The following is a 230,686-nucleotide window of genomic DNA, read 5'->3' as shown; positions in this document are numbered from 1 at the left end:
GTTTCAAAGCCATAGATTTGGTCAAGAAACTCAATATAAATTTGATTGGGATTTTCAGAGTAGTCCCTTGCCAAGCATAAATAGCGGAGTGGGTCATTTTCTAACCAAAAAGTGATGATATATAAGCTTTCATCTTCAAAATCATGCTCTATTTGTATAGTCTGCTTAATATAAATCCACCACGGTGTTAACCTCATTCGATGTACTAATTGTACTATCTTCACTCGGTTGCCTTGTGGTGAAATTATATTAGATTGACTATATATTTTTGGCTTTAATCATATTTAAATGGAGGTAGGGGCATCAATTTGATTAATCACCCCACCACCCAAACAAATATCACCCATATAAAATACGGCTGATTGACCGGGTGTAACGGCACGTTGTGGCGCATCAAATACAACCCGAATTTGGCTTCCAGAGTCATTGGTTGCATAAACTCGGCAAGATTGGTCAGGTTGGCGATAGCGCGTTTTGGCGTGACAAGCCAGCCCTTCTGCTGTAAAAATCTGTACAGGTGGCACACGCTCGACCCAGTCCAGTTTATAAGCTTCAAGGCTATGGCTCATCATCATTGGATGTTCATGACCTTGACCCACTATCAGACGGTTATTATCCAAGTCTTTTGCCAGTACAAACCAAGGCTCTTCAGGGCGGTCTTTGACACCACCAATCCCAATTCCGCCACGTTGCCCCAGTGTGTAATACATCAGTCCATCATGACGCCCAATAGTCACGCCATCATCGGTGATAATATCACCGGGTTGAGCAGGCAGGTATTGTTGCAAAAAGTCTTTAAAACGTCGTTCGCCAATAAAGCAGATACCAGTTGAGTCCTTTTTCTTAGCGGTAACAAGGTCAAACTGCTCAGCGATACGACGCACTTCTGGTTTTTCTAGCTCACCAACTGGAAACAGTGTTTTTGCGATTTTATCGCCACCAACTGCATGTAAAAAATAGCTTTGGTCTTTATTATTATCAAGCCCTCGTAAGAGTTGCGCTACTTCTACACCCTCACTATTTTGATAGGCGATACTACGCCGAGTGTAATGACCTGTGGCAATATAGTCTGCACCTAAGGTCATGGCATAGTCTAAAAATGCTTTAAATTTGATTTCTTTATTACATAAAATATCTGGATTGGGGGTGCGTCCTGCTTGGTATTCGGCTAGAAAATGTTCAAATACTCTGTCCCAATATTCCATGGCAAAATTTGCTGTATGTAGTTTGATACCAATTTTGTCACAGACGGCTTGAGCATCAGCCAAATCTTCCATGGCAGTACAATATTCTGTGCCGTCATCTTCCTCCCAATTTTTCATAAATAGCCCTTCGACTTGAAACCCTGCTTGTTGTAACAACACCGCAGAGACAGACGAGTCCACACCACCAGACATACCGACGATTACTCGATGCTCGGCAGGATTGCTGATATTGGCTAAGTTTAAGGGAGAAAGGTTGGAATATTGTGATTCAGACATAAATATTTGGCTTGTAGCTGTGGTAAAATTTAGAGGAATTATAACACTGATAGGTAAAAAATGATAAAGGCAGGTATGATAAAAATTGGACAAGGCATTGATGTGCATGCGTTTCATAATAATGGTAAGGCTCATCAGTTTGTGATGTTGGCAGGTGTGCCGATTGAGCATACTCATGGATTACTGGCGCACTCTGACGGTGATGTGATATTGCATGCTTTGGCAGATGCGTTATTAGGGGCGCTGGCATTGGGGGATATCGGTCAGCATTTTCCAGATACAGATGAGGCACATAAAGGCTTAGACTCACGTATACTACTACGTGAGGTGTATGGTAAAGTGCAAGCATTGGGTTATGATATTGGCAATGCTGATATTACGGTGATGTGTGAGCGTCCCAAACTAGCACCTCATAACTTAGCAATGCGTGAAAATATCGCTGTAGATTTGCAAACCAGTATTGATAATATTAGCATCAAAGCCACGACCACAGAAAAGCTTGGTTTTACTGGTCGGCAAGAAGGTATTATGGCAAGTGCAGTGGTATTGTTAGTCAAACGAGATGACAGTTAACCAGAAATCAGTGTTTTAGTGCGATAAAAAAGCGCCATAGATGTAGGGTAGGGGTTGTATTCTGTGCGACTTACCCCATTTAAAAGAAAAATAGGAAGATATAAGATAAGCGATAAGCTGTCAGGCAGTGCTTATTCTCAATCTCTTTTTTTAATCAATAAAGTATTGCAATTTAAGGAGCCAATATGAGCGAACAGCCACAAGATAATGTACAAACTGACGACATTGAACAGCTTATCCGTAAGCAAATCGAAGAAAACAAAGTGTTGCTTTATATGAAAGGCACACCACAATTCCCACAATGTGGCTTTTCAGCGCGTGCAATTGAAGTATTAACACAAATTGGTCGTCCTTTTGCCTTTGTTAATATTTTGGAAAATCCTGAAATCCGTGCAACGTTGCCAAAAATTGCAAATTGGCCAACCTTCCCACAGCTTTGGATTAATGGTGAGCTAATGGGTGGCTCGGATATTATCTTACAGATGTATCAGTCAGGTGAGTTAAAGCCTTTAGTAGAAGAGCATAGCCCTGCGGTATAATCTTCTCTACAAAGATGGAAGATTAATAACCCCTAGATAACCCTTAGCCTAAGTAGTGAGCTAACTCATTACTTAGGTTTTTTATTTTGCCGTTTGTATAAGGATTAAAGCAATGAGTCATGAGCTTGAGCAACGTAAAAAACACTTACAAGAACATTCTAAACAACTGATTGAGCTGGCGAATACTCAGGCAGGGTCAGCTTTAAAGTGTATTCATCTGCTGAGTGTGGTAGGTGGGGCGACAGAAGCAACTTATAAAGCCATTGAGCAGCGTATTTTGACAGACAAAGATACAACAGGAGCATATCATCTGGCGTTGATGGCACAAAGCACCGCAGATTTACCCATTGATGCTCGGCAGTTAATTGAGTTAGTGATTACTAACGGTGATATCATGCAGTGTTTATCGTTATTAAAAAACTTACCCCTGCCACCTGTCGATGCCATCAAAGCAAAAATTATGGATAGTGGTGATGTGTCAGCAATACAGGCCATGACAGAGTATCTACACAATAACCCTGAAGGCTACGGTAGCCAAATAACTGCCAGTGGTGTAGGGGGACAAAAAGACCGCATTGTACCATTGAGTGAGTGATATTGATTAAGTAGTGATTAAGTAGTGAGGATGCTATTGGTAAGACTTATTGCATAATCCACATCCAGCTTAATAAGATGGCAAATGAGGCAAATGCGGTTGGAATACCATATTTTGCAAATTCAGCAAAACTAATTTTGATACCAAAGTTAGCAGCATATTGCACCACAACAATATTTGCCATACTACCAATTAACAGCATATTACCCGCAAAAGAGTTTGACAATGCCAGTGCATAACCATTCACAGGGTTACTAAAGTCGGTAACATTAACCAATAGCATCACTGCTGCTGAGTTATTAATTAAGTTACTCAATACGCCACTGGTAATAGCAAGAGTAAATGGATTATCTAAATTAATATGGTGGCGAGTTAGTATCTCTACCCCTTGTTGTGCCAATCCAGATTGATGAAATGCACCAACCACCACAAACAGTCCTGTAAAAAGCAATAGTAACTGCCAGTCCACCCCTTGTAATACCTGCTTACTACTTAAGCGGTGGCTACATAATAATAACCCTGCCATCGTTAAAGCTGCCAGATAGTGTGGTATGTCAGTAAAAAATAAGCATACAATAATAGCTAAAGAGCCAAGCCCTTTGGTTGTCCGCCATGTATTAAATGGCATATCATCCGTGATGGTAGGGCTGGGTGTTTTGCCTTCTGGTAGATGAAATTGCTTGTGTCCTAAAAAATATACCACAATATAAGCTGCCGCCATTGCTAAGCATACTGGTGTTGCTACCCACGCCATATATGCTCCAAAATCAAGGTGTGCAAGTTGCCCTACCAAGACATTTTGTGCATTACCAATGGTGGTTAATGTGCAACCAATATTGCTGGCAAGAGCAAGTGCTATCAAAAAAGGTACAGGGTTATAACCTTTTTTGAGGGTGGCTTGGGCAATAACAGGTGCAAAGGCAAAGCAAACCACATCATTATTTAAAAAGGCGGCTAAAAATCCTGATGAAGCCATCAATATGGCAAGGAAAACCGCAGGTTTATCCAAATATTGTGCAATAAAAATAGCAGTTCGATGATAAAAGCCAGCCAGTCGTAATTGTGAAGCAATCACCATCAAAGAAAATAATAAAATCATTGAAGGGGCACTGATACTATCAACTGCTTGTTTTAAGCTAATACTGCCAACCGCCAGCATGGCAATGCTACCCAGCAAAATAATACCTGTCCGATCAAGTGCTAAACCATAAATACGCCCAATAGCAATACCAAGATAAGTCAAACAGAAGATAACCAATGTGGTCATTTGCAAAGTATGTGGGGCAAGATGAATAATAGCATCCATATTTTTATATCCTAAGTCTAAATCTTATTAAAAAAATGACTTGCTAAAGAAATAGGAAGATTGAATAATATTAGTTATATTAATGCCTATTTTTTATAGTCATTGATGATTGCTATTCGTTATTATAAATATGAGTGAATTGAGTTTATTAAGCTAATTATATTATTGGTGCTAGTAACACAGTCTTTGAATTCTACAATAAACTGAATAGATATTCCTAGTCAATTGTCATATTAAAATATGATAAATTATATAGTAGCTGTTGTTGCTTATATCGCTTGATATAACATGTATAAATATGGTCAGCTCAATACAAAACTGGATTATATGTAGTGGTTTTATGATAAGGGTTTTGGTAAAAACTACAACAAAAACAACAAATTGAAATGTTTTATATAAAAATTGTAGTATTAAAAATAGGCTAAAAAAATATAAACCGTTTATCTATTTATTATTTTAAGAATAAATCTTTATGAGTTATAAAATCAGTTTTGTAGTGCTAATGCAGTTGTCTGCTCATTTTGTGATACAAATATATACTCAAGCTCATACCTAATATATTTATTATAAATAATACATAATTTTTGTATGACAATATAACAATGTAGCGTGTTTATACTTTACATAATAAGGAGAAGATAATGGATGATGTAAAACAACAAATAAAAATGCCTGATGCTACTGGAGCTTCAACCTCTATTGACCTTGAAAAAGCTCCCATTGATACTGTCATCAGCAAACTCAATACCAATCCTGAGCAAGGGTTGACAGCAGCAGAAGCAAAAACACGCCTTGATAAATACGGGGTCAATGCCCTGACCGAAAAAGAAGAAAGTTTTGCTCATAAGTTGCTAAAACACTTTACTGGGCCTATCGCTTATATGATTGAGGCAGCAGCGATTGTTTCAGCGATTATTGGGCATTGGGAAGATTTTGCCATTATTACCACCTTGTTATTATTTAACGTTGCCATTGAAGTTTGGCAAGACCGCAAAGCCTCAAATGCACTATCTGCGCTAAAAAAAGGACTTGCACCTGAAGCAATAGCCAAACGTGATGGCAACTGGCAAAACATTGATGCTGCGACCTTAGTTCCGGGGGATATTGTCAAAATTCGTTTGGGTATGATTGTGCCTGCTGATATTCGTTTATTATCAGGCGATTTTGCCAGTATCGACCAAGCTGCCTTAACGGGTGAGTCCTTGCCTGTGAATAAAAAAGTGGGTGATGAGGCGTATTCAGGCAGTATCGTTAAGCAAGGTGAAATGGAAGCAGTGGTGATTGCCACAGGCTCAAATACCTTTTTTGGACGTACTGCTAAACTTGTTGCCAATGCAGGCTCTGCCAGCCATGCCCAAAAAGCGATGTTTCAAATTGGTAACTTCTTAATCATTATTGCGGTGATTTTGGCAACCATCATGGTCGCCTTCCGCCTATATCATGACATGGTGGTTACTCACACGTGGAGTATGCACGATGGGCTTTCTATTTTGCAGTTTGTCTTGGTATTATTGGTTGCTTCAATTCCTGTGGCAATGCCAACTGTCTTTTCCATTACCCTTGCCTTAGGGGCATTGGATTTATCCAAACAAAAAGCAATTGTGTCAAAATTATCCGCCATTGAAGAGATGGCGGGAGTAGATATTTTATGCTCTGATAAAACAGGCACATTGACCAAAAACCAGCTCAAACTTGGTACACCTGTGCTTATTGCAGGCAAGGATGCACAAGATTGTATCCTTGCAGGGGCATTAGCCTCACGTAGTGAAGACCATGATGCCATTGATACGGCGGTGATTGATGCACTTAGCGATACCAATGCCACCAAAGCCTATACCATACAAAAATTCACCCCATTTGACCCTGTAGGCAAACGCAGTGAGGCGATCATCACTGACTCAGCAGGCAAGCAATTTATGGTGAGTAAAGGGGCGCCACAAGTGATGGTGGATTTGGCAAAACCTGCTCAAGAGGTGATTGATAAGGTCAATCAAACGGTCAGTGAGCTTGCTGCCAAAGGCTCTCGGGCGTTGGGTGTGGCACGCTCAGAAGATGGCGGAAAAACGTGGTCATTACTGGGTATTTTACCGATGTTTGACCCACCACGTGATGATTCTAAAGCCACTATTGAATCCGCAAATGCCAAAGGTGTGAAGGTAAAAATGATTACGGGTGATGATACTGCCATTGCCATTGAAACTGCCCGCCAGCTTGGCATGGGAACGAATATCTTTACTGCCTCAGATGTATTCCCCAAAGACATGGACCCTGATAATGTTCCTAAAGCCATTGCTGACCAAATCGAGGCAGCAGATGGCTTTGCTCGTGTGTTTCCTGAACACAAATATGCCATCGTTAAAGCACTGCAACAGCGCGGGCATATCGTTGCCATGACAGGTGATGGGGTCAATGATGCCCCTGCATTAAAGCAAGCCAACTGTGGCACGGCTGTATCAGGGGCTACAGATGCTGCACGTGGCGCGGCTGCCTTAATTTTGACCGCACCGGGGCTATCAGTGATTAATACTGCCATCAATGAGGCGCGGCAAATTTTTGCTCGAATCACCAGTTACACTATTTATCGGGTTGCTTTGACCATGTCGATTATGTTTTTGGTGGTGATTTCGTCTATTTTTCTTAATTTCCAACCCTTAACTGCTGTGATGATTGTGGTTATTTCATTACTTGATGATGTGCCGATTATGGCTATCGCCTACGACCACACGTCAATTAGCAAACAACCAATCCATTGGGAAATGAAAAAATTACTGCCTTTATCAGGCATTATCGGCTTTTTTTCGGTCATTCAATCGGTGGTATTGCTGGTCTTTGGCTTTAATGCCTTACATCACCCAGATACTTACTCATGGTTTAGCGTTGCTAGTGAAGCAGAACTGCAAACCATCATGTTTTTACAGTTAGTTTCTGGTGGGCATTTACTGCTATTTATCACCCGCTCTGAAGGCTGGTTTTTTCAGCGTCCTTACCCTGCTGGTATTTTATTTGGAGCAATCGCTATTACCCAAGTTATCGCTATTGCCATGTGTGGTTTTGGCTGGTTTATTAAAGCCATCTCTTGGGAAATGGTTATCCTTGTCTGTTTATACGATGTTATCTGGATGTTTATCATTGATGCCATTCGCCAAGTATCAGATAAAATGATTAACCATCGCAGTGAGCAACATAAAAAAAGCATCGCTACGGTGAATATATCACTAAACCCTGCCAGTATAAGCCATACCACAAAAACCTAAGTTGGCAACCTTAACGCTTACTTAACGATTAATAACAGTAATAACAATAGAAGGAATATAAACCATGAGTAAAGATAATAACTATCAAAATTACCAAGTAAAACAAGGTAAAAAACTTAAACTGAGCGACATTGACCCCAGTGATACAGGGGGCTATAGTGAAAAAAAAGCATTAGAGAAAACAGCAGACTACTGCAAAAAATTGGCAAAATGGCAAAGCAAACTTTATGCTGAAAAAAAGCAATCGTTGCTGATTGTTTTGCAAGCATTGGACGCTGGGGGTAAAGATGGTACAGTTAATCACGTCATCAATGCCCTAAATCCCCAAGGGGCAAAAGTGACTGGCTTTAAACAGCCTACTGCTGAAGAGTTAGCACATGACTTTTTATGGCGGATACACCCACATACACCTGCACATGGGGATATTGCGGTGTTTAATCGCTCACATTATGAAGATGTATTAGTGACTCGAGTGCATAAAATTATCGACATGCCGACCTGCAAAGCTCGCTATCAACGTATCAAAGAGTTTGAAGCATTGCTCACTGATAATAATACCAAAGTGGTGAAGTTCTTTTTGCATATCAGCAAAGAGGAACAGCTTAACCGCTTTGCTGAGCGTCTTGATAATCCTGCCAAAAACTGGAAAATTAGCGACTCGGATTATAGCGAGCGTCTATTGTGGGACGATTACACACAAGCCTTTGAAGACGCACTGTCAGCAACTTCTACCAAAGATGCTCCGTGGTATGTTATCCCTGCCAATAACAAATGGTATCGCAACCTTGTGGTGTCACAAATCCTTGCTGATACATTAAAAGCCATGCACCCACAATATCCACAGCCTAGCGTGGACTTAGATAAAATCCGCCAAGAATATCATCAGGCAAAAACGCAAGCGAAGAAACATAAAACAGGCACGTAGCTTTCTTTGACTATATCCATGCCATCTGTAGCAAATTATGCCATAATTCGCTTTATGATTTAGGGTCTGTTGAATTTTTATCCTGCTTTTCCTATGCAGATGAATGTTCAACAGACCCTAATTTCAGTAAGTTATTTAAGCTTAAAAACCCTTTACCATCAAAGGATAAAATAATATGGCAACATCTGAGCCAACCCTTCCAGATTCATCTAAAGATACAATAGCCCACCCGTCCATCCAGCCTATCCAGAGTCCATCCAATAGCCCAAAACAGCTATTTGCCGTGTATCTAAAAGGAATGGCAATGGGGTCGGCAGATATTGTCCCAGGGGTGTCAGGTGGGACGATAGCCTTAATCACAGGTATTTATGAGCGTCTGATTAATGCGTTAAGTCAAATTGGTATTGGACTGATTCCATTATTGCGACAGCATTGGCAACAACATGGCTTGGCTAGTGGTATTAAGGCAGTTTGGCAACAGGTAGATGCGACTTTTTTACTATGTTTGATTGCTGGCATTGCTACTAGCTTTATTAGCTTAGCGGGGGCAATCAAATATTTATTGGACAATCAGCCCTTATTAATTTGGTCATTCTTTTTTGGGCTGGTCATTGCAACGGTATTTATTTTATTAACCGAAGTAAAACGCTGGACTGTGGCTCGGGTATCATTGTTTGTGATTGGTGCTGTATTGGCAGTATTTATTAGCCAAGCGCCGATATTAAATACAGGGGCGACACCTAGCTTGCCTTATTTATTTTTTGCTGGGGCAATTGCTATTTGTGCGATGATATTGCCGGGGATTTCAGGATCATTTATTTTGTTGTTACTTGGGGCGTATGATGCTGTATTGCAGGCAGTGCATGACTGGAATTTTTCAGTCATTTTTAGTGTGGCGTCAGGGATGGTAGCAGGTTTGCTGGTCTTTACTCGACTGCTTAAGTGGCTATTACAGCGTTATTATCAAGGCACATTGGCACTATTAACCGGTTTTATTGCTGGTTCATTGGTTAAAATATGGCCGTGGCGAACGGAATCTTTGGGTAATTTAGCCCCTTGGCAATACTTTAATATCATGGCGACTCAGCCTGAAAATGGGCAAATCATACATTGGAGTGTATCACTGATATTAATTATTATTGGTGCTGTTGCTGTTACAGTCTTGTCATGGTGGGGACAAAAAACCAAAGCACATAAATAGCATCGCTAAATCTAAAATCTGCTAGGTAAAATAAGCAAACTCAATTAAACAAAACCTCTTTTTGAGCTTAATCTATTTTCTTGCGACATTGAATGTCGTATAGGTGATGTTAAGCTCTTTTGTTTATGCGATGAAGTTGCCATAATAACCTTGTCTTTAGGGACTGTTGAACATTCATCTTCATAGGAAAAATTGAGAAAAATTTGTCTTAGTCAAGGCAATGAATGCAGGTAATATCGAGATATTAACAAGTTCATTAACGTAGAATAAGGCAAATTTAGCCAATTTTTACATGAAAGTACAAAATAACGGTATCTCTTATAGGTGTTATCCTAACGTGGTGAAAGTTCAACAGCCCCTATAGTTAAAGAGCTAACCTCACTTACCATACTATCTGCTCTATTTGTTAGTATTTGGTCACTTTATATCTACTCTAGTCTTCTTTAACTATCATCTAATAGCAACACAATATATGAGAACAACGATGGATAATAACAGCACACAAAATAACATGAACAATGACACCCAAACTTCCTCACAAATTTCGTCACAAACCATCCCCAAGCCCAGCACTGGCTTAACCGCCATCATCTTGCATGACTCGTATTTTCGCGGTAAACGTACCCGTATCGTTTGTGATGGGCATACCAATAATACGGGCGATAACGGGGCAGGCAAAACCTCTGCTTTAAATCTTATCCCGATTTTTTATGGGCAAGAGCCAAACAAACTCATCACGCGAGCAGGCAATAAATCCAGCTTTATTGAATATTATTTGCCGTCCAATCAAAGCCTTATTATCTTTGAATATACGCGTGCACAAGGCAGTGTTCATAGTAGTCAGAGCAACAGTCAAGACCAGCCAGAGCATTATTGTGTCTGTCTGTACCGCAAACGCAACGATAGCAAATATGCTTACCGCTTTATCAAAGGGCGGGCTGATGACACCATTTTTCACCCTGATTTGGCACATTTATTTGCTGATGGCTTATCTAGTCATGAGATTTTGCTCAAGCTGTCATTAGACCAAAATTTTACCGTCAGCAACCAGATAGATAACATCATTGACTATCGTGACATCATTCAAAATGACTATCAAAACCTGCGTAAACGCAATAATAAAAACTCAGGACTGCTGGCATATCCAAGAATGTATGGACTTGCCAAAGAGCGAGTGCGTCATCTGGGGGCGTTAACATCGGTGGTACTACGCCATGACAAGCTATTGGCACAGTTTAAAACCATGCTGGTGGACTGCTTTTTAAAAAATGAAATCAGCATTCAGCAAGCCCCCACTTATGATAAAAATCATCAACTGATTGATGATTTACGCTCACTACGAGCCTTTGGGCAACACCGCCACAGTATCGAGCAAGCCAACGGGCAAGCCCTTGCACTATTGCAAAACTGGGTAGAGCTTGACAGTTATATGCAGGTGAGCGAGCAGTCTTTGGCAAAGATTGGCACACATCAGCAACAGTTAAGCGAGCTTAAAGACAACTTAACCGAGCAGTATAACCAGATTAAAGAGAGTCATAATCAGCAAATTGAGCAACTAAAACGCCAGTTAAGTGAGACCAAGATTGAGCTGGATACGCACAAACGCAGACTGACAGAGCTCAATAAAGAACAGCAGTATTATCATAATCAGCAAATTGATGATAAACGCCAAGCACTATCCAACCTTGACGAATATCAACATGAATATGAGCGTAAACAACAGCTACTGGCTGATTTACAGCAATCTTTTGCCAAGCAAACACAGGATTATGAAAGCAAACTACGTCAGTTAGAAAGCCAACTTGCCCAAACCACAGAGCGGGTAAATTCACAGATTGAGCAGATTCGTAAGCGTAAAGATACAGAGATTAGCCATGTTGAGAGTCAGCGAGAACAACGGCAGGCGGTTAATCAAAATAAACTAGAAGAGATAAATACGCGTCAGCAACAGCAAATACAGGAGCGACAACAGCAAGCCCGCCCCATTGAGCTTGCCATTGAGATGATTAAACGCAATGTATTAAGCGATACTGAGGAGGCACAAAAACAACAACTTATCACCGAGCTTGAGCAAGCCAATCACAAAAATAGTCAATGGTATCAAGAGATTAAGCAACTACAAGCGGATATTACAGAGATTGAAAAACAACAAGCCCGTCAGCAAAAACGAGCAGATGATGACGACAATCTGGCTCAACGTATCCAAAGCCGTATCAAAGAGCTGGAGCGACAACTAAACCCTGAAGATAATAGTTTGTTATCGGTGTTAAAGGGCAATAAAAACAGTACACATGGAAATGGTGCAAATAGTGCATGGCAACAAACCATCGCCAAAGTCATCGACCCAAGCCTGATTCACCGTACCGACTTAAACCCCATTTGGCAAATTGGCGAAACTGGAGTTGAAGAGCCAAACTTTTATGGCTTAAACCTTAACCTTGACCCCATTGATATTCCTGACTTTGCCAGTGATGACCTTGCTTTGCGTCAACGTATTGATGAGCAGGTGCGAGCTTATGATGAAATCAAACAACAGCTTAATGAGCATAGCAAAGCGTTGCATGAGCTAAAGCAGGCATTAACCACAAAAAATACCCAAAAAACCTTGCTAGAGAACAACATCAGCAAAAATAATGCTCATATTGAGCAGATTAAACAGCGTCAAACACAGTTTGATGAGCAGTGCCAAGCCAATCAAAAACAACGCCTTGATGAGCAAACGCAAAAACTTGCCAAACATCAACAGCAACTAGATGAGTTACGCGAAAAGCATAAGCTAGAAAAACAGCAAAAAATGGCAGAAAATCAACAGGCTATTACGGAATTAAATCAAAAAATCACTGCCATTAAGCAAAGCCGAGATAATGACATTGATGAGAAAAATCAAATCATTAGCAAGGCAAAAGCCGATAAACAGCAACAACAAACCTTACGCACCCAAGCCTATGAGCAAGCATTACGAGAAAAAGGTGTCGATACACAAACGCTAAACAGCATTAAAAATGAATGTACGCAATTACACAAGCGTTATGAGCTGATTAAAGGCTATGAAAAACTGGTGGGACAATATGAGCGTTGGCTAAAAACCGAATGGATAGAAGAGCCAAACCTAAAACAACAAATTGAGCAGTTTAACGATAGCATTACTCAGCTTGATGACGATATTGAGCAAAAACAACAGCAACAACAGCAAGCATTGCACCAAAAAAACCAAGAGTTAAAACAGGTTGCAAAACGCTTGGCAAATTTGCAGGCACAACAAGACCGTATCGAAAGCTGGCAAAAGCAAGCACGTCCGAATGTCGGTTATTTGTACGAGCTACAAAAAACTGCCAGTTATCGCAGTCTGTTGGCGGTGCTACCCAATTTATCTAACCGCTCTGAAATAAACAGTGCTGATTTACAAAGCTCTTATTTAACAAGCACCGATATAAACTGGGACAGTGAAGAAGTCACTTGGTTAACCAGTATTGATACACTGGTGAGCCAGTGTGAGAAAGCGTTAGAGAGCATTTATCACACCGCTCAAAGCCTATATAGCGACATGAGTCAGTATATGGGCAGTAAGGTATATAAAGCGTGGCAAAACAGACAAAGCCAATATCGCCAAATGCACCAGATACCATCTTCTCAAGCCACAACAGTAACAAAAATAGCAACAGGACAACAACAGCCACAAACAGAACAAAGCACAGCAAGTTATGGCTTATCAATGCAGGTGAAATCACTGCTCGATGTGTTGTCATTACAGCAGGTGATGAATGAGGATTTTATACAACTGCAAAAGTCGATTTATGGCTCATTTGATAGCATTGGCATTGATTTAAGCAACTATTATCATGTGCTAGATAAGATTAACAGTAAGGTGAAAAGTATTGGTAATCGCCTTGCTAAAGACATTAATACCCAACATGAATTTACCGCTCTTAGTGATATTCGCATTGAGCTGACCTCAAAGATTCATGAATACGCCATCTGGCAGGAGCTACAGGTATTTAATGATAACTATGAAAAATGGCGACTGAACAGTAAAGAGCTACCTGATGAGGCATTTATCAATAGCTTTGAGCGGGTCGCTACTTCATTTGCTCAGACGCAGATTGATTTAAATATCGACTCTTTGGTCGAGATGACGATTCAAATTACTGAAAATGGTCGCCAAGTACCCATCAAAACCGACAACGACCTACAGCACGCCAGTAGTACAGGGCTGTCGATGTTGGCGGTGATTGTGGTCTTTTGTGGTATGACTCGTTATCTTTGCCCTGATGACAGCGTCACCATTCATTGGCCATTGGACGAAATTGGCAAACTCTCTGGCAAAAATACGGTGCTACTGTTTAACCTAATGGAGCAGTATAACGTTACATTATTTTGTGCTCAACCTGATGCCAGCCCTGCTTTAAACCGCTTTTTTGTTAATAAAAACCTATTGGACTTTAAAAAAGGGGTGCGTCAGTTTGAAGTCACCACTCGCCAAACCAGCAACCCTTTATTAAAAGCTAGCCTCAATTAACAATTAGCCTTTATATAACAAAATAACCCGACCAGAGAGGTGCATCATGGCACAGACATTTAGCAGATTAACCCTAAAGTTATTACAAGGGCATATCATTGATGACATCACCGAGCCTGCGTTGATGGGTTGGCTTGATGATGAGAGCAACTTTGCCAGTTTGCAGGACTATTTGGCAAAGCTAAACCGTCAAGTGCTGTTTACCAATGACAGACGCGGGGCATATTTGGGCTTTATTGAGCTGTATGACAAAGAAAGTAGCCAAGCCATTCGTCAATCTTTTAGCCAAATTAGCCTGACTTTATTTCCGCTGATTTTGTGGCTACGTCTGGTGCGTGGGGCTACTGATAGCAGTCGCCCCTTACAAGCAGGTGATAACATTCATCTATCTGAGTTGCTTGCCAGTATTGAGTCATCAAAACAGCTTGAGTTACAGCTTGCTGATATCATCAGCAAAATCGGTCGGCAAACCAAAGAGGCAAAAAAGCAGTTATACAGCCTTGTTGATTACCTAGAAAATACTGGCTATCTGCACCCTGCTGGCTCAAATGGCATGATATATAAAGCCACCGCAAAATGGTCGCTACTTTATGACCAGCTAGAATATCTGGCAAAGTTTCAGCACTTTAACCAAGATGATGACAGCATCAATGAGCAAGCCCACAATAGCTATCAAAGCAGTTTGGACTTAACAAATACAGAAGGTGCAGAAGAAGTAAATATAGAAGAAACAGAGAAATCAGAAATGGACAAACCGCCATTGACAACCGAGCAAGGGGAAGAGGTCGAAGGAGAAGAAAAAGAAGTCATAGAAGAAGAAAAAGGGGGCGATGATGGCAAATGATAATCAGCATAATAGCCAATCTAGTCAGCCCAGCCACTCTAGCCAAAATGGCTATTTGCCTGCTAATGACAGCAAAAAAGCCACCAAAGCCTTGCTCAAGCATATTGATATTACCACCTATGCCAGTATTGAAAATGGGGGCTTTATTGAGGACATTGCTGATAATCAAAAAGCCATTGAATCGCTAGCAAAAAACAAACTTGGCTTTATGATTGAGGAAATGCAGGGCTTTCAGCTTGCAGGCTCAGTACTTCGTTATGTGCATCATACCACCCAGACCAGTCGCCTACGAGCCTCTAGCGAAACGTTGGCAGGGCTGATTGATGAGTTAGAGGGCAAAATCGAAACTTACCACACCCTAAAACGGCGGGGCAGTCAGGATACGGACTATTTTGAAAGCGAAATCCAAGAGCGGGTGATACAGATTATTGATGAGCTGTCACAAGCGACATTGCACTTTTCATATCAGGTGCATAATGTGCTAAACATCATCACTGATTTGGACGTGCGTATCCGTGAAAATGAAAATGCACTAAAGACCATTGACAGCCTAAATGCGGTGTTTTATCACCTGAATGTTGAGAAACTATCCACTCTTGCCAGAAATGATGAGTTTTTACAGCCATTATTACTTAGGATTTTAAAATCCAAACTTGACCAAGCCATTAAAGAGCTTATCCAAGCAGGGCATCAACTTCGCCAAAACCTCACCCAACTACAGCAGGATAAACGTTGGCAAGCCCTAAACCATCTGGTCGATGACTGGTATCAACACTTTATTAAAAATCCTACCTTTCTACCAGATATCAGTTTGGCAACGCATGGTGAGTCATGTTTTAACCTTGCCACCGCCTTAAACATTACCACCTATCCTGATTTGGACGACCCCAGCCATGAGGCAGTGATTGCAGATTTTGGTGAGAGCCTTGCCAAACAGTTAGTGCCACTGCCAAGCCAAAGTGAGCAATCCAGCACTGATAAAGACCGTACCACCCCTGTTGATGATGTCAGCCATCAAGAAACCGAGCAGGTCGAAATGTCGCCATTTTATCAGGCGATAGAGCAGTTTTTTGAGGCGTTGACCTTAGATGATGGGTTAAGCCGTCTATCAGGGGTGCAGGCATGGCAGACACTTTTTGCTCAAGACCAGCCCGTTTTTGTGGTCGATGATGAGCCAATCACCCTTGAAGACTGGCTGTTGGGCTTGGTCAATCATTATTATGCCTATCAAAGCCTTTTTGAGCCTGCTTTACAGCTTGAGTTTGAGGAATATCCTGTTACCCATTATTCAGGGAATTATAAAGTGACTGATGTGATTATTGCTCATGCTGTTTAATGCTAAAAATAAAAGTTGGTGGTAGTGTTTTATAAATTATTCTCCCCCCTCCCTAACCCTCCCCCAAAGGTGGAGGGAACTGTTCCCCCAGTAGTTAATTAAAAATAGCCAAAGCGTCATTGTTTCAACACCAAACAGGTATCACCTATGCAAACTACCTTAACTATCCAACAGCAAAAAGTCATTGAAGGTTTATTAAAAAACCGTCCCAAAAGTATCAAAGCCAATAAAACCTTGACCGACTTTGCTGAGCAAGGCTATGGCACACTATCTGGCAAAACCATTCATTATACCGCCCAAGACTTTGCCAACTTTGAGCAACTGATTGGCAACAGCTTTCTTGGCAATAGCAAACTGACCACTGATGAATTTAGCCAGTTGGATAACCGCCTTGAGGTTGCAAAATATAACAAGAATGAAAAGTCCAATCATGTTTCAGTGTTTGGGCAACAAATTCTAGTCGTTGGTATGGGTTGTGATATCCCATTGTGTGCTATGGATAATGCAAACTTAACCGAAATGACGGAAAAAAATCCTGAATTGACCATGCCCGCCACACCGATTGGGGTACTGCCGACCATCTTGCCAGAATATCTAGATGGTAGCCGTATGCACAAACTTATCATCATTGAAAATGGACAACTGATGACCCACTGGTGGCAATGGCGAGAAAACCTACCAACCAACTGGCAAAATGCCGTTTTGCTGTATCGTGGGCATGGCGACAATATCGCCAAACTGCTGGCATGGCTCACCACTTTATCATCTCAGTGCGAGGTACTGCTTTGCTTTGATATGGATTTATCAGGGCTACAGATGATAAGTGACTATACAAGGCAACTAAAAAAGACAGGTTGCCAAGTGTCGGTGCTATTACCAAATATGCTTATCTCGAATACCGCTTGCTCTATCAATCCAGCCCCTGCCTATAATCAGCCCGAAAAAATCAGCCTACAACTGGCAAAGGTATCCTCTACAGCCATTCTGCCCACATTACAGCCCATTTATCAAACACTTATCAGCCATAACATCGCCTTAATGCAAGAGCATATCTTGCAAGATAAGACGATAGAATGGGCGGTGGTTGGGGTTTAATATTATTTGCCCCTTATCGGCAAAATTACTTATACTGTCCCTAATATAAGACAACAAACCCTATTTATAGCCCTTTTTATTCAATATTTAATAAAACCACAGGTCAGCAAATGGCAAAAACCAAAACCCCCAGCAAATCAGCCCCCATCTCTATTGAAGCGACTTTATGGAAAGCCGCCGACAAACTCCGCAAAAATATTGACGCTGCGGAATATAAACACGTCGTCTTAGGCTTAATATTTCTTAAATATATTTCTATCAGCTTTGAGGATATGTATAACAAGCTCAATGCAGACAGTGGCGAATATGAATATGCCGACCCAGAAGACCGTGACGAATACCTTGCCGAAAATGTGTTTTTTGTGCCAGCAACTGCGCGTTGGAGTTATCTTGTTAGTCAAGCCAAACAGCCTAATATCGGCAAAATCGTTGATGATGCCATGCTTGCCATTGAGGAGCAAAACGACCAGCTCAAAGGCGTACTGCCCAAAGTCTATGCCCGCCAAAACCTTGACGCCACCAGTCTGGGTGAGCTTATCGACCTTATCGGTAATATCGAAATGCAAGATGCCCAAGAGCGCTCAGCAGATGTACTCGGGCATGTGTTTGAATACTTTTTGGGAGAGTTTGCTTTAGCTGAAGGCAAGCAAGGCGGGCAGTTCTATACGCCCAAATGTATCGTCAGCCTATTGGTGCATATGATTGAACCCTATCAAGGGCGCGTCTTTGACCCTTGCTGTGGCTCAGGGGGCATGTTTGTGCAATCCGAACAGTTTGTCGAAGCGCATCAAGGGCGGGTTGATGACATCTCTATTTATGGGCAAGAGAGCAACCAAACCACATGGCGACTGTGCAAAATGAACCTTGCCATTCGTGGTATTGACTCAGAACACGTACGTTGGAACTCGGAAGGCTCATTCTTAAATAATGCCCACAAAGACCTAAAAGCCGACTTTATCCTTGCCAATCCACCGTTTAACGTCTCAGACTGGAGCGGTGAAATGCTCAAAGGTGACGCACGTTGGCAATACGGCACACCGCCGACAGGTAATGCCAACTTTGCATGGTTACAGCACTTCTTATATCACCTATCACCAAAAGGTCAAGCAGGCGTGGTATTGGCAAAAGGAGCATTAACCTCAAAGACCAGTGGTGAAGGTGACATACGCCAAGCCTTAATTGAGCAAGCCAACGTTATCGACTGTATTGTCAATTTACCTGCCAAGCTGTTTTTAAATACCCAAATCCCTGCCGCCTTATGGTTTATGCGTCGTGACAGAGCCTCTAGCAGTCGCTATCAAGACCGCAGTGGTGAGATTTTATTTATTGACGCCCGTAATATGGGTGAAATGATAAACCGCCGTAACCGTATCTTAACTGCCGAAGATATCCGCCAAATCAGTGATATTTATCATAACTGGCGTAATAAAGACGGTGACTATCAAGACGTCGCGGGCTTATGTGCGTCAGTGGCGATTAGCAAAGTGGCAGAGCTGGATTATGTACTGACTCCGGGTCGCTATGTGGGCTTACCTGAAGAAGAGGACGACTTTGACTTTAAAGAGCGTTTCACTGAGCTACAAGCCCAGTTGCAACAACAGCTTGAGCAAGAGCAAGCACTAAATCAAGACATACTAGCCAATTTAGCCAAAGTGCGTATTTAGTCAAAGTAGAATAAAGGTGGGGTTATGAGCGAGTGGAAAGAAGTTTTGGTTAAGGATTTAATAGCAGATAAAGTAATTGCAAAGCCACTAGATGGGAATCATGGAGGAACACACCCAAAAGGAAGTGATTTTGTCGCTAGTGGAATTCCATTTATTATGGCAACTGATATAAATAATGGAAAAGTTGATTTATACAACTGTAAATTTATAACAGAAAATCAAGCCAATAATCTAAGAAAGGGATTTTCTATAGAAGGTGATGTTTTATTAACACATAAAGCCTCTTTGGGAAGAACAGCAATTGTTCCAAAAATTACAACCCCATATATTATGTTAACACCTCAAGTTACATATTATAGAGTAATAAATCCAGATATATTAAATAATATTTATTTAAAATACTATTTTGATAGTCCATTTTTTCAAGAAACTTTAAATAATCATGGTGATGCAGGTTCAACAAGAGCATATGTGGGAATAACTGCTCAACAGGATTTACCAGTGATATTGCCACCACTACCCGAACAAAAAGCCATTGCTTCGGTGCTTACATCGCTTGATGATAAAATTGATTTATTACATCAGCAAAACCAAACTTTAGAAAAAATGGCAGAGACTTTATTTCGACAATGGTTTATTGAAGAAGCGGACGATGATTGGGAGGAGGGAGTAATTCCTGATGAGTTTAATATTATTATGGGACAATCACCTAAAGGCTCATCTTTTAATGAAGATAAGGTAGGAACGCCTATGTTTCAAGGAAGTACAGATTTTGGTTTCAGGTTTCCAAAAAATAGAGTATATACAACAGAACCAAAGCGTTTTGCATTACCACTTGATACTTTAATGAGTGTTAGAGCCCCTGTTGGAGCTCAAAATATGGCAAAAGAAAAAATATGTATTGGACGAGGATTAGCATCTTTTAGGAGTTTGAAAAATCCTGATTGGTATACTTATACTTATTATAAAATCAATTTTTTAATGTCAGAAATAAAAAAGTTTAATAATGAAGGAACAGTATTTGGGTCGATTGGAAAAAATGATATTGGTAATATTAAGGTAACTATACCAAGTGACGATGTAATAGAAAGTTTCGAAAAAATAGTAAAGCCAATGAATGATAAAATTATTAAAAATAGTTATCAAATCCAAACTCTTGAAAATTTAAGAGACACCTTATTACCCAAATTAATGAGCGGTGAAGTAAGCGTAGATTATCAATGCTAATCAATCCCCCGCAATTAAAGTTAATAACAGACAAATAAAATGGACAAAACAAAATAAAGGCAAAATACCCAATGACTTCCTCAAAAACGAGCAACCCAAACCCCACCGAAACCGCCATTGAACAAATGGCAATCGAGCAGCTACAAGCACTTGGCTATGACTATATCTATGGTCCAGATATCGAGCCTAGCAATAAAAACAGCAGTAAAGCTGATAGCCCTGCTAATAAAACTGTCTTACGCGCGTATAAACAAGTGCTACTCAAAGAGCATGTCTTAAATGCCTTAGCCCGTCTTAACCCACAGCTAAGCGCCGAGCAGTGCCAGCAAGCCTTTGCCCAAATTGATGACATTCAATCGCCCAGTATCATTGATAATAACAAACAATTTCACCGCCTAATGACCGAAGGCATTCCGCTTGATATCCACCAAGACGGACAGACGCAAGGTGAGCTGGCGTGGCTGATTGACTTTAATAACCCCAGCAATAATGACTTTGTGGCGGTCAACCAAATCACCATCAAAGGCGAACGGCGCAGCCACCGCCCCGATATTATCTTGTATATTAACGGCATACCATTGGTAGTGCTTGAGTTAAAAAAAGCCAGCGACCCGCAAGCCACCATTCACAGTGCCTACCAACAGCTTCAGACCTATCAAGCCAATATTCCGCAATTATTTACCTATAATGCCTTTAGCGTCATATCCGATGGACTAGAAGCGCAAGCAGGCACAATATCAGCAGACTTTAGCCGTTATATGGCATGGAAAACCGCCAACGGACAGCACATTGCCAAAGCCACCCAGCCCCAGCTTAACGTCTTAATTAATGGCTTGCTAAACCCTGTCACCTTGCTGGATATGGTGCGTCACTTTATCGTCTTTGAAGCGAGCAAAAGTGAAGATAGCAAAGGCATTATCACCATCACCAATATTAAAAAAATGGCGGCGTATCACCAATATTATGCGGTCAATGCAGCCGTTCTCTCAACCCTACGAGCCGCCGCCGTCAATACTGCTGCAACGGATGATACAACAGACAAAGCAAAAGCAGGGACAGATAAACATACCAATATCGCCTTTACTCAATCAGCCCCCGCTTATTCGGCAATGGTTGCCATGGATAAGCAAAACCGCCCATTATCAGACTTGGTCAGTAAGCAGCAGCAAGGCGACAAAAAAGCAGGCGTGGTCTGGCATACGCAAGGCTCGGGCAAATCTTTGTCAATGGTGTTTTATACGGGCAAAATCGTATTGGCACTAGATAACCCAACCGTCGTGGTCATCACCGACCGCAACGACTTAGACGACCAGCTATTTAGCACCTTTGCGGCTGCCAGCCAGCTACTACGGCAAACGCCCCGCCAAGCCGACAGTTGCGATGAGCTAAAAGAGCTACTCAAAGTCAGCTCAGGTGGTGTGGTCTTTACCACCATTCAAAAGTTCCAGCCAGATAATGGCAGCAGTGTCTATGAACAGCTATCTGACCGTCATAATATTGTCGTGATAGCCGATGAAGCCCACCGCTCACAATATGGCTTTGCTGCCAAAGAAGTCGATGTCATGGATGATGACGGCAATGTATCTGGCAAACGCACCGTTTATGGCTTTGCAAAATATCTACGAGATGCGCTGCCCAATGCCACCTATTTGGGCTTTACAGGAACGCCCATTGAAAAAACAGATGTCAATACGCCGGCTGTGTTTGGGGATTATGTCGATATTTATGACATATCCCAAGCAGTAGAAGACGGGGCAACGGTGCGTATATTCTATGAAAGCCGCCTTGCCAAAATTGCCATTAGTGAAGAAGGGCGGGCGCTGATTGAAGACTTAGATAACGAGTTTAGCGAAGAGGAACTGACCGAAACCCAAAAGCAACGGGCAAAATGGGCAAAAGTAGAAGCCTTGATTGGCAGTGAGCAACGCCTGCAAGCCATCGCCAAAGACATCGTTCAGCACTTTGAAGCAAGGCTGACCGCCAATGCTGGTAATGGTAAAGGTATGATTGTCGCCATGTCGCGGCGGATTGCCGTCAGGCTGTACGAAAATATCATCGCCCTACGTCCTGAATGGCACAGTGATGAGCTAAACGATGGGGTAATAAAAGTCGTGATGACCTCGTCTGCCTCTGATGGGGCAGACATTGCCCGCCATCATACCACCAAATCACAACGGCAAGCTCTTGCCAACCGTATGAAAGACAATGACGATAAACTTAAGCTGGTTATCGTGCGTGATATGTGGCTGACAGGATTTGACGCCCCCAGTATGCATACCCTATACATTGATAAACCGATGAAAGGGCATAACCTCATGCAAGCCATCGCTCGTGTCAATCGGGTCTATAAAGACAAAGCAGGCGGGCTGGTAGTTGATTATTTGGGTATCGCCGCTGACCTCAAAGAAGCCTTGAGTTTCTACTCAGAAGCAGGCGGCAAAGGCAATCCTGCTGAGTTACAAGAAGATGCCGTCGCCATCTTGCAAGAAAAGCTCGAAGTGCTAGAGGGTATCATGTATGGCTTTGATATTAGCGAATATTTTACTGCTGATACCGCCCGCAAACTCGCCATTATCCTAGAAGCAGAAGACCATATCCTATCAATAGACCAAGGGCAGGGCAAAGAGCGGTTTTTGACTGCTGTCTCTGCCTTATCGCAAGCCTTTGCTTTGGCTACCCCGCACCCCACCGCCATGGAAGCTGCCCCACAAGTGGCATTTTATCAAGCCATCAAAGCCCGCCTTATAAAGTTTGACCCTGCACTCTCAGGCAGTATCACTAATGGGGACGATGTCGCATTAGAAGCCCGAGTCAAGCAGACCATTGATAATGCCCTAGTCAGTGAAGAAGTGGTCGATATCTTTGACGCAGCAGGTATCCAAAAGCCAGATATTTCTATCTTATCTGATGACTTTATGGAAGAGATGCGAGACTATCCACACAAAAATATTGCCCTTGAAGCATTAAAAAAACTGCTCACAGATGAGATTAAAGTGCGTGAACAAAAAAGCGTCACTCAAGGCAAAAAGCTGATGGACATGCTGTCATCTGCCATCAATAAATATCAAAATAAAGTCATCAGTGCTGCTGAAGTCATTGATGAGCTGATAAAACTGGCAAAAGACATTAACGCCTCAGATGAGCTTGCCAAAGAGATGAATTTGACCGACTTTGAGTTTGCGTTTTATTCAGCAGTCGCCGATAACCAAAGCGCTAAAGAGCTGATGAGTAAAGAAAAGCTCAGAGAGCTTGCGGTGGTGTTGACCGAGTCGATTCGTAATAGTGTATCGGTGGACTGGACAGTACGTGAGTCGGCACGAGCCAAAATCCGTACCACTGTCAAACGCTTGCTCAAAAAATACGGCTATCCACCTGATATGGAGGCACTGGCGACCGAAACGGTACTTGAGCAAGCCGAAATGATGGCTGAAGAATTAAGCAGAGAATAGGGTCTGTTGAACTTTCACCCCGTCAGGCTAATACCTACAAGGAATATAGCTACTTTTTACTTTCATGTAAAAATTGGCTAAATTTGCCTTATTCTGCGTTAATGAACTGGTTAATATCCCGATATTACCTGTGTTCATTGCCTTGACTAAGTCACTGCTTATTAAAATCAGTATCTCAATTTTTCCTATGAAGATGAATGTTCAACAGACCCTAGTTACCATACTTTCTGATGGTTAGGTATGCTCTGATAGTCAGGTATGGTCAGCGAAGTTATACACTGGCACACAGTCAAACTGGCTTGCCGTACTACCTTAATCAGCAGTTAAAAACAGCACTGGCAAAACTTTAGTGCCTTTGGGTGGATATTAAAAAATCGCTATCTTTCACACATAGGGCTGTGCTATACTTCGCGCCTTGCTGATTGATAACATCGCCTGCAATTGACGTCTGGAGTAGACACCTATTCATATTGTTGCCGATGATTTTGAGCTGAGACAGCCTCAACCCATGATGTGCTATTTATTCAATAATATAAATAGCAAACGAAACATCATATATTGAGACCAAATGACTGCCAGCGATTCACGGTAACAACCCCAAAATACAACGATGCCATATAACACAGGATGTGTGATAGCCAGTTGTTTATCTGTGTTGTGCCTTTTTTATCCCAATATTTTATCCAAAATATTTATTAGACAAATAACTGACGTGTCAGCATACGGAGCAGTTTTGTCAACTTATGACCTCTTAAAGGACACACATGACAGATAATATGAATACACAGTTAGATAATGCCAGCATTAAAGCAGATGCAGATTTAAGTTTTGTTGATTTAGAGCTATCAACACAGCTATTAGATGCGTTGAGCGCCAGTGGCTATGACCAACCAACCCCAATTCAAGCTCAAGCCATTCCACCTGCCTTAGCAGGACGTGATTTACTACTTTCTGCACAAACAGGCAGTGGTAAAACAGCCGCGTTTGTTTTGCCAGTTTTGGATAAAATCATCCGTGAAAAGGCGAGTAATAAAGTCGTACATACAGTGATATTGACGCCAACACGTGAGCTTGCCAATCAGGTGAGTGATAGTGTGCGTCGCTATAGCGCCCAGACTCGCAATATCTTTAGTGTGCCATTAGTTGGTGGTGCGCCATATGGTGGTCAGATTCGTGCGCTTAAAAAAGGTGTGCAGATTATTATTGCCACACCGGGTCGCTTTATTGACCATATGAAATCTGAGCGTATTGATTTGTCAGATTTGGATATTTTGATTCTGGATGAAGCTGACCGTATGCTAGATATGGGCTTTGCCGATGACATCGAAAAAATCATGCAAGCAGCACCAAAAACACGTCAAACCATTATGTCTTCTGCCACATGGGACGGACCAGTTGGCAAAATTGCTGAAAGCTTTACCAATAACCCAGAGCGTATCTCTATCGCTGTAGAGACGGCTCATATCGAAGAAACAGTTTATTATTGTGATGATTTTAATCATAAAAATGACTTACTAGATAGCCTATTAAACAACCCAGATGTCAATCAAGCCATCGTATTTGCTGCGACAAAACGTAGCTGTGAAACTTTATCTAAAAGTTTGGTAGAAAAGGGTCATAAAGCCCGCTTTTTACATGGTGACTTACCACAAAATAAACGTACCCGCATCATCAATGATGTGAAAGCTGGCAAAGTGGATATTCTTGTTGCTACTGATGTGGCAGCACGTGGTATTGATGTTAGCGGTATTACCCATGTCTTTAACTATGACTTGCCACGTCAGGTCGAAGATTACGTGCATCGTATTGGGCGTAGTGGACGTGCAGGACGTACAGGGATTGCACTGAACCTATGTAGTATTGATGACCGCTCACAGTTGGCTGCCATCAACCGTTATCTTAAACGTCATATGACCGTTGCAGAAGTAGAAGGGCTTGAGCCAAAGAAAAATACCAAAGACCTAAAAGTCGGTAGTGGTAGTAAGCGTGGACGCGGTGGCAATCGCGGACGTGGCGGTAATGGCAACGGTCGTGGTCGCAGTGGCAATAATGCTGGCGGTTATCGAGGTCGTCGCAGCTCAGAAGGTGGGCGTGATAGTCGTGCAGAAGGTCGTTCAGACAGTCGTTCAGAAAACCGTGGTAGCAGAGCTGCTGACAGTGGCAGTGCATATGGCGAAAAACGCCGTGGCAGTGGTAATGGTGGAAATGACAGTCGTAATGACAATCGCTCTAGTCACTCTGATAGTAAGCGTGCAGGCTACCGTGGCAAACCTGCTGGCAAGTCTGGTCAATCTCGTCCAGCACGCTCAGAGCGTCGCAGTGCTTCAGAGTCAGGTAATGGTAATGCGAAAGGCTATTACTCAGGTAAGCCTTCTGGTCAACGTCGTAGCTCATCGCGCTCAAATGATGGCAACCGTGCGCCACGCCGTGGCTAGTTAATCATGACTTATGTTTAGCTACTTAGCCATTTAGAATGGTCAACAGAATCTCATAAGTTTTAATTAGCTGTGATGATAAATCAAAAACCAGATAGTGAATCAGTCACTATCTGGTTTTTTGTGCTTATTGAATAGGTCTTTATACTCAGGTCGCCTTGTATCTGTTTTAGTATTTTTTGTCTATCATTTCTCTTATGATATTTTTCACTATTAATAAAATTTAATATTCCTCAATAGAATAAATATAGTCCAACAAAGTATCCATTTGATAGCGATTCTTCGTTATACTACTCGCCCTTTAAGTTTATCTACATACTGCACCCTTTAAGGAAGTATATTATGAAACGTCGTACTTTATTAACTTTTGCTGCCAGTGCTGTTTTACTTGCTGCTTGCTCACAATCAAATACTCCAAATCAAGATGCTGGTGCAGACAATAGTGCTGTAGAGGGTAGCTCTGAGCTACTAAATCGTATTAATAATGGTGAGGCCATTCACGTTGGTACAGAAGGAACGTATCCTCCGTTTACCTATCATGATGTGGACGGTAAGTTGACTGGTTATGATGTTGAAGTGACAAAAGCCGTTGCGGATAAGTTGGGTGTTCCAGTTGAGTTTAATGAAACCCAGTGGGATGCTATGCTGGCAGGACTCGATGCACAGCGCTTTGATATGGTAGCAAACCAAGTGAGCTTAACCACGCCTGAGCGTCAAGCTAAATATGATAAGGTAACCCCTTATAGCTGGTCTGGTGCGGTTGTGTTAGCACCAAAAGAAGACAGCCGTTTTAGTGCTTGGGACAATCTAAAAGGTCTGCGCTCAGCACAGTCATTGAGCAGTAACTATGGTGAGCTGGCAGAGCAGTATGAGGCTGAAATCGTTCCTGTTGAAGGTATGGCTCAAGCCATTGAGCTGGTGAAACAGGGACGTGCAGACTTTACCTTAAATGACCGCTTGGCAGTGTTGGACTATCTGAAAAAACACCCTGAAAGTGGTTTGGAAATTAAGCTGGTCGCACCTGCCAGTGAGCAACGCGGTTCAGGTCTGATTTTGCTAAAAGGTAATGATGAAGTTGTCACTAAACTCAATGATGCCATGCAACAGTTACAAGAAGATGGCACATTAACTCGATTAAGTGAGCAGTTTTTTGGACAGGACATCAGCCAGCAACAGTAGTCATATAGTAGTCATTATGTATGGCAAGTCATAAAGATATGATGCGTGGCTTTTTGATGGATAACAGATAACTTAGTAATAATTGGTAATAAGGTGATAATGATGACTTGGTTGGCTGATTGGTTAGCAATGTTGCCATTTATGTCGCCAGAGCGGGCAGATATTGTCATCAACTCGTTTTGGCCGATGCTGAAAGGTGGGATATATTATTCTATTCCTTTGGCGTTGATATCCTTTACAATTGGGATAATAATCGCCTTAGTGGTGGCATTGATACGTATTGTGCCACGTAGTTCTGTTGTCCATCAGATATTATATCGTTTGGCTCGTATATATGTGTCTGCGATTCGTGGCACACCGATGCTGGTACAGTTGTTTATTATCTTTTATGGTCTGCCAAATGTTGGTATTAAGCTTGACCCATTTCCCTCAGCCATCATTGCTTTTTCCTTAAATATCGGTGCATATGCGTCTGAGACAGTGCGTGCTTCTATATTGTCGATTCCTAAAGGGCAGTGGGAAGCAGGGGCGACAGTGGGTATGACCTATTTGCAGACTTTCCGCCATGTGATTTTGCCACAGGCATTGCGGGTGTCGGTACCACCATTGTCCAATACGTTTATTAGTCTGGTCAAAGATACTTCTTTGGCTTCGTTGGTACTGGTAGCAGAGCTGTTTCGACAGGCGCAAATCATTACTGCTAGAAACTATGAATTTATGCTGGTATATACAGAAGCAGCGCTTATTTATTGGGTGATTTGTTTCCTATTAAGTTTGCTACAAGGTCGATTAGAAAAGCGTTTAGACCGCTATATTGCCAAATAGATAGCTAAGATTAAGCTAAATAGTGATTTGACCCTGCATTGATTCGGAGCGATGATGATTACAGTTTCCAATATTCATAAAGCATTTGGTGAGAATGAGGTCCTAAAAGGCATTGACCTACATATCAAAAAAGGTGAGGTCGTGGTTATTTTAGGGCCTTCTGGCTCAGGAAAAACGACGTTTTTGCGCTGTCTTAATGCTTTGGAGATACCTGAGCAAGGCACGATAACCTTTGATGATGGCTCATTGCAGGTAGACTTTGCTAAAAAACCAAATAAAAAAACACTATTGGCATTACAACGCAAATCAGGCATGGTTTTTCAGTCGTATAATTTATTTCCTCATAAAACGGCAGTAGAAAATTTAATGCTAGGACCTGTGGTTGTGCAGGGGAAAAATAAAGCACAAATGCGCCAGTCAGCTTTAGCACTATTAGATAAGGTTGGTCTAGCAGACAAAGCAAATCTATATCCTTTCCAGTTGTCTGGTGGACAGCAACAGCGTGTGGGTATCGCTAGAGCATTAGCCATTGAGCCTTCGTTATTATTATTTGATGAGCCAACATCAGCACTAGACCCTGAGTTGGTACAAGATGTTCTGAGTACCATGAAACAGCTTGCCTCTGAAGGTTGGACAATGGTGGTGGTCACACATGAGATTAATTTTGCTCGAGATGTTGCTGACCATGTCGTGCTTATGGAAGGTGGCTATGTGGTAGAAGCTGGCACGCCAGAGCAACTGTTTGAGCTATCTGAGCATCCACGTACACAGGCATTTTTACAGCGTATCACGACTTAGGACTCGTCAGTTATAGTTGTTGAGTTATTCTTTGCTGATAGGTCGATAGGTTTGCTGGTTAATAGGTTTGATGATTAACATTGTGGATAGCTAACCGCAACATCAACGACCTGAATACGCTTTTTATCACTGTCTTTTGTGTTTTGGTTGCTAAGCTCAATTGCCAGTCCCCCCAGTGCAGTTTCTTTGTATTTATCCATCATGTCTTCACCGGTTGCTTTCATCGTTGCGATGGCTTTGTCTAATGAGACATGATGTTTGCCATCACCACGTTTGGCAAGGCGGGCAGCATTAATGGCTTTAACCGATGCCATGGCATTACGCTCAATACAAGGAATTTGCACCAATCCACCAATTGGATCACAGGTCAATCCTAAATTGTGCTCGATACCAATCTCGGCAGCATTGGCACACTGTGCTGGTGTGAGTCCAAGAACATGCGCCATACCAGCCGCCGCCATGGCACATGCAGAGCCAACTTCCCCTTGGCAACCAACCTCTGCACCTGAAATAGAGGCATTTTGCTTAATAATTGTACCGATGGCAGCAGAGGTCAATAAAAATTCACGTACGCCTTGTTGTGAATAGTTTGGCAAAAAGTCACGGTAGTAGTGCAGTACCGCAGGAATAATACCAGCCGCACCATTAGTCGGTGCAGTAACGACCCGTCCGCCATTAGCATTTTCTTCATTGACTGCCAGTGCATATAGGTCAATCCAGTCCATTGCCATTAGCTGATCGTTAGTATCAGATGTGCTTTGAGTTTCTTGCATTAGTTGTTGATGCAAGGCTTTGGCACGACGTTTGACTTGTAAGCCACCCGGTAGAATCCCTTCTCCTGCACAGCCATTTGTGACACAGCTTTGCATGACTGACCAAATCTCATCAAGGTATTGCTCTATCTCTTCTTGACTTCTTAGCGCCAGCTCATTTGCCATCATAACTTCACTAATACTTAGCTGTTGCTGGTGACAGATGTCTAATAACTCTTGTGCGCTAGCAAACGGGTAGGGTATATTCTCTATGGTGATGTTATCGTTTGTATCTGCGTTAGTATCAGTCGTAGTGTCAACGGTGATATCAGTACCATCATCAAACTCATCAGCATTTACAATAAAGCCACCACCAATGGAGTAATAGGTCTGCTGGTAAGATTGGCCAGTGTCGCTATAAGCAGTGAGCGACATACCATTGGGATGGTGGGGTAGGTTGGTTTGCACATGCCAGATAATGTCTTGATGATAGTCAAAGGTTATCTGATGGCTGGCAGCAAGTATGAGCTGTTGTTGTTTGAAGACAGGGGCAAGATAAGTGCTGACTTGAGTGGTGTCTATTTGATTGGCTTTATGTCCAAGCAGACCTAAAATAATGGCTGTATCTGTTGCATGCCCTTTACCTGTGGCAGCAAGCGACCCGTATAAATCTACTTGAATACGTTTAACGGTTTCTAAAGAAAATTGAGTTTGTAAATCTATTAAAAAGGTATTGGCAGCGACCATAGGACCAACTGTATGCGAGCTTGAAGGCCCGATACCAATTTTAAACATATCAAATAGACTAATCATGAACTTCCTAAGAGGGTTATTTTGCTGGTGTATTCTAACACTTTGTTGCTATCGCTTTAATCAGAATTATTCCAAGTCAAAATTGCCTCAAAATACTCATTGTCTTGAGCAAATCCCTGAAAATCAGCCAATGGTGTTTGGTTAACCCAAACATATACCCATGCCTCACAGCTATCTGTCAGTTTATCTCGATTGATACATATAAAATTGGTTGTAACCTCAGCCTGCATTAACTTATCAAAGCAATCAGCCATTGTCTCAGTTACACTGACACACCCTGCAAAAATCTCATAAAGTTTAAGCTCTAAATCAGACAGTAGTGCATGGTTATTATAGTGTTGCTCAATGGGAATAAGTATGCCTTGCACCTGTTTTTGCAAACAAGCATGCCCACCTACTTGATTATTTAACCAAATACCTGATGGGGTAGGGTAAATTAGCATCGCCCCTGTTAACGAGTATAAATCAATGCGTTTTGTCATCAACTTAACCCATCATATTTATACTGACTAACTGGCTTGCAATAAAAAATTGCTTAATAAGCGTTTTGCACCTTCTGTAGCAAAGGATTCTGGGTGAAATTGTACCCCTTGAATGGGATAGTCTTTGTGGCGTAAGCCCATGATTTCCTGACATGATAAGGCGAATTGTTGCAGGGTTTGATGGTCAAAAGTAGCATTATTTTGCTTATCATTTTGTTCGTCAGCGACCACCGCAGTGACCAATAAACACTCAGGCATGCTATCTGCTTGCACCATGAGTGAGTGATAACGCATGATTTCAAGCTCTTGTGGTAAGCCAGCAAACACGCCTGCACCATCATGATAAATGGGAGAGGTTTTACCGTGCATCGGCAGTCCTGCCCGTACCACTTTTGCCCCAAACACATGGGCGATACCCTGCATACCCAAGCATACCCCCAATAATGGCGTGGTTTTGCCCATTTCGGTAATCACGTCACTACAGACGCCAAAATATGCAGGGTCATCAGGTGAGCCGGGGCCGGGTGAGATGATGATACGGTCAGGATTCATTGCTTGTACGTCTGCTAGGCTGATTTCATCATTGCGTTTAACGATGACTTCAGCATGTCCGTCTTGTGCTTGTAAAATCTCACCAACGTATTGGTAAAGATTAAAGGTAAATGAATCGTAGTTGTCGATGATTAAAACTTTCATGGTTTTCCTGATTATAATATTTGCTAAATGTTATTAGTAGGGTAGTGCTGGTTAATTACATTGAGTTAGGCATTTTATTCATTCATAAAACTATCCAATACCACTTTCATGGCTGATAGTTTACGCTGAATTTCCAGATATTCATCTTCTGGATTGGAGTCATACACATTGCCACCACAAGTTTGGGCATAGGCGGTTTCGCCATTGATAAACAAACTGCGAATGGGTATGGCAAAGATACAGTCACCATTAAAATTAAACGAGCCCAACGCACCACCATAAGCCCCACGTCCGTCTGGCTCTAGCTGATTGATAATCTTGATTGCCTCAATTTTGGGTGCACCCGATAGCGTGCCTGCAGGGAAATTACTTGCCAATGCGGTAAACATATCATGCTCAGGGTGCAAAATACCGACAATCTCAGAGGAGATATGCTGAACGTGCGAGTAGCGTTTGATGTCCATTAGGCTACGCACTTTGACCGTCCCAAACCGAGCTACTCGTCCGATGTCATTGCGGTGTAAATCAACCAGCATATTATGCTCGGCAATCTCTTTTTTATCATTTAATAATGCCCGAGCCAGTTTGCGGTCTTCAATTTCATTTGCCCCCCGTTTTGCTGTGCCTGCCAGTGGATAGGTTTCCATCTCGCCTTGCCGTAAGCGAAACAGTAGCTCAGGTGACGCGCCGATGATACGTTGTTTGCCAAATTTCATAAAATACATGTGCGGTGAAGGGTTGACCTCACGCAGTTTTTCATAAATCGGCATGTGTTCGCCAGTAATGCGATAGTTGGATTTAAAGCCGACTTCACATTGAAAAATACGCCCTGCGATGATGTCCTCTTTAACTTGTTTGACTGCCTCAGCGTGTTGCTCACGGCTCATCCCATCGCCCAAAAATTCTACTTTTGGTGGCTGATAACTGGGAATCGGTGCGTCTAGTAAGGCTTGAATATCTGCCATACGGTTGGCTTGGCTGGTATGGCTATTACCATTGTTAGAGTCTGCCTGTTTGTTCGGATAATAAAAATAAAAGATTTCCCCAGTCATTTTATCAAGGGTCAAGCCGTCTAAATAAACGCCAAATTTAAACGGCTCAAAATGCTCACTAGCTTTGGCATTAAGGGTTGGCTCAAAAAAATTGACGCTGTCATAGCCCAAATAGCCGACCAAGCCACCTGTTTGATTACGAGCGATGACGTGTTGTGGGGTAATCTCACGTAGTAGTTGGTAAGGGTTGTCTGTTGTGTAGGTTTCGGTTTGCCCTGTTTGGTTATTGGTAATCGCTAAAGTGTGACGGTCAGTGGCAGTGATGGTCATGATGGGGTCAAAACCAATGGCATGATGGCGAGAAATATGACTCTCTGCCCCTAATGACTCAAGCAGATAACAGGTGTCATATTGAGCTTCAATACGTTTAAATAACTCAAAAAAATCAATATCTTGCGTCAGTTTAATACGGGTGGGTTTACTGGCAATATTGATAGGGCTTGGCTTATTGTGAGCAGGCATGCTGTTTTGCGTTGTCATAAAGTTATCCAAAAAGTGTCGTTATAGAAAATAGTGTTCTAAAAAGTATGTTGCCCTTTGCATTAGATTAGAAGGGAATATAGAAGGGCAGAGTATTAAGTTAATCTTGCGTTTGCCGATGTGTTGCTAATAAATCGCTAATATCATGCTTTTGTAGAGCTTTTGCACCCCGAGAGACAGTGGCAATGCCTACTCCTAAATTATCGGCAATTTCTCGCTGGGTTGTGCCCTGCTCTAATAGGTCAAAAATACGGATACGGTTAGCAATCTCTTGTCGTTCTTTATCAGTGAGTAGGGCAGTCAGCACTGCGTCAATTTGTTTGCTATCATTACAGTTAGTAAGATGGGTTATGAGGCTTTGATAAGCGTCGTCAGTAGGGGTAGTTGCTATGGTCATAGTCTGAATTATCTATTACTTATTGGTATTGATGAGTTATAGTCTGCCTAATATAAATTCACCACAGTGTTACGTGTACTATGCTCACTTGGTTACCTTGTGGTGAAAGGATATTAGATTGTCTATCAATTAATAGTAAAACTTTTTGTTATTGTATTCTAGTACATTAGTACGAATTAGGCAAGGGTATCACCTAATTAAGAATGTTATGATATTTTATCATTGCTGGGATAAGTTGGGTTATAGAGTATATCTTATAATAAGAGGGTATCTGAACTTTGTATGTTCTGATGATACCCTCTAGCACTGATATTGATTTTTAATAGTTGTGCTTAATCTGACTGTGTTTGCAGTAAACCAGTACGATTATTCACAGCTTGCGGCACCAGTACGATGATTGATAGCACCATTTTCAGCTAGAAGCTGTTGCATCTCTTCAAGATTACGGCTGCAAGCATAAGAGTACGCGCTTTGATTGTAAGAGCCTAGGTTTTGATTTTGTGTGGTTGCTACTAAGTTAGGATCAGCACCTTGCTCTAAAAGGTATTTCACAGTTTCTAGACGATTGTTACTGGCAGCGACCATGATTAATGTTTCACCATCGTTTTCTACAGTTTGGTCATTTAAGTCAACGGGTTGTTCAGCATTTAGTAGTTGATGTACTTTTTTGACAATATCAGTATTTTTCCCTAATACTGCCGACTTCATCACATTATAAACATCACCTTTGTCTGTTGCGTGTAAATCTGCCCCTTGAGCGATTAAGTAATCAACCATATCTTCATAACCAATAAATGCCGCCCATCCTAAGGCTGTTTGATCTAGGCTACCAGTATCTTTGGCTTCTATATCTTGTCCATTTTCTACCATATATTTTACAGTATCTAAGTCGCCACGTTTGACAGCATCAAACCATGCAGCATCCGCACCTGTAGAAGGTTTGTTATAAAATATACGATGGGATAGTCTATTTGGGTTTGCAATATCGAAGTTTTCAGCATCGCTAAAACGGAACTGTGTTTTAGGTGTGGGTGCATCGGTGGCTATTGTTGCATGGTTATCTGATTGAGCATTTACTTGGTTATTTGATGCTGTATTGATGTTTGAACAGCCTGCTATCAATATTGCTATCATTGCAGTAGATAAAGCGTTACCAAAAATCTTTTTCATAAAACTACCTTAAATATGTAAAACTGACTTAACTATATATTTAAGTCAGTAGATTAATAGGTGGGTAATGATTATAAGCCCCTAAGAGATGGGGATAGAATTATACATGATAGTTGGCTTATTGTGTGGTTATAAAAGTAAATAATTGTTAAGGTTTATATATTGGTTTGTTGAATATTTATGTTGATAGGAAAAATTGAGATATTGCTTCTAACAAACGGTGACTTAGTCAGTAGTAGCTAATGTTTTAATGAATATTTCTAAATCATCTGTGTGATGAATAAGTTGTTAGCCGTCTTGTGCGTACTGACAACAAATTTCTAAATCATCTGTGTGATGAATAAGCTATCTTTGTGTGGCTTGTCAGCAAGCAGGCATTTCTAAATCATCTGTGTGATGAATAAGGTCGTGCTTGGAATGATGACAGCATAGCCAAAATTCTAAATCATCTGTGTGATGAATAAGGTCTTACAACGCTATCAAAAATGGATGAATCATTTCTAAATCATCTGTGTGATGAATAAGTATACTTATGGGTATATACCTTGTATATACGATTTCTAAATCATCTGTGTGATGAATAAGTTAAAATTGGGTCAAACCAGTATCGCCATAATTTTTCTAAATCATCTGTGTGATGAATAAGATAGCGAGATTAACGGAATCATTGCAGATATTTTTCTAAATCATCTGTGTGATGAATAAGGTGCAGGGCTTGAAAAGAATAATTTCTAAATCATCTGTGTGATGAATAAGAGCTAGAAACAGGGCAAAAGGTCATCATAGGCTTTCTAAATCATCTGTGTGATGAATAAGTCTGCTGGCTTTGTTGAAGTGCTATTACGCTATTTCTAAATCATCTGTGTGATGAATAAGGGCGATAGGAGGGAGGAAGGGAAGGACGTTGATTTCTAAATCATCTGTGTGATGAATAAGATAAACAATTTAGATCGATGCTATCCGATGAGTTTCTAAATCATCTGTGTGATGAATAAGAAGACTCCACCCAGCTGAAACGCTATGGCTTGTTTCTAAATCATCTGTGTGATGAATAAGATTGTCTCCAACATATCCGTGGGCGACATAGTTTTCTAAATCATCTGTGTGATGAATAAGTATCTTGAATGATAGATGTCTTTTCGGGTATGTTTCTAAATCATCTGTGTGATGAATAAGTTTCCTTGTGTCAACTGATATTTTTCACTTTATTTCTAAATCATCTGTGTGATGAATAAGCCCCACGGGGCATTCGCATTCCTCTGTGCTGATTTCTAAATCATCTGTGTGATGAATAAGGGGCATGGAACGCTAACGCCCTAGCGGTTGTTTTTCTAAATCATCTGTGTGATGAATAAGGTTAGCGATGCGACATACGATAACGACACACTTTTCTAAATCATCTGTGTGATGAATAAGAATGAGTTAAGCAGGTTTTCATCTACTTTGCATTTCTAAATCATCTGTGTGATGAATAAGCAGATTTAATTGGTGCTGACCAGTCTGTTATTTTTCTAAATCATCTGTGTGATGAATAAGGTAATTTAATATCAACTTCACGGAATGATACTTTTTTAAATCATCTATGTGATGAATAAGCGGTTGATGCCATTGCCAACACAATTGTACAATTTCTAAATCATCTATGTGATGAATAAGACAGATGGGATAGCATCGCATATCAATACTACTTTCTAAATCATCTATGTGATGAATAAGGTGGGAACTGATAGTACCATTGACCGCTTTTTTTTCTAAATCATCTATGTGATGAATAAGTACGTGCCTTGGTTTCCCTTTTAGTTTGCTAGTTTCTAAATCATCTATGTGATGAATAAGATCGCTCGACTTGTTGTTCACGACTCAATGTATTTCTAAATCATCTATGTGATGAATAAGAGAGTCAGCATTAAATGATGAATATTGCATGTTTTCTAAATCATCTATGTGATGAATAAGGTAGTTTTGGCTCATTTAAAGAGATAGCAAGTTTTCTAAATCATCTATGTGATGAATAAGAGTTATTGAAGCGTAAAGCCCGACTTTTTCTATTTCTAAATCATCTATGTGATGAATAAGGTTCTCTTGTAGAAGTTAAATATGTTTGTCCATTTCTAAATCATCTATGTGATGAATAAGTGTCGAGATACCGCTTGATGACCCGCATGATATTTCTAAATCATCTATGTGATGAATAAGATTGATATGACTGACGAATTAAAACTACCAGAATTTCTAAATCATCTATGTGATGAATAAGTTGTCCACTTATTATTTTCTCGTTGAAAATCATTTCTAAATCATCTATGTGATGAATAAGAAAAAAGAGCGTGAGAGCTTAGAGAAAATCAAGTTTCTAAATCATCTATGTGATGAATAAGACCATCTAACAGACATTGATAACTACGCAAAATTTCTAAATCATCTATGTGATGAATAAGGCCACCCAAGCGCACCTGCTTATGCTTATCGATTTCTAAATCATCTATGTGATGAATAAGAATGACACTGTGATGATAGTCATAAATGGCACTTTCTAAATCATCTATGTGATGAATAAGGCTATCTGTTTAAAAATGCAGTGGCATAAGGATTTCTAAATCATCTATGTGATGAATAAGTTTCATTAAATTCATTACCCCATACCACTATATTTCTAAATCATCTATGTGATGAATAAGTATTTGCAGGTAAGCAGTCGGCAACATACAAATTTCTAAATCATCTATGTGATGAATAAGGCGGATAATAGTCAGGATGGTCAGGTTCTAAATTTCTAAATCATCTATGTGATGAATAAGGCTTCCATTTTGCTCCGTGATATCTCATAAGTTTTCTAAATCATCTATGTGATGAATAAGAAGCAGAAATAATCAATGCTTGCATATTCAAATTTCTAAATCATCTATGTGATGAATAAGGCCACGAAATAATAAATCAGACAATAATAAACTTTCTAAATCATCTATGTGATGAATAAGAGCTCAATAGTGTCGGGTGCGAGGGTGTGTGATTTCTAAATCATCTATGTGATGAATAAGTCAGCATGTGTGTAAAGTGCTTTTTGCCGTTGTTTCTAAATCATCTATGTGATGAATAAGACTGGAACAAAGACGGCAGGAAAGAGCCGAGATTTCTAAATCATCTATGTGATGAATAAGTGAAGCCAATATTTTAAAAGATATGATTTTTTTTTCTAAATCATCTATGTGATGAATAAGATTCAGCCCATATATGATATTAAAGTTGGTTTTTTCTAAATCATCTATGTGATGAATAAGATTGCATCATCTAAGCAAAAATAACTTGCATTTTTCTAAATCATCTATGTGATGAATAAGTTTTTTAATCGTGCAATCAATGCTTGTATTTCTTTCTAAATCATCTATGTGATGAATAAGTTTTTGACTCCGCAAGCAAGAGTTTTGGCGATTTTCTAAATCATCTATGTGATGAATAAGGTGGTACAAAAGCAGAAATATATGATTTAACATTTCTAAATCATCTATGTGATGAATAAGCTCTATATTCATTACCGACAGCTTCAAATACATTTCTAAATCATCTATGTGATGAATAAGTTGCTGCTCCGTAGTCATCAACCCATTGCTTATTTCTAAATCATCTATGTGATGAATAAGTGGGTAATAGTTTGTTTTACTATCATTATAATTTTCTAAATCATCTATGTGATGAATAAGTGACAAGTTTGGCATGCCTGAAAAGGATAGTGTTTCTAAATCATCTATGTGATGAATAAGACCCACAACAGCTAATCGAGGCGTATTTAAACTTTCTAAATCATCTATGTGATGAATAAGAGAATTGTAACACAAAAAAGTCAGTTATAGCATGGCTTGGAAGGCAAAAACCCTTATTTTACCCTCCATTTTTTACCATGCTATAACTGATTGATTTTTATATAAGTTTTTAAATAGCTCAAAAAAAGGGTTTTTATGCCCAAATTTTGGGTAATTCATCATTACCTATATGTGAAAATACATCAGTCTTGCCAATGTGGTACTGTGACAGTCGATGTCATATTGTTCATACCATAAGCATTAAATTGACCTTGCTGTGGCTTTTCAGCAGACTGTTGCCAGATACGCAAAGGGTAGGGGCGTTTATCATTACTTTCACTTTTTAGGCTAATGTAAGGATAATGCTTTTCTACTGCTCGTTTTTCTCGACTGGTATATTGTGCCATTGCGTCATCAAAGCTGACATTATGGTGTGTTGCCAAGCTTTGCACCCGTTTGTCCAGTGGTGTAAAGCGATAACGCCTGACCAATAAATACTGGTCAGCCGTTTTTGGTACTTCTTTAATACTTTTGATATGTACATAGTCAGTAAGACGAGAAAGCCAACGGTTTAAATCAAGCTTTTCTAAATCAGCTTGACTAGGGGCAAAAACTCGAAGTTTATTACCTAGTAGAGCGAAAGTCTTATTACATTTTTCTTCATATCGATAATTAGGGAAGCTCACACCAATAGTTTTGATGCCATGCTTATTTTTTATATCTGCTAAGGCAATGTGTAGCTGAGTATAAATGTGACTCCAAATTTCATATAGAGATTTTTCAGCAGAGTCTATCAGTGTTAGTTCTTGGTAATGAGTCATTTCATCTCCCTGATATCTATATCAGTAACATATGCGAGTCCTTTCTTACCTAAGTAAAAAGAGGATACTCCTGCATAGTCAATCAATTGTTTAAGCTCAATGGCTTTATCTATATTTATATCTAAGTTAATTTCTAATATGCCATTTGCTTTAGTCAAAGTTTGTTTTATTTTCCCTTCACCTTTAACAAACTCTTCTCTTATATATGGATTGCCATAGATGAGCTTTTTATCACCAGTAGTATATTTGTTTAAAAAGTCTTTGGGGGTAAAGCTATTATTAGAAATACCACTAATACCGCCCATTTTAGTTTTCGCAAGACTCATATCATAATCCGCTTCTAGCCTTTGCATTTGTAGGTATAAAGCAGAGCAGTACATGGGTAAAAGTAACTGTTCTTTTTTCTTATTCAACGGATTATATTTTTCGAATATATTAGCAAGCTTATCGGAGGCCTCTTTTATTCTTCCTTCAGGTAATACTGGCTTTAGTTTTTTTATCTCTTCTAATCGATTTAAAACACCAAACGGACTGAGTTCGATAGATTTTTTAGTCGATTTGTTATCAAGAATAAAGTCACAAAGCTCCTCAATATCTAAAGCTAGAATGTGCCAAAACTCTTTAGAGTAGTTAGAGGTGAAAATTGGATCATTGACTTTTAGCATACCTGTAAATGAGTTTTGGTCGGTGCTACCTTTAATATTGCGGATATATGCTATTTCAGTATTAATAGTGGTCGGTTTATCTTCAAACGAGATTTTAGACTCTAAATTTTCAAAGTAATAAGAATCATCTTCTAGTTTTTTTCTTGCTTGGTAAAGTTTACGCTGATCGCCAATGAGCCGATTTAAGATTCCCATTACTGTGTTTTGAGTGACTTCTCTAGAATGATAGTTATGTGGTTTTTTGAGTTCTGTCATTGATGCAACAAAATTACGTCCTTTCTTAGGCAAGGCTTCATCGTTAGAGCCATCTAAAAATGAGTTTCTCCATGATGATTCATATTCAATAGTGATTCTCATACAGTTCTCCTAGATAGCATCAGTATCTTTAGCTTTGAAATAGATCGCATAGTTTTGATTATCTTTAGTGGGGTTAGCTTCTTCAGGTGAACGTTTGATACGCATCATTTTATTGCTATCATTATAATCCACTTCAATACTTTCGACATACATATAGCCTTTAGCTTGTTTAATAGCTAAGTCTTGGAGCATCTGAATAGTCGTATTTACTAGAATGTCGATTGCTGTATCATCTAGTAAAATTCCAGCCTCACCAATTTCAAGTATTGTGCCTTGGCGGACATAATTTTCATGAAAAGTAGCATTAGGTTCTTTGCTGGGATCAAGTGTTTTAATAAAATCGGTAATCTTTTGGGCTAGCTCTTCGCCTTGCGTATCTTCAATCGTCATTGATGCTCTATCAAATTTATTATCTAGTGAGATAAATTGTAGTTGCTCAATATTGATAGATCCGTAGGCTTTGTATTGAGTATCCCCAAAAGTTGTCTTAGAAAAAAAAGATGAACTATCACGCTCACCAGCTTGACCGAATTGTTCAAAGTTACCATTTCCTAATTGATCTACAAAGTCCTCAATAAGTAGGGGACTAGTGCGTTTATATTGGCTAGCAGGGATAACATAACCCCGAATTAATCCTGTAAGTGAAATAAGAACTTGTTCTACATTATTTTTATCTGCATAGTGTAAATCAAAGGCTTGAGCTTTAAACAAATGATGACGAATACAATTCTGACTAATGTATAAAGGTGTTTCTTTGAAATCTATATCAGTTGCTTCTTTTTTATATTTATAGCCTGTCTCTTCTTTAATTTTACCAGTTAGATTGGTAAAACCTCTTAATTTGGGTAGTGTGTGATTGTCCACCGTTTTGCCTTCATTACTAAGTGATGTTGGACCATTCCAATTTACCACACCATAACCACAGGCTGTTACTTTGAAATCAACACTTTTAATACCAGTTATCTTGCTCATTTTTTGCTCCTTTGGTGACTATTTTTTAAGTAATTAAGTTGTTTACCAACTTGATTATGAATGCTACGCTAGCTTTTGTTGAATTTCAACCGTAGTACTCATATATTGAGTTGAATTTAATATTTATAATGTTATGATTGCTTTTTCACCACATAGGTGGCTTTGAAAGTAGTACTCATTTTTTTCCACCACATAGGTGGTTTATCTATTACTCCCCACTAACTTATCCAAACGCATGCTTCCTACAGGTTGTTTATTAGTAAATACATAATAGATGCTGTAAGGATGAGTTGCACTATTAATCTTTTTAAGATCAATAGGAGTATAGCTAAGATAAATTGGGTTAGTAGAGGTACGGGCTTCATTTAGTAACTCAAAATCTTTATAAGCCTTTTTATAGCCTTCTTTAATATTGTGGTGCTTAGCGTGCATAAAGATGACTAAATTCTTTGAGCTGTCACCATACCCCTGAATTTTTAGCACAGATTCGGTGAAGATAGTATTTTCCGTAGGGTTGAGTTCATCGTAGAGGTAATCATTGGAAAAGTTGACCTGCTGGTTAGTATCAATATAGCAGGTTGCCATTTGTACAAATCGACTGTCACCTCGTAATGATGTCTTAGCTGTCTTGACTGTGTCAGTATTCTTCGGCGATTTAAATGGAATATAGATAGGGTCTAAAATCTTACTATTAATTACAGTAGATGATTGCTTAAGAGACCTTAAAAAATCCTCTTCAATTTTAGCAAGGCAGGTTGGATCTTGATAAAAGTCACGATAAATAGAATATAGCTCATTAAGTTTGAATGTGGGTTGTTCTAAAATCCTTTCTTGTAAAAAATTTATCCATGCTACTGTGCTATACCAAGAATATAATTTATTTAAGAATTTAGCAGTTTGGTTAGTCTGCTTACCTGTAATTGCATTATTTGCCATCACGGTTGTATAAATATTGCTGTCGACATTTTTACCAAAGCGATCCAGTCGTCCTAAACGTTGAAGCCAGTTTTCTGCATTGGTCAGCTCGGTATACATTCGGTCGCAACTTATGTTTAGTGAGGCTTGAACGATTGGACCACTTCTTAATACATTATATTCTTGAGTTCCATTTCTTTTAAAAGTATCAAATACTTTATCAAACCAATAAGATTTATCTCGCTTGTTGTATTTTGAATGAAGTAAAATGCTATTTTCACTTTGATGATGTTTAATAAAGCTAAGCTGAGAAGAAATAGCAGTATTAGTAATAATGAAAGTAGAAATATCATCAGTATGACAATGTGAGATTAAAGGATTTGGTTCATTTTCACTGTCATAAGTTTGTATTTCTATTTGATAGTCAGAGTTGTTGAAGCTTTCAATACTTATATGGTCTTCTGCTTTTATCTTTAAAAATTGCTTGGTAAAGTAATAGTTTGGTGTTGCAGAAACTAATAAAGTATTAGCAACATGACCTTGCATTTTTTTTGCATTAATTAATTCAGCAAATAATAAGTTAAATGCAGGCATAAGTATTAGTTCATGAAATTCATCGAATATCACATGGGATTGCATGAAGGGTATTAGTGTGTCTACCTTATTATGAGTAATAATGGCACTTAAAACTTGATCAATTGTAGTGATGACAATATCACCACTAAAATAATCTTCAATCTCTGTATTTGGAGTATCTTCTAAGCTTAATCCATGAGTTAATATTTTTTTATATTCACCAGTAAATATCTCAATTCGGCTTTGAGGAAGATATTCAGGTTGGGTCAAATCATTAATGATACCTAAACAAACTTGTACTCTAGGACATACCCATATAATTTTTTTAGCTTGTGTATTTAATGCCCATTCCAAGACAATTTTGGTTTTACCGCAACCAGCAGGCCCTTGAAGTACTACTACATTGTCAGATTCATTGCTTTTGGCTATTTTTTGTAAGTTAGCTAGTTTAACAGCCGTTGCTTTTTGTGCTTGTGTTCGTTCTATTTCACTACTGTTGTTATCAAATCCATTAATACAATTTTGGATATTTTGAGTTAAATCATTATCTTCTAATGTAATTGAATCAAGTAAATCTAGTAAAGTTGCTTCTTGCAAGTAGCTTGCTAAGTCTTCTGCATCTAATTGAGAAACCAGCCTATCTGCACTAATCACAGCTGTTCGAATTAGATTGTTTAAAGCATTTTCTCTTACTTCGCTTATATATTCAGACATTTGATCATTAATATCACTATAGTTTTTATACTTAGGTAAATCATCAGTTGTTAATGAAAAGTCATTTAACAGGGGGGGAATCATATCAGCTTTGTTATAGTGCTTTGCCAGCTTAATGACTTCTTGTATGACACTATTTATATCAACAATAACATTATTTAAATTGCTCGTAGTCTTCTCTAAAGACTCTGTAAATTTCTTATAAATACCTTTGGCTTTATTAAAGTATTCATTGTTTTTTTTTCGATAAGGTTTAGTATGATGCCAATAAATACCATGCATAATTTGTGATTGTTGTAATTTATTTAAGGTACTATTATCTCGTAGCATAGAGCTAGCAAACAACCAAGATAACTCATGGTGTCGTGGATGCTTATCAAAGGTAAACTTAGTCATACCAGTAACTGTTTTATCGATATGTTGTCCATCTTCTGGCACTGGTTCATCTTGTATTTTGTTAATCTTTTTATTTACCCATATTTGAAAGAGTGGATCGACTTTCCCGATATCATGTAATATTCCAGCTATAAAAGCTGATAGTTTTAGAGATTTACTATTAATATTCATATGTTCAATTAAATGATAGGCAAGGTAACCTACTGCAAATAAATGTTGATATAAAGGTTGCTTATTTGTATTTGCTAAGATATGTGATGTCTTATTTGATACTATATCCATAAATAATTCCTTAGTTGTCCAATTAACAGGTACAATCCCCACTTCATTAAATTTGCGTTTATTTCCCACTATCCATACTAGCTCGGTTTGCCTGCGGGTTTTGATACGATGACAGCTTACTGCAGTGGTTTTAGTAGCTGATTTGCGTAATAGCTGTTTGACGGTATTTAAGCCTTCCTCAGTAATGGCAGTTTGCCAAACATTACTACCAATACGATTGGCAAAAGCGTCCAAAATACGGCGGGTACGTTTAAGCGACTTTTTTTCGCATTGTGAAACAAAGGTGACTATCATTTAAATACCCCAATCCTTTTTTATCGCCAACCCTTTCACTATCTCAAACTGATAATCCAATGCTTTATGCTTGATAAACATTGCCAAACACTCTTGGCGAAATTCTTGCTCGCTGACATTTTCACTGGCACAAATAAAAGCCAGTGGTAACACAAGTGCATCCTTAATAATATCAGCAATATCAAATACCAATGCCCCACGTCGGGTTTTGCCATGCATTACTGCAAAGCCATGAGGAATGCCCAGTACCCATGCTGTGGTTGCACCCAATCCATATGCCAAATAATTACCATGATTTAAAAAGCTGTTGGCTTTATCCACGCCACCTTTTTGTCCATCGTGGTCACGAGTAAAGCCAGCATACCCCGTATTTTCAGCAGCTAGTTTATATAGTTGTTTGGTTAAGCGAGCCTCAAGTTGCAAAAGATGCATGACATTATCTTGCAATACAATTTGCTTGCTATGCTCATTTAACAAGCTTGCGATGGCAGGGTTTTGACTATCAAAGCCCTGCTGCTTTAAATCTCGGTCTTTGCTCCAGACGGTTTGTAGATAATCAAGGCGAGCCAACTGCATTTGTTTGGCTGCCTCAAGGCGTTTTTCATCGTCCCACCACCAATTTAACCAGCCTTGAATGTATTCGGTAGGGCGGTATTCAGATTGTGGGGTTAGCCATTCGATAAATATCTCTTGCTCACTGCCCATAAATAGGGGCGTACCACCACCGCCACAAAAGCCTACCAACACCCCTGCCTGTGATAATAGACGCATGGCAGCTTGGGTGATGGACGTACCTGTACCAAGCAATAAAGAGGTAGTATTGGCAATAGGAATGTTGTAATACAGATTGGCTTTATCGTCCTCAGTCAGATATAAAATGCGTCCATCTTTTTGCATTACCCTACAATATTCAAGGTAGTAAATATTGGCACGTTTGGAATGCAAAATGGTCTTTAGCTCAGAGGAGGCAAAGCTATTATCGGTGTAGGGGTTGGTCGGCTTACTCATAAGTTATCCTTTCGATGATGTATCCTTTATTTATTATTTTATTCATTGTTTATTTATACTGCTAAAATAGGCTAGATACAAGCTGGTTTGGTATTTTTACGTCATTGGTTGTCGTATTATTTAAGTGGTTGTGTGTCAGAGTATTTATAAAGCATTCATTGAGTGCGAAAAATAAAAAACAAGGTAGAATAGGTGCTTATAAATCAGATATTTAGATAAGGGTACAGTGGGTAATGACCATCTCTACTAATGACCGTATACAAGCCGTATCACTACCAAATCAGTCGGCAAGCTGGATACTCAAACTAACCATTGGCTTAATCGGTATGTTTGCCTTTTTACAGGTATATTCAGTACAGTCGATATTGCCTGTATTAATGTTAGATTTTATGGCAACTGAAGTTCAGGTTGGTATGTTGGTAGGGGCAACCGTGATGGCAATTGCTTTAATGTCGCCATTTTTGGGTATGCTGTCAGATGCGGTGGGGCGCAAGTCTTTTATCATTGGTGCGTTGTTATTTTTGGCAATACCAACAGTAATGATTGCATGGAGTACAGATATTGGCTGGATGGGATTTTGGCGATTTATGCAAGGCTTGTCTGTACCCGGAATTACTGTAGTAACCATTGCCTATGTGGGTGAGGAGTTTGAAGGCAAAGCAGTGACCGACTTAATGGCATATTATGTGTCAGGCACAGTATTAGGCGGCTTTATGGGACGCTTTATTTTAGGACATTTACATGAGTGGGTCGGCTGGCGTACTGCTTATATTATTATGGCAGTGGTGACGGCTGGGGCTGCGTTATGGGTCGCCAAAACCTTGCCAGCCTCTCGTTGTTTTGTAGCCAATCCAAACCTAAAATCTTCACTGCAAACATTGACTGAGCATATGACCAATCGCTATGTAGTCACCGCTTGTTTACTTGGAGCATGTGTTTTATTTTCTCTGGTAGGTTGTTTTACTTTTATTAATTTACATTTGGCAGGTTCACCTTATTTGCTTAATACAGGACAACTTGCCAATATTTTTGCAGTGTATTTATTGGGTGTGGTGATTACGCCTTTATCTGCAAGATTGCTTCAGCGTTTTGGTGCAGCGAGAACAGTCATTGTTGCTGTTATATTGTCTATGCTGGGGGTATTAATTACAAAAGTAACACCACTATGGGGCGTGGTTATTGGTTTGGCAGTGATGTCATCAGGGGTTTTTATTACTCAGTCAGCAACCATTAGTTATATTGCAGTCAATGTCAAAAAAGGACGCTCACTGGCATCAGGGCTATATTATATGAGCTATTATGCAGGAGGCACTGTGGGTGCATGGTTATGTGGGTTAGCATATGCTAAAGGTCAATGGACAATGACAGTTTGGCTGCTATTATTGGTACAAGTGTTAGCATTATTGGTGGCATCGTTTGGTATGATAAAGACACCACCAAGACGTCGGTTAGAGTAAGTTTTTTAATGTGAATATAGGGATGATTGAAGCTCTCTATGATTCTTTTATATTCCTACTAATCTATGCCAACCTATGATAGTAGGGTTTGTATCTCTTGTATCACCATAGGTAGTTGCTTAGCAAAGTCACTCATACGGTGGTCACCGCCTGCCTGTAAAATCACCTTTGCCCCTTTTGCTTGATAAAACTCAGCTGTTTTTTGAGCATCTAACAACTCATCACCCAACTTTGCTAACACTATCAAGTGCTTAGGCACACTCAAATTTTGCAGTTGATGATTGGCAAACCATTGTAAATCTGCTTTGGTTATTTCCCAGCCACCTTCCGTTGTATGTCCAATCGTATTGCCTTCAGTAGTGGTGTCCGTATGAAAAAAGCGTTGTAAGCTAATATGAGGCTGAATACTCGGATTCAGTAAAAATGCCCCACAGTGTGTTTTATGGCTGACCAAGGTTGCAAAATAACCTCCCAATGAGCTACCCACCAGCACCGTTTTTCTAGGATTATCCACCATCGCCGTTAGTTTGGTAAAAACTTGCATTGGATGCTGATTTAAATCAGGGCGTAACACCTCAAATTCTGGATGATAGCGTTGGCAATACTCATCGAGCAAGCGACCTTTGGTTGAGTTTGCATCACTGTCTAAGCCATGAATATAGATTAAGCGCATCTGAGTATTCCTATGTTTTTTAAAAAGTTTGCAGAGAAGAAGTTACAAATATAGTCACAACATAGCATAGATACTGATATTAAAAAATACAGCATTTATTTTATTAGTGACAGAAAATATGACTTTAGTGTGCATTTATTTAAGGTGGCAGTGTATGATGATAAAAGTGACTGATATATGATGTATATAAATTACTAGGAATATAGATATTCCTAGTTGACCTTTTATCTAAGCTCTGCTACATTTGAAATATGGATTAAATGATACAATTTGTATCATGATTAATAGATTACTTTGGTAATCTGATGATGGATATGGATTAGTTAATCAGTAATTAATAAGCTAAGGAAAGCGACTATGACACAACAGTTACCCCAGCAAGAAACTACTTTACCTACCTATCAAAATTTTTCAGAGCTTTATAAACATTCCATTGATGACCGTGCAGGGTTTTGGGGCGGACAAGCTCGCCGTATTTATTGGCACAAACAGCCTGATAAAATCCTTGATGATTCTAATTTACCTTTTGCCAAATGGTTTGTCGGTGGTGAAACCAACCTGTGCTATAACTGTGTTGATCGTCACTTGCCAGACCGTGCGGAGCAAGATGCACTGATTTGGGTATCCTCTGAGATAAACCAAGAATTGCTAAGCAATCATCCTGATGTTGCTGATGCTTTTAAAAGATTAGGCAACAGTGTCGAGTTTTATACAGACTATGCCAAACGCCGCCTAACTTATAATGACTTATATAAAGAGGTTAATTACTTTGCCGATGTATTACAGCGTTATGGCGTTGGCAAAGGCGATCGCGTGGTTATTTATATGCCGATGATACTTGAGGCGGCGTATGCAATGCTGGCGTGTGCACGTATTGGAGCGATTCATTCGGTGGTATTTGGTGGCTTTGCAGCACACAATTTGGCAGTACGTATGGATGATGCTCAAGCCAAAATGGTAATTACCGTTGATGCAGGGCTGCGTGGTGGTAAAGTGATTAACTATAAAAATTTGGTTAATCAAGCAGTAGAGCAAGCCAATGTGAAACCTGAGCATGTATTGGTGGTTGACCGTGGTGTGATGCCATATAAACCTAATGCGATAGATATTGATTATGCTGAGCAGCGTAAAATCAGTCATGAGAATAAGGCTAGAGTTGAGCCTGTGTGGCTTGAGTCCAATGAGCCATCGTATCTACTATATACTTCTGGCACGACTGGTAAACCCAAAGGAGTACAACGTGATACTGGCGGACATGCGGTAGCACTGGCAACCTCGATTGACTATGTTTATAACGGTAAGGCAGGCGAGACCTTTTGGGCAATATCGGATATTGGCTGGGCAGTGGGGCATTCTTATACCATTTATGCACCATTATTGGCTGGCATGACCAGTATTATGTATGAAGGTTTGCCGCATCGTCCAAACCCCGGTATTTGGTGGCGAATTGTCGAGGCAAATAAGGTGAATATCTTGTTTACCGCACCAACAGGTGTGCGTATGCTCAAAAAACAAGATGAAATGTGGATGACTCGTTATGATGTCTCTAGCGTCAAGGCGTTTTTCTTAGCAGGTGAGCCATTAGACGAGCCAACGGCAGAATGGCTGTCTGGACATTTGGGTGTACCAATTTTAGATCATTACTGGCAGACCGAAACAGGCTGGCCGATTTTAAGCCACGTTGCTAAGTTTGATCACAAGCCGCATAAACAAGGCTCACCAGGTTATCCAATGTATGGCTATGATGCGAAGGTGATTAATGAAGAAACAGGTGAAGCCTGTCAAGCAGGTGAAAAAGGTATGCTGGCGATTACTGCACCATTACCACCAGGGTGTTTATCTACCGTATGGCGTAATGATGAGCGCTTTATCAATGCTTATTTTGGCTTGTTTGATGGCACTCGCTATTCTACTTCAGATTATGCACAAGTTGATGCTGACGGGTATTATCATATTTTAGGACGTACCGATGATGTGATTAATGTGGCAGGGCATCGTTTAGGTACACAAGAGATAGAGGAAGCGATTAGTGGTCATGATGAAGTTGCTGAATGTGCGGTAGTGGGTATTCATGATGAGCTAAAAGGTGAGTTACCAGTCGCATTTTGTGTGTTAAAAGACCACTCATTGGTTGAGACTACCGAAAGTCGCTTCCGTGTGGAGCAACAAGTCATTGGTGAGGTGGTGAAGTCTTTGGGAGCGATTGCACGTCCTGCTGCTGTTTATTTCCCTAAAGCCGTTCCCAAAACTCGTTCGGGTAAAATTCTACGCCGTGCCATTCGTGCTTTAGCAGAAGGTAAAGAAACGGGCGATATGTCAACCCTTGATGACCCAACGGCAATTGAAGCAGTGAAGTTGGCAATTAAAAATTATTAGTTAAACTATTTACTAAAACTATGAAATCAACAAGCTAAATTTATTAGATAAGGAAGTCTTATGCAACAAGTTAAACAACTCATCAATGGTGAATTTATCGATTCAAAAACCAGTCAGTGGCTAGATTTAACTGACCCTGCTACCCAAGAGGTCATCGCTAAAGTACCGCAGACTACCCAAGATGAAATCAATGAAGCAGTGGCAGCCGCCAAAGAAGCGTTTAAAACATGGCGTAAAACACCGATTACCACTCGGGCAAGAATCTTTTTAAAATACCAAGAGCTTATCCGTGAGCATATGGATGAGTTGGCAGAAATCTTGACTGCTGAGCAAGGCAAAACCATTGCTGATGCACGTGGTGATGTGTTCCGTGGTTTAGAAGTGGTGGAACATGCGGCAGGTATTGCTAACTTACAAATCGGTGATTTTGTCGAAAATGTCGCTACGGGTGTGGATACTTATAGCATTTGGCAACCGCTTGGCGTGTGTGCAGGTATCACCCCGTTTAACTTCCCTGCGATGATTCCACTGTGGATGTTCCCAATGGCGATTGCCACGGGTAACACCTTTATTTTAAAACCTTCTGAGCAAGACCCAATGGTGACTATGCGTTTGGTAGAGCTTGCCATTGAAGCAGGTATCCCCAAAGGGGTGCTGAATGTGGTACATGGCGGTAAAGATACCGTTGATGCCATCTGTGACCACCCTGATATTAAAGCAGTATCCTTTGTGGGTTCAACGCGTGTTGGTACACACGTATATGAACGTGCTGGTAAGGCAGGCAAGCGGGTACAGTGTATGATGGGAGCAAAAAACCATGCCGTGATTCTGCCTGATGCCAACAAAGAGCAAACACTGAATCAACTTGCAGGGGCAGCCTTTGGGGCAGCAGGTCAACGTTGTATGGCATTGTCAGTAGTCGTTTTGGTCGGTGAGGCTAAAGAGTGGATTGAGGATATTAAAGCCAAAGCAGAGAGCTTAGTGGTGTCTGCTGGCAAGCATGATAAGGATTTAGGGCCGTTAATCTCACCTGCTGCCAAAGAGCGGGTTGAGCGTCTGATTCAAACGGGTGTAGATGAAGGGGCAGAGCTGATTTTAGATGGTCGAGGATTGGTGGTTAAAGGGTTTGAGAAAGGTAACTTTGTTGGGCCAACCATCTTTAACAAAGTCAGCACGGATATGCAGATTTATAGCCAAGAAATTTTTGGACCTGTATTGTGTGTGATGCATGCTGATAGCTTAGAAGAAGCGATTGAGATTATCAATGCCAATCCAAACGGTAATGGTACGGCGATTTTCACTCAGTCAGGGGCAGCAGCACATAAATTCCAGCAAGACATTGATGTTGGTCAAGTCGGTATTAACTTGCCAATTCCTGTACCATTACCTATGTTCTCATTCTCAGGCTCACGTGCCAGTAAATTGGGTGACTTAGGGCCTTATGGTAAGCAAGCGGTACAGTTCTATACTCAGACCAAAACGGTCACTGCACGTTGGTTTGATGATGAAGCCAGCAAAGGTAAAGTAAATACCACCATCTCAATGAAATAAATAGAAATCTGCACAAGGTGAGAAAACATGGATTTTAATTTGACCGAAGACCAGCAAGCATTTCAACAAGTTGCCCGCCAGTTTGCCCAAAAAGAGCTAAAGCCTAAGGCGGCCGAGTGGGATAGAGAGTCACATTTTCCCATTGATGTGATTAGAAAAGCGGCTGATTTGGGATTTTTGGGGTTATATACCAATCCTGATTATGACGGTTTGGGTTTGCCTCGTTTAGACTCTGCTTTGGTCTTTGAAGAGTTGGCATGGGGCGATACCGCCGTTGCTGCTTATATCAGTATCCATAACATGGTGTCGTGGATGATTGGTGAATTTGGTAGTGATGAAATACGCAGTCATTTTCTACCAAAAATGATAAGTGGTGAATGGCTCTCAAGCTATTGTCTGACTGAGCCAAATGCAGGTTCAGACGCGGCTTCACTTACCACCAAAGCGGTGAAAGCTGATGATGCAGACTACTATGTGCTAAATGGTGAAAAGACCTTTATCTCAGGGGCAGGCTCAACTGATGTATTGGTCGTTATGGCTCGTACAGGTGGTGAAGGTGCAAAAGGTGTCAGTGCTTTGGTTGTTGATGCTCATAGTGAGGGCATTAGCTATGGTAAAAATGAACATAAAATGGGCTGGAAAGCACAACCAACGCGAACCATTCATTTTAAAGATGTCAAAGTACCTGTTGCCAATCGTTTGGGGGCTGAAGGTGAAGGCTTTAAATTTGCTATGAAAGGCTTGGATGGTGGGCGTATTAATATCGGTGTCTGTGCGGTAGGTACCGCTCAGGCAGCGTTGGAGACAGCCTGTGCTTATGTGCAGGAGCGTAGCCAGTTTGGCAAGCCCATTGCTAAGCTACAATCAGTGCAGTTTAAACTGGCAGATATGCTGACCCAAACCATCGCTGCACGGCAAATGATACGTCTTGCTGCCTTTAAAGTTGACCAACAAGACCCACAAGCAACGACATATTGTGCGATGGCAAAACGTATGGCGACTGACTTGAGCTTTGATGTAGCCAACCAAGCCTTACAGCTACATGGCGGTTATGGTTATCTTAATGAATATCCGTTAGAGCGTCATGTACGTGATTTACGGGTGCATCAAATCTTAGAAGGTACCAATGAGATTATGCGGGTCATTGTCTCTCGTAATATGCTTAAAGATGAGGCGTTATCAACTTTAAGATAGCAGGAATAATAATAGGCGTTAAAAGTAGGTATTCAAAAATAGGTACATAGAGATTCAATCATATAAGGACATATCATGACTCAATCTAACTCTAACTCTAACTATACCAATCTTGATGTCAGTATTGACGGTAGTGTGGCAACCGTCACCCTAAACAATCCACCAGCACATACTTGGACATTTGATAGTCTAAATGCTTTAAAACAACTGGTTAGTGATTTAAATGCTAATGATAAAGTTTATGCGTTGGTGATACATGGTGATGGTGAAAAGTTTTTTTCAGCAGGGGCAGACTTAAATGTGTTTGCTGATGGTGATAAGGGCAATGCCATTAGTATGGCGGTGGCTTTTGGTGAGGCGTTTGAAGCCTTATCTAACTATCGAGGCGTCAGTATTGCAGCAATCAATGGCTATGCCATGGGTGGCGGTCTAGAATGTGCCTTAGCCTGTGATATCCGTATCGCTGAGGAGCATGCAGTGATGGCATTGCCAGAGGCAAGTGTGGGCTTATTGCCTTGTGCAGGTGGTACACAAAACCTACCTTGGCTGGTCGGTGAAGGTTGGGCAAAACGCATGATTTTATGTGGTGAGCGCGTCGATGCTGATACCGCTCTACGTATTGGATTGGTTGAAGAGGTGGTGGCAAAGGGTGAAGGGCTAAGCACAGCACAGGCACTTGCCAGCAAAGTTGCTAAGCAATCTCCAGTTGCCGTTAGTTTTAGTAAAGGTTTGATTCAATCAGCACGCCATACTGCCCCTGCCAAAAACTTAATTAATGAGCGTGAACAGTTTGTAAAACTGTTTGATACCGAAGACCAAAAAGAAGGGGTTAATGCGTTTTTAGAAAAACGTCAGCCAGTTTGGCAGAATAAATAAAAAAATAGCCTTGATACAATCTTAATAATTGCAATCACCAGATAGCGTATAGACAATAATTAGGTAAACGTATGACAGATACAGCACAACAAAACACCCAGCAAGACTGTGTTCTTATTGACACTCAGCCCACTCATGACGGCTTTAAACTGGGTATATTAACTTTAAATGACCCCAAAGCCTTAAATGCCCTCAGTGTGGATATGTGCCGACGCTTATCTGAGCAGTTGAGTCAATGGGAGCAGGATAGTAGCATTGTGGCGATTATGTTGCGTGGGGCAGGTGATAAGGCATTTTGTGCTGGAGGGAATATTCGCAAGCTCTATGACAGCATGTGTGAAAACCCACCGCTACCAAACCCTTATGCCAAGGAGTTTTTTGGTAGTGAGTATGCCCTATATCGACAAATGCATTTTTATCCTAAGCCATTGATTTTGTGGGGAAATGGTATCGTTATGGGTGGTGGTATGGGACTGATGGCAGCCTGTAGTCACCGTATCGTTACCGAAACTACCCGTTTTGCCATGCCAGAGATTACCATTGGTTTATTCCCTGATGCGACAGGCAGTTGGTTTTTACAACGTATGCCAGCAAAAATGGGTCTGTTTTTAGGCTTAACTGGGGCAATGTGTCAGGGTAGTGATGCCATGCTAGCCAATTTGGCAGAATATGCCATTGCTAGTGAGGGCTATGATGAGGTGGTGAAAGCCTTAAGCAATGCCAATTGGTCATCTGTTACTGAAGATCAAAATAGCCAAACTGCCCATGATATCACCAGCCATGCCCTTGCTACACTCAGCCAAACTGCGCAAAATAAACCTGCAATGCCTGCCAGTAAATTAGCACAATATTGGCAAGTGCTTCATGCCTTGATGAATGTTGGTGGTTTGGCAGATATTGATGCGTTATTGCAAGATGATGATAAGTTAACTCAGTTTGTTACTCAGCTTGTTAATGGTATGGGCTTAGACAGTGCATTGATTGATGGGTTTATGACAGATAAATGGACTCAAAAAGCCCTAGCAACCTATCGTCATGGCTGTCCTGTCACTGCTGTTTTGACTTATGAATTATTTTATAAAGTCAAAGATTTATCATTAGAGCAGGTGTTGTATTTAGAAGCCAATGTTGCTACCCACTGTGCGGATAAACCTGACTTTCAAGAAGGGGTACGGGCATTACTCATTGATAAAGACAAATCCCCCAACTGGTCAAAAACCCTTGCTGACTGCTTAACTAGCGATGGGCAAGCATATATTGAATCCCACTTTAGCAATCCGTATGGTGAAAATCATCCCTTTGCTTCTTGGTTGACGGATAGCGCATGGGGTAATAAGTGGGTAAAAGGTTAACCTGTATAGATTGTTTATAACAGGACTGATATTTAGATATTTAAAGGAATATATTGAAAACAACAAGGAGTAAGATATGACAACAATTGCATTTATTGGTTTGGGTAATATGGGTGCGCCCATGGCACAAAACTTGGTTAAAAATGGGCATAATGTACAAGTTTTTGACTTATCAGCCGATGCCATGAATCAGCTACAACAAGCAGGGGCAACCGCCTGTGATAGTGTGCAAAAGACATGTGAAAATGCCGAGGTGGTGATTAGTATGCTACCTGCTGGCAAGCATGTTAAGTCTGTCTATATGGGGCAAGAGGGTGAGCAAGGCTTACTGGCTACCCTGCCTAAAGGTACATTAGTGATTGATAGCAGTACCATTGCCGCAGCAGATGCTCGGGAAGTTGCAGAAGTGGCTTGTGAGCATGGCATTGACTTTTTAGATGCGCCAGTGTCAGGTGGCACAGCAGGAGCAGCAGCAGGCACATTAACCTTTATCGTCGGTGGTGATGAGTCGGCATTTAATAAAGCCAAGCCCATTTTAGAAAACATGGGTAAAAATATCTTTCATGCAGGAGAGCATGGGGCAGGGCAGGTCGCCAAAATCTGTAATAACATGCTATTGGGTATCTTGATGAGTGGTACGGCAGAAGCCTTGAATCTGGGGGTGAAAAACGGTCTTGACCCCAAAGTATTGTCCGATATCATGCTACAAAGCTCAGGGCGTAACTGGACGCTAGAGGTATATAACCCTTACCCTGACGTGATGGAAAATGTGCCATCTAGCCGTGGTTATACGGGCGGATTTATGAGTAAACTGATGCTTAAAGATTTAAATCTTGCCATGCAAACTGCCAAAGATACAGGCGTTGAATTGCCGATGGGGCAAAAAGCCACTGAGTTATATGATAAACACAGCCAAAGCCATGCCGATGCGGATTTTTCTAGTATTATGGCGGATTATGATGAGAGCGTGTTATCAAAGTAGAGCGATTAGGATAGCTTTTAAAACAAGTGTGGATAAAATAGCTGGGTGATATACTCAGCTTTTTTTATGGGCGCATGTTTTATCCTTGTTTAGATGAAATTATTGGGTATGGTAGTTTTGATACAAATATCTGAGGATGTAGATGATGTGATTAAAAATAAAGAATGGGACTGGTAATTTGTCTACTAAGTCTTGTCTACTAAGTATTGAAAACTGGGATATATCATGTATGTTAACGTAGAAAAAGTATTTGAAAATGAAGATATTGCTATATATCGATTCTATAATGGTTCAAGCATCAAAGATGGAATATTTGCACTAAGAAAATATGAGCTGGAAAACATTGACTTTGAGAGGACGTTTTTATTAATTGAAGATATTGGGCATAATGCGAAGAAGTCATTATATAAAAGAGCAATGGTAGCTGTAGGTAAAAGTTATAGAAAAGATAATATATTGCCTGAAAAAGCTTCTTTTGCATCGGGATGAGAGATAATATGTATTTAAAACGACTTAAATCAACACTGCTAACCCAGCTCAATGGCAAATGGTATTATCAAGATGAGCTTTACACAGGCATTGTTTTTTTTGATAAACCTAATAATCAGTTAGAAGCCTATGAAGTTAGAGAAGGTGAGATTGGTTTACCTTATATCTCACCTTGTCAGATAGGATTACCTTCACCTATTAGTATTGACTCTACAGGATTCTGTAATGAGGACTTAGATGAATATGGTTGTGGCACGATACCACAACTTTATCAAGGTAAGTTATATCAAGGTATGTCATATACCTTTGATAAAGGTATCTGCGAAAGAGAAATCTATACCATTGAAAATGGCGAAACAGAAAATCAAATTATGTGGTGGACAAATCCCTATGAACCATCCATGTTTGAACTTCGATACGACTATGATCAATCAGGCTTTAATTATTCGAATACCAGTCAAGAATATGTAACTTTTGGGTATGGTAAAACTTGTAAAGAAACCAATCAACTTGAGGATATTTCTATCAAGTATATACCAAAAACAAACAGACTAGGTGGATTAACAATCATAGGTAATATCCTTAACTCAAGAAACTACCTTGACTGTCCAGTTCCTTTGCCAAAAATGTATGAGTTAATAGAGAGCTATCGGTATTTTGTATTTGATAAATTTGTATCTCTACGCATTAGTGAAGATATGATAGACAAGTTGTTCTGTATATGGTTGACAAACAATAGCTTCAGTCATGTAGAGAAAATTTATATTAGTGGTCTGGACGGTCTCAAGGATTTAGATGTTTTTAGTAACACACAATTTTTTAGCTCTCTTAGAGAAATGTTTCTAGATAAAGAAACATCCTTAGAGCAGATAGAGAGTCTTAAAGCCGTTTTACCCCATATTAATATTGTATATTGATAAAGATACGACATTAACTATGTATAGACTAAAATCTACACTTTTAACTAAAAATAACGGTCAATGGTATTACCAAGATAAATATTACACAGGAATTTTTTTTGATAAATCTAATCAAACAATTAGCTTACTTAATACTGGATGTTCATTACCAAGAAGAAAATGGCAAAATAATTGCCCATGTAGCTGGCGTTCGCTTTCAAGGCATTGAGCAAAACCAAATATTAGCCGAATACCAAACCACTGTCAGCGATGTCGCCCCTTATGAGTCAGGGCAGTTTTATAAACGAGAAATGCCATGTCTATTGGCTTTGATTGAGCAGGTTAGCCAGCCTTATGATGTGATTATCATCGACGGTTATGTATGGTTAGACGGGGTACAAAAGGCAGGATTAGGCAAATATTTATACGACCATCTCAATGATAAAAAGCCCATCATTGGTATCGCTAAAAATCAATTTTGTGACATCAGTGATGAGTATGCGGTATGGCGAGGGCACAGTAAGCACCCGCTTTATGTGACCAGTATTGGTATAGACACCTTACAAGCCAAAGATATGGTGTCAAAGCTGGCAGGTGAGCATCGCATACCAACGATAGTGACTTATGTGGATAGGTTAGGTCGGCAGTATGAGCTTTAAGGGCTAAGAGTCATTCAGTGTATGGTCAGATGTTGTACGAATAGTCAGAACCCCTGTGACCTGACAGCAACAGGGGAGTATGTCGTTATCTTCGAGCATGGCTAAAGGATGTTGTGTATAAGTGACGGGATGTGATGATGAGACAAGCTTGACACGACAACTGCCACAGTACCCTGCTTGGCATTGAAAATTAACATCATGACCGGTGCGCAATAACCCTGCAAGTAAAGTCTCACCTTCATGTAAGTAAAATCGAGTCTGTGATGTAATAATCCATGCCATAACAGGATACCTATTCATTATTTGTATGGCGACAGCTGGTTAAGAGGTTTTTTGTTTTTAGATACTACTGTTTAAACATTACAGTTCAAAGTCATCAAAGTCACTGTCTGATAAATCCGCATCAATTTGCCCAACCAAATAAGAGCTAATCTCGGTTTCTTGTGGGGCGACCTGCACGTTATCAGAAGATAGCCACGTATTAATCCATGGAATGGGATTGGATTTGGCATTAGGGAAGATTGCAGGTAAGCCCACCGCCTCCATACGCAAATTGGTGATATATTCTACATATTGACATAAAATGTCTTTATTTAAGCCTATCATTGAGCCGTCTTTAAATAGATAGCCCGCCCATGCTTTTTCTTGCTCGGCGGCGGTGCGGAAAATTTCGATACTTTGCTCATGGCAATCTTCAGCGATTTGTACCATCTCTGGATCATCTCTGCCAGTTCGTAAGATGTTCAGCATATGTTGGGTACTGGTTAAATGCAGTGCCTCATCACGAGCAATCAGTTTGATGATTTTGGCATTGCCTTCCATCAGCTTGCGTTCGGCAAAAGCAAATGAGCAAGCAAATGACACATAAAAACGAATTGCCTCAAGTACATTAACCGCCATTAAACACAAATAAAGCTGTTTTTTTAGGGAGGTTAAATCGACTGTGATTTGCTGACCGTTAATGGTGTGTGTGCCTGCCCCGTATAAGCTATAAATCTGTGAGTTTTGGTAAAGGTCATCATAATAACGAGCGATATCGCTGGCACGTTGTAAGATATTTTCATTGGCAATGATATCATCAAAGACACGACTTGGGTCATTGACAATATTACGAATAATATGAGTATAACTGCGTGAATGAATGGTTTCTGAAAATGACCATGTTTCAATCCATGTTTCAAGTTCAGGAATAGATACCAATGGCAACAGCACGACATTGGGGCTACGACCTTGAATGGAGTCGAGTAAGGTTTGGTATTTTAGATTGCTTAAAAATATATGTTGCTCATGGGTGGATAAGTTACCAAAGTCCATACGGTCGCGAGAGACGTCCACTTCTTCAGGTCGCCAAAAAAAGGACAGTTGCTTTTCGATAAGCTGCTCAAAAATTGGATGCTTTTGCTGGTCATATCGGGCGACATTGACTGGCTGTCCGAAAAACATCGGTTCGGTTAGGGCGTTATTTGGGATTTGGCAAAAGATGGAGTAGGTCATAGGATGTTAATATACCTTTAGCTTAATAAAATATTTATTTTTTAGATATAAAAGTTTTTTCTTCTTCATCTAAATATTCAAATTCTACATTTCTGAAACGATTTGTGGGAAGGTTTCTGAAATAATTTTTCAGTTTGTTATCTCTATCTTGTATAAAGTTATTAGAACGAAAGTTATTATAGAGCGCACTTTCTTGAAATAAGGGTTGAATAATATCTATTGCTGTATTTTTTATCCAAGAAAATGAGCGTATCCCAGTATGTATAAAATTATTAGTCCACTTGTTTACATAATCTATATTTCTGATAAGATCTGTGGATGGTAATTGGAATAGATGATTATTGTCTTGTTCTATAAAATCAATATATTTACTTAAATTTATCAGAAGGAGTTCTCTTTGCGTATTATTGTTTTTATAACTGTAATCTACACCAAGCATTTCTTGTATTATTTTAATTTCTATAGCTTGGCGTATCATAAAGGGTACGATTTCTTTTTGATATTCTAAAGATAGATATGTTTCATATTTTGGATGTTTTAAAATTTTTTCAGCACTATTTAATGCTTGTATAGAGCTAATATGACTTACTGTTTCTGTAGATTGAGAAGGTGTATAAATTGGATCTATGCCATTTATTTTTGATAAAGATATGTTGAAATCTTGAAACTCACGAATAAACTCGCTTTCAAGTTGGACTTTTTCTGTGGGATTGGATTGCTCTAATACTTTAATAAAATCTAAAATACATAGGCAATGTGCAACGACCCAATCGTTGGATATATCTAATTTGAAAATATCAATAGCTTTTGCATTATTATTATAATTATTGATATATTCTCTAGACATATTTTGAATTTCTTGTATATTTATTTCATTGGTGCTCATAATAAATTCTCTCTAATACAGATGTGGAAATTATCTTTATTAAAAGATAACTGCTAAAAAATATGTTCCATAATTATCAATATATTTACTAAAGTTATTAAAAATAGCTTAGTATAATATATTTTTGCATAAGTGTTTTTTATATTAAACTTTCGTTTTATTTCACCTCATCATTAGTTATTACAAAATAAAAAACTAAATCATTGTGATAATATTGTATTTTAATTCCTACAACTTACACGCCCCACCTTCACAGCCATCATCCATATCTGCTTGAGCGTCATTAGCCCCATCTCGGGTATTGTGATAGTACAAGGTTTTAACCCCTAACTTATAAGCGGTTAGCAAATCTTTTAACAATACCTTCATTGGTACACGTTGCCCCTCAAATCGGCTGGGGTCATAATTGGTATTGGCAGAAATGCTTTGGTCGATAAATTTTTGCATGATGGCAACCAGTTTTAGATAGCCATCATTATTAGGCATTTGCCACAATAGTTCGTATTGGTTTTTAAGTTTGTCAATATCAGGAACGACCTGTTTTAAAATACCATCTTTGGACGCTTTGATGGATACCAAGCCACGAGGTGGCTCGATACCATTGGTGGCGTTGGCAATCTGACTGGAAGTTTCAGAAGGCATTAAGGCGGTAAGGGTCGAGTTACGCAAGCCATGTGTTTTGATATCGGTACGCAATCCTTCCCAATCTAAATGCAACGGCTCTTGGCAGATGCTATCAAGGTCAGATTTATACGTGTCAATTGGCAAAATCCCTTGTGAATAGGTAGTCTCATTAAAGGCAGGGCATGCCCCTTTTTCTTGCGCCAATTTGTTAGAAGCTTTTAGTAGATAATATTGCAATGCCTCAAAGGTTTTATGTGTTAAACCAAGTGCGGCAAGGTCAGAATATTTTGTGCCATTTTTCGCCAGATAATAGGCAAAGTTAATCACCCCTACGCCCAAAGTTCGGCGTTTTTTACTGCCATTTTCTGCTGCTTTTACAGGATAATCTTGATAGTCGAGTAGAGCGTCCAATGCACGCACGATAAGTTCGGCAGGTTCTTCGATGTCGCTGACATCTTCGACTTTACCCAAATTCACCGCCGATAAGGTACAAAGGGCAATCTCGCCATTTTCATCATTGATGTTATCGAGTGGCTTGGTGGGTAGAGCGATTTCCATACACAAGTTAGACTGGCGGATGGGAGCAAGCTCAGGATTAAACGGGCTGTGAGTGTTGCAGTGGTCAACATTTTGGATATAAATCCGCCCTGTACTGGCTCGCTCCTGCATCATCAGACTAAACAGCTCGGCGGCAGGGATATGGCGTTTGCGAATACTTTCGTCTTGTTCGTATTGGTGGTATAGACGCTCAAACTCATCTTGGTCAGCAAAAAATGCCTCATATAAGCCATCAACGTCCGAAGGTGAAAACAGGCAAATATCTTGACCTTTGATAAGGCGGGTATAAAGCAGTTTGTTAATCTGCACGCCATAATCCATATGACGAACTCGGTTATCTTCCACGCCACGATTGTTTTTGAGTACCAATAATGATTCAACTTCTAAATGCCATAGTGGATAAAATAAGGTCGCTGCACCACCACGTACACCCCCTTGTGAACAGCATTTGACCGCTGTTTGGAATAGTTTATAAAAGGGGATACAGCCAGTATGTTGAGCCTCACCGCTACGAATTGGGCTACCCAAAGCACGAATTTTGCCTGCATTCACGCCAATCCCTGCCCGCTGTGATACATAACGCACAATGGCACTGGTGGTAGCATTGATACTGTCTAAGCTGTCACCACATTCAATTAACACACATGAGCTAAACTGACGTGAAGGGGTACGTACACCTGCCATAATTGGTGTGGGCAACGAGATTTTAAAAGTTGAGGCTGCATCATAAAAGCGTTTGATGTAGCTCATACGCTCATCTTTGGGGTAGTTGGCAAATAAGCACATACCAACGAGTACATATAAAAACTGTGGGCTTTCATAAACCGTTTTGGTTACTCGGTCTTGTACCAAGTATTTACCTGCCATTTGCTCAACAGCAGCATATGCCAAATTCATGTCCCGCCAGTGGTCTATATAGTCATTTAATTCATCAAATTCGGCTTTGGAGTAGTCTTGTAGGATATGCTTATCATATCTGCCATCATTGGTGAGTTTAGTGACATGGTCATACAAATGCGGTGGCTCAAATTGGTTATAGGCGATTTTACGCAGATGAAAAATTGCCAAACGTGCGGCCAAATATTGGTAATCTGGGGTTTCTTCTGAGATTAAGTCAGCGGCAGATTTGATGATGGTTTCATGAATATCACGAGTTTTGATGCCATCATAAAACTGAATGTGTGATTTGAGCTCCACTTGTGACACAGAGACATTGTCTAACCCTTCGGCAGCCCATGCGATGACTTTATGGATTTTTTCTAACTGAATGGATTCTAGCTGTCCATTACGTTTGGTGACTTTGATTTGGTCAATATGTGTCATTATATGCTCCATTCAGCTATCGGAATAATAGGGATAAGGTTGTCTACTATTTATAGTTTGTTATACAGTCACTTACACTTAGATGACGGTATTGCCTGTTATCTGACTTAATTTTAAAGACGAAATACCCCGAGCGCATGGTGGGTAAAAAAACACTAATGCACTATATATAGGGTATGTCTGGATAAGTAGACACAATATAACGTGAAAAAACTTTTTTTGCTAGATTGATTTTTCAGAAATATTATGTTTAGAAGATGCTGGAAAAACCTTTTGAAACTTTTCCAGTAATATAGGTAAAGCTAACTACTGGAAGGGATTCACATGATACAGTTGTGATGATAAATCAGTCAAAAAAGGTAGTTATCAAGGTGGCTAAAAAATATAAACTAGCCGTTCACACAAAAAGCTTTTTTATAAGACAGTACGAACAGTCTCAGCATCAGCCAATGCTTTATAAAGGTCATTGACTTGCTGTGCTTCTGTTAGGTATAAGTTTAACCGTAGTGAATGGAAGCGACCAGTTCGAGATGGCTTAACGGCAATACTGGCAGTATCAAAATCAGGAAAGAGTGTTGCTAGTATCAGACAGACTTCATTAAGCAGTTCATCATGTTTGCCTTCATGTCCAATGATACTCATGGGATAGTCCATAGGGAAATCCCAAAGTTCTGGGTTTTGGATATCAGTTGCTGTTTTAGTCATTGTGGTCGGAGTTGTGAGTTGTTGAGAGGAGAGAGGCGTAGTCGTTTTTTTCTTATCGTCACTCATAGGTATGCTCCAAGTATGGTCTAGTAAAATAATAAAGTAATTGCTTTGATTAAGGTGGTGATTATTCAGCCCAGCTCTAGATATATGTAGTGGCAAACTGTCATGTTTCAAGACAAAATAACAAGTTTGGAATAATTTATATTCCAAACTTGTGTGCGCTCTAAGATAAGGAGTACAGCTTATTTTGCTTTTGTGTAAAATGCACTGGCTATAAAGTCATGACATCTTTGAATGGATTACCGTACCCTACTTTGATGGAGTTTTTATAGAGCTTTGATAAAAATAGTGACACCTTCATTTGTCTGTTTTAACCTTTGTATTGATTGTATTTTGCATCGAGGCTATACCAGCTTAGATGCTTTATTTAATACCGTTACTAAAAGGTCAAGGTATTTATAATGCGACGCATGCTCTAACTGGGAGGTCTGTAGATTGACTTGAGTTGGTAATTTGCAGTAGTCAAGAATGGCTTGGGCAGCTTGTTTTCCTGAAGTTGCAGCTTGCTCCATAGTTGGGATTTTCCAGCGACCAGTGACGGATATGATTTCACCAGCCAGTACGATATTATCCCATTGAGTTTTTGTTTCAATTAAAGCGTCATCAGCATTACGGACATAAATTTGGGCTAGATTTACCCAACGCTTACCATTGTCTTGTAATATGCCCATCTCAACCGTTTCTAAGTCGGTATATGATTGCCAGTTATCAGTATAACGTAGGTTGATAGGGTCGATAATACCACTTTGGGCAATGGTTTGGCGCTGTTGGGTGTCTGTGATGCCAAGTTGATATAAGATTTCTTCTTTGGCTTCATCTGGCGTGCACTCCATAAAGCGCTTACCAAATAATGTACCTTTATTAAATGGTGAGCTACATGTTGCCGATAAGTTGTAACCGTAGCTCTCAGGAAAAGGTACATCTTGCCAGAACCCGTTTTGATGTTGAATTTGGAAGACAATATTCCAAGGCGCATCAAAGCATAGATTATAGGATTTACCCAAAAAAGGTTCAAACTCTTTTGGGACGTCAGTTAGTGGGTATTGTGTACCAAATGACCATTCGTCATTAAAAGGCTTTTTCACTTGCGGTAGTAGCCCCATGCTCCAGATAGCCTGATGCGGTATTGCCATCACTGCTGCATCAAAGTGTTGTTTTTGTAGCTCCTCAACGTTGATATCAGTATGGTACATATTCTCTGAATGTGTGGGGTCATGTGCTTGGCTCAAAACAGACTGTTGAGTAAGGTCAACGCGAATCTTTCCAGAATCAAGGTGATGTAAGTTTACTATGCGTGTTCGGGTGATGATTTTGACACCACGAGCTTGTAGCTTTTCGACTAAGGCATGGATGACCTCTGATGTTGGTCGGTTAAAGCAATAAGATTTGGATACATTACCTGCAGGTAGAACAGGCGCTTCAGTCATGGGTAGAAACATTAAGACGAAGCTGTCCATGATGTCTACTGCTTTACTGTGCATTCTTGCGCCAGTTAAAATGCCAAACCAGTTTTTGATAAATTGCTTTGTATGAGGTTCAAAATCCTCAATCCCAAGCACATCACCTGCTTTTTCAAATGCCATTTTTTGGCGTGCTTCTTCACTTGCATTAACATGATGGATAATGCGTTGTACCAGCTGTAGCATATTTTTGCGGTTTAAGCCAAATGTATGAATCATAGATTCAATGGTATGTAGACTAATGGCTTGTTGACGTGGTACGGTGACATGACTGTCTGTATTACTTGAAACTGCTCCTTGATAAAATTGGTAATCATCGACAGGAGTTAGCATATGTAATAGATTTGCTCTATCAAAGATGTTGAATAGTGAAAAATAGGTTGAGCTTAAAGCACGAATAGAGTGCTCTTCAAAATGTTGATTTTCTGGGTTGAAGTAGCCGGTCATTTTACCACCACATATTGGACGTGATTCGATGATGGTAATCTCAAGCTCTGGGTTTTCGGAAAGCTCAAAAGCTGCGCTTAATCCGGAAATACCACCGCCAGCTATCAGGATTTTTTTCTTTGTTTGTGATTGTATAGAGTCGTTTAATTGATTGTTTTGGGACATAGTGCCTCCTTATTGGATTGGATGTTTTTGTGGTTGTCGCTATAGGATATTAGGTTTTGTTGAAACATTTTCTCTCCGACTGACTAATATCTATAAGAGATATCGCTATTTTTTATTGATATTGTATTTTTAGCGCGTCTTTGATTAATTTTCAATTTATATGACTTTACTGTTTTTAATATTTTAATAATATGAGCTGTATTTTTCTCAGTTTTTTCTATTTAGTTATGTATGTGTTGATGCTATGCAAGGGATATGTGTGGTTAGTTTAAGGCATTGTAAAATTTTACTTAGATAATAACAGAATGACTAAATAGCGACAGGCATTAGCCTAATGGAGTGAAAGTTCAACGGACCCTAGTATCATTTATCATTGCCCTGTATCTATAGTTAGCAAATTTATAAGCTGGTACAAGGCAGGCGAGTGCAGATAGCACAGCAAACGAGCCTAACACCGTAACAGTTATAAAGTTCGTTGACTATATTCTAGTCTTCTGTGACCATGGTATAAAACTCATAAAAAAAGCTGAGCCATGCCCAGCTTTTTTCTATGATTAACGTTTAATAAGACCTAGTCATTTTCAAGGAATGAGCGTAGGTGTTCAGAGCGTGAAGGATGGCGTAATTTACGTAGTGCCTTGGCCTCAATCTGACGAATACGCTCACGGGTCACATCAAATTGCTTACCAACTTCTTCTAGAGTATGGTCGGTCGGCATGTCGATACCAAAACGCATTTTTAATACTTTGGCTTCACGCTCAGTTAGATTGCCAAGTACATCACGCGTCGCTTCACGTAGACCTGCTGAAGTAGCGTCTTCTACAGGGCTAGAAATGGTCTGGTCTTCAATAAAGTCACCTAGATGTGAGTCTTCATCATCACCAATAGGAGTCTCCATTGAGATGGGCTCTTTGGCGATTTTGAGCACTTTACGCACTTTGACTTCATCCATCTCTAAACGTTCACCTAATTCCTCTGGAGTTGGCTCACGTCCCATTTCTTGTAGTAATTGACGAGAGACACGGTTGATTTTATTGATGGTTTCAATCATGTGTACAGGGATACGAATGGTACGGGCTTGGTCAGCGATTGAGCGAGTAATTGCCTGACGAATCCACCATGTCGCATAGGTTGAGAACTTGTAACCACGGCGGTATTCAAATTTATCTACTGCCTTCATCAAGCCAATGTTACCTTCTTGGATAAGGTCAAGGAATTGTAAACCACGGTTGGTATATTTTTTGGCGATAGATATAACCAGACGTAGGTTGGCTTCGACCATCTCTTTTTTGGCGCGTCGGGCTTTGGCCTCCCCAATTGCCATACGGCGTGCCACTTCTTTCATTTGATGTACTTGCATGTCGAGCTTGTCTTCGTGGTCACGAATACGGCGCTGTAATACGATAACATCATCAACGACTTTTGCTAAAGTCTCTGCAAATTTGGGCTTACCGTTGATGCGGTCAACTAACCAGTCAACGTTAGTCTCATTACTTGGGAATGTTTTGCGGAATTCAGCACGTGGCATTTTACCACGGCGAATAACCAGACGCATGATTTGACGCTCTTGTTTACGAACGTCGTCATAGACATCGTGCATGATTGCCATGACTTGCTCTGCTAAGCGGTTATTTAGTTTTAATAGCATAAAGCGGTCGGCCAGTTGTGCATAGGCTTCTTCAGCTTGTACGCTACCACGTCCGTAGTCTTTTAAAGCTTGTTTTGCAGTATCAAATAATGTTTGGATTTCCTCAATACGTTGACGAACTTCTTCAGGGTCTAAACCACTGCTGTCATCGGTATCATCGTCAAGATCATCATCATCGTCGTCGCTATCGTCGTCGTCATCATCGTCAAGGTCATCATCTTTGATGGTGCTTTTTTTGGTGATAATGGGTAAGGCATCCTCATCATCATCGTCTTCTGCTGTGGTCTCTCCTTCGGCGAGTTCTGGGTCTAAAAAGCCAGTAATCACATCTGACAGTTTTTTCTCACCTTCTAGTACCTGCTCATACTCGCTAAGTACAAACTGTACGGTACCAGGCCAGTACGCCATAGCATGCTGTACGTCACGAATGCCTTCTTCGATACGTTTTGCAATGGAAATCTCACCTTCACGGGTTAGCAAGTCAACAGTACCCATCTCACGCATATACATGCGTACAGGATCGGTGGTACGACCCGGCTCTGTTTCTACTGAAGCAAGCACTTGAGCTGCTTCATCAGCAGCCATATCATCATCACCTGCTTCATCACTCATTAGTATGTCATCGTCATCAGGTGCAGATTCAAAGATTTTGATACCCACATCCATCAACATTTGGACGATGTCTTCAATTTGGTCACTTTCAGTGATGGAGGCGGGCAGTTGGTCATTGACCTCTGCGTAAGTCAGATAGCCTTGTTCTTTACCCATCTGGATGAGAGTTGCTAGCTGTGATGTGGATTGAGAGGCTGCCTTATCGCTCATAAATACTCGCTTTGATGATCGTTATGGAAACGGATTATGTATCCATAAGTTAGATTGAAATGATGAATTGTAAAAATCACAGACCGTAAGTAGATTCAATGCTTAAAGCCTAAATCTATGATACCTCGTTATTGCAATGATGTTTTTATGATGGTGTCTGGTCTGGATATGATAAGGTTGTTTGTCATGTTTATAGTGTTGTCATGCTTGAGAACATATATGTTCATCTGGCTATCACTATAGGACATGTCATATACCAACAAAAATTGTGCTAGATTCTACCACAATTTATGATTGCTATCATATCTTAGCTAGATATTGGGTCTATTTTTATATTTTCAACCCTAGATTTTGGATAACTTAAAGCTATGTATGAGTTTTTGTTTATCACTTATGTGCTTTTTGCTATCAAACTAGGGTCTGTTGAACATTCATCTTCATAGGAAAAATTTAGCCAATTTTTACATGAAAGTAAAAAGTAGCTATATCCCTTGTAGGTATTAGCCTGACGGGGTGAATGTTTAACAGACCCTAGGGTTAGTAAATAGACCCTAGTAGTATTACTTTGAATTGACTGTAGACATTTTGTTGACCTGCTCTGCGTGCTGTTTTTTTAACCATGTTATTAAAGTTTGGCGTTGCCGATTAATGTGCGATAGTGTGATAACGTTTTTGGCATCGGTAAGCTGTTTGCTCAATGCTTGCAGTAACAGTTGGACCAGCAAGTCTTCTATCAAGTCGTCAACATCAATAATGCCACGTTGCGTTAGACTGTCAAAAAATCCTTGCCAGCGCTGAGCCAGTTGTTGCTGATAGCCCGCAGGCAGATTTGCCAAAATAAAATGAGCAGCAGCATTGGTATCTTTAGGTAAAAACGGCATCAGCTGTTTAATCATAGCGGTTAGCTGAGCCAGTCGACCATTATCCAGTGCTTGCCAAGAGGGCAGTTGAGGAAGATTGACAGGGGTTTGATTGTTATTATGGTGATTTGTAAGCGTTGATGTTGGTTGTGGTATTTGATTAACCCCCGAGTTTTGCCAGATGCGCTGTATAGGGTCTTCCATGAGCTGTGAGGGGTCAAATAATAAACATAGTTCCAGTTGCACACTGGCAGTCATGTCACTGTCAAAATCTAATAAGGCATCATGAGCGGCTGTTTTTTGATTACGTCGTCCACCGAGACGCTGATAGATGTCATTGTTAAGTAGGTAGCGAAAGCTTGAGCCTTTGGGAAGCTGGCTGGTTAGGGTACGAACTTGTGCCATCAGCTTGGCTTTGCCTTCAGCTAAGGATAAGTCATAGCGCTCACTAAGATAGGCAAATACGTATTGTGATAAGGGAATGGCAGAGTGAATTTGTGCTTGCATCGCCTCTGTACCATGTGCTTGGATAAAGGTATCAGGGTCATATTTGCTCGGCAGACTTAAAAAACGTAACTCTTTATCATCGCTAAGTATCGGTAAGCTAACTTCAAGGGTGCGCCATGCAGCTTTTTGTCCGGCAGCATCTCCATCAAAACATAAGGTAAGTGTCGGGTTTAATTGTAGTAAACGAGAGATTTGATTTTCATTGACGGCTGTTCCCATTGAAGCAACGGCACCATAGATACCTGCTTGATATAAAGCAATGACATCCATATAACCCTCAACAACTAGCCAGTCATTAGCACGTTGTTGCCGTGACTCAAAGTAGCCATAAAGCACGTGTTGCTTATGAAAAACAGGCGAGTCACTGGAGTTAATATATTTGGGTTTGACTTCATTATCTAATGCACGACCAGCAAAACCAATCACACGTCCTTGGTTATCTCGAATTGGAAAAATAACTCGATCACGCAGTAAGTCATACTCTCTACCTTTTTCTGAGGTACGAACCAGTCCGAGTACACGTAGACCTTCAATATCAGCTGCAAAATGTTGCTCTAAGTGTTGCCAGCCAGCAGGGGCATAGCCCAAACCAAAAGTTTTTAGTGTCTGCTCAGTTAAGCCTCGACTTTTAAAATATGCTAAGGCTGGTGTATGCGTGTATAAGTTATTTTGATAAAACGCTTGAATGCGCTCTAGTAATTCATATAGATTGCCGTCAGTTTGTATGTTTATTGGCTCAGCCGAATATTGCGCTGAATATTCTGGTGCATATATAGCATCTGCTGAAAAAGCTGGATAATCAAGTCCATAGCTTTGGGGGTATTGAGGGTCTTGAGGATAGTCATTGGCATTATCAGGTGGTAGCATTGCATTAGCATCGTACCAACTGTTTTCGGGTATATCTGGGCTAGAAGACGGAAGTTGCCCATAATATGCTTCTATAGGAACATTCTCATTAAGACTATTATTAAAAGGAGCATTTGTATTGACTTGTGAGCTGTCTGCAGCAGCAGTACTGGCTACTTGTTGATTAGGTTGGGGTGGTATTGATGCAGTGTGGTTATGACTGGCTGGGCGACGTTGATAATGCACTTCTTGGCGATCATCTTCAGGAATCTCAATTCCTGTTTGTTGTGACAGTTCTTTGACTGCCTCGCTAAAAGTTAGATTCTCATAGTCTCGTAAAAAACTAATGGCATTGCCACTGACACCACAACCGAAGCAGTTATAGACATTCTTTTGTGGATTGACATAAAAAGATGGTGTTTTTTCTCCATGGAATGGACAACAACCCTTAAACTCTCTACCAGCACGCTTTAAGGTTGTGTGTTTACCAATGATACTTACCAAGTCTGCTTGGCTACACAGTTGGTCGAGGACATGATTGGGAATGCTCATATATTAACCATGCCTATTTTCTATTAACAAAACTTTTATTAACAAATGTACTTAGAGGCTGTGACTCATAACGCTTCAACAAGCTAAAATGTCAAGATAGCAGTCAGTGTAGTATCTGTTTATGTGCTTTAGGTGTGGTTGAGCATCCATCTTACTTTTCTATAGATGAATGCTCAGCAACCTTTTGCCTCACAGATGTTCATGCCCTTGATATGCAAATTACAATGGTTATTAATTGGCTTATTCAGCTTCTTGTGTACTAGCGCCTTCTGTTTGTTGTGATGATTGCGGGTTAATCACAACGGAAGGTAAGGATGTATCTGCATCTGTGGTGGTTTGGCGAATAGCAGGTGCATTATCAGGTTGAACAATACTATCGCTGGCAGCTTGAGCTGCACTGCTTTGACTGGTGATTTGCTCGCTGTCTGTTTCTGGTAGACCTAAGCCAAACTGCACGTTACGAAGTTGGTTAGAAGCTGGTAGACTTACTTGATTGCTTGGTGCTTGAGCTGAGTTGTTATTAGGCAGTTGTAATTGTGCTGCCTGTTGGATGATTTGGGTTTTGGTTGCACCAGTATAAGTACCAGTTGCTCCTGCCTCTGTATCTGTAGAACGTCCTAGACGACCAAAGGTAATTTTATTTAGCCATGAACGACCACTTGTGTTTGCTAGACGTACACTACCATTACTATTTAACCACTCAGGATAGTTGATTTGTAGCAGTGTTTTATACTCTTGAGCTTGTTTGGTCAGTCCTAACTGCTCATTGCTGTAAGCTAAAATTGCAATGGCTTCAGGTACTTGCTCACTAAGAGGATAGAATTGGAAAACCCACTTAGCACGGTTAGCGGCAGCGACATATGCTTGACGTTCGATATACCAGCGTGCAGCCGTCAGTTCACTTTCTGCAAACTGATTATAAATATAGCTCATGCGTTGAGCTGCATCAGGGGCATAGATACTGTTTGGGAAACGAGTAACTAACTCTTGAAAGTTATTAAATGCTAAGCGTAAATATGAGGTATCGCGATGTGCTTGTTTAAGTCCAGCAAAGTTCAGTAATGCACTTGAAGCGGTTTGCATATTGGCAACACCACGGACATAGTAGGCATAATCAATATTGGGATTATTGGGGTAGAGGCGAATAAACTGCTCTGCACTGGTTACGGCGGCCGCATATTCTTTGCTTTGAAATTGTGCATACATTAGATCTAACAGCGCTTGCTCAGCATAGCGTCCAGTTGGGAAAAATGTACGCAGTTCAGACAGTGATGTTGTGGCTTGTAGATAGCGTTGTTTTTCTAGTGCTTCTGTTGCATCACGGTAGTAGTTTGCCTCTGATTGAGTAGCAGTAGCGACCGTTTCATCATCACCTTGACCAGTCAATCCTTTAATGGTTTGGCATCCGCTCAGCCCTAGCCCTAAGCTTGCTACTAGAGTCATGGTAATTACTTGCATGGCTTTACGATGATGAGTGGTGGGCTTAATTGTGGTCATGATGGCACTATCCTCAGATTTAGTACAGCTTACCAATGGTAAGCATGCTGAATTTATCCAATAAGTAATAATCGAAATGCGTTAGTTTAGCATGTCATTTTAATAAAGCGTGAGAGAAAAGTTTGCAATTGGTGACGCTATCACTTTTCAGATAATGATACACTATGCCCTCTTGAACGTCTATCCTGTTTGATATGGTGTTTTGTTTGGTACGGTAGAATAGGGTAAGCGCTTATTTCTATCCTACTGGATGGCATTGGGTGATAAGTGGCTTATATGTCCATGGTGAAATAAATAATAACATAGTGAAAATATCTGTATGAGTCAGAGTAAAAAGTATGATGCAGTCATGAGTGAAGTAAAGACAGACGTGTACGACAGTGCTGGTTATGATAATGCTGATTTATCATTAGATGATCTAGATGATGGTGATATTGAGGATATGGATGAGATCTATATTCATCATAATCAAGATGATAATGATGATGTGCATAACCCTAATAGCGATAATAATGAGAGTGAGAGTGCATCTGTGAATTTGTTGCATATAGTGACTGCCTCACAGGCAGGTATGCGTATTGATAAACTATCTGCACAAGTTTTTGGTGAGTTTTCACGAGCGCAATTACAAGACTGGCTAAAGTCAGGTGCATTAACAGTTAATGATAGTGTGGTGAAGCCAAAATATCGAGTTAAGGCAGATGAGCAGTTGCAACTACAGGCTCAAATAGAGAGTCATAGTGAAGACAAGCCAGAAGATATTGCTTTGGATATTATCTATGAAGATGATACTGTCTTGGTTATTAATAAACCCGTAGGTATGGTGGTACACCCCGGAGCTGGCAATCCAACGGGTACATTGGTCAATGCGTTGTTATATCATTATCCAAATCAAGCACAGCTTCCACGTGCGGGGCTGGTACATCGGATTGATAAAGACACCTCAGGACTATTGGTTATTGGTAAAACCAAATCTGCTCAACTAGAGTTGCAAGAGCAGTTAAAAGATAAAAGTGTATATCGTCATTACCGTTGTGTGGTGGCAGGTGATCAGGCAAGTTTGATGCGCCATCGTACGATTGATGCGCCTATTGGACGGCATCGCAGTCAGCGTACCAAAATGGCGGTTATTGGTACAGGTAAGCCCGCCGTAACGCATATTCAAGAGATTACTGAGCTATCAGCAAACTACTGTCTATTGGATGTATGTCTAGAAACAGGACGGACACATCAGATTCGTGTGCATCTTAGTCATATTGGACATCCTATTATTGGTGATGCCGTCTATGGTAGTAAGTCTCAGCTTCGCTCTGGTTTGGATGTAGCACAGCGCCAAGCGGTAATAGAGTTTCCAAGACAGGCTTTACATGCTTATTGTCTAGGTTTTATCCATCCAGAAACAGGAGAGGAGATAGAGGTCACTGCACCTCTACCAGAGGATATGCAGGCATTGGTATCAATATTGGCAGAAGGGTAAATAAACTAAATTTTAGCTTACTATAGTAGCTTGGGTTAGATAGGCGCTTAGAGTGTGGCAAAGGAGGTAGCTGTGCAAGAAATAAAGAAAATAAAACGCCAGTTTATGCCAATAGAAGTCATATATCAGTCAGAAGATATAGTGATAGTGCAGACAAATGCAGGTTTGCATTTATTGGCAGATGCAAAAGATAAGTCAGCAGATGAAAAAAAATCTGTAGATACCAGTTATGGTGCATTTAACCTTGGTTTGCATGTGCAAGATAATCCAGCACTGGTATTGAGTCATCGTGCAGAGTTATTAACGATGCTCAATCAGTTAGGGCGGGTAGATAATATCTACTGGCTTAACCAAGTGCATGGTAATCATGTATATGATGTGGATAATCATGATATTGGCTTATGTGTGCCTGATGCAGATGCAATGCTGTCACAGCAGGCACATTGTGCATTAGCGATTATGACAGCAGACTGTGTTCCTATTTGTGTATGGCAACCAGCCAGCCAAAAAATTGCAGTGATTCATGCAGGGTGGCAAGGGTTGGCAAAAGGTATCATCGCTCAGACATTAGCACAGTTTAATCAGACAGAGGGGCAAGTTTGTGCCATGATAGGCGCTTGTATTAGCCAGCATTGTTATGAAGTGTCTTTATCTGTTGTTGAACAGTTAAACTTAAGCCAATATCGTCTTGATAATCAAGCGTCAGAGAGTTCAATATTGGTACAGCCCCACCATAGCGATGCTCAAAAAGCATGGGTAAACTTGCCTGCCATTGCTGGTGTTCAGTTACAGTCAGCAGGTGTTGAATTGCTGGGCACACACTTGCCTGTAGAGCAGGATACACAAGCGCCGACAGACCATTTAGTAGCCAGTCCAGAGTGGGCATGTAGCTATACAGATGATCGTTATTATTCTTATCGTCGAATGACCCATCACCAGCAACAGCAAACAGGACGTATGGCGATGCTTATTATGCGTTTGTCATAGAAGATACTTTTATGCTATGGATGGAAAATGCCAGTAAGATAGCTGGTGACTAAGTAAAACCCTACATATACAAACTCTTATATAAAAGGAAACACTATGTCTTCAAGCGTGTCAGAGTTAAAAATTGCAGTTATTTACCATAGTAACTATGGTCATACAAAACGGGTTGCAGAAGCAATAGCACAGGGTGCAAAACAGCAACTTGTGGTAGTAAAAACACTGGACATACATGATATGGACTGGGCATTTGTAGACTCTGCGCAGATGCTTATTTTTGGTAGTGCTGTTTATATGGGTAGTGTCACCGCAGACTTTAAAGCCTTTATGGATGAGACATCACAGCGTTGGTTTCACCGTCAGTGGCAAGGTAAGTGGGCAGCAGGATTTGCAAATTCAGGTGGGCTAAGTGGTGATAAATTATCAGTACTACAGCAAATCTGTTTGTTTGCGATGCAACATGGAATGAATTGGGCAGGATTTCCAACGATGCCAACAGGACACACACCAACAGATATCAATCGTTTATCCAGCTTTATGGGGCTAATGACGCAGTCAGTAGATGGTCCTCCAGAGCAGACTCCTTGCGTTGGGGATATTGAGACAGCCCAGCTATTTGGTCAGCATCTGGCACAGCTGCTAGTGGCGCAACCTCCGCAGAATGATATGACTGTACAGGAATAGGGCTTCTAGGTGCAAGTTGAATATGCTGGCATCCAGATAATAGTACACTTGCTGATGATAAAATAAGCAAAATAAGACGACAGCCGAGCGAGGAGCTTCTCAACTGTCGCAGAGTAGGGTGAGTAGAGCTAGTAAGGTGTTGTGATATGTAAAAAATATTCATAGTATTTACAGTATGCGTGCAGAGCTTTTGCTAACTCTCTAACTCTTTGTGTGCTTAGTAGCTTCTAAGCACATAGTAAGTAATTCTAGTTGCTAGGTATCCAGACAGGAGATTTTACTGCACCACGAACTGATTTGGTGACAGTTGCCCCACCATTTAGAGAGCGAATCACTAATGTGCTGTTTCTACCATTGCCTTGTGCATAGACGACTTTTTCGCCACTTGGTGAAAAGCTAGGTGACTCATCAATCCCTGTTGCCCCAAAGTTAACCAGATTTTGTCCTGAGCTACTCATAATCATCGCAGATCTGCCATTAAGATAGCCAATTTTTGAGCCATCTGGACTATATGATGGATTTGAGGCATAGTTTGACTGTGATAGTCTGGTGATGTTTCCTGAGAAGTCAGAGCGATAGATTTTTGGTCTATTTGGACTGGCATGGTCAGAAGAGAAGATAAAGCCTCGACCATCGGGTGCATAACTTGGACGCACTTGATCATAGGGTAAATCAAATACTTTTTGGGGTGCGCCACCAGAGACACTGACACGATAAATGTCTGTGTCACCATCTGCTGTACTAGAAAATAAGATACTGCCACCATCAGGTGAGAAGCTAGGACTTAGATTATTGCCTTTTAGCTTGACCAGTGGAGTGACTTTTTTGGTACGGAAATCATATATATAGATATATGGTAGATTTCTTTCTGCCTGCACGGCATATGCCAATAGGTTACCATCTGGTGAAGCTGCTGGTGTAAAAATGAGTACAGGTAGTTTGTCAACAATGGCGGTTGGGTTTTCACCATCGGCATCACTAACGATGAGTGATGAGACCTTATTTGCCCCTTCTCCTTGTTGCAGAATGTAGGCAATACGAGCATCAAAATCTGACTTTTTGCCAGTAATAAGTTCATAAATACGAGCAGAAGTCTGATGGGCTACTTTACGTGGGTCATTACCACGTATGGTCTGTGTGCCTTGAATACGGCGTTTGGTGGCAATTTCGATGACTTCAAAGTTGACGACAGTATTGCCACGGTCGGTACTGGTTGTGCCAATGACAAGGTAGGGGATACCAAGGTTTTCCCATGCGCTGTATGTTCCTGCGAGGTCTGCTGAAGTATGTGCCCGTTGTGGCAAGTTATCTGTTGTGACTTTTAAAGAAGTGGTACGTAGGTCTGATAGTACAGTGCTAGAAATGGTGGTATCTCCAGCAAAAGGAACAAATGCTACTTGGTTTTCTTGTATAGGAGATACATAGCTAGCTTCTAAGGTAGCAGGTGCCGTATTGGATGTTGGTGACAAGGCAAAAGCCAGTGTTGAACCAAACAGTAAAGGTGCTATGGAAGTGTAATATACTAATGAACGCATTTTCATAATAATAACTCGATATCAGTTGATATAGTAAATATAAGTCATAGAAGCTGTAGAGTGTTAAAAACTAGGGTCTGGAGAATGCTCAACAGATCCTAGCCTCTACTACTTACCCAAAGTAATCTAAATAAGATAGACAGTACAGTGATTACTGATGACAGACTTTCTTATCAGGTTTTTTTGTTAATGAAGTTGTATATATAGGCTGTGATAGATAGGACTGTCTAAGCATAATCCAAGAGCTACTAAACAGCGGTTGTTTCTTTGACGATAATTTCTCTAATGCAAAAAACTGTATCCTATTGGACGTAAAAATTCCACTCCATTTGTCAGTATGTTTTGTTATTTACCACGAACACCCATGGTGAATACTGGGTAGGTGCTGCTGTCATTAGAGTCAATCGGCAAGGGGCTAGCATCATATGCGGCTTTGACAGCAGCACGCTCTAGACTGGCTGTGCCTCCATTTGCAGTAGCTGTCAGTACAGTCCCATCTACTGCTACTTCAACTCTTAATACAGTGCGTTGGTTCGCTGTATTAGCTGGTGGTACAAATTTACTCATGATACGAGACTCAATTGCAGAGTGATTATTTCCACTACTTCTTGCACCACCACTGGTGCTTCTGGCTGTACCTGTGGCGCTACCTTTAATAATAGGATTGCCATCTTCGCTTAAGCTGAGTGATGTTGGCGCATCATTACTGCTATCAGTTTGGGTATGACGATTGTTAGCAGCAGGGAATGTTTTGCTGATTCTGCTGGAGTCTGGTTTTGTGGGTTTTGTCTTTAGCTCTTCAAGCTTTTGTTGCTCTTCGGCACGTAATTGGGCAATCTGCTGTGCTGCACTCTCTAGACGCTGATTGGCATCTTGCAATGCTCTTTCATTAAATTCTCTTAAAGCTTGTGCTTCTGCCTCTGCTTCTGGGTCATAACCATTGTCAGGGTTATCTAGAAAACTATCTGCTGGTTCATCCACTTGAGTAAAGACAGGTACAGAGTGGCGAGTAATAGTGGGTGCTGTTTGTGCGTCTGTGGAGGCAGATGGTGTGCTGTGATGGCTCTGGGGTTGTTGTGTAGGTTGAGGCAGTTGAGAGATGTCTTGTTGAGCATCTTCTTGCCCTTGAGCGACACTTGCCTGTGCTGCTTGGCGGTTGGCAGCAATGTTGGCTTGTATCTCAGCCAACTCTTCTGGTGTGATAATACTGGTCTCTATGCTAGGCGGTACATCAATGTCAGGCACTTGATAAGTAAAAAAGATGAAGCCTATAAGTAGTCCATGTACTAAAAAGCTAAGTAATAATGGCAAGCCGATCCCATTGCCTTCTGGCTCAACGGGGACATAGACTGACGGCATACGGCTTGATACCATGATAAACTCACTTACTAACTAATAAATACTAAAAATACAGCGTTGCTCAAGATAGCATTGATGACACTGTGTGGGTAATATGCCTTTTATCAATGCGTTATACAAAAAATACACAATAAATAATATTGAGATATTGGGTGTTTTATTGGTTGGTAGAAGGTAGTGGCTCTGCGGTGAGTAGACCAACTTTTTCAATGCCTGCTTGTTGCAGATTTGCCATTAACTGCATAATCATACCGTACTGATTGTTTTGGTCAGCATTAATCATGACACGTAACGAGTCATTGCTACCACCTTGTTGTTGTAAGCGAATCAGTGTGTCTATTAATTCTGGTTCAGTGACAAGTAAGTCTACCTCATTTTCATAACTGATATAAATCTCTCCATTGCTTTGTAGAGAGACAATGACAGGCATTTGTGTTCCAATGCTGATATTGTCTGTTTTTGCTTTAGGTAGATCGACGTTGACACCAGTTGTGAGCATCGGTGTAGTCACCATGAATATCACCAATAGAACCAGCATCACATCAATATACGGCACGACATTCATGCTGGCATTTAGGGCTTTTTTCTGGCGAGTATAGGGGCTTGGTTTCATTGTATTATTCTATACCTATGCTTGAGGTGGTACGGATCTGCTACTTGTTTGGACTGGCTCAGAGTAAGTTTCTCGCTGTAGCATACCAGTCATCTCATCACAAAACAGTGCCCGTCCTTCATAGATGCTGGCGGCTTTTGCTGTAAAGTGATTGTATGCCAAGACAGCAGGTATGGCAGCAAATAGCCCCATAGCTGTAGCAATCAGTGCTTCGGCAATGCCGGGTGCGACTGCAGCAATGCTGGCTTGCTCAGTTTGCGATAGCCCCAAAAAGGCATTCATAATGCCCCATACGGTACCAAAAAGCCCAACATAAGGTGCAACAGAGCCGATGCTGGCTAGAGTAGCCAGTCCAGACTCTAGCTCTTGCTGTTGTCGACCTAGCCCAACTCTTAGTTTGCGCTCTACGCCTTCAATCACCTCTTCTTTGGGTTGGCGCTTTTTATTCATTTTTAAAAATTCAGAAAAACCAACATAAAAAATATGAGCCAGACCATGTCGGTCTGGTGCGCCTTGGACACCATGATAAAGCTTGGCGAGGTCTTCACCAGACCAAAACCACTGTTCGAACTGTTTATCATGACGTTTTGCAACACCTAGACGGGCGCTAAGCTGAAATATCATGACCCAGCAAAGTAGTGATGCCATTAGTAATAGACCCATGACAATTTGAACTAAAAGACTGGCTTGAGTGATAAGCTCAATGAGGTTAATGGAGTCTGACATGAAAGGCTCACTTGCAAATAATAAGGTTAGAAAAAAAGAAATGGATAAACTAACAGTTTTGTTTCTGTAGGCTGGTTATTCTACCTCATTGCCTACCTGATAAGACACTACTTTTATACCCATGTTTTCTCCATTGGGTTATTGTTATCCATTTAAGTTGGGTAGTTATTGAATAAGTTGACTAATATCAACGGTAGTGGTGTATTTTAATCAGAGTTTACTAGAAAAAAAAGGGTTATATATCGTTAACTTTATATAAAAACATGACTATATCAGCCTTATTAGTAACGGTAATTGTATCGTTTTAATGCTGGGTCTTATTGTGATTGTATCCTTGAATTAGCGGGCTGTTTGAGCCGATAGGCAGACATAAATGATACAGTCTTTAAAAGTTTATGGTTTTATTAATGAAGACTGGCGTCGAGATATTGATGATATGACCCTTCAATCTTTACAAATATATTGAACAATGGAGCTTACTTATCTAAAATGTTGCGCCTTATATAAATTATGTTATATAAGTTATGTTTCCAAATAAGCGTACAAGTTACGGTTACTATCACTCATTACCTCTCGCGGACCTCCTATGAACGCAATCGAAAGATATTTTGGTATCAATGGTACAAATACTACCATTAAAACAGAAATCATGGCAGGAATTACAACATTCCTAACTATGGCTTATATCATATTTGTGAACCCAACCATTTTAGCAGATGCTGGTATGGATCAAGGTGCTGTGTTTGTGGCTACCTGTTTGGCGGCTGCTATTGGCTGCTTTATTATGGGGCTTTATGCACGTTTGCCAGTAGCGCTTGCGCCTGGTATGGGGCTAAACGCATTTTTTACTTATGGTGTTGTTTTGGGCATGGGTTATAGCTGGCAGACAGCATTGGGTGCTGTCTTCTTATCAGGTTGTATCTTCTTGTCATTAAGCCTATTCAATATTAGAAAATGGGTTATTAATGCCATTCCTAACAGTCTAAAGCAAGGTATTGTTGCTGGTATTGGTGCCTTTTTAGCGTTTATTGCTCTTAAAAGTGCTGGTATTATCGTTGCTCAAGATTCAACATTTGTAACTTTGGGAGATTTAAAAGACTTCTCTCCAATTATGGCAGCGATTGGATTTTTTGTCATCATTGGATTGGTACATAAAAATGTTCCAGGTGCTGTGACAATCGGTATTTTATTGGTAACTGTAGTTAGTATTATAGCGGGTTATACGCCATTTTCGGGCGTGGTTTCTTTGCCACCATCAGTAGCGCCAACATTTATGCAGCTAGATATTGCGGGTGCATTGGATGTGGGTATGATTAGTGTTATTTTTGCCTTTTTATTCGTAGATTTATTTGATACATCAGGCACATTGATTGCGGTAACAAAAAAAGCAGGAATTACTAATCCAGACGGCTCTATACCCAATTTGAATAAAGCACTTTTGGCAGATTCTAGTGCTACTGTTGTAGGTACCGTGCTAGGTACTTCATCAACCACCAGCTTTGTTGAAAGTACAGCCGGTGTGGCAGCTGGTGGACGTACTGGATTGGTAGCAGTTACGGTTGGTTTGCTATTTTTATTGAGCCTATTTTTTGCGCCTTTGGCAGGTATGATTCCTGCATATGCAACGGCTGGTGCTATCTTTTATGTATCGGTATTGATGTTATTTACCTTAAAAGATATTGACTGGGAAGATTTAACTGAAGCTGCACCTGTAGCAGTTGTTTTGTTAATGACGCCTTTGACATATTCTATTGCAGATGGTATCTCGTTAGGCTTTATTACATATACCGCAGTGAAGCTGTTAACTGGTAAGTTTGAGCAAATTACTCCGGCAATATGGATTTTATCTATTATTTTATTAGCAAAAATCATCTTTATGTAGTGGCTGAATTATGCGAGTTTGACTGCTGTGCTAAATGGTTGTAATACATTGAACATATTGAATAATCTAGAATATCTCAGTAAGTCATGTGAGCATATAAGTAAGCTAAATACGGTGAGATAACATAAAGGCTTCCTTAATATTAAGGAAGCTTTTTTAATGAGCAAAGAACAAATATTTTTTACTACAGTTAAAGAGGTACTTAACAGTGAAAATGTTATGTACTGTATGGCAGTCGTAATATCAGACTCAGTTACTTTATCTTGAATATACTATAGTGGCGTTAATTCACACAAAACGCTAGCTTTAATAATTATAAATTCCAGTGTCATTCCTTTTACGTTTATTCTAGTTACCTGTCACTTACTAGGTTTTAGAAAATCTAAAGACAGATTGTTAGCATTTACTACAAGGACTGTAATCATGACAACCCCTTCCGAATTTCAATCCGAACATCAACCTTTTAGCCATCTACGTGGGCTTGTTATCATTGCTATTGCAGGTATTCTTGCCATTTTGTTATGGCAGTTTTTACCATTTGATAATAATGCTAATAAAGGATTGGCGTTACTATTTTTTATTGCCACTTTATGGCTAACAGAGGCGGTTCATACCACCATTACAGCGATTATGGTACCTGTACTGGGGGTGATGATAAGTATCCCTGATATTGATACCAAATCAGCTTTGGCTGCTTTTGCTAATCCAATTATCTTTTTATTTTTTGGTGGCTTTGCTTTAGCGGCTGCCTTACAGGTACAACGTATTGATAAAAAGATTGCTTTATGGCTGATAAAAATAGCAAAAGGGAACTTTGCAATGGTGGTGATTTCTATTTTTATTGCCACTGCTTTTTTATCAATGTGGATTTCTAATACTGCGACAACTGCGATGATGTTGCCCTTGGTGGTGGGTATTATGGCAGGTGTTGATAGGGTCAAAGAGCGTAATACCTTTGTTTTCGTACTATTAGGGTTAGGTTATTCAGCCGCCGTTGGTGGTATCGGGACAATCGTTGGTACACCGCCGAATGCCATCACTTCACAGGCATTAGGTCTGTCATTTGCAGGCTGGATGAAAGTTGCTGCTCCCTTTATGATAGTGATGTTTCCTATTATGCTTGGCGTGTTGTATATGGTGTTTAAGCCTGATTTAAATATCAAAATGGAGAGTGTGGAAGAGGATATTCCTTGGACACTACAACGCAAACTGACCATGTTGGTCTTTGTGGTTACGGCCTTATCATGGATTTTTAGTAGCTTTATTGCAGATGCAACAGGTTGGGCAAAAGTAGATACGATTATTGCTGTCAGTGCTGCAATAGCCATTGGTGTGCTGGGCTTGGCATCATGGCAAGAGATATCCGATAATACTGACTGGGGCATTTTATTACTTTTTGGTGGTGGTATTACTTTAAGCACTATTTTAAAAAGTTCTGGCGCGTCTTTGGTATTAGGGCAGTCAGTGGCTAATTTATTACATGGTGCGCCTATTGTGGTGATTATCGCTGTGGTTGGCTTGTTTATTGTCTTTTTGACAGAGTTTAGTAGTAATACTGCTACGGCTGCTTTGTTAGTGCCTGTGTTTGCAGGGATTGCTGAGCAGATGGGTATTCCACAAGCGACCTTAGTAATGACCATCGGTTTGGGGGTATCTATGGCGTTTATGATGCCTGTTGCCACCCCACCGAATGCCATTGTGATGGGCTCTGGGCTTATCAAGCAACGTGAGATGATGAAGGCAGGATTTTGGCTCAATATCATCGGTACGATAGCATTGGTGATTTATGTGCGGTTTTTCTTCTAGGTAGATGTTTAGATAATTGCTTAAAAAAACACCCCATAGCAGTTTGGTTATGGGGTGTTTTGGTTTGGGTAAATTGTCCTTGCTACTTGCTATAAATATATGGAGTTTCTTATATTTGCCTCACTTTCAATATTATCTACAGCATCTTCTCTACCGCCAAAATTTGCCTGAAATTTTCTGATTTACTAAGTGGCTTTTTGTTATGATAAAGCATCACCTGATAATATATAAGCACTTATAAAGTTAAAGGAAAATAGGGAATAATAAATGAGCAATACAACCATAGCGAACTCATCAGCAAACCCCACAGCCCCCAGTAACCACACACGACAATACCCCAGCAATTTTGACTTTTTAGCAGAGCATGACCCCATATTTTTACAGCTTGCCAGCAATGCAGAGCGGGTATTTTATAGTGACCCCAATACGACCTTAATTAAGCTACGACAGCTTGGTGAGGCGTTGGCACAGGGCTTGGCGGTACGCACTGGGGTAGATTTTGATGCTGATACCAAACAGGTAGATTTGCTTAATCGCTTGCAACGTGAGCTAAATCTTGACCGCAATATCATTGATATTTTCCATAAGCTAAGACAGCAAGGTAATGTGGCAACACATCAGTTCCAGACCAATCATGGCGAGGCATCAAAGGCGTTAAAGATGGCACGAATGCTGTGTGTTTGGTATCACCAAAACTTTGGTAAAGCAGGCAGTAAATTTAAGCCAGAACCCTTTAAAAATCTACCTGACCCCAGTGAGGATTTGCAAAAGCTACAACAGCAGATTTCGCAGTTATCCTCACAGCTTGATGCCACCGCCACACAGGTTGATAGTCATAAGCAGATAGCTAAATTACAAGAAAAAGAAAAACTTGAATATCAACAGCTTGCAGAGATGATGGATGAGGAGGCTCGGCAGTTAGCAGAGCAGAATAAACAGCAAGAGCAGTTATTACTTGCTGAGCGTGAGCGTTTTGAGGCACAGATTGCCAGTTTAAAAGCACAGTTGGCAGAGCAACCACAGACAGCAAGTGAAGATGCGACAACACAGATAAAACGACGGTTAACGGTATTTATACCTACTGAGGAAGACGCGCGGTTGTTGATTGATGAGCAACTACGCCTTGCAGGTTGGGAGGCAGACAGTCAGCTTATGACCCAAACGGCAGGTACATTGCCTGAGGTGGGAAAAAATAAAGCCATTGCTGAGTGGCGGACGGCAAATGGTCGGGCCGATTATGTGCTATTTATGGGGTTAACCCCGATTGCGGTGATTGAGGCAAAGCGAGAAAATATTAATGTGGCAGGCAAGATTGGGCAAGCAGAGCGTTACGCTCAAGGCTTGGCGGTCACTGAGCCAATGCAAGGGGCGTGGTTGCTGACCAATCGGGGCATGCCGTGGTGCGAGTATCAGCAAACTTATTATGTGCCGTTTGTCTTTTCATGTAATGGTCGCTCATATGTGGAGCAGTTAAAAGAAAAGTCAGGCATTTGGTTTCGCGATGTGCGTCATGGTAGCAATACCAAACGTGCGTTACAGCAGTTTTATAGTCCTGAGGGTTTGCTTGATGTGTTGACTCGGGATATTGCTCAAGCTGAGGATAAATTACAACAAGAGCCGTTCGGCTATTTAAACTTGCGTGATTATCAAGTTAAGGCAATTAAGGCAGTAGAGCAGAGATTAGCGCAAGGTCAGCGTGATTGTTTGCTGGCAATGGCAACAGGAACGGGCAAAACTCGTACCATTATCGGGCTGATTTATCGCTTTTTAAAAACCGAACGTTTTAAGCGAATTTTGTTTTTGGTGGATAGGACTGCTTTGGGTAATCAAGCCTTTGATAGTATGCAAGAGATGACCCTTGAGCAAAACCAAACGTTAAGCAAGATTTATAACATTGCTGAGCTGGGTGATATGCAAGTTGAGGCTGAAACCCGAGTACAAGTGGCAACGGTACAGGCGATGGTCAGACGCATTTTTGATAATGATGATGTGCAGGATATTCCTACCATTGACCAGTATGATTGTATCATCATTGATGAGGCACACCGAGGCTATACCCTTGACCAAGAGATGAGCGAGGGTGAGTTGTTATTTCGAGATACCAGTCAGTATTTATCCAGTTATCGGCGGGTATTGCAATACTTTGATGCAGTAAAAATTGGCTTAACTGCCACGCCTGCCAAGCACACAGTAGAAATATTTGGCAGACCTGTTTATGTTTATTCGTATCCTGAGGCAGTGGCGGACGATTGGTTGATTGATTATGAGCCACCCATTCGCTATACCACTTTACTATCCAAAAATGGAATCCATTTAGACAAGGGTGAACAGGTATCGGTGCTAGACAGTCGCTCGGGAGAAGTGGACATCACTGAGCTTGAAGATGAGCTAAATTTTGAGGTAGCACAGTTTAACCGCAGTGTGGTCACAGAAAGTTTTAATCGGGTGATTTGTGAGCAGTTGGTACAAGAGATTGACCCCAATGGCAATGAAAAAACACTGATATTTTGTGCCACCGACCTACATGCTGATATGGTCAAACGCTTGTTAGATGATGCTTTTTCGGCGTTTTATGGTAATGAGTATAATGAGGCGGCGGTACGCAAAATCACTGGGGCAAGTGATAAAGTTGACCAGCTTATCAGTCGCTTTAAAAATGAAAAATACCCCAGTATTGCCATTACAGTGGATTTGTTAACCACGGGTATTGATGTCCCTGCCATCTGTCATTTGGTGTTTTTACGACGGGTAAAATCACGCATTTTATTTCAGCAAATGATGGGGCGGGCGACCAGACGTTGTGATGACATTGGCAAGACCGTCTTTAAGGTTTATGACCCTGTCGATATATTTGCCACTTTAGAACAAGTGAACACCATGAAACCATTGGTAAAAAATCCAAATATTACCATTGAGCAGTTGGTACAGGATTTGTTGGCAGTTAATACGGATACTCTTAATGAGCTTGCCAGCAATGACCCTGTGTTATCACAAGTTAGTGAGCCATTAACAGCATATCAAGTTGATGACACTGAAAACAGCTCTGGAAACAGTGATGATGGTAGCTTTGATAACAGCCATGCAGTTAACTATCTTGGGCAAAGTCAGCAAGATATCATTGATACACATAGCCAAGAGGTGCTTGACCAACTTAGCCAAAAACTCATGCGAGTATTGCGTAAAGCAGTGAAAAAAGCTGAGCGTAATCCTGAGCTAAAAGTCAAACTTGATGAGTTAGAGGCAAGCTGGCAAGTCCCCCCTGAAAAACTCCATCAAGTACTGCACCAAGGTGGGGTGAAAAAAGCTCAAGAATTTTTGCAAACCCATGCCAATTTATTGACAGATTTGGCGGAAATAAAGCACATTGCAGGCTCAGATTATATGCCTGTGATTTATGAAGGTGAAGATGAATTTATCAGCCGTGAGCAGAGCTTTGGTCAGCACCAACGCCCAGAGGACTATTTAGAAAGCTTTGAGCAGTTTATTAAGACCCAACTCAATGAATCCGTAGCGTTAACTGTGGTTGCTACCAGACCTGCTGAGATGACCCGAGAAACACTGAAAGAAGTTAAGCTATTACTTGATGAGAAAGGCTATAGTGAGGCACATCTGCAAACGGCATGGCGTAACAAAACCAATAAAGACATTGCCGCCAGTATTGTTGGGCATATTCGCCGTGCAGCATTGGGTGAGCCATTGATACCTTTTGCCCAGCGTGTCGATAATGCCATGACTCAGATTTATCAAAGCCAAGACTGGACACCACTACAACGTAAATGGCTTGAGCGTTTGGCAAAACAGCTACAGCATGAAACCATCGTTGACCGTCAGTTTGTTAACCAGCGTTTTGCAGCAGATGGCGGGGCAAAATGGCTGGATAAAATCCTAAAAGAGCAGTTAGACGACGTATTGGCACAGGTCAATGAGCAGTTGTGGCAGGCGTGATGATATAGGAAGGTTTGGATTAACCTAAAAATATTCTAATTTTGGATTTGTATCAGTGGCTATCTCTCAGATGACTTTAGATAAAAGATAGCCATTTAATATTGCATGAATTTTAAATATCTGTATCATCAACACGCCAAAATCCACCCCATTAACTATTTATCATAAGAATTTAAACCCTAGGAAACCCCATGAGTACCCAGCCTTCAAGCCAAGCCATCGTGCAAAAACTATGGAACTTATGTGACGTATTGCGAGATGATGGTATCAACTACAGCGACTATGTCACCGAGCTGGTGTTGCTGTTATTTATCAAAATGGAATACGAAAACACCGAGCAAGGCGTATTGGTCGCTCACAAACTGCCCGAAGGTTGCCGTTGGACAGACATTAACCAACTCTCTGGGCTAAACCTACTCAACAAATACAAGCAAGTGTTACTTGACCTATCACAAAGCCAAGACCGCCTTATCGCTGCCATTTATAGCAACGCCCAAACCCGCTTAAGAGAGCCACGCCACCTAGAGCAACTGGTCAAAACCCTAGATGGACTGGATTGGTTTAGCCTAAAAAATGACGGATTGGGCGACCTATACGAAGGCTTACTCGAAAAAAACGCCAACGAAACCAAATCTGGAGCAGGGCAGTACTTCACTCCACGCGTCCTTATTGACAGCATGGTGAACTGTATACAACCGCAAGCAGGTGAAGTGATTCAAGACCCAGCCGCAGGTACAGCAGGATTTTTAATCGCTGCCAACGAATATATCAAACGCCAAACCGATGAATATTACGACCTATCGGCAGCCCAAATCAAATTTCAAAAAAACAAAGCCTTTGTTGGTGTCGAGCTTGTTCCTAGTACCCGCCGTCTGGCATTGATGAACTGCCTATTGCATGGTATCGAAGGCGGTAGTGAAGGCGATAGCGAAGGTGTGGTGCTACAAGGCAACAGCCTTGGGCAGGTCGGGGCAAGCCTTAACCGAGCCGATGTTATCCTTGCCAATCCACCATTTGGGGCGGCAAAAGGCGGTGAGGCGAGCATTACCCGAGATGATTTGACCTTTAAAACCAGTAACAAACAACTGGCATTTTTACAGCACATCTACCGCAACCTTAAAGCAGGTGGACGGGCGGCGGTGGTACTGCCTGATAATGTTCTTTTTGAGGCAGGTATTGGCACAGACATTCGCCAAGACCTTATGCACAAATGCAACCTACACACCATATTACGCCTACCGACAGGTATCTTTTATGCCCAAGGGGTCAAAACCAACGTGCTGTTTTTTACCAAAGGCACAGCCAGTAACCCTGACCAAGACCAAAACTGCACCAAAAATGTCTGGGTTTATGACTTACGCACCAATATGCCCAGCTTTGGTAAACGTACCCCCTTTAGCCCAGAACACCTAAAACCCTTTGAGGCGGTATATGGCAAGAATGCAGACGGCACAAGCCCTCGCACGGAAGGGGAATGGTCATTTTGTGACAATAATGAATCAGATAAAAATAGCCTAAGCAATTCTTGTGATGTGGATAATAACGATGACAACGACAATCCAACTTTAGAAAGCAGTCGTTGGCGGGTATTTAGCCGTGATTGGATACGCGATAATAAGGGCGATAGCCTAGATATTAGCTGGCTAAAAGACAGTGACAGCATTGACGCAGCTGACCTGCCCGAACCACATATCCTTGCCAGTGAGGCGATGAATGAGCTAACCGAGGCATTACGCCAACTTGATGGGCTAATGCAAGCATTGGGGCAACAAGATGAGGCAGACGTTCAAAAGAAACTGCTAGCCGAATCATTGGGTTTAAGTGAGGGGGACGTATAATGGAGGTTAAGGAATTACCAGAGGGTTGGGTTGAGGTAAGTTTGGATAGAGTGGCACAGTGGGGGTCTGGTGGTACGCCGTCAAGAAAAAAACTGGAATACTATAATGGTAATATTCCATGGATTAAAACAGGTGATTTAGGTGAAAAGTATATAAAACATAGTAGTGAGTTTATTACTGAGGATGCAATTAAAAATTCTAGTGCAAAAATGTTTTCTAAAGGTTCAGTTGCTTTAGCTATGTATGGAGCAACGATAGGAAAAACATCAATTTTAGATATAGATGCTACAACAAATCAGGCTTGTGCTGTTGGTAAACCAAACAAAGCTATTAGTTCAGAGTTTTTATATTATCTTTTGAGAAATGAGAAGGATAATTTTATAGCAAAGGCAAAAGGTGGAGCGCAACCGAATATCTCCCAAACAGTGATTAAAAATCATAATATATTTCTACCTTCTATACATGAACAAAATAAGATAGTTAGCTTGATTAATAGAAATATAGCTCAAGTAGAACAAATCCAAAATAGCCTAAATGCCATTCCTAAAATTTTAGAAAAATTTCGTCAATCGGTATTAGCAGATGCAGTGAGTGGTAAATTAACAGAGGGTTGGCGGGGGGATAGTTTAACTAATAATTCTAATTGGCAATTAATAAGACTTAATGATATTGCTCATTGGGGGTCTGGTGGTACACCGTCAAGAAAAATCATTGAATATTATAATGGTGATATACCTTGGGTAAAAACTGGTGATTTAGGTAAAAAGTATTTAAATAAGACTAGTGAGAATATTACAGTATTAGGATTAAAAAATTCGAGTGCTAAAATCTATCCAAAAGGTGTTGTAGCAATTGCAATGTATGGGGCTACTATTGGAAAAGTTTCAATTTTAAATATTCAAGCTGCTACTAATCAAGCATGTGCAGTTGCTAAAGCAAAACAAGGTATAACTAATTCTGAATATATTTATTATTTTTTATTGAGTCAAAAAGATGAGTTCATACGAAAGGGAAAAGGTGGGGCACAGCCAAATATTTCTCAAACTTTAATCAAAGAGCATCCTATTAATTTACCCCCACTTCCTGAACAAACCGAAATTGTCCGCCGAGTGGAAGAATTATTTGCCTTTGCTGACCAAATCGAAGAACGAGTCGCACAAGCCCAAAGCAGAGTTAATCATCTGACCCAATCCATCTTAAACCAAGCCTTTACAGGCAAACTGACCGAGCAATGGCGAGCAGATAACCCCGAGCTTATCACGGGTGATAACAGTGCCGTCGCCTTACTTGCCAGTATTGAAAGTGAGCGTAAAACTACCAAAACCCGTAAAAGTAAAACGGCTAAAAACAAAACCAACAAAAAGGCATAAACAGCCATAAATGCCAACAAAAACAAGGGATATCACCTCCCTTGTTTTTATTTATATCCTAAAAATATATACCCTAAAAATATGCCACCTCATAACTTGCCAAAATCTCTTGAACCAACGCTTGCGCCACAGGTTCAAGCTTTTGATAATCCTGCACAATAATACTGCGCTCACGCTCTGCCCATACCTCATCTAAATAAATCTGATGAATGTTCATCGTTTGCTGATGGCGGTTGGCAGACGACTCAGGCACAATACTAATACCCACGCCAGCCTCCACCATACGGCACACCGACTCAAACCCTGATACATTGACCCGAGTGTCCATCGTCACCCCCATACTTGCCTGCAAATCGGATAAAAAATTACCCAACGTACTGCCATTATGAAAGCCAATATAAGGGTGGCTAAGCGTCTCAGTAAATTTTAATCGCTGTTTTTGTGTTAAAGGGTGGTTAATGGGCGTGACCACGGCTAAGCGGTCGGTACTAAAATGTATCACCTCAAGCGACTGTGTGGACACCGAGCCTGACAAAATACCAATATCCGTTGTGCCATTTAACACCCCACGGATAATATCTTTTGTCAGTCGCTCTTGTAAATCAATGGTCACCGCAGGACGTTGTATCAAAAAATCTGCCAAAATCTCAGGCAAAAAGTCCGTGACAGCCGTAGTATTGGCATATAGACGCACATGCCCTGTCGCATCAGAGCGGTACTGGGAAAAGCTGTGTTTGACCTGCTCAACTTGACGCAAAATACTGCGGGCTTGTTTCAGTAGCTTTAGCCCATCGTCAGTTAACTCCATACCTTTGTTATGACGATAAAATAGGCGGGTATCTAACTGTGTTTCGAGCTTTTTAATACGAGTACTGGCGGCGGCAGGGGATATAAAAGTATGTTTGGCGGCTTGGGTCAGACTGGGTGAATCGGCGATGGCACAAAATAGCTGTAAATCGGTTAGGTCAAAGTGCATAGAAAACCTATGTTAAATAGCCGTGATTGTAGAATAAGATATAATCTGATTTTTGGCTGTTGAATGGTAATAAGCCTCCTTTTAATGGTGGTTAAGTATATATGAGTATGCCCAAACCTGACAATGATGTTTTATAAAACCATAAACCATCTATGCGATGGCAAACCCACACTACTCACCATTGAGGTAATCATGGCATTTCTAAACCACCTATGCGGTGGCAAACAATATTTGACGGGGATATGATATTAGTTGACATTTCTAAACCATCTATGCGATGGCAAACAATCACTACAAACACAGCCAACCAGTCAGCAATTTCTAAACCATCTATGCGATGGCAAACATCTGATACAGCAACGTTGTCAGTTTATTAGTTTTCTAAACCATCTATGCGATGGCAAACTCATCGGACGGGACAGCAGGGGCGGGGCAAGATTTCTAAACCATCTATGCGATGGCAAACGGCGTATTAGCGCCTTAATCACACACTTAACTTTTCTAAACCATCTATGCGATGGCAAACCGTTTACCCACGAAAACCTATAAAGACTTGCATTTCTAAACCATCTATGCGATGGCAAACGTATCACTTTGACTCCGTCGGGTTTGCCATTGTTTCTAAACCATCTATGCGATGGCAAACTTAAATTATACTACTAAAAACCCAGTAATAACATGGTGTGGCAGGAAAAAGTCTGATTTATGTTTATATTTTTTATCCTTATATAATTATATGTTTTTAAAAGACATTTTTTAGAATTACAAAATGAAGTATTTTTTATTGATTCATTATGTCATATGTTAAATGACAACAAATTGGCATTAATCAAATCCGAACGCCATGTTAACAAACCTGTGATTTAGAACCTCTATTTTTTTTGACATACTAGGGTCTATTCTAATTTAACCCTTATTCATCTTAAGCAAACACAAACAACCACAAGGAAACCGTGATGAGTAATACTGATAATCAAACCACCAATACCCCTGATACTCAAAGTGATGTCAACCTAAATGACTGGGTTGGCAATACCGAAAGCAAACAAGACCTAATCTGTGAAATCTTAGTCCGACGTATGGCAGCGACCTTGGGTGTACCTAGCCCCAAAGCAGGCGAGCCACTGCCTGCCTTATGGCACTGGATGTTTTTTCAACCTGAGCTAAATGCAGAAGAATTGGGTCGTGATGGTCACCCACAACTGGGCGGATTTATGCCACCTGCATTGGGTCGTAACCGTATGTGGGCAGGCGGTAGCTTTGAATTTGACCAACCGTTAATTGTAGGTGAACCCGCCACCTGTGACTCCAGTATCGAAAAAGTCGTCGAAAAGCAAGGCTCTACAGGCTCATTGGTATTTGTGACAGTGCGTCATGACTACACTCAAAAAGGGCAACACAAATTTACCGAGCGCCAGACCATCGTTTATCGTGAACCAACCCCACCCAAAACCGAGTCTGAGCCATCTGAGCATGCCGATAGCAAAGAGTGGTCACAAACCCTAACCCCAGACGCGACCATGTTGTTCCGTTATTCTGCGGTTACCTTTAATGGTCATCGTATCCATTATGACTACCCTTATGTGACTGATGTTGAAGGCTACGACAATCTGGTGATACATGGTCCGATGATGGCGACATTAGCCTTACATGGCTTTATCAATCAGCATAGTGACAAAGCAGTAAAAACCTTTAAATATCGTGGTGTACGACCTGTAACACTGGGCAATGATATCCGTGTTGAAGGCAAAGTCACTGCATCAGGTCAAGCAGATGTTTGGATTTGCAATGACAATGGTGTTATCCAACAAGGACAAGTGAATTTTGAGTAACTGTTAACAGAACTTAGTAAAAATACAAGGAAAATTAAGATGATAGACCCACGTAGCGAAGATATTAATGCCATTCGTGATGGTATACAAGGATTGATGGCAGGCTTTGGTAGTGAATACTGGCGTAAACTTGATAGCGAAAAAGGCTTTCCTGATGAGTTTGTCACCGCTTTAAGCCAAGATGGTTGGCTATCAGCATTAGTCCCTGAAGAATACGGCGGTTCAGGATTGGGACTGGCTGAAGCGTCAGTAATTATGGAAGAGATAAATCACTGTGGCGGTAATGCAGGCACAGTACATGGACAAATGTATAACCTATTTACCCTTGTTAAACATGCCTCTGAGGCTCAAAAAAAGCTTTATTTACCCAAACTAGCAACGGGTGAGCTACGTTTGCAGTCTATGGCAGTTACCGAGCCGACCAGTGGTACGGATACCTCAGCCATTACCACCAATGCAGTAAAAAAAGGCGACCACTATGTCGTTAACGGTCAAAAAGTATGGATTTCACGTATCCAACATTCTGACCTGATGATTTTGTTGGCTCGTACCACGCCACTATCACAAGTTAAAAGCAAAGTTGATGGCATGTCGATTTTCTTGGTTGACTTGCATACAGCGATTGGCAATGGCTTAACCGTACAAAAAATTGATAACATGGTGAATCACGAAACCAATGAGCTATTTTTTGATAACCTAGTCATTCCAGAAGAAAACTTAATCGGTGAAGAAGGCAAAGGTTTTCGCTATATATTAAGTGGCTTAAATGCCGAGCGTACCCTAATTGCTGCTGAATGTATCGGTGATGGACGTTGGTTTATCGAAAAAGCATCTGCTTATGCCAATGAGCGTCAGGTATTTGGTCGCCCCATTGGACAAAACCAAGGTATTCAATTCCCCATTGCTGAGGCACATATCGAAGTACAAGCGGCCGATTTAATGCGTTGGCAGGCGTGTGCTGACTATGACAAATACAGCCATGAAAAAGGCAGTACACAGGCAGGGGCATCAGCAAATATGGCAAAATATCTGGCAGCCAAAGCCTCATGGCAAGCGGCTAATGCCTGTTTGCAAACCTTTGGTGGTTTTGGTTTTGCTAATGAATATGACGTAGAGCGTAAATTCCGCGAAACGCGCCTATATCAAGTAGCACCAATTTCTACCAACTTAATTTTGTCTTATATTGGTGAAAAAGTACTACACATGCCTAGAAGTTTTTAATTAACTGTTTAAAACTAGGGTCTGTTGAACATTCATCTTCATAGGAAAAATTGAGCAAAATTTGTCTTAGTCAAGGCAATGAACGCAGGTAACTTATTTATTAAAACGGAATATTAACCAGTTCATTAACGCAGAATAAGGTAAATTTAGCCAATTTTTACATGAAAGTAAAAAGTAGTTGTATCCCTTGTAGATATTAGCTTAACGGGATGAAAGTTTAACAGACCCTAATAGTGCAAGCCCTCTTTTTACTTATGGCTTTAAGCTACTCTAAGCTGATTTAAGTTGCTTAAAGTCATTTTAAATAGAGGGCTAACATCTAGGAATAATAGATAAATAAAGGAAAATTTATGAGCAACTCTGCACAATCCAATCAGCAAACAAACCCACAGCAACGCCCCCTTGATGACATCACTGTTATCAGCCTAGAGCATGCCATTGCTGCCCCTTTTTGTACCCGTCAGCTTGCTGACTTAGGGGCAAGAGTAATAAAAATTGAACGCCCTAATGTGGGTGATTTTGCCCGAGGTTATGATGAGCGGGTGAATGGTTTGGCATCTCACTTTGTCTGGGTCAATCGTGGTAAAGAAAGTCTGGCACTGGACTTAAAATCTGAGCAAGCCCAGCCCGTGTTAAACAAACTGCTAGAAAAAGCTGATGTGTTGGTGCAAAATTTAGCACCCGGTGCAAGCGCTCGCTTAGGATTGGGCTATGAAGAGCTGCACGAAAAATATCCACAGCTTATCGTTTGTGACATCTCAGGCTATGGTGTCGGTGGTCCGTATGAGCAGAAAAAAGCCTATGACTTGCTGATTCAAAGTGAAAGTGGCTTGTTATCAGTGACAGGTACGCCTGATGAGATGGCAAAAGTTGGTATCTCTATTGCTGATATTTGTGCAGGTATGTATGGTTACTCATCTATTTTGGCTGCCCTAAAACTGCGTGATAAAACAGGTGAAGGCAGTCATATTGACGTATCTATGCTTGAGTCATTGGTTGAATGGATGGGCTTTCCATTATATTACACCTATGAAAATGCCCCAGCACCTACCCGTAATGGTGCATCGCATGCCACCATCTATCCGTATGGCTCATTTGCCACTTCTAATGGCTCGGTGATGTTTGGGCTACAAAATGAGCGTGAATGGCAAGCATTTTGTGAGCAAGTGCTACAACAGCCAGAGCTTGCAGATGATGAACGCTTTAGCAAAAATAGCCTACGGGTAGAAAATCGTGATACCCTAAAAGGCATCATTGAAAGCTGTTTTGCTGAGCTAACCAAATCACAAGTAACCGAGCGCTTGGATACTGCCAAAATTGCCAATGCTCATGTCAACGAAATGCAAGACGTTTGGTCACACCCACAGCTAAAAGCCCGTGACCGTTGGCGTACCATTAATAGCAGTATTGGTGAACTACCTGCCATGCTACCACCTGCGGTAAATAATCAGTTTGAATACCGTATGGGCGATGTACCCGCTTTAGGTGAGCATACAGACGCTATCTTGGCAGAATTGGGCTTAGGGAAAGATTAGGGAACGATTCACAAAAAAAGCATTACTAAGGAAACCTTATGTCACAAGCTGTTAATTTGCCAAAAACTTGGCTATTTGTCCCTGCCAGTAAAATTGAACGTGTCCCCAAAGCCTTTGCCAGTGGGGCAGGGGCGGTGATTGTTGACCTAGAAGATGCCGTGGCACTGGCAGAAAAACCACAAGCTCGCCAAGCATTGCTTGACTATTATGCCAGTGATGCCTATCAGCCAGTCTGGGTACGCATTAATCAAGCAGACAGTGATGAGTTTACCAAAGATATGCAAATCTGCCAGCAAATGCCTAATTTGGCAGGGATTATATTGCCCAAAGCTGAGCATAAACATGACCTTGAGCAAGTGCATAGCAGTACAAAACTGCCTGTCATTGCATTGGTGGAAAGTGCTTTAGGCTTACATCAACTTGATGATATGGCACAAGCGACAGGCTTGGTTGCTTTTAGCTATGGCTTTTTGGACTTATGTAATGATGTGGGCGTACAAGTGAATACGCCATCGGCAGAGATTTTTGCCAATCAAGTGCGTTATCAGCTACTCATTGCCTCAAAAGTATATGGTTTATCTGCACCAGTGGATACCATTTACCCTGATTTTAATGACGCTGATGGGCTGGTATCTCGGGTGCAATTATGGTCACAAATGGGGCTATCTGGTATGCTTTGTATCCACCCCAAACAAGTGGCGGTGGTACAAACGGCGTTAGCACCAACACAGGCAGAGCTAGACTTTGCACAAAAGGTCGTCGATGAATATGAGCGTACTGGCAAAGCAGCATTTCAGATAGAGGGTCAGATGGTCGATATACCAGTGATTAAGCGTTGTCAGCAGTTGCTTGCAAACGTATAAGAGCCGCGTAAGTTAGCAATGATGGTAAGCTAGTGCCTCTTTAACCTTATTATTTAAATATCTAATTGAATGTCTTTTAAATATTAGGTGTTAAAGAGGCTAAGTATACCGACTTGCTTAATTAGTCGTTTTCTTGATAAATCAATGCCTGAATATCTAATGCTGCTTGCTTCATGCGAGGTACATGAGTTAATAACTCTTCTAAAGAAACGCGAATGGTCGGCGCATGAGCATACAGCGATGCCAGATAGCGGTCTTTTTTATCGACAATAGGTACAGAAACAGCAACCATCTCTGAGATAAACTCTTCTTTATCAATACCAATACCTGTCTTTGCAATCTCATCAAGCTCAGCATTAAGTTGCTTAACATCTACTATCGTATTTTTGGTAAATTTGATTAAATCTAGGTTGTTAATGAGCTTTTTACGTCGTGCTGGCGACAGTTGGCTGAGATATAGCTTACCTGTTGCTGTACACCACATAGGTGACTGAGCGCCAATGGGTAGAAAAATTTGAATGGGTAGGGCAGTATTGGCACGGTTGGTATAAATCATATGTCGACCACTGGGAATACCGATACCACAGGTCTCTTTAATGTCATCAACCAGCTTTTCTAAGATAGCTTGACGTTCATTAAAAAACTGGCGTTGTTGCCACAGCTCTACACCTAAGTTGCGAACTCTGCGTCCTGCAACGATACCACCGCCAATATCAACAGCTAAAAATCCCTCTTCAACTAATTGTTGAATCAGGCGATGAATAGTGGGCTTAGGAATCTCTAACTCTTGTGATAGCTCTAACGGAGATAGGGGCGTAGAAGCGTAAGATACAGATTCGATAATTTGTAAAACACGGGTAATAGAAGAAACTTTTGGCATGAGGTATACAACTTTTCTTACAAATAATGCTTATCATAACAAGTTACAATCATCTGAAAAATAGCAAATAATCAGAAATTGATAAAAAGAGTTATTTTTTTGGTTGAGATTAGGGTCTGTGGAGTCTTTATCTTTAGTAGGAAAATTAACCTGTTCATTAATGCTTCATTATACAAATTTAGCCAATTTTTACACTAAATTAAAATAAGTTGTACCCCTTGTAGGTATGAATTTGATGGGGTGAATATGTTACAGACCCTATCCATACGGATATATATTTAGGATATAAAATACCCAGTTGCCTATGGCTGATGCACTGGCGGCAAACTGGGTACGATGATAATACCATTTATGCTTTCTTTTTTGTTGCTCCATGTTCTGCATGGTGCTTTTCACGCAGTTTTTGACGTAAGACCTTACCTACATTAGACTTAGGCAGCTCATCAACAAACTCAATGTATCTTGGGCACTTATAACCAGTTAAGTTTTCAAGTGCAAAGTCTCTAATAGCAGCCTCAGTGACTTTATTGTTTCGACGGACAACGTAAAGCTTGGTTGACTCACCTTGGCGTTCATCAGGTATACCAATGAGCGCACATTCTGCAATGCCTTCAAATTCGCTCATGACAGCTTCCACTTCATTAGGGAAGACATTAAATCCTGATACCAGAACCATATCTTTTTTACGGTCAAGTAGTTTGATATAGCCGTTTTCATCCATACTGACAATATCGCCAGTACGTAAAAAGTGGTCATGGGTGAAAATGCCATGATTATCACGATTGAGATATCCGGATGTGACATTTGGACCTTTGATGCACATCTCACCGGGCTGGTTAAAGCCCACATCTTTGTCGTTATCATCACGTACAACGATATTGACGCTAGGTAGAGGCAGACCAATTGTGCCGTTGTATTTTTTATCAGTCACAATATTTGCTGTACCAGCAGCAACACCTTCAGACATCCCCCAACCTTCAATCATGGGGCAACCTGTGACTTCCAGCCATTTTCTAGCAGTATGCTCTGTGGCTGCCATCCCCCCTGCCTGAGTCACGGTCAGGTTAGAGAAATCTAAGGACTTAAAGCTTGGCTGTTCTAGCAATCCTTTAAATAAAGTATTCACACCAGGGAATATATGGAAGGGTTGCTTTGATAGTGACTTTACAAAGTTTGGTAAATCACGAGGGTTTGGAATCAATATAAAGGTATAGCCAGCACGCATGCCTAGCAATGCCATCATAAAAGCAAAGATATGATATAACGGCAGTGCCATGACCATGTTAATGTAGACATCTTTGATTTTACGAGTTGCTGGACGATACCATGCTTCAGACTGCATGGCAGAAGCGATGAGGTTGCGTTGGGTTAAGATAGCTCCTTTAGATAGTCCTGTTGTACCGCCTGTATATTGATAGATAGCAGTATCATATGCTGTCATCTCTGGTGGATAGAAGTCAGCGTCTCGCCCTACTTTTAGAATATCATTAAACTTAAAGACCTTGCGCTTTGGATCATTGAGCTTATATTTGGGTACAAGCTTTTTTACCTGACGAATAACGATATTGACTAAAACACCCTTGAGCCCCATTAGATCGCCCATTTTGGATAGGACAATACGTTTGATGGGTGTTTCATCAACGACTTGCTCTAAAGCTTGGGCAAAGTTGTCAATTAAGAAAATGGTCTGAGCCCCAGAGTCCAACAATTGATGCTTTAATTCACGTCCTGTATAAAGTGGATTGATGGGAGTACAAATATATCCTGCACGTAAGATACCAATCATCACAGGAAAGTATTGAGGAACATTGGGCATCATCACAGCAATGACACTACCAAGTGGAATTTTTTGTGATTGTAGCCATGCAGATATGTCATCAGCAAGTCTATCAACATCAGCATAAGTATGAGTGACACCCATACAAGTTGTCATGGGTAAATCTTGATAACGCATAAAGCATTCATTAAACAACTCTGAGATGTTGTTATATAAGTCCGGATGGATATTTTCAGGAACGATTTCAGGGTATTGTGATATCCAAACTTTATTCAAAACTTGCTCCTTAAGATATGAATATAATATAGTGCTATTATTCTTTGTTTATATTCAATGTTCACGAGTTTAAAGTTATGTAGCCATGTCAAGAAAAAATATTAAGTATTGAACAGAGCTACTGTGTGATTATAATACTTCTGACTATCATAATTATTTAGTCAGTTGAGGTTGTCTCAGCTGTGTTGATAGTTGTCTGAGTTTGTTTGGATTACATATTGGTAGCATGGTATGTTGTACTCAACAACATAACTTCAGTGAACAAAGTTATTATAGAAATGTCCACTGTGTTTGCAAATAGTAAATTTTTACTAAGGAATATGTAATTATCCTTCTTTTATTATGTAACTATTATTTATTTAAATATTCATTTATTTAAGTTTTTATGACCATATGTTATGTCTTTAATAAAGAACAGCTTAACAACTCAAAATTTTCAACCATATAAAAACAGTCAGAGTTATCAGTAGCTAATGCAATGTTAGACTTATTATGATGTACAATGTGTATCATCTATATTTGTGTGTCTTGTTAGGCATATTATTGGGTTTTATTTGACGTGTATCCCTATGGTTTATAAGTTTGGATGCTCTGCCATCACAGTGAATATTATAATCAATAATAATTACATACAATGATTAAGCACTTACAAAGTATAACCTAAGTGTCATAGTATTTCTATAGTGTATTGGCATTCAAAACATAAATTTTATTATCTATAAAGCCACTTTTGATAGATAGAAAAAAACAGTGTTAAAAGTATGGCTCAAGTTCATAGTTTTGATGATATTACCTTAACCAGATGCGTGCATTTAACATGGATAGAGGAACTTAACTTACTTATATATTTGCCCGTGTATCAATTAGTAGCGTAAGGTGACTATATGAGCATAGCTGTTGTAAATAATAGAAATACTAGATTTACAGGGTGAGACACTCAACAGACCTTAATCTTTTTCAATGACATCCAGCTCTTCTGCGGATAGTTTTTTATAGTCTTTGGCACAAAAACTTGGGTCAAGTCGACAGATGGCTTGTTGTAGTTCATCAAGGCGGGCTTCTGACTGCTGAATATGGTCCAGCATTTTTGCAAAGGCAGTGGCAACAGGGTCTTGGGTATCTGGATTTAGACCGTAGGCTTTAAAGCCAAACGCTTCTGCTAGGCGCATTTTTTGGCACTCTTCTTTACTAATAGTACTTTTACTTACTTTGTTTTGATTATTGTGCTCTGATGCGCTTGCATCTTCTTGTATGGGTGGATTGTTAGCTTCAAGATGCGCATTATTGATATGGTTAGGATGAGTATCTAAAGATGTCTCTATTTCAGCCTCAGATGATTCAGGTGCTACAGATTTTGCAGTAATCATACGTGCTGCACTACCAACCATGGTGGCACCTGCGGGGACAGGTTTTACAACCACTGCATTTGAGCCAATTTTAGCGTTTTTGCCAACGGTAAAAGGTCCGAGGATTTTTGCACCTGCACCGACGACAACACCATCTTCTAGCGTTGGATGGCGTTTGCCAGTATTCCATGAGACACCACCAAGAGTGACGCCATGATAAAGAGTAACATCATCACCGATTTCTGCTGTTTCACCAATGACTACGCCCATTCCGTGGTCAATAAAAAAGCGCTTACCAATCTTGGCTGCTGGGTGAATTTCAATCCCTGTGAGCATTCTAGAGCCATATGACACGGAGCGAGCCATAAATTTAAAGTCATGCTGCCATAAACAATGTGCGCCACGGTGCAAGATAAGAGCATGAATGCCGGGATAGGTAAGCAATACTTCTAATGAGTGACGTGCAGCAGGGTCACGGTCAAATACGGCTTGGATGTCTTCAGATAGGCGTTGTTTGGCTTGTTTTATTGTTTTAAGTAGGCTGATGGCTGATGGCATGGGCTGTCCTAACTTCATTGACGAGAATAAATTAAAAGGTAGATACTAAAAAGACAAAATAAGAAAAAGTCGACCCTAAGTTTTGTTGTAAATTGAGGCGCTATGAAAAATATCGCTTCAAGCAAGGCATAGGATAACATTACTTATCGTTTTTATGAATCTGTTGCTTTAATTTTGCTGTGATGGTATTGAGCAGTTGATATTCTTTTTGGTCAAGCTGTAGCCTTGATAGTAGTCTAGTAAGACGCTTGGGGAGGTCACGAGGGTTTTTTGGATCAATAAGTTGTAATTGAGTCATTAGCATCAGTATTTGAGACTGTAGCTGGGTCATTTGTTGTTGTGTTGCTGCTGGCTCGTCCCAGACTTGTCTTAGGTGAATTTGTAGCTGATGGTCATTCTCATCAAAGGTGTGTGCTTGTTGTGTTTGCTGTTGAGTAAAGCTGGCATAAAAAAAGCTGGCAATGACTTGAATGGCAGAGGCAACATTAAGGACAGGATAGTCAGGGTTTGCATCAATTTGGATATGGTAGTCGGCGTGTGCCAGCTCATCATTAGTAAGCCCTCGGTCTTCTCGACCAAATAAAATGGCGATATTAGGAGTAGAGGTGGTGGTCGGAAGCTGTAATAAATGCTCAGTAATAAAGTGATGTGCTATTTGTGCTGCTTGAGTAGGTGTGACTACAGGGCGTGGGATATGGCGGCTGCGACTACTAGCAGCAAAGACCAATTGGCAGTCCTGCAAGGCAACATCTAGGTTAGGAACAATTTGTGCTTGTGACAAAACATTATCACCTCCAGCAGCATGCGCCCAACTGCTGTCATCGAGCGGATGTTTGGGATCAACCACAAATAGATGACTAAGACCCATGGTATGCATGGCACGTGCTGCTGAACCAATATTGGCAGGCAGTGTGGTGTTTATCATAACAATGCGAATAGCAGATAGATAGGTTGTTAAAGGAGCAACTTCTATTTGCTGTTCTTGCTGTTTAGTGCTATTTACTGGAGTATGATTCATATTTTGTAGGCTATTTGGGGTTAAACTGAGCCGTTTAAGCGAGCTTTGATTTCTTGGCTAACCAATTGTAGCTCTGTTGCAATATTATCTAGCAGTGATTGTTGCTGAGTAATGGTATTGTCACGACAAGCTTCTTGCATTTGATAGCATAAGTCCTTGAGTGGTATAGCACCGATATTGGCACTGGCTCCTTTAAGAGAGTGTGCCGACTCAAACCCTGTCGCATTATCGCCTGTGTTAATGGCAGTTTGGATTTCTTCTACACGTTTTAAACTATCTTGCATATAGGTTGCCATCAGTTCGGCAAAGTCATCTTCTAAAAGATCTTGTAGCTCCTCAAACTGCTCACTGTCAATATGGAGGTTTGTATCTGGGTTGCTCTGGCTCATGCTATGTTTCCTTGATTCGGTAAATACGTTATGTACAAAATATGAACAGGATTACCAGTATAACTAAATTTTAGACTGAATAGGAGTTTATGTGTAATGAAAATATAAAAAATCATCATTAACCAGTCGTCTAAGCTGACTGAAATTGTCATCACTGGGGTATATACGCCAATGATCATTGAGTGCTACATTGGCAATGGCATAGTCTTCATAGACACTCAGACCCAGTGCGATACAGTTATCATTTTGAGTAATGACAGGTGCTTCTGTCGCTAATTCATGATAAGTGTCATAGGTATTGTATCCGTCTTCAGGGTAGGAGTTAGCATCTGCATATTCATCAGGATAGTCATCATTTTGCTCTTGATTTGCAGATATGGGGGCAGGAATCAGATGTTGTTGCGCTGATTTTAATAGAGGTTGTAGGCGTTCAAGTAGTGCCATATCTTGCCCATGAATTTTGATACTGATTTTTTTTAGCCAACGCAAGCGAGCATTGACCATGTCATAAACATCTTCTAAGCGGGCGAATAAGCGTTCATCACGCTCACGGATACTGCCTTTTACCACGACCACATTATCTACCTTAAGCAGGTCTTTTAGACGGTTAAAACGCTCAGCATAACAGCTTACTTCAAGGCGAGATGTGCCATCATCAAGGGTAATGACACTACGATTCCCAAAGTTTGCAACATCAATGATGAGCCCTGCAAAGAAGGTGGTGTTGTTATATCCTGTATCTGATAGCTCATTGAGTTGCACACCAGATGTATAGCGCTTTAGCTCTGTACGATATTCATCAATTGGGTGTCCAGTTAGATACAGTCCAAGGGTGTCTTTTTCTGCTTTTAGGCGGTGCTTGTCTCCCCAGATGATATCTGGGTTAGTGGGTAGAGGTGGTGCTTGGGTAACATCATCTAAGCCACCAAATAAATCCATCATACCAATTTCACGATTTTGCCGATCTTGCTCAGCTGCTTGGACAGCACTGGGTAGCTGTGACATCAATGCACCACGAATTTCGTGATGGCGCTCTGCTGGCAAGTCAGGGCGTAGTGTGGTGGCAAAGTCATCAAAACAGCCAGCTTTTATTAAAGCCTCTAGTGTGCGTTTGTTGACTTTTTTAGTATCCACTCGTCGGCAAAAATCATAAAGGTCAGTGAATGCCCCTTCTTGTTTGCGTGAATGGACGATGGATTCAACTGCACCTTCACCAACGCCTTTAATTGCCCCAAGACCATAAATAATATTGGTCGGTGTGTCTGCTACGAAGTGCCATTCGCTGCGATTTACTGAAGGGTTATCAACGGTTAAGTTAAAGTTTTCTCGGCAGTCGTTAATAAAAAACACCACATTATCTGTGTTGTTCATATCTGAGGTAAGGACAGCCGCCATAAATTCAGCAGGGTAGTAGTGTTTAAGATAGGCTGTTTGGTATGCCAATACTCCATAAGCTGCTGAGTGCGATTTGTTAAATCCATAACCTGCAAACTTTTCCATTAAGTCAAATACCCCACCTGAGATGGCAGGGTCAATGCCTTGTGCCGTCGCACCATCAACAAAGATATTACGCTGTTTTGCCATCTCTTCAGGCTTTTTCTTACCCATAGCACGGCGAAGCATGTCAGCACCACCTAAACTATAGCCTGCCATGACCTGTGAAATCTGCATGACCTGTTCTTGATAGACGATAACGCCATTAGTATTTTCTAAGATAGGCTCTAAGTTGGGGTGGTCATAAACCACTTCTTCACGTCCATGCTTGCGGTCAATATACATCTCAACCATCCCTGCATCTAATGGACCGGGACGGTATAAAGCACACATGGCGATGACATCTTCGATATTGGTTGGCTGAAGTTTGGACAGGTATTTTTTCATACCTGTACTTTCAAGCTGGAATACCGCAGTTGTTTTTGCATCCTGTAGTAGTTTATAAGCATTTGTGTCATCTAAAGGCAAGTCTTCTAGCTCAATGGCATCTTTGCCTTCTTTTTGGCGACGATGGTTAATGTTTCTGACAGCAGCGCTGATGACCGTCAAGTTACGCAGCCCAAGGAAGTCAAACTTAACCAAGCCAGCCGCTTCAACATCATCTTTATCAAATTGACTGACCCGATGTCCTTCATCATCACAGTAAATGGCACAAAAATCTGTGATCTTATTAGGTGCAATAAGAACACCCCCCGCATGTTTACCGACATTTCGGGTTATACCTTCCAATTTAAGCGCCATCTCCCAAATCTCATTGGCATCTTCAAAATCCATATTATTGGGGTCAGATAATAACTCTTTGAGTTGTGGCTCTTGGGTGACAGCATCGCTAAGGCTAATACCAGGTGTTTTTGGAATCAGTTTGGATATTTTATCAGCAAGACCATACGACTTACCTTGAACACGGGCAACATCTCTTACCACCGCTTTGGCGGCCATTGTACCAAAGGTGATGATTTGTGAGACAGCTTCACGCCCATATTTACTGGCAACATAGTCGATGACACGGTCACGCCCTTCGATACAAAAGTCAATATCAAAGTCGGGCATAGAGACACGTTCAGGGTTTAAGAAGCGCTCAAATAATAAGTCGTAGTGAAGTGGGTCAAGGTCAGTAATATTGAGCGCATAGGCAACCAATGAGCCAGCACCAGAGCCACGCCCCGGACCAACAGGGACACCATTGGCTTTTGCCCAACGGATAAAGTCCATCACAATCAAAAAGTAGCCGGGAAAGCCCATGGATAAAATGATTTTTAACTCATGCTCCAAACGCTCATCATAAGGCTGGCGGATACTATCCCACGTGTCATCACGTTGCTCAGGAGGATATAGTTTATTGAGGCGTGCCTCTAGCCCACGTTGTGACTCTGCACGAAAGAAAGTTTCGATGGTTTCGCCTTCTGGGACAGGAAATTCGGGTAAAACATTAATCCCCAAAGTTAAGGTGACGTTACATCGTTTTGCCAGTGCGATGGTATTTTCTAGGACTTGTGGTAGATCAGAAAATAGCGCCTGCATCTGTGCTTGCGTTTTTAAATATTGCTGGCTGGAGTAGTCACGAGGGCGTGTGGGGTCTGCCAGTACATAAGATGAGGCAATACAAACACGGGCTTCGTGCGCATCAAAGTCGTCTGCTTCTAAAAAGCGCACATCATTGTGAGCAACCAGTGGGATATGATGACGAGCACCTGCCAAAATAGCTTGCTCAATAAACGCATCTTCACCCGCACGCTCTGTACGTTTGACAGCAAAATATAACCTATCGTCAAAATGGGTGCGGTAAGTGTTGATGAGTTCGTCTGCTCGGTTGGGGTTTGCCCCTGTTAGTATCTGCCCAACATCTGAATGCTCAGTTAACAAGACGATGACACCCTCACTATTTGTCAATAATTGCTCACGGGTGATGATGGGCATACCTTTGTTATCAGGATTCATTTTGCCATCAGTAAAGCCAAAAGAGACAATACGAGTAATGTTTTGATAACCTGTTTGATTCATCGCCAGCAAGGTTAAACGAGTGCTATCATTATCCAATAAAATCTCTGTACCAATGATGGGCTTAATCCCTGCATCTAGGCATGCTCTATAAAATTTGACTGTGGCATAAAGGTTAGATAAGTCTGTGAGGGCTAAGGCTTTTTGTCCATCTGCTGCCGCTGCTTTGACCAGTGGCTTGATACGAATAATCGAGTCGGTAATGGAATATTCACTGTGAATACCTAAGTGTACAAAAGCCATAGAAACGCTCTAAAGTTGGTTGTTATCTATATCCCATCATTGATAGTAGATATGTTGTTGATGTAGATGGTATTTTTGATAAATGGCACGCCCACCAGATTCCACACTTAAAACATAAGTTGTTGAAAACAAAGAAGTTTTTTTAGTTAAGGATTTTTATATACCGTGAGAAATACCGTTATTAATAAAAATGAGGCTATTAAGCCCCATCTTCTTTTGTAATATTTTCGCTTATTATGATAGCATCAATTTTGTATTTCAGCCACTTGTTCGGCCGTCCAAGTAAATCAGGTTCAGGTAAAAACCCCGACTCTCGTTTTCGTGTTACAGTTGATGTGGAATCCCATCCAAACATAGCCATAATTTCTGCTGTTGTGTAGTATTTACCTTCCATCTCACTCTCCTTTCGGCTGTTGGGGTAGGGGTTGCCACGCTATGAACTTAGAAAAATACCCATCATCTTGATATATTGCGTAAGTGTCTTTCACTGTCATAACTCCATCATTAATACTAAACTCGCCAACTTTCACGCAATCACTATTATAAGTAGGCGGATAATAGTCAGGATGGTCAGGTTCTAAAGGCGACAAACACAAAAACAAGATAGTTTGTCCTTGCTTTGGTTGCTGTTGTTTAAAGTCAATCCATTCACTCATCTGACACCTCTCATTTTTACCAAGCCATCTGTTAATAAATCTATTTCTGCATCACTAAAATTTTTCTGTATCAGTAGTATTAAAAGAGCTACTCGCTGAATATCTGAGCTGTATTCACTCATCATCACTCCTTATTCTTTCTCAATAAAAGACAAGCCGTAGTATTCTTTATCTGTACTCTCGACTTCTTTTATCTCATTTTCCAAAACTTTGATTGCATCTTTTAAATGCTTCAAATACTGATTTTTTGCTGTATTCATACTAAATTTAATATTAGGATTTGGATAAAATGAGCCTTTTTTATGATGCTCTGTTTCGATGCTTGCTGTTAAATAAAGGCTTACAAAGTAGTGTTTCATGGCTCATCTCATTAAAATAATGTCAAAGCTGTCTCACAGGAGGTAAGTCGCCATTTTCAGCTCTGTAATTTACTGCTCTTTCTAAAGCTGGATAAAATTCTATTTCATCGAAACACTCATAGACATATCTGACATAATTAACGTCAATGTCATAATCTTTAGATGCGGATAAAACTAGACTGTTATGCTCTACGTTGCTCATCTTTAATCCTCCTAAAACGGAATATCATCATCAGGGGCATTATTCGCATTATCTACAGCTTGCTGATTTGGGAAGTTGTTTTGTTGCTGATTAAACCCTTGATTTTGCTGATAGTTATTACCCTGTGGTTGCTGGTTGTTTTGATAACTCTGATTATTGTTTGAGTTATTGCTAGCAACTGGAAACCAAAAACTATTTAATTTGATTTTAGTTGCATAGCGTTTCTCACTATTTTTTTCATATTCGTCAGTATTGATTGTGCCTTGCACTCCAATGCCGTCACCTTTTTTAAAATACTGAGCGATTATTTCGCCTTGTCTGCCCCATGCTTCTACGTTATGCCATGTCGTGCGTTCCATTTTCTGTCCGCTATTTTTATCATTCCACTTTTCAGTTGTGGCTACAGCTAACTTAGTAACTGTAGTTTGTCCGACTTGGCGTGTTTCAGGGTCACGACCTAATCGACCTTCAATCATTGCTAAATTTAAACTCATTTTTTTAATCCTTATTTAGTTAAAACGGTAAATCATCAAAATCTATTGGTTCGTCATCGGGCTTGTCGTTTGGTTTTGTCATAATTGCCTCACGCTATAAAATAAAAGATATTCCCGCAGTGCTTACAATCCCAGTTTTTAGTCTCGGGATAATACCCACGCATACTACTAACATCATTAACCGCATCGCACACAGGGCAAACAACAACCAATCTAGTATTTACAAAATGACTTATATCTAACACGCGCATTTGTCTTAACAATGATTGTGTTTCATCTAAAACATAAGCCTCATCTTGGTCTATGAGATTGTCGCCACTGTGTTGAGTATCAAAGCCGATTATCCAATCATCATCGTCAACGCCGTCTATCTCACATAAATCTTTTGCTAGACTGCTCCACGTTAGTCCACCATGCACACTAACTGGTATCTGCTCATATTCCACGCCATGCCATGAGCTTGACTCAGGGATAGCAACATAACCGCTACCCCAGCCATGATGGCTATCTTTTGACCAAGTGTTTTTTCTAGTAAATGATTTCATTTATAAACCCTCTTGCAACTCAAACCCTCACTACGCCATTTATTAATCAGATTATTTAGGTCATTCAGGCAATCTTTGACATCATCTATCATGCCGTCATACGCATACATATCTAGCGTGTGATAGTCTTTAATCTCAACAACCTGTCCATATTTTGTAACTGGCTTACATTCAAATACTTGGTAAATAAAGCGGTTTTTACCTCGCATTGCTAGATAAGCTCGCCACTGCCAAGCATTTAAATATCTCTCAGGGTTGTAGCTACCAGTTAATTTGTGGTCAATGACAGCGTATGGTGTTTCTACATCAATCTTGCCGACCAAATCCACGCCATCTATGAGTTGTACAACGTGTTTTTGCTCGCGCTCCCATGGTTTACCCAAGTTGACGACTTGTACCTCATCAGTATCATTAAGTTTTGATATATCAAAGGTAAAGCTGTCTTGCTGATATATACCTGATGGATTTCTTAAATAGTTTTCTAAAATCTTATGCCATGCCGTTCCTGCTGACATTGCAGGGGTAGGGGTGTACGCACCGAATAAACGGTCGTACAACTCCTGCTCTGTCATGTCGCTATCTAAAAAATACTGATAGCTGTCTAAGTGAGTGACTGATACACGGTTACGCATCTGCCACCTCTGCTGTTTCTGCTTCAACCACGTCAACAAACTTGCCTGATGCCTTATCAAACTCAACATTCAGATTTTTACTTGCTGTCCAAATATCACACTTCATCTGCTTATAAAGCGGGTGCTGAGTATTAAGCCCATCAATTAAGCCGTTTAATGCGTTTGCTGTCTCAACCTCCATTAATTCTGTGCGTAGGTCGTCTAAATCTTGCTGAGCCTTGCTTGCTTCTGCTGATAGACTGTTAATATGGTCTTTAGTAGCTTGAATAATGCATGCTAATTGATTAGGGGCTTGGTCAATTGGATGTACAACTACATTGCCAATGTTGCCACTGTCTTTTGCCAAATAATTAGGGTGAGGTCTAAAGTTGAGCATACGCACTGCACCTTGATTGCCTTGCTCAATAGTCATATAACCCATCATATCGGCAATCTTGTAAGCCTCTTTTTTGCTACCACCCACCATGTCAGGACGTTTGATAATCTCATCACCATTTTTGTCCTCAGACGCATGAGCCAATAACACGACATCTTTACCCATGCCACGTAGCATTTTTAACCAATTACTAAAGATTGAGCCTAATTTGCCGTAGCCCTGCATTGATAACTCACCATTGCGTCTGGTGTTTTTGCTATCAGATTTGATAGCATCGGTTATCATGTCTAATGCACGACCTGCTGTATCTACAATGATGGTGTCATAGCCGTTCAAGTCTTGAGCTGTAAAGTTCGCAACCTCACCCCAGTGATTAATCTGCACAGTGTCTTTACGATAGACACCTGCACGATGAGCGCCTTTGTCAAAGTCAAAAAGGATTGGTTTTTTAGCAGTAAATGCTAGTGATGTTTTCCATATGCCAGGGTCGCCATAGATGAATACGACTAGGTTCTGTATGCTTAGCGGTTGTACTGATGTTACGATGTTAAGTGCCATGATTAAGACTCCTCTGTTTCAATTAATTGTGATTGTTCTGCTAGCCATTGCTCATATTGTTCTTGCTCAAGTAACTGTTTCTGATACTCCCAGTAGCCGTACTGGTCATCATCACTGTAGCCGTCACCCATGCGACAATCTTCATAATTACTCATCATCTAACCCCTTGATTTCGTTGCCGTTGCTGTCGATTGGTACTGCGTATTGCCACCAAATTCCATGTTCTGTAAAAAAGCAACAGTAATCTTTGCTATCATCAAATAAATTTACTAACTCTATGCTTTTTTTTAATCTAGCTTTTTCTTCCGACGCATCACTAACCCAACAAATCACATACTTTTGCTTTTCTAATAATTTTTTGGTCAGCTCACTACCTCGCAACGGTAATTCAGGCACGTTTTCCTCGCCGTACAAAGTAACTAATGCTTGACGGTTTTCGGGGGTTGCGTGGAATATACTTGGAAATTTGTAGTGCATAGAAAATAAACCATTGCTTTGGTAAGAAGCGTGGTCAGTTACTACTGGATAATTGTCATTGTCATTTTCCTTGAGATTATCCAAAAATATGCCGTTTGCTCTTAACTCCAAAACCAAATCACCTGCTTTAAATTCTTTATTCATCTCTCAAATCCTCATATCTGCGTGTCCACACAATGCTTGGCTGTTTGCTCTGAGCTAAATAAAACTTATGACGCTCAATTACAGCATCTTGATTTTGAATTTCTTTATCTAGTGCTGTACCCACAAATGCATACAGCAAAACAATTAAAATCATGACGATAGCTGATAAAAACGAGCGTTTAGCAAAATCCTTCATACGGCTAACTCCTCATAAATCACTGATAAATCTACATTTCCGAGATATTTAACCTTGTCTGCAATACCGTCTTGAATCATTTTTTTAATATCAGCAAGAGGTATTTTTTTATCTGAATAAAGATTAAATAAGACAGCATTTCCAAAAGCATTGTCTGTTAGGAAGCAGTTGAGGATTGGGATTCCAATCCTTCTTATTTCAACGCTTGTAAAAAAGTGGTCATCAATAGCGATATAATCTTCATTTCTAGCAATGATTTTGTATTCATCTTCACTAAAAAAGTTTTCTTTATTCAAGATTCCACTGCCGTCTATGTTTCTGTATGTGTAAGAGTAAATAGTTTCCATGTCTGCCCCCCCCTTTATGCCGTTGCTAGCCACTGATTAACACTACGCTCAGTCTCAGCCCAGTCTCTAGCCTCCGCCATCTCTTTTTCGTAATCAGATGACATTTGATAGTTATCTGATAACTCTTTGATGTACTCAATAACCAACTCTTGAGCTTCCTCTAAATCAATATCTAGCTCTGTTTCTGTGTCGTAGTCATCAAAGACTACTGATGTGACTTGCAATGATTCAACAATGTGAGTCTTGCTAAACCAATCTCCGATTGTTGTTATTACTGCCTTGAACTTAATAGAAAAAAGCCCGTCGTCATCGATAAAGAAATCTAAGCTGTCATTGTTAATTTGAGAGTCTTCATTTTTTAGATAAGCATCTAATAAATCTTGATATGTAAGGTTTTTATGTGCCATAATCTATTTACTCCTCGTTGAGTAAGCCCTTGTTTTGATTTGACGGTCTGGCAAGGGCTTTTTTTGTGTCTGTTAATTGCTGACTACGATAAAACGTGGGTAAAACAGTGTGCGTCGATTAAGCCAAACCTTTTCTTGTGCCTTAGTGATACGTTCAATATCACTATTTCTACGTGCTTTATTAGCAACAATAGCTTTTTGCATTTTTCTTAACTTTTTAGGTTTCATAATCCCTCCGCTTGGTCGGTTTGTGCCTGTGATTTGGTTACTTGCCTTGAGCTTGATTAAATAACTCGCTCTTGATTTCTTCTAATTTCTCAGCCTTTTCGGGATAACGTTTGTCCAGTCCCGAATCTAATCTATCTTGTATAACAGCGGCTAATAACATTGCGTCTTTACCGCTCATTGATATTTCTACTCTCTTTAACGCCATTTCTCTTGCTCCTATTTTGGTCAGTATTAAGGCTTTTTTGTGCCTGTGTGTTGTGTTGATGGATTTATAATATCGTTATTATGATAATATGTCAACAGTAAAACGATATTGATTTATAGTTTTTATGATATTTTTTATAATCAATATTTGCAGGCATAAAAAAACCGCCAAATGGCGGTTATATAAGCAAGTCTATAAAATCATGTGTTTATCCAATCCATCTTTCAAAGCTAACTATACTCCAGACCCAGCCAATGATTCTAAAACCCTCATCAATTTGCTGTTTCTTTGTTAGCACTATTTCTTTAAATTCATCTTTATTGTCACTTACAAGTCTTATAGCACCGTTTGGCATCTGATAAATACGCTTGCATCTATATAAGCCCCCATGCTCTATAGCGTAAATCTTTCCGTCTTTGATATTGGTTCTAGACTTGTCAACCAATATCATATCTCCGTCAAATATTCTCGGACTCATTGAGTCGTCTTTTGCTCTTGCAGCAAAGGCGTTACTGCCTATAACCCCCATCTCATCAAGTATGGCTCTGCTGATTCTAATCTTAGAGCTATCATCTTCTGTTAACTCGGCTATATAACCGTCTCCACATGCAAAACTCAAGTCACTATAATAATCTATAGCAATGTCTTGCGCTAAAACAGGAGACCCCTCCTCCCACTCTGCGACATCCAAAACCTCTGGAGTTTCTTTTATCATTTCGCCTTTGCCAGTGCTAAGCCACTCTGCATTTACGCCCATGACTATGGCCATTTTGACTAGATTAGTAGACGACTTATTGCGATTATTTTCTAAATCAGAAATAGCACCTTGTCTTGTGTTAACAGCTTTTGCCAGCGCTATCTGAGTCATTTTGGCATACTTTCTTGCCTTTTTAACTCTATCACCAACTGTTTCCTGCATTTTAATACACCTTATTATTAAATTATCGTAATTATGATACAAATATATACCGTTTTGACGTTGATTTTTTAACATAAAAACGATAATATCTATTTTAAATTATCGTGAGGTCTAAACATGTTATATCCAGTAGATGTAAATTGGTCATCAATAGTCAGAGAACTGTTGAAGCATTACAAGCAAACAGAGTTGTCTAAAAAAACAGGTGTCCATCAAGGAACTATTAGCGATATGTATCGAGGCATAGAAAAGCCACAACTGTCTTACAAATACGGCGTCTCTTTGATGAATGCTTATTTTGAACTAGAAACCATTAACCAGCCAGAGGAGGCATAACCATGTGTCATAAACCAATATCTGAATTATCGAGCGAATATCGTGATAAAGCTAGAGAGATAGAAAGCCTGATTTCTCATCGAATCTCAGTGACCAAGCAAGTAACTATTTGTAATGAAACAGGGGCTAATAAAGACAAGATAAACCGATTAGTCAACGACAATCTTGATTTAGTTGCCAGCATGCTTGCGATTTTAAAGCTAAAAGTGGTTTCAGAAGATGATGTTTATTGCTCAAAAGAGACGGCAGAAGCGACAAGAGAGCTACTTAAAAACTGCTTTAACTCGCCTGATTACATGCGGATTTTATTTAAGTAGAGGATTAATCATGGAACAAGTCCAATCATCACTACTGCAAACAATCATTGAGCATATGAAAACTGGCGCAAGCGTCAATCAAGCTCAAGCCGAGGAATTATGGGGCATCAATCATCGAATCAGTCGCCACATGTCACATATGAAGCACGAACTAAATATACCGATGCACAGAGACGAACACAAAAACTACTGGATAGATAAAGAGTGGTTAGCTGAGCAGGAGGCTGTGTGATGTACGCAAGACCGATTATTAATCCAGTCCAACGCAAAGTATCTCAAATCATCATTGATAACGACAGAAATGGAAATATCCCGCATAGATTATTTGACAACATAAGAAATCGTGGTGCATTGCACAATATTTTACGGAGATTCGGTTATCTACCAGACGATTTTATAAAACCAAGCATCTGGTTTAAAGCTAGTCGACCAAAACAAAAACAAGAGACACCGCGGGAATTAAGCAATAAAGCTACTGTTTTGAAGTCTCTAAAAAATAATGGTTTTGTAAAAGCAGAAGATTTTGATATGAGCGCAACAGCATTTCGGGGTGCAATCAAAAACATAAGACGTGACGGTTATGACGTGGTGGCTCTAAAGCAGAGTCAATATGTCTATGAGTACCACTTAATAGCGAGACATTAAAAAAGCCACTGGTGAGAGTGGCTTAGGTGTTAAACGAAACTAATCATTAACGAGGTAATTAAAGCATGAAAAACAAAGTGAATCAAGCTAAAGAACGACCAATCTTTTTAAGCACAGATGAAGTCAAGGCGATTTTAGCAGGTGAAAAGACTCAAATAAGACGCAGAAACAACCTTATCCCGAGTTGGGACCATTACGGCACAGACATTATGGACTGGGGTTTATCTGACATTCATAAATACAGAAATTGTTGGCAACCCAATAACACTTGGACGGTCGAAATACAGTCTGCTGTTGATGACACAAGAGCGATATTTATCAGATGTCCTTTTGGCACAGAGGGCGATTATTTATATGTCAGAGAAACATGGCGTTGCTACGTTGAAACAAACGCACCGCATGAATCTCGCAAACTTGAAGTGCCTTTTTATGTGCCAGACCAAAATCATGCTTACAACCTAGAGTATAAGGCTAGTTGCACAAAAGACGGTAGGTGGATGTCGCCAGTTTGGATGCCTAAGTGGGCTAGTAGATTAAAGCTCAAGGTCACTGGCATAGACGTTGTGAGAGTTGATAGAGGCGTTTGGGACTGGGTTGTAGATTTTGAAGTTGTGGAGGGCTTGAAATGACTTACTACAAAGAGTCTGACGCAACCACAGAAGACATACAAGAGTTACTTATGGATAGATACGCAAGAATACCGAACGTAGTCTTACAGATGCAGAGAGTGCTTAAAAACGGCAACGTGTACGCATGTTTGCAGTTTATATGGATTAAGACTGGCAGTTGGGGCAAAGGCGTTGACACTATAGCTTATTCTCAATTTAGAGATGATGAGCGATATGGTACTGGATTGAGTGTAAAAACTATCCAACGCTCAGTTGAAAAATTAGCAGATTTAGGCGTGATTACTATGAAGCCTAGCTTTAATGGTATGTACGAATACTCAATAAATATTGAAAAAATAACAGAATTAACTGCTCAATTATTGAACAAAAAAGGCTCTCAAGTGCGGTCAAATTGTCCTCAAGGCAAGTCAAATAGTCATGACTTAAAAGAAACAACCCAAGTCAATTTGTCCTCAAGTGCGGTCAATTTGTCTGCGACCCAAGTCAATTTGTCCAGTGAGTGCGGTCAAATTGACTTACACACAATACCTATTACACAAGACCTTTTACATAAGACTAATACACAAGACAGTAAAACCAAAAAATCAAAAAAAGAACCTGAGATAAAAAAACCAACTGACACCCAACTTGCAAACTCACTTGTAGATTTTTGGAACGAGAATCACGGCAAGTCTGCAAGTGTTAAACACAAAGTCTGGGTATCAAAAATCAAGACACGGTTAAAAACTTACTCAGTTGACGAGATTAAGCAAGCCATGCTTGGAGTGATTACAAGCGTTTGGCATCAGCAAAACAACCAAGTTTTGATTAAAAACGCAATCAGCAGTGACGAGCGTTGCAGTGACGCTATCGCTAGATACAACCAAGCTCAGGTAAACAAAACTCATGCAAACAATCAGCCAAATCACAGCCAACATCAGCAACCAGTTAAAAAACAACAATCAAGCTATGACGAATACGAAGCAATGCTCAGAGAACAATTCTTGGCAGAGTTTGGGCAGTCAACCAACACCACAGCTAACCCAAGCGATAGCGGAAATGTTTTTGATATGGAAACGAATTTTTAGGTCAAAAATGAAAGATGCTGACTGGGGGTTAGACACAGTGAAAATATGGGCTATAGCGTTGACTGACCAGAGAATTACTCAGAATGAGTTTGAGATGGCTAAACGTAAATCATTAGGTCTTGAGTGGTGTCCAACTGCACCAGCCGATTTTTTAAAGCTAGGACGCAGTGAGCAAGCTAAGAATTACCCTGATATGAGACAAGCATATATTGACGCTGTTAATCAAAAATATCCTGAAGCAGTGGTATTTGAGACGGCAAAACGAGTGGGATTTTGGGAAATCAGAACTCAATCAGAGGCAGTGACTTGGAAAAGATGGCAAGAAATCTATCCGCAGGTTTGCGCAGAACACGCAAGCGGTGCTGAGTTTGCGTTACCTAAGGAAAAACAGCTTGAGTACAGCCACACGCCATTGCAACCAAATAGCCCAATGGCGGCAAAGGTTGAGGAGTTTTTGGCTCAGTTTAAACGTAAAGGGGCAGGGGCATGAGCACAAAACCAAAGTTAGTAATAGCTTATGACTCCAATCTAGTGCAAGCCATGATTAGTTTTACAGAGGTATTGCCAGTCCTGAGCTTTAAAAACCCTGAGATAAACATCTGTTGGAGTGGTCGCAAGTGGGTTTTTACAGTGACAGAGTGTGAGGAGGTCGCATCGTGAAAGAGTTATCACTTTTTACAGGTATGGGTGGCGGTGTCTACGGCTCAATGATACTAGGCTGGGAAGCTGTGGCTTATGTCGAAAAAGACGAATATTGCAGACAAGTTATAGCACAGCGCATAAAAGATGGTTGGTTTGATAACGGAGATATTTACGGTGATATCAAAGAGTTTAACGCAAAACACGCACAAAAATACGCAGGACAAATTGATGTCCTCACAGGCGGATTCCCTTGCCAACCGCACAGCGTGGCTGGCAAACGCAAGGGAGCAAGTGACGAACGCTATTTGTGGGATGAGATTGCAAAAACAATTCAGATTGTACGACCAAGACGGCTGTTTTTTGAAAACGTCCAAGGCATCCTCACCGACTCAGCCATCATTGATATTTGCCGAATACTCGAAAGCCTTGACTACAGAGTTAAGCCACCATTATTGCTTGGCAGTGATGACTGCGGAAACATCCATAGACGCAAGAGATTGTGGATATTTGCCGACTCCAACAGCCAGCGACAGCGAGGGAGGAAGAGCAAAAGACGCAGTAATGAATGGTATGTCAGCAAGCAGGATAAACAAAGCTGGAGTGAGGTACGGAGTCAAGCTGAGGGATGTGCCGTTCGAGAGATACATGTTGCCGACACCTCGAAGCAATCAGTCAATGCAAGCAAATGTATTGTTACCAAGCATACGAAACAACAAAAACAGGAATTTGGAAACAGTAATCAGCAAAACAATAGTGACAGACGCTCAATTACAAGCATTGAGCAATTATTGCAAAGAGCCGATGTACCTGAGCCCTTATTTTGCAGAGTGGATGATGAATTACCCGATTGGCGCAAGCAACTTAAAGCCATTGGCAACGGGCAAGACCCAATTGTGATGGCAACAGCATACCAGATTTTGAGTGATTTATGAGAGATAAAGCCATGAGCGATTTCAAAACATCTTTTAACGGATTTATGAAAATCTATCTACACGATGATGTGCCTGAGCGTTTAGCGAGTAGAGCGATATTTACTGAGGATTGGCTGGCTAATCAAAAACGCAGACAAATCATGAAACGTGAACGTAAATTCAAAATCAGCCTCTACATTTACGACACAGACGGTGACAAGCGAGGTCACGAAGTCATGGTGTTTAAGAGCAAAGGCGGTCAGAAAGATTTAACAAAAGCGATATTTGAGTTTGGCAACAAGTTCGTTGATGAGTTGTTAGAGAGTTTAGACGACTTTGTGCCTGATTTGGTTAACTCGTATGCAGTGGTGAGGGTATGAAAACAATACTAGATCCATGTTGCGGTAGCCGTATGTTTTGGTTCGACAAACATGATGACCGAGCTGTATTTACAGACAATCGCAGAGAGAAACACACCCTATGCGATGGTAGAGAGTTGATTATTGAGCCTGATTTATTGATGGATTTTACTAACTTGCAGTTTGCTGATGAGTCGTTTCACATGGTTGTTTTTGACCCACCGCATTTGGCCAAAATTGGCAAAACATCATGGATGGCAAAAAAGTATGGGTATTTGAATGATACTTGGCCAAACATGATTCGAGATGGTTTTAGCGAGTGTTTCCGAGTCTTAAAGCCATACGGCACGTTGATTTTTAAGTGGAACGAGACTGATATTGCGGTCAAAGATATTTTGTCGCTCACTGAGCATAAACCAGTTGTTGGCCACAAAAGCGGTAAACGCTCAAACACACACTGGATTTGTTTTTTAAAGGAGTCTGCATTGTGAACATAGAGAAACTAATCGCAGCAGCAAAAGAGATTGAGCAGGTACGGCAAGCGCAAGCTGACTACTCAAAAAAGCTACAAGAATTTGCGGATTTATCACGCAAGCAAGGCGGATTGAATCAGCAACAGCGAATCGAATACGAAATGCTAGAAAGAGCACCAAGAGTTTTTGACTATCACACAGCTATAGATGCGTTGATTAGTGCATTGCATGAAAAGGGTTGAGCCATGAATGTATCTGACTACACACCCGAACAAAACCAATGGCTCAAGATGCGTACAGCGTTTAGAGCCAACAAATCCCACGAATGTCATGGATTTAAAAATATGGCAGTTACTAAAGACGGTCAGTTATGTATTGGTATGACGCTCAATAAAACGTGGTCTCATTACTCAGCGACATACACGCAAAAAGATGGGGTTAGGTCGTTTGAGAGCAGAGAGTGGGATTTACAGGGTAAGAGCTTGGATGGTTTTGCAGATTTGAACATGGCAACGGTGAATAAAGGGGTTTATACGATATGAGACGACCAAAAAAGCCGAAGTATAAAAATATCAAAGTAGAGATAGACGGTGTCAAGTTTGACAGCAAAAAAGAGGCTAAACGCTATCAAGATTTAAAACTGCTTGAGCGGAGTGGGGGTATCAAAAATCTTGAGTTACAACCAGAGTTTGTGATTGCAGATGCCGTTGTGCTAGATGGTCGCAAAAGACCCGCCAGAAAATACAAGGCTGATTTTAGTTATATGCGAGATGGCAAGTTAGTTGTGGAGGACGTGAAAGGTATAAAAACGCCGATGTATAGATTAAAGCGGCATTTGGTGAAACTGATACATGGGATTGAGGTAACAGAGATATGAAAAAACTAACACAAGCGGTTTTTAGAGAAAAACGTATGCCAAAGTGGACAAAAAGTGCAGCGGTTGATTATGACGGTGTTGCTAGATATCACGATGTGCCGAAATCTGAACTCAAACGCAGTCATACGATATGGCAACCGCACAGTGATACAAGTGTTATCTGTGGCTATGGCTACGACACAACAAACTGGCAAAATTCAGCGATAGATAGAGGTGATGTATGAGCTTAGATGTGTACTTAATGGCAAAGCCCATCAATCAAGATGATAACGATTGTTTGTACAGTGCAAACATTACACACAATCTTAATGATATGGCTAGATTTGTGGGTATTTACAAGCACTTATGGCGACCCGAGGAACTTAATATCACTCAAGCAAAAGAGCTGATAGAGCCATTGCATGCAGGGTTTTTAAAGTTGCTATACAAAGCTGAGGACTGTAAAAAATTTAACCCTGAAAATGATTGGGGTGACTATGACTGGCTGTTTAGTTTTGTAAAAAACTATCTGCAAGCGTGTATGGATTACCCTGAGGCTTACATCGAGGTAGACAGGTGATTAAAACGCATCACAGTGGCTCATATCGTCCGCTACAGCTCATCAAAGAGCTAAACGGTGACTTAGTAGCTACAAGCTATAAAAGCACGACACAGGGCAATATAGAGTTTTATCACATTAAGCGTAAAAAGATGGTTGAGATGAGCAGTAGACAGTTTTATTTGACGCATACGATAGAGCAGGTGGGGTTATGACAACAGAGGATTTTGAATACTGCATACACTGCAATGCCAAGATTGATGCTGTAGCGTGGCTAGATAAATGGGTGAATGACCGTGATACGTGGATAGAGTAGTGCGAGCATTGCAAAAATGAATTTGGCGTTATGGTCAATGCGTATTTTTTGGATTATCAGCTATTTACGTTAGACGACATGAAAATAATTTTTGGTAAAGAACACAAGCCAAAACTTGTGTTGCTTTAAATATAGAGGGATTGAGTAATGAGTATTGAATACGATGCAGTTTTCGGAATTGGTTTTGAGCTAGACACAAACAAACATGACGAAGAAGAGCTAGATAGTCTGCTTTACGGCAATGAGGACTATGAATACGCAACGTCAGGTAATTATTACAGCGGTAATGATATTAAAAGCTATGTGTTTATCAGAAAAGATTTTGCGGAGATTGTGACGCATCTAAACGATGAAAAAGCAAGGCTTGAGCAGTTTTTGCAAAGCTTAGGAGTAGAGACTGTGGGCGAGTTCGGATTACATGGCGGTTGTTATGTCGGTTAGAGGGGTGAAGTTGTGAAAATATCTGAGGGGTGGGAGTTATGAAAAATCAAAGAAAAGAACCTTATGTCTGCATGTTGAGTGAGTCTATTAATTCATTGACTGCAACAGTGCGGATAGATGGGCGTGAGGTTAGTGTTGTGGGTGTGCCGACAAGAATCGATATGCGTCAGTCAGATAAAGAAAATGCAGCTATCAAAGAGGCTGAAAGGTTGATTAAAAAGGGATTGGTATGAGCGATAAAACAGACATGGTAAATCACCCACCACACTACAAAGACAGTAGTGGCGTTGAATGTATTGAGGTCACAAAACACATGGGATTTTGTGGTGGCAACTGCTTTAAGTATCTATATCGAGCAGGTAAAAAAGGCGATTTTATCGAGGATTTGAAAAAAGCTAAATGGTACGCAGAACGTGCGTGGATTATGCAGGAAGTTGTGCCTGATGAGGCTGTGAAAGTCATACGTGAAGTTATGCGGTACAGAGAAGGAAATATTTACAAGGCTATGAGTGCAATTAAGAGTGATCTGTGGGCTGATGTTGAGCGATATATCATAGCTGAGATTGAGAGATTGGTAGATGAGCAAACGAGACAGTAAGCGACTTACTGCAATACGCCAGTTGCCCTGTTGTCAATGTGGGGCATCACCGCCTAGTCAGGCTTGCCACTCCAATTTTGCAGAGCATGGCAAAGGTCGAGGGGTTAAGGCTGATGATAGGTACACGATACCTCTTTTTGATTTCGCTTAAAGGTCAATAAAATCAATGGTTTCAGGGGATTTTAAAGTGCAATTATGCTATAATAAAAAGCGTAACAAAGCCCTAAGATGCGGGAACATCAAAGGGCTTCTAATCAATAATACACTGTTCGGAGTGATTATGACTGTCACAAATACTACACGCTATATCAAGCGTGGTCAATCTCGTATGCCTTTACTTTACTCAACCGAGCAAATAGTAGAGCGATTCAAATCAGTACATGGCAATAAGTATGACTACAGCCTTGTTGATTATCAAGGTTCTGACTGCCATGTATCTATCATCTGTAAAAAGCATGGTGTTTTCAAACAAAGAGCCGACCTGCATTTAGGTGGGAGTAATTGTCCAAAATGTGCAAAAAGGCATAAACCAACCACGGAGGAATTTATATTAGATTGCTCAAAAACACACGGTAAGAAATTCAACTATTCTAAAACTTGCTATAAAAACAGCAGAAATCAAATTATTGTTACATGTTTAAAACATGGTGACTTCAAAGTACTTCCTTATGCTCATAAAAGTTCAAAAAACGGCGGCTGTTTAAAATGCAACCCAAATAAAAGATTAACACAAAAGGATTTTATTGAAGCAGCAAGAGTTAAACATAATAATTTTTATGATTATAAAGAAGTGGTTAATTTTAAAAATGTAAGAGCAAAAATCCCTATAACTTGCCCTATGCATGGCTCTTTTACCCAAATTGCAGACCAGCATTTGCGTGGTCGAGGCTGCCCAGAATGTGCTAAAGAATTAGCTCATGGATTTACTAGAACTGGATATATTGATAAATGTAAAAAGACCAGTAAAGGAAAGTCTAGATTATACGTTATTAAATGCTCAGGGAATAACGAGGAGTTTTTTAAAGTGGGTATAACCTCTACAAGTTTGAAGCGTAGGTTTAATAGTGTGATTCCTTATGATTATAAAGAGATTTTTTTAATTGAGGAAGAAGCTGGATTTATATGGGATTTGGAAATCCAAATACATAGGTTGATGAAAAAATATGCTTACAAGCCATTATTGCCATTCGGTGGCGACACTGAGTGTTTTGGTTTTATGCCAAAAAAAATATTTAATTTTTTAAGCGAAATAAAATCTAGCAACCAGTTGAATTTAATAACTTAACTGTGTTTGACACGTATCAAGGCAGGACGAGAGAGCAGAGTTATGAGTGGTTTATGGGTAAATTAAGGTTTATTAATGAGGTGCTAAGTGTTTCAAACGATACGCAAGTTTTTTAGATTGACCAATCTTGATGTGTTATCTAACTGCTATGCACAGATAGCAGAATTGTATCAACAGCATCATGATAACCCTGATTTGGTGGTGGCTGTGACAATTGAAGTGATGCAAAAAGATAAGGCACGTACGCTTGCGCAGAATAGCTTGTACTGGGCTTGGGTGACAGCGATAGGCAACAAGCTAGGATTGAGCAAAGAAGAGCAACACACGCAGTTAAAACGCAAGCATTTAGCAAAAATCTTTATCAGAGATGATAGGCAATTTGCAGAGATGATAACAGCGTTAAATCAGTACAAAGAGATAGCTACGCCACAGGAGTATGAGCCGTTAGCTAAAGGGGTAGCAACTCTTATGAGTACGACAAAGGCGACAACAAAGCAGATGGGCGAGTATCTCAAGGATATTGATATGTTTTGCTATTCGGAGAATATACCGCTACCGCCTAAGCCTGATGATTATAATTGGATTACGGGGGAGTGAGATGAACATTACAACAGATGATTTATACGAGTTTGGCAAGTGGGCGAGAGACCATAAAGACAATCTTTGCGCAAAATCGGCTTGGGAGTTAATTATGCAGGGTAATGTAGCGACTGACAATACAGATATTAGCTACAACATATCTGACAGCAAGGCAGATAAGATTGATAAGGCGGTGTGTGCGTTGTGCAATTATAGTCCAGCTTTGGGCAGCGTGTTTGTACAGCATTATGTGCATGGGTTAAATTACAGAAATTTAGCAGAGATACATAAATGCAGTAAAAGCAAAATAGGTATTCAGTTGAGCAAGGCAGGTGGGTTTGTGATAGGGAGGGCAACTGCGATTGAATAATAAAAAAATATACTGATTTGTTGACGGTATCCATTTTGTATACTATAATATATTCATACAAACAAAGGGGTGATAAAAATGAAAGGTTACCACAATTCAAATCAAGACAATCTAAAAGCTATTGATAGTAACATTGGTATTTATGGCGGCATCTTTGTCACTCTAAACTCATCACACTGCACAGATACTCATTATGGTGAATACGTCTATGCAATAGACTTTGAAACTATTTGCGAGTCCAGCGATATAGAAGATTTTTTATACACTGAAGAAGGCTGCCAGTTTTTAGCAGACAACAACCGTACTGAAGATGATGTAGAGGCATTACGTGACTGTGAATATGCTATTGACGATGATGATACATATCGAGAAAACCAAAAAATAAGAGCATTAATTGCTAAAAAATTAGGGTTCGATGCTGTAGAAGAAAATGATGGTTATTTGGTTGTTAATGGTGTTGTTACTTATTTAGGACATTGTAAAAGTGAAGAAGTAGCGGAATACATTGAGAACGATTATGACTAATTTCCCAGAAATCGGCTACACACCAAGCAATTATAAAGCATTGGTTAAGTCAACTGGCTTAACCAATGCAGATTTTTACCGTACGTTTGATATACCAAAACAAACATTTTATAAGCACTTGAAAGGTAGTCGCACGATGAAATGGCAGGATTGGCAGGCTCTACTCAAGCAAGTAGAGAATTATTTAAAGAATAATAGTAAATAGTATTGACGGTATCCATTTTGTATACTATAATAAACCCATCAAATCAACAAACGCTTGATAACCTTAAATCAATTAAATACCCGTTCGGGCAGGAGTAAAGACCATGAATTTAGACAGCTTCGTAATACCCATGCATAGGTTCGAACTATCAAGAGAAGTCAGGGAAACTATTACTACGCCTGAGTATCTAGCGTACTATACATTTATTGCAAGATATGATGAGTCTTGCAATGACAAAATAATTGCAGAAGTTTCTAAAATCTGCAATCTAAATGCAGAAAAAACCAAAGAATTGCTAAAACTTGCTGATAGTGGTGATATCAGCAAGCTTGTTGGCATGATGCCTAAAACCAATCACTATATTTATGTCACCGAAAACATGTTTGGTGACGCTATATACTTAACAATTGAAGATAATATTGATTTATCTGAAGAGGTTTATTGTAGTAGCCATCTACAGGGCACAATGAGCATGTTCAAGATTAGTAATAAGAAAGAGGGCGGAGTTAGACCAAAAAAAGAAACAATAGAAGTGCTACTAAAAGCACTGCATAGCATTAGTGTTGGAGACACACAAGAACGTCCAACCCCAATTTATGGAGCAAACCCGATGGCTGTGAGGAATGAAATTTGTAGATAATAAGAGAGCTGGCGACAATTTGTTCAAAAACCTCACTTAATCGTGGGGTTTTTTATTGCCTAAAATATTTTAATTAAGTCTTGTATATTTAACGTACGTTAGCAATAATAGTTATTTTAACAAATAAGGTTTATTTATGACTAAATCTAAAGACAGCATATATTCTGAGCGTCACAGACAAAGGCGTAAAGCACAGCGTTTGCCGATTGACTTATATTTAGATGATGAATTTGAAGCAAGTATTTATGAGAAACTGCAAGCTGTTGATAATCGCAAACAGACGATTTTAAAAGCTTTAGATGAGTATTTTAAAAATAATAGTAAATAGTGCTTGCGTCTAACGTACGTTAGTTGTATAATAAACCCATCAAGACGAGATAGGCTCTCTTGAAATCAGTCTAAGGAATATAAAATGGATACTTCAACTGTTTCTCATGAAAATATAGTAGAAACCTTGCTAGACATGGGTTTGAAAGTCTGGGAGAAAGGCAGTGTAAAACGAATTTATATGACTTGTGAGCAATTCAACAAAATAACTAACAATGATTACAATCTCAACGACAATAACAACAAAATATTTTATGACTTTAAAAAAAATGCGATACTTCGCAGTTATAAAGGCAAAAAAGCTAAATTGGAATTTCAATATTAATAGGAGTTAGTTATGAGAATCTGGATTAACGAAAGTGAGGTTTTCGAGATTGAAAACTTAAAATTGATAGATTGGTCAAATGGCAGAATAAATGCAGTTGTGCATACAGTTAATTTTGATAAAGACTGGCGTAATCAGGGCTACGAAAGACTTTTAAGTCTTTATCAAGCTAATGTTGACTTATATATAGATACAGCATCTGATGAGGAAGACGCAAATCTTGAAAAAATAAACTCGCTAAATGTAAAAGATTTTAGTGAGTATTATAATATTAATACGTGTGATGACGCATATATCACTTTAACTATATCGTTTGATAAATAAATTTATTGAGTTATAATGAAATTGCCACATCACATAGATGGCTTAGAAAGTAGTACTCATTTATATTAACTTTCCCACCACACAGGTGGCTTAAACCCCTGTTAATTCAGGGGTTTTTACTTTTTATTAAAAAAATGCTTGCTTGTCCGGACGAGAAGTGGTATAAAGTACTCAGAATCAAGAGTTGTGATTAAAAAGCAGTAGATTGAAAAATATTACTGCTTTTTTTGTGATTCTAGTTAGAAACTTGTGTTTGACGGGAGTTCCCATCAATTGCGCAGCAAGTGCATAACTGACTAACAAAGTGTTCGATTAAGACTCGTAAGTCTAGGGCATGTAGCTCAGTTGGTAGAGCAAGGAAAACCCTGTGTCGTTGGTTCGATTCCAACCTTGCCTGATTAATAGCACCGCCACGTTTCCCATGCCAATATATAAGAGGTCATGGGTAGAGGTGGCGGTTTTCTATTTAAGCTCAGTATTAATTTACTGGGCTTTTTTAATGAGCTACAATAACTCTATTTAAACTATTTAATGGAGTTGATTATGGGTCAGGTTAAAAACAGAGGGACAAAAGAGCAGCGAATTAAAGAGGCTCAAAAGAAAAGGTTAGAGGCTCAAGGCATTGTAGAAAAATCAATGGAAGAGCTTTACAAAGAGTTTGATATACCTGATGACGCAGAGTTTTTGGGCTATGTCGTTAATGCTGTAGAAAAAGATGAGTATATTGCTCATTTTGAAGATACGCCAGATGTGCGAAATATTGCATACAGCAAAACCCCCGAATTTAGTTTAAAGTTTGAAAATTTCGAAGAGGCTTTAGAGGTTGGTAAGGTAGTCGCTGAAAAATACAAAACAGATATATGCTTATTATTTGAGACTAAAAAAGAGTTTAGAGTATTCCCAACTTATACAGTTGACCTTAAAAATTACTATCATTAAATCATCTGTATAAATTAGCAAAATAACTTAATTAACAACCATTGCCCATATCTCACGATGTGGGCTTTTTTATGCAAACGTCTGGAGGGCGTATGAGTGATGTAACGCCTGAGGCGAAAGTAGGGCGACCAAGCAAATACAAAGAAGAGTATAACGAGCAGGCGTATAAGTTGTGCTTGCTTGGTGCTACTGACAAAGAATTAGCGGATTTCTTTAATGTCGATGAGTCAACAATCAATAATTGGAAACATGAATATCCTGAATTTTTAGAGTCCATAAAAAGAGGCAAGATTTTGGCTGATGCTAACGTATCAGAACGTCTATATAAAAGGGCTTGTGGTGTAACAGTAAGCAGAGAGCAAGCAGTAAAGATTAAAGAATTGGTGATGGAAGGTGACCAAGCTGTAGAGAAAGAAGTTATACAGATTGTGCGGTTATCACAAGAACAGCCACCCGACACAACAGCAGGTATATTTTGGCTTAAAAATAGACAGCCTGAAAAATGGCGTGATAAGCCTGAGCCGCAAGATGGTGAGAACAATGCAACCCCAGTCAAAGTAGTAGTCGAGGTTAAAGATGCGAGGAAACCCGACTCTTAATATTCCACAAGCTCAATTTTTGGCAATGCCTCATAAGTTTAGAGCTTATGTTAGTGGGTTTGGTGGTGGCAAAACATGGTCAGGCTGTGCAAGTCTTTGTAAACATTTTTGGGAATATCCGAACATTAATGCAGGGTATTTTGCCCCAACATTTCCACAAATTAGGGATATTTTTTATCCAACTATTGAAGAGTGTGCTTACGATTGGGGGTTGTCAGTAGATATTAAGACAGCAAATAAAGAAGTTCACTTTTATAACGGTAGAACCTATAGAGGGACTGCTATTTGTCGTTCGATGGACAACCCATCGTCTATTGTCGGTTTTAAAATTGGTCAGGCATTGGTTGATGAGCTAGATACCCTAAAGACTGATAAGGCACGTGAAGCATGGCGTAAGATTATCGCACGTATGCGCTATAACGTAGATGGATTGCGAAATGGTATTGATGTTACCACAACACCAGAGGGATTTAAGTTTACTTATGAGCAGTTTGTAAAAGAGGCAAATAGCTCAATAAGAAAATCTGAATTATACGGGCTAATACAAGCATCAACTTATGATAATGAGCTGAATTTACCACATGATTACATTGAGTCGCTTAGGGAGTCATACCCACAACAGCTAATCGAGGCGTATTTAAACGGTCAGTTTGTCAACCTTGCAAGTGGGGCGGTTTATCCTGAGTTTGACCGAGTATTAAATCATACTGATGCAACTATGCACGATGGCGAGCCACTACACGTAGGCATGGACTTTAACGTATTAAAAATGGCTGCTGTTACCAATGTTATAAGAGACGGTGAGCCGTATGCAGTTGATGAATTGGTAGGGGTTAGAGATACGCCTACTATGGCTCAGATGCTAAAAGACCGTTATCAAGGTCACAAGATTATGATTTATCCCGATGCTAGCGGACACAATACCTCATCTAAAAATAGCAGTGTGTCTGACCACTCTATTTTAGAGCAAGCAGGGTTTAGGGTTTACGTTAATGGCACAAACCCACTTATTAAAGATAGGGTTAATGCTGTAAACGGCATGATACTAAATAGTAAAGGTCAAAGACGTATGCGAGTCAATACGAATAAATGTCCTGAGTTAACCGAGGGCTTAGAGCAACAAATCTATGACAAGTTTGGCATGCCTGAAAAGGATAGTGGAGTTGATCATGTAACCGATGCTCAAGGCTACTTTATTAATTATAGATACCCTGTTGTCAAACCACCAACACAATTAAAAGTACACTGGAACTAAAATGGCTGAACCTAATTACATGCGTCCTGAGTTAGTAGATATGCTTGATGTGTATCGGCTAACAAGCGATTGCTACGCAGGTGAAAAAGCAATCAAGCGGATTAGTACGTTTGCAAGTGGCTCACATGGAAACGGTGGCGGTGCGTCTTTTGCGTTTGGTGTTAGCCCTTATCTACCTGACCCATCACCTGCAAATGAAGATGAGTCAGTCAGACAAAAACGCTATCGTGATTATATTAACCGAGCAGTGTTTTATAACGTTACTCGCAGAACGGTTAAAGCAATGGTCGGTGCTGTGTTTGCTAAATATCCAGTATTTGAGTTAACAGGACTTGAGATATTAGAAACTGATGTCAACGGTGCAGGTCAGACACTAGCACAGCAAGCAAAAAAGGCTATGACTGAATGTTTGCTCAAAGGTCGTGGCGGATTGCTTGCAGATATGCCAATCAATCAAGGTGTGTCTAAAGCTGATATGGCTAAAAGTGGCATACGTCCAACTGTTAAATTGTACAAAGCTGAAAGCATTATTAACTGGCGGTTAAAGACAATAGGGGCAAATACTAAGTTATCTTTAATCGTGCTATCTGAGAGCTACGTTAAATCAGATAATGGCTACGAGGAAGAGTTAGGACAGCAGTTACTAGTGTTGCGACTCAACAAAGAAAACAAAGCAGAGTCTGAGATACTACGCAAAGATGATGGCGGTTGGGTATCGCAAGGTATTAACTTACTCACTGATCAAAGAGGGCAACCACTTGATGAGTTACCCTTTTATTTTTTTGGTGCTGATAACAATGATGCTGAGATTGACGACTCACCACTATATGATATTGCACAGCTAAACGTAGCCCATTTTAGAGACTCAGCAGACTATCAAGAGTCTAATTTTATAGCAGGTCAGCCTACACTTGTTGTATCAGGATTGACTCAGCAATGGGCTGATGAGGTGCTAACTAATGGCGTTTCTATCGGTGCTAGGTCGGGCTTGTTGTTGCCTGAGGGCGGTAATGCTCAATTGCTACAAGCACAAGCTAACAGCGTAAATATGGAGGCAATGAGGCACAAAGAACAGCAGATGACGGCATTGGGTGCAAAGCTGATTGAGCCAGCCGAACAAGCAAAAACTGCTACTGAGGCAAGTCACGACAATGCAGAGGAAACAAGCGTATTAACTAACATTGCCTACAACATATCAGATGCTTACACAAAGGCTGTGAAAGCTTGTGCTAGGTTTATGGGTGTTGATGATAGGGATTTGCTTGTAACGCTAAATACTCAGTTTAACTTTGCGAAAATGACACCTCAACAACGGCAACAGTTGGTTGCTGAATGGCAAGCGGGACTAATCACATTTGCCGAGGCAAGGGCGGCACTTGTTGAGGACGAGGTTGCAACCATTGAAAATCCCGAAGAAGCCAAGAGAGTAATTGAGCAGGAACAAGGGGCAATGCTTGACCAAACTAGGGCTGATGATAGGAGAATTGAGCAATGAGTATTGCTATAAAAATGTCAGATATGGGCGGTAAAATCAATCAAGGCAAATATCCTGATTTGATTGGTTGTTATTACCGATGCACCCCAAACAATGATGCGATAAGAGTTGAAAGGGGTAATAAGTTTTGCTTTATAACTCAAGATAGGTTTGAGTCATCAACCGAGAGTGAGCTTGTAGACTACATTAAGTCATCGCTAAATACAGGATAGTGTCATGACACCTGAGCAGTTTAACAAATGGCAACAATCGCAAGTCGATATCGCTCAAAAAGAGCATGAAAAACGGTTTTACGCTCACATAAACAGCTTGAGTGATGATTTAAAGCTAGCCTTAGCTTATATTGATGATTTATCAAAGCTCAGTAAAAGGGATATAGATAAACTCATTGAGCAAATGTTAAAAGCTCAAATTAAGAGGTACAGCAATGCTAAAGTTGAATATCTTATTTTGCTGTCTGCCCTTGCTGACTATATCAGTCAAACAGAGGCGTTAGGGCTAGGCATTAAGCCTGTAAAGGGTTTAATTGCTGATGCAGTATATTTGCCTATCCCTGCTTCAGGACTGCTATTAGATGAGCATATAGACAATCTAGTGTTATATAATAACAAGCGTCTGCATGATACTGTGCGTTTTGCATGGGCTAATAAACAGCCTGTTAATGAACTAAAAGACGTTATTGTAGGCACAGCAAAGGCAAGATATACAGACGGATTGATACATAAGCAAAAGCAGTCATCAAAGGCGATGATTGATACCGCCAATCAGCACGTTATGACCACAGCTAAGGGAGAAACATGGGCTGAGAATGGGTCGTATAAATACCGTATTTTAGCTACGTTAGACTACTCAACAACTGAGATATGTCGCCATGAAGATGGTAACTTATACGAGTGGGGCAAAGGCAAAGTACCTCCATTTCACTATTACTGCCGTAGTGTCATCATTCCTGAACTTGACGAGGGCTTTGAGTGGCTAAGAGCAGGTAGAACAAGAGCGTCTATGTATGGTCCTGTTGACGCAAATATACGCTACAGCGAGTGGATAAAAGACAATCCACCGCCTGAGGACTGGAAACCACCAAAACGTCCGAAAAGACGTAGACCAAAACCGAGTGAAGTTAAACAGATTGAGAGGGTGGAATGATGAGTTTATTGGATTTTATATTGTCACGTGATTCTTGGTTGATATTCCAAACAGTCATTATCTGCCAAACTGTCAATTATGTTTTGAGTAAGATTAACGAAAATAAACAGCTTAAAAATGAGCTTGCTAAGTATAAGGATAGTGAAAAATGATAGATGTTAAAAACAAAGACACAATGGCGAGTTTAAAAGGCTTGATGTCAGCATTGGCATCATTACCTGAGTCTCAACAAAAGATGCTTAAAGAGGCATCAAAAAAAGCCAATCGAACAATGACGCCTGAGGCACGCAAACAAGGTCAAGAGATTACTAGAGCTGTGTTTAACTCGATACTCGATGATGTGTTTGAGGAACAGAACAAAGAGGCTGAGATTGAGCTATAATAACTAAAACGATAGAGGGTTTAGTTATGGGAAAAACTATAAACATAAAAAATAAGGCTGAGTACACACGAAATCCTGAGCTAGAACAACAAACACTGAATCGCATTGTTGATGACTACATGAAAGCCAACAATATACCTGATAGCGAGCGTCCTAAGTTGATTAAAGATTGCTTAGAACGCCTTAACAAGGCAAGTGGTGATTGATATGACCGAACTACAAATGATTGAGCATCATATAAAACTTGCTGAAATGGTGTTAAGGCAATTGCGATTTATGCCAAGATATATTGACGAGTTTCATAAGGTGTTTTATGAGCTTGGTGAGCTTTGCAGGATTCGTGATGAGCTTTTAGAGGCTTAAATATCTAACACACAAACAACCGTAACCGCCTTAATGGCGGTTTTTTAATGGGTAGAATTTATGTCAGTAATAAAAATAGAAGACCATCAGCCGCATATAGTAATTGAGGCAAGCGATGGTGTTCATGTTGTACCAATTCCGCTTGTTCGTGATGTGATAAATGGTAGCAAACAATCAGAAGTATTAACCGAGCCACTGGTACAAGCAATATTAAAAGACTGGCTTGTGTCTGTGGGAGAAATTAAAGGTGATTTATGACAGACCAACAAATAGATGAGAAATACAGAAACAAGCCTGATGATATTAAGATTGGTAGTGTATGGCAACTTTTATCATCTGAAAGACTGTGCGTTATTGAGTCTATAGACGATGGGTGGGTGGTTAAGCAATACGTTGGAGACCATGGAATGAAACGCACAGGTGCAATGGATATACCTCAGTTTCTGAGTTTTTATAGGTTATTTTATACACCTGATAAATCAAACAAGCCCACCTAGTGTGGGTTTTTTAACACCTAATTTTTAACTAACGGCTCAGTGAGCCAAAACCATGAGGACGTTCCCATGTTGAAATTTAAGATTGCCCAAGCGGACTTTGACACTCTATCAGATGACCAAAAACAGCTATACAAGCAAGTCGGTGACGAGTTTGTACTAGAAGTAGATGGCGTACCTGACGAGAGCGAAATTGAACGCCTACGCAAACATAACGAAACCCTTTTAGCAGAAAAGAAAGCCAAAGCTGAGCAAGCAAAGCAAGCAGAAGCCGAACGCTTAAAGCTAGAAGAGGAAAACGCAAAGAAAAGCGGTGATGTTGAGGCTTTGGAAAAGTCCTATCAAGCAAAACTCGAGGCAAAGGAAAAAGAGATTAGCGAGCTAAAGCAACAGCGTGATACTGACTTGTTAGAGCGTGAATCTCATCGTATTGCAAGCGAGCTAACCGACAATCCCGCTAATCAAAAACTGTTACAGCGTTTTATACAAGACAAGCTGTCTGTCAGTGATGGACAGGTCAAAGCATTAGATGCAAACGGTCAGCCGATTAACCAAGTAGCTGATTTAGTCAATGAGTTCAAAACCTGTGGTGATTATGACGCATTGATAACAGGCACAAAGGCAAGCGGGACTGGTGGCAGTGGACAAAGTGGCTCAACAACCAAAGCGCCGAGCGAATACACAGAAGCAGAACGCTTGGCATTAGCACAAAGCAATCCTGAGCAATTTAAACAATTATTTCCTATTGAATGAGGTAACAAATGCAAGATTTAAGAGCAATTTTTAATCCTGACGTGATTAAAACATTCCAGGTTAAACAGCCACTAGAAAAGGCTAAATTTTGGCAATCAGGGGCTTTTACCTCTGATACTACTTTACGCCCTTTGCTAACCAGTGGCTCAAAGACATTCCAAGTTCCATATATCAATCCGATTGATGCGGATTTAGAGGCAAACTATAGCAACACTATCTTTACTGATATTGCCATGCCTCGTGAGATTTCAGCAGGCGCTACCAGTGGTCGTGCTGCTTACTTAAACGAGGGCTTTTTAGAGTCTAGTTTGCAGCGTTTCTTGTTGCAAAAATCACCATTGCAACTAATGGCTGGAATGATTGATGACTACTGGGCTAAACAAGCTGACAACCGAGCTATTGCTACGCTTATTGGTTTGCGTAACTATGACCAAGGTCAATCAGGCAAGCCTTTGACTACTGATATATCAAAAGCAACAGCAGACGCAGGCTCAGGCTTTGACGTTAACGCCTTTATTGACGCCGAGGGTACGCTTGACGAGGCATACCAAGGCGGTGGATTGATGATTGTACACCCATTAATTGCTACAAAAATGCGTAAACAGCAGTTGATTGAAAAATTAGCTACTACCGATAATCTGCCACCAGTTGAAACTTACAACGGTCGCCAAATTATCACATCAAAACGAGCCACAATGATTGGTAAAGGTGCAAATGCTAAATTTGTAACTTATCTGCTAGGTCGTGGTGCGTTTGCTGCTGACATGGTTCGTGGTAACAACGACTTAGAGCTTGAGCGTACCGCTGCTACTGGTAACGGTTCAGGTCATACGACTATGTGGACACGTAGAAATATGCTTATCCACCCGCAGGGCTTTAGCTTTATTGCAAAAGACAATCAGCTTACTGGTGGTACTAAAAACGAGGCATTGTCAGCAAGTTGGGAGGATTTGACCAACAAAGACTACTGGCAATTAGACGAAATCCCTGAGCGTGTCGCAATTCGTTTCCTAATCACAAACCTATAAGGAGCAAATCATGGGTTTACCAAAAGACAAAAAAGAGCCTGACTACAACTACACTTATCCGAGTGGGCGACCTTACTTTGATGAGTCAACCTCTACGCTCACTAAGGGCGTAGTGATTGATAACAGCAAATCAGGCGAAGATTACGGGATTAAAGACCCCGAAAAAACCAAAGCTAAAACCTAAACTTTAACTAATCAAACAGGACAATACCATGCTTACTGTGCAAACTAATGATGGCTTAATAAATGCTGACTCTTACGTGAGTGTTGACGAGTTTAACGAGTATGTGAGTAAGCGTGGCATTGATTTGACTAGCGATGCTGAGCCTTTGTTAATCAAAGCGATGGACTATATCGAGGCTAGACAATACAAGTCTAAGCCTATTAACGATAGTCAATTAACTGCATTTCCAAGAGATGGTTTTGGCATACCTAGAGCCATTAAGACAGCTCAAATGGTGCTTGCGACAATTGCAGATACTACATATTTAATGCCTAATATCTTGCCTACTGATAAAACAGTAGTGCAAGAAAAAGTAGACGTCATCAGCGTGACCTATGAGACGGCTAAAACCGAGGGCGGTTTGCCTGTGTTTAGTCAAGTAGATGCACTGCTGAAACCCTACCTTGCAAGTGGCGGTTATGGTTTAAATATTCCTGTGCGTAGGGGTTAAATGGTATAATTAGCTTATGTTTATAAGGGGGTTAGTATGATGAATATAAATAATACACAGGTAATGGCAGAGATGCAAAAGAGCCTTGATGCAGGCTATAAAATTGAATGTATGGAAGTAAGCCCTGAGCTATTTATCGCACTACAAAAGCAAGCTAGCGAGACTAAATGCACAACTATTAATCCTCACCTTGCATTAGCAAATATGTTTAATGGAATTAAGGTTAAAGTTAATCCAAGTCTTAAAAACGCATTTAGATTTGAGTTATCAAGAGAAAATCCTAAACCTGTGAAAATGCCTACAGTGTAAATAAAACAAGCAACAAGCCCTGCCATTGAGCAGGGTTTTTTAATGGGTGAATACTTTCCCATAGGAGGAAATATGATTGTACTAGATATCGAAACATTAGATAACAAAGGTGATAGCTGTCATTCAGTGTGGAACGGCTCAAAAGGCAAGATTTTTTTAGATGATGTCGAAGTGCAAAAAGCTGTTTACTGTAATGTTGATAGGGGCGTTGTGATTGCCTACAAGACGGATTTATCAGGTGTACCTATTATCGTAAATAACGGTTTTGTTTACGAAATGAAATTTGGCAAAGTTAGATTTGAGCCGAAAGAGAGTAAATGAATATGAGCTTTTACGAAAACATGGCAAATACTGCTTATCGCTTGATAGCAGACAAAGGCACTGATTGCACGATTACTAACAGTAGCTCAGGCGGTGGATTTGACCCTGATACAGGTATGCCGATTGATGATGTGGTGGCAACCACACAAACTGGAAAATGTGTTGTGCTTAACTACTCAAAAGACCTTGTTAATATGGCTGATACGCTCATAGAACAGGGCGATAAGCGTATTTTATTGTCTGCTAAAGGTATTAGCCTTGATAACCTTAACGGCACACTAACGGCTTTAGGACACACGTTTACGATAGTCAATGTTAAAGAAATCAATCCTGCTGGCACAGCAGTCATTTACGAGGTGCAAGGACGTGAGTAACAACACTTTTGCTTTAGATATAAGTCGGTTTACTGAGAATACGATTAGAGATATTAAGAAACTGCGAAAAGAGGTACAAAAAGAATTAGCAGGTTCAATTATCAGTGATACGCCTGTTGATACGGGGCTTGCACGTAGTAACTGGATAGCGTCAAAAGATGCCCCTGCTAATTACTCCATGCCTTTGGCGACATCAAGCGGTAATCCTGTAGCAGAGGCTCAATCCAAGGCGTTTGGCGAAGATGGTAAGTTTTACTTAGTTAACAATGTTGATTATGTCTATTACCTAGAGTTTGGACATAGTAGCCAAGCACCGCAGGGCATGGCTCGTAAAAACATGCAACGAGTGACAGACAACTTGAGGGCGCAATATGGCTGATGACTTACTGCTACAACACTACATAAGTGGGCGTTTTGGTGTACCTGTGGCTTTACCTAATCACTCCTTTGACCCTAAAAGTATGGCTTTGTGGGCAAAGATTAATGATATGCCCAACCGCTCACGTAGAGCCAATCTGTGCGATGTGCAGAATAACGGTATCTTGCAGATAACTCTATTTTGTCCTGTTGATACCAAGACAGATATTATTGATGCTAAAGCAGAGCAAATTATTAGCCATTTTGGGGTAGAGGTACAGCACAAAATGGGTGACAAATCGCTGTATGTGATGAGTAGCTATAAATCTCAGGGCAGACCGAGCGGTAAATGGTACATGCTACCAGTCACTATTGAATATCAGATTATTTAAAAAGTTTTATCAGTTTGGGTTGTTAAGTCTCTCACCTGCTTAACAGCCCTTTTTTTATTCAGGTGAGAATATGAATAGGTGAAAAGCTATGCAAGAACAAACTTTAGTATTTATCGACAATGAGCAAGTACAAACAACCTCAGAAATTGTGGCTTTGTATTTTGGTAAACGTCATGCCGATGTGTTGCGAGATATTCGCAATCTTGATTGCTCAGAGGGCTTTCGTGAACGCAATTTTGCTCACACATTGAAAACAGGGGTGTCAGGTGCTGTTCAGCGTGAGTTGCCATAATACAAAATCACAAAAGATGGTTTTATGTATCTATGTATGGGCTATACAGGTGAAAAGGCAGCCGAGATTAAAGAGTCTTATATTGAGGCATTTAATAAAATGTATGAGGCTTTACAAACACGCCATAACAGTCTACAGGCTCAGTATAACAAGGCATGGCTTGAGTATGAGTTAGCCAGTGCTAAAGCCAGTGAGGCAGGACGAGCATTAAGTATTTTAGGAAAGAAAATTAAACCTGCTTGTAAGCAACAACTAGAAGATATACACCGACAAATACAGCCAAACTTAGAATTGGTTAGTTAGCAATATCAAATCAACCACAGCCACCTTATCGGTGGCTTTTTTTATGGAGTAATGAAATGAAAAAACTCTTATCCGCAGGCACAGTTGTGGAACTAGGCACGACAAAAGCCGAAAACTTAGACGGCATCGCATCTGCTCAGTTTACTGACATTAGTTGTGCTTTAACTGGTCTCTCAACTGAGTCAAGCGAAAATGAGCAAATTGATGTAACTACCCTTTGTCAAACCTACTCGAAAGAGTATTTAGATGGTCTCAAAGATGCTGACACCGCCTCATCTGACGCATTTTTTAACCCATCATCTGATGAGGGCAAAGCGTTAATGGCTGCCGCCGTAGCTAAAGAAAAACGCATCTTACGAGTCACATTTACGGACGGCTCAAAGTGGGCTTGTCTGTGTCGTGTGCAGCCTTTTGGCTTTAATACAAACGTGGGCGATGCTGTCAAAACAACACTTAATTTTAAACTCTCTGGTGAGCCAGAAATCACAACCGCATAGGAGAAACAACAATGGATTTAGCACAATTAAAAAGCACTGATAACAGTAAATTTACCAGTGACACTACGTTTCAGGCAGTACACCCTGTATCAGGTGATAACAGTCTGACTATCACTATCAAGTCGGCACGTAATCCAGCCATCAGAGGTAAGTTAGCTAAACTTATGACCCAGTTGACTGCTGAGCAAGCAAAGCTCAACAAAACTACTGTGACTGATGAGCAAGCAGACGGCATCACAGCCAAGATTGACGCTTTAAACCGAGAAGTCGCAAGTCTTGTATTTGTTAAGTTTGACGGTCTGATGGACGGTGATAAACCTGTGAAGTGTACTGATGAGATGAAAAAATATCTTATCGATAACTTTGCATGGCTGTGTGAGCAAATCGTTGAAAACTCAGCGAGTCAACAGGCTTTTTTTACGAAGTAGAGCATCAGTTATTAAAACAAACCGCACGGTACTGGCAAATCCGAAAGCCTGATAAAAATGGCGGTTGCATACTAAACGATGCCTATAATTTTATGACAAGGACAGGCGAAGTGATGGATTGTTTAGACAATCCGCCTACTGTGCCTGACCTTTTTGAACATGCGTGGTCATGGTTTTTAGATTTAAACGAGCAACGCCAAGAAATGCGCAGGTTATCGTGGTCAGATATGAGGGCGTACTTTGATTTTGTCGGAGTGCGTCCGAGTATGTGGGACGTTGAAATAATACAGATGCTTGATAGGCAATTTTTAGAAATAATGCTTAATGATGATGCCGAGACAGTGTCAACAGCTATATAAAGCAAAACCCCGAGACTGTGGCGGTCATCGGGGTTTTTGTTTATCAACCCTTAGAACAGGTAAAGGTCAATAACTATGAGAAAGTATAGCAAAACAGAGGTATCTATGCACGCAAAAGATGGAATTAAGCTAAAAGGCGAATTATCGCCTTGGATTAGATTTTGTATTGGCATGGGAATTTTGTTTTTAACAGCATCCCCATTTATATTGGCGATTAAGTGGTGGTGATATGACAGAGTTTGAGCAAAAGTTACTCAAGGCGTTAGATAAGCTGTCTGGGTGGCTTGCATGGATTGCATTATGGTTGTTTTTTCTTATGTTGAGCCAATGTGTTAAATTTAACTAATTGCCCAAATCTCACCAGTGGGTTATAGTTTGTTAAAAAGCAATGAGCATCATCATGAGAAAACTAAGCATAGCGTTACTACTCACATTATCGGGCTGTCAACAAACACCAGTTGATGACTTTGTAAAAGTCAGCCAAGCAAGCTGGACAGCGAACACACCTTACCCATTTACCACAGATGGAGAGATTACTTGCGTACGTGATGCAGTGTACTTTTATCCTGACGATACAGCTAATGATGAGTCACAAGTGGGACAACCGCTTAATGACGAGGCTGTTGAGCTTAATAAAAAGGCTGGGCTGACAGCAACAGTGCCGAACTCTATTAAAGGCTCTTTAAGTGATGCAGATATTCAGATTCTTTTAGGGATGTGTCCAAATATATGAATAAGATAAAGAGCATTTTACTATCATCTATCGCATGGTTTTGGGGTGTAACCTTTGCCTTATTTGGTTTTGTTGCTATCTTTAAAGAGGGGTTTATTGTTGGATTGCTCATGTTTTTGGGAGGATTGGCATTGTTGCCACCAATCAAAAAAATAATTATCCAAAAAATTCCTAATTTAAATAGAGCAAAGCTAACAGTCGCTGGTTCAGTAATGGTGTTTGCTTCTATGTTTGGATTTTCTCCACCAGAGGATGAGATGCAAACCACTGAGGTTGTCGCTACAACAGATGCTAACATAGTAACTGATGAAAATCCGTGGGATAAAGAGATTGTGCCAGCTACTCCGCCTGTTGATAATCAACCACAAGCTTTATTGAGTGTGCAAGAGGCTCAGAGTGTTGAGCCAGTAGCAAAGCCTGAGCCTGCACCCGAGCCAGAACCTGAGGTTAAGCCTGAGCCATCGCCTGTTGTCGTAGAGAGTAAGCCAAAACCAACCCCTAAGCCTCAACCAGTTAAAACAGCGCCATCTAGCAATAACTGTGCAGGATTGCCTAGACGCTGTAGTGATATGTCGTCATGCGAGCAGGCATACCAAGCGTTAAGATGTGGTAATACTCGTTTAGATAGAGACCGTGACGGCATACCATGTGAGAGTATTTGCTAGTTTAATTTTGATAATAAGGATTTGTAATGAGTGCATCGAACGATAAAGCAAAAAAGGCGGTTGTAGGGTTTGTTATAATCGTTATCATTTTTGCCCTTGCTACTTGCGGTAAAGATAAAGAGCCTGATGAGGTTGCACAGCCTGTAACCACAGAACAAGTAGCAAGTGAGCCTGTGGTAGATAGTGAGCGTTGGTATGTTGGCGACACATCAGGGCTAAAAACTATTGAAGACTGGATAAATGCTGACGACAAAACTAAGTTAGTTTATTGTGCTGACGTGATTGTTACTGCTCATAAAAACGACTTTATAAAGATAAATGCTAATAGCATTGATGATTACAAGCCTTATGCAGAAGATTTGATGAAACAGCTTAATGATTTTTCACAACATGTAGATGCTAATATTAAGCAACAGCCATTAAAAGACACAACTGCTATGATTATGTTGATGATGTGGAAGAAATAAAAACTCTTATCTCTATCTATTGTTTATGAGGTGTTAAAATGAATTTTAATAAGGCAATATATGCAGTGTTTTCTGTTTTTTTAATAGCTGGCTGTTCTAGCGAGCCGAATTACTTCGTTGGGAATCTTACAGAAGTAGAGGCTTTGACTAACTGCCAATTAAAGATACAGAAAGAGTTGAAAAACCCACGTTCTATGGATATAGAGCATTCAGGCATTCAGTATTTAACACCGCCTGAGAAGCCAAATCACGAGATATGGTTTCAGTTTTATGCTCAAAATAGCTTTGGTGCGGATGTTTTTCATACAGCAATGTGTGGCTATGATACTGATGGCAATATAATAGAAGTAAGGTATGAGCAAAACAGATAAAATAAGTTGAGTAGCTAGAACCCACTTGCTTAAGTGGGTTTTTTGTTGTCTAGTCGTTATCTTCTTCTTCACTATAATATTTTAGCAACAAAATGCTTTTGGATAGTTCATTGAGCTGTTCTTGTATATAGGAAAAGCTAGGAGGAGTAGTAATTACTTGAAGCTCAGGATTTTCATCAGCATGAAAGCTTTTTTCAAGGCGAGCAATAATATCAGAGTTCATTGAGCGGTTATAACTCTCTGAGGATTCTCTAATTTTCTCCCTAAGTTCGGGGGATAGTCTTAGTTGAAACTGTACTGTTTTATGTCTATCACTCATATAGCACCCTAGTATCATTATGCGATAAATTGTATTGACAATCATATCATGTGGATATATGATTTCATATCATATCATGTGGGTATGATAAATTGAAAACAAGCAAGGAGTAATGAAATGCGAGGTAAACAGGTCAATGTTCGAATAGAAGAGTCGTTATATGAATGGCTTAAGAAAAAAGCCGAGAAGGAGCGTCGCTCAATGACATCTCAGTTAAACATCATACTAGAAAAGGAGAAAGCTAATGCTACCGCTTGAATTAGTGTCAATTGAAGATGAGATTCCTATGACTAACTCACTAAAAGTTGCCAAGTTTTTTGGAAAGCGTCATAGCGATGTTTTAAGTAAAATAAACTCAATAGATTGTTCAGAAGAATTTAGCAAACGGAATTTTACGTTGGCTAATTATCATGATGAACAAGGCAAGCCTAGGTGCATGTTTCAGATGACTAAAGATGGTTTTATGTTTTTGGTTATGGGCTTTACAGGTAAAAAAGCTGCTAGATTAAAAGAGGCTTATATTAATGAATTCAATCGTATGAGCAATATACTTAATCAGCGTCAAAATAGCTTAATGTATCAATATAACAAAATTATTATTGCTTATGATAATGCTTCTCTGAACGCAAGTAATGCTGGTAGAGCCTTGGCTGTTTTGGGTAAGCGAGTAAAGCCTGAGTTACAAGAAAGATTGGAGAAGTTAGAAGCACAAATGCAGTTAGTATTAAATTTTGACAATGAAAAAGCAGACCACACCGACCAAAGTGAAATGTCTGCTTTGCTTAAACCCTAATCAAAAGGAATAAACATGAATAGTTTATCATTAAGTTTCAACGAAGTAAATTTAAACCCTGTTGACCGCAAAGATGGTCAAATTTGGCTAACGTCTGCTGAGCTATCCAAGGCATTAGGATATGCAGATATTCGCTCTATTACCAACATTTTCAACAGAAATAAAGATGAGTTTACTGGCAAGATGACCGAGGTAATCAATTTGATTACCTCGAATAATCTCAAGCGTTCCATGCGAATTTTTAGCTTACGCGGTTGTCATTTAATAGCCATGTTTGCTAAGACAGATATTGCTAAAGAATTTCGCAAATGGGTGTTAGATATTTTAGACAAAGAAACTCGCACAGACAGCAAGCAACGTGAATGTCTAATCACAGCTTGCGATAAGTTAGCAGTAGGCAATACTCTACGCAGTGATGTTTATACAATGGTTGCCAATCATTTTGGTTATGAGAAAGTGACACAGATACCAGCACCACTTTTGCCAGAAGCTGTGGCTTTTGTTTATGGTGAAATATTGGCTAGGCAAAAGTATGAAAGTAAGTCAAAAACAGACTGCAAGCTAAATGATGTTTTAGCAAATGCTTATAATGACAATAGATGTTATTTAGATTTGATTAAGCGCTTTAAGTCACTATCATTTATTGATAACGAAAAAGCGAAACTTAAATTTGAGAATGTGCTACAGCATTGCAGAGAGATAACCAGCTATGCAGATAGCAATAATCTTTTGACAGCGTCAGGTAAGCCTGTATTTGAAGCTGTCGGTAATGAATATAGAGTAAACCATAGTACAGGCACATATATTTACGCCAAGTAATACAGATATTTTTTAATAAAACCCTCAACTGGCAACGGTTGGGGGTTTTTTAATGCCCGAGATTTGAGGTCAACATGGATATAGCAAGCTTAGTAGTTGAAGTTACAAATAGGGGCTTAGAAGCCACTAATAGAGGGCTTGATAATCTTAGTCGTAGAGCAAGAAGTGCAGAAAGCTCTGTTAGTTCGTTTAATGATAAGTTCTCAGGACTTCGCAATGCTGCGCTAGGAATGGGGGCTGTTCTTAGTGGTGTGTTGTACACCTCAATTAACGCAGCCACAGGTTTTGAGTCTGCGATGGCCGATGTTAAAAAAGTTGTAGATTTTGAAAGCCCTCAGGGTTTGCAAGATATGCGGAATGACTTGTTACAACTGTCTAAAGAAATCCCAATTTCTGCTGAGGGTTTGGCGCAAATAGCGGCGGCGGCAGGTCAAAGTGGTATTGCTGCCAATGAGATAACAAGATTCACAGAATCAGCAGCCAAAATGGGGACAGCATTTGATATATCAGCAGAAGAAGCGGGTCAGGCAATGGCTGAGATGCGTGTAGCTTTTGGGTTTACACAGGATGAAGTCGAAACACTAGCAGATAAGATTAACTATCTTGGTAATACTACGCCTAACGCAGCAGCTAAATTGACTACTATTGTCCAGCGCATCGGTTCACTAGGTAAGATTTCAGGTGTTAGTGCAGACCAATTAGCCGCAATGGGTGCAAGCATCACATCATTAGAGCCAGAAGTGGTTGCTACTGGTCTTAAAAACATGATGATTAACATGACTCGTGGTGATGCAGCTACTAAATCAATGAGAGCAGCATGGCAAGATTTAGGTTTTACGGCTGAGGGCGTGGCTAAGGGAATGCAGGAAGACAGTAGAGCTATGATTGATGCAGTCTTAGAGGCTATTAACAAACTGCCTAAAGACCAGCAAACATCATATATCAACACTCTGTTTGGAGCTGAGGCATTGCCAGTAGTTGCACAACTTGCAACTAATACAGATGCTTTAGCTACAAACTTAAATGCAATGGGTGATGCTTCTAAGTACGCAGGTTCTGCACAAGCAGAATATCAAGCTCGTAGTGAAACTACAGCCAACCAAATGGAGTTGTTAAAAAATAACGTTAACAAAGCAAGTATAGCTATTGGTCAAGCCTTGCTGCCTGCATTAAATAATATTGTTGAAAAAGTCATACCTGTTGTTAATGCTGTGGGAGAGTGGGCGGATAAAAACCCTGAATTAGTAACTCAAATAGTTGCTGTTACAGGTGCTGTTACGGGTGCAATATTAGCTATATCAGGAATAGGTCTAGCTGTTAGCGGTGTTTTAAGTGCAATGCAAGGATTTTCTGCCATATTTGGTGTAGCCAGAACGGCAGTTTTAGCGCTAAGCAACCCTATTGGTCTGGCTGTTTTGGCTATTGGGGCGTTGGTTGTAGCAGGGGTGTATTTGTATCAAAATTGGGATGAAATTAGTGCAAAAGCTAAAGAAATATGGGCAAATATCAGTGATGCAATTGGCGGCACTATCTATGAGATAGTTGAAGATTTTAACGGCATGATTGATTCGGTCAATGAATGGTCTGCAAATGTTGTTAATAGTGTTAAAAATGCCTTTTCTAGCATGTCTGATACAGCAAGTGCTATGTCATCTAATGTTGTTGATACAGTGTCTGATAGATGGGAGTCATTAAAGACAGCTACACAGTCAGTATTCGAGTCATTGCCACAGCCAGTACAGGCTGGTCTTGGCGCAATCAAAGATTATGTTGATATTCATCTTGGATTAGTAAAAACACTTTTTAGCACAGCATGGAATGTTATTAAATCTGCTTTGCGTGGAGATATGGAGGGAGTCAAGAGTGCTATATCAAATGGCTTAGCTCAAGCGGTATCTATTGTCAATGAAAAAGCACAGGCTATCTTACAGGCGTTTAAATCCATCACAGGCAAAATGCTACAAATCGGTAAAGATATTGTGCAGGGCTTGGTTGATGGTATAAAAGGTGGTGCTAACAGGGTAATAGATGCCGCTAAAAGTTTGGCATCTGCTGTACCAGATTGGGTGAAAAAAGTCTTAGACATACACTCACCCTCACGAGTAACTCATAAACTAGGCCTACACACAGCGGAGGGTATGGCTCAAGGCATAAGAAGAGGCTCAAGGCAAGTACAAACAGAAGCACAGCGCATGGCAGAACAAGCTGTCAAATCTGTAACAGATGCTATTGCAACGCTTAAAAAAGAAATCGCATTGTTTGGTAATGACTCGTTAGTAGCCTCATTTGACTATGATGTATCAGTTGGCAAGTTTGCGGGCGTACCGCAGTCGTTGCTTGACACTAACAGAGCTTTGTTAAAGCAAAAAGAGCAAATGATTGCACTGGATAAAGAGCAATCAGAGCTTGACAGACAACGTGAACAAGAGATTGCACGTATTAATCAAGCTAATAAAAGCGTGACTAATAGCATTGCTGACTTAAATAAACAGATAGCATTATTTGGCAATGATAGCCCCCTTAACTCTCTGATTTACGACTTGCAAAACACTAGCAAGTATGCTGATGTCAGTGCTAAAAACATCAAGAAATTAACAGAAAGCACTGCGAGACTACAAGCACTCAACGAGCAACAGAGCATCAATGATGCGTTTAGTAATTTGCAAGGCGAATTGTTTCAGCAGTCACCTTTAGAAAAGCTTGAATTTGAGTATCAAAACAAACTGGCAATTATTGATGAGTTTGAGCAGAAATTTACTGACCAGAAGCAAAAAGCAAATGACGCAAGACTTGCGCTAGATGCTGAGTACGCTAAAAAGCATCAAGAAATACTGTCAGTCGGCTATCAAAACACCTTTGATACTGTGACAGGACTGATGGGGTTGTTTGCGGGTAAGCAATCAGCAACATACAAAGGCATGTTAATCATATCAAAGCTTTACGCTCAAAGAGAGGCTTTGATAAATAGCTGGGTGGCAATTTCCAAGGCATGGGCATCTGCACCATTCCCCTACAATTTACCATCTGTCGCTATTGCTACGGCAAAAACTGGCATTATCCCGACCATTATTAACTCAATAAGCCCCGCTATCGGTCAAGCTCATGACGGCATCATGTCTGTACCAAAAAGCGGTACTTGGAACTTGGAAAAAGGCGAGCGAGTGTTGCCAAAGCATACCGCAAAAGCGATGGATAAAAAATTGGCTGAATCTAACGGTGTAAGTGTTAATGTCGAAGTTAAAAACTACTCATCTGCTACGGTCGAGACTCAAAAAGACGAGAGGGGTAATATCTTTATGATAATAAGAGATGAGGTTAAGCGTGGGTTTGCTAATCTCTCAAATCCTAATAGCTTTGAGAGCAAACAAGTTGGCAGAAACTTTAAAGCCCCAAGGAATAGATAATGGATATAGACGACTTACCAAGACTAATCCTATGCCCACTTAGAGACAGCTATAACCCCACACTGGGCAATGATGTGATTACTACTCAATACGAGAACGGCATGCCACGTCAACGCTTGGCAGGGATTGGTAGACCTCATCGAACGCCTGTAGCATTTAGACATAAAGCAATACACCAAGACTATTTGCTGGCGTTTTGGCGATTGTACCGAGCTAAACCGTTTGCTATGCGCTTAATCTTAGATAGTACCGACTTACAGTGGTATGAGTGCCGATTTGTTGGCGATGCTCAGATAAAAGACCTAGGTAATAAAGTTTTTGAGTTTGCTATTGAGATTGTCGCTAAGCCTAAACCGTTAAATCTAAAAGTAGATGAGGCGGTTATATGGGCTTATGGTCAAACAGACGGGGATTTATCCTCGTTTTTTAATCCATTAGAAAAACTGGTCAATGAAGATTTACCTAATGCAGTGAGGGAATTGCATGCCTGATTATAATTATTGGCTGAGCGGTCAGCCTGATGACGTGAGATTGGTCTGTATCGAAGTTTATCACCCTGCATGGTCAAAAGTATATCAGATGGTGCAAAACCACGCAGACGGCATCACAGTGACGCATGAGGACGGTACGCAACATCACTACGAGTATGTGCCAGTGACAACTCAGAAAGGTAGCAATAGCGATGATTTAGACCAAGAAATAACCATAGCTGTAGGCGATTTGGGCGAGGAATTTCCGCTTGAATTAGACCGTATGCGAGCAAGTGACGCATCACACATCAAGCCAATGCTAAATTACCGTGAATACAATTTAAGTGACTTGTCTAAACCTCAGTTAACTATCAAAAACCTAGAAGTCACAGACTATGAGCCAAAAAAAGAAGGTGCAGTGTTTTTGTGTAGAGCAAGACAAATGAATCTAACAAAGACGGGTGAAACCTACAATTTAGATGACTTTCCCACGTTGCGAGGGTTTGTGTGATGTGGGAATCAGTCAAATATGACGCTGACAGTTATTGCTGTGAGCATTTTTTAGTAGATGCGTACCGACACTATACCGATATTGATTTAACCCCAAAGCTCCTAACTAGGGGCTTTTTTAATGTCCGAAATCTACGCAACTTTAAACAAGTGAGTGAGCCAAGGCAGTACACAATCGTACTTTTACGCAGTCGTGGCAAAGCACATGTGGGATTGTGGGTAAATGGTCGGGTGTTGCATTTAGATAATAAAGGTGTGGTATGGCAATCGCTAGATATTGTCAAACAAGGATTTGAGAGGGTTTTATTTTATGAAATTGTTTAGACATCCTGTAGAGTTAATCGTTATCAGAGATATTTTTAATCCTGCTGATAATCTTGATATTTACAATGGATACGACCTCGAAACCCTCATAAAACAAGCATTTGACAGCGTACCATCTGATAATGTGCGCTTTTATCATAACAATCTGTTAAATGAGGTTTTTGAGCCAAGCGAGCGTAAAAACACCAGTAAAATCAAAGGTTTTTGCAAGTTAAAAGGGCGTGTGTATGCGGTGATTAAGCCGATGGGAATCGGTGCGTTTATTGCTTATGCAGTAGTTACGGCAATAGTTGGATATGCTGTATCATTATTGACTCCCAAAATGCCATCTGTACCAAGTCAAAACCAGCCACCATCGCCAAACAACGCCCTAGCGCAACGGATAAATAGCCAGCGTTTGGGCGGTCGAATAGCTGATATCTTTGGTACGATTTGGTCTGTACCTGATTTGATTGCGCCTAGTTACTCCGTTTATGTTAATCATAAAGAGGTTGAGTATAGCTATATGTGCATAGGTCGGGGTAAGTTTAACGTGACCAAAGCAGTAGATGATACAACGCCCATCAATCAGGTTTTTGGTAGTAGCGTATTAGTTTTTGACCCAGATACTGGACTTGATGACAACCCTAAATATCAGTTTGGGTCATCATTTACGCCCGATGAGGCAGAGTTGTCAAGGCTGGCAGTTAAGCGCTATACATCAGTAAACGGACAACTATTACCGCCAACTGATAACTACTTGAGCGTAGATAAAACAGTATTTAGAGCGCCTAATATCATTGAGTCGTTAGAGTTTGATTTTAGTGACCACTTTAAATCTGGGGATAAATTAACTGTTGAGCTAGCTGATAATTTGGAGTCTGCAAACGGAGTTACTGAGAGCCAACCCAGTTCTGGTAATACAGGGGAAAATCAGGAAGCTATTGAAGTGCCCGTTAAATACAACTTAAACGGAATTTATACAATAGAGAGCATAAACGGAAATCAAATCATACTTAGTGAGCCAGAATACGTTAATGCTGACTGGCAAAAAATCATAGACAATGCTGATGCGACGACTGACAAAAAAATCACGATGTCAACGCAATTAGATAGCCTGTGGCAAGGATGGTTTTATACAAATCAAACTGACCACGATATAGTGATGATTAATCTTGTTGCAAGACAAGGACTGTATATCACAAACGGACAAAGCTATGAGCCGATAGGCATACAAGTAGAGATAGAGAGCGAGCTTGTTGACTCGAGCAACAATGCAATATCAGACACTCTACAAACTGACACGCATACAATTTACAGTCCACATTATAAAAAATATGCAAAAAATCGTACAGTTTGGAGATATAACAACCATTTTTGGTCTAGAGCATCAACAACAAATACAGAAGTAGCTGAGAGTGCCGCGATTACAATAATGCTTAACAATAGTCATATGCAAAAAGGCGCAAGGCTAAGATTTAGAATTAGGCGCAAGCATAGTAGCATTTGGTTTGCGGGAACATATACCGCAGCGCAAGAGTTGCGAATAGAAGACTTTTACAGCGCTAGACGTATGAGCAGTGATGATTATCCGCGCGGTGTTACTACTGTTTACTCTAAAACTCTGGCGACCGAGGGTGCGTCATCACTTAAAGAGAGAAAGCTAAAACTGCTTGTACAGCGCTATGTTAATAGCATTACTGATAATGAGTTGACGCTATCTAATCGAGCAGATGACATTATTTATCATGTTGCTAAAGATGCAAAAATCGGCAATTTGACAGATGCTCAGATTGATAGAGAGCAGATAAAATCTGAGATTGACGAGATTATTAGTTATTTTGGTACTGACAAATGTGCAGAGTTTTGTCACACGTTTGATGACAATAATTTATCAGCGGAGGAAACAATACAGCTAATCGCACGAGCCGTATTTAGTCAAGCCAAACGACAGGGTAATAAAATCATGATTGATTTTGAACGTCAAATCCCTGCATCGGTTGCCGTATTTAATAGCAACAACATATTGCCTGACACATTTACAAAGTCCGAGCAATTCGGCGTAAATAAAGACTATGACGGAGTAAAAGTCGAATACACAGACCCTATTGACGATGCGATTGTGAGCTTATTTTACCCAAACAAAGCCATAGCAAATCCACATGAGGATAAGCTCACAGGAGTACGAAACAAAATACAAGCACACTTACACATGATGCGAATCTATAATCGTGACCGATATGCTTATAAATCATGCGAATTTACAGCAGGCGATGAGTCAAATATTGTCGTGCGTACAAATAGAGTGACTGTTGCTGACCAACTCAGAGCTGATGTACAACAGGGTAGCGTGGAATCTATCGAGACAATCGGTAGTGATGTTGTGCTACACACGAGTGAGTCAGTTAATCTTGATGACAGCCCACACACGCTATTTATACAGACTATCAATAATGGTGTGGAGTCTATCGCAGTGACTGCTAGAGATGACTATAGCGTTAAACTTGCGAGGCTACCTAGCGGTGAGATAAGCACAAGTTGGGATAGTGTAGTACAAGCTGTGTATCAGATAGTTAGAGAGCAGGATAGTAACAGAGATGCTTATTTAGTGACGCAAAAAGACCCAAGCGAGGGCATGACAAACCACTTAACTTGTATTAACTATGATGATAGGTACTATCAAAACGATAGTGACTATAAGAACAATCTAATCAATCTCAACCCAACAACCTAACCACATTCAATAACCCAGCCCCTCAAACGAGGGGCTTTTTTATGGGAGCAATAAAAATATGGCTGATGCAATAACACTTGAGCAGTTAGCTAATGCAAGCTTAGATGCTCAAGCATTAGAGACTGCAATTAATGCAGATGACAACACTGACGTGACAACACGATTAGACAGACAATATCCGTCTTTAGCTAAAGCGATGCGGTTAATTGTCGAAAATAGTTTGATAGGTGCAACGCCTTTTACTACATACGCTCAGATGACTGAATCATCTTTAGCTAATGACAGCTATGCAGTAGTAACAAATGATAGTGACGTTAACAAAAACGGCATTTATCAAAAAAAAGATGGGCAGTGGCAACTATCAAAATACAATCCAACTGTGCAGTTGCTTAATCAAATGAGCGAGCTGGATGCAGGATATAACCAAGTCATACACGATGCAGACGGCAATAAATACGATTTTGCGATTGTGAACGATATACTCAAAAAGATAGCGTGGGGCATGAGCAACACAACAATGATTGCACCAAATCATCGGTTAGAGTTTGATGACGAGTTAAGCGGTTTTAGTGATAGTGTGGGTCGTAGTGCAATGTCAGTACGACCAGACGGTGCAATACAACTTGGGTCGCTAATGCTTGAGTCTAGCCAAACTGGGGCGATTAGCATACAAGACCAAGCAGGACGTGCTGCATTACGCATAAGTCCAAGCGGTACTGTATCTATCTATGACTTGCAGTCGCCATCTTTAGTATCAACATCAAGTAAGCCGAATCTACAAGTCGGTTGGCAACGCAAAGACATCAACACAGTGATTGTTTACGGTCAATCTCTCAGTGACGGCTCAGTATCAAGCACGGGCGAGTCTAGCACTGGCAATGAGATAAGCACCACTCAGCCTTACGCTAACGTCATGCTTGCTGGCGGTACACGCTCAGAGCCACAGCATAGCTTTTACTCTACCGATTTTGCGCCGTTAGTTGAGCAGTCAATCGGGCAATTTAGTGACAGTGGCAATAAAGGCACGTATAACACAAGTCAAAACGAATCCCCTGTGTCAGGTACTTGTAACGAGTTTACAAGACGCTGTTTAGCTAATAGTCAAAAAGCGACCCCGCAAGACTTTGTTATGTGCGGCATGGCATCGGGGCGAGGCGGTCAATCGCTAGAAAATCTAACAGATGGCACTCAGTTTGCTGTCGTTGAGCAACACATTAAAGATACTGCAAACACTGCAAAAGCTCAAAGCAAAACGCAAGCACTATCAGCAATAGTATTTATTCAGGGGGAAGCTAATCACCATGCAATACTGCGAGACTTAAACAGCTTTGACCCCAGCATTACAGCAGATATATATGAGTATCAAAGACGTGTCGAGCGGTTGATTAATAAAATTGATGATGTTGCTATTGCTAATTGTGAGAATCAAGATTATCTGCCGTATGTGTTTACATATCAGACGGAAGCGCACAGGTCATACAACTATACAGGCACAGAAAAATCACTGAACGAAAATCCGATTGCCACCGCACAGTGGTTTATGAGTCGTAGCAATGAGCGTTTTGTACTCGCTATCCCTGCTTACGCACTACCAAAAAATAACAGGGATAAAGTACATCTTACACATCTTGGCTCATGGCTCATGGGTGCATACATCGCACGAGCCATGGAATATACGATGCACCGCAAACAAGGTAAGTGGCGACCTTTAGAGCCAACACACTATAACTGGACTGATACACATTGCGACATTGAGTTTTATGTACCCTGTGGTCAGCTTGTCTTTGATACATTTTTTTGCGCTCAGCAACCAAATCAGGGGTTTGATGTCTGGATTGATAAAGAGCTGCAAGCATCTGCTATCAGTGCAGTCACACTGCTAGATAGCAAAACGGTACGAGTCAGTTTTAGCGCACCGCAGCCTGCTAATGCTCAACTGAGTTATGCGCTTGGAAGACAGGAAACCGCACCAAACAGTTACGGCAATCTCAGAGATACACACGGTGACAGCGATATAGTCACAGACCCACTTAATAATCAGCACAAACTACACAACCCATCAATCATGTTTAACATCCACAAAACACGAGGATTTATCTAATGTTAATCGTAAACAACTCAGCTAATTTTACCAATATGCCCGCATTTGGCGGCATTGGCCAAGCTCAAAATCTAGTATTTGGACTACGTGCAACAAGTCCAACTAATACTATCAATCTCAGTGATAAAGCTAATAAAGCTGTCATTACTAAAAACACGGTTAAGTACTCAAGCACAGGCATCATCGGCGGTGTAGATGAGTATTTGCAAACCGACTTAGTGCCGACATCACCTAATCTGACTATAAAATGTGTGTGTAAATTCAAAGATTTGCCAACTGACAAAGGCTTAATAGTCGGCATAGCAGGTGGCTTGGATGGCAATAATGGTGTCGCATTAATGATGGCATCAGTACAAAACGGCTCAAATTATAATTATGAGTTGCGACTATACGCATCAGCAAATAGTGCCGCAGTGTTGCGCAGTGTCAGGCATGTTTTTGCGACAAATAAAAAACTCACAGTATCAGATGAGCTTAAAATCTGGGCAAAAATTGATAATACAACTGATACTATTTACATAAAAGTCAATGATGCCGAATGGCAAACAACAAAATTCACTGGAGATGATTACAGTAATCGCAATGATACCCCGTGGCGAATCGGCTCAGTACCTAGATTTGCAACAACTGACAGCGCCCGTGTCATCATTAGCGAGCTGTTAGTCTGGGATAAAATCTTAACAGACACAGAGATTGAGCAACAAGATAAATTATCACAGCGCTGGTTATCAACATTATCATAACTATATAAAGACCTCGTTATGAGGTCTTTTTTATTGCTTAAAAAAGGAGGGCGATATGCCGCAAAACAATTTGGATATCATCTTAGTTAAGCTGATGGTGTTTTTGCCAAAAGCTTTTGGTGCTGTCATTGGTGCAATTTTAAGTCTTGTGTTATCTGGCGATATTGATACAGATGGTAAATTACAACTAAGTATTGGTGTTATAACAAAAGTAGTGGTATCAGCGGTTTCAGGTGCATATCTGGGACAGTTGTTTATTGATTATAAAGAACTGCATAATTTAAGCGTGATGTCACAAGGTGGCATTATGATGCTCTGCTCAGCATTCTCGTTGCTCGTACTTGGTATCTTTTATCAAACAATAGAAATGAATAGAGGTAAGCGACTTAGTGAAATTGTCACTGAAGTAAAAGAAGCATTTATTGCTATTTTTAAGTAAGTTTTAATCAACCACAAATCCCGCTATTCAGCGGGATTTTTTATATCTGGAGATAAGTATGAATTACATCGAGCAAATCCAAACCGCGCTTAAAAATGCGGGCTATTACACAGGTAAGATAGACGGCATCGCAGGTAAATTGACATTAAAAGCGGTCAATGACGCATTAGCTCAACAATCTGATACAGAAGTACCAGCATTGCCAATCGGCAACTATATACTATCTGAAAAGAGTCTTAAAAATCTTGAGGGCGTTAATAAAGATTTAGTAAGAGTAGTCAAGCGAGCAATCCAAATTAGCGAAGTTGATTTTGCTGTTAACGAAGGTCTGCGAACAGTTGCACGTCAACGTCAGTTAGTGGCAAAAGGCTACTCACAGACGATGAAATCTAATCATTTGACTGGCAATGCGGTAGATTTAGTGCCTGTTATAGACGGCAAGCCAGATTTTAAAACTTGGGCTAATTTTTACAAAATGACAGAAGCAATGCAAAAAGCCGCCGAAGAACTAAACGTAACTATTCGCTGGGGCGGTTGTTGGCAAGTCATTAATGGCAAATCGGGAAATCCTAAGCAATGGGTTGATGACTACGGAGCAGCAAGACGCAAGCTCGGTAAAAAGTCATTCCCAGACGGACCGCATTTTGAGATTTACCCTTGAGATTTTAATCTATCAATATAGTCAGCCCATTTTTGCATCATATCTCGTCTATCGTCTAAAAATGTAGTGCGATTGTAAGCTCTGCCGTGCATATCTTTGACTACATGTCCAAGTTGCATTTCGACAAGCTCTTCATCATATTTTGAGTTTCCAGATGGTTTGAGTCGTTCAACAATTATTGTACGAGCAGATGCTCTAAAGCCATGTATTGTTTGCTGTTCACCAGTGTAGCCAAGCCGTTTTAATGCTTGGCTCATTGTATTTTCTGACATTGGTTGTGTTGTAGTGTGGATTGCAGGAAATAGATAATCGCTACGTTTATGCTCTTGTAATTGTTTGAGTAACATAACAGCTTGTGTGGGCAGTGGCACGATTAATGATACACCTGTTTTACGCTTAGTTTTGCGTGGCGTAAACGACCATGTCTCCTCTTCTAAATCAAAATCCTCCCACTTTGCATGCCTCAATTCACCAGAGCGGACAAACAGCATAGGCATTAATTGAAGTGCTATTTTTGTTTCGAATGTTCCTTGATAATCATCAATAGCTCTAAGTAACCGCCCAAATTCTTTTGGGTCAGTAATAGCAGAAAAGTGTTGTACTTCTGGAGTTTTTAAAGCGCCTTGTAAATCATGAGTGACATCACGTTCAGCCCTTGCTGTCTGCACAGCATATCTAAAGACCTGACCAGCTAATGAGCGCATTTTCTTAGCTGTTTCAAGATAGCCCTTACTTTCAATGTGACGACAGGCATCTAGTACATCTATGGGTCTAATTTGAGTAATCGGTGTACTTCCGATAAATTCATTTAAATATTTGGCATATCGCCGATTATTTTTTAGTGTGCCAGATGATAAGTGAGTTTGTCTGTCTATATATTCTTTTGCTATGGCTTCAAAAGTATTGTTCGCCTCAAGCAATTTTTGTCTCTCATCTTCTTTTCGTTGTTTTTGCGGGTCAATATCTTGTGCCAACAATGATTTAACTTCCGCTCGTTGTTGTCGTGCTTGAGCTAAAGTAATGTCAGGATATTTGCCCAGTGTTAATGTGGCTCTTTTTTTTGTGACTGGACGTGTATAGTCAATACGCCATGATTTAGTACCATTTGTGCTGACATATAGATACAGGCCTTCGCCATCACTGAGCTTGTATGGTTTGTCTGTAGCTTTGGCTTTGTCTACCTGAGTATTTGTAAGAGGTTTTGTTATTCTTGCCATTTTTACGGTATCCATTTTGCGGTATTTGATTAATACCGTACATGATACCGTAAAAATTACGGTAAGTAACGGGTCGTTATGGGCTGTTATGGGTCGTTATGGGCAAATAAAAACCCCATAGCACGTGGCTTAAGGGGTGATATGGGTAGTTATGGTTATGTAATATGGCACGCCCACCAAGACTCGAACTTGGATCGGTCGCTTAGGAGGCAACTGCTCTATCCTGTTGAGCTATAGGCGCAAAGAAGAGATGATGAGTCATCAATTATAAGAAAAATAAGGCTACTTATTCTAGCAAATTAACAACCAATATCAATATTTTCCTAACAATATTTTTGCACGACTTTTATCATGGTTGAAGATTTACAATCATCTACAACATTGAGCTGGCATGTAACAGGCTGTCCACACGTGCATGATAAGGGTCAATGCTTTGTAATCCTGCCTGTTTAAAATCATTTTGGCTATGCGTGGTTAGTAAAAACTGGCTAAATAAAACACTGCTGTCTTCATTAGCAATGATTTTACTTTCATAGAGAGTGTGTCCTTGTTGCGCAAAATCCATTCGATAATGATTTAAGGTTGCCCATTGTTGGACAGCTTGTGTGACGGGGATATGCGGTTGAGTGGTTTTTGGGTCGGTATCTTGAGATATAGTCGATGTGTTTTTTGCCAGACTTTCTGCTTGTCCAGTACTGGAAAAGTAGGGTTGCACCACTTTAGGAAGCTCTCGGGGTAAAAGAACCACATCTGCACCAAATGTATCAATATCTGCATCTGTCGCAGATGCTAATGATGATAAATCTTGATAGTTAATTTCTAAGGTGATGTTAGGATAGTGACGGATAAAGCGTTGTACGATAGGCTCTAGTGCAGGTTTTAGTGTTTGTTCCGCAGTCACTGTTAAATGTTGGGGGGTAACGGCTTGAGCTGTTGCCTCAATGTCATTAAAGTTTGCTGAAAGGCTGGTAATAATCGGTAAAGGCGCATTAATCTGCTGATTATAATGCCATAGTAGGGCATAGATAGAAGCTAGTAAGCCAATGATAAATAACAACATACCTCCAATAATACGGCGAAATATGATTCGAGAGGCATGAGATGTCAAGGATGACGGTAAAATTGACATATATAAATACTGACCTAAAATCACCTAAAAAAATCTAGAAATAATATTTAACAGACTTAAGTAAGATTAATTTTGAGAATTACCATGACGCATCTCATCTTGTAATTCAGCCAGCATGTCATCAAAAAATGAATCAGATATTTCTACATCTGTGTCTGCAATTGAGTCTGTAATATCTGTTTCTTTTGCATTGACAGCAGTTGATGAGTCATTGGTTTTTAAAGGGTGCGGGTTGCTTGGGCTTTCTAAGTGTTCTGAGTTTTTAGCACGCTCATTGATAGTTTCATTTTTCGGCACACCCATGCTGTCATTATGAGTGGTACGGTTATTATTGGCAGTGGTTACTACTGTTTCTTGCGTAGCGGGTGCTGTCAGGCTAAGCTCAGTGACTTGTTGTTGGGTTTTAGAACTGTCTGGCTTGGCTGGTGAGGCATTCTCACTCTCTGTTGTGGTGATGGGCTGATGGGTTTGTAACCAGTCATAGCCATTTGTTTCCCACCACTTTAAAAAGAAAGTTAACGTACGTCCTTTTAAGGTTGGCGACCATGTATAGGTTGGTAATTGTTGAGCCAGTGCCTTATCGGCAATACGTTGGCTTTGTAATAAAAAAATATCATCAGGGCTGTCAGTATAAGGTTGGCGACGTTGCCACGCCTGACTGTCAAGCTTCATACGAGGCAGTTTATAAAGATTGCCATTATGATAGACGACGTAATAGCGGTCACGAGAGTGAACAAATAAAGCGGTGACAGGTCGAAGAGGCATAGTATGTCCTTTAAAAAGGTCAATGTAATATAATCAATAAATGACTAAAAGCTACCGTATAGGTTTACTATAACAACCATACTATCTGTAATTTTGTATTTGGTTGCTTTAAATCAGTTGTCATCTTGTTTGACTATTTTGATTATAGGTTTGATATAAAGATATGTTATCAATAATGACTAATAAAAAATAAGCGACATTAAATGTCGTTTTATAATAAAAAATAGCATTTTTTTTCAAATGAATCTGTTATAGTCAGTTTATCATGTTCCAGTTTTGTATGCGATATCTACCTATTTTACTGCCTATTTGACAATTTTTTATAATTGCTTCTTTTGCAATCAATTCCTAGCTTTTTATCCTGCTAGATATTTACGTTGTTAGGTTCTTACATTTTTATGTTAACAATTATTCAATCCCATCGAACAGAGCGTTTGGTTGATTTTGTATTACAAGATTACCAAGCACCCAATCAGTCTATTTTTGATAAATTTATTGTCATTGTACCATCGCTGGTATTAGGGGATTGGTTGCAAAAACGTATTGCAGAAGAGGCAGGTATTAGCACCCTGATTACCACAACATTTTGGGGGAAGTATCAGTGGGAGTTAATGCAAGATGTGTTAACGCATTACAATCGTTGGTTAGTAGAGGTAGGCTCGCCTGAGCCGATTTTAAAAGTGCCAGAAGTGGCTGTATTATCGCCCACAGTGATGCAGTGGCGGATATTTGGTTATTTATCTGAGTATCTTGAGCAACGACTGCAACATCCAGCCGATGATGAGCCTCTGTATAGCCTGTTAACAACTTTATTAGGCTCATTGTTAGTATCATTGATGGAGATAAGTAACAATCCTGCGCAAGATATAGATATTCAACAGACAAAAGAAGACATACGCAGTCAGATTGACCAGCGAGTGTGGCAGTTGGCAGGTGATTTGGCACGTGTGTTTAATCGGTATTTGACGCATCGTGATGAGTGGCTACAAAAGTGGGACAACGACGAAGCGGTTGATGTGGATAAGCTGATTGCTGAAAAAGACAAGCTGAGTGAGCGTTTTGACCATTTTTCTGCTGAGACACCTGCATGGTTGGTGGCGCATTATCAAATGCTAGAAAAAGTTCAGCGCCATTTGTGGCGGGTGTTATTTTGTGATGTGCATCAACATCGTCAACGTATTGAAGCACGGTTTTGGCAGGCTTTAAGTCGTGATATGGGGCAGACTAAAAATGGTTGTCGGGCGATTTTGCCTAAGCGTTTAACATTGTTTACCATTCAGCAGTTGCCCCAAGCAGAGCTGGATTTTATTGAGCAGTTGTCTCAGTATGTGCAGATTACACTACTGCACTATAATCCATCACAACTGTTTTGGGCAGATATTGTGGATAAACAGTGGTTGATGCGTCAGCGTATTATTAATCCTGATAGTGTTTTTTTACGAGATTATGGGCATACGTTGTTATCACAGATGGGTAAGCAGTCTCGTGAAGTGTTTGCAATGTTGGCGGGGCTGTCAGGGAATGAGGATTATGATAAAGGCGATACGCAGTGGCGTGTGGCGTGGGTGGATGCCTTTGAAAGTGAGGAACACATTGAGAATGGAGATGGTACAGAGGTAACCGCTTCAGGCAAACAGGCAAGTTTACTTCAGCATTTGCAACAGGATGTTTTGATGTTGACAGAAACAAGTACCCGCCAAAAAGCCTCGCAGATTGTCAGTGAGCAGTTAAGTAAACAAATGACAATGCTGGATATGGAGGTGATTGAGAAAAAGCGCTTTCATAAGACTCGGCAATGGCAACTGCAAGATAATGATAATAGCCTAAGCATTCACTCTTGCCATAACTTACAACGCCAGTTAGAAATATTGCGAGGGATGATTGGTCGTTGGTTAAATGAGCCAAGTGCTGATGGTCAGGTGCGTCATGTATCAGATATTGTGGTGATGTTGCCTGATGTTGAGCAACATCATGAGCTGATTCAGTCAGTTTTTGTCAGTGGTCAAGGACAAGATGGGTTGACATTACCAGCTAAGATTACAGGGGTAGTGGATAAGTCGATTCGTGAGCTATGGCAGGCAATTATTGGTTTTTATCAGCTTTTGGGGCGTAATGATGCTCGGTTTGAGGCGCATGAGGTGTTTGATTGGCTGATGTTACCTGCTTTGTATGAGAGTATGGGGTTAAGCCATGAGCAGATGAGCCGAGCATGTGAGCTGTTATCGCAGGCAGGTTTTATTCGAGGCTTTGATGAGGCACATTTACAAGCCAGCTTGCACATGGCAGATTGTGATTATCGCTTTAGTTTTGCTTATGCGCTTGACCGCTTAGTGATGGGGCTAAGTATGCCACAGGCAAGCAGTAGCGATGCACTTTATCCGTTGCATTGGGGGGCAGGACAACTGGTTGAAAAAACCTTGCCATTAAATAATATCATGTTGGCAGATGTACCAATTATTGAGGCATTGTGTCGGTTATATCAAGGACTGCATGATAACCGTCATTGTTATCAGCAGTCTGCCACTGCCAAACAATGGCTGACTCATCTTGAATTTGAGGTGATGCATCAATATTTCTCTAAGTTTGACCAAACCCAAAGTATGCGGGCAATTTTTAGTGCAAAAAATGGCTTTTTAGCCAGTTTGCGGGCAAATCAACATTATCAATTTTATCAGCAATCTGTTGAGCAGACAGACAAACCCGTGTCTCAAGAGCGATTACGAGATATGGAAAAAATGCCATTAAAGCTGTCATTTTTGCTAGATAGTATTGAAAAACAGCTTGAAAGTCAGCAAGTGAGTGCTGAGCCAACAGGGGTAATTACCTTTGGACGCTTTGGGGCATTGCGTAGTATTCCGTTTAAGTTGGTTGTGATGTTAAATATGAATCTGTCTGAGTTTCCAAATCGGGACATGGACAGTCGTTATGATTTGATGCAGGCAGGATTGGCAAAACGGGGAGATAGATTTACAGAAGATGATGATAACGGTGCCTTCTTAGATGCGTTGTTGTGTGCCAGAGAGGCGTGCTGGATTTTTTATAATGGACAAAGTTTGCATGACACACATGAGCATTTACCAGCCAATCCTGTCAGTGAGTTGTTGCAGTTTTTACAAGGAGAAGTGGACTGGCAGTGGTCATCTTTAGAATCTGAACAGATGCAGGCTGAGCAACCAGATACAGAAAAAGAGGCGACAGTTAATATATTGCAACGTTATATGCCAAAGCTTATCGAAACATGGCTGGTCACACAGCATAGTGCTTTACCATTTGCCACAGAAAACTTTTTATATACTCAGTCATCTCAGCTTGGTTTAGTTAATGAGTTGGACAGTAGTTTAGAGAGTGGTTTAAATAAGGGTGCAGATATCAAGCTGGATGGTTTACAAAAAGAAGAGCAACAAGAAAAAGGACAAAAAGAGCAAGCAAGTCATACAGAATCGTTTACACTGATTCAGCAGATTCAACACATGATGCAAAACAGTAAAATGCAACAAAAACAGCATTTTCCACCAGCACCATTATGGCGCTCTGTATTTTTTAGCTTGTATCAATCTAGGTTATCTCAATGTCAATATCAGCAGGACAGACAGCCTCAACAGAGTATGTCACTTACTCAAAAAAATAGCCTAAGCAAACCAAGTAAGCATACAGCGAATATTAGCTTACCAACCATCACTGAATATCATCAGATGGCGCAATTACTGGTACAAAGCGCACAACAGATTAATGAGTTAAGCAATGGTAAGACAAAGGCTCAATCAACAGATGTGACACATTTGGCATATGCCTCACAATTATCTGAGCTGTGGCATCAGACAGAAACATTGATTGAGCAACTTTCAAACAGCCCATTATCTATAAATCGTAAGCAAACAGCAGTAACGGTTATTAATCTATCAACTTTGATATATCAAGTAGCAAACCCTGCCAAGCATTATTTACGGGAACATCAGCTTAATATTATTGAGTCGGGTACTATACAGCAACGCATTGAGCCTTTGACCTTAAATAATCTAACACAATATCAGCTTAATGATGCTTTACTGGCATTGATGATTCAAAAAGAAGAAGGGACTCAATATTTATCAGAAACTGATATAGAGTGTGAAAATAAAAAAATGACTCAGCTTTTGTATGAGTTGCATCTGCCAGCAGGTGTGGCTCGACAAATGACGTTTGAGCAAAGCAAAACAAACTTGTTAACACAGTTGCAGGAGTTTGCGGAGTTGTTAGCAGGGCAGGGAAGCAGTATTTTTGAGCAGATATTGGCAATCACTGATAAGTCGCAACGTCAACGAGCCATAGCTGAGCAAATGACACTCACCCATGAAGTCAGCATACCTTTGGCACAGATGACGCTAAAAGGACAAGTACCATATTGTGCGACAGTTGATGAGGATATGTTAGCGGGAAACCAAAAAGCCAACGCCAAAAAAGAGATGCCTCAAGTGCGTCAGTGGTTCAAGGTCAATGCGTCTAGTATCCGAGCCAAGCATTTATTGCGTTTTTGGTTGTCTCATTTATTCTGGCAAGTTGCCCGTGCGACAACAGATAAGCAAGTGCAACAAAATGATGGTCGAAGTATTTGGTATTTTGCCAAAGGTGGTAAGTTAAGCTACAAAAATGCGCTGGCTCAGTCAAAAAATATTGGTGCAGAGCAAAAGGTTTATTGTTTTGCACTGCCTGCGATGTCTTGGCAAGAAGCCTTGTCTGAGCTATTTAAGTGGCTTCAGCTACAAGCAATAATGGCAAAACTTCCCATCATCTTACCTTTAGAGAGTGCCTATCAGTATGTTGCAAAGACTTTGCAAGCACAAGAATCTGCAAATACTTACCATATAGAAGCAAAGGATTTTGCCAAGTGGTTAGGCAATGATTATAAAGCACACCAAAGTGATGCTGAGAAAAACCTAGTCTATGATAGCTGTGCTAAACATGAAACATGGCGATTTATATTAACAAACGCACTGGCGCAAGAGGGAGAGAGTATCAGCCAGCAGGCTCAGATGGCGGTACTAGAGGATGCGATGGTGCATTTAGCCATGCCACTATTAGCCCCGATGTTAGAGACACTAGAGCCAATGGTTTAGGCTTCTAAATTTTAATTGTAAATTGAGTTTTTATTATGTCTGATACAAAGACGAATATCCCCCCTGCACTCAGTATCAATCTGCGTGGGCGTTACTTGATTGAAGCCTCAGCAGGAACAGGAAAGACATGGACGCTAACAGGCATTGTGTTGCGCTTGTTGATAGAAGCAGGGCGACCAAGCGAACACATCGTTGCGACCACCTTTACTCGCACTGCCTCTGCAGAGATGCGAGAGCGGATTCGTGGACGTTTATTAGATTTTTATCAAGTCGCTCAGTGGGTGAATACATTACGCAGTCAGCCCCAAAACTTGCGTTATCTTTATCCACAACGCCATACACACGATGAATCACCACATAAGTCAGAACATGAATCACAATATCGCTTAGACTTTACAGAGCAAAGCCAGCCCATCACTGATGCACAAGTACAAATTCAAAAAGACTGGTTATTACAACGAGCAGAGCAAGCAGGTATGCTGACGCTGGTATCTGACCCAATCAATCTGCATCTGATTTTATATTTACTGGCAGATGAGGGACAAAATCCATTACAAGTAGCCATTAAGCGTACAGCAACTGCACTGACAACACTGGATAAAATGTTTGTTGGCACACTAGACAGCTTGGCGCAAAAGTGGCTGATAGAATACAGTAGTGAAACAGGGTTTCAAAAAGGGGTGCAAATTAGTGAAGAAGAGTCCGCCATTATTGATGCCATTATTCATGATGAGCTTCGGGCATTTCAAAGTGAGCAGTATCAGCAACAACCAATCATTTATGAAATGCTTCAAGCGGGCAATCGCTTAACGCAAATAGCTGATCATCGTGATGCAGTGACTCGTGCATTAAACTTTTTACAAGCACCCATTGATGAGATAGAAGTCATTCCTGTTGATATGGCATCGTATCGTCAGGTGTTACAGGCATTTGTGGCAAATGATATCAGTGATATCAAACCTTATTTTAATAGCAGTTACAGTAAGGAGCATGGTCTGTACCAAAACAGTGTACTTGCCAAAAATTTACAGTATATTCCACAGCTACAGCAGTTAATCAAAGAATATGGCGTGCAGTTTACGGATTATATTGATGAGCCATTATCTAAGTTGTTAACTGAGGGAATTTTAAACGCATTTAAAACTAAGGAAGAAGGCGGTAAAGGCTTTAACTCTAAAAATCAGGAAAAGAACCGCCAAGCCTTTATTGCATTGCCAACCATACAACAGCTTTATAAGATTGCGACCTTATCCAATGCGTTGAAAGACTATCTACAGCAGTTGCTTTATCAATTAAATCGGCAGATTGCGATTAAGGTTCGACAAAAGCTACCTGCCATTTTAGAAGGGCGACAGGAGACCACCTTTTACTTGCAAATGGCACGGTTAAATGATGCCTTAGCAGGAGAGCAGGGGCGACAGTTGGCACAATATATCCGCCATCACTACCCAGTAGCACTGGTTGATGAATCACAGGATATTAATGGTGAGCAGGCAAGTATGATTCGCACCATTTATCTTGATAATGTGAAGGATACAAAAGGTTTTTTATTATTGGTTGGTGACCCAAAGCAAGCAATATATGGCTTTCGGGGGGGTGATGTTGCCAACTATAATGTCTTAAAACAGCAGTTTCAGGATAAACAAATCTTATCATTGAGCCAAAATCGCCGTTCCAATGCGTTATTGATTCAAGCGCTAAACCATTGGTTTGGCTGTGGTGCAGAGGAAGGGGAGGAAGGGGTAGCGTCAGCTTCGCCTCAAGCACAAAATTTATCTTTGCTAGGTGATGATATTTATTATCGTCATATTGATGCACATCGTACACAATCTTTATTGTCTTGGCATCAGGAAAGCTCATATCAAGAAGCAGAGCAAATATCATCTGCAAACAAAGCGTTAAAAAAAGCATTGTTGCCAGCACATGCTGTTAATCTGTTACAAATCACCAAGCCAAAAAAGTCCTCAGCAAAAGATACGGACACATCATCTACTGATGCACCCTCTATTCATGAAGATGCGTATGACCCTTACAAAGTATTGGCATTACATATTCACTATTTATTGCATAGTGGTGAAACATTGGCAGGCAGGGCAATTGATGCCAGTGATATTGCGATATTAGCAGTTACCAAACAACAGTTAAAAACCGCAGAAGCTGAGCTAAATCGGCTGAATATTGCCAGTAATAAAACAGCCGAAGTCAGTATTTTTAATACGCAAATGGCGGTGGATTTGGTGGCAGTATTAGAGGCAATGATGATGCCATATCGGACGGCTGTATTAAATCGTGCATTAATGAGTCGCTTTTTTGCACTGAGCATGCCACAGATACAAAGTATGGTCTCAGGAGAGTCTAATAGCGCTCAGGGATATAGTATCTATCAGCAAAGCTTTCGTCAGTGGGGTCAGGTATGGCAACGCTTTGGGATTTTATCTGCTTTGCAACAGTTATTAAGCCAGTCAAAGCTAACACAACAGCTACTCGCTGAGCCATTATTACGTGAGCAGGGTTTTGAGGTGGCACATCTACACCATGGCAGTATTTGGGAGTTTTTGGCAAGTCAGACAAATGGTGAACGCTTGTTGGTTGATTTACGCCAATTGCTTGATATTTTGGCGCAATATGGGACGCATCTGCGTGAATATCAGTTAATTGATTGGTTAAAACAACAGTTAACTGAGCAACCAACGCTGGAATGGGCAGTTCAGCAACCATTGGGTAGTCAGTCAGGGGTGCGTTTGATGACCATTCATAAGTCAAAAGGTCTGGAGTTCCCAATTGTCTATGTGCTGGGTATGGATGCTGATAAAAAAACGTTACGCACTGGTAAGTTCCCATTTTACTTATATGATAATGGTGCAACCAATCCGAGTTTGTGGCAACGTCGATTGTCACCCGTACCTTATCAGCATCATAGTGATGGCAATGATAGAAGAGATGAGAAATATTTTGAAAATATTGAGCGTAACAATAATTTAGATGAGTTTAAGCGCTTGGGCTATGTGGCATTTACCCGAGCCAGCGAGCAACTCTATGTGGTTGCAGGTGATGATGTAGAAACCAAAAGTCATAAAGACCGTCCCATAGCAGATGTTTTATCTGATAAATATCGTTTTACCCCATTAAAGCATTGGTTATATAGCCATGAAAGCTACCAGATTCCTGAGTATTTACAGCCTTATGTCAGTGCCATCACAGGGGAGATGGTTTGGCAATATCAGATAAAGTCGCACAAACAGAAAAATGATGCGTCATTAGCACAGGTCAATGATGACTATGCCTCTATACAGATGTTTGATTATGAACCCGTTTATCAAATGATGAAACGTCATTATTTTCAGGGCTGGGCAAAAACTAGCTTTACTGCATTGGCACGTAATCTATCGGAGAAACGCCAACACCTTGCCGTCAATGATAGTGGTTTTGCAGATAAAGACGGACTAGATGATATGTTGTTAAATGCAGAACATATGGTATCAGCAGACAACAAAGAAAGTAGCTTACAAGGTACTGAATTGGGTGATTTACCCATACGCTTTCGGTTTGTTAAAGGGGCAAATGCAGGAAGTTTTTTACATCAGATTTTTGAGTTTATTGATTTTCAAGCCAGTTTTTATACAGATAAAGACGGACAATTGATGCCCCCTACACAATGGTCGCAAGTCATTGATAAAGCAGTTTTAGAGTATCATCTACCAAGAGAATATGGTAGCCAATATGAGCCTCTTGACTCTCATAACTCTTATAAAAAGCAACAAGATACTGGTGATTCCTCTCATTATCAGTTGTGTCAGTGGGTCGCCGAGGTTCTGAACACCCCTTTACTTAGCTCAGCTCAGTCATTATGTCACATTCCAGCGTCACAGCGCTTGGCAGAAATGGGCTTTAATATGAGTTTAAAGCAAGGGTTTCGACCAGAGGATATTCATGAAGTATTTCAGACTTATTTACCTAATGAGCCTGAAAAGCACATTCATTTTGCCCTCGAAAAAGACAATGCAGTACAAAGTTATATGTATCGGTTTTTACGTGGGGAAATAGACCTTGTCTATGAGTATCAAGGCAAGTTCTATATTGTCGATTATAAATCTAATCATCTCGGAAATAGCCTAAGCAATTATGATGATAATAGTCTAAGTGAAGCCATGCAACATGCGGGGTATTGGCTACAAGCTTCTATTTATCAATTGGCGTTGCATCGTTATTTAAAGATGCGCATTGCAGATTATGAAGGCAATGAAGCAGATTATCTTGGTGGTGTGGAATATCTATTTTTGCGTGGTGCAAAGGTTGCAGAAGAGGGGGCATCTAGCTTTGGTCGGATTGCTTGGCAGATGCCAATAGATTTAATTTATGCACTAGATGAAATGTTTGGGTATGCCTCACACACAGCCCATTAAGCTCTATATTCAACTCAATATTTCGCTGTACCCCTTGCATATATTAGTCTGACGGGGTGAATATTTAGCAGACTTTATATCTTTTATCGTTTTTTATTTTGATTTATTTGGGAGGTGATGGTGTCACCATTAGAAAATAGCCTAAGCAAAGCATTAAATATTGCCAGTTATATGACCTTACGCAGTCAGCAAACTCAGCAAGCCTATACACAACAGCCTATAGAGGTGCAACAAGAAAGCAATATGTTATTTAAAGTGCTGTTTGTTGCTTTATATGAACAACTAGAAGCAGGGCATACTGTATTGGTCTTATCTGCACAGACAAACAACATGCCAATATCTCATAAGCTTGCGCATATTATGCCAGTATTGGCGCTATCAAGCTGGCAGGTAACTTTAGTACAGCCGTTAATTCTTGGGCTATATACAATGCTAAAGCCTTTAGAAACTATGGCTGAGCAGGATAGTAATGATAGTCACATTACTAATGATGAGGCGAGTCAGTGGCTTGCTATGCTGAGTGATTCGGAGCAAATACAATGGAAGCAGTTATTAGCCAGTGCTTACCTTAACAATGATGAGCAACGATGTGTTCAAAAGGTCTATGACTTATTACAACAGTTTGTGCAGTTTTGCTGGCGCTTTAATCAAGTGTTTACTAAAGAAAATAGCCTAAGCAATTTTATTGAACAATTAAATAACAATAACCACCACTGGCTCTATTATCAAAACAGCCATACTCCCAATATAAGTGACATACAAAACTACAATGCAACGCCAATTATCATTAATAGGGTAGAAAATGACTTTATCTGCTGGTTACACCGAGCGTGGATGGCAGAATACCAATTGGCATATCATATTCAACGTATTAGCTCACAACAGTTACCCGCTTTAAATATTGATGTTAAGGCATTACCTAAAGCATTAAAAGCAAAACAAATAGAAGCTATTGAGCTTGCCAGCCACTCTGCATTTAGTATCATCACTGGTGGACCAGGTACAGGAAAAACATATACTGTTGCACAAATTGTATTGGCATTATTTCAAAATAGCCATGTGCAAACAGCCACTAGCAAAGATGGGCTAGGGGAGATAAACAAAGAAGCAGTAAGTGAGGCAATATCTGAACCACCAGCACTTGCTTTGGCAGCACCGACAGGAAAAGCCGCCCAGCGCATGCAAGAGTCGTTACAAAATGCACTCAGCACACAAGAGGGTGACTTGATTGTACTGGAAGAAGCGCAAACCATTCACCGACTTTTGGCAATAGGGCGCTCTGGTGTCCCACGTTATAACTATCAAAATCCTCTGCCTTATGATGTGATAGTGATTGATGAAGCCTCGATGCTTGGTGTAGAGTTGGCAACGCACCTGCTTTGTGCAATTAAGCCAACAGCACGCTTGATTTTATTAGGCGATGCTAATCAGTTGGCTGCTGTAGATGCAGGTGCAGTGCTAGCAGATTTGTGCCGAATAGAGTGTTTGCAATCATATCATGTGGCACTAAAAGAGAGCCGTCGCTTTGATGAACATTCAGGCATTGGTAAGCTGGCAAATATCATTAATCGTAATGTCAATCCATCAGAATATGCAGAAAAAGTACAGCAAATAGAAGCGGTATTTACTGAGGCAGATGATGTCCGTTTTTATCCAGTGCTTAGTATTCAAGAGCATCAGGGTTTAGAGGATTCTGAGTTATCTCATTATTTATCTTTAAAAAATAGCCTAAGCAAATATAATCTATTCCAAAACCTTATAGCCAACTACCAAAACTATTTCAACCTTACAAAAAAATTAACAAGCTCAACAATCGCAAATTCCATACCACATTCTAGAGAGCAAGCATTTCTACAAATATTTGCAACATTATCTGAGTTTCGTATTTTAAGTGCTGGACATTTAGGTGAGCTTGGCGATGTTTTCATTAATCAACAAATCGCACAAGCACATCAAAAATATCTCAATTTACCACTATCCGACCAGCAGTGGTATCACGGTAGACCAGTGATGCTATTAGCAAATGACTATGATTTAGGGCTATTTAATGGGGATATCGGTATTTGTCTACATACAGGATGGTTAGAAGGGAAGGGGAATAATCAGTATCAGCAACTCTCTGAGCTAAAAGTATGGTTTGAAGGGCGTACACAACCTGTATCTATCCATCGACTGAGTGAAGAGAATATCAGCACAGCTTATGCGATGACCATTCATAAATCTCAAGGCTCAGAGTTTGACCAAGTTGCGGTGATGATGGATTTTGCACATCAACGCTTATTAACACAAGAGCTTATCTATACGGCCATCACTCGCGCCAAAAAGCAGGTTAGTATTTTTAGTGCGCCAGAGCTATTAGTACAAGCAGTGACACAACGCACTCAACGGCAAACAGGACTGGAAATCCAGTTTACTGCATTAAATTTTCAAGGACAATAAGGCAAATCAAAGCAAGCAAAGGCAAGTAGAACGAATAAAAATAACATGCCTTCTTAATCTTAAGAAGGCATGTCTGTAGTTAATAACTTTCTAGTTTAAAACTTGAGCATGCTACAGCTTATCTTCTTTGATGGCATAGATACCAGGCATATGGCGCAGATAGCCATGAAAGTCCATACCACAACCATAAACATAACGGTCAGCGACATCTAGTCCTACAAAATCAACATCAAAGTTAGACACTTTACGGTCATGTACTTTATTAAGAAGGACACAGCAGTTTAATGAAGCAGGATTTTCTTTTTTTAGCTCTTCAACAATGGCCTTTAAGGTAATCCCTTCATCAAAAATATCATCAATTAATAAAACGTGTTCGTCTTTTAAACTCACATCGGGTTTATATTTCCACTGTAGCTCATTCGTACCTTGATTATCACGGTAGCGTGTTGCATGAATATAGTTCATACGGTGATAAAAGGTAAAGTGAGTCAATAACTGACCAGCAGGAATCAGGCCACCATTCATCACAACCATGACGATAGGATTTAGCCCTGCATAATGCAGATTGACTTGTGCTGCTAAGCGCTCATAAGCCGCCGCCACTTCAAGGCTACTGACCAAACATTCTGAGTTACGTAGAGTTTTTTCGATTTCTTGATTGCTAAGTTGAGTCATGGGTCGTACCAATAAAAAGTTTAATCGCTTATTCTAACAAGATTTATGCAATATATCAGCAGTTGTTTAGGGGCTACTAAAGATTTTCTACCAATTTAAGGTCTGTTGAACAGTCATCTTCATAGGAAAAATTGAGATATTGGTTTTAATAAACAGTGACTTAGTCAAGGCAATGAACACAGGTAGCTTTTATTAAATTAATAAAAGCAGGAATATTAACGCTTCATCATGCAAATTTAGCGAATTTTTACATGAAAGTAAAAAGTAGCTATATCCTTTGTAGATATTAGCCTAACATGGTGAATGTTCAACAGACCCTATATATCATTAGCCCTATTATTCAATTTGAACAATAAAAGGTGAATAAAAATTAGCCAGTCGTTTTAGGGCAGGTTGGGGTAGTTGTGGTAATAACTTATTCATGGCAATCCCAAGTCCTGAGTCTACTGCCGTTCTAGCAATGGGGATAGATTTACGTTTAATCATACCTAATGGCAAAGTGTTGGTAAACTGATTCATAAAATGGTCTAAAATGGCATCGTTCATCGCCTCCAAGCCAGCCTTAAAAGTTGCTAGGTCAGTAGTATCTTCTGATACAGCATCAAAGCCCTGCCTGATTTTTTGGGCAGTATTAGCAGATAATGCCAAACCTATACGACGCTGACCCTCATTATCAATAAACATACTGTCATTTTTTAAAAAATAGTAGCTTTTAAGGACAGCTTGATTATCATCTTTCCCCATCAAGATTTTTAGTAAAGTCTCTGTTGCACTTTCAATACTTGAGACAATTTTTTGCATGGTTGCCTGTCGCTCAGGATTTGGAATCACACTGATTAGGTTAACCAATAGATTATCCATCATTTCTCGGGCGATGCGTTGTGCCAAAGCGTTACGGTATGGATAATAGTCTGTATCTACTTTATTAGAAATGATATGCTCTGCTTCTTCTATCATTTGTGTCAATGTATCCGAAGGTTTAAAGCCAAAATAATCGGTCATAACTTGCCTTTATCTATGTTTTATTTTCACTGTAAAAAATTAAAGAGAGTCTTGCTTTGTCATTTTTTTGTGACAATATATGTCTATATACTATTAAGTGTGTATATTATGAGCTTCAGACTTTTATCTACTACTTATTATAAGTTTGGTTGAAGATTGTATCTTAAATCATATAGATATGATGTTTTATGCCAAAAATTTATAGCGTTTACTTTTGGTAATACTGAATCATATATTGGTAATCATAAAAATAGCACTAATATAAATGTGTTGCTACACACTTGGGAAATAAATATGTCAACAAAAAAATACAAGGGAATTACTGTGTCATCTCAACGTCTATTACACATAATTAAATCAAAAAAATTTAAATACCTTCCCAAAGTTTTGACCTTAAGTATCATTAGTGTGAATATGGCATTATTAAGTGGTTGTCAGTCAACAGCACACCTTAATAACGCCTCTAATAATACTTCCAATATTAATAACAGCACTTCTGCTCACCTGCCTGCAACAACTGGCATCCTAACACAAGATGTCAAAGATATTCAGTTGTTTAATATTAACGATACTCAGCCCAGCAATGCCCAACAAGCAAAAACTTTCTTTTTGCAGTCTTTAGAGCGCCACTTGAATACAGAGCATACAGCCGTGACTCAGTTGCGCTATCATGCCAGCACTTATGTTGGAACAGATGATATTGAGTCAGATGATGACAGCTTGTTTGAGACTTTTTTAAAGGTGCGAGAGTTTCAGAGAGAAAAATATGGTTATGCTACAGATGATAGTCTGACATCAGAAGCTGAGGAAAACCCTTTTCGACGTAAAGAGCCATATTTGGCAGATGAGAAGATTAGTAAATATATTCGCTATGATGATGAAGTCGCAGGTACTGTACCTTATGAAGGCTATGACATCAGCAAAGAAACAGGGCTTAGCTCTGAGTATAAAGATAGAAATAGTAAGCTATATGACTATACCTATAGTCATGATGATTGCGTTATTGATTATTCAGCACAATTAGATGACTTGGTTACGGATAACCCAGAAATTGATGGTGAAGATGAGCAAGTTATCGACTTAAAAAATGAATATGAGGCATGTAGCACATCCATTAAAGAGGAATATCAAGCAGATATAGATAGTGCGATTGGCTATCAGCCAAGCTATGTCACTGGTCAAAATCAATGTGCGAGTATCTTTCATCAACAAATTGATGCTTTGTTAAGTCCACAGCGTCCAGAAAAAGAAATCAGCTATGATGACTACGACAGTATTTATCAAACTTATTATGTCTGTTATGCAATGAACACTGCAAAGTTTAGACTTGAACCAGAAAAATATTTAGATAAGTTTAGCAAAAAAACGTTAGATATTGGTTTAGCAAAGATACAGTGTGGACAAGAGTTGCTTGATGCACATCAGCAATTGGATTCTGAGGGTAAAACCTATACAACCGATCCGCACAAGCACGCTAATTTATATTACAACAATTTTAATAATTGTCAGTTTGAGGCGCAGTATGCTGATTTTACATTGCCCAATAGTGAGGGCAGTGAGGACGATGACTCTAATCAAGATACTGAAAATGGGGTAGAGGTAGCCGAGTCAGAAGCTCAGGAAACTCAGATAGAACAAGTAGATGCTCAAAGTATAGGGGGGATTGAAACTGAGTATGAATCTGGTGATGAGAAATTTAAACATGATTTACTTAATCTAGATTTGCAAAGCTTTTTGGCAGATTATCGTGAGATGAAAGCGCAAGAAGCAGAAAAAAAAGCTAATAGCATAGAAGATGCAGATATAGATTCGTTGTCTGATATTTTGACATCTTCCCGCTTTCCAATGAGTGGTGGTATGGGTGTGGCTGGACTCAATATGTTACTTGGTCTGTCTCAAAGCACGCCAGCACAGCTACAGGCTCAAAACTATTATGCGTATCATCCTTTAGTGATTCATTCTGTTAGCCGTTATCAACCACATCAACAGAAAATTACAGGTATTTATAGCTATGACTTTAATATGCCAACATTCAAAGCATCAGTACAAATGCCAGTTGAGCTAAACTTTAAACAAGCCCAAATTACCTTAGACCCTTCAGCTATGATGCCTATTATGGCAATGATTTCACCAAAGCATACCCCTTTACCAGAAGAAATGGCAGGGAAGGTGGTGACGTTTGAGCTTCCTGAAGGTATGAGTAAAATCCCTGTGGGTGTCCTGCAAGACTCATTTTTACGTGCAATACAATTGGGATTAGATACACTGAATCCTGAATACTTTACTGAGATTAATTTGCAAGGCGATAGTTTTGCACAGCAAGTTGGTGCAAGTCGTGGCGTAAAACTATATCTTGGTAGCAAACAAGGCGGAGAGCTATTGGGTAAAATTCTGAAACATCTAAGCTATGATTTAAAAAATTACATTGCCCAACACCCAAATGATTTTCCTGAAGGTGCAGATTTAGAAGAAAGTATTGATAATTGGTTGCTATACAACCAAGGATTCCAAGCCAAAGATGTTGGCAGTATTTTGCAGATGATTGAAGCCATTGCCCCAATTAGCTTTGACCAGTTTAACTATTTTTATTTTGATGCTCGTGGTAATCTCATTGCAAAACAAAATAAAACCGATGTAGACAGCTATATATCACAATCTAGCTATAGTATTGTGTCACAAACTCGATTCGACAAACAGGCATTTTTATCTTCTCCATTGTCACAATCTCTAAATGAATTGTTTTTAAACCGTAATAATCGTATTGATGGTAATGAATGGATGCAGTCCATTGAAGATGAGCAAGCACTGGTAGATGAGGGAAGTTATGCACGTTATAACTATGATTTACCTGAGTTTGATGACGATAACGAAGATAATGAGTCTGATGAAATAGCTCAAGAGCGTTTATTAGATGATGATTTGGAAGATATGGAAACAGAAGAAATCATGAAAGAGGACAATACAGCAAGCCCAGATGAGTCTGTAGAGGATGCAGACTTACAAGACTATTAATAAAAAATCGCTCAATACATCGCTTAATAATTTGAAATGACTCATTAAATAATGTTGGTTTTATTATGAAAAAAAATAACCATTTGCAAGCACTGCAACACGCAAAACAATACCATTCTGCTTTAAACCAGCAGAGCATACGCCATCACAAACGTCATTTAACATTGGCGATACTTGTTTGTAGTTATATGGGGTTAACAGGTTGTCAAGCTGTCAACTCAGCCATAAATAATCAAGCAGTTAGCACACAAAATTTGCAACGTGATAATAAGCAAGAGGGACAATTTGCAAAGCAAACCTTGCAATCTCAGCTTCATAGTATGACTCGCCAATCTTTTAGTTATCAAACAGACATCAAAATAAGTAATGGTAATCGTCGAGATGCCTTAGCAAATGCCACACCTGAGCAGTTAGCAAATGCAAAAAGAAGCTCTCAGCATTGTGACCATGTGCATGACAATGCGTATGCAGAAGTTTTAAAACAAGCAAAAAATGATGGTATCAGTGTTCAAGATGTCTTAGATGATGTCAAAAATGAAATGGTTACCCCTTATACACAGCAGTTAACAGAGATTAAAGAGTCTTACATTCAATGTTATACCACACTAAAACGTTACCAGAAAGATAGTGATCCATGGGCATATATTTATGATGAACTTCAGCAAAGGGAAATATTAGAAGCAGAAGAAAGTGAAGATGGTCATAAAGATAGTAACGAGGATAGCAGTGATATAGAGTCTAATGACCACGAAGCAAATGCTAATAACACTAATGTAGATAATGTAGTCAATGAAAATGATGACGCTGATTTAGAGACGGAATCAGAAGCATCTGAATCTGAAATAGAAGTGGAAAATACAGAAGAAGCAGAAGCTGAGCCTGAATTTTTAGCACATTATGATAATAAGCATACGGCGTTAGATGTCAAAAAGGCAAACTTGCTCAATGCCTATTTATTACAACCTTCTTCTGCTCAGATTGTTGGTACTTATCGTCCACTATTGGGGCAGTTTACCCTATTGCCAACAGTAAGCTATCAAGCACGTAATCTAAATATGTCAGTCAATCAGCCAATTTATATTAATCTACGTCAAGGTGATATATATTTATGGGCGGATAGTTTTGCTTTATTAGTTTCTGAATATCTCGATGATGAACTTGGTTTAGCATGGCAAAATAAATGGCTAAAAATATCACTCAAAGATGGTAGTCTACCTGATGATTTTGCAAAAAACTTTATCCAAGCCTATTTGGACGCTTTAGAGGCACAATTACAAAGTGAGCCTGATACTAACTTTACTTATATTGTACCTGCTAATGGCTCAGAACTGACCTCTTTGGATAGTTTAGATAATAGTGAGACAATATTTGCACAGACACCTGCCAGTTATGTGATTGAGCATCAGCAGAATGCAAAAGATATTGAACAAAGTAATCTGGTCTTTTATCGTCATCTTTATCATGAGCTATATGCAAAGTACCCTGAGCTATTTGATGAAAATCTTGATGCTAAAGCAGATATGGATGAGCTAAGTCATGTAGGTGTTGATGAAAGCACAGAAAACAAGCCTGAGAAAAAAACAGCCCTACTGTTAACTGCAAAAGATGTGGCGGAAGTTTATTTAGCAATGGTGAAAAAACAAGCAGAATTAACCGATGACGATACAGAAGAAAATGTCAGCAGTCACCGTGATGACAATAATGATTCAGAAAATTTAGATGCTGATGCTAAAGAGACACATATGGTGATGGCTGAAGATAAAAACTCTAAAGCCCCTATTTCTTCTGAAAAAGCTATTTCTGAAAATGCTCCAAAAGTTTTAAATCAATATGGTTTTAGTGCCGAAAATCGTCTGTTATGGTGGCGTTATCAAATACGCATAAACTCTAAGCACAGCTATTTAGAAGACACAGATAATGGTGAGGGTATGGTGGTTACAGCATTGACTCAATTCCAACCTATTTCTCAACGTCATAGCGCTTTTCCAAACTTGCCAGCCAATGCTCAAATGCCGAATAGTGCTAATAGTGTGAATATTATCGAATATGCTCAAACCCTCAAATCTCGCTATGAACGTGGAGAAGGGGAAACCTTGGGAAGAATATTATTTGGTCAAGAAAATACAGATGACTTAGAGACAGTTGTCAACAAAGATGGTACCACTTGCTCTGAAAAAGAAGCGCTTGCTGATTTGGTGTGCTCCATTGAAACAGATGGTGGCTATCAGTCCTATGTTCTAGAGCAGTGTAAGACAGAAAAACTTGCTGATGATGACGATTATCAACAGCAATGTTTATCAGACTGACAGAATAATCATCATGCTTTGCTTATTTTAAATACTTTTTAGCTCAATCATTTTAATCATAAAAGCTATACAAAAGTATGGCTTTTATTTGTATCATACGCTAGTGAAAAACATTGTATAAAATACTATGTAAAATCAAGAAGTTGTATTTATAGACTTCCAGTCTAAAGCAAGATAACTAAGAGAGAAGTTATGAACAGCGCTATTATTTTAATTCTCGGCGTCGTTGCGATGCTGTGTGGATATTTATTTTACTCAAAATTCATCGCCAAAAAGATTTTAGCGTTGGATAATACCCGCACCACACCAGCACATACGCTAAAAGATGGTATTGACTATGTACCAACTAATAAGTATGTCTTATGGGGACATCACTTTACCTCAGTTGCAGGGGCAGCACCGATTATTGGTCCTGCCATTGCAGTAATTTGGGGCTGGGTACCTGCGACCTTATGGGTAGTATTTGGTACTATCTTTATGGCAGGTGTGCATGATATGTCTGCGGTTTGGGCCAGTATGCGCAATAAAGGCCAGTCTATCGGCTCTATTGCAGGGTCTGTTATGGGTGGGCGTGTCCGCAGTCTGATGATGGTGGTAATTTTCTTATTGCTACTAATGGTAAATGCTGTGTTTGGTGTTGCCATTGCTAATATGATGATTAAAACGCCTTCTTCAGTATTACCAGTCTGGGGTGCGTTGGTCGTTGCCGCTATCATTGGTCAGTGTATTTATCGTTTTAAAATGAGCTTACCAGTGGTATCTATCATTGGTGTGATTGCACTATATACACTGATTTATTTAGGACCTATGTTCCCAATTGCATTGCCAGAAACAGTGATGGGACTGCCTGATAATGCAGTATGGATTATTATTTTATTTGTCTATGCAGCCATTGCTTCATTACTGCCTGTATGGATGCTATTGCAGCCACGTGACTATATTAACGGTCTACAGCTTTTTGTTGGGCTGATATTACTATATGCAGCTATTTTTATTAATCGACCTGATATCGTTGCACCTGCATTTAATACCAGCTTACCAGAAAGCACACCGCCTATTTTACCACTACTATTTGTGACCATCGCTTGTGGTGCGATTTCTGGATTCCACGGTCTAGTGGCTACGGGTACAACATCAAAACAAGTTGACCAAGAGGAAGATGCTCGTTTTGTTGGTTATTTTGGTGCATTGGGCGAAGGTCTATTGGCACTGGGTGCGATATTAGCGGCAACTGCTGGATTTGCTAGTCTTGCTGACTGGCAGGGTGTTTATCAAAAATTTGGAGATGGCTCAATCGGTGCATTTATTGATGGGGGTGCAACCATCTTAAATCATGGTATTGGTATTGATATGGTTCTATCACAAACCATGCTTACGGTAATGGCAGCATTGTTTGCGGGTACAACCATGGATACTGGCGTACGTTTACAACGTTATATTTTCCAAGAGTTTGGTGAGATTTATAACTTGCCAGCCCTACGTAAAGGGGTAGTTGCCACACTATTAGCAGTGGGTACGTGTTTGCTATTAGCATTTGGTGCAGGTGGTATTGATGGCTCAGGTGGTATGATTATTTGGCCACTATTTGGTACAACCAACCAGTTAATGGCAGCTTTAACCTTGATGATTGTCACCGTGATTTTACTGCGTAATGGTAAAACAGTATGGTACACATTAGCACCATTAAGCTTTTTATTGATTATGGCAATCTTTGCCTTATTGCTACAGTTAAAAACGTTTTATGGCGATGGCAACTGGCTCTTAATTTTCTTAGATATTATCATCTTGATTGCAACCATTATGGTAACGTTTGAGAGCTTCTCCGTGCTACGTCGTGAATGGCATCAGCATAAGAAAACTTGATGCACTCTTTAGGGTCTGTAGCTCTGAACCTGACGTGCTGAATGCTTAACAGACCCTAGTATCTTTATCAATTATCTTGATATTATCTTTATAAAAAAAGCGCTGATAGTAAACTATCAGCGCTTTTTTTATTTCATTCTCTATGATTTTTCTAGACTATATTAAGTATGTATAAATTAATTACAGTATGGCTCTTCATAGTAGACCATATTTATGGTGCAGTTGTATCAACTGCTGTCTGAGCATGATTGGTAGACGGTTGAGCTTCCATCACTTGTTTGGCAGCACGCTGTCCACTGCGTATAGCACCTTCCATATAACCAGGTAATAAGTTATCGCTATGCTCGCCAGCAAAATAAATACGTTTATGTGGTTGATGGAAAGCTGTCCAATAAGGAATCACTTGATTGACCGCTGGTGCAGAGAATCCACCTTCAATCCAAGGTTCAGTTGTCCAAGTTTGTATACTGGCATGAGTTAGTAGTCCTCGTGCTTCAGGGTACATGGCTTCGATTTCTTGCTGACGTTGAATAACTAAGTCTTTCTTTTCCACTTGGCTGGCTTCTTTCGCAAAGTCACCTGATGTATAAGTCACTAAAATACCACCTTCACCATCTTGCTGGTCTGTGGCTTCCCATGTCCAGCCAAGAGGCAGCTCTGATGCTGTATCACCACCAAGGTTTCTATCTAACCAAAAACGTTGTTTGTATTGCAACATGACTTTATTATGATGCCCATAAGCTAAATTGCTGGCGGCTTTTTGAATGGGAGGTAGCTCAGGAGTAAAGTGGATACGATGTAACACAGTAGCAGGAACACTAACAACGGCATAATCAGCACGATATGTTTGTCCATTTTGGGTGGTGGCTGTCACTTGATTATCATCTTGACGCAAAGAGATAACTGGACTTGCAATTTTGATTGTGCCATGAATATTCTTAGCGAAAGCATTAACCAGCTGACTATTGCCACCTTTTATACGATAAATCTCAATGTCATCATCATCAATATCTTCATATGCTTTTTGTTGCTGTGCTAAAAATAATAACGATAGATTTCTTGGCTCACCATACTCACTTCTAATGTGATGCAAAGCAATCGTTTCAATCGCTGGGTCTAGCTGTAAAGAATGTACCCAGTCATAGGCAGACTGTGCATCCAGCTCTTTCGCATTTGGTGCATTTTGTGGATTAGTCGGATCTGGAATTTGCTCACCAAGCTCTGCCATTGCATCCCAAAAGCGCTCTTCATCTTCGGCAGCATCTTCACCCAGTACATCCTCTAAGTCATCATAAGCAAATAGTTTGCCATCAATATAGTATGCGCCTTCAGCAATATCACCATCATAGCCAACTTCAACAACGTCTAGTCCAAACTTATCTAGATAGTGATGAATTTGAGAGTGAATACTTGGAGCATCCAAGAGCTCGCCACCTGTTTCTGCATACTGACCATTATCAAAAGTCTGAGTATGGACACGACCACCTAGACGGTTACGTGCTTCTAATAAAGTAACATGATACCCTTGTTCTCCTAATTCATAGGCAGTTGTTAATCCAGCCAGCCCACCACCAACGACAATAACAGATTGTTGTTCGGCTGCCCATGTAGACGTGGAGAGTGCAAAGCCTGTTAAACTTAGCAAACACGTTGCCATTGTTATTCCATACTTCATCATAAAACCCTTTGTTCCATGTTAAAATTTATCAAGATAACTTTCTGCAAGGTTACCGATTGTATCACCAAAATCAAACAACGTTAATAGATAATTATTATCAAATGATATAGATAATATATAACTTAATAAAAATAAAAAAAGTGCAGGTGGTATACATTATTGTCAGCAAGTATTGATACAATTTGCCAATCAATATTACATAGTAGAGGAACAACAGTGCATAGCAATGATTCTGAGAAAAAAACAGCACCAGAGCCATTATGGCAAAGATTTCTAGCAGGGCTTAATGAGTTTTATCATGCTCCGTACCGACAGACAATGGCACGAGCAGCACGCGATGAAGAAGATTTTTTTATGTTATTGCTATTTGCGGAAAGCTTGGGCATACAAAACCCTGCCAGCTTTTATACATTAGAATTACAACCGTTATTTTTAGAGAACTTCCATGAGTGGCATACACGTATGGGCATGGAGCGATGCCCACTACAACATGGGGGATGTTGCTAATGCAAACTGTGCAAACGTTACAATCTACTAAAAATGATTTAATCAATCAGCTACAACAGCAACCGATTATTTTTGTTGGTGGCAAAGGTGGAGTTGGTAAAACCACAACGGCGGCCTCCATTGCGGTAAGCTTGGCAAATCTGGGTAGAAAAACACTGATTATCTCCACTGACCCAGCACATAGTTTGGGAGATGCTCTAAAAATCAAGCTGACTGCACAAATTCATCATATCAGTGAGCATTTATCTGCTGTAGAGCTAGACCCTACAGACATCGTAGATAAGCACTTTCAGCAGGTAGAAAAAACCATTCGTGGCTATGCAAATCCAGAAATGCTCACTAAAATTGCTGAGTTTTTACGGTTATCTAAGTCTGCACCAGGAGCACAAGAAGCAGCCATGTTAGAGGCAATGTGTCACTATCTGGTACAAGCAGTAGAGGAATATGACCATGTGGTATTTGATACTGCCCCTACAGGGCATACTTTGCGACTATTGATGTTACCCGAGATGATGGGGGCATGGACAGATGGACTGTTAGCTCAACAACGTCGCCAAGCCAAACTCAAATCAGCCGCTCGTCATCTTGGTGATACAAATTCTCATACACACAGCCATAAAGATGGACAGCTAAATAACCCTTTTGCAAAAGCACCAAGTGACCGTTGGTCACAAGCGGTTGAAGTACTAGAGAAACGCAAACAGTTGTTTCGCCAAGCGGGACAAAAGTTACATGACCCAAAACAGACGGGCATTGTTTTAGTGATGATACCAGAGATGTTATCGTTACAGGAAACACAAAGAGCCTGCCAACAGCTTAAAGAAGCTGATATGCCATGCTCAGCAATTGTTGTGAACCAAGTGATTCAGCAACAGCAAAGCGATGACTTCTGGCAACAGCGTGCCAATCGACAAGCACAAATCTTAGCGCAAATAGAGCAAAGTTTTGCTGACTATCCTCGTTATTATGTACCGCTAAAGGCAGAAGATATTAGAGGGGTGGAGGAGTTAGCAGGTTTTTTAAATAGCTAGGTTAATCAGATAATGGTTATTGCCTCTGGCTATGATATAAATACTTTTGCAACCATGCCAAAAACTCATCACTGGTGGTTGCCACATTAAGACGCAAATGGGTTGAGTTTTGATTGTTAAGACAAAACAACTGTCCGGGTGCAACCAGCCAGCCATCATTATGGGCTTGCAATGCCAGTGGGGCAGTGTCTTGATGGGTATCTACCCAAATAAACATACCAGCATGGGTATGTTTTGGATATTCTAGTCCTATGGTCGGCAGTTTCTCCCGAAAATGCTGATGTGCCTGATACAGTCGCTCTTGCACCTTTTTTATCACTCGCCGATATTCTCCATGTGTCCATAAACGATGAACCACTCGCTCACCAAATTCTGGTGTGGTCATGGTGGTCAGGGTTTTGATACGTAGCACATCTTCGATAAATTTATCTGGGCTGACCAATAAGCCCACCCGCCAACCTGATGCCATAGATTTTGAAAACCCAGTGGCATAAAACACCCGCTCAAACTGGTCAACACTGGCATAACGCAGCACTTGGGGATTTGGCTCAAACGCTGCGTACAAATCATCTTCAAAAATATAGGCGTCATATTGATGAATCAGGTTCATCACTTGATGAGCTCGGGCAGGGTGCAAATGATAAGAGGTCGGATTGTGTAGCACACTGTTGGTCAAATACAGCTTGGGTCGGTGTGTCTCAAATAAATACTGCATTTGCTCAATATTAGGACCTTGATGGTCACGCTCAACCGCCACCACATTCAATCCTTGTTGTTGTAGGCAAGTAGATAACCAAAACCAACTTGGCGTATCCACCATTACCACATCACCTGCTTGTAGCAACATTTGGCTAACCATGGTCACTGCTTGTGATACACCTGCGGTGGTGACAATATTATTCGCCGTTGTGTTCATACCAAGTATGGCTAACTGCTGGGCAAGCTGTTGGCGTAGCGGTAAATAGCCTTGAATATTGCCATAATCATAAATAAAACCATCTGTTTGTTGTGTCACCTGCCTGATTGCCCATTGCATCTTTTCATTGTATATCCATTCATTGGGCAGTACACCTGCACCGGGGGCACGATGGCGTGGAATATCGCTAAACATCTGCTTTACCAGCCAGCGTGTATCCAATATTGGCTTTTTAACCTGCTCGTTTATCTGTGTATTGATATGACTATTTGCAGGCGTGGGTATATTCACATAATAGCCTGAGCCTGCTTTGGCGCTCAGTACACCCATCGCAACTAATTGTTCATAGGCTTGCGATACCGTAAAGCTAGATACACCCAATAAAGATGCCAGTTTGCGTACCGAGGGCACACGTTCATTGGGCTGGTAAATCTGCCAATCAATGCGCTGCTGTATCCATTCAACGATGGCGGCAGTTTTGCTAAGTTTGGGGTTTAGTTGGTAGTTATCATCATTATTCGTCATAGTTTTAATCGTATGGGCTAAAAGTAGTTTGTGTAAGGAATACATCTAAGCAGAATTGTTACGGTTAAAACACCGATACACTTTGTTAATCATAAGGAAAACTGTATCGGGATTGTTATGGCTATAATGATTATAGTGGATAGCAAAGAGAAAGGAAATTAATCATCTTTCAGGTGAAAAGCTGTAGAAAGAACTTTCTTGCTATTCAAAAAATAGTTGGTTAACAAGGGTTAAGGAGTTGTAAATTTGAGCTCATTTTCAGAACTTATATTATGGTTTGGTGTTATTTTCCCATTGGTATTCAGTGCAGGACCTGGCAATGTATTATGTGCTGTATGTGGAGCTACCAACGGATTTAAGAAATCTATACCTTTTATTCTAGGATTAAATCTAGTCTATACTGCTTATTCCTTACTAGCAGGTTTTGGTTTATCTGCTCTACTTGAGAAATACCCAAAAGTATTTTTTGCAATACAAATACTGGGAGTGATATATATTTTTTGGTTAGGTTTGAAATTTTTATTACGTAAAAGTGTAGAAAAAAAAGATTCAAAGGTAAATTTAACTTTTAAAGATGGAGTAATATCTCAAGCTTTGAATATAAAAGGTATTACTATCGTGCTAACCATGTATTCACAGTTTTTAAACAAAGAGCATTCTCTTGTATATGAAGTGCTATCCCTAAGCATAGCATTACTTTTGTTAAATTTATTCACACACATGACATGGTCTTATGGAGGTTCTTGGATGGCTAAAAACTTTGCTTCTAACCAAGCCGTAGAAATCCAAAGTAAAATTTTTGGAAGTATGCTTATAGGAATTTCATTCTGGTTATTGTACAAATCTCTTTAGCGTTTATCGCCACGTCATTTGGTTATTTAGGCTGTCTCGGGTTGTACCATATTCGCTATTTGAGCTGACAGAGTCGCTATTGGTTTTGGTTGGTCTATTATTATTTACGGTAAATTTTACTCATAATATCTTCTTAACCACAAAATTTGCCACTTTACGACTAGCTTTACTAAATTCTACCCCAATTAAATAAATGGCTAAGCAGTTTATGGCAATAATCAGCGAGTCAACTTCCTTGACAATGACCACGCAGCATCGACACGAAGATTTTTTGCCTGTTCGCTATTACCTTTATCCAGACTTGACCAATGTGGTTTGCTGCGCGCTTTTTTTAGCTCACTGGGTAGTTTGTTTGCGTCCCAAGGCAATGTGGCAGTAGCAATGGTTTGCTGAGAGTTATCCACACCCTGTTGGGCAGATAGTGACGTATCTGACATATCTAACGACTGGCTAATTGGGCTATCATTGGCAGTGGCATGCCCTCGATGACGCAGTGCCTGTAGCAAATCCATTGAGCGGGTAGCTAATAAAGTTAAGGTGGCAGGGTCAATATATAAACGTTTTACCCCTGAGATTTTATCTGCAATGCTGCTGGTGTTTGATAACAGTCCACCTGCAATACCACCAAGAGCTGCCCCCAATCCCAGTGTTGTACCCAGTGCGGCGGCATCAATCCCTAACCCCAATAATGCCCCAGCCGCCGCCCCTGATGTGGTGCGGATACCATAGCTTTTGAGTAGTTCGGGGTCAAAGGGGTCTTGTTGATACTCATTAAGCTGTAGAGGTGCGGTGGCGACATGGCTGTCATAAAATTTATATAAATTTAATAGTTCATGCTGCATAGCTCGCTCACTTTGACGCACGACTTCTTGCATTTGTGCTAACACTGGCATGGGGTCAGCGTCATCGTCAATTTCACGTACAAAGGCAGCGACATTAAGCAAAAAGTCAGCAATGATAATGGTTGCTTCATCATATAGCTGTTGCCAATCTGCTTGGCGGCGTTCAATTAATTGATTCAGCACTTCTGAATGAGTCAACATGGTGGCAAGGTTTTGCCAAAGTTTAATTTCATCATCAAACTCAAATGCCACCGAATCAAATCGGGTAGAAATGTGCAGATTACGCCTTGCCAACATGGTTTGCCATGCCTCAATATTGGCATCTTGGCTATCAGTAAAGTTAAATACTGGCATCACAGGAATGGCCGCCCATGATAAGATTGCCAGCTCATCTTTATATTTTCCTAATACAGGCTCACGCGCGTCCACCACATAAATTGCCATATCACTTGCCAGCAACTGACGGATAACCTTTGCCTCTTGGCTATAATCTTCTTCCGCTAAGCCACCACCGTCAGCAAGCTCACTTGCCAAAAACTGCTGCAAACGTTCAATGCCATCACGGCGAGAGGCGGTGTTATCCTCCAGCCAATCCATCAACCCTGACGCATCTTCCAGCCCTGGTGTGTCATACAATGCCACCAAAGGCTCACCCGTTTGGCTATCACTGATAACGGCTCGCTCCACATGGCGAGTGGTCGCCGCCTCATTTTTGACTTCACCAAAATAGACATCACGCAATAGGGTACGTAGTAGGGAGGTTTTACCTGTATTGGTATGCCCAACTACCGCAAGCTTTAGTGGTTCACCCTGAGCAAGGGTAGTTTTGTTTGGTTGGGACTGTGGTTGTTGTACTTGCTGAGAGTTAGATTGTGGCTCTAGGGTAGGGGATTGCATGGTGTTGGCTGTTGCTGTTTTTTCTAAATTAGCTAAAGGTTGAGCATCATTAGTATTTGTAGGTGTGTTTTTATCAAAGGCTTTATCAGCAAATAATCCTTGTTGTGCTGTCTGATTATCCGATGAATGATTTGATGGTGGTTGCGTCATATTGATAAGCCTTACGTTTTTATAAAGGACATAGAGTGGATTAAATATAATCCATTTTAAGCAGAAAGTTAAGGTGAAGAATTGATATTAGACCCTATTATGGCGGACTTACCAAAACCTTAATTTTATTTTTTAATCCTTGCGTACGAAAGACCCGTTGCCACATACGCACAAATACCGCAAAGATTAAACCAATAATACTATCAGTACTTTTTTCGCCCACTGCTCCATACACCACAGGGTCATTGACCATATCTTCTTCTACATAAGTACCAAAGATACGGTCAAAAATAATCAGCACACCTCCATAATTTTTATCAATATAAGCCTCATTGGTGCCATGATGGACACGATGATTGCTTGGGGTATCAAAAATATACTCCACCCAACGAGGTAGTTTGCCTACAGTTTCGGTATGAATAAAAAACTGATAAATCAAATCTAACGCATAAAAGAAAAACACCCAAACAGGATTAACCCCAAGTAGCATAAGCGGGGTAAAGAACAGCCACCAACCAGTGACCGAATATAATAAACTTTGACGCATGGCAGTGGATAAATTCATCTTATCATCAGAATGATGCACCACATGAGCCGACCAAAACCACGTAATGCGATGTGAGGCTCGGTGAAACCAGTAATAACAAAATTCCACCGCCACAAAAATCGGAATCACCGTCCACCATGTCACCTCAATGGTAAATAGGCGAAATTGATACAGCCACAGACAAATTGGTAATACCACCAACGCTTGAATAATCATCTCAAAGGTCAGATAAGACCCGCCTAAGCTAAAATTGGTCAATGCCCGTCGCCAACCAAACGACTCTGCCTTGCCAGCCTGCTTTTGATATGCCCATTCTGCCAAAAATAGCAAAAAAAATGGCACGCCCATCAATGGCAAAATCCATTCTTGCCAATGTTGGGGTAAGATATGGGCGATAATTGGTTGCAGTGATTCAGGCGTGGCGGTTAATAATAAGTGATTGATACCTTCTTTATAAACATCCAAATAATCATCAAGTCGTGTTGCCAAACTGTCCATGTTTTATTACCTTAAATCACCAGCTTAAACCGACACCAAGCCAATCTGCCTTTCTGCCAATGCCTTTTGCCATTGGTTATAACGCAGTTGCTGTTGATTTTGTTGCTCACGTTGCTCATCGGTTAGCTGTTCTGGATTATCTTGGTTTAATTTTAATAAGTTTTCATCAGCTAATAACTGCACCACCAGACCTTGCTTGGCATGACTGGCAATCTTATCAAGCTTGCGTAACACGCCTCTGTCAGGTAAGGCACGCGTGTGAATGCCTAACAATACCTGCACATCATGATTATCCAAATAATCTAGCAATCGTTGTATGTCCTCACGCCCATCAACAATGCCAAAATCTTCAATGTTATGCCCTGCACTAAACTGATACCAATTGTCATCATGGTATGGATATTCTAATAATGCCACCAGTTTTTTGCCTTGACTGACCTTTGCTTTGGGGGCAACAGGTTTGACCTGCTCATTAAAATCATCAGCATCGACCACATCACGTTGCCAAAAATCAATGATTTTTTGATAATAGGGCAGTTTTAAATCCAAACGCATTTTATTATGGGCAAATAACCACGCACACACCGCCCACGCCATCGCACGAGGCACAATGCCATACATCAGTAAACTACCCACAAGCAGGCTTGCCCATTGTCTGGCAATATTTAAAGGCATTGGTTCAGATACTAGACGGCTTTGTGCCACCGCACTGGCATCAGGCACAGAAAAGCCAACCTTACTGGGTAGCCAACCAAGCCACTGCGTCAAGGTTACCAATGTTTCATTGGACAATAAGGTTGATTCCCAACTAAAGGTATATTGACGCACAATCAGTAAAAAGATAATCGCAAACAGCATACCCGTTAACGTCGCCAGCCAAAGCTGATGGCTAAACCGCCCCACATACCAGCGCATACCCGTATGTTGCAACTGGCGTTCATATAAACGTACCGATGCTTGGGTGACATCATCTTTACCGCGAATAAGTTGGCTTGGGCTGATAAAACTGGTGATGATACTTGGTGACTGCTTACCTTGATTGACCAAGGTTAATACCAACCAAGCCAGCAACATCAAGGTATGAAAACCAAGCAAGCATACCAACACATAAAAAAAGTTCACCACATTGGCTTGCAATAGGGTAAATAAGCCCAAAAATCCTGAAACACACCAAATCACACTCATGATAATAATAATGCCCTTAATACGAGCATCAATCTTGCCAAGAGTACCTGCTAGTGAGCCATTGGCATCAATTCTAGAAGCACGCCAATGCAACTTTTGTATCGGGGTACCTTGCTCATCTTTGAGCTTTTCAGTGATGAGTAATGGGTCGGCACTAAAGACGTGATTTTGGCTTTCAAGCTCACGCACCAGCTCGGTTAATTGGTCTTGTTTGGATAGCATAATGGCTCTATAAAATCATCAAAGATAAATAAAGGGGTAAATAATAGCAATTAGGCAGATTATAGTATATGGATTATATCGAAGGTGGTGAACCATTTGGTATAAATTAATTATTATCAGCTAGTCAGCTAGATTGTGTCATCATAAATGCGTAAAAACTGTGATTGTGATTGCATGACCTCATCAAGCATGTCACTTTAAGTAATGCACAAAATAATGCTACCGCATGAACCTGACAGTTGATGGATTTTTTGGGATTAAATTCAATATCAGTAAACGCATCATAGCTTAAAAGGGGTTGATGATATTCTGGGTGAGCATTTAAAGCAGTGATATATAACCAATCATAAAATGCGGTTAATCAATACATTTTTGTTTTTGTGACACCGCAAAACCTGCAAACCACTCAAAGTCCACATCTTGAGTATCTACTAGATTTTTTAATGAATGATTTTGATTGGTTTGGGTGAGATTTGGTATAAATGCAGGACGGGTTGCCATAATATTTCCTAATAAAATTTAACCTATAAAAAATAAAAAACCATAACCAACGCTTGCCGATTATGATTGTGGCAAATAAATGGAGTAAACAAATATTTAATTAGCTAACTGATTAATTTTCCAAGCTTGTTGTCTTGTCCATGGTATTGGCAGTTGTATTATTGTTAATAGTGAGTAAGGATTCTTCATGTAACCATTTATCCTCTATCTGTTGCATTTGTCCACTAGCAATCAGTTGATCAATACCATGATTTAGCTTGTTAAGCAATTGTGTGTTACCCTTTTTAGTCATAATCACCTGCTGAGAGCTAGGCATACTTTGATCTTCATAAGCCACAATATTAAATGAATATTCAGGATACATTTTTTCTAAATGCTCAAGTACCTGTTTATCTTCAAAAATGGCATCAGATTTACCATTGACCATCTCCTGAAAAGCTAAAAAAATGGTGGCAGGCTCAGATATTTTATTATACCCACCAACTTCTTTCATTTGTTGTACTTGTTTACTATTTTCAATGCCACCAACATTTAAACCTTTTAAATCCTGTAAGCCATTAATTTTTAAACTTTGATCTTTATACATAATGGCAGCAGGGACAAACATATAAGATTTTGATAAGCCATATTTGTTTGCACGCTCATCACTATAAGAAATACCCGCTATTGCCAAATCATTGTCACCAGATTCGACAGAGTCAAATAAGTTTTGCCATGGCATACTGTTAAAATGCACCTCAAATCCCTCTATCTCACCGATAGCACGAATAGTATCCACATCAATCCCTGTCAAATTGCCTTGTGCATCTAAAAAGGCAAAAGGTGCCATACTACCGTAAGTGGCAACATTAATAACAGGAAGATGAGAATTATCCTTATAGTCTTCGGTTTGAACTTCTGTGCTTTCTGTTTTATCACATGCAACCAGTATCAGTGCAGGACAAACTAACACTAAGGGTAAAAAAATATTTGCTAACTTCATCATATAAATCCTATATTAAAACTGCCATATATCTACTACATATAAAATATGAAAAAATATATGGATTACTATTTTCGTTATTTTTATTACCCTTAAATGCCAAAAGGATATTAAAAATATAATCCACAAAATAAATAAGGTTATATAAATACTTATTTATTTTGTGAGGTATTATAGTGACGAAGGTATGCAAATACAATAATAATTATCATTATTATAAAATACATCAAAATATTTTTGCTTAATAAAAAATAAATCAACCCGTAAAAATCTTTTAAATACAACATGTTGCAAAATAAAAACACTTTTTTTATTTGTGACGAGATGCTAACTATATAATATACAGAATGTTATTCATATTGTTGATAAATCATATTGGTATATCAAAGTAGTAACAAAATAAAAAACCATAATTAACTGTTGTTAATTATGGTTCTAAAGCCTTAAAAAAAGTGTGTGTTTTGGTGATTAATTCACCACAAACAAATCCATAAACTCATTAACAGGGGTTTGTTCAAGTTTGGCTTGGTCGGTACATAGCTCAAAAATTTGCTCACAACGAGAGGCAATAAAGCGAGTTGCCAAATTGGCTTTAAACTTCGCTTCTAATACGGGGATACCTTCTTTACGACGACGCTTATGCCCGATGGGGTATTCCACTGCTACTTTATCAGTGCTACTACCATCAGTGAAAAATACCTGAATGGCATTGGCGATTGAGCGTTTATCAGGGTCATGATACTCTTTAGAGTAGCGTTCATCTTCTTCCACTACCATTTTACTGCGTAGTTCATCAATTTCTGGGTGCTGGGCATGATAGCTGTCTTCGTAGTTTTCAGCGACCAAATCCCCTGTTAGTAGTGGCACAGCGACCATGTATTGGATACAGTGGTCACGGTCGGCAGGGTTGGCAAGCTCACCTTCTTTGGAGATGATACGAATGGCAGACTCATGAGTGGTTAAGACGATTTTTTCAATTTCATCAATGCGGTCTTTGACTTGTGGGTGTAGAGTTACCGCTGCCTCACACGCCGTTTGTGAATGGAACTCCGCAGGGAAACTGATTTTAAACAGTACATTTTCCATCACATAACTGCCAAAGTCACGTTGGAATTTAAATTTACGTTCTTCTTCAGCTTTGGTGGCCAAGTCTTTGTTGGTATGGCTAAATAGCACATCATAAAATCCCCATTGTGGTGCAGATAACACACCGGGAATACCCATCTCGCCACGTTTGGCAATATCGACTAAACGTACCGCTCGACTGGTGGCATCACCTGCCGCCCACGATTTACGGCTACCCGCATTGGGAGCATGACGGTAAGTACGCAATGCTTGCCCATCAACAATGGCTTGTGAAATGGCTGCCATCACACGCTCACGAGGTAGGTTTTGTAATTTAGCAACCACCGCCGTTGAGGCAAGTTTCACCAAAAATACATGGTCTAAGCCGACACGGTTGAATGAGTTTTCTAGTGCCAATACACCTTGAATTTCGTGTGCCATAATCATTGCCTCAAGCACTGCTTTCATGGTGAGTGGCTCACGTCCTTGACTGATATTAACTTGGCTAATGTAATCCGCCGTTGCCAAAATACCGCCCAAGTTGTCCGATGGGTGTCCCCATTCAGCAGCCAGCCATGTGTCGTTATAATCCAGCCAGCGTATCATACAGCCAATATCAAAGGCGGCTTTGATGGGGTCAAGACGGTGCGAAGTCCCCGGAACTCTTGCCCCATTTGGGGTAATTTGCCCCTCACAATCTGCTCCTAAATGCTTGGTGCATTCTGGAAAACGTAGGGCAAGTAAACCACAGCCTAAAGTATCCATTAGGCAGTTGCGGGCGGTGTTCCATGCCTCGCTATTTTCTATTTTATAATTTAAGACATAATCGGCAATTTTTTGGATTTCTGGGTCATAATCTGGACGAACGTTGCTTTCAACATTGCTATGTGACATATATTGCTTTCCTTGCGATAAAGTGAATGTGGAGTTTATTAAGAGTTAACCAATAATCATTAACAATCAAGATTTATTATTAAGTGATAATGGTTATTGATAAATATAACATACGCAGGAAGGCACGACAATAATTATGAGCAGGGATAAGAACTTAGATATATTGATGATATATTAAAAATAACAGACCTTAATCCAACAACATATCAATATGTTCAATACCGTCCTCATCGTAAGGCTTGCCTTGCACTACAAATCCTAGCGATTGATAAAAATCAGTTAAATAAGTTTGAGCAGAGATATAAATTGGCTGATTAGGGTAGAGTCTTTGACATACATCAATGGCATATTGCATTAGCTTTCTTGCCAGTCCTTGCCCTCGATGTTCTGCCGTCACTAAAACTCGACCAATGGCAGGAATAACAGGGTTGGGGCTGGTAGATAAAGTAGATAAAGCAGGTGGGATAATACGACAATAAGCCACTAAATTATGGTTATTGGTATCAGAGGTATCAGCACTACTCACCATAGAGATATGCAAACATTGTGGGTCTATACCGTCAATGTCTTGATAAATACACTGCTGTTCAATAATAAAAACCTGACAACGTGCTTGTAGAATTTGTAGTAGTTGATGATTGGTTAATTCAGTAAAGGTTTGTAAGGTGACGTGGTAAGGGGAATTTTTCATGATAGCTCTTTATGTTCAATTTTATTTGCTTAATCAGCTTTTTGATTAAAAAATAACTGCCAAAAATAAACCAAAACCACTGCTAATAATACCCCTGTACTATTTGCCAATAAATCAAGCCATTCCCCATAACGATTGACATACGGCTGGATTAACTCAATCGCACCACTAATGGCAATAACTGCTAATAATAACCCTTGCCAATATTTGGGTTTTGCCACTGCAATGGGAAAGCTAATTGCCATATAAGCAATCAGATGATGGGTTTTATCTGTACCAGGGGCAGGAGGCAAACTGGGGACAGGTAATAAGGACAATACCACTGTTATCATTAAAAATAACAGTGATAATTGCCACCAATAGCGGATTAGTAAACGATATAAAAAAATGTTAATCGAGTTCAGCACGAGAGAATAAATCCAAAATGACTTCATTATTGTCTAGAGTTCGTTTAAACGCCAAAGCAAACTCTTTTAGCACTGCTTTATTTTCTATATCTGTATAAACACAAAACATACCTGCTTCGGGGTCAAAATTGATAACCTCTTGCCATTCTGGGTGTTTCTCTTCAATAAAAACAGTTGCTAAACTTCCCCAGTCGTAGCCATTACCCATAAACCCTTCTTCAGCTCGGCTATTAAAAATATCCATTTTATAATCACCGACATCAGACATACAGAGTGACACGCTACTATCATGCTCTACCCAAAAAAATGGGGCGATTTGTTGTTCAAATTCTTGTTGCTGTTGATTGTCCATAGTTTTTCCTTATTGCATCAAGTGATGAGGTAGTATTTTAATGATTTGTTAAATAATTGTCTTTTAGTATTTGCTTTTTTAATGTTTAATGACTGCCCCTTATTTCATTAGCCACCAAACGGTACAAATACCTCACCAACCATAATTCGCCTTGCTGAACGGCTCATTGATACTTTTTTGGCTTGCCAGCGTCCATTAACTTGTTCCGTTTTTCCGCCTACCAGTAACGTACCAGAGGGGTGACCAAAACGCACTTCTGATAATTCACCACCACCAGCCGCTTGATTGACCAATGTACCTTGTGTGGTTGCAGCAGCAGCAATGGCAACTGCGGCTGTCCCCATCATTGCATGGTGAAGTTGTCCCATACTCATTGCCCGAACAAGCAAATCAATCTCATCTGCTAATAATGCTTTGCCACTTGAAGCGGTATAGCTGGCAGGTTTGGCAACCCAAGCCAGCTTTGGCACATGCTGACTACTTTGTGCCTCGCTAATATCACTAAATAACCCCATTGCCACGCCACCATAGGCACGAATGGTCTCTAATTTGGCAAGTAGCTTATCATTGCTATTGACATCACCTTGCAATTCAGTGCCAGTAAAGCCTAACGCCTCAGCATTCACAAAAATAGTCGGGATACCTGCATTAATAAAAGTCGCTTGCAACTCACCCAGTTCTGGATACTCTGGTACAGCAAAGCTATCGACTAAATTGCCAGTGGGGAACATATCACTACTGGCATCCACAGGGTCGATAAATTCAACTTTGACTTCGGCAGCAGGGAAGGTGACACCGTCTAATTCAAAATCACCTGTTTCTTGTACCTGTACCTTTTTATTGCCATCTAAATAAACAGGCACATGAGCAATGATAGTTTTACTGATATTCTCTTGCCAAATGCGTACTTCACAAATGCCACTATTTTTTACACCATTTTTACCATCATCAAAGCTGGCAGTAATACGCTTGGCATCAACCAAGCCCATATTAATCGCACACGCTCCTACCGCAGCGGTAAGATTGCCACAGTTACCGCCCCAATCTATCATTGGCTTGCTGACATTTACTTGACCAAATAGATAATTGACATCGTGGTCGGGCTTATCTGATTTGGATAAAATCACCGTTTTTGAGGTGGAGGAGCTGCCATTACCTAAACCGTCTATTTGCTTGCCATAAGGGTCAGGGCTACCGATGACACGTAATAAAAACTGGTCACGAGCCTTGCCAGCAGTTTGGCATGATTTGGGTAAATCAGAGCGTTTAAAAAATATGCCTTTTGACGTACCACCACGCATATAGATGGCAGGAACAGAAATTTGTGGGGCAAAAGGTTGCGGATTTCTTGAGGATTGAGTCATGGAAAGTCCTTTTAGGTTTGCTTTGATTTTAAACTAAGTTAATCGTTATCATCTTCAGTGTCTTCAAGCTCATCAATATTAACTTGTCGATTGCTTAGGTTTTCATAAACTTCATCATTTTCACGCCGACCGACGGCTAAAACATAAACAACCACAATGTCATCAATAACACGATAAATTAAACGATAACCAACAGAGCGTAATTTAATTTTGTAGCAATTAGGAATTCCTGAAAGTTTAGCCGATGCAACATGAGGTTGTTGCAATCGCTGTTTAAGTTTTTTCTTAAACTTATTTTGTGTATCAGAATTTAACTTCTTCCATTCTTTTAATACTTTCGGGTGAAAATCTAATTCATAACTCATCAATAGATACCCTTATTGGCATTTCACCGTCATTCATACGTTGTTCGACAATTTTACCCAGCTCTAAATCCTCTAATAATTCCATCATTTTTTCATAGGTTTCAGCAGGCACAAGATAACCTGATGGTTTATTGTGATTTAAAATAGCAATCGGCTGACCATCTGCTTGCTTTAGTAGAGCAGTGGGGTTGCGTTTTAACTCTGAAATACTGGCAGTATGATTGGCAAATATGGGTTGCATGGTCTTATCCTTAAATTAGCCCAAAATTTAGGTCTTATTTTAGCACTTTTTTATCCAGATGTTTAAATTATCAGTAGTGGCTTTAATAATGATAGCGACAAGAAATGATAGTTAAATAATTTTTATCAACCACATAAACCAAACGATGACTGTCATCAATTCTACGTGACCAAAACCCTGATAAATTCTCTTTTAACGGCTCAGGTTTACCAATCCCTACAAATGGTGAGCGTTTGCAGTCGGTAATCAGTTTATTAATGCGTTTAAGGGTCTTTTTATCTTGTGTTTGCCAATATATATAATCCTTCCATGCCTCATCAGTCCATGCCAGCAAGCGAATTTTTCCCTCTCCACTATTATTCATCGTCTAGCTCGTGCAGTTCTCTAACAGCAGTTTTTCCTGCTTGATATTGAGCGATGGATTTTGCCAAATGATTGGCATTGGCAGGGGATTTAAGCAAATAAACGGTTTCCATCAAACTATTGTAATGCTCAAGTGACATCACCACCGCATCATCTGCATCTCGTCGGGTAACAATCGTCGCATCAGCATCTTCTATAACTGTGTCTAATACTTCTTTAAAATGCTTTCTGGCTTGTGAAAAGCTAACAACACGCATATCTTATTCCTTAATTGTACAATTTATAGTACAAGTATAAGATGGTTTAGCCATATTTGCTACTCATATTGCGTAAGTCCTAATTACATAAAATTCTCAGTATCGATTGATCTAACAATAATGTTTTTATCACCAAGTTTAAAATTTAACTTTGATAAGTGGCTAACCAACTGATAAGCATCATGAGATATACTAACATCAAAAATATCATACCAATCAAATTGACTACCTTTATCATCAAGTAAGCAGTATTTGTTATGAGTCATCATAAATATTGATGGATAAGGTAGTATTTGGTTTATTTCATAATCATATTTATTCTCATGTAATATTCTAAAAAATAATAACCATTCTGCATGTAAATCTGGAAAGTCGGCAATACTGACAAAATCTTTTAGCAGTAATTTTGCAGCTTTTTTTAATTGAGTGGTATCAATAGCATTTCCCCATTCTCCAGCATTTAAATAATGCCACGTCGAAAAATCTATTATTGCTGACATATTTTGGATAACATGATAAGCTCGTGCAAGTTGTTGATAGACAAAAAGCCATTGATAGTCTGTCGTAATAAAATCAGTATCTAAACAGCGTATATCATCATAGTCAAATATAGTAAAAATATCAGATTGATGTATTAATTGACCAATGGCTAATATTGTCCAATCAGAATAGGGATAAGGATAAGCATAATTGGCTGCTATGCGTAAAATTAAAGAAAAATAATCTGCACCGATATAAGAAAATTCATGTTTAGTCATAATAAATAGTCACTAAAAAGTAGTAAAAAATGAAAGCCAAATAGCTTTACTTGACTTCCATTTTATACACTTATAACATGAGATAGAATATTCTAAGCCACACTCTTCGCTAAAAACTCTTTAGCAAAGCGTTGTAGCATACCGCCGTTATTATACATCTCGACCTCATCTTCAGTATCCAGACGTACTTTCACCGCTACCTGCTCACTGCGACCATTTGTACGGTTAATCACCAAAGTCATCTCACCACCAGCACTTGGTGTACCAATGACATCATAGGTTTCTGTACCGTCAAGTTTTAGCGTTTGCCGATTGACACCATCTTGAAACTGTAATGGCAATACCCCCATACCGACTAAGTTTTGACGGTGGATACGCTCAAAGTTTTCGGCGACGATACATTCCACGCCAGCCAGACGAACACCTTTGGCCGCCCAGTCACGGCTAGAGCCTTGTCCGTAGCCATCACCTGCGATGATAATCAGTGGCTGTTGTCGTTGTAGGTAGGTTTCGATACCTTCCCACATACGCATGACTTTGCCTTCTGGCTCAACCCGTGTTTTTGAGCCTTGCTCAATACTGCCATCATCTTGGCGAACCATCTCATTAAGCAGTTTTGGATTGGCAAAAGTTGCTCGTTGAGCAGTTAAGTGGTCGCCACGATGGGTCGCATAAGAGTTAAAGTCTTCTTCGGGCAAGCCCATTTTTGCCAAATATTCACCTGCCGCCGATGTTGCCAAAATCGCATTAGAGGGCGACAAATGGTCAGTGGTGATGTTATCCCCCAAAATTGCCAGTGGTCGCATATCTTTTAGGCTATTGGCTCGTGCCATCGCCCCTTCCCAATAGGGTGGACGGCGAATATAAGTACTCATTTCACGCCAGTTATATAGTGGGTTAGAGGTGGCATTATCCATACTGGCTTGGTCAAACATCGGAATATACACATCATTAAACTGCTCAGGCTTCACATGAGCCGATACCAAGGCATTGATTTCCTCATCATCTGGCCAGATGTCTTTTAGATAAATAGGCTGTCCGTCTTTGTCATAACCGAGTGCATCTTTTTCAATATCAAAGCGGATTGTCCCTGCAATCGCATACGCCACTACCAATGGTGGTGATGCCAAATACGCCTCTTTGGCATAGGGGTGAATACGCCCGTCAAAGTTTCGGTTACCTGACAATACCGCCGTCGTATATAAATCTCTATCAATGATTTCTTGTTGAATATCAGGGTCTAACGCACCACTCATACCATTACAAGTGGTACAAGCAAAGGCAACCACATCAAAACCCAAATCCTGCAAATCGTCCATCAATCCTGCCTCTTCAAGGTATAATTTCACCGTTTTAGAGCCGGGAGCAAGCGAGGTTTTGACCCAAGGTTTACGAGTCAGCCCCAAACGAGCCGCATTGCGAGCAATCAAGCCTGCTGCAATCATATTGCGTGGGTTAGAGGTATTGGTACAGCTGGTGATGGCAGCGATAATCACCGCACCATCTGGCATTAAACCATCTTCACTTTGTGGTAAGGCTTCGTTTTCTTTATGAGCAATACCACGAACAGCAAGTTCGGCAGTTGGTACACGAGCATGCGGACGTGAAGGACCTGCCAAGTTACGGGTTACCTGACCCAAATCAAACTGCAATACCCTCTCATATTCAGCATTTGCCATACCATCAGCCCAAAGCCCAGCCTCTTTGGCATACTGCTCAACCAACGCCACCTGTTCATTAGAACGCCCAGTTAATCGCAAATAATCCAACGTCTGCTCATCAATATAAAACATCGCAGCCGTTGCCCCATATTCAGGGGTCATATTAGAAATAGACGCTCTATCGCCCACTGTCAGACGTCTTGCACCCTCACCGAAAAACTCAATATAGCAAGACACTACGCCTTCATTGCGTAAAAACTCGGTCATCGCTAGTACTAAATCTGTACCAGTAATGCCTTTTTTTAGCTCACCAGTGATTTCCACACCAACAAAATCAGGGCGACGCATCATCGACGGATTGCCGAGCATCACACTTTCTGCCTCAAGACCACCGACCCCGATGGAAATCACCCCCAACGCATCAACCATTGGCGTATGGCTATCTGTTCCGACCAAGGTATCAGGAAACGCCACCTTATCGCCTGAATGTTGGTCGCTCATTACCTGCACCACAGGTGACATTTTCTCAAGATTAATCTGGTGCATAATGCCATTACCTGATGGCACAACATTGACATTATCAAACGCCGTCTGACACCAATTAATAAAATGAAAACGGTCATCGTTACGTCTGTCCTCAATCGCCCGATTTTTGGCAAACGCATTTTTTTCAAATCCAGCATGCTCCACCGCCAGTGAGTGGTCAACAATCAACTGCGTAGGCACAATCGGATTAACTTTGGAAGGGTCACCGCCTTGCTCAGCGATGGCATCACGCAAGCCTGCCAAATCGACAAACGCCGTCTGTCCCAAAATATCATGGCAGACCACACGGGCAGGATACCAAGGGAAATCCAAGGTTTGCTTACGTTCAATATGTTGTTTAAGAGCATCGATAAGCTCATCGGGTGGGCAACGGCGGACAAGGTTTTCACACAAAACCTTAGAGCAGTAGGGCAGTTTATCGTACGCCCCTGCCTGTATATCGTCCACCGCCTGACGGGTGTCAAAATAATACAAACCTGTATCGGCTAATGGTTTTTTATATTGGCTATTCATTGGCTGGCTAGAATTCATCATCGCTGACCTTATATTAGTGAATGTTAAAGGGTTAAGAGGGTTAACGGTTATTTATCACCTTAGATTTAATAGGGTTAAATGGGGTTAAATTGTTTTAGGTTAAAATTGTGAGTTGGGTTAGCCATAGCATCACCCAGCAAAATCACAAAAATTAAACGCTATTTTTTCCTTCTCATAGATTATTTCCTCCCTGTTTGTTCTGACCTACTTACTCAGACTTTACCACCGTACCTTGAGCGATGGCACATAAAACCTCAGTACCATCATCTGTATCATTGCTATCATTAATAGCAAAAACCTCTGCCACACATACCGCCTGCTTGCGACCATGTGACACCGCCCGAGCATGACAACGTAGCTTTTGCCCTTGAGCAGGTTTTAAATAATTGATTTTAAATTCAGACGTTAACGCATTACCTTGCAACGCCAAACCACCTGCAAAAGTAATGGCATTATCCGCCAAATAACTAATCACACCGCCATGAGCAAAGCCATGCTGTTGCAAATGATGGGGTTTTAACTCAATCTCAATCGTGGCACTTTCACTTGTTACCTCAGCTAAACGAGCCTCAATAAACTGGCTAAATGGTTGTGACGCAAAAATTTGAGTAGCAAATTCACTTAAATCCATTTATTGCATTCCTTATTTAACTTTCTTACTTAATCATGTATTTACAGCTCTTTATGTGATAGTAATTGAAAAAATTCTGAATTTTTTATTAACTGATTTTTAGTTGTTGAGATATTACTAACAAATAAAATAACTGGGAAATCAAAATTTTCTAGGGGTTTATTATCAAAAGGGTCAATATTGTTATATAACTTATAAATCTCACCAGTAGTATCTTTAGAAACAGAGTAATAAGTACCAAAATATAAGCTATCTCTTTCTTCAAACTTTACAGAACATAAGTTTTCTAACTTATTTTTTGCCTCTTTGATTTTGAGCTTTGTACCATATACTTCATCAATTTTCATAGATTTTATTTCTTGTAAATAACCTTTAGGTTGAGCCGTTTATAAGATAGATAGGTTAGCAGAAAACTAAAATAGGGTGCTAGAACAAGCCGAAAAGGAGAAAAAGCCTGCTCTAGCAAAGAGGCTAACAAAGCTACCAACTAGCCACGCTCAGCAATGGGTGGCACTTCTCTTGGTGCTTCACCGACATATTCGGCACTTGGGCGAATGATACGGTTATTGGCACGTTGCTCAAATACGTGTGCCGCCCAACCTGTTAGGCGTGAGCAAACAAAGATGGGGGTGAATAACTTGGTCGGAATGCCCATAAAGTTATAGGTGGACGCATGGAAAAAGTCGGCATTACAGAACAATTTTTTCTCACGCCACATCACCTCTTCACAGCGGACAGAGACTGGATATAGCACTTCATCACCAACATCTTTAGATAGCTTTTCTGCCCAGCCTTTGATAATCACATTGCGAGGGTCAGATTCACTATAGATGGCATGACCAAAGCCCATGATTTTCTCTTTACGCTCCAGCATACCCATCAAGCCTTCTTCGGCAGCTTCAGGGGAATCAAAGCTTTCGATAAGCTCCATTGCTGCCTCATTTGCCCCACCATGCAAAGGCCCACGCAGCGTACCAATCGCCCCAGTGATACAAGAGAAAATATCCGATAGGGTAGAGGCACACACACGAGCAGTAAAGGTTGAGGCATTAAACTCATGCTCTGCATACAATATCAGCGATACGTTCATTACCCGTTCGTGTAGCTCACTGGGTGCTTTACCAGTTAATAGGTGCAAGAAATGCCCGCCAATGGTGGCATCATCAGTTACACAGTCGATTTGCACGCCATCGTGGCTATAGCGATACCAGTAATTGATGATACTTGGGAAGGCTGCCAACATACGATTGGTTTTATCAAGCTGCTCATCAAAGCTATTTTCTGGCTCAAGATTGCCAAGCATTGAACAGCCAGTACGCAGTACGTCCATTGGGTGAGCATCTTTGGGGATACGCTCTAGCACATCTTTTAGTGGTTTGGGAAGGTCACGTAAGTTTTTTAGGGTCGCTTGATACTCATCAAGTTGTGTTTGTGTGGGCAGTTCGCCATAAAGTAATAAATAGGCGACTTCTTCAAAGATACATTGCTCGGCAAGATTTTTGATATCATAGCCACGATAAGTCAAGCCTGAGCCTGATTTACCGACGGTTGATAAAGAGGTTTTGCCAGCGACTTGTCCACGAAGTCCTGCACCTGAGAGTTGTTTTCCTGCTGCCATAATCAATTTCCTTTTGTTTGGAGTGGGTGGGTAAAATTTGAGTTTTATTTTCTAACTATCTAACACTTATTTCTAAGAACCTGTATTCATAAGTCAAAATTAGGGTGTTTTTAGATTAAAATGGCGTAATACAAGGCAAATTTGGGGCGAATAGTTATTCTATTTAACCCAACATTTAACGCAGTAGTACGTCTATTTTAGGCAAAAAGCCCCACCATTGTGAGTTGTGAATACAGGTTCTAAGACTCATTTAATTAACGTAAACCTTGATTGCCCAAATACTCGTAATATTCCTCTATAGAATAACTGGTAAGTTCGCCTTTAGCATGGCAAGCTTCTACCTTTTTATTAAGTACAGATACCATTAATTTATTCATCAAATTATCCATTTCATTATCATTAGAATTTAAAACCCCCTTATTCTTTGCTACAAAGGCTTGAAAGTTTTGTAGTTCTTGTTCAGTTAAGTTGAGACTTTCTGTATATGCTTCTAACTCTGCATCCATATCTATATCTTTGTTTTCTCTTGCTTCTAATAGTAACTCTCCAGTTTTAGCATAAAAAGCAGCAGCTTTTTTCGCTGTTTCTGAGGCAAAAAACTGGTTGAACTCCTGTTGTTTTTCTATGGGGATATATTGTTGTATTACCTGTTGAACCTGTTGCTCTGCAAAGTCATTTTCAACTTCACTAAAACAGGCATACTCTTCTTTAGTAAACCCATATTGAAATATCATGGGTGCTATAAAGTTATTAAACATATTGACTGCATATCTGGCAGTGGTGCTATCCTCTTTTTTTGCTGTTACTGTTTGTGCTTGAGTTGGTGTGTTATCTGGTGCTGTTGCTGTGCTGGTACAGCCAGCTAACAAGAGCATACCAGCACCAAAGGCTAAGGATATAGAAACTTTATTATTTAAACGCTTACTAGATTTTTTATTAAACATAAATCACTCTAATCATATAGTTATTTTTTATGTGCAAACAATGTAGTCAATGTTTACTCGATAGGCTCAAGGTTACAACGAGTCAATTCATTATTGATGATCTTTTTAAGCATATCCTCATATTGTTGAGGATCTACACTATCACCAATATTTTGAATGGTTTGCCCTTCTGGGGACTGCACAAACTCAACCATCTTTTGTTGTTCTTCTTGTGTCAGTGTAATAGGGTTTTCAACTGTTTCTCCGGCCATCATTTTATATTGCTGGTCACTAAATTTAGTGATTTTTTGACCAAGCTCTGAGCCATAAAAGTCATCTAGAGTAGCAAGTTGTTCTGGTGTTAACTCATTGCGCAAAAATTTATCTGCTTCGGCAGTAGCGACTGTGTCATTCATTTGATTGAGACACTCTTTGTCTTCTGCACTGTATTTATCATCAGCATTTAGCTGTGCTTTGGTGATTGCGACAAAGCTGTCAGCCATTATATTAACAGTAGGTGAGTTATTATTAATCGCTGAGTCTTGAGTAGTAGTCGTTTCAGTTGTTGGCTGGGATGCTGTATCTTCTGCTTTGTCTGTATCTGTTGCTTTATTGCAGCCTGTCAGCAGTGTCATGGATAGCAGTACTGCACAAGATACAAATAATGTGTTATGGCGCATAATTAAACTCTTAAATTTTATTTTAATGAATTGGATGATCATCACTTCAATTGAAGTTGGTGTATGAATAAATAAAGCAAGCCAATCAATAATGGGTGTTAGTATTGATAAGTTTGATAAAACTTGTGACTAACACCTAGCATTATAAGCTGATTTAAAAAAGTAACTGTAATAAATTTATTAGCCATAAGCACATAAATTTTAAAGAAAGCTACTTTTTATCAGCAAACAATTTATCTAAAGTCTGCTCAAACTGATGATAATTTAAAAAGTCATATAATTCCATTCGAGTTTGCATACTATCGACCACTTGTTCTTGGGTACCATCTTTTAAGATATGCTGATACACGTTTAGAGCTGCCTGATTCATCGCACGAAATGCTGATAATGGATACAGCACCATCTCAACGCCAACGTTAAATAACTGCTCAGTAGTGTAAAGGTCAGTTTGTCCAAACTCGGTCATATTTGCCAATACAGGAATGTCTAGTACATCAGTGAACTTGCGATACATCTCAATATCAGTCAAGGCTTCAGCAAATATCATATCTGCCCCTGCTTCTTGGAAGGCAACGGCACGCTCAACAGCCGCATCCAAACCTTCTACTGATAGGGCATCTGTGCGTGCCATAACCACAAAGTCAGGGTCAACTTTAGCGTCTAATGCTGCTTTTAGGCGGTCAACCATCTCAGCAGTTGAGACGATTTCTTTATTAGGGCGATGACCGCAGCGTTTTTGTGCCACTTGGTCTTCAATATGTACGGCTGCCACGCCAGCTTTTTGCATTTTTTTAATGGTTTGAGCAATGTTAAATGCACCGCCCCAACCCGTGTCAATATCGACTAATAAAGGGGTGTCAACGGCATTAGTGATACGGCTGGCATCTTCTAAGACATTATCAAGGCTGGTCATACCCAAGTCAGGTAAACCATAAGAGGCATTAGCCACACCACCACCAGATAAATAGATGGCTTTGTGTCCCACTTGAGTTGCCATCATCGCAGTATAGGCATTAATAGTACCGACAATTTGTAGCGGTTGGTTTTGTTCATTTTGTTGTTGTAAGGCGGTGCGGAAACGTTTACCTGCTGATGTGATTGTCATATTAGAATCCTTGAGTATTCACTCGGTTACTGTGGGTTATTTTTAACTTGTTGTTATCATAAAGCTTTATAGAGGTAGATAAAAGTCTAGAGAAGTTGATGATAGTTTATTTTAATTACAATCAATTTTACTTATTTCTAAAATCATTTAAAAAATGAATAAACATATCAGTATTACAAATGTTTTGTTTGTGACTTATTTAGCTATAGTAAGTTAAAACGATTGATTTATTAAAAACCACAAATCATTTATTACATTTTGTTACAAAAATAAGAAGGCAATAAGTGAAGGAAGCAAGAAATAGGGGTGGTTTATAGGTGAGATTAAGGCTGGTAACGTCGATATGTTATCCCTTTCTCCTCATATATCTCATAGATAGCATCTAATAAGGTAGGCAACGCAGAATGTGTCAGATCTTCTAAAATATTTAAATAGATGGGTGAGGTTGCATTTTCATGAATCAAACGCTGATAGGCAATTTGCTCCGTGCGTACACTTTTTAGGCTATCAGGGACAAGGGTAATGCCTTCTCCTGCAGCGACTAGACCAAGGGCAACTTGTAAATCACTGACTGTTGAGGTGCTATACGGTTGGATACCCTGACGTGAAAAAAGGTGCAACAGTGGCTCACGAATACTATTGGCCTGTGGGATAGATGAGCTGGCTGTAGACAATGGCAGATAGGTTTGATGGTATAAGATAAGGTGGCTCTCTGCATGCTGTCTTAAATGCTGATTGGGTGTATTTGCAAGTGGGTGTGACTTAGGGAGTGCGACAACATAACGTTCATGACGCAATAAAATCTGTTTAACATGGTGCTTGCTATGTATGGTTTGACGCTGAGATGTTGCCTCATCAAGTGGCTGGCGAGGTGCAATGGTGAATCGCCCAAAACCAACATCAATGTCACCTGATTTAAGTGCATTAACTTGTTGATAAGAGCTAATGTCTTTTAGCTGGATTTCTAAGTTGGGTAGGGTGTTTTTTAAGCGACTGATAATATCAGGCAACAGTCCATATAATACCGAAGGAACAAAGCCGATACTTAAAGACTTCTTTGGTGTGGCAATACGTTTGGTAATGTTAATAACCGTTTCAAATTCAGTGAGCATTGCCTGTGTGTTATGAAAAAAAAACTTGCCTGCTTCTGTTAATTGTAAAGGACGATGATAACGGTCTAATAGCTCAGTTTCTAACTCTTCTTCAAGTTGTTTAATCAATCTGCTTAAAGTTGGTTGTGACAGTCCAGTCATACGGGTTGCTTCACTAAAACTTTGACAGGAAGCAACCGCATGAAATGCTGTTAATTGTTTAAATTGTAATGATGGTTGCATACACAAAAGCCCATGAATGTCTTTATTAGCACTTTAAATCTAGTCACTTAATTTAGGGTTTGTGTGATGGTAACTGGCTCAGCACCTACCAGATGAATAGTACCTTCTATAATTTCCACATTGACAGATTGTGGATTTTTGATAGCCCGCATGATATTTAGGTCCTCAATGCTACTGTCTACAATAATTTTGCCTGCCGTATTGGGTGCTATCGCAGGGTCAAAGTTAGTAGGAGACACATGAATAGCTTTGCCTTGTTTAAAGGCATCTGCTTTTATCATCAGTGTGCCTTCAAAAGCATCAATGGCATATGCACCTTTATTAGAGAGCAAAAACCTAACTTGAACATTATTTAGTCCATCTTCACTACTTGACTGAATGGGTAGTAAAGTAATTGGGTAAGTCTGTGCATAGCCAGATGTTTGACTGGCACTATCAATGGGGCTTTTTTTACCAGTTGGATTGTCTGGGTGCAAACGTTCATATTCTCTTTGTTGCTTGAGCGCGTCACCAATAGTAATCCGAGGCATAGCCCCTGATTCATAAGCCCCGCTAAGTTTCATTCGTAGCATATAGCGACTTAATAACTGGCGGTCTTCTTCTGATAGCTCTTCAAAGGTATCACCAAGTTTGTCTTGCCATTTATCAGAGCTGGTTGGGATGCTCTGCTTCATTGGGTCGGAACATCCTGATACACTTAAAGTCATAAAAAGTAGCGCACCACAAATACCCAAAAGAGGGCGATTTGAACGAGTCTTGGTCAAAAGCTGTATCATGTCATGCTCCATATCAAAATGTTTGATGGATTGTTATATTCTTGATTTTTTGCTACTTTTACTCATTATGGTCATTCATGTATTCATATTGATTATATGAATATCATCCATACAGGTATTCTATCCTGAAGCCATATAAACACAAACCCAATTTAAAGAATTATTACGAGGTTTTACGTAATATCATAAAAAAGACCTCAGTAAAGAGGTCTTTTTTAGCAAATCATCTTGTCATATAAATATATTTGATGAAATTAAGCAAATACACCTGTTAAATTTAGTAAGAATAAGACAGCAAATCCAGTTAAGAAGACTAAACCTGCAATTGATAATACCTTCATACCTGCTGGTAGCTTTTGCTGTCCTTTAACCAAAGAGTAATTTAACCATCCAAAAATTGGTGCTGATACAAAGGCAGATATCATAGCAAACTTAATCATTGCTCCCAATTGTCCTGTAAAAAAGGCAATGATGATAAAGCCACCAACAATAGCATAAGTTGTCCAAAAAACTACTTGCTTATGATTAATGTGCTCTTCACCCTTAATTAATCGCCAACACTCAGCATTGGCACGTCCATAACCGTCTGCGCAGGTAATGGTTGTCCCAAACATACACATAAAGGCAATAAAGGCGACCAATAGGCGGGACCAATCACCAATGGTTGCTGTATACATCTGGATAAGCTGTCCTACATAAGCACCACCTGCCATTTGAATGGTTTCACCAGAGCCATACTGCACATAAACACCCAATGCTAAGAAAAATAATGCCAAAATAGCTGAAGTAGCATAACCAACATTAAAGTCAATCAAACCTTGTTTATGGGTGGTATGATCATTTTTGATTTTTGCTGATGTCCACATTGAGGTAATAGCAGCAAACTCAAGTGGAGCGGGCATCCAACCCATCAATGCGACAATAAAACCAAGCGTTGCTAAATTCCAAGGTGAGGTTACCTCAAAGTCTGCTGTCATTACTGAGGGTTTGCCAGCAGCAATAATTACAGCAGCAATTGTGGTAAGGGTTAAGGCTATCATAATCCACTTAGTTACTTTATCGAGCATTTTATAATGCCCTGCTATTAAAAATACCCAAGAAACAGCCATGACCACAACAGACATGATAACGGGTGAAACACTCATCGACTCTGGCAACATAAAACCTAAAATCACTGCTGCCAATAATGCTACTGCACCTGTACTAATAACAGCAGAGGCAATCGATAATACAAAATATATCCATAAATACGTTTTCGACTTTTTGGCATAACCGGCAATAAGACTCTCGCCTGTATCATACACATAGTCTGTACCAAAACGGAAAAATGGATATTTAAAAAGGTTGGCAAGGATAATCATAATTGCTAACTGCCAGCCATACAAAGCACCAGCCTGTGTAGACGATATCAGATGAGAGCCACCAATTGCAGCGGACGCCATTAAAATACCTGGCCCAAAAATACGCCAGTTTAGCCGACTTTTTTGGGATGTTTCAGCCATTCGGCTTGTAGAGTGATTCATGTTTACCTCAATTCACAAACAGTGCAGTTCAAAAACCAGAAAACGACTTTAGCACACGTTTAAAATATATTGTTGAAATATTTTTTGGTTAAGCATAATATTTTGTTTAGTATGATATATTTTGTTGAGACAAATTTTTTAACCATCTTACCTAGCAGACCTTGTAAAATATAATGTTTTGATGACCTGCACGTGTGATTTATTATAAGCTAATGGCTGGCTCATACTGATTTTGATCTATGTCAGGAAAACTAAAAAACTGCTTTTAAATTGTTCAATTAATAAACTGCTTTTTATAAAATTGTAGTTTGATATAGGAATAATGGATATTTATTAACCAATTAAATATCGTTAAAGACTACAAGTATTCACTGAATAGCACTAATATTCATTAGCTATAATTATAATTAGGACTTTAAACAAAGTTTTAGTTATAATAAAATTCCTTATCAACTCCCATAACCATACAAAAGCCTTATGAAAAACTTCCTAAAAAAGAAAAGTGATACTAAACAACCAGATGCCAATGCTATAAATTCAGGCATTGGTGGTAGTCATAAAAAGTTTATGCAACGGGTGAAAAAAAATAAAAGCAAGTCAAAAGAGCCTGAAAATAACAATGCTCAACTTGATAACTCAATGAATCGGTTTGATGATATCTCCTCTGATAGAGTGATACTGTCTGATCAATCAAACTTATACAACACTGGAACTTGGTATTCTTTAAAAGGGCGCATCGGACGTGTACAGCTTCTTGCATTTGGCATGATATGGGGCATTATCTTTAATATCTTATTGCTGACAGCCTTATTTTTAAGTATGGATGCACTGATTTCGGGAACATCTGATATTGGTTCTCTTGGTATTGGTGTGTTGGTTATTATGATATTGCTTTTGCCTATTTTTATTTATACGTCTATTATTTTACCAGTGCGTCGCCTACATGATATTGGCAAGTCGGGCTGGTGGTTATTATTGGCTTTTATACCCCTTGCCAACCTATTATTAATCTATTTTCTATACTTTGCTCGTGGGAATGCTGGTGCAAATGCCTACGGTCTACCACCAACACCTTACAGCAAGATAGAGCTGTTTTTAGCAGTATTAGTACCCTTGATGCTACTGATTAGTGTTGTTTCTGTGAATCTGCTCCCACCTGAAGCTCAACAGGCTCTGATGCCTACAGCAGAGCAACAGCAAATAGATATTGATACAGTAGATAATGTCATCGTTGCTGCCTCTGAGGATACAGAGCTAAATACAGATGTAACAACAGAAGCCGAGTCTGTAGATGCTACTGATAATGCAGAAGGTGTAGATAATACGGAAGTAGTCAGTCCAGACACTCAAGCTATGCCTGAAGCAACAGACACAGAAGCAGCACCTCTTGACCCTGAGGTTGCAGCACAAGTAGAAGCCGCTATTAACAATGCAACAAATGCTGAAGATGATTCTACAGCTCTAAGCTATGATGACTTTATTAGAGAATCCACGACAAAAGTATTTGTTGCAGAAGAAGATGCACCTAGTCAGTAGACTTGAGTGCTAGACACCAAACTACATACTGTATCGTGAATAAATATATCGGACTGTGCATATACTGCAAGTCCGATTTTTTTTGAGAAACCTCAGGTCTATTGAATACTCATCTTCACAGGAAACATTGAGATACTAGTTGATAAAGGATAAGGAAATGCACACTTTTCAATTTATGGATAAATATACTGTACAAGTTCATCATCATCTAGCACAGAATGATAACGCTAAACATATCACCATCGTGATACTACCTGCCATCGGTGTTGCTATTAAAAAATATGACCAACTTAGCCAACAGCTTGCGATACAAGGCTATGATGTCATTGCTGCCGATTATCCTTGCTGTGGAGCAAATCAACCTCAGGTACATCGAGGTATTGATTATAACTACCGTGATTTGATTGATGACTTTATTCCACAGCTACTGAGTTTTTCAAAAACACCAACCAGTATATTACTTGGTCATAGTCTTGGCGGACAGTTGGCATCTTTATTTTCTACAGAGCATCATATTGATGTGATTGGGATTGCTACAGGTGATATTCATTACAAAAACTGGCAAGGGCTAGGACAGTTAAAAATCCTTGCAGTGGCAACACTTTTTTCTATATTGTCTAAGCTGTATGGCTACTTTCCAGGGTATAAAGTTGGTTTTAGTGATAAAGAAACCAAAGGTGTGATACAAGACTGGGGGCGTATGGTATTTAGAGGTATTCGTCGTATTTATACAAGGTCAGCACAAGATTCAAAGTCACAGCAATCACAGGGATTTGGCTATTTTATTAGTATTAAAAATGATAATTTTGCGCCCATTAGCATCACCCAAGCACTGGCAAAGCTGTTTGTAAATAGTCATATTGACACAGTTTGCTTGCCTGTTGAGTTAAAAGGAAATCCACATAGTGTTTGGCTAAAAACCCCCCAAGTTATTATAGAAAAAATAGTACATAAATACTAAGCGGGTGCTAAAAAAGTAGATAAATGGATATCATTCAATAGAATTTATTTTCTATCATTTTTTATCCTAACTTTTTTACCTAAAATCTTTTAAATTACAAATCACCTAATTTTATATTTGCAAAAAATAAAAATGTATTTTATTTTGTTGAACTTAAATACATCTTATATTGTCATAAAAATGAAATAAATTTAGATATAGGAATAATATGATATGTCAAATATCCCTGAACATAAACCACATACTTCTACTGAGCAACTATATCAAGCACCCTCCGCGCCATTTAGTCAAGCATCATTAGTACATACCCCACCCAATGATGAAACTTGGTATCATTTTTCTGGACGTATTGGACGTTTACGCTATTTGAGTTATCAGTTATTTATAACGATATTATTTTATTTGGCTATTGTGGTATTTATAGCGATATTTGCACTGGTTTCAGATGCCAGTCAGCTTAATGAAGGCTTGTCATTTGTTGATATTATCTTAATTATTTTATTTATACCACTGTATCTTGCGAATTTAATTTATAGTGTCATTATTTACCCCAAACGTCGCTTAAATGATTTGGGGTATTCAGGCTGGCTAGCCTTACTCATGTTTGTGCCACTTATCAACTTATTTTTTATATTATATTTAATTTTTGCTCGAGGTAATGAAGGAGTCAATCAGTATGGTGCGCCACCACGTGAAAATCGTACCATTCATTATATTGCTGGTTTGATAGGGCCTGTTTTGTTTGCTGTGTTTATCATTGGTATTTTGGCTGCCATTGCGATTCCTGCTTATGACGATTATGTCCAGCGCGCGCATGAAGTTAGCATACAGCAAACACATTAAACACTTAGGAAGTAATAGGACATGCCAGATAAAGCAAAGCATATTAAGTCTTCTGCTACTACACAACTGTATCAAGCACCAGCGACTGAATTAAATCAGTTTTTATCAGTGCAGGTCATACCAAATAATAAAACTTGGTATCATTTTTCTGGACGTATTGGGCGTTTGCGTTATATCGCTTATATGATGTGGGCAATGATACTTGCTTTTCTTGTTATTTTTTTGGTTGGTTTTATACTTAATTTAGCAGAAAACTATGATTTAGTAACAAGCCATGCTCTTTCTGACTCTGATATATTCTCCGTTTTTATTGCCATGTTAGTGATATTAATCGGTTCATTATTAGCTATTTATTGTCTGATACTTCTACCAAAACGGCGTTTACATGACTTGGGACATTCCGCATGGTTTGCATTGCTGATGTTTATCCCGTTTATTAATGTCATTTTGATGCTGTATTTGATGTTTGCAAAAGGTAATAACGGTGTCAATCAATACGGTATGCCTGCCCGCCCAAATAAAATCATACATTATATCTTTGGTTTGCTATTGCCCTTACTGATGGTTGCTAGTATGTTAGGGGTGAAGTTTGTTATTGAATACGAAAGATATAAAGCAGAGAGAATGTTTGAAAAACTAAATATTCCAAATTTTGATTAGATTATATTTTAATTAGATTGTTAAATAAGTTATGTCTGATAATTATGATTGATAATGTTGCAAAGCACCCAACACCAGAAGGCTTGATGCTCACTTTAGTCCCCGCAGGGTTATTGCCTCGTTGTAGTGCATGGCTAATAGACTTTAGCATTCGTATGGTCATCATTATGATTGTCTTTTGGATAGCCATTTGGTTTAGAGAGGCAGGCATGGGGCTTTTTGCTATTGCTTATTTTTTGATTTATTGGGGATATTCTGTATTTTTTGAGGTGTATCGTGGGGGTATGACACCTGGTAAAAAAAGTCGTGGTATTTATGTCTGCCATGATGATGGTACACCCATTAGCTTACAGGCTTCATTAATTCGCAATTTACTGCGGGTAGCAGATTTTTTACCGATTGGCTTTATGGCGGGTATTGTTGCTATTTTATTTAATCGACAATCAAAACGACTGGGGGATATGGTTGCAGGAACAGTAGTGGTTTACCGTGAGCAGCAAGAGTTAGCAAAGCTGTATCATAGTATCTATGGCATCACTACAGATAATAGTGCTACCTCTCTAGCAAGCCATGCGACTACAAACCACACGACCATAAGCAATAACAACCAAAACCAATCTGGTTTTCCTAATTCGTCTAATTCACCAAGTTTTGATAGTGCCTCTGCTTTGTTTTTTTATCCGTTGCAGTTAAATGAGCAGCAAGCCATGTTATCTTTTATGGAGCGCTTACCGTTTTTATCGCTACCTCGACAGCAAGAGATTGCCTCTGTCTTATCACCTTTAATCAAGGTGACGGACAACAGAGTAGGGCAAAAACAGAGTCATGAGGAAGTTTGTCGCTTAGCTGTGATTGAGCGTGCCAGCATTATTCAAGGAAAATCTTCAAGCGCAGTACAAAAAACAGCACAAAGAAATAGCAATGACTCGGTGAAACAATCATAATGAAACAACAACAGTTTGAGGCACAGCACCAGCAGTTATGGCAGCGCTTTGATGTTTTATTGGCAAAACAGGCAAATAAATCTCAAAATAATGCCAAAGCATCTTATGGTTTTTCACAGATACAGCAACCATTACGAACAACATCAGGTTATGAGTTTGTTCAGCAATATCGCATTATCTGTCAGCATTATGCCTTAGCCAAACAGCGTCATTATAGCCCACAGTTAGTACAGTCTTTGTATGATCGGGTGATGGCTGGACATCAGCTACTATACCAACGTCGTGGGCATATCTGGTCTAAGATATATCACTTTTATAGTCATACTTTTCCCGTTCGTCTGCGGGCGCATGCCAACTTATTTTGGTTAAGTTTGGCGTGTTTTTTAGCGCCTGCATTATTAATGGGTTGGGCATGTTTTGAGCATGCAGATATGTTATATAGCGTCATGCCCGATGAGCAAGTACGCATCATGGAAGAGATGTATAATCCTGCCAATGAGATGGTAGGGCGGGATAGCAGTCGGCGCTCAGATACAGATATTGCGATGTTTGGTCACTATATACAAAATAATATCGGCATTGACTTCCAGATTTATGGTATGGGTCTGTTTGCTGGTTTAGGTACGTTGTTGAGTTTGGTATATAACGGCTTGGTCATCGGTGGGGTAGCAGGACATTTAACAGGTGTTGGCTATGGGGAGACATTTTGGGCGTTTGTGGTTGGGCATGGCTCATTTGAGCTGACTGCTGCGGTGATTAGTGGAGCGGCTGGTCTACGTTTGGCACAATCCCTATTTATGCCTGCCAACTACCGACGACTGGATGCGTTTAAGATTGCAGGCAAGCAAAGTATTGAGCTATTAATAGGTGCTGCTTCCATGACCTTTATTGCTGCATTTATTGAGGCATTTTGGTCATCCTCCAATGTCATTCCTGATATGGTGAAATATATCGTTGCTGCTCTATTGTGGATATTAGTGATTGCTTATTTGCTGTTGGCTGGGCGAAGTCAGTCCACTGCTGGCTTGACCACTCTTAAAAAATCACGCTCAGTAAAAGGTGAGCCATCATGAATATTGAACAAATGAGCGTGGCAATACGTCCAATGACAACGATGCAAGCCGTTGATTTGGGCGTGATGATGGCAAGATACTGGTTTTTACCTTTATGGAAAATTTGGGTTGGTATGGCACTGCCATTCTTTATTGTTTTTTATCTGGGTATGACTTTGTTACAGATTTTTTTAAGTGTACCAACGGATGACTCTTGGGCATTATTGGGTAGTTTGGGCGGAATATTATTTTGGTGGCTTAAGCCTATTTATGAAAAACCCATGGTTTCTTGGTTAGGCTATGCTCTGTTTTCCAACCCCCCAAGTGTCAAAAGTAGTATCAAACAAGGCTGGTGTGAGATTAAAAAACATGCGTTTACACTGTTAGTTCGTCGTCGTTTTTCTTTTAATAGACAGCTAATGTTACCTATCTTAATGTTAGAAAACCCAGAAAAGTCACAGTTTAAACCTCGATTTTCCTTATTGGCACAAGGGCAGAGTAGCACTCTTACATGGCATACTCTTGTCATGGTCAATATTGAAATGATATTTACCCTTGGCATGTTAATATTTTTGTTAAATTTAATCCCTACCACGTTAATGAGTGCTGAGACATTTTTTACTTATCTAGAAGTGATACCCACATGGGTCGAAATACTCTGGATAACATTGTATTTTTTAGCGATAAGTTTGGTTGCACCATTTTTTATTGCAGGTGGATTTGCGGTTTATTTAACCAAGCGTTGTTTGCTTGAAGGTTGGGATGTAGAGCTGACATTTAAGCAGTTGCGTCAACGCTATGTAGAGTCACAGCAAAGCATATTATTAATAGATGCAAATTTAAGTGGTGCTGTATCAAAAGCCAATCCAGCGCATCTTCATTCTTCTAATAATGAGAATGGAGAGTCATCATGAGGGCATCAGTTAACAATAAACATAGTGAAAAATATGGCAAAAAACATCCTTCTGCTTTGATAAGCTTGTTTGTCTCGTTATTTATCTTCTTGCTATCTCTAAGCTTGCCAGCAATGTCTGTACATGCAGACACGCAGGCGTTTCAAGCTGAGCATATAGAGCCATCTGCTCAACATACGCAACCTGACACAGATATAAAAAGCATTCACCAAGAAATTAGTGAAACTCAGGCACAATCTGTACGCCAACAATTACAAGAAATCATTACCAGTGACGATTATGCCACCAGTAAAAAATACAAAACATGGCAACGCAAACAAAAGCCAGAAGAAATAGATACAGAAGACAGTTGGCTAGTAAAACTTCTTAAATCTTTATTTGAGCATACAGATAGCAGTCATTTACAACTAATGGCTGCCATCATTAAAACATTGCTGATTGCTGCTTTGATTCTATTGATAGTATGGATTATCTACCATGCACAAAAAAATGGTTGGTTTAATGCTGTATTACCCAAGCAACTGCACACTGCTTCTGTCTCAAAGAAAAAAAATATCAGCCTACAGCAACAGCTTGGCGAACTGCCACCGCATCAGCATTTAGGCATAGAAGCACAGCGACTACTTGAAGCTGGACAGCTTGAAGATGCGGCCTCTATCTTATATCGAGGGAGTCTTAGATGGCTTGCTGATAATCACTTACTCGCCATTGTTCCTGCGACAACAGAGCGACAATGTATTAAGCAGTTGCGACAGATTAACCAAAGTATTCAGCATAAAAACGTCACCACAGAAACCACGCATTATATTAACCAAGTTATCCAGTGCTGGATGCAGGTTGCTTATGATACGCCTTATTTGCTGATACACTCTGACCAGCTTGGCTTACAGTTAAAAGGTTTGGCAGATGAATGGCTGTCTATGTTGCCATTATCGACATCTCAAACTGTGAGTATCACGAAGAAGGGCGTATAAACATGAAAACGATAAAAGCCATGTCTTTAAATCAACATATTCGCTCTGTATCCCCAGTAAAGCTGTTATTGTCAATGTTATTTATTGCTGTGCTTATTTGGTGTGGATTTTGGTTTTTTCAAAATTTTGAACGAGTAGAAAAGACAGATTATCAGCTTAATAATCGAGTAGCTTACAATCCTTTTTATGCTGCTGAGCTATTGATTAATAGCCGTGATATGGCAAATAGTGATGATGAAAATATCGCTTATACAGATTTAGACGGCGATTTAAAATCGTTGATTGATAACCTGCCTGCCATTAATGAACAATCAGAGCAACACCCTACCTTATTGATTAATAGTATTGGTGGTACCCTTAACTCAGCGCGATTTGAAAAGTTACGTTCATGGATAGAGCAGGGCGGACATGTTATTACGTTTACTCAAACTAGTATTGCAGATGATGACCTAGAACAGCTTCTTGCGCGTCTACAAGTATTAAAAGAGCAAGTAACACAGCAGTCTAACAACTCTAACCCTGCTGAGATGCAAAAAATGTTGTTGGACGTGGTTAATAATGATGCTGAGTTTAATAAACTACTGGCTGAGCTTAATAGTAATAATCAATTGTTACTGCGTTTAGGTATTTTTTCAGTTTATCAAGGTAGTGAGCGTGATGAAGAGTTATCAGCGCTAATATCTGAAATATCTGAGCTAGAAGCAGATGTCGATACAGATAAATCAATACCAGAGGATAATAGCAATAACAGTAATAATGATAAAGCAAGAACAGAAGCCATTAGGGTTAATAAAGCAAAGCTGCTAGATGAGTTAAACTCTATCTTTTATTCAGTGACACCCCTAAGTATTAATGAGGGTGCTGATGGTAGTGCTATCATCATGGTACAAAATGCACGCTCTTCACAACAGATAAATAGTGAGATATTTAAGCAACTATATGCTACAGAGCAGTCTTTGCAGACTGTGCAATCACTCTCAAATCATCAACTTGCACAACAAGTACGCCACTATTTACAGCAACAGTTAGATTTACTGCCCAAACCTGAAGAAGATAAGGTAGCATCTTCTTCAGACCAAACGAAAACGAAGAATGTACCGAATAAAAATAAAGAGAAACAGCTTGCGTCGCTATTAACAGAAGCCATAAAACTCGATGATGACACCTTATTACAGTTATTTAACCCAGCAGATCATGTTTTCTTTGATAGTAGTTATGGTAAAGGACGTATTAGCGTATTAATTGATAGTCAAAGCTTTACCAACCCTGATCCAAATCTGGATTTGGTTTCAGATGAAGCAGTCGATAATGTATTTAATACAGAGAGGAAGAGTCCATTAAATGAAGTGCTGTTAGATCCATTAGACGGCTTTGGTTATCGTGTCAATCTGGCAAGTATGGATAATGCTTTATGGCTATTAGAGTTGACCAAAGACAGCTCACAGGTATTGATATTACCAAATATAGATGTCGATACATTGCCTGAGATTTTATGGAAACAAGCCCGTTTGGCGATATTTGGTCTGCTATTATTGGTCATAATATGGCTATGGTCATTATATGATCGTTTTGGCAAAATGCAGTATTTAGCTGACAATCAGGCCCATGATATTTTGCGTTATTTCCAACAAGTGGGATATTATGGCTGGAAGCAAGATTCTGCACTCAAGTTAACACAAGCCACCCAACAGCAAATAAGCCAGTTATTACAAAAACATTTACCGCAGTTATCCAGTAGCACGGCAACTGAAACTGAGCTGGCTAATATTGATAAGTTATTATTCAATTTGCAACAGTTACTCTCAAAGCGACTACAAGATAGGTTACAGTTATATACCAAACATGCTCAGGATGATAAGTATCCAACATCTAATATGGATGGTTGGATAGATAATACTATGCGTAACCATCAAGAAAAAATGCAACAGGCCATTAGTATGCCTCGTTTACAGTCAGCCGTTGCCCCGATATTATCCAGAGTCTTACCTGAGCACTTACCGTCATTTGACGCTATGCAAATAAATACGACGACTCAGACAAATGAACGTCTATCTCCTAAAAAGGTTTCTGCAAAAAACGTCAATGAGTTTACTGAAATGACTCAAACACTGTGGATAGTGCAGTGGTTATTAAAAGTTAATTAGAAATTAGGAATGTATTATGAATGCCAGCAGTAACATAAATAACAATATGGATAACAGCACTATCGCAAGCCAAACCTCCAGCACCTCCATTCAAGGAAAAAATATCAGCCAAAAAACTTGGCAACAAGCGGCTGCTCAGACCAACGCCTTGCTTAATGCAGTCTCGCAAGCAGTGATTGGGCAAGAGGTAGTAGTACGCCAGCTATGCGTTTGTTTGCTGGCAGGTGGCCATGCGCTGGTCGAGGGTTTACCCGGATTGGGTAAAACGTTGATGGTAAAAGCTTATGCCAAAGCCATTGGCGGTAGCTATCATCGAGTGCAGTTTACTCCAGACTTAATGCCTGCTGATATTACTGGGCATACACTATATGATATGCAAACTGGACAATGGAAAGTGCGTAAAGGTCCTGTATTTTGTAACTTGTTACTTGCTGATGAAATTAATCGTGCTTCTGCAAAAACACAGTCAGCACTGCTTGAGGTGATGCAAGAGCAACAGGTGACCATTGAAGGAACGACTTATGATGTCGAACAACCCTTTATTACCATTGCCACGCAAAATCCATTAGAGCATGAGGGCACTTATCCACTACCTGAAGCACAACTTGACCGCTTTTTATTTAATATCTTGATTGATTATCCAAGTGAGCAAGATGAAGCCTTAATGCTAAAAACAGTACTTGGTGGTCAGATTGGTGCAAGTTTGGATTTATCACAAGTGCCACAAGTGATGTCTCCAGAGCGCCTACTATTACTGCAAAAACTTACTGCTCAAGTCAGCATTGATGATCGCGTGGTACATTATGCACTACAAATCATCCGTGCCACCCGCCAGTATCATGGTATTGTGGCAGGCTCTGGACCTCGAGGGGGTATTGCGCTATTACGGGCTGCACGGGCAAATGCACTGCTTGATAGCCGTCATTATGTCATACCTGATGATGTGGTCGCTGTAGCAATACCTGTATTGCGTCATCGTGTCGCTTTAAGTGCAGACTACCAAATCGAAGGTGTGCGCCCTGAACAGGTCATCGCACAGATACTCAACTCTGTGCCAGCTCCTCGCCAATAAGTTAAGATAATATGGATACTCATTCAACAAACGCAACAGCAACCACAACAAAAATGGCTCAGCAAATACCACAGCCTAATGAGTCACTAAGTCTCTGGCAACGGATAAAACAGTTTCAGCCCAGTCATTACTTAGTGAAAGTGCTATTTATCTGGTGGTTGCTTGTGGTGCTGATGACTGCCTTGCAAATGATTCAAGGTACGAACGCATTGACACAGCTATTACAAGGGCTATGTATCGTTGCGCTTGTAATTATTGCTTTGTTGGTATTGGTTGATTGGCTAAGTCTTATTGCCATCAGTCAGGTAGAGAGCTTTCGTATTCAGCGTCATTATCCCAATAATGTACCAATTTACCATGAGTTAGACATTGAAGTTGAGTTAGCTTTTGATAATACACTTACTAAAAAAAGTATGGTACTACAGCTATTACAAAATCTAGGGATAGGAAAACATATACAACTGGAGTTTTATGATAGTTACCCTGATCAAGTAACCACATTACTTGATAGCGCAGAAGTCTCTAATGTACAGCAACAACTAGACAGTATGCCTGTTGTGATGAGTTTGGATATTTCTAATGGCACCCATACTGATACACACTCTAGCTTAATCATTCGCTATCCTGTCTTACCAATTGAACGGGGTACGGGATATTTTGGCGTTGCCTATTTGCAGTTATGGTCTCCATTTAAACTACTGAGACGACAAATCATACTGTCAGAAAATCCAGAGAGCATGACTGAGCTAGCAAATACAACAACAAAAACAAAATATTTGCGTGTCTTGGCAGATTTTTCAGGGTTGTTAAGCAATCAGCTGGCTGCGGTGTTTGAAAAAAGTAACGATGCAGGTATTCAGGCTTTGGCACAACAAGGGCATGGTAGTGATTTTTTAAAACTACGAGAATATAGTGCTGGTGATGCCATCCGCCAGATTGACTGGAAAGCCAGCTCTCGACATCGGCGTATGATGAGTAAAGCCTATGAAGAAGACAATGATCAGCAGATTATTTTATTGTTGGACTGTGGCGAGCAGATGCGCCACCAAGACCAAGCAAACATAGCTGATAGCCAAAATAGTGAGGGTAGGGGAGCTAGATATAAGACCATCACTGATAATGTAGTGCAGGCAGGTAGGCAACTTAGCTATTTTGATCAAGTACTAAACGCAGCTTTGCTCTTAGCTTATGTTGCTAATAAACAGGGAGATAGCGTTGGTCTGATGACCTTTGGTGGTGTCGATATGTATATACCACCCAAAAAAGGTGTCTCATTAATTCGTAATTTACTTAATGAAACTGCCGATATTAAGCCTACCATGCAAACCAGTGATTATTTTACAGCAGCAGAGACTCTAAGAAGTCAATTAAAGAAACGTAGTTTAGTGATTATTATCAGTAATACACGCAGTGAGGCAAATGACGAGCTGTCTCAAGCGATGCAGTTATTGTCGCATCAACATCAAGTGGTTTTTGCTAATTTAATTGAGCAAGATTTGGAGGAACGTCTACATGGTGATAATATGCCACAAAACTTTGAAGATGCCCTGTTATATCACTCATTAACTGGTTATGAACAATCTCGCCAGCTTTTACATCAGTATTTAAGCCAAAAAACAGGGGCATTATGTCTACAAACTACTGCAAATAGACTGCCTATACGATTAACACAGGCATATTTATCATTGAAGCGGTAGTTTTTGTGTTTCAATAAATAAGATTAATATTCATTTTAAAATAATACTCTCTATGATATTGTTAATAAATTTAATTTCATCATTAATCTCATCTTGATTTTTACCAAAAAAAATTAAAAACTCAATTAAAATATTAAGTTGCTCTTTATCGAAGCATATCAAGAGGTCTTCTAGTTTGCCATTCATACTTTCATCTCTTAGTCTAAAAAACCACCAAAAAATAGAGGTGTTATGTATTCTTTCATTAGGTTTTTCCAAAGTATTATAGATAACTGATGGGGTATAAAAATAGAATCCATTAGAGCTAACCTTACTAAAAGCAGTATAATGTATATTAAAATAATCAAATGGTATTTCTAACCAACTCTTATATACGTTCTGGAACTTCCTATTGTTTACAATGCTATTTAAAGCCTCTAAATAGTCATCTTTAAGCCAGTGGCAAATTTCAATTTTAAACTCTTCAAGATCTTTTGCTTTTCTATCTAATCTAATTTTATATGGGAAATCTGGAAAACCAAATTTCCTAATATAATTATCAGAGTAATCTAGTTCGGATAAAGTAGTAAAATTATCAAACTCTATTTGTTGAAAATATTTAGTTGTGAAAAACCTTATTAACTTTGGACTCATCTCTTATTTACCTATACCTAAAACTTACTGTAGAGAGTAACGTAAAGAGTTCCAATAAATAATATAAAGTAAATCAGTTTCCCATAGATTTTTTTATTATCTATACTATTTGGATTTGTTATTAGGTAAATATAAATTGGAACTATGATAGCTGAGAAAGCTATGAAAATTATCTTCATTTTAACGTTCCTAGTTGTTTGTTAGATTTTTACAATCAATAGCGTGGTATTCGCCTGCGATAATTTTCAATTATTCTATAAAAACTTTATAGATAACAAGTATAAAAATTGAAAACAATAAGGTATAGTGGGCATTAGTTTGTTTTCTAGTTCCATGAAGTTTACCTTCTGATTTTATAACTATATAAAAAATAATTAAAAATAAAAGTAGGAGTATGAGGTTTCTTTCATAGAATAATTTATAATCCATAGCATGTTCCCCATGAGTTAACTACTGAAACTCCTCCCATTACATTTCCTATTAATGCAAGTAGCCTAGATTTTGATTTTTTCTTTTTATCATCTCCTCCAAATTCAACATCACCCAGAGCAATGCCAATACTAAACATTAAACCAACCAAGAAGCAACCTATTATAAAGTTGTCATTTCTGTATTTATAAGCCATTACAGCAATTAAGATTGCAAATAAAGCTATAATTGGTCCTACTAGACCTAATATAAATGGTGCTGTCATTGATGCAGATATGGCTATTAAACCAGGGTTTGAAAGTGCAACAAAAGCACAAACTAGCATTGCCGCAGCTGCACTTCCTAATGCAAATGCAAATCCCCCATTCGCCCCACCACTAATCAAATAAGCCCCTGCACCAGAGTGGGGGTCAATAATGATATAACCAGCACCTTTCCAACCATTTAAATATAGCCCAAAATATATGCACTTGCTAAACAACCAGAAAATATTGTCAAAAATGTACCCTTTAGACCATATAAACTTTTAAGAGGTAAAACTACTGAAAGGTTGGGATTGAATGGAAATATATAAACCTTTATTTGATTATTATCAATACTGCTATTTAATACATCTAGTGCCTTGTAATAGCCATTCCTATAAACTCTTCCATAAGAATTTAATCCTTGACAGTTGTAAATCTCACCTTTATATGTAAAAGAATATGATATAAAAATACCATAGGTATCAATAAGTATTGTCTTTTTACCAATGGGTGCAATATCGGCTTTGACTACATCAGCTGTTACACGTGGAGCAAATAATATAAATAATATATCTATTACTATTAATATAGAGATGATAACTAAACCCATAAAACTAATCCAAAACATAGATTTAATAAGAAAATCCATATAGATTTGATTATAAATGTTATCATGCATAATAATATACCTTATTTTTTATACGACGGTATAATTTATAGGAAAAGATATTAGTGTTTATCCAAAAAGTTATAGTACTGATTGCAATAATACAAAGCATATATGCTAGTAATCCTAGAGGTCCTGAAACTATTGTAAGAGAGGCTATAATTCCAAATGCTAAAGTATTAACACTGATTTGTCCCATTTTATTTGTATTAGATAAACTATCATTATTAAAAACTAGTAAGTTTGCAACAAGTAATCCCAACCAACCTATCCGCTGACTTAATTTACTTAATTTTTCTAAATTACTCAGTTTAGCATCAGGATGAAAATTAGTTCTAATAACATATTCATTTTTACCGTACTTGACATTATCATATTTAAATTCTTTTATATCACTATCATAATCTGATAAACCTAACAGTAATGTTGAAATGAATAATATAATATCAGATAAAAATGGTAAATCAGTCCAACCCCCATCAAGCCCACCCCCAATATTATCTTTAGTAACCGTAAAAATAGTCTGACCCTGTTGGGCTGCGATACTGAGAGCTTTTACCGCACTAACTCCATCAGCCTCTTTTTCAGGTGTATCAGGATTATCAAACAACTGCTCAGGTACTAAGTTTTCATTTAAACTATAACTAGGACCTCTGGCTAAATTATAAGCCGTTAGTTTTTCTCTATCGTTATTTACCTCTACTTTAGTATGTAGGATTTTATCAATATCCATCACCACCCCACCCATTTTTACAGATAGGGGAATACCATAACGGTATTCAGGGGTGAGGTTAGTAGAAAAAGTACCATAAGTTAAATAAGGATACTGAACAATACCTGCCTGTTTTTGAGCAATGATATCTTGAGTATCATTGACTGCATAATAGCTTTGCACCCCAGCTTGTAGGATAGCCCCTGTTAGGTCATGTTTTGTTAAGCCATCTATTACAGATTGGTTTTTGGTTTGCTAGAATCCTTATGTTTCTTTTGTCTCTTTCGTCTTTTAAATAAAACAAATATATTAAGTAGTATTATAATTAAATAAAATAATACATAAGAAATACCTATTTCTCCAATAATACCAATGTAACAAGCACAGAGAAAGATTAATATAGTTAAGTATATTTCTATATTTTTCATAATATACCTTATAGACAATCTAAACCACGGCTAGATGATAAAGTCATACCACTAATTACAGCACCACTAGAGTTCACTACTGTTGCTTTTGCAATAAAGCGAGAAGTTATAATTTTACCGATGAAAATTTTAAAAAAGGCTTCACTAGCAAAAGCTTCCACAACTGTAGGAATTAAACCTACAACAGCAGCACCAATACCAAATCCAACAATGGAACAAGCTTTCTCTTCATCAGTTTGAAAAAGAATATTGTAGTAAGTGATAGCTATAGCAAGAATAAGTCCTAGAACAACTAGACCTGCGATGATTCCTAACGGTCCAAAAGCTAAGAGGAAAAGTGTAGCTGCAAAAGATGCACCTAAACCAAACCCTGCTATAAAAGCCCCATTCGCCCCACCACTAATCAAATAAGCCCCTGCACCATTATTGGGGTCAATAATGATATAACCAGCACCTTTCCAACCATGAAAATTGATATTATGCTCATGGGTGGTTACCTCATGCCCTGCATTAATGGCATTACGGATATCGGTCATTACATCAGAGCCAAGGTTTAACTGAGGTAATACTTCATTATAATTTTCACGAGTGATGGTAAATATCTTTTGACCTTGCTGAGACGCCAACTGAATGGCTTTTACAGCAGATACACCCTCGACTTCTTTTTCAGGTGTATCAGGATTATCAAACAACATCTCAGGGACAAGGTTTTCATTTAGCGACTCTCTAGGACCTTGACTGCGAATATAAGCACTTAACTTATCAGAACTATTATCTTTATCGACAGCCGTAGTCAAGATACGGTCAATATCCATTTGCATACCGCTATTTAGACTTGCCCCAAAGATAATGCCATAGCGTTGGGTAGGGTGTAAGTAAGTATGAAAAGTGCCATAGCTCATAAAGCGATTTTGCACCACATCGGCTTGCATTTGTGCAATATGGTCTTGCACATCATTGATAGCAAAATAGCTTTGTACACCAGCTTGTAGGATAGAGCCAGACAAATCATGCTTAGTGATACATTCGCCAGCGATAGCTATTTACGTAACTATAATTCTTAAACTTTCTGATTACTAATTACTTGTTTAAAAAAATATTGGATTTCATTCATATAGTCAGACATTAAGTATATGGTATACATAGGCATGTCATCAAAATCACTTTTGAATGTTGTAATATCATTATAATCCTCATCTATAACTGCTTTAATAATGTATTGTTCTAGATTATTTTTAGCAGAAAATATTGGATTACCATTTATATCATCAAATCCATCATGAAAATGTGTATTAAAGAAGGGGATAGTCCAGTTTTTTACATCCTCATTTATCTCGTATAGTATTTCATAAAATATATTATAAATATAAGATTCGATGATTTTGTATTCAGAATGATTACCTAGCCATTTTTTACTTAAATTCATATTTTTGATATTTTTCATTTTTTATCTTTATCCTTACTGCTTTACTTTATAGGTTAGTGATACCTAATATATTTATTTTAACTTCTTAACAATATCTCTAAAAAAAGGCTCTATTTTATTTGTATAGCCTGAGGTAACCCACAAGGTACTCATAGGTATATTATCAAAATCACTTTCATAAGATGAATAGCCAGTACTATTCTCTTCATATACAATTAATCTTACAATATAATTTTTTGGTATATTTCTGGCTGAAAATATAGGATTAGCATCCATCATTTTTTCACCATTTCTCCAAAATGTATTAAAAAATGGAATAACCCAGTCGTCTTTTTTGCTATATTCTTTATCTAATATATCAACGAATGCTTTTTCAATAGCATCCTCAACATATGTGTATTTGTTTAAATCACCTAACCATAAATTAGAAATATCAATATTTTTTAGGATATTCATTGGAAAGCCTTTCCTGTTCTTATTTCGATATCAACTCTCTCACTCCTTGTGTCCTTAACCAAAAAAGTGATAGAGACTTTATCACAACCATTAGTCACCCTACACTGTATAATGAATCTCTGAGCTTTGAGAAATGCTTTTTCTCTAATTTTCAGTTCTTGTTTAGGTAGTTTGGCTTTTAGCTCTTCTAGCATGGCTAAGCCTTCTTCCATGGTTGGAGGAGTTTCTCTAGCCCAAGGAACGGACTCTTCAAGTTTTTGTCCTTGTGCCTGAATTCTACCTCTATGAAGGAAACATTCATCTTTTTTCTGGTTGTTTGCTGCTTGAGCGGTAGCAGAATACATTGCAAAAAGTGTTGTCATAATAGGAACGGCGATAGGGGTTGCCGTTCCAAAAGAGCCAGCTTCAGCAGAAAGTACAGCAAATATTAATATAGATATTACAATAATCGCTGCAAAATTTAATATAGCTTCTTTATTACATTCATAAAACTTATTTATTTGAGCAATTGCATTTGCTATTACTGCTTTAGCTCTAACATAATACTTTCCCATGCTCTCAACATTATCACTATTTAGCCACTTAAAAGATGGTGCGAAAGCACTTAACGAAAATCCTAAACCTCTACTATCTTTAATAAAAGTAGCACCCCCATCAAGCCCACCCCCGATCATATAAGCCCCTGCACCAGAGTAGGGGTCTAAGATGGTATAACCAGTACCCGTCCAACCGTTTAACGTAATCGGACGCTCACTAACTGTTACCGTCTTACCAGCATTGATACCATTGCGGATATCTCTCATAACCACATCACTATGACTTAGCTTAGGTAACACCTCAGCATAATTATCTTTAGTAACCGTAAAAATAGTCTGACCCTGTTGAGCTGCGATACTAAGAGCTTTCACTGCACTAACCCCATCAGCCTCTTTTTCAGGTGTATCAGGATTATCAAACAACTGCTCAGGTACTAAGTTTTCATTTAAACTATAACTAGGACCTCTGGCTAAATTATAAGCCGTTAGTTTTTCTCTATCGTTATTTACCTCTACTTTGGTATGTAGGATTTTATCAATATCCATCACCACCCCACCCATTTTTACAGATAGGGGAATACCATAACGGTATTCAGGAGTGAGGTTAGTAGAAAAAGTACCATAAGTTAAATAAGGATACTGAACAATGCCTGCCTGTTTTTGAGCAATGATATCTTGAGTATCATTGACTGCATAATAGCTTTGCACCCCAGCTTGTAGGATAGCCCCTGTTAGGTCGTGTTTGGTTAAGCCATCTAGAGCAGTTTGATTTTCAGTTTTTTGGTACTGTTCTAGTTTGTCTTTAGTGGTTTCTAGTGTTTCTTTAGTAGTCTCTAATTGCTGTTGGCTAAGTCCTTGTAGGTCATAACCAATAGCGTGGTATTCGCCTGCGATAACTTCTTTGTCAGTACCACCATTTACATTACCATGAGGGCTACTGATATTGATCTTTCCGTTAATGGTTTCACCCAGTTTAAAAACACCACCTGTTGCCAGTACCTCTCCATCTAGCGTAATCTCTGGTGTCATGCTGATATTAGTAGGTAGGCTATTTGGTAGAGTGCCATTTTTATCTTTAGGTAGATAACCCAATAATCTGTCTTCATCTGCTTGCGTAGCAGGTTTAAACGATAAGGCTAAGGGTTTGCCTTGTAAATCAACCGTTGCAATTTTGACACTAAGTGCAGGACCATCCAGATTGTTATAACTACTACCACCAAACAAACCATAGCTATTTTTATATAACGACATACTAAAATAATGCCGCATTCCCTCAGGTAATGTTTGATAATCACTAATCACCGTTTTGACTTGATAAGGCAAGATAGGACTTAGCATTTGGCTAGGGTAGGGGTTAATACTACTTGTGCCTAATACCTCACCAACAGTCGCATCAGGGTGGTTTTGCTCAAGATAAGTTTTGACCTGTGCTTGATACGCCTCAATGGCTTGATTGACCGCCCCTTGGTTAAGGTTTTGTACACTGCCTTGCTGCTCATTGATGGTTGCTCCTTCTGTGGCTTTATCAATCAAGCTTTGGGCATCAAAGGGGACAGCCTTGGCAATATCAATGCCTTGTGTACGGGTATAAGATTTATAACTGGCATCAAGTGGTATCCATTGTGTCTGTCCACTGGCACTTTATTCCACTTGGACAATTACATTTATCAATCTTATCTGCTGCATTAGCATAGCTCATACTACCAAGCATTGCGACTGTACTTACAATCATAGTTCGCATCGTTGCCCTAGCAGGAGCTACCAATTCTAGAACATCTGAATTAATTATTACGCAAATTGAATACATGTAGTAGCTTGCAATCGCTAAATATTATAAGTGTTGCATTAAGATAGATTTAATGTGCTAATACTTATTGTTAATTTTATATAGAGTATAAGCTTTTTTTAAATTTATCTTTTCCATATAATCAATATAGTCCTCTTCAAGCATTTTTTCTATACATTCCATCCAAACTCTAATTTGCTCTTCATTTAAACAATCAAAAAATTTCTTACAGTACAAATTTGTATGTGCCTCCTCTAATTTTAACTCCATACCTCCTATCCAGCACCAAGAATAGAGAGATGTGTCACATAATAATACAGGATTTGTACAATATTCCCATAAGAAATAAGCAAGGTAATATTTGTAAGCCTTAGGTGATATAAGTTCATATATCGTGTAGTGATCATTCATATAATCAGTTGTGATATATTTCCAGTTTTTAAAGCGTTCTATAGGATATTTTTTGTCATCAATAAAATTTCTTAGAATATTCATACTGTCCTCAGACCAGCATTGAGCCATTTTTTTAAAATGCTCGTCATTAAACAAATGCTTATTGATTTTATCCATAGAATAACCAATATCATTCATATGCAGTTCTATAACAGATGTTTCATTATCTAAATGACAGTTAGCAAATGCTGATTCTATTTTTTTTAACATAAATCACCTATTTTTTAATGGGCATGCTTTTACATTCTTTTGCTCTTTTAAATGCTAATTTCTCTTGTTGTATGTGTTGTGGTCAAGTTTTTTTAGACACTGGTTAAGAGGTTTTAGTTAAAAAATAGTCTCTCTTTTTCAGCAGGGGTTAGATTATCGTTATGTTGATGAGGACGAACGTTACGATAATAACCCCAAATGTAGTCCGTTATATCCTTTGTTGCTTCAGCCTGACTTGCATAGCCATACTTTGGCATCCACTCTGTCTTAAAGCTTCTAAAGAACCTTTCGGTAGGTGCGTTGTCCCAGCAGTTGCCTTTTCTAGACATACTGTGTGTCATCTCTTCACACCCTGCAACAGCATCAGCAAAATACTTGCTCGTATAATGGCTACCTTGATCAGAATGAAACAGCACACCTTTGGGCTGTAAACGTGACTCATATGCCATCATCAACGCCTTACTGGTCAACTCACTATCAGGTGAGTTAGATACTGAGAATCCAATAATATTGCGTGCATACAGATCAATAACGACTGCTAGATAGCACCATCCGCCTTTGATACGAATATAAGTGACATCACCTGTCCAGACTTGATTTGGTGTTATGGGAGTAAAGTCTCTGTTCAATACGTTGTCATATGTTTTGTGTGCTTGATCTTGCTGTTTGTAGCTATGTTTCCTTTGTTTACTGACCAATCCCATGCCTTTCATGAGCTTACCCGCTTTGTATCGAGTCAGTTTGATACCATGTTGCCCAGTGATGATACTACTGATGGTTCTAGACCCTGCTGAGCCTCTAGAGTCATTAAAAACCTGCCGTATCAGTACTTTGAGCTTGACCAGTTCACAGTCTATGGGTATAGGTTTGATACGCCAGTAATAGCTACTACGTACGATGCCAAATAGCTCACATAGCTTAGCTTTGCTGATAGCTTCACCTTCTGGTTGCTCTGCTAGGTTTTTGATTATCTGTATACGTTCAGACTGTCCCCAGCTAGCAGAGCCGATGCCTTTTTTAAGATATCTCTCTCTAACTTAAGCTGTTTGATCTCTTTACGTAGTCTTTGTATTTCTAGCTGTTCGTCTGTGAGGGCTTTGCCTGTTTCTGGGGTAATGCCTTGTTGTTCTTTGCGGTATTTATATACCCAATTTTCTAGACTCTTTTTGCTAATACCTAGTGAGTCTGATACTTCTGGTATTTTTCTACCCTGTTCTTCGACTAAACTGATCGCTTCAAGCTTGAACTCTCGGCTATATCTTTTGCGTTTACTGGTCATACTGTTTCTCCTTTTTTACTGGTAGTATAACCTCTTATTTGTTGTCTAACTTTATTATGCCACTACA

At 39.8% G+C, this 230,686-nt stretch carries 223 protein-coding genes, 2 tRNA genes, 2 pseudogenes and 2 CRISPR repeat arrays (1 of these 229 cut by a window edge); of the genes and pseudogenes, 132 read left to right on the top strand and 95 right to left on the bottom strand.

Translation table 11 applies throughout. The annotated features are described in order from the left end of the window. Both FHK88_RS09645 and mnmA read right to left on the bottom strand, forming a co-directional pair. Nucleotides 1-224 carry the 5' portion of a hypothetical protein gene (locus tag FHK88_RS09645; RefSeq protein WP_227430526.1) on the bottom strand. It extends 193 nt beyond the left edge of the window, so 224 of the gene's 417 nt are visible here — the first part of the coding sequence; its start codon is at nucleotides 222-224; its stop codon lies off the left edge, out of view. A gap of 60 nt (nucleotides 225-284) precedes the next feature. After that, complete coding sequence (gene mnmA, locus FHK88_RS09640; protein WP_227430525.1) at nucleotides 285-1,481, bottom strand: tRNA 2-thiouridine(34) synthase MnmA; 1,197 nt, start codon at nucleotides 1,479-1,481, stop codon at nucleotides 285-287. Nucleotides 1,482-1,556: 75 nt separating this feature from the next. Here mnmA and ispF point away from each other — a divergent pair, with 75 nt between their 5' ends. The 3 genes from ispF (at nucleotide 1,557) to FHK88_RS09625 (ending at nucleotide 3,188) form a co-directional block, all read left to right on the top strand. Then, nucleotides 1,557-2,054, top strand: a complete 498-nt coding sequence (ispF, locus tag FHK88_RS09635) for a 2-C-methyl-D-erythritol 2,4-cyclodiphosphate synthase (protein WP_227430524.1) — start codon at nucleotides 1,557-1,559, stop codon at nucleotides 2,052-2,054. Nucleotides 2,055-2,239: 185 nt separating this feature from the next. After that, a complete protein-coding gene (grxD, locus tag FHK88_RS09630; protein ID WP_227430523.1) occupies nucleotides 2,240-2,593 on the top strand; it encodes a Grx4 family monothiol glutaredoxin in 354 nt (117 codons plus the stop codon). Between the two features lie 112 nt (nucleotides 2,594-2,705). Beyond that, nucleotides 2,706-3,188, top strand: coding sequence for a hypothetical protein (locus FHK88_RS09625; protein WP_227430522.1), 483 nt, complete (start codon nucleotides 2,706-2,708; stop codon nucleotides 3,186-3,188). A gap of 46 nt (nucleotides 3,189-3,234) precedes the next feature. On the opposite strand, the gene FHK88_RS09620 is transcribed toward FHK88_RS09625, so the two are convergent. Further along, the gene (locus tag FHK88_RS09620) at nucleotides 3,235-4,494 is read right to left on the bottom strand and encodes an SLC13 family permease (RefSeq protein ID WP_227430521.1); all 1,260 of its coding nucleotides are present in this window, start codon (nucleotides 4,492-4,494) and stop codon (nucleotides 3,235-3,237) included. 641 nt (nucleotides 4,495-5,135) lie between these two features. Here FHK88_RS09620 and FHK88_RS09615 point away from each other — a divergent pair. The 14 genes from FHK88_RS09615 to FHK88_RS09550 all read left to right on the top strand — a co-directional run bounded on the left by FHK88_RS09615 (nucleotide 5,136) and on the right by FHK88_RS09550 (nucleotide 29,242). Next, complete coding sequence (locus tag FHK88_RS09615) at nucleotides 5,136-7,748, top strand: plasma-membrane proton-efflux P-type ATPase (RefSeq protein WP_227430520.1); 2,613 nt, start codon at nucleotides 5,136-5,138, stop codon at nucleotides 7,746-7,748. 64 nt (nucleotides 7,749-7,812) lie between these two features. Then, nucleotides 7,813-8,673 carry a polyphosphate kinase 2 family protein gene (locus FHK88_RS09610; protein WP_227430519.1) on the top strand — a complete coding sequence of 287 codons (861 nt, stop codon included), beginning with the start codon at nucleotides 7,813-7,815 and terminating at the stop codon, nucleotides 8,671-8,673. A gap of 175 nt (nucleotides 8,674-8,848) precedes the next feature. Further along, nucleotides 8,849-9,874 (top strand): DUF368 domain-containing protein, encoded by a 1,026-nt coding sequence (locus FHK88_RS09605; protein ID WP_264480653.1) that lies wholly within the window; start codon nucleotides 8,849-8,851, stop codon nucleotides 9,872-9,874. Nucleotides 9,875-10,346: 472 nt separating this feature from the next. Next, nucleotides 10,347-14,390, top strand: a complete 4,044-nt coding sequence (locus FHK88_RS09600; protein ID WP_227430518.1) for an ATP-binding protein — start codon at nucleotides 10,347-10,349, stop codon at nucleotides 14,388-14,390. Between the two features lie 46 nt (nucleotides 14,391-14,436). Next, on the top strand, nucleotides 14,437-15,234 hold the full coding sequence (locus FHK88_RS09595; protein ID WP_227430517.1) for a hypothetical protein: 798 nt from the start codon (nucleotides 14,437-14,439) through the stop codon (nucleotides 15,232-15,234). Then, entirely contained in the window at nucleotides 15,221-16,570 is a 1,350-nt protein-coding gene (locus tag FHK88_RS09590) for a hypothetical protein (RefSeq protein WP_227430516.1), read from the top strand. Before FHK88_RS09595 ends, FHK88_RS09590 begins: the two co-directional genes overlap by 14 nt. Before the next feature lie 147 nt (nucleotides 16,571-16,717). Then, entirely contained in the window at nucleotides 16,718-17,665 is a 948-nt protein-coding gene (locus tag FHK88_RS09585; RefSeq protein WP_227430515.1) for a hypothetical protein, read from the top strand. A gap of 110 nt (nucleotides 17,666-17,775) precedes the next feature. Next, a complete protein-coding gene (locus tag FHK88_RS09580) occupies nucleotides 17,776-19,329 on the top strand; it encodes a type I restriction-modification system subunit M (RefSeq protein WP_227430514.1) in 1,554 nt (517 codons plus the stop codon). Between the two features lie 24 nt (nucleotides 19,330-19,353). Next, nucleotides 19,354-20,556 carry a restriction endonuclease subunit S gene (locus FHK88_RS09575; protein ID WP_227430513.1) on the top strand — a complete coding sequence of 401 codons (1,203 nt, stop codon included), beginning with the start codon at nucleotides 19,354-19,356 and terminating at the stop codon, nucleotides 20,554-20,556. 71 nt (nucleotides 20,557-20,627) lie between these two features. Further along, nucleotides 20,628-24,005 (top strand): type I restriction endonuclease subunit R, encoded by a 3,378-nt coding sequence (locus FHK88_RS09570; protein ID WP_227430512.1) that lies wholly within the window; start codon nucleotides 20,628-20,630, stop codon nucleotides 24,003-24,005. Between the two features lie 776 nt (nucleotides 24,006-24,781). Beyond that, the gene (locus tag FHK88_RS09565; RefSeq protein WP_227430556.1) at nucleotides 24,782-26,440 is read left to right on the top strand and encodes a DEAD/DEAH box helicase; all 1,659 of its coding nucleotides are present in this window, start codon (nucleotides 24,782-24,784) and stop codon (nucleotides 26,438-26,440) included. A 342-nt stretch (nucleotides 26,441-26,782) separates the two neighbouring features. After that, nucleotides 26,783-27,619 carry an amino acid ABC transporter substrate-binding protein gene (locus tag FHK88_RS09560; protein ID WP_227430511.1) on the top strand — a complete coding sequence of 279 codons (837 nt, stop codon included), beginning with the start codon at nucleotides 26,783-26,785 and terminating at the stop codon, nucleotides 27,617-27,619. Between the two features lie 141 nt (nucleotides 27,620-27,760). Next, on the top strand, nucleotides 27,761-28,444 hold the full coding sequence (locus FHK88_RS09555; RefSeq protein ID WP_264480658.1) for an amino acid ABC transporter permease: 684 nt from the start codon (nucleotides 27,761-27,763) through the stop codon (nucleotides 28,442-28,444). A 54-nt stretch (nucleotides 28,445-28,498) separates the two neighbouring features. Next, nucleotides 28,499-29,242: an amino acid ABC transporter ATP-binding protein gene (locus FHK88_RS09550; RefSeq protein ID WP_227430554.1), complete on the top strand. Its 744-nt coding sequence runs from the start codon at nucleotides 28,499-28,501 to the stop codon at nucleotides 29,240-29,242. A 74-nt stretch (nucleotides 29,243-29,316) separates the two neighbouring features. Here FHK88_RS09550 and FHK88_RS09545 read toward each other — a convergent pair whose 3' ends face one another. The 11 genes from FHK88_RS09545 to cas1f all read right to left on the bottom strand — a co-directional run bounded on the left by FHK88_RS09545 (nucleotide 29,317) and on the right by cas1f (nucleotide 45,881). Continuing rightward, nucleotides 29,317-30,807, bottom strand: a complete 1,491-nt coding sequence (locus FHK88_RS09545; RefSeq protein ID WP_227430510.1) for an L-serine ammonia-lyase — start codon at nucleotides 30,805-30,807, stop codon at nucleotides 29,317-29,319. Between the two features lie 56 nt (nucleotides 30,808-30,863). Beyond that, nucleotides 30,864-31,289: a DUF6210 family protein gene (locus tag FHK88_RS09540; protein WP_227430509.1), complete on the bottom strand. Its 426-nt coding sequence runs from the start codon at nucleotides 31,287-31,289 to the stop codon at nucleotides 30,864-30,866. 27 nt (nucleotides 31,290-31,316) lie between these two features. Next, nucleotides 31,317-31,985 (bottom strand): anthranilate synthase component II, encoded by a 669-nt coding sequence (locus FHK88_RS09535; RefSeq protein WP_227430508.1) that lies wholly within the window; start codon nucleotides 31,983-31,985, stop codon nucleotides 31,317-31,319. A gap of 74 nt (nucleotides 31,986-32,059) precedes the next feature. Then, the gene (locus FHK88_RS09530) at nucleotides 32,060-33,517 is read right to left on the bottom strand and encodes an anthranilate synthase component I family protein (protein ID WP_227430507.1); all 1,458 of its coding nucleotides are present in this window, start codon (nucleotides 33,515-33,517) and stop codon (nucleotides 32,060-32,062) included. Between the two features lie 100 nt (nucleotides 33,518-33,617). Then, the gene (locus FHK88_RS09525) at nucleotides 33,618-33,914 is read right to left on the bottom strand and encodes a Trp family transcriptional regulator (protein WP_227430506.1); all 297 of its coding nucleotides are present in this window, start codon (nucleotides 33,912-33,914) and stop codon (nucleotides 33,618-33,620) included. A gap of 366 nt (nucleotides 33,915-34,280) precedes the next feature. Beyond that, on the bottom strand, nucleotides 34,281-35,084 hold the full coding sequence (locus FHK88_RS09520) for an ankyrin repeat domain-containing protein (RefSeq protein ID WP_227430505.1): 804 nt from the start codon (nucleotides 35,082-35,084) through the stop codon (nucleotides 34,281-34,283). 257 nt (nucleotides 35,085-35,341) lie between these two features. Continuing rightward, nucleotides 35,342-38,902: direct repeats of the CRISPR family, unit length 28 nt; unit sequence TTTCTAAATCATCTATGTGATGAATAAG. Nucleotides 38,903-39,084: 182 nt separating this feature from the next. Next, nucleotides 39,085-39,702: a type I-F CRISPR-associated endoribonuclease Cas6/Csy4 gene (gene cas6f, locus FHK88_RS09515; protein ID WP_227430504.1), complete on the bottom strand. Its 618-nt coding sequence runs from the start codon at nucleotides 39,700-39,702 to the stop codon at nucleotides 39,085-39,087. Then, nucleotides 39,699-40,724, bottom strand: a complete 1,026-nt coding sequence (gene cas5fv, locus FHK88_RS09510; protein ID WP_227430503.1) for a type I-Fv CRISPR-associated protein Cas5fv — start codon at nucleotides 40,722-40,724, stop codon at nucleotides 39,699-39,701. Before cas5fv ends, cas6f begins: the two co-directional genes overlap by 4 nt. A gap of 9 nt (nucleotides 40,725-40,733) precedes the next feature. After that, a complete protein-coding gene (cas7fv, locus tag FHK88_RS09505) occupies nucleotides 40,734-41,696 on the bottom strand; it encodes a type I-Fv CRISPR-associated protein Cas7fv (RefSeq protein ID WP_227430502.1) in 963 nt (320 codons plus the stop codon). Between the two features lie 201 nt (nucleotides 41,697-41,897). Beyond that, complete coding sequence (locus FHK88_RS09500; RefSeq protein ID WP_227430501.1) at nucleotides 41,898-44,873, bottom strand: CRISPR-associated endonuclease Cas3''; 2,976 nt, start codon at nucleotides 44,871-44,873, stop codon at nucleotides 41,898-41,900. Then, entirely contained in the window at nucleotides 44,874-45,881 is a 1,008-nt protein-coding gene (gene cas1f / locus FHK88_RS09495) for a type I-F CRISPR-associated endonuclease Cas1f (RefSeq protein WP_227430500.1), read from the bottom strand. It lies immediately after the preceding gene. A 233-nt stretch (nucleotides 45,882-46,114) separates the two neighbouring features. On the opposite strand from cas1f, the gene FHK88_RS09490 reads away from it, so the two are divergent. Next, a complete protein-coding gene (locus FHK88_RS09490; protein ID WP_227430499.1) occupies nucleotides 46,115-47,338 on the top strand; it encodes an MFS transporter in 1,224 nt (407 codons plus the stop codon). Between the two features lie 73 nt (nucleotides 47,339-47,411). Here the strand turns inward: FHK88_RS09490 and FHK88_RS09485 are convergent, their stop codons facing one another. Further along, nucleotides 47,412-48,011, bottom strand: coding sequence for a YqiA/YcfP family alpha/beta fold hydrolase (locus tag FHK88_RS09485; protein WP_227430498.1), 600 nt, complete (start codon nucleotides 48,009-48,011; stop codon nucleotides 47,412-47,414). A gap of 357 nt (nucleotides 48,012-48,368) precedes the next feature. Between FHK88_RS09485 and FHK88_RS09480 the strand changes: the two genes are divergently transcribed. The 9 genes from FHK88_RS09480 (at nucleotide 48,369) to FHK88_RS09440 (ending at nucleotide 58,389) form a co-directional block, all read left to right on the top strand. Continuing rightward, nucleotides 48,369-50,387: a propionate--CoA ligase gene (locus FHK88_RS09480; protein ID WP_227430497.1), complete on the top strand. Its 2,019-nt coding sequence runs from the start codon at nucleotides 48,369-48,371 to the stop codon at nucleotides 50,385-50,387. Nucleotides 50,388-50,447: 60 nt separating this feature from the next. Next, complete coding sequence (locus FHK88_RS09475; protein ID WP_227430496.1) at nucleotides 50,448-51,938, top strand: CoA-acylating methylmalonate-semialdehyde dehydrogenase; 1,491 nt, start codon at nucleotides 50,448-50,450, stop codon at nucleotides 51,936-51,938. 27 nt (nucleotides 51,939-51,965) lie between these two features. Then, nucleotides 51,966-53,132: an acyl-CoA dehydrogenase family protein gene (locus FHK88_RS09470; RefSeq protein ID WP_227430495.1), complete on the top strand. Its 1,167-nt coding sequence runs from the start codon at nucleotides 51,966-51,968 to the stop codon at nucleotides 53,130-53,132. 75 nt (nucleotides 53,133-53,207) lie between these two features. Further along, complete coding sequence (locus FHK88_RS09465) at nucleotides 53,208-54,008, top strand: enoyl-CoA hydratase (RefSeq protein ID WP_227430494.1); 801 nt, start codon at nucleotides 53,208-53,210, stop codon at nucleotides 54,006-54,008. Nucleotides 54,009-54,079: 71 nt separating this feature from the next. Continuing rightward, nucleotides 54,080-55,360: an enoyl-CoA hydratase/isomerase family protein gene (locus FHK88_RS09460; RefSeq protein WP_227430493.1), complete on the top strand. Its 1,281-nt coding sequence runs from the start codon at nucleotides 54,080-54,082 to the stop codon at nucleotides 55,358-55,360. A gap of 76 nt (nucleotides 55,361-55,436) precedes the next feature. Further along, entirely contained in the window at nucleotides 55,437-56,342 is a 906-nt protein-coding gene (gene mmsB / locus FHK88_RS09455) for a 3-hydroxyisobutyrate dehydrogenase (protein WP_227430492.1), read from the top strand. Nucleotides 56,343-56,567: 225 nt separating this feature from the next. Beyond that, nucleotides 56,568-56,831, top strand: coding sequence for a hypothetical protein (locus FHK88_RS09450; protein WP_227430491.1), 264 nt, complete (start codon nucleotides 56,568-56,570; stop codon nucleotides 56,829-56,831). An 8-nt stretch (nucleotides 56,832-56,839) separates the two neighbouring features. Continuing rightward, on the top strand, nucleotides 56,840-57,748 hold the full coding sequence (locus tag FHK88_RS09445) for a hypothetical protein (protein ID WP_227430490.1): 909 nt from the start codon (nucleotides 56,840-56,842) through the stop codon (nucleotides 57,746-57,748). Between the two features lie 101 nt (nucleotides 57,749-57,849). Next, nucleotides 57,850-58,389, top strand: coding sequence for an endonuclease V (locus FHK88_RS09440; RefSeq protein WP_227430489.1), 540 nt, complete (start codon nucleotides 57,850-57,852; stop codon nucleotides 58,387-58,389). Between the two features lie 3 nt (nucleotides 58,390-58,392). Here FHK88_RS09440 and yfaE read toward each other — a convergent pair whose 3' ends face one another. From yfaE to FHK88_RS09395, 9 genes are all read right to left on the bottom strand, one after another. Then, the gene (yfaE, locus tag FHK88_RS09435) at nucleotides 58,393-58,671 is read right to left on the bottom strand and encodes a class I ribonucleotide reductase maintenance protein YfaE (protein WP_227430488.1); all 279 of its coding nucleotides are present in this window, start codon (nucleotides 58,669-58,671) and stop codon (nucleotides 58,393-58,395) included. A 78-nt stretch (nucleotides 58,672-58,749) separates the two neighbouring features. Beyond that, nucleotides 58,750-59,883 (bottom strand): class Ia ribonucleoside-diphosphate reductase subunit beta, encoded by a 1,134-nt coding sequence (gene nrdB, locus FHK88_RS09430; protein ID WP_227430487.1) that lies wholly within the window; start codon nucleotides 59,881-59,883, stop codon nucleotides 58,750-58,752. 34 nt (nucleotides 59,884-59,917) lie between these two features. After that, complete coding sequence (locus tag FHK88_RS09425) at nucleotides 59,918-60,769, bottom strand: hypothetical protein (RefSeq protein WP_227430486.1); 852 nt, start codon at nucleotides 60,767-60,769, stop codon at nucleotides 59,918-59,920. A 228-nt stretch (nucleotides 60,770-60,997) separates the two neighbouring features. Further along, nucleotides 60,998-63,274, bottom strand: a complete 2,277-nt coding sequence (gene nrdA, locus FHK88_RS09420; protein WP_227430485.1) for a class 1a ribonucleoside-diphosphate reductase subunit alpha — start codon at nucleotides 63,272-63,274, stop codon at nucleotides 60,998-61,000. Nucleotides 63,275-63,688: 414 nt separating this feature from the next. Beyond that, nucleotides 63,689-64,045, bottom strand: a complete 357-nt coding sequence (locus tag FHK88_RS09415; RefSeq protein ID WP_413680486.1) for a YbeD family protein — start codon at nucleotides 64,043-64,045, stop codon at nucleotides 63,689-63,691. Nucleotides 64,046-64,386: 341 nt separating this feature from the next. Beyond that, nucleotides 64,387-66,114 carry an FAD-dependent oxidoreductase gene (locus FHK88_RS09410; RefSeq protein ID WP_227430484.1) on the bottom strand — a complete coding sequence of 576 codons (1,728 nt, stop codon included), beginning with the start codon at nucleotides 66,112-66,114 and terminating at the stop codon, nucleotides 64,387-64,389. A gap of 571 nt (nucleotides 66,115-66,685) precedes the next feature. Then, the gene (gene rpoD / locus FHK88_RS09405) at nucleotides 66,686-68,584 is read right to left on the bottom strand and encodes an RNA polymerase sigma factor RpoD (protein WP_227430483.1); all 1,899 of its coding nucleotides are present in this window, start codon (nucleotides 68,582-68,584) and stop codon (nucleotides 66,686-66,688) included. A gap of 560 nt (nucleotides 68,585-69,144) precedes the next feature. Then, the gene (locus tag FHK88_RS09400) at nucleotides 69,145-71,349 is read right to left on the bottom strand and encodes a DNA primase (RefSeq protein ID WP_227430482.1); all 2,205 of its coding nucleotides are present in this window, start codon (nucleotides 71,347-71,349) and stop codon (nucleotides 69,145-69,147) included. A 240-nt stretch (nucleotides 71,350-71,589) separates the two neighbouring features. After that, complete coding sequence (locus FHK88_RS09395) at nucleotides 71,590-72,807, bottom strand: outer membrane protein assembly factor BamD (protein WP_227430552.1); 1,218 nt, start codon at nucleotides 72,805-72,807, stop codon at nucleotides 71,590-71,592. A 481-nt stretch (nucleotides 72,808-73,288) separates the two neighbouring features. Between FHK88_RS09395 and FHK88_RS09390 the strand changes: the two genes are divergently transcribed. The 3 genes from FHK88_RS09390 to FHK88_RS09380 all read left to right on the top strand — a co-directional run bounded on the left by FHK88_RS09390 (nucleotide 73,289) and on the right by FHK88_RS09380 (nucleotide 75,991). Further along, the gene (locus FHK88_RS09390) at nucleotides 73,289-74,323 is read left to right on the top strand and encodes an RluA family pseudouridine synthase (protein WP_227430551.1); all 1,035 of its coding nucleotides are present in this window, start codon (nucleotides 73,289-73,291) and stop codon (nucleotides 74,321-74,323) included. Between the two features lie 72 nt (nucleotides 74,324-74,395). After that, a complete protein-coding gene (locus FHK88_RS09385) occupies nucleotides 74,396-75,310 on the top strand; it encodes a polyphenol oxidase family protein (protein WP_227430481.1) in 915 nt (304 codons plus the stop codon). Between the two features lie 96 nt (nucleotides 75,311-75,406). After that, nucleotides 75,407-75,991 (top strand): flavodoxin family protein, encoded by a 585-nt coding sequence (locus FHK88_RS09380; RefSeq protein WP_227430480.1) that lies wholly within the window; start codon nucleotides 75,407-75,409, stop codon nucleotides 75,989-75,991. Nucleotides 75,992-76,239: 248 nt separating this feature from the next. Here the strand turns inward: FHK88_RS09380 and FHK88_RS09375 are convergent, their stop codons facing one another. From FHK88_RS09375 to tolQ, 4 genes are all read right to left on the bottom strand, one after another. After that, the gene (locus FHK88_RS09375; RefSeq protein WP_227430479.1) at nucleotides 76,240-77,532 is read right to left on the bottom strand and encodes a hypothetical protein; all 1,293 of its coding nucleotides are present in this window, start codon (nucleotides 77,530-77,532) and stop codon (nucleotides 76,240-76,242) included. Nucleotides 77,533-77,871: 339 nt separating this feature from the next. Beyond that, nucleotides 77,872-78,900 (bottom strand): cell envelope integrity protein TolA, encoded by a 1,029-nt coding sequence (locus FHK88_RS09370; RefSeq protein ID WP_227430478.1) that lies wholly within the window; start codon nucleotides 78,898-78,900, stop codon nucleotides 77,872-77,874. Between the two features lie 142 nt (nucleotides 78,901-79,042). Continuing rightward, entirely contained in the window at nucleotides 79,043-79,498 is a 456-nt protein-coding gene (tolR, locus tag FHK88_RS09365) for a protein TolR (RefSeq protein ID WP_227430477.1), read from the bottom strand. Between the two features lie 15 nt (nucleotides 79,499-79,513). Continuing rightward, entirely contained in the window at nucleotides 79,514-80,224 is a 711-nt protein-coding gene (gene tolQ / locus FHK88_RS09360; RefSeq protein WP_227430476.1) for a protein TolQ, read from the bottom strand. A gap of 586 nt (nucleotides 80,225-80,810) precedes the next feature. Here tolQ and FHK88_RS09355 point away from each other — a divergent pair. The 5 genes from FHK88_RS09355 to FHK88_RS09335 all read left to right on the top strand — a co-directional run bounded on the left by FHK88_RS09355 (nucleotide 80,811) and on the right by FHK88_RS09335 (nucleotide 91,065). Beyond that, nucleotides 80,811-82,106, top strand: coding sequence for an NCS2 family permease (locus tag FHK88_RS09355; protein WP_227430475.1), 1,296 nt, complete (start codon nucleotides 80,811-80,813; stop codon nucleotides 82,104-82,106). Between the two features lie 423 nt (nucleotides 82,107-82,529). After that, the gene (locus tag FHK88_RS09350; protein ID WP_227430474.1) at nucleotides 82,530-83,912 is read left to right on the top strand and encodes an SLC13 family permease; all 1,383 of its coding nucleotides are present in this window, start codon (nucleotides 82,530-82,532) and stop codon (nucleotides 83,910-83,912) included. 267 nt (nucleotides 83,913-84,179) lie between these two features. Next, nucleotides 84,180-87,857, top strand: a complete 3,678-nt coding sequence (hsdR, locus tag FHK88_RS09345) for a type I restriction-modification system endonuclease (protein WP_227430473.1) — start codon at nucleotides 84,180-84,182, stop codon at nucleotides 87,855-87,857. Between the two features lie 191 nt (nucleotides 87,858-88,048). Next, entirely contained in the window at nucleotides 88,049-89,695 is a 1,647-nt protein-coding gene (locus FHK88_RS09340) for a type I restriction-modification system subunit M (RefSeq protein WP_227430472.1), read from the top strand. Continuing rightward, a complete protein-coding gene (locus FHK88_RS09335) occupies nucleotides 89,695-91,065 on the top strand; it encodes a restriction endonuclease subunit S (protein WP_227430471.1) in 1,371 nt (456 codons plus the stop codon). The genes FHK88_RS09340 and FHK88_RS09335 overlap by 1 nt, the downstream gene beginning before the upstream one ends. A gap of 73 nt (nucleotides 91,066-91,138) precedes the next feature. On the opposite strand, the gene FHK88_RS09330 is transcribed toward FHK88_RS09335, so the two are convergent. Further along, entirely contained in the window at nucleotides 91,139-92,041 is a 903-nt protein-coding gene (locus tag FHK88_RS09330) for a LysR family transcriptional regulator (RefSeq protein ID WP_227430470.1), read from the bottom strand. A 138-nt stretch (nucleotides 92,042-92,179) separates the two neighbouring features. Further along, nucleotides 92,180-92,687: direct repeats of the CRISPR family, unit length 28 nt; unit sequence TTTCTAAACCATCTATGCGATGGCAAAC. Nucleotides 92,688-92,997: 310 nt separating this feature from the next. Here FHK88_RS09330 and FHK88_RS09325 point away from each other — a divergent pair. From FHK88_RS09325 to FHK88_RS09310, 4 genes are all read left to right on the top strand, one after another. Beyond that, a complete protein-coding gene (locus tag FHK88_RS09325; RefSeq protein ID WP_227430469.1) occupies nucleotides 92,998-93,873 on the top strand; it encodes a MaoC family dehydratase N-terminal domain-containing protein in 876 nt (291 codons plus the stop codon). Between the two features lie 39 nt (nucleotides 93,874-93,912). Then, the gene (locus FHK88_RS09320; protein ID WP_264480652.1) at nucleotides 93,913-95,094 is read left to right on the top strand and encodes an acyl-CoA dehydrogenase family protein; all 1,182 of its coding nucleotides are present in this window, start codon (nucleotides 93,913-93,915) and stop codon (nucleotides 95,092-95,094) included. Between the two features lie 350 nt (nucleotides 95,095-95,444). Beyond that, a complete protein-coding gene (locus tag FHK88_RS09315; protein WP_227430468.1) occupies nucleotides 95,445-96,629 on the top strand; it encodes a CaiB/BaiF CoA transferase family protein in 1,185 nt (394 codons plus the stop codon). A gap of 38 nt (nucleotides 96,630-96,667) precedes the next feature. Further along, a complete protein-coding gene (locus tag FHK88_RS09310; protein WP_227430467.1) occupies nucleotides 96,668-97,492 on the top strand; it encodes an HpcH/HpaI aldolase/citrate lyase family protein in 825 nt (274 codons plus the stop codon). 121 nt (nucleotides 97,493-97,613) lie between these two features. Here the strand turns inward: FHK88_RS09310 and FHK88_RS09305 are convergent, their stop codons facing one another. The 21 genes and pseudogenes from FHK88_RS09305 to FHK88_RS09205 all read right to left on the bottom strand — a co-directional run bounded on the left by FHK88_RS09305 (nucleotide 97,614) and on the right by FHK88_RS09205 (nucleotide 114,216). Then, nucleotides 97,614-98,372 carry an IclR family transcriptional regulator gene (locus FHK88_RS09305; RefSeq protein ID WP_227430466.1) on the bottom strand — a complete coding sequence of 253 codons (759 nt, stop codon included), beginning with the start codon at nucleotides 98,370-98,372 and terminating at the stop codon, nucleotides 97,614-97,616. A gap of 349 nt (nucleotides 98,373-98,721) precedes the next feature. Further along, nucleotides 98,722-100,425 (bottom strand): AMP-binding protein, encoded by a 1,704-nt coding sequence (locus FHK88_RS09300; protein WP_227430465.1) that lies wholly within the window; start codon nucleotides 100,423-100,425, stop codon nucleotides 98,722-98,724. A gap of 1,361 nt (nucleotides 100,426-101,786) precedes the next feature. After that, a pseudogene (gene cysE, locus FHK88_RS14530) lies at nucleotides 101,787-102,329 on the bottom strand (serine O-acetyltransferase); the annotation flags it as partial. A 139-nt stretch (nucleotides 102,330-102,468) separates the two neighbouring features. After that, nucleotides 102,469-103,347, bottom strand: a complete 879-nt coding sequence (locus tag FHK88_RS09290; protein ID WP_227430463.1) for an RNA methyltransferase — start codon at nucleotides 103,345-103,347, stop codon at nucleotides 102,469-102,471. 20 nt (nucleotides 103,348-103,367) lie between these two features. Further along, the gene (locus FHK88_RS09285; protein ID WP_227430462.1) at nucleotides 103,368-103,736 is read right to left on the bottom strand and encodes an Hpt domain-containing protein; all 369 of its coding nucleotides are present in this window, start codon (nucleotides 103,734-103,736) and stop codon (nucleotides 103,368-103,370) included. Nucleotides 103,737-103,823: 87 nt separating this feature from the next. After that, nucleotides 103,824-107,471: a DNA polymerase III subunit alpha gene (dnaE, locus tag FHK88_RS09280; RefSeq protein WP_227430461.1), complete on the bottom strand. Its 3,648-nt coding sequence runs from the start codon at nucleotides 107,469-107,471 to the stop codon at nucleotides 103,824-103,826. Nucleotides 107,472-107,670: 199 nt separating this feature from the next. Further along, nucleotides 107,671-107,865 carry a hypothetical protein gene (locus FHK88_RS09275; protein WP_227430460.1) on the bottom strand — a complete coding sequence of 65 codons (195 nt, stop codon included), beginning with the start codon at nucleotides 107,863-107,865 and terminating at the stop codon, nucleotides 107,671-107,673. Between the two features lies 1 nt (nucleotide 107,866). Next, a complete protein-coding gene (locus tag FHK88_RS09270; RefSeq protein ID WP_227430459.1) occupies nucleotides 107,867-108,127 on the bottom strand; it encodes a hypothetical protein in 261 nt (86 codons plus the stop codon). A 131-nt stretch (nucleotides 108,128-108,258) separates the two neighbouring features. Further along, nucleotides 108,259-108,486, bottom strand: a complete 228-nt coding sequence (locus FHK88_RS09265) for a hypothetical protein (RefSeq protein WP_227430458.1) — start codon at nucleotides 108,484-108,486, stop codon at nucleotides 108,259-108,261. A 213-nt stretch (nucleotides 108,487-108,699) separates the two neighbouring features. Beyond that, nucleotides 108,700-109,182: a single-stranded DNA-binding protein gene (locus tag FHK88_RS09260; RefSeq protein WP_227430457.1), complete on the bottom strand. Its 483-nt coding sequence runs from the start codon at nucleotides 109,180-109,182 to the stop codon at nucleotides 108,700-108,702. Nucleotides 109,183-109,271: 89 nt separating this feature from the next. Then, complete coding sequence (locus FHK88_RS09255; protein ID WP_227430456.1) at nucleotides 109,272-109,727, bottom strand: hypothetical protein; 456 nt, start codon at nucleotides 109,725-109,727, stop codon at nucleotides 109,272-109,274. Beyond that, nucleotides 109,724-110,359 carry a hypothetical protein gene (locus FHK88_RS09250; protein WP_227430455.1) on the bottom strand — a complete coding sequence of 212 codons (636 nt, stop codon included), beginning with the start codon at nucleotides 110,357-110,359 and terminating at the stop codon, nucleotides 109,724-109,726. The genes FHK88_RS09255 and FHK88_RS09250 overlap by 4 nt, the downstream gene beginning before the upstream one ends. Beyond that, nucleotides 110,352-111,293, bottom strand: coding sequence for an ATP-binding protein (locus FHK88_RS09245; protein WP_227430454.1), 942 nt, complete (start codon nucleotides 111,291-111,293; stop codon nucleotides 110,352-110,354). Before FHK88_RS09245 ends, FHK88_RS09250 begins: the two co-directional genes overlap by 8 nt. A 2-nt stretch (nucleotides 111,294-111,295) precedes the next feature. After that, on the bottom strand, nucleotides 111,296-111,451 hold the full coding sequence (locus tag FHK88_RS09240) for a hypothetical protein (RefSeq protein ID WP_227430453.1): 156 nt from the start codon (nucleotides 111,449-111,451) through the stop codon (nucleotides 111,296-111,298). Then, complete coding sequence (locus FHK88_RS09235; protein WP_227430452.1) at nucleotides 111,441-111,914, bottom strand: hypothetical protein; 474 nt, start codon at nucleotides 111,912-111,914, stop codon at nucleotides 111,441-111,443. The genes FHK88_RS09240 and FHK88_RS09235 overlap by 11 nt, the downstream gene beginning before the upstream one ends. Next, nucleotides 111,907-112,110 carry a hypothetical protein gene (locus FHK88_RS09230; RefSeq protein ID WP_227430451.1) on the bottom strand — a complete coding sequence of 68 codons (204 nt, stop codon included), beginning with the start codon at nucleotides 112,108-112,110 and terminating at the stop codon, nucleotides 111,907-111,909. Before FHK88_RS09230 ends, FHK88_RS09235 begins: the two co-directional genes overlap by 8 nt. Beyond that, nucleotides 112,107-112,457, bottom strand: coding sequence for a hypothetical protein (locus tag FHK88_RS09225; RefSeq protein WP_227430450.1), 351 nt, complete (start codon nucleotides 112,455-112,457; stop codon nucleotides 112,107-112,109). Before FHK88_RS09225 ends, FHK88_RS09230 begins: the two co-directional genes overlap by 4 nt. 14 nt (nucleotides 112,458-112,471) lie before the next feature. Next, nucleotides 112,472-112,864 carry a hypothetical protein gene (locus FHK88_RS09220; protein ID WP_227430449.1) on the bottom strand — a complete coding sequence of 131 codons (393 nt, stop codon included), beginning with the start codon at nucleotides 112,862-112,864 and terminating at the stop codon, nucleotides 112,472-112,474. Nucleotides 112,865-112,936: 72 nt separating this feature from the next. Then, a complete protein-coding gene (locus FHK88_RS09215) occupies nucleotides 112,937-113,092 on the bottom strand; it encodes a hypothetical protein (RefSeq protein WP_227430448.1) in 156 nt (51 codons plus the stop codon). Nucleotides 113,093-113,129: 37 nt separating this feature from the next. Beyond that, nucleotides 113,130-113,297 (bottom strand): hypothetical protein, encoded by a 168-nt coding sequence (locus tag FHK88_RS09210; protein ID WP_227430447.1) that lies wholly within the window; start codon nucleotides 113,295-113,297, stop codon nucleotides 113,130-113,132. A gap of 208 nt (nucleotides 113,298-113,505) precedes the next feature. Next, the gene (locus FHK88_RS09205; RefSeq protein WP_227430446.1) at nucleotides 113,506-114,216 is read right to left on the bottom strand and encodes an XRE family transcriptional regulator; all 711 of its coding nucleotides are present in this window, start codon (nucleotides 114,214-114,216) and stop codon (nucleotides 113,506-113,508) included. A gap of 117 nt (nucleotides 114,217-114,333) precedes the next feature. On the opposite strand from FHK88_RS09205, the gene FHK88_RS09200 reads away from it, so the two are divergent. From FHK88_RS09200 to FHK88_RS08900, 61 genes and pseudogenes are all read left to right on the top strand, one after another. After that, the gene (locus tag FHK88_RS09200; RefSeq protein ID WP_227430445.1) at nucleotides 114,334-114,552 is read left to right on the top strand and encodes a helix-turn-helix domain-containing protein; all 219 of its coding nucleotides are present in this window, start codon (nucleotides 114,334-114,336) and stop codon (nucleotides 114,550-114,552) included. A 2-nt stretch (nucleotides 114,553-114,554) separates the two neighbouring features. Beyond that, nucleotides 114,555-114,869 (top strand): CII family transcriptional regulator, encoded by a 315-nt coding sequence (locus FHK88_RS09195; RefSeq protein ID WP_227430444.1) that lies wholly within the window; start codon nucleotides 114,555-114,557, stop codon nucleotides 114,867-114,869. Between the two features lie 10 nt (nucleotides 114,870-114,879). Beyond that, nucleotides 114,880-115,101, top strand: a complete 222-nt coding sequence (locus FHK88_RS09190; RefSeq protein WP_227430443.1) for a hypothetical protein — start codon at nucleotides 114,880-114,882, stop codon at nucleotides 115,099-115,101. Continuing rightward, nucleotides 115,101-115,514: a hypothetical protein gene (locus FHK88_RS09185; protein WP_227430442.1), complete on the top strand. Its 414-nt coding sequence runs from the start codon at nucleotides 115,101-115,103 to the stop codon at nucleotides 115,512-115,514. Before FHK88_RS09190 ends, FHK88_RS09185 begins: the two co-directional genes overlap by 1 nt. A gap of 65 nt (nucleotides 115,515-115,579) precedes the next feature. Further along, nucleotides 115,580-116,143: a hypothetical protein gene (locus FHK88_RS09180; RefSeq protein WP_227430441.1), complete on the top strand. Its 564-nt coding sequence runs from the start codon at nucleotides 115,580-115,582 to the stop codon at nucleotides 116,141-116,143. Next, complete coding sequence (locus tag FHK88_RS09175; protein ID WP_227430440.1) at nucleotides 116,140-117,210, top strand: replication protein; 1,071 nt, start codon at nucleotides 116,140-116,142, stop codon at nucleotides 117,208-117,210. Before FHK88_RS09180 ends, FHK88_RS09175 begins: the two co-directional genes overlap by 4 nt. 94 nt (nucleotides 117,211-117,304) lie before the next feature. Then, entirely contained in the window at nucleotides 117,305-117,700 is a 396-nt protein-coding gene (locus FHK88_RS09170) for a hypothetical protein (RefSeq protein WP_227430439.1), read from the top strand. Beyond that, complete coding sequence (locus FHK88_RS09165) at nucleotides 117,697-117,870, top strand: hypothetical protein (protein ID WP_227430438.1); 174 nt, start codon at nucleotides 117,697-117,699, stop codon at nucleotides 117,868-117,870. Before FHK88_RS09170 ends, FHK88_RS09165 begins: the two co-directional genes overlap by 4 nt. Continuing rightward, nucleotides 117,867-118,784 (top strand): DNA cytosine methyltransferase, encoded by a 918-nt coding sequence (locus FHK88_RS09160; RefSeq protein ID WP_227430437.1) that lies wholly within the window; start codon nucleotides 117,867-117,869, stop codon nucleotides 118,782-118,784. The genes FHK88_RS09165 and FHK88_RS09160 overlap by 4 nt, the downstream gene beginning before the upstream one ends. Continuing rightward, nucleotides 118,781-119,143 carry a hypothetical protein gene (locus FHK88_RS09155; RefSeq protein ID WP_227430436.1) on the top strand — a complete coding sequence of 121 codons (363 nt, stop codon included), beginning with the start codon at nucleotides 118,781-118,783 and terminating at the stop codon, nucleotides 119,141-119,143. The genes FHK88_RS09160 and FHK88_RS09155 overlap by 4 nt, the downstream gene beginning before the upstream one ends. After that, a complete protein-coding gene (locus tag FHK88_RS09150; RefSeq protein ID WP_227430435.1) occupies nucleotides 119,140-119,613 on the top strand; it encodes an SAM-dependent methyltransferase in 474 nt (157 codons plus the stop codon). Before FHK88_RS09155 ends, FHK88_RS09150 begins: the two co-directional genes overlap by 4 nt. Beyond that, nucleotides 119,610-119,837, top strand: coding sequence for a hypothetical protein (locus FHK88_RS09145; protein ID WP_227430434.1), 228 nt, complete (start codon nucleotides 119,610-119,612; stop codon nucleotides 119,835-119,837). Before FHK88_RS09150 ends, FHK88_RS09145 begins: the two co-directional genes overlap by 4 nt. A 3-nt stretch (nucleotides 119,838-119,840) precedes the next feature. Beyond that, the gene (locus FHK88_RS09140) at nucleotides 119,841-120,137 is read left to right on the top strand and encodes a hypothetical protein (RefSeq protein WP_227430433.1); all 297 of its coding nucleotides are present in this window, start codon (nucleotides 119,841-119,843) and stop codon (nucleotides 120,135-120,137) included. After that, nucleotides 120,134-120,472, top strand: a complete 339-nt coding sequence (locus tag FHK88_RS09135) for a DUF1064 domain-containing protein (RefSeq protein WP_227430432.1) — start codon at nucleotides 120,134-120,136, stop codon at nucleotides 120,470-120,472. The genes FHK88_RS09140 and FHK88_RS09135 overlap by 4 nt, the downstream gene beginning before the upstream one ends. Further along, a complete protein-coding gene (locus FHK88_RS09130; RefSeq protein WP_227430431.1) occupies nucleotides 120,469-120,696 on the top strand; it encodes a hypothetical protein in 228 nt (75 codons plus the stop codon). The genes FHK88_RS09135 and FHK88_RS09130 overlap by 4 nt, the downstream gene beginning before the upstream one ends. After that, entirely contained in the window at nucleotides 120,693-121,031 is a 339-nt protein-coding gene (locus tag FHK88_RS09125) for a hypothetical protein (RefSeq protein WP_227430430.1), read from the top strand. Before FHK88_RS09130 ends, FHK88_RS09125 begins: the two co-directional genes overlap by 4 nt. After that, complete coding sequence (locus FHK88_RS09120) at nucleotides 121,028-121,225, top strand: hypothetical protein (RefSeq protein WP_227430429.1); 198 nt, start codon at nucleotides 121,028-121,030, stop codon at nucleotides 121,223-121,225. The genes FHK88_RS09125 and FHK88_RS09120 overlap by 4 nt, the downstream gene beginning before the upstream one ends. A gap of 248 nt (nucleotides 121,226-121,473) precedes the next feature. Continuing rightward, nucleotides 121,474-121,767 (top strand): hypothetical protein, encoded by a 294-nt coding sequence (locus FHK88_RS09115; protein WP_227430428.1) that lies wholly within the window; start codon nucleotides 121,474-121,476, stop codon nucleotides 121,765-121,767. A gap of 71 nt (nucleotides 121,768-121,838) precedes the next feature. Further along, a complete protein-coding gene (locus FHK88_RS09110; RefSeq protein WP_227430427.1) occupies nucleotides 121,839-122,000 on the top strand; it encodes a hypothetical protein in 162 nt (53 codons plus the stop codon). Beyond that, nucleotides 121,997-122,365, top strand: coding sequence for a DUF3310 domain-containing protein (locus FHK88_RS09105; protein WP_227430426.1), 369 nt, complete (start codon nucleotides 121,997-121,999; stop codon nucleotides 122,363-122,365). The genes FHK88_RS09110 and FHK88_RS09105 overlap by 4 nt, the downstream gene beginning before the upstream one ends. Continuing rightward, on the top strand, nucleotides 122,346-122,516 hold the full coding sequence (locus FHK88_RS09100; RefSeq protein WP_227430558.1) for a hypothetical protein: 171 nt from the start codon (nucleotides 122,346-122,348) through the stop codon (nucleotides 122,514-122,516). Before FHK88_RS09105 ends, FHK88_RS09100 begins: the two co-directional genes overlap by 20 nt. Before the next feature lie 129 nt (nucleotides 122,517-122,645). Further along, complete coding sequence (locus FHK88_RS09095) at nucleotides 122,646-123,650, top strand: DUF723 domain-containing protein (protein WP_227430425.1); 1,005 nt, start codon at nucleotides 122,646-122,648, stop codon at nucleotides 123,648-123,650. Between the two features lie 87 nt (nucleotides 123,651-123,737). Further along, nucleotides 123,738-124,247, top strand: coding sequence for a hypothetical protein (locus tag FHK88_RS09090; RefSeq protein ID WP_227430424.1), 510 nt, complete (start codon nucleotides 123,738-123,740; stop codon nucleotides 124,245-124,247). Nucleotide 124,248: 1 nt separating this feature from the next. Further along, nucleotides 124,249-124,599 carry an antiterminator Q family protein gene (locus FHK88_RS09085; RefSeq protein ID WP_227430423.1) on the top strand — a complete coding sequence of 117 codons (351 nt, stop codon included), beginning with the start codon at nucleotides 124,249-124,251 and terminating at the stop codon, nucleotides 124,597-124,599. Nucleotides 124,600-124,677: 78 nt separating this feature from the next. Beyond that, the gene (locus FHK88_RS09080) at nucleotides 124,678-125,124 is read left to right on the top strand and encodes a hypothetical protein (RefSeq protein WP_227430422.1); all 447 of its coding nucleotides are present in this window, start codon (nucleotides 124,678-124,680) and stop codon (nucleotides 125,122-125,124) included. Beyond that, a complete protein-coding gene (locus tag FHK88_RS09075; RefSeq protein WP_227430421.1) occupies nucleotides 125,117-125,329 on the top strand; it encodes a helix-turn-helix domain-containing protein in 213 nt (70 codons plus the stop codon). The genes FHK88_RS09080 and FHK88_RS09075 overlap by 8 nt, the downstream gene beginning before the upstream one ends. A gap of 103 nt (nucleotides 125,330-125,432) precedes the next feature. After that, the gene (locus FHK88_RS09070) at nucleotides 125,433-125,969 is read left to right on the top strand and encodes a hypothetical protein (RefSeq protein WP_227430420.1); all 537 of its coding nucleotides are present in this window, start codon (nucleotides 125,433-125,435) and stop codon (nucleotides 125,967-125,969) included. A gap of 136 nt (nucleotides 125,970-126,105) precedes the next feature. Further along, a complete protein-coding gene (locus tag FHK88_RS09065; protein WP_227430419.1) occupies nucleotides 126,106-126,297 on the top strand; it encodes a hypothetical protein in 192 nt (63 codons plus the stop codon). A gap of 84 nt (nucleotides 126,298-126,381) precedes the next feature. Further along, a complete protein-coding gene (locus FHK88_RS09060; protein WP_227430418.1) occupies nucleotides 126,382-126,621 on the top strand; it encodes a hypothetical protein in 240 nt (79 codons plus the stop codon). A gap of 12 nt (nucleotides 126,622-126,633) precedes the next feature. Continuing rightward, complete coding sequence (locus FHK88_RS09055; RefSeq protein ID WP_227430417.1) at nucleotides 126,634-126,945, top strand: hypothetical protein; 312 nt, start codon at nucleotides 126,634-126,636, stop codon at nucleotides 126,943-126,945. Nucleotides 126,946-127,275: 330 nt separating this feature from the next. After that, a tRNA-Phe gene (locus tag FHK88_RS09050) sits at nucleotides 127,276-127,342 on the top strand. A gap of 146 nt (nucleotides 127,343-127,488) precedes the next feature. Continuing rightward, entirely contained in the window at nucleotides 127,489-127,884 is a 396-nt protein-coding gene (locus tag FHK88_RS09045; RefSeq protein ID WP_227430416.1) for a hypothetical protein, read from the top strand. Between the two features lie 71 nt (nucleotides 127,885-127,955). Continuing rightward, the gene (locus FHK88_RS09040; RefSeq protein WP_227430415.1) at nucleotides 127,956-128,483 is read left to right on the top strand and encodes a hypothetical protein; all 528 of its coding nucleotides are present in this window, start codon (nucleotides 127,956-127,958) and stop codon (nucleotides 128,481-128,483) included. Further along, nucleotides 128,461-129,738, top strand: coding sequence for a phage terminase large subunit (locus FHK88_RS09035; protein WP_227430414.1), 1,278 nt, complete (start codon nucleotides 128,461-128,463; stop codon nucleotides 129,736-129,738). Before FHK88_RS09040 ends, FHK88_RS09035 begins: the two co-directional genes overlap by 23 nt. Nucleotide 129,739: 1 nt before the next feature. After that, nucleotides 129,740-131,233 carry a DUF4055 domain-containing protein gene (locus tag FHK88_RS09030; protein ID WP_227430413.1) on the top strand — a complete coding sequence of 498 codons (1,494 nt, stop codon included), beginning with the start codon at nucleotides 129,740-129,742 and terminating at the stop codon, nucleotides 131,231-131,233. Continuing rightward, complete coding sequence (locus FHK88_RS09025) at nucleotides 131,230-131,445, top strand: hypothetical protein (RefSeq protein ID WP_227430412.1); 216 nt, start codon at nucleotides 131,230-131,232, stop codon at nucleotides 131,443-131,445. Before FHK88_RS09030 ends, FHK88_RS09025 begins: the two co-directional genes overlap by 4 nt. Nucleotides 131,446-131,449: 4 nt before the next feature. Next, nucleotides 131,450-132,379 carry a minor capsid protein gene (locus FHK88_RS09020; RefSeq protein WP_227430411.1) on the top strand — a complete coding sequence of 310 codons (930 nt, stop codon included), beginning with the start codon at nucleotides 131,450-131,452 and terminating at the stop codon, nucleotides 132,377-132,379. Nucleotides 132,380-132,527: 148 nt separating this feature from the next. After that, nucleotides 132,528-132,761: a hypothetical protein gene (locus FHK88_RS09015; RefSeq protein ID WP_227430410.1), complete on the top strand. Its 234-nt coding sequence runs from the start codon at nucleotides 132,528-132,530 to the stop codon at nucleotides 132,759-132,761. 26 nt (nucleotides 132,762-132,787) lie between these two features. Then, nucleotides 132,788-132,967, top strand: coding sequence for a hypothetical protein (locus tag FHK88_RS09010; protein WP_227430409.1), 180 nt, complete (start codon nucleotides 132,788-132,790; stop codon nucleotides 132,965-132,967). 1 nt (nucleotide 132,968) lies between these two features. Beyond that, nucleotides 132,969-133,124, top strand: coding sequence for a hypothetical protein (locus FHK88_RS09005; RefSeq protein ID WP_227430408.1), 156 nt, complete (start codon nucleotides 132,969-132,971; stop codon nucleotides 133,122-133,124). Nucleotides 133,125-133,184: 60 nt separating this feature from the next. Beyond that, nucleotides 133,185-133,382, top strand: a complete 198-nt coding sequence (locus tag FHK88_RS09000) for a hypothetical protein (RefSeq protein ID WP_227430407.1) — start codon at nucleotides 133,185-133,187, stop codon at nucleotides 133,380-133,382. Continuing rightward, nucleotides 133,379-133,621, top strand: a complete 243-nt coding sequence (locus tag FHK88_RS08995) for a hypothetical protein (RefSeq protein WP_227430406.1) — start codon at nucleotides 133,379-133,381, stop codon at nucleotides 133,619-133,621. The genes FHK88_RS09000 and FHK88_RS08995 overlap by 4 nt, the downstream gene beginning before the upstream one ends. Before the next feature lie 66 nt (nucleotides 133,622-133,687). Further along, nucleotides 133,688-134,371 carry a hypothetical protein gene (locus tag FHK88_RS08990; RefSeq protein ID WP_227430405.1) on the top strand — a complete coding sequence of 228 codons (684 nt, stop codon included), beginning with the start codon at nucleotides 133,688-133,690 and terminating at the stop codon, nucleotides 134,369-134,371. An 8-nt stretch (nucleotides 134,372-134,379) separates the two neighbouring features. Further along, nucleotides 134,380-135,399, top strand: a complete 1,020-nt coding sequence (locus FHK88_RS08985; protein ID WP_227430404.1) for a hypothetical protein — start codon at nucleotides 134,380-134,382, stop codon at nucleotides 135,397-135,399. A 10-nt stretch (nucleotides 135,400-135,409) separates the two neighbouring features. After that, complete coding sequence (locus tag FHK88_RS08980) at nucleotides 135,410-135,583, top strand: hypothetical protein (RefSeq protein ID WP_227430403.1); 174 nt, start codon at nucleotides 135,410-135,412, stop codon at nucleotides 135,581-135,583. A 28-nt stretch (nucleotides 135,584-135,611) separates the two neighbouring features. Next, a complete protein-coding gene (locus tag FHK88_RS08975) occupies nucleotides 135,612-136,073 on the top strand; it encodes a DnaT-like ssDNA-binding protein (protein WP_227430402.1) in 462 nt (153 codons plus the stop codon). Between the two features lie 36 nt (nucleotides 136,074-136,109). Next, nucleotides 136,110-136,382, top strand: a complete 273-nt coding sequence (locus FHK88_RS08970; protein WP_227430401.1) for a hypothetical protein — start codon at nucleotides 136,110-136,112, stop codon at nucleotides 136,380-136,382. A gap of 72 nt (nucleotides 136,383-136,454) precedes the next feature. Next, nucleotides 136,455-136,703 (top strand): hypothetical protein, encoded by a 249-nt coding sequence (locus tag FHK88_RS08965; protein ID WP_227430400.1) that lies wholly within the window; start codon nucleotides 136,455-136,457, stop codon nucleotides 136,701-136,703. Beyond that, nucleotides 136,700-137,077 (top strand): hypothetical protein, encoded by a 378-nt coding sequence (locus tag FHK88_RS08960; RefSeq protein WP_227430399.1) that lies wholly within the window; start codon nucleotides 136,700-136,702, stop codon nucleotides 137,075-137,077. Before FHK88_RS08965 ends, FHK88_RS08960 begins: the two co-directional genes overlap by 4 nt. Next, nucleotides 137,070-137,456: an HK97 gp10 family phage protein gene (locus tag FHK88_RS08955; protein WP_227430398.1), complete on the top strand. Its 387-nt coding sequence runs from the start codon at nucleotides 137,070-137,072 to the stop codon at nucleotides 137,454-137,456. Before FHK88_RS08960 ends, FHK88_RS08955 begins: the two co-directional genes overlap by 8 nt. Next, nucleotides 137,449-137,826 (top strand): phage tail terminator-like protein, encoded by a 378-nt coding sequence (locus FHK88_RS08950; RefSeq protein ID WP_227430397.1) that lies wholly within the window; start codon nucleotides 137,449-137,451, stop codon nucleotides 137,824-137,826. The genes FHK88_RS08955 and FHK88_RS08950 overlap by 8 nt, the downstream gene beginning before the upstream one ends. Before the next feature lie 88 nt (nucleotides 137,827-137,914). Further along, nucleotides 137,915-138,208, top strand: a pseudogene (locus FHK88_RS08945) (Rha family transcriptional regulator); the annotation flags it as partial. Nucleotides 138,209-138,217: 9 nt separating this feature from the next. Next, nucleotides 138,218-138,421, top strand: coding sequence for a hypothetical protein (locus FHK88_RS08940; protein ID WP_227430549.1), 204 nt, complete (start codon nucleotides 138,218-138,220; stop codon nucleotides 138,419-138,421). Nucleotides 138,422-138,477: 56 nt separating this feature from the next. After that, nucleotides 138,478-138,918: a phage tail tube protein gene (locus tag FHK88_RS08935; protein ID WP_227430396.1), complete on the top strand. Its 441-nt coding sequence runs from the start codon at nucleotides 138,478-138,480 to the stop codon at nucleotides 138,916-138,918. An 11-nt stretch (nucleotides 138,919-138,929) separates the two neighbouring features. Continuing rightward, on the top strand, nucleotides 138,930-139,346 hold the full coding sequence (locus FHK88_RS08930) for a hypothetical protein (protein ID WP_227430395.1): 417 nt from the start codon (nucleotides 138,930-138,932) through the stop codon (nucleotides 139,344-139,346). A 110-nt stretch (nucleotides 139,347-139,456) separates the two neighbouring features. Next, the gene (locus FHK88_RS08925) at nucleotides 139,457-139,705 is read left to right on the top strand and encodes a hypothetical protein (protein WP_227430394.1); all 249 of its coding nucleotides are present in this window, start codon (nucleotides 139,457-139,459) and stop codon (nucleotides 139,703-139,705) included. A gap of 75 nt (nucleotides 139,706-139,780) precedes the next feature. Beyond that, complete coding sequence (locus tag FHK88_RS08920) at nucleotides 139,781-139,933, top strand: hypothetical protein (RefSeq protein WP_227430393.1); 153 nt, start codon at nucleotides 139,781-139,783, stop codon at nucleotides 139,931-139,933. Between the two features lie 172 nt (nucleotides 139,934-140,105). Next, complete coding sequence (locus tag FHK88_RS08915; protein WP_227430392.1) at nucleotides 140,106-140,438, top strand: hypothetical protein; 333 nt, start codon at nucleotides 140,106-140,108, stop codon at nucleotides 140,436-140,438. Continuing rightward, nucleotides 140,435-141,103: an excalibur calcium-binding domain-containing protein gene (locus FHK88_RS08910; RefSeq protein WP_227430391.1), complete on the top strand. Its 669-nt coding sequence runs from the start codon at nucleotides 140,435-140,437 to the stop codon at nucleotides 141,101-141,103. Before FHK88_RS08915 ends, FHK88_RS08910 begins: the two co-directional genes overlap by 4 nt. Before the next feature lie 26 nt (nucleotides 141,104-141,129). Next, on the top strand, nucleotides 141,130-141,570 hold the full coding sequence (locus FHK88_RS08905; RefSeq protein ID WP_227430390.1) for a hypothetical protein: 441 nt from the start codon (nucleotides 141,130-141,132) through the stop codon (nucleotides 141,568-141,570). 38 nt (nucleotides 141,571-141,608) lie between these two features. Further along, nucleotides 141,609-141,941 (top strand): hypothetical protein, encoded by a 333-nt coding sequence (locus tag FHK88_RS08900; protein WP_227430389.1) that lies wholly within the window; start codon nucleotides 141,609-141,611, stop codon nucleotides 141,939-141,941. A 49-nt stretch (nucleotides 141,942-141,990) separates the two neighbouring features. Here FHK88_RS08900 and FHK88_RS08895 read toward each other — a convergent pair whose 3' ends face one another. Further along, a complete protein-coding gene (locus FHK88_RS08895) occupies nucleotides 141,991-142,260 on the bottom strand; it encodes an Arc family DNA-binding protein (protein ID WP_227430388.1) in 270 nt (89 codons plus the stop codon). Between the two features lie 117 nt (nucleotides 142,261-142,377). Here FHK88_RS08895 and FHK88_RS08890 point away from each other — a divergent pair, with 117 nt between their 5' ends. The 12 genes from FHK88_RS08890 to FHK88_RS08835 all read left to right on the top strand — a co-directional run bounded on the left by FHK88_RS08890 (nucleotide 142,378) and on the right by FHK88_RS08835 (nucleotide 155,237). Continuing rightward, a complete protein-coding gene (locus FHK88_RS08890) occupies nucleotides 142,378-142,518 on the top strand; it encodes an Arc family DNA-binding protein (protein WP_227430387.1) in 141 nt (46 codons plus the stop codon). Next, complete coding sequence (locus FHK88_RS08885; protein ID WP_227430386.1) at nucleotides 142,505-143,053, top strand: Rha family transcriptional regulator; 549 nt, start codon at nucleotides 142,505-142,507, stop codon at nucleotides 143,051-143,053. Before FHK88_RS08890 ends, FHK88_RS08885 begins: the two co-directional genes overlap by 14 nt. Before the next feature lie 15 nt (nucleotides 143,054-143,068). Then, nucleotides 143,069-143,872, top strand: a complete 804-nt coding sequence (locus tag FHK88_RS08880; RefSeq protein ID WP_227430385.1) for a Bro-N domain-containing protein — start codon at nucleotides 143,069-143,071, stop codon at nucleotides 143,870-143,872. 74 nt (nucleotides 143,873-143,946) lie between these two features. Further along, complete coding sequence (locus tag FHK88_RS08875) at nucleotides 143,947-147,276, top strand: phage tail tape measure protein (protein ID WP_227430384.1); 3,330 nt, start codon at nucleotides 143,947-143,949, stop codon at nucleotides 147,274-147,276. After that, complete coding sequence (locus FHK88_RS08870; protein ID WP_227430383.1) at nucleotides 147,276-147,767, top strand: hypothetical protein; 492 nt, start codon at nucleotides 147,276-147,278, stop codon at nucleotides 147,765-147,767. The genes FHK88_RS08875 and FHK88_RS08870 overlap by 1 nt, the downstream gene beginning before the upstream one ends. After that, entirely contained in the window at nucleotides 147,760-148,257 is a 498-nt protein-coding gene (locus FHK88_RS08865; protein WP_227430382.1) for a DUF1833 family protein, read from the top strand. The genes FHK88_RS08870 and FHK88_RS08865 overlap by 8 nt, the downstream gene beginning before the upstream one ends. Further along, the gene (locus tag FHK88_RS08860; RefSeq protein WP_227430381.1) at nucleotides 148,257-148,580 is read left to right on the top strand and encodes a hypothetical protein; all 324 of its coding nucleotides are present in this window, start codon (nucleotides 148,257-148,259) and stop codon (nucleotides 148,578-148,580) included. Before FHK88_RS08865 ends, FHK88_RS08860 begins: the two co-directional genes overlap by 1 nt. Then, a complete protein-coding gene (locus FHK88_RS08855) occupies nucleotides 148,567-151,293 on the top strand; it encodes a host specificity factor TipJ family phage tail protein (protein ID WP_227430380.1) in 2,727 nt (908 codons plus the stop codon). The genes FHK88_RS08860 and FHK88_RS08855 overlap by 14 nt, the downstream gene beginning before the upstream one ends. Before the next feature lie 58 nt (nucleotides 151,294-151,351). Continuing rightward, complete coding sequence (locus FHK88_RS08850; RefSeq protein ID WP_227430379.1) at nucleotides 151,352-153,394, top strand: hypothetical protein; 2,043 nt, start codon at nucleotides 151,352-151,354, stop codon at nucleotides 153,392-153,394. Beyond that, nucleotides 153,394-154,137 carry a hypothetical protein gene (locus tag FHK88_RS08845; RefSeq protein WP_227430378.1) on the top strand — a complete coding sequence of 248 codons (744 nt, stop codon included), beginning with the start codon at nucleotides 153,394-153,396 and terminating at the stop codon, nucleotides 154,135-154,137. The genes FHK88_RS08850 and FHK88_RS08845 overlap by 1 nt, the downstream gene beginning before the upstream one ends. A 55-nt stretch (nucleotides 154,138-154,192) precedes the next feature. Then, the gene (locus FHK88_RS08840) at nucleotides 154,193-154,576 is read left to right on the top strand and encodes a hypothetical protein (RefSeq protein WP_227430377.1); all 384 of its coding nucleotides are present in this window, start codon (nucleotides 154,193-154,195) and stop codon (nucleotides 154,574-154,576) included. A gap of 58 nt (nucleotides 154,577-154,634) precedes the next feature. Further along, nucleotides 154,635-155,237: a M15 family metallopeptidase gene (locus tag FHK88_RS08835; RefSeq protein ID WP_264480651.1), complete on the top strand. Its 603-nt coding sequence runs from the start codon at nucleotides 154,635-154,637 to the stop codon at nucleotides 155,235-155,237. On the opposite strand, the gene FHK88_RS08830 is transcribed toward FHK88_RS08835, so the two are convergent. From FHK88_RS08830 to FHK88_RS08815, 4 genes are all read right to left on the bottom strand, one after another. Next, nucleotides 155,228-156,454: a tyrosine-type recombinase/integrase gene (locus FHK88_RS08830; protein WP_227430376.1), complete on the bottom strand. Its 1,227-nt coding sequence runs from the start codon at nucleotides 156,452-156,454 to the stop codon at nucleotides 155,228-155,230. The two genes, FHK88_RS08835 and FHK88_RS08830, sit on opposite strands and share 10 nt — an antisense overlap. Nucleotides 156,455-156,619: 165 nt before the next feature. Further along, nucleotides 156,620-156,695, bottom strand: a tRNA-Arg gene (locus FHK88_RS08825). Nucleotides 156,696-156,827: 132 nt separating this feature from the next. Then, a complete protein-coding gene (locus FHK88_RS08820; protein ID WP_227430375.1) occupies nucleotides 156,828-157,583 on the bottom strand; it encodes a hypothetical protein in 756 nt (251 codons plus the stop codon). Nucleotides 157,584-157,649: 66 nt separating this feature from the next. Continuing rightward, nucleotides 157,650-158,348 carry a hypothetical protein gene (locus FHK88_RS08815; RefSeq protein ID WP_227430374.1) on the bottom strand — a complete coding sequence of 233 codons (699 nt, stop codon included), beginning with the start codon at nucleotides 158,346-158,348 and terminating at the stop codon, nucleotides 157,650-157,652. 398 nt (nucleotides 158,349-158,746) lie between these two features. Between FHK88_RS08815 and FHK88_RS08810 the strand changes: the two genes are divergently transcribed. The 3 genes from FHK88_RS08810 (at nucleotide 158,747) to recD (ending at nucleotide 170,283) form a co-directional block, all read left to right on the top strand. Then, nucleotides 158,747-163,441: an exodeoxyribonuclease V subunit gamma gene (locus FHK88_RS08810; protein WP_227430373.1), complete on the top strand. Its 4,695-nt coding sequence runs from the start codon at nucleotides 158,747-158,749 to the stop codon at nucleotides 163,439-163,441. A gap of 35 nt (nucleotides 163,442-163,476) precedes the next feature. Next, nucleotides 163,477-167,844 (top strand): UvrD-helicase domain-containing protein, encoded by a 4,368-nt coding sequence (locus FHK88_RS08805; RefSeq protein ID WP_227430372.1) that lies wholly within the window; start codon nucleotides 163,477-163,479, stop codon nucleotides 167,842-167,844. 117 nt (nucleotides 167,845-167,961) lie between these two features. Further along, nucleotides 167,962-170,283: an exodeoxyribonuclease V subunit alpha gene (gene recD / locus FHK88_RS08800; protein WP_227430371.1), complete on the top strand. Its 2,322-nt coding sequence runs from the start codon at nucleotides 167,962-167,964 to the stop codon at nucleotides 170,281-170,283. Nucleotides 170,284-170,394: 111 nt separating this feature from the next. On the opposite strand, the gene FHK88_RS08795 is transcribed toward recD, so the two are convergent. Beyond that, nucleotides 170,395-170,958, bottom strand: a complete 564-nt coding sequence (locus FHK88_RS08795; RefSeq protein WP_227430370.1) for a hypoxanthine-guanine phosphoribosyltransferase — start codon at nucleotides 170,956-170,958, stop codon at nucleotides 170,395-170,397. A 336-nt stretch (nucleotides 170,959-171,294) separates the two neighbouring features. Then, nucleotides 171,295-171,960 carry a hypothetical protein gene (locus FHK88_RS08790; RefSeq protein WP_227430369.1) on the bottom strand — a complete coding sequence of 222 codons (666 nt, stop codon included), beginning with the start codon at nucleotides 171,958-171,960 and terminating at the stop codon, nucleotides 171,295-171,297. Between the two features lie 294 nt (nucleotides 171,961-172,254). On the opposite strand from FHK88_RS08790, the gene FHK88_RS08785 reads away from it, so the two are divergent. The 3 genes from FHK88_RS08785 (at nucleotide 172,255) to FHK88_RS08775 (ending at nucleotide 179,141) form a co-directional block, all read left to right on the top strand. Further along, nucleotides 172,255-174,972, top strand: a complete 2,718-nt coding sequence (locus FHK88_RS08785; RefSeq protein ID WP_227430368.1) for a hypothetical protein — start codon at nucleotides 172,255-172,257, stop codon at nucleotides 174,970-174,972. A gap of 65 nt (nucleotides 174,973-175,037) precedes the next feature. Then, entirely contained in the window at nucleotides 175,038-177,278 is a 2,241-nt protein-coding gene (locus FHK88_RS08780; RefSeq protein ID WP_227430367.1) for a hypothetical protein, read from the top strand. A 192-nt stretch (nucleotides 177,279-177,470) separates the two neighbouring features. Then, nucleotides 177,471-179,141, top strand: a complete 1,671-nt coding sequence (locus FHK88_RS08775; protein WP_227430366.1) for a carbon starvation protein A — start codon at nucleotides 177,471-177,473, stop codon at nucleotides 179,139-179,141. 211 nt (nucleotides 179,142-179,352) lie between these two features. Here the strand turns inward: FHK88_RS08775 and FHK88_RS08770 are convergent, their stop codons facing one another. Continuing rightward, a complete protein-coding gene (locus FHK88_RS08770; RefSeq protein WP_227430365.1) occupies nucleotides 179,353-180,819 on the bottom strand; it encodes a flavin monoamine oxidase family protein in 1,467 nt (488 codons plus the stop codon). 216 nt (nucleotides 180,820-181,035) lie between these two features. Here FHK88_RS08770 and FHK88_RS08765 point away from each other — a divergent pair, with 216 nt between their 5' ends. After that, nucleotides 181,036-181,326: a cory-CC-star protein gene (locus tag FHK88_RS08765; RefSeq protein ID WP_227430547.1), complete on the top strand. Its 291-nt coding sequence runs from the start codon at nucleotides 181,036-181,038 to the stop codon at nucleotides 181,324-181,326. Next, nucleotides 181,296-182,357 carry an ArsA family ATPase gene (locus FHK88_RS08760; protein ID WP_319800164.1) on the top strand — a complete coding sequence of 354 codons (1,062 nt, stop codon included), beginning with the start codon at nucleotides 181,296-181,298 and terminating at the stop codon, nucleotides 182,355-182,357. Before FHK88_RS08765 ends, FHK88_RS08760 begins: the two co-directional genes overlap by 31 nt. A 16-nt stretch (nucleotides 182,358-182,373) precedes the next feature. Here FHK88_RS08760 and FHK88_RS08755 read toward each other — a convergent pair whose 3' ends face one another. Further along, a complete protein-coding gene (locus FHK88_RS08755) occupies nucleotides 182,374-183,798 on the bottom strand; it encodes a PLP-dependent aminotransferase family protein (RefSeq protein ID WP_227430364.1) in 1,425 nt (474 codons plus the stop codon). 246 nt (nucleotides 183,799-184,044) lie between these two features. On the opposite strand from FHK88_RS08755, the gene FHK88_RS08750 reads away from it, so the two are divergent. Next, on the top strand, nucleotides 184,045-184,650 hold the full coding sequence (locus FHK88_RS08750; protein WP_227430363.1) for a LysE family translocator: 606 nt from the start codon (nucleotides 184,045-184,047) through the stop codon (nucleotides 184,648-184,650). Between the two features lie 218 nt (nucleotides 184,651-184,868). On the opposite strand, the gene FHK88_RS08745 is transcribed toward FHK88_RS08750, so the two are convergent. The 26 genes from FHK88_RS08745 to FHK88_RS08625 all read right to left on the bottom strand — a co-directional run bounded on the left by FHK88_RS08745 (nucleotide 184,869) and on the right by FHK88_RS08625 (nucleotide 208,562). Next, nucleotides 184,869-186,539 (bottom strand): DUF3482 domain-containing protein, encoded by a 1,671-nt coding sequence (locus tag FHK88_RS08745; RefSeq protein WP_227430362.1) that lies wholly within the window; start codon nucleotides 186,537-186,539, stop codon nucleotides 184,869-184,871. Nucleotides 186,540-186,636: 97 nt separating this feature from the next. After that, a complete protein-coding gene (locus FHK88_RS08740; protein ID WP_227430361.1) occupies nucleotides 186,637-187,584 on the bottom strand; it encodes a sterol desaturase family protein in 948 nt (315 codons plus the stop codon). A 24-nt stretch (nucleotides 187,585-187,608) separates the two neighbouring features. Then, nucleotides 187,609-188,991, bottom strand: coding sequence for a DUF2868 domain-containing protein (locus tag FHK88_RS08735; protein WP_227430360.1), 1,383 nt, complete (start codon nucleotides 188,989-188,991; stop codon nucleotides 187,609-187,611). 124 nt (nucleotides 188,992-189,115) lie between these two features. Beyond that, nucleotides 189,116-189,325: a DUF6977 family protein gene (locus FHK88_RS14525; protein WP_413680488.1), complete on the bottom strand. Its 210-nt coding sequence runs from the start codon at nucleotides 189,323-189,325 to the stop codon at nucleotides 189,116-189,118. A 23-nt stretch (nucleotides 189,326-189,348) separates the two neighbouring features. Then, on the bottom strand, nucleotides 189,349-189,492 hold the full coding sequence (locus tag FHK88_RS08730) for a DUF6977 family protein (protein WP_227430359.1): 144 nt from the start codon (nucleotides 189,490-189,492) through the stop codon (nucleotides 189,349-189,351). Between the two features lie 112 nt (nucleotides 189,493-189,604). Further along, nucleotides 189,605-190,477: a substrate-binding periplasmic protein gene (locus FHK88_RS08725; protein WP_227430358.1), complete on the bottom strand. Its 873-nt coding sequence runs from the start codon at nucleotides 190,475-190,477 to the stop codon at nucleotides 189,605-189,607. Between the two features lie 465 nt (nucleotides 190,478-190,942). Continuing rightward, nucleotides 190,943-192,433 (bottom strand): bifunctional 2-methylcitrate dehydratase/aconitate hydratase, encoded by a 1,491-nt coding sequence (locus FHK88_RS08720; protein WP_227430357.1) that lies wholly within the window; start codon nucleotides 192,431-192,433, stop codon nucleotides 190,943-190,945. Between the two features lie 190 nt (nucleotides 192,434-192,623). Beyond that, nucleotides 192,624-193,124 carry a GNAT family N-acetyltransferase gene (locus FHK88_RS08715; RefSeq protein WP_227430356.1) on the bottom strand — a complete coding sequence of 167 codons (501 nt, stop codon included), beginning with the start codon at nucleotides 193,122-193,124 and terminating at the stop codon, nucleotides 192,624-192,626. 29 nt (nucleotides 193,125-193,153) lie between these two features. Next, nucleotides 193,154-193,531 carry a VanZ family protein gene (locus FHK88_RS08710; RefSeq protein WP_264480649.1) on the bottom strand — a complete coding sequence of 126 codons (378 nt, stop codon included), beginning with the start codon at nucleotides 193,529-193,531 and terminating at the stop codon, nucleotides 193,154-193,156. Continuing rightward, nucleotides 193,515-193,883, bottom strand: a complete 369-nt coding sequence (locus tag FHK88_RS08705) for an Imm51 family immunity protein (protein ID WP_227430355.1) — start codon at nucleotides 193,881-193,883, stop codon at nucleotides 193,515-193,517. Before FHK88_RS08705 ends, FHK88_RS08710 begins: the two co-directional genes overlap by 17 nt. A 107-nt stretch (nucleotides 193,884-193,990) precedes the next feature. Further along, a complete protein-coding gene (gene prpF, locus FHK88_RS08700; RefSeq protein ID WP_227430354.1) occupies nucleotides 193,991-195,247 on the bottom strand; it encodes a 2-methylaconitate cis-trans isomerase PrpF in 1,257 nt (418 codons plus the stop codon). A gap of 38 nt (nucleotides 195,248-195,285) precedes the next feature. Next, nucleotides 195,286-195,612 carry a type II toxin-antitoxin system RelE family toxin gene (locus FHK88_RS08695; RefSeq protein ID WP_227430353.1) on the bottom strand — a complete coding sequence of 109 codons (327 nt, stop codon included), beginning with the start codon at nucleotides 195,610-195,612 and terminating at the stop codon, nucleotides 195,286-195,288. Then, on the bottom strand, nucleotides 195,602-195,853 hold the full coding sequence (locus FHK88_RS08690; protein WP_227430352.1) for a type II toxin-antitoxin system Phd/YefM family antitoxin: 252 nt from the start codon (nucleotides 195,851-195,853) through the stop codon (nucleotides 195,602-195,604). The genes FHK88_RS08695 and FHK88_RS08690 overlap by 11 nt, the downstream gene beginning before the upstream one ends. Nucleotides 195,854-195,935: 82 nt before the next feature. Further along, nucleotides 195,936-196,217 carry a Txe/YoeB family addiction module toxin gene (locus FHK88_RS08685; RefSeq protein WP_227430351.1) on the bottom strand — a complete coding sequence of 94 codons (282 nt, stop codon included), beginning with the start codon at nucleotides 196,215-196,217 and terminating at the stop codon, nucleotides 195,936-195,938. Then, the gene (locus FHK88_RS08680) at nucleotides 196,210-196,473 is read right to left on the bottom strand and encodes a type II toxin-antitoxin system Phd/YefM family antitoxin (protein ID WP_227430350.1); all 264 of its coding nucleotides are present in this window, start codon (nucleotides 196,471-196,473) and stop codon (nucleotides 196,210-196,212) included. Before FHK88_RS08680 ends, FHK88_RS08685 begins: the two co-directional genes overlap by 8 nt. Before the next feature lie 83 nt (nucleotides 196,474-196,556). Next, nucleotides 196,557-197,231 carry a hypothetical protein gene (locus FHK88_RS08675; protein WP_227430349.1) on the bottom strand — a complete coding sequence of 225 codons (675 nt, stop codon included), beginning with the start codon at nucleotides 197,229-197,231 and terminating at the stop codon, nucleotides 196,557-196,559. 92 nt (nucleotides 197,232-197,323) lie between these two features. Further along, entirely contained in the window at nucleotides 197,324-199,951 is a 2,628-nt protein-coding gene (gene acnD, locus FHK88_RS08670) for a Fe/S-dependent 2-methylisocitrate dehydratase AcnD (protein WP_264480656.1), read from the bottom strand. Nucleotides 199,952-200,180: 229 nt separating this feature from the next. Then, the gene (locus FHK88_RS08665) at nucleotides 200,181-200,603 is read right to left on the bottom strand and encodes a PaaI family thioesterase (RefSeq protein ID WP_227430347.1); all 423 of its coding nucleotides are present in this window, start codon (nucleotides 200,601-200,603) and stop codon (nucleotides 200,181-200,183) included. A gap of 41 nt (nucleotides 200,604-200,644) precedes the next feature. Beyond that, complete coding sequence (locus FHK88_RS08660; protein ID WP_227430346.1) at nucleotides 200,645-200,950, bottom strand: hypothetical protein; 306 nt, start codon at nucleotides 200,948-200,950, stop codon at nucleotides 200,645-200,647. Nucleotides 200,951-201,090: 140 nt separating this feature from the next. Then, the gene (gene prpC, locus FHK88_RS08655; protein WP_227430345.1) at nucleotides 201,091-202,221 is read right to left on the bottom strand and encodes a 2-methylcitrate synthase; all 1,131 of its coding nucleotides are present in this window, start codon (nucleotides 202,219-202,221) and stop codon (nucleotides 201,091-201,093) included. Between the two features lie 254 nt (nucleotides 202,222-202,475). After that, nucleotides 202,476-203,165, bottom strand: a complete 690-nt coding sequence (locus FHK88_RS08650) for a hypothetical protein (protein ID WP_227430344.1) — start codon at nucleotides 203,163-203,165, stop codon at nucleotides 202,476-202,478. Between the two features lie 53 nt (nucleotides 203,166-203,218). Continuing rightward, the gene (locus tag FHK88_RS08645) at nucleotides 203,219-203,824 is read right to left on the bottom strand and encodes a hypothetical protein (protein ID WP_227430343.1); all 606 of its coding nucleotides are present in this window, start codon (nucleotides 203,822-203,824) and stop codon (nucleotides 203,219-203,221) included. A gap of 211 nt (nucleotides 203,825-204,035) precedes the next feature. Then, complete coding sequence (prpB, locus tag FHK88_RS08640; protein WP_227430342.1) at nucleotides 204,036-204,929, bottom strand: methylisocitrate lyase; 894 nt, start codon at nucleotides 204,927-204,929, stop codon at nucleotides 204,036-204,038. Nucleotides 204,930-205,252: 323 nt separating this feature from the next. After that, nucleotides 205,253-206,263: a LysR substrate-binding domain-containing protein gene (locus FHK88_RS08635; RefSeq protein WP_227430341.1), complete on the bottom strand. Its 1,011-nt coding sequence runs from the start codon at nucleotides 206,261-206,263 to the stop codon at nucleotides 205,253-205,255. Between the two features lie 47 nt (nucleotides 206,264-206,310). Further along, on the bottom strand, nucleotides 206,311-207,039 hold the full coding sequence (locus tag FHK88_RS08630; protein ID WP_227430340.1) for a hypothetical protein: 729 nt from the start codon (nucleotides 207,037-207,039) through the stop codon (nucleotides 206,311-206,313). 254 nt (nucleotides 207,040-207,293) lie between these two features. Continuing rightward, nucleotides 207,294-208,562 (bottom strand): NRAMP family divalent metal transporter, encoded by a 1,269-nt coding sequence (locus FHK88_RS08625; RefSeq protein WP_227430339.1) that lies wholly within the window; start codon nucleotides 208,560-208,562, stop codon nucleotides 207,294-207,296. Between the two features lie 477 nt (nucleotides 208,563-209,039). On the opposite strand from FHK88_RS08625, the gene FHK88_RS08620 reads away from it, so the two are divergent. From FHK88_RS08620 to FHK88_RS08570, 11 genes are all read left to right on the top strand, one after another. Further along, nucleotides 209,040-210,098 carry a DUF805 domain-containing protein gene (locus FHK88_RS08620; protein ID WP_227430338.1) on the top strand — a complete coding sequence of 353 codons (1,059 nt, stop codon included), beginning with the start codon at nucleotides 209,040-209,042 and terminating at the stop codon, nucleotides 210,096-210,098. Between the two features lie 157 nt (nucleotides 210,099-210,255). Continuing rightward, the gene (locus FHK88_RS08615) at nucleotides 210,256-211,059 is read left to right on the top strand and encodes an alpha/beta fold hydrolase (protein ID WP_227430337.1); all 804 of its coding nucleotides are present in this window, start codon (nucleotides 210,256-210,258) and stop codon (nucleotides 211,057-211,059) included. Between the two features lie 213 nt (nucleotides 211,060-211,272). Continuing rightward, nucleotides 211,273-211,902 (top strand): DUF805 domain-containing protein, encoded by a 630-nt coding sequence (locus FHK88_RS08610; RefSeq protein WP_227430336.1) that lies wholly within the window; start codon nucleotides 211,273-211,275, stop codon nucleotides 211,900-211,902. A 21-nt stretch (nucleotides 211,903-211,923) separates the two neighbouring features. Further along, nucleotides 211,924-212,562: a DUF805 domain-containing protein gene (locus FHK88_RS08605; protein WP_227430335.1), complete on the top strand. Its 639-nt coding sequence runs from the start codon at nucleotides 211,924-211,926 to the stop codon at nucleotides 212,560-212,562. Between the two features lie 44 nt (nucleotides 212,563-212,606). After that, complete coding sequence (locus tag FHK88_RS08600; RefSeq protein ID WP_227430334.1) at nucleotides 212,607-213,506, top strand: RDD family protein; 900 nt, start codon at nucleotides 212,607-212,609, stop codon at nucleotides 213,504-213,506. Beyond that, complete coding sequence (locus FHK88_RS08595) at nucleotides 213,506-214,579, top strand: stage II sporulation protein M (RefSeq protein WP_227430333.1); 1,074 nt, start codon at nucleotides 213,506-213,508, stop codon at nucleotides 214,577-214,579. The genes FHK88_RS08600 and FHK88_RS08595 overlap by 1 nt, the downstream gene beginning before the upstream one ends. After that, entirely contained in the window at nucleotides 214,576-215,472 is an 897-nt protein-coding gene (locus FHK88_RS08590; RefSeq protein WP_227430332.1) for a hypothetical protein, read from the top strand. Before FHK88_RS08595 ends, FHK88_RS08590 begins: the two co-directional genes overlap by 4 nt. After that, nucleotides 215,469-216,446: a hypothetical protein gene (locus tag FHK88_RS08585; protein WP_227430331.1), complete on the top strand. Its 978-nt coding sequence runs from the start codon at nucleotides 215,469-215,471 to the stop codon at nucleotides 216,444-216,446. Before FHK88_RS08590 ends, FHK88_RS08585 begins: the two co-directional genes overlap by 4 nt. Before the next feature lie 2 nt (nucleotides 216,447-216,448). Next, a complete protein-coding gene (locus FHK88_RS08580; protein ID WP_227430330.1) occupies nucleotides 216,449-218,590 on the top strand; it encodes a hypothetical protein in 2,142 nt (713 codons plus the stop codon). A gap of 16 nt (nucleotides 218,591-218,606) precedes the next feature. Beyond that, nucleotides 218,607-219,662: an AAA family ATPase gene (locus FHK88_RS08575; RefSeq protein ID WP_227430329.1), complete on the top strand. Its 1,056-nt coding sequence runs from the start codon at nucleotides 218,607-218,609 to the stop codon at nucleotides 219,660-219,662. A gap of 11 nt (nucleotides 219,663-219,673) precedes the next feature. After that, nucleotides 219,674-221,359 (top strand): DUF58 domain-containing protein, encoded by a 1,686-nt coding sequence (locus tag FHK88_RS08570; protein WP_227430328.1) that lies wholly within the window; start codon nucleotides 219,674-219,676, stop codon nucleotides 221,357-221,359. Nucleotides 221,360-221,389: 30 nt separating this feature from the next. Here the strand turns inward: FHK88_RS08570 and FHK88_RS08565 are convergent, their stop codons facing one another. The 10 genes from FHK88_RS08565 to FHK88_RS08520 form a co-directional block, all read right to left on the bottom strand. Further along, nucleotides 221,390-221,992 carry a hypothetical protein gene (locus FHK88_RS08565; protein ID WP_227430327.1) on the bottom strand — a complete coding sequence of 201 codons (603 nt, stop codon included), beginning with the start codon at nucleotides 221,990-221,992 and terminating at the stop codon, nucleotides 221,390-221,392. A gap of 418 nt (nucleotides 221,993-222,410) precedes the next feature. Beyond that, nucleotides 222,411-222,806 carry a hypothetical protein gene (locus tag FHK88_RS08560; protein WP_227430326.1) on the bottom strand — a complete coding sequence of 132 codons (396 nt, stop codon included), beginning with the start codon at nucleotides 222,804-222,806 and terminating at the stop codon, nucleotides 222,411-222,413. A gap of 59 nt (nucleotides 222,807-222,865) precedes the next feature. Next, nucleotides 222,866-223,345, bottom strand: coding sequence for a hypothetical protein (locus FHK88_RS08555; protein ID WP_227430325.1), 480 nt, complete (start codon nucleotides 223,343-223,345; stop codon nucleotides 222,866-222,868). Further along, entirely contained in the window at nucleotides 223,338-224,228 is an 891-nt protein-coding gene (locus FHK88_RS08550) for a hypothetical protein (protein WP_227430324.1), read from the bottom strand. Before FHK88_RS08550 ends, FHK88_RS08555 begins: the two co-directional genes overlap by 8 nt. 253 nt (nucleotides 224,229-224,481) lie before the next feature. Next, nucleotides 224,482-225,480 carry a hypothetical protein gene (locus tag FHK88_RS08545; RefSeq protein WP_227430323.1) on the bottom strand — a complete coding sequence of 333 codons (999 nt, stop codon included), beginning with the start codon at nucleotides 225,478-225,480 and terminating at the stop codon, nucleotides 224,482-224,484. A 53-nt stretch (nucleotides 225,481-225,533) separates the two neighbouring features. Further along, nucleotides 225,534-225,917, bottom strand: a complete 384-nt coding sequence (locus FHK88_RS08540) for a hypothetical protein (protein WP_227430322.1) — start codon at nucleotides 225,915-225,917, stop codon at nucleotides 225,534-225,536. A 54-nt stretch (nucleotides 225,918-225,971) separates the two neighbouring features. Then, on the bottom strand, nucleotides 225,972-226,355 hold the full coding sequence (locus FHK88_RS08535) for a hypothetical protein (RefSeq protein WP_227430321.1): 384 nt from the start codon (nucleotides 226,353-226,355) through the stop codon (nucleotides 225,972-225,974). Continuing rightward, nucleotides 226,352-228,424 (bottom strand): hypothetical protein, encoded by a 2,073-nt coding sequence (locus tag FHK88_RS08530; RefSeq protein WP_227430320.1) that lies wholly within the window; start codon nucleotides 228,422-228,424, stop codon nucleotides 226,352-226,354. Before FHK88_RS08530 ends, FHK88_RS08535 begins: the two co-directional genes overlap by 4 nt. A gap of 331 nt (nucleotides 228,425-228,755) precedes the next feature. Further along, the gene (locus FHK88_RS08525; RefSeq protein ID WP_227430319.1) at nucleotides 228,756-229,340 is read right to left on the bottom strand and encodes a hypothetical protein; all 585 of its coding nucleotides are present in this window, start codon (nucleotides 229,338-229,340) and stop codon (nucleotides 228,756-228,758) included. A 113-nt stretch (nucleotides 229,341-229,453) separates the two neighbouring features. Beyond that, nucleotides 229,454-230,619, bottom strand: a protein-coding gene (locus tag FHK88_RS08520) for an IS3 family transposase (protein ID WP_227430318.1) whose coding sequence is annotated in 2 segments (ribosomal slippage) — nucleotides 229,454-230,349 and nucleotides 230,349-230,619 — 1,167 coding nt in all. Because the reading frame shifts where the segments join, the coding sequence is not laid out codon by codon here. Nucleotides 230,620-230,686 lie beyond the last annotated feature (67 nt).

It is taken from the genome of Psychrobacter sp. I-STPA6b, assembly GCF_020662265.1.
Taxonomy (GTDB): domain Bacteria; phylum Pseudomonadota; class Gammaproteobacteria; order Pseudomonadales; family Moraxellaceae; genus Psychrobacter.
The sequence above is the reverse complement of the archived record's forward strand: the minus strand, read 5'-3'. Positions and strand labels throughout refer to the sequence as shown.

What these genes read in the sequence shown, in the direction of transcription:
- ispF (WP_227430524.1), top strand. Translation starts at nt 1,557, where the DNA reads ATGATAAAAATTGGACAAGGCATTGATGTGCATGCGTTTCATAATAAT.
- FHK88_RS09395 (WP_227430552.1), bottom strand. Translation starts at nt 72,807, where the DNA reads ATGCAAGTAATTACCATGACTCTAGTAGCAAGCTTAGGGCTAGGGCTG.
- FHK88_RS09010 (WP_227430409.1), top strand. Translation starts at nt 132,788, where the DNA reads ATGGGAAAAACTATAAACATAAAAAATAAGGCTGAGTACACACGAAAT.
- FHK88_RS08785 (WP_227430368.1), top strand. Translation starts at nt 172,255, where the DNA reads ATGTCAACAAAAAAATACAAGGGAATTACTGTGTCATCTCAACGTCTA.
- FHK88_RS08555 (WP_227430325.1), bottom strand. Translation starts at nt 223,345, where the DNA reads ATGCATGATAACATTTATAATCAAATCTATATGGATTTTCTTATTAAA.
- cas1f (WP_227430500.1), bottom strand. Translation starts at nt 45,881, where the DNA reads ATGAGTAAGCCGACCAACCCCTACACCGATAATAGCTTTGCCTCCTCT.
- FHK88_RS08570 (WP_227430328.1), top strand. Translation starts at nt 219,674, where the DNA reads ATGGATACTCATTCAACAAACGCAACAGCAACCACAACAAAAATGGCT.
- FHK88_RS09070 (WP_227430420.1), top strand. Translation starts at nt 125,433, where the DNA reads ATGAATTTAGACAGCTTCGTAATACCCATGCATAGGTTCGAACTATCA.
- cas6f (WP_227430504.1), bottom strand. Translation starts at nt 39,702, where the DNA reads ATGACTCATTACCAAGAACTAACACTGATAGACTCTGCTGAAAAATCT.
- FHK88_RS09000 (WP_227430407.1), top strand. Translation starts at nt 133,185, where the DNA reads ATGTCAGTAATAAAAATAGAAGACCATCAGCCGCATATAGTAATTGAG.
- cas5fv (WP_227430503.1), bottom strand. Translation starts at nt 40,724, where the DNA reads ATGAGAATCACTATTGAATATGAATCATCATGGAGAAACTCATTTTTA.
- FHK88_RS09390 (WP_227430551.1), top strand. Translation starts at nt 73,289, where the DNA reads ATGGATGAGATCTATATTCATCATAATCAAGATGATAATGATGATGTG.
- FHK88_RS08525 (WP_227430319.1), bottom strand. Translation starts at nt 229,340, where the DNA reads ATGTTAAAAAAAATAGAATCAGCATTTGCTAACTGTCATTTAGATAAT.
- FHK88_RS09245 (WP_227430454.1), bottom strand. Translation starts at nt 111,293, where the DNA reads ATGGCACTTAACATCGTAACATCAGTACAACCGCTAAGCATACAGAAC.
- tolQ (WP_227430476.1), bottom strand. Translation starts at nt 80,224, where the DNA reads ATGTCAGACTCCATTAACCTCATTGAGCTTATCACTCAAGCCAGTCTT.
- recD (WP_227430371.1), top strand. Translation starts at nt 167,962, where the DNA reads ATGGTGTCACCATTAGAAAATAGCCTAAGCAAAGCATTAAATATTGCC.
- FHK88_RS09355 (WP_227430475.1), top strand. Translation starts at nt 80,811, where the DNA reads ATGAACGCAATCGAAAGATATTTTGGTATCAATGGTACAAATACTACC.
- FHK88_RS09545 (WP_227430510.1), bottom strand. Translation starts at nt 30,807, where the DNA reads ATGATTAGTCTATTTGATATGTTTAAAATTGGTATCGGGCCTTCAAGC.
- FHK88_RS09205 (WP_227430446.1), bottom strand. Translation starts at nt 114,216, where the DNA reads ATGCAGGAAACAGTTGGTGATAGAGTTAAAAAGGCAAGAAAGTATGCC.
- FHK88_RS08760 (WP_319800164.1), top strand. Translation starts at nt 181,296, where the DNA reads ATGCCCACTACAACATGGGGGATGTTGCTAATGCAAACTGTGCAAACG.
- FHK88_RS08665 (WP_227430347.1), bottom strand. Translation starts at nt 200,603, where the DNA reads ATGGATTTAAGTGAATTTGCTACTCAAATTTTTGCGTCACAACCATTT.
- FHK88_RS09530 (WP_227430507.1), bottom strand. Translation starts at nt 33,517, where the DNA reads ATGACAACGCAAAACAGCATGCCTGCTCACAATAAGCCAAGCCCTATC.
- FHK88_RS08585 (WP_227430331.1), top strand. Translation starts at nt 215,469, where the DNA reads ATGAGGGCATCAGTTAACAATAAACATAGTGAAAAATATGGCAAAAAA.
- FHK88_RS09230 (WP_227430451.1), bottom strand. Translation starts at nt 112,110, where the DNA reads ATGAAGGATTTTGCTAAACGCTCGTTTTTATCAGCTATCGTCATGATT.
- FHK88_RS08715 (WP_227430356.1), bottom strand. Translation starts at nt 193,124, where the DNA reads ATGAAAAATTCCCCTTACCACGTCACCTTACAAACCTTTACTGAATTA.
- FHK88_RS09215 (WP_227430448.1), bottom strand. Translation starts at nt 113,092, where the DNA reads ATGAAACCTAAAAAGTTAAGAAAAATGCAAAAAGCTATTGTTGCTAAT.
- FHK88_RS09410 (WP_227430484.1), bottom strand. Translation starts at nt 66,114, where the DNA reads ATGTCCCAAAACAATCAATTAAACGACTCTATACAATCACAAACAAAG.
- FHK88_RS08790 (WP_227430369.1), bottom strand. Translation starts at nt 171,960, where the DNA reads ATGACCGATTATTTTGGCTTTAAACCTTCGGATACATTGACACAAATG.
- FHK88_RS09085 (WP_227430423.1), top strand. Translation starts at nt 124,249, where the DNA reads ATGAACATTACAACAGATGATTTATACGAGTTTGGCAAGTGGGCGAGA.
- FHK88_RS09165 (WP_227430438.1), top strand. Translation starts at nt 117,697, where the DNA reads ATGAGCACAAAACCAAAGTTAGTAATAGCTTATGACTCCAATCTAGTG.
- FHK88_RS09260 (WP_227430457.1), bottom strand. Translation starts at nt 109,182, where the DNA reads ATGAGTTTAAATTTAGCAATGATTGAAGGTCGATTAGGTCGTGACCCT.
- FHK88_RS08815 (WP_227430374.1), bottom strand. Translation starts at nt 158,348, where the DNA reads ATGCCTCTTCGACCTGTCACCGCTTTATTTGTTCACTCTCGTGACCGC.
- FHK88_RS08705 (WP_227430355.1), bottom strand. Translation starts at nt 193,883, where the DNA reads ATGGACAATCAACAGCAACAAGAATTTGAACAACAAATCGCCCCATTT.
- FHK88_RS08920 (WP_227430393.1), top strand. Translation starts at nt 139,781, where the DNA reads ATGAGAAAGTATAGCAAAACAGAGGTATCTATGCACGCAAAAGATGGA.
- FHK88_RS09020 (WP_227430411.1), top strand. Translation starts at nt 131,450, where the DNA reads ATGACACCTGAGCAGTTTAACAAATGGCAACAATCGCAAGTCGATATC.
- FHK88_RS08885 (WP_227430386.1), top strand. Translation starts at nt 142,505, where the DNA reads ATGCTACCGCTTGAATTAGTGTCAATTGAAGATGAGATTCCTATGACT.
- tolR (WP_227430477.1), bottom strand. Translation starts at nt 79,498, where the DNA reads ATGAAACCAAGCCCCTATACTCGCCAGAAAAAAGCCCTAAATGCCAGC.
- FHK88_RS09335 (WP_227430471.1), top strand. Translation starts at nt 89,695, where the DNA reads ATGGAGGTTAAGGAATTACCAGAGGGTTGGGTTGAGGTAAGTTTGGAT.
- FHK88_RS09425 (WP_227430486.1), bottom strand. Translation starts at nt 60,769, where the DNA reads ATGAGCACCAATGAAATAAATATACAAGAAATTCAAAATATGTCTAGA.
- FHK88_RS08685 (WP_227430351.1), bottom strand. Translation starts at nt 196,217, where the DNA reads ATGAATAATAGTGGAGAGGGAAAAATTCGCTTGCTGGCATGGACTGAT.
- dnaE (WP_227430461.1), bottom strand. Translation starts at nt 107,471, where the DNA reads ATGGCTTTTGTACACTTAGGTATTCACAGTGAATATTCCATTACCGAC.
- FHK88_RS09255 (WP_227430456.1), bottom strand. Translation starts at nt 109,727, where the DNA reads ATGAAATCATTTACTAGAAAAAACACTTGGTCAAAAGATAGCCATCAT.
- FHK88_RS09030 (WP_227430413.1), top strand. Translation starts at nt 129,740, where the DNA reads ATGGCTGAACCTAATTACATGCGTCCTGAGTTAGTAGATATGCTTGAT.
- nrdA (WP_227430485.1), bottom strand. Translation starts at nt 63,274, where the DNA reads ATGACACATATTGACCAAATCAAAGTCACCAAACGTAATGGACAGCTA.
- FHK88_RS09065 (WP_227430419.1), top strand. Translation starts at nt 126,106, where the DNA reads ATGACTAAATCTAAAGACAGCATATATTCTGAGCGTCACAGACAAAGG.
- FHK88_RS09555 (WP_264480658.1), top strand. Translation starts at nt 27,761, where the DNA reads ATGTCGCCAGAGCGGGCAGATATTGTCATCAACTCGTTTTGGCCGATG.
- FHK88_RS09490 (WP_227430499.1), top strand. Translation starts at nt 46,115, where the DNA reads ATGACCATCTCTACTAATGACCGTATACAAGCCGTATCACTACCAAAT.
- FHK88_RS09585 (WP_227430515.1), top strand. Translation starts at nt 16,718, where the DNA reads ATGCAAACTACCTTAACTATCCAACAGCAAAAAGTCATTGAAGGTTTA.
- FHK88_RS09275 (WP_227430460.1), bottom strand. Translation starts at nt 107,865, where the DNA reads ATGGAAGGTAAATACTACACAACAGCAGAAATTATGGCTATGTTTGGA.
- FHK88_RS09035 (WP_227430414.1), top strand. Translation starts at nt 128,461, where the DNA reads ATGCGAGGAAACCCGACTCTTAATATTCCACAAGCTCAATTTTTGGCA.
- FHK88_RS09480 (WP_227430497.1), top strand. Translation starts at nt 48,369, where the DNA reads ATGACACAACAGTTACCCCAGCAAGAAACTACTTTACCTACCTATCAA.
- FHK88_RS09620 (WP_227430521.1), bottom strand. Translation starts at nt 4,494, where the DNA reads ATGGATGCTATTATTCATCTTGCCCCACATACTTTGCAAATGACCACA.
- FHK88_RS09190 (WP_227430443.1), top strand. Translation starts at nt 114,880, where the DNA reads ATGGAACAAGTCCAATCATCACTACTGCAAACAATCATTGAGCATATG.
- FHK88_RS08650 (WP_227430344.1), bottom strand. Translation starts at nt 203,165, where the DNA reads ATGTTTAATAAAAAATCTAGTAAGCGTTTAAATAATAAAGTTTCTATA.
- FHK88_RS09150 (WP_227430435.1), top strand. Translation starts at nt 119,140, where the DNA reads ATGAAAACAATACTAGATCCATGTTGCGGTAGCCGTATGTTTTGGTTC.
- FHK88_RS08745 (WP_227430362.1), bottom strand. Translation starts at nt 186,539, where the DNA reads ATGACGCAACCACCATCAAATCATTCATCGGATAATCAGACAGCACAA.
- FHK88_RS08845 (WP_227430378.1), top strand. Translation starts at nt 153,394, where the DNA reads ATGTTAATCGTAAACAACTCAGCTAATTTTACCAATATGCCCGCATTT.
- FHK88_RS09095 (WP_227430425.1), top strand. Translation starts at nt 122,646, where the DNA reads ATGACTGTCACAAATACTACACGCTATATCAAGCGTGGTCAATCTCGT.
- FHK88_RS09310 (WP_227430467.1), top strand. Translation starts at nt 96,668, where the DNA reads ATGTCACAAGCTGTTAATTTGCCAAAAACTTGGCTATTTGTCCCTGCC.
- FHK88_RS09175 (WP_227430440.1), top strand. Translation starts at nt 116,140, where the DNA reads ATGACTTACTACAAAGAGTCTGACGCAACCACAGAAGACATACAAGAG.
- FHK88_RS08905 (WP_227430390.1), top strand. Translation starts at nt 141,130, where the DNA reads ATGAGTGCATCGAACGATAAAGCAAAAAAGGCGGTTGTAGGGTTTGTT.
- FHK88_RS09615 (WP_227430520.1), top strand. Translation starts at nt 5,136, where the DNA reads ATGGATGATGTAAAACAACAAATAAAAATGCCTGATGCTACTGGAGCT.
- FHK88_RS09350 (WP_227430474.1), top strand. Translation starts at nt 82,530, where the DNA reads ATGACAACCCCTTCCGAATTTCAATCCGAACATCAACCTTTTAGCCAT.
- FHK88_RS09055 (WP_227430417.1), top strand. Translation starts at nt 126,634, where the DNA reads ATGAGAATCTGGATTAACGAAAGTGAGGTTTTCGAGATTGAAAACTTA.
- FHK88_RS08630 (WP_227430340.1), bottom strand. Translation starts at nt 207,039, where the DNA reads ATGATACAGCTTTTGACCAAGACTCGTTCAAATCGCCCTCTTTTGGGT.
- FHK88_RS09125 (WP_227430430.1), top strand. Translation starts at nt 120,693, where the DNA reads ATGAGCTTAGATGTGTACTTAATGGCAAAGCCCATCAATCAAGATGAT.
- FHK88_RS08980 (WP_227430403.1), top strand. Translation starts at nt 135,410, where the DNA reads ATGGGTTTACCAAAAGACAAAAAAGAGCCTGACTACAACTACACTTAT.
- FHK88_RS09450 (WP_227430491.1), top strand. Translation starts at nt 56,568, where the DNA reads ATGTATGTTAACGTAGAAAAAGTATTTGAAAATGAAGATATTGCTATA.
- FHK88_RS09285 (WP_227430462.1), bottom strand. Translation starts at nt 103,736, where the DNA reads ATGAGCCAGAGCAACCCAGATACAAACCTCCATATTGACAGTGAGCAG.
- FHK88_RS08910 (WP_227430391.1), top strand. Translation starts at nt 140,435, where the DNA reads ATGAATAAGATAAAGAGCATTTTACTATCATCTATCGCATGGTTTTGG.
- FHK88_RS09110 (WP_227430427.1), top strand. Translation starts at nt 121,839, where the DNA reads ATGTTGAGTGAGTCTATTAATTCATTGACTGCAACAGTGCGGATAGAT.
- FHK88_RS09565 (WP_227430556.1), top strand. Translation starts at nt 24,782, where the DNA reads ATGAATACACAGTTAGATAATGCCAGCATTAAAGCAGATGCAGATTTA.
- FHK88_RS09470 (WP_227430495.1), top strand. Translation starts at nt 51,966, where the DNA reads ATGGATTTTAATTTGACCGAAGACCAGCAAGCATTTCAACAAGTTGCC.
- FHK88_RS08935 (WP_227430396.1), top strand. Translation starts at nt 138,478, where the DNA reads ATGAAAAAACTCTTATCCGCAGGCACAGTTGTGGAACTAGGCACGACA.
- FHK88_RS08595 (WP_227430333.1), top strand. Translation starts at nt 213,506, where the DNA reads ATGAAACAACAACAGTTTGAGGCACAGCACCAGCAGTTATGGCAGCGC.
- FHK88_RS09195 (WP_227430444.1), top strand. Translation starts at nt 114,555, where the DNA reads ATGTGTCATAAACCAATATCTGAATTATCGAGCGAATATCGTGATAAA.
- FHK88_RS09550 (WP_227430554.1), top strand. Translation starts at nt 28,499, where the DNA reads ATGATTACAGTTTCCAATATTCATAAAGCATTTGGTGAGAATGAGGTC.
- FHK88_RS08690 (WP_227430352.1), bottom strand. Translation starts at nt 195,853, where the DNA reads ATGCAACCCATATTTGCCAATCATACTGCCAGTATTTCAGAGTTAAAA.
- FHK88_RS08575 (WP_227430329.1), top strand. Translation starts at nt 218,607, where the DNA reads ATGAATGCCAGCAGTAACATAAATAACAATATGGATAACAGCACTATC.
- FHK88_RS08970 (WP_227430401.1), top strand. Translation starts at nt 136,110, where the DNA reads ATGATGAATATAAATAATACACAGGTAATGGCAGAGATGCAAAAGAGC.
- FHK88_RS08860 (WP_227430381.1), top strand. Translation starts at nt 148,257, where the DNA reads ATGTGGGAATCAGTCAAATATGACGCTGACAGTTATTGCTGTGAGCAT.
- FHK88_RS08930 (WP_227430395.1), top strand. Translation starts at nt 138,930, where the DNA reads ATGGATTTAGCACAATTAAAAAGCACTGATAACAGTAAATTTACCAGT.
- FHK88_RS08725 (WP_227430358.1), bottom strand. Translation starts at nt 190,477, where the DNA reads ATGATGAAGTTAGCAAATATTTTTTTACCCTTAGTGTTAGTTTGTCCT.
- FHK88_RS09025 (WP_227430412.1), top strand. Translation starts at nt 131,230, where the DNA reads ATGAGTATTGCTATAAAAATGTCAGATATGGGCGGTAAAATCAATCAA.
- FHK88_RS09560 (WP_227430511.1), top strand. Translation starts at nt 26,783, where the DNA reads ATGAAACGTCGTACTTTATTAACTTTTGCTGCCAGTGCTGTTTTACTT.
- FHK88_RS08915 (WP_227430392.1), top strand. Translation starts at nt 140,106, where the DNA reads ATGAGAAAACTAAGCATAGCGTTACTACTCACATTATCGGGCTGTCAA.
- FHK88_RS09185 (WP_227430442.1), top strand. Translation starts at nt 115,101, where the DNA reads ATGTACGCAAGACCGATTATTAATCCAGTCCAACGCAAAGTATCTCAA.
- FHK88_RS09140 (WP_227430433.1), top strand. Translation starts at nt 119,841, where the DNA reads ATGAATGTATCTGACTACACACCCGAACAAAACCAATGGCTCAAGATG.
- mnmA (WP_227430525.1), bottom strand. Translation starts at nt 1,481, where the DNA reads ATGTCTGAATCACAATATTCCAACCTTTCTCCCTTAAACTTAGCCAAT.
- FHK88_RS08590 (WP_227430332.1), top strand. Translation starts at nt 214,576, where the DNA reads ATGAATATTGAACAAATGAGCGTGGCAATACGTCCAATGACAACGATG.
- FHK88_RS09325 (WP_227430469.1), top strand. Translation starts at nt 92,998, where the DNA reads ATGAGTAATACTGATAATCAAACCACCAATACCCCTGATACTCAAAGT.
- FHK88_RS08880 (WP_227430385.1), top strand. Translation starts at nt 143,069, where the DNA reads ATGAATAGTTTATCATTAAGTTTCAACGAAGTAAATTTAAACCCTGTT.
- FHK88_RS08610 (WP_227430336.1), top strand. Translation starts at nt 211,273, where the DNA reads ATGTCAAATATCCCTGAACATAAACCACATACTTCTACTGAGCAACTA.
- FHK88_RS09415 (WP_413680486.1), bottom strand. Translation starts at nt 64,045, where the DNA reads ATGAGTGACGATAAGAAAAAAACGACTACGCCTCTCTCCTCTCAACAA.
- FHK88_RS08635 (WP_227430341.1), bottom strand. Translation starts at nt 206,263, where the DNA reads ATGCAACCATCATTACAATTTAAACAATTAACAGCATTTCATGCGGTT.
- FHK88_RS08890 (WP_227430387.1), top strand. Translation starts at nt 142,378, where the DNA reads ATGCGAGGTAAACAGGTCAATGTTCGAATAGAAGAGTCGTTATATGAA.
- FHK88_RS08770 (WP_227430365.1), bottom strand. Translation starts at nt 180,819, where the DNA reads ATGATGAAGTATGGAATAACAATGGCAACGTGTTTGCTAAGTTTAACA.
- FHK88_RS09460 (WP_227430493.1), top strand. Translation starts at nt 54,080, where the DNA reads ATGACAGATACAGCACAACAAAACACCCAGCAAGACTGTGTTCTTATT.
- FHK88_RS08850 (WP_227430379.1), top strand. Translation starts at nt 151,352, where the DNA reads ATGGCTGATGCAATAACACTTGAGCAGTTAGCTAATGCAAGCTTAGAT.
- nrdB (WP_227430487.1), bottom strand. Translation starts at nt 59,883, where the DNA reads ATGACCTACTCCATCTTTTGCCAAATCCCAAATAACGCCCTAACCGAA.
- FHK88_RS09180 (WP_227430441.1), top strand. Translation starts at nt 115,580, where the DNA reads ATGAAAAACAAAGTGAATCAAGCTAAAGAACGACCAATCTTTTTAAGC.
- FHK88_RS09340 (WP_227430472.1), top strand. Translation starts at nt 88,049, where the DNA reads ATGAGTACCCAGCCTTCAAGCCAAGCCATCGTGCAAAAACTATGGAAC.
- FHK88_RS08990 (WP_227430405.1), top strand. Translation starts at nt 133,688, where the DNA reads ATGTTGAAATTTAAGATTGCCCAAGCGGACTTTGACACTCTATCAGAT.
- FHK88_RS08830 (WP_227430376.1), bottom strand. Translation starts at nt 156,454, where the DNA reads ATGGCAAGAATAACAAAACCTCTTACAAATACTCAGGTAGACAAAGCC.
- FHK88_RS08675 (WP_227430349.1), bottom strand. Translation starts at nt 197,231, where the DNA reads ATGACTAAACATGAATTTTCTTATATCGGTGCAGATTATTTTTCTTTA.
- FHK88_RS09045 (WP_227430416.1), top strand. Translation starts at nt 127,489, where the DNA reads ATGGGTCAGGTTAAAAACAGAGGGACAAAAGAGCAGCGAATTAAAGAG.
- FHK88_RS09320 (WP_264480652.1), top strand. Translation starts at nt 93,913, where the DNA reads ATGATAGACCCACGTAGCGAAGATATTAATGCCATTCGTGATGGTATA.
- FHK88_RS09600 (WP_227430518.1), top strand. Translation starts at nt 10,347, where the DNA reads ATGAGAACAACGATGGATAATAACAGCACACAAAATAACATGAACAAT.
- mmsB (WP_227430492.1), top strand. Translation starts at nt 55,437, where the DNA reads ATGACAACAATTGCATTTATTGGTTTGGGTAATATGGGTGCGCCCATG.
- FHK88_RS09580 (WP_227430514.1), top strand. Translation starts at nt 17,776, where the DNA reads ATGGCAAAAACCAAAACCCCCAGCAAATCAGCCCCCATCTCTATTGAA.
- FHK88_RS08565 (WP_227430327.1), bottom strand. Translation starts at nt 221,992, where the DNA reads ATGAGTCCAAAGTTAATAAGGTTTTTCACAACTAAATATTTTCAACAA.
- FHK88_RS08780 (WP_227430367.1), top strand. Translation starts at nt 175,038, where the DNA reads ATGAAAAAAAATAACCATTTGCAAGCACTGCAACACGCAAAACAATAC.
- yfaE (WP_227430488.1), bottom strand. Translation starts at nt 58,671, where the DNA reads ATGGCATGGATTATTACATCACAGACTCGATTTTACTTACATGAAGGT.
- FHK88_RS08580 (WP_227430330.1), top strand. Translation starts at nt 216,449, where the DNA reads ATGAAAACGATAAAAGCCATGTCTTTAAATCAACATATTCGCTCTGTA.
- FHK88_RS09075 (WP_227430421.1), top strand. Translation starts at nt 125,117, where the DNA reads ATGACTAATTTCCCAGAAATCGGCTACACACCAAGCAATTATAAAGCA.
- FHK88_RS09595 (WP_227430517.1), top strand. Translation starts at nt 14,437, where the DNA reads ATGGCACAGACATTTAGCAGATTAACCCTAAAGTTATTACAAGGGCAT.
- FHK88_RS09080 (WP_227430422.1), top strand. Translation starts at nt 124,678, where the DNA reads ATGAAAGGTTACCACAATTCAAATCAAGACAATCTAAAAGCTATTGAT.
- rpoD (WP_227430483.1), bottom strand. Translation starts at nt 68,584, where the DNA reads ATGAGCGATAAGGCAGCCTCTCAATCCACATCACAGCTAGCAACTCTC.
- FHK88_RS09570 (WP_227430512.1), top strand. Translation starts at nt 20,628, where the DNA reads ATGACTTCCTCAAAAACGAGCAACCCAAACCCCACCGAAACCGCCATT.
- FHK88_RS09535 (WP_227430508.1), bottom strand. Translation starts at nt 31,985, where the DNA reads ATGAAAGTTTTAATCATCGACAACTACGATTCATTTACCTTTAATCTT.
- FHK88_RS09525 (WP_227430506.1), bottom strand. Translation starts at nt 33,914, where the DNA reads ATGACCATAGCAACTACCCCTACTGACGACGCTTATCAAAGCCTCATA.
- FHK88_RS08875 (WP_227430384.1), top strand. Translation starts at nt 143,947, where the DNA reads ATGGATATAGCAAGCTTAGTAGTTGAAGTTACAAATAGGGGCTTAGAA.
- FHK88_RS08975 (WP_227430402.1), top strand. Translation starts at nt 135,612, where the DNA reads ATGCTTACTGTGCAAACTAATGATGGCTTAATAAATGCTGACTCTTAC.
- FHK88_RS09445 (WP_227430490.1), top strand. Translation starts at nt 56,840, where the DNA reads ATGTATTTAAAACGACTTAAATCAACACTGCTAACCCAGCTCAATGGC.
- FHK88_RS08625 (WP_227430339.1), bottom strand. Translation starts at nt 208,562, where the DNA reads ATGAATCACTCTACAAGCCGAATGGCTGAAACATCCCAAAAAAGTCGG.
- hsdR (WP_227430473.1), top strand. Translation starts at nt 84,180, where the DNA reads ATGAGCAATACAACCATAGCGAACTCATCAGCAAACCCCACAGCCCCC.
- FHK88_RS08720 (WP_227430357.1), bottom strand. Translation starts at nt 192,433, where the DNA reads ATGTCACATAGCAATGTTGAAAGCAACGTTCGTCCAGATTATGACCCA.
- FHK88_RS09540 (WP_227430509.1), bottom strand. Translation starts at nt 31,289, where the DNA reads ATGACAAAACGCATTGATTTATACTCGTTAACAGGGGCGATGCTAATT.
- FHK88_RS09100 (WP_227430558.1), top strand. Translation starts at nt 122,346, where the DNA reads ATGAGCAAACGAGACAGTAAGCGACTTACTGCAATACGCCAGTTGCCC.
- FHK88_RS08740 (WP_227430361.1), bottom strand. Translation starts at nt 187,584, where the DNA reads ATGGACAGTTTGGCAACACGACTTGATGATTATTTGGATGTTTATAAA.
- FHK88_RS08680 (WP_227430350.1), bottom strand. Translation starts at nt 196,473, where the DNA reads ATGCGTGTTGTTAGCTTTTCACAAGCCAGAAAGCATTTTAAAGAAGTA.
- FHK88_RS09060 (WP_227430418.1), top strand. Translation starts at nt 126,382, where the DNA reads ATGGATACTTCAACTGTTTCTCATGAAAATATAGTAGAAACCTTGCTA.
- FHK88_RS09015 (WP_227430410.1), top strand. Translation starts at nt 132,528, where the DNA reads ATGATAGATGTTAAAAACAAAGACACAATGGCGAGTTTAAAAGGCTTG.
- FHK88_RS09400 (WP_227430482.1), bottom strand. Translation starts at nt 71,349, where the DNA reads ATGAGCATTCCCAATCATGTCCTCGACCAACTGTGTAGCCAAGCAGAC.
- FHK88_RS09520 (WP_227430505.1), bottom strand. Translation starts at nt 35,084, where the DNA reads ATGAAAAAGATTTTTGGTAACGCTTTATCTACTGCAATGATAGCAATA.
- FHK88_RS08600 (WP_227430334.1), top strand. Translation starts at nt 212,607, where the DNA reads ATGATTGATAATGTTGCAAAGCACCCAACACCAGAAGGCTTGATGCTC.
- FHK88_RS09465 (WP_227430494.1), top strand. Translation starts at nt 53,208, where the DNA reads ATGACTCAATCTAACTCTAACTCTAACTATACCAATCTTGATGTCAGT.
- FHK88_RS09250 (WP_227430455.1), bottom strand. Translation starts at nt 110,359, where the DNA reads ATGCGTAACCGTGTATCAGTCACTCACTTAGACAGCTATCAGTATTTT.
- FHK88_RS09240 (WP_227430453.1), bottom strand. Translation starts at nt 111,451, where the DNA reads ATGATGAGTAATTATGAAGATTGTCGCATGGGTGACGGCTACAGTGAT.
- FHK88_RS08775 (WP_227430366.1), top strand. Translation starts at nt 177,471, where the DNA reads ATGAACAGCGCTATTATTTTAATTCTCGGCGTCGTTGCGATGCTGTGT.
- FHK88_RS08735 (WP_227430360.1), bottom strand. Translation starts at nt 188,991, where the DNA reads ATGCTATCCAAACAAGACCAATTAACCGAGCTGGTGCGTGAGCTTGAA.
- FHK88_RS08805 (WP_227430372.1), top strand. Translation starts at nt 163,477, where the DNA reads ATGTCTGATACAAAGACGAATATCCCCCCTGCACTCAGTATCAATCTG.
- FHK88_RS09265 (WP_227430458.1), bottom strand. Translation starts at nt 108,486, where the DNA reads ATGAAACACTACTTTGTAAGCCTTTATTTAACAGCAAGCATCGAAACA.
- FHK88_RS09115 (WP_227430428.1), top strand. Translation starts at nt 121,474, where the DNA reads ATGAGTATTGAATACGATGCAGTTTTCGGAATTGGTTTTGAGCTAGAC.
- acnD (WP_264480656.1), bottom strand. Translation starts at nt 199,951, where the DNA reads ATGAATAGCCAATATAAAAAACCATTAGCCGATACAGGTTTGTATTAT.
- FHK88_RS08755 (WP_227430364.1), bottom strand. Translation starts at nt 183,798, where the DNA reads ATGACGAATAATGATGATAACTACCAACTAAACCCCAAACTTAGCAAA.
- FHK88_RS08895 (WP_227430388.1), bottom strand. Translation starts at nt 142,260, where the DNA reads ATGAGTGATAGACATAAAACAGTACAGTTTCAACTAAGACTATCCCCC.
- FHK88_RS08645 (WP_227430343.1), bottom strand. Translation starts at nt 203,824, where the DNA reads ATGCGCCATAACACATTATTTGTATCTTGTGCAGTACTGCTATCCATG.
- FHK88_RS08620 (WP_227430338.1), top strand. Translation starts at nt 209,040, where the DNA reads ATGAAAAACTTCCTAAAAAAGAAAAGTGATACTAAACAACCAGATGCC.
- FHK88_RS09155 (WP_227430436.1), top strand. Translation starts at nt 118,781, where the DNA reads ATGAGAGATAAAGCCATGAGCGATTTCAAAACATCTTTTAACGGATTT.
- FHK88_RS08605 (WP_227430335.1), top strand. Translation starts at nt 211,924, where the DNA reads ATGCCAGATAAAGCAAAGCATATTAAGTCTTCTGCTACTACACAACTG.
- FHK88_RS08810 (WP_227430373.1), top strand. Translation starts at nt 158,747, where the DNA reads ATGTTAACAATTATTCAATCCCATCGAACAGAGCGTTTGGTTGATTTT.
- FHK88_RS09135 (WP_227430432.1), top strand. Translation starts at nt 120,134, where the DNA reads ATGAGACGACCAAAAAAGCCGAAGTATAAAAATATCAAAGTAGAGATA.
- grxD (WP_227430523.1), top strand. Translation starts at nt 2,240, where the DNA reads ATGAGCGAACAGCCACAAGATAATGTACAAACTGACGACATTGAACAG.
- FHK88_RS09270 (WP_227430459.1), bottom strand. Translation starts at nt 108,127, where the DNA reads ATGAGTGAATGGATTGACTTTAAACAACAGCAACCAAAGCAAGGACAA.
- FHK88_RS08985 (WP_227430404.1), top strand. Translation starts at nt 134,380, where the DNA reads ATGCAAGATTTAAGAGCAATTTTTAATCCTGACGTGATTAAAACATTC.
- prpB (WP_227430342.1), bottom strand. Translation starts at nt 204,929, where the DNA reads ATGACAATCACATCAGCAGGTAAACGTTTCCGCACCGCCTTACAACAA.
- FHK88_RS09370 (WP_227430478.1), bottom strand. Translation starts at nt 78,900, where the DNA reads ATGGTATCAAGCCGTATGCCGTCAGTCTATGTCCCCGTTGAGCCAGAA.
- FHK88_RS09220 (WP_227430449.1), bottom strand. Translation starts at nt 112,864, where the DNA reads ATGGCACATAAAAACCTTACATATCAAGATTTATTAGATGCTTATCTA.
- FHK88_RS09590 (WP_227430516.1), top strand. Translation starts at nt 15,221, where the DNA reads ATGATGGCAAATGATAATCAGCATAATAGCCAATCTAGTCAGCCCAGC.
- FHK88_RS08870 (WP_227430383.1), top strand. Translation starts at nt 147,276, where the DNA reads ATGGATATAGACGACTTACCAAGACTAATCCTATGCCCACTTAGAGAC.
- FHK88_RS09040 (WP_227430415.1), top strand. Translation starts at nt 127,956, where the DNA reads ATGCAAACGTCTGGAGGGCGTATGAGTGATGTAACGCCTGAGGCGAAA.
- FHK88_RS09235 (WP_227430452.1), bottom strand. Translation starts at nt 111,914, where the DNA reads ATGAATAAAGAATTTAAAGCAGGTGATTTGGTTTTGGAGTTAAGAGCA.
- FHK88_RS09210 (WP_227430447.1), bottom strand. Translation starts at nt 113,297, where the DNA reads ATGGCGTTAAAGAGAGTAGAAATATCAATGAGCGGTAAAGACGCAATG.
- FHK88_RS08820 (WP_227430375.1), bottom strand. Translation starts at nt 157,583, where the DNA reads ATGTCAATTTTACCGTCATCCTTGACATCTCATGCCTCTCGAATCATA.
- FHK88_RS09610 (WP_227430519.1), top strand. Translation starts at nt 7,813, where the DNA reads ATGAGTAAAGATAATAACTATCAAAATTACCAAGTAAAACAAGGTAAA.
- FHK88_RS09605 (WP_264480653.1), top strand. Translation starts at nt 8,849, where the DNA reads ATGGCAACATCTGAGCCAACCCTTCCAGATTCATCTAAAGATACAATA.
- FHK88_RS09290 (WP_227430463.1), bottom strand. Translation starts at nt 103,347, where the DNA reads ATGAATCATACTCCAGTAAATAGCACTAAACAGCAAGAACAGCAAATA.
- FHK88_RS09005 (WP_227430408.1), top strand. Translation starts at nt 132,969, where the DNA reads ATGACCGAACTACAAATGATTGAGCATCATATAAAACTTGCTGAAATG.
- FHK88_RS08940 (WP_227430549.1), top strand. Translation starts at nt 138,218, where the DNA reads ATGTATGAGGCTTTACAAACACGCCATAACAGTCTACAGGCTCAGTAT.
- FHK88_RS09625 (WP_227430522.1), top strand. Translation starts at nt 2,706, where the DNA reads ATGAGTCATGAGCTTGAGCAACGTAAAAAACACTTACAAGAACATTCT.
- FHK88_RS09500 (WP_227430501.1), bottom strand. Translation starts at nt 44,873, where the DNA reads ATGATAGTCACCTTTGTTTCACAATGCGAAAAAAAGTCGCTTAAACGT.
- FHK88_RS09200 (WP_227430445.1), top strand. Translation starts at nt 114,334, where the DNA reads ATGTTATATCCAGTAGATGTAAATTGGTCATCAATAGTCAGAGAACTG.
- FHK88_RS08835 (WP_264480651.1), top strand. Translation starts at nt 154,635, where the DNA reads ATGAATTACATCGAGCAAATCCAAACCGCGCTTAAAAATGCGGGCTAT.
- FHK88_RS08840 (WP_227430377.1), top strand. Translation starts at nt 154,193, where the DNA reads ATGCCGCAAAACAATTTGGATATCATCTTAGTTAAGCTGATGGTGTTT.
- FHK88_RS08855 (WP_227430380.1), top strand. Translation starts at nt 148,567, where the DNA reads ATGAAATTGTTTAGACATCCTGTAGAGTTAATCGTTATCAGAGATATT.
- FHK88_RS08960 (WP_227430399.1), top strand. Translation starts at nt 136,700, where the DNA reads ATGAATATGAGCTTTTACGAAAACATGGCAAATACTGCTTATCGCTTG.
- FHK88_RS08540 (WP_227430322.1), bottom strand. Translation starts at nt 225,917, where the DNA reads ATGAAAAATATCAAAAATATGAATTTAAGTAAAAAATGGCTAGGTAAT.
- cas7fv (WP_227430502.1), bottom strand. Translation starts at nt 41,696, where the DNA reads ATGAGCAAGATAACTGGTATTAAAAGTGTTGATTTCAAAGTAACAGCC.
- FHK88_RS08730 (WP_227430359.1), bottom strand. Translation starts at nt 189,492, where the DNA reads ATGGCAACCCGTCCTGCATTTATACCAAATCTCACCCAAACCAATCAA.
- FHK88_RS09130 (WP_227430431.1), top strand. Translation starts at nt 120,469, where the DNA reads ATGAAAAAACTAACACAAGCGGTTTTTAGAGAAAAACGTATGCCAAAG.
- FHK88_RS08615 (WP_227430337.1), top strand. Translation starts at nt 210,256, where the DNA reads ATGCACACTTTTCAATTTATGGATAAATATACTGTACAAGTTCATCAT.
- FHK88_RS09380 (WP_227430480.1), top strand. Translation starts at nt 75,407, where the DNA reads ATGTCTTCAAGCGTGTCAGAGTTAAAAATTGCAGTTATTTACCATAGT.
- FHK88_RS08995 (WP_227430406.1), top strand. Translation starts at nt 133,379, where the DNA reads ATGACAGACCAACAAATAGATGAGAAATACAGAAACAAGCCTGATGAT.
- FHK88_RS09375 (WP_227430479.1), bottom strand. Translation starts at nt 77,532, where the DNA reads ATGAAAATGCGTTCATTAGTATATTACACTTCCATAGCACCTTTACTG.
- FHK88_RS09485 (WP_227430498.1), bottom strand. Translation starts at nt 48,011, where the DNA reads ATGCGCTTAATCTATATTCATGGCTTAGACAGTGATGCAAACTCAACC.
- FHK88_RS08900 (WP_227430389.1), top strand. Translation starts at nt 141,609, where the DNA reads ATGAATTTTAATAAGGCAATATATGCAGTGTTTTCTGTTTTTTTAATA.
- FHK88_RS09475 (WP_227430496.1), top strand. Translation starts at nt 50,448, where the DNA reads ATGCAACAAGTTAAACAACTCATCAATGGTGAATTTATCGATTCAAAA.
- FHK88_RS09225 (WP_227430450.1), bottom strand. Translation starts at nt 112,457, where the DNA reads ATGGAAACTATTTACTCTTACACATACAGAAACATAGACGGCAGTGGA.
- FHK88_RS08965 (WP_227430400.1), top strand. Translation starts at nt 136,455, where the DNA reads ATGATTGTACTAGATATCGAAACATTAGATAACAAAGGTGATAGCTGT.
- FHK88_RS09315 (WP_227430468.1), top strand. Translation starts at nt 95,445, where the DNA reads ATGAGCAACTCTGCACAATCCAATCAGCAAACAAACCCACAGCAACGC.
- FHK88_RS08695 (WP_227430353.1), bottom strand. Translation starts at nt 195,612, where the DNA reads ATGAGTTATGAATTAGATTTTCACCCGAAAGTATTAAAAGAATGGAAG.
- FHK88_RS08950 (WP_227430397.1), top strand. Translation starts at nt 137,449, where the DNA reads ATGGCTGATGACTTACTGCTACAACACTACATAAGTGGGCGTTTTGGT.
- FHK88_RS09575 (WP_227430513.1), top strand. Translation starts at nt 19,354, where the DNA reads ATGAGCGAGTGGAAAGAAGTTTTGGTTAAGGATTTAATAGCAGATAAA.
- FHK88_RS08535 (WP_227430321.1), bottom strand. Translation starts at nt 226,355, where the DNA reads ATGAATATCCTAAAAAATATTGATATTTCTAATTTATGGTTAGGTGAT.
- FHK88_RS09170 (WP_227430439.1), top strand. Translation starts at nt 117,305, where the DNA reads ATGGCTAAACGTAAATCATTAGGTCTTGAGTGGTGTCCAACTGCACCA.
- FHK88_RS08795 (WP_227430370.1), bottom strand. Translation starts at nt 170,958, where the DNA reads ATGACTCAACTTAGCAATCAAGAAATCGAAAAAACTCTACGTAACTCA.
- prpC (WP_227430345.1), bottom strand. Translation starts at nt 202,221, where the DNA reads ATGGCAGCAGGAAAACAACTCTCAGGTGCAGGACTTCGTGGACAAGTC.
- FHK88_RS08660 (WP_227430346.1), bottom strand. Translation starts at nt 200,950, where the DNA reads ATGAAAATTGATGAAGTATATGGTACAAAGCTCAAAATCAAAGAGGCA.
- FHK88_RS08865 (WP_227430382.1), top strand. Translation starts at nt 147,760, where the DNA reads ATGCCTGATTATAATTATTGGCTGAGCGGTCAGCCTGATGACGTGAGA.
- FHK88_RS09105 (WP_227430426.1), top strand. Translation starts at nt 121,997, where the DNA reads ATGAGCGATAAAACAGACATGGTAAATCACCCACCACACTACAAAGAC.
- FHK88_RS09305 (WP_227430466.1), bottom strand. Translation starts at nt 98,372, where the DNA reads ATGCCAAAAGTTTCTTCTATTACCCGTGTTTTACAAATTATCGAATCT.
- FHK88_RS09330 (WP_227430470.1), bottom strand. Translation starts at nt 92,041, where the DNA reads ATGCACTTTGACCTAACCGATTTACAGCTATTTTGTGCCATCGCCGAT.
- prpF (WP_227430354.1), bottom strand. Translation starts at nt 195,247, where the DNA reads ATGACTCAATCCTCAAGAAATCCGCAACCTTTTGCCCCACAAATTTCT.